Raw genomic sequence first — 222,835 nt, forward strand, 5'->3', positions numbered from 1 at the left:
GGGGCGAGGACGACGTGTTCCACTACACGCAGGTCGTCGCAGACCTCGCCAGTGCTGGCGCGCTCGACCTTTCCGGGACCGAACTCGACTACACCGTCACCTACCACGACCCCTGCCACCTCGGGCGGTACAACGGCGAGTTCGAAGCGCCGCGGGACCTCATCCGCGCAACCGGGGCCGATCTCCACGAGATGCCCCGCAACAGGGACGACTCCTTCTGCTGTGGCGGCGGTGGCGGCGGCCTCTGGATGGACCTCGAAGAAGAAAGCAAACCCAGCGAGGAACGCCTGCGCGAGGCCCTCGAAGACACCGAGGCGGGCGCGGCCGTCGAGAAGTTCGTCGTCGCCTGCCCGATGTGCATGACGATGTACGAGGACGGGCGCAAAACCGGCGGCTACGAGGACGACATCGAGATCGTCGGCGTGACAGAACTGCTGGCGGAGGCCGTCGACACTGGCACCCGAGCATAGCTATCCGGTCGGAGTACGCGGTTCACAGCCGCTCACAGACCTGTTTCCCGCTCACGACCTCGGGGATTATTACCTCGTCCGCTCCGACGCGGCGGGCCACGGTCTCGTCCTGCTGGTCGCCGGCCCGAACGATGAGCTGGACAGTGGGCGCGAGCTGGCTGGCCAGCACCGCAATCTGAATATTTGCGTTCGTGTCATCGATTGCACCGATGACGGTGTCGGCTCGCTTGACGCCCGCATCTGTCAGTGCGTCCTCGCGGCTCGCGTCAGCCTCCAGCGCGAGATGGCCGTCATCAAGCGCCTGTTCGTACTGTTCCGCCTGCTGTTCGATGACGACCACTCGGGTGTCCGTATCGCCGATCTGTGCCGCAACGGTCTGTCCGAACGTCCCGTATCCACAGACGACGACGTGGTCGTTCAGATCCTCGATTCGCTGTGCGATTTGCATACGTGTGAGTTCCGTCTGAACCTGGCCGCCGAAGGCCGCCGACAGCGCTGTCTCGCCAGTCCACAGCCCGGCGACGACGAGACCAGTCAGTACGACGATGGCGTAGCCTTTGACCAGCCTCGCAGGCCCGTCGTGGCTCTGAAAGTGGAGTTCGATGCTCGTGGGGTCGAGCAGCCAGAACAGTGCGTTGACGACGCCGACGCCGCCCAGCGTGACGAAACCGACCACGCCGGCGACGACCAGCCCGACGAACGCGAGAACCGGTTTCGAGAGTTGCCGAAGCAACGACCGGTCCGTGTCTGTACTGCTGTCGCTGCGTTCCATTGCTGTAGCTATCGAAGGTCGCGACACAGCGCCGCCGAAACCGGCGCTGCCGTGGTTCGCCGCCGAGTTCAGTCTGTCAGTGTCTCGGCGGGGGGTGTGCGTGGCTCCTCGACGGGTGCGGCGTCGCCGCGGTCCGTACTCGGCGCACGGCTCCGGTCCGGGTAGACCCGTTTGACACAATCAGCACAATTGGTGACAAGTACCATACACCGTGGTCAGGAGAGCTTGCATATGTATGTTGCCGGAATATGGCTAGACGAAAACTAATGACATAATATACCATTAATATGTGTTCAGATTCGGGACTGGCGGTCGGGTCAGCTACCCACTCTATCGCTACTTGCCAGCCAAACGCTTAACGCCGCCAGACACCCACAGCGAGATAATGGAGGTCGCACTGGTCACTGTCGGTGACGAACTGCTCGCTGGCGACACGGAGAACACGAACGCGTCGTGGCTGGGCCGCCAGCTCACGGCTGCCGGCGCGAGCGTCACCCGAGTCCTGACTGTGCCCGACAACGAGGCGGTCATCGCCGAGGCTGTGGCGCGATATCACGACGGCTTCGACGCGGTCATCGTCACCGGCGGCATCGGCGGGACACCCGACGACGTGACGAAGGCGGGCGTGGCACGGGCGTTCGGCCGCGTACTCGTCGTTCCCGACGACGTGCGGGCACACCTCGAAGCGAAGGCCGAGCGCTTCGCCGAGGACAACCCCGAGATGGTGGACCGCTACGACATGGACCTCGACCTCGACGCGTGGGCGGCAGTCCCCGAGGGCGGCCAGCCGCTGCTGACCGACGAGAGCTTCGCCGCTGGCTGTGTCATCGACGGCGTGTACGTGTTCCCGGGTATCCCCGAGGAACTGAAGGCGATGTACGAGACCGTTGCCGACGAGTTCGACGGCGACCGGACGACGGAGACGATTCACACGCCCGCGCCCGAGGGCGCGTTGGTCGGCCGTGTTACCGAAGCCCGCGAACAGTTCGACGTGGCCGTCGGGAGCTATCCGCGCAAAGACGACGCGCCGGGACGGGTGAAAGTCACGGGCGACGACCCGGCGGCCGTCGCCGACGCGGCGGCGTGGCTCCGCGAGCGAATCGAGACTGCCGACGGCGGGTGAGCGGGCCTACATCCCGCCGCCCGCACCGCCACAGCCTGCGGCCCCGCCGGCACCTGCAGCCCCGCCGGCCGCAGCGCCAGCGCACGCGGCAGCCGCGCCCGCGCTCGCCCCGGCACAGTGGGCCGCAATGGCCGCCTGCCCGCCGCTGTACGCGCCCGTCCCCATCGATTCGGCGTCGAAGGGCGTCCAGTCGACCGGCGGGATTTCGTCGTCGCCGTTATCCGCCTCGGTGACGGCCGCTCGGAGGGCATCGAGGTCGAATCCGGGGTCGGTCAGGTATCGCTCGACGAGCGGGGGGTGGACCGCGATGCGGCAGTAGATGACCGCGTCCTCCTCTTCGTGGGCGTACGCGAACTGGAGGTCGTAGTGGCGGACGTGGCAGTCGGCGAACGGCTCCCGCACCGCCTCCAGCGCCCGGCCGACAAACGACCAGACGGCGTCGCGGTCCGGTTCGCCGGCGTCCTCGAACAGGAAGGTAACCACGGGGACGAGGATGTCGTCGCCGTCGTCGTGGACGTTGACCTTGTTGACCTCGGCGAGGTCCGGGTCCTCAGCGAGTTCCTCGGGCAGCGGGTCGAAGGCGGCGTCGATGGCGTCGTTGGCGGCCTCGCGCTCCTCGCGGTAGTCTGGTGTCAGGTCCGCGAATCCGAGGCCGTCGAGGAAGTCGTGCATCTGTTCGGTCAGCGAGTCACTGTCCTCAGAGGGCATCGGTCAGGTGTGACGGCGGCGTCGGCATAAATCTCGTGTCCGGCCGGGAGCGTGTCACACGGCCCCCGCGTCCCGTCGCCGAGGGCGCAGTCGCCGCCGCAAGCGGTGGGTTCATGCCGCGGACGGCCGGAGAGCCCGGTATGAACCTGACACAGCGCCCGCGCCGCCTGCGGACCGACGGCGTGCGCCCGCTGGTGCGCGAGACGGACCTCTCGGCATCTGACCTCATCGCCCCAGTGTTCGTCGACGCGACGACTGACGAACGGGTCCCTATCGAGACGATGCCGGGCCACGAACGGGTCCCTATCGATGATGCGGTCGACCGCGTCGAGGAGGTCCGCGAGACCGGCGTCGAAGCCGTGATGCTGTTCGGCGTCCCGGAGTCGAAAGACGAACGCGGGAGCCGCGCCTGGGCCGAGGACGGCGTCGTGCAGGAGGCGACCCGCCAGATTACAAGCGAAACCGACGCCTACGTCATCACCGACGTATGCCTCTGTGAGTACACCGACCACGGCCATTGCGGCGTCCTCGAAGACGCCGCCGCCGAGGACCCCCGGCTGACGGTGCGCAACGACGAGACGCTTGACCTGCTTGGGAAAATCGCCGCGAGCCACGCCGCGGCCGGGGCCGACATGGTCGCGCCGTCGGGCATGATCGACGGCATGGTCGGCGCAATCCGGGAGGCGCTGGACGCCCAAGGCGACACCGACGTTCCCATCATGAGCTACGCCGCGAAGTACGAGTCGGCCTTCTACGGGCCGTTCCGTGACGCCGCCGACGGCGCGCCGGCCTTCGGCGACCGGCGGCACTACCAGATGGACCCCGCGAACGCACGCGAGGCCCGGCGCGAGGTCGCCCTCGACGTCGAGCAGGGCGCGGACGTGCTGATGGTCAAGCCCGCGCTGCCGTATCTGGACATCGTCAAGGAGGTCCGAGACTCCTACGACCACCCCGTCGCCGCCTACAACGTCTCCGGCGAGTACGCGATGTTACACGCCGCCGCCGAGAAGGGCTGGCTCGACCTCGAAGCGGTCGCCTACGAGTCGCTGCTATCCATCAAACGCGCCGGCGCGGACCTGATTCTCACCTACTTCGCTGAGGACCTCGCAGACGAACTCTAGCTCGGTTGCTTTCCGCCTGTCCGACCCCACCCGTGCGAGACCCACGACAAGCCACAGGTCCCCAACCTATTCATGCGACAGGAGCGGAGTGGCTGTATGCAGCGACAGTCCCTCCTCGTGGCGGTTGTCGCCGCGATTGCGCTGCTGTCGTTCAGCGTCGGGGCCGCGAGCCTCGACGCTGCCACCGGGTCCGATCAGGCGGAGATGACCCGGGACGACAGCGAGATCGACAACCCCGACGGACAGGGCCTCAGCGACCCACCGGGTAGCATCGACCCGCCCGAAAGCGATGGCGGTGCCCGCGCACTGTTGCCGAGTGTCCCCGCCCCAGCAGTCGGGGCGCTCGCCGTCGGCCTCGCGGTCGGACTCGCGGTGCTCTGGCGGCTCGCTAGCCAGAGCCGGACAATTGATGAGGCGGGCGGCGAGACGCCGGCTGTCGCAACGACGGAGTCCGCGAGAAGCCCCGCACATAGCGCGGCTGAAATCGAGGTCCCGCTCACCAACGACGTGTACCGCGCGTGGGCCGCACTCGAGAACGCCGTCGCCCCGGACCGCAGTTCTTCGACGCCACAGGACATTGAGACAGCAGCAACGGGAGCCGGTGCCGACCCCGACGCCGTCGCCTCGCTCCGGTCGGTGTTCGAGCGGGTTCGCTACGGCCGGGACCAGCCGGATGGGGATCTGGAATCGCAGGCCCGCGAGGCGCTGGAACGGGCGACCGACGACACGGACAATATCGCGGCGAATCCCGACGACATCGGCGACGAGTCCGGAGCGGGGGCCGAGCCGTGACGCTGCGCCGGGTCCCGCTCGCGCTCGGCCTCGTCGCGACGGCCATCGGCATCGGTCTCGCCGCTCTCGGCGCGCCGCTGTTGCCCGCCGGCGCTGTCTCGGACCTCCCGATCCTCGCTGCGGCCGTTTTCGCTGGCGGTGTCGCACTGCTGGCGCTCCTCGTTCGCTCCCTCGACAGCGAACGCGGGATGGCGCTGCCGGACACTGACAGCCAGTACGTCACAGTCCCCGGCGACGATATTGACGAGGCACTTGGTTCTGGGGCCGGACAAGAAGCCATCCGGCAGCGCGTCGAGGGAGTCGCAGTCACCGTCCTCCAGCGCGACGGGCTCTCGCCCGACGAGGCAACGGCTGCGCTCCGGTCTGGCGCGTGGACGGACAGGGAGCCGGCCCGGGAGTTGTTCGACGGCACGCCAATTTCACTCCGTGCGCGGCTGTCCGGGTGGCTCTCGGGTATCCGCCCGTTCCAGCGGCGTGTCGCCTACGCGACGGCCGAACTCCGGCGGCGGGACGAGGAGCAATGAGCGAGACGCAACGGACCGGACGCTGGTTCGGGCTGGCCGGGGCCGCACTGGTCGCTGTCGGTGTCGGGCTGGTGGGACAGGTCCCTGCGCTCGTGTTGCTGGGCGGGCTCGGCGTCACGCTGAGCGCGTACGACCGCGTCGCCGTCCCGCCTGCCGCGGACGTGTCGATACAGCGGTCCATCACACCGACTGAGCCGGCGCTGGGTGAGCGGGTGACCGTCGCGCTCACGGTCCGCAACGACGGGTCGCGGACGATTCCGGACCTCCGGCTCGCCGACGGCGTCCCGGATTCTGTCCGCGTTGTCGAAGGGTCGGCGTCGCTGGGGGCGGCGCTGCGCCCCGGCGCGTCGACGACGATCACCTACGAGATTACCGGCGGAACCGACCGCTGCGTGTTCGACCCGGCAACGGTCGTCGTCAGGGACGTTGTCGGCGTCGTCGCCCGGCGAACGTCCGTCACGGCCGAACCCGACACCGTCACGTGGGAACAGCCGACCAGTTCGGCGCTGTTGCCGCTGGTCCCCGCAGTGGCCCGCCGGCCCGGGACGGTGCCCGTCGACGAGGGCGGCGAAGGAGTCTCCTTCTACGCAGTCAGGGAGCACCGCTCGAACGACCCCCTTTCGCGCGTCGACTGGAACCAGTACGCCCGCACCGGCGACCTGCGGACCGTCGAGTTCCGCCGCGAACAGTCGGCGACGGTCGTGGTCGTCGTCGACGCCAGGTCGGCCGCCGCGCTGGCCCCGCGGCCGGACGCCGAGACGGCTATCGAGCGGTCGACGATGGCCGCCGTCGCCCTCGTCGAGGGGCTCCCGGAGGACGGCCACGAGGTCGGCGTCGCGGCGTACTCACCACATGGCGCGTGGCTCGCACCGGGCACGAGCGCTGCCCACCAGCAACAGGCCCGGACCCTGCTCAGGACCGACCGCGCGTTCGCCGCGACATCGGTCACCCGAACACCGGATACGACGAAGCTCATCGCGCAGTTGCCGACAGCGGCGAACGTCGTCTTCCTCGGCCCACTATGTGACGACGACAGCGAGGCGCTAGTCCGCCGACTCGCCGCCAGCGGTCACCCGGTGACGGTCCTGAGCCCCGACCCGACCGCGACGGATACCGCGGGCCACCGGCTAGCCCGACTCGAACGCCGCGAACGGCTCCGACGGTTGCGAGCGGCCGGAATTTCAGTCCACGACTGGCCCGCAGGCGAACCGCTGGCACAGGTCACTGAACGGGCCTGGCGAGGTGGCCGATGACGTACCGAACTGGCGTCGTCTGTGGGGGTGCAGCACTGGCGGCGGGAGTTGTGACGCTATTCGTCGCCGGCATCACTGCGGTCTCGACCGCTGCTGCCCTCGTTGGCGCGGTGCTGCTCGCCGGCGGACAGCTGATTCAGTCTGGGCGGCTGATCGACCTCGCCAGCGCGTCGCTGTTCCTTGCATTGTTGGCGGCCGCCCTGCAGGGAGCAACGACGACGACGGTGCTGGTCGCAGGCGGCGCGACGGTGCTGGCCTGGACGTTCGCACACGCGGCAATCGACCTCTATGCAGACCTCGGGACAGCCCCCGGGACGCCCGTCGAACTCACCCACGTCGCGGGAACGACAGGGGTTGTCGGGGGGAGCGTCGTGGTGACGACGCTGCTCTTTCAGCTCGACGTGCCGCCGCTGTCGCCGCTGGCGCTGGCAAGCGTCGTGCTGGGCGCAATCGCACTGACCGCGGCGCTCAGGCGATGACCGGTCGAGCAGTGTGTACGGATGACTGAGAGCGCGCGCAAGCAAAAACGGCCTATTTGGCCCCCTGTGGCCGGAACTGGGCTCGACAAACGTCCAAAATTCCAGTATACATATACGGACTTTCTTTACGGAGAACAACCTTATATCCATAATATCATACCATAATCTGGACGGTCGTCTACCACATCCCCTCTAATTTCCGCATTCATAAAGGCAAACCTTATGTAGTGTTGTTACCAGAGCCTTTCTCGTGAAAGAGTTGAAGAAGTTGAGCCAGAATGGGGGAAAGTTGGACATGCAGACGGCAGTCGATAACAAAACGAAACAGGTGAACTAGAAATGAGCTACACTGCACTACAGGTCGACCCGAACGTGCTCGCAGAAGGTGTCAACCTTCTGTGGGTCCTTACAGTATCGTTCCTGATCTTCTTCATGCACGCAGGCTTCGCCATGCTTGAGGCGGGCCAAGTGCGCTCGAAGAACGTCGCGAACCAGCTAACGAAGAATCTCCTGACCTGGTCGGTCGGCGTCGTCGTGTTCTTCCTCATCGGATCCGGCATCTCGTCACTCGTCGGGTCCGGGTCCTTCGCGCCGGCGTTCGGGGCTGAGGCCGCGAACGACTACGTCGGGTGGCTGTTCGGTGCTGTCTTCGCGATGACGGCGGCAACCATCGTCTCCGGGGCAGTGGCCGGCCGAGCCAAGCTCCGTGCGTACATCACGTACACGTTCCTGCTGGCCGCAGTCATCTATCCCGTCGTGACCGGGCTCACGTGGGCCGGATCCCACATCAGCCTCGGCGGCGTGGTGTTCAAGGACTTCGCCGGCGGGATGATCGTCCACGGCATGGGCGGCATCGCCGGCCTCACGGCCGCCTACGTACTCGGTCCGCGCATGGGCCGGTACAACGAGGACGGCTCCGCGAACGTCATTCCGGGCCACTCGATGACCTTCGCCGTGCTGGGGACGCTCATCCTCGCCTTCGGCTGGTACGGGTTCAACGTCGGGACTGCAGCGAGTGTCTTCGTCGTTGAAGACGGCGCACTCGCGCTCGGTGCCTTCGCAACGGTTGGCCGCGTCGCGATGACGACGACCGTCGCGATGGCGATGGGCGCAATCGGTGCCGCACTGGTCGCGTGGCTGAAGACCGGCAAGGTCGACACGCTGTACGTCGCAAACGGGCTGCTCGCCGGACTGGTCGGTATCACGGCAATCCCCGACACCACGACCTGGTGGGGTGCCCTCATCGTCGGCGTCCTCGCTGGCGGTCAGCTTCCGATTGTGTTCAGCTTCATGGAAAACCGCATGAAGATTGACGACGTGTGCGCTGTGTTCCCGGTCCACGGCAGTGCCGGTGTGCTGGGCACGATTATGTACCCACTTGTCGCAACCTCCGGCACCGTTGGCTCTATCGGTAGCGCCCTCGCCGTGCAGGTGGTTGGTGTCGCCGTCATCGCCGGCTGGACGATTGTGACCACCGGCCTCATCTGGTACGGCCTCAAGGCGGCCGGCCAGGCACGCGTTACGCCCGAACACGAGCAGGAAGGGCTGGACGTCAGCGAGCACGGCGTCGAGACCTACCCCGAGTTCGGTGGCGGCGAAAGTGTTGTCGCCGATGGTGGTAAAGTGAGTCCGAGCGTGCGTACTGACGGAGGTTCCAAAGATGACTGACGAAACTGACGACTCCGAAATCAAGATGGTAGTCGCAATGGTTCGACCAGACAAACTCGGCGACGTAAAGAAGGCACTCGCCGAGGTCGGCGCGCCCTCGCTGACAGTGACGAACGTCTCCGGCCGCGGCTCACAGCCCGCCAAGAAGGGCCAGTGGCGCGGCGAGGAGTACGTCGTCGACCTCCACCAGAAGGTCAAAGTCGAGACAGTGGTCGCAGACATCCCCGCAGAGGATGTCGTCGACGCTATCGCCGACGGTGCCCACACTGGCGAGAAAGGTGACGGCAAGATATTCGTCCTCCCCGTGGACAACGCCTATCAGGTCCGAACCGGCAAAGAAGGCCCAGAGGCAGTCTGAGCGGACGAAATGGTCGATGATACCGACAGACAGGTAGTGAACGCACTGCTTCAGGACGGCCGTGCGAGCGCCCGTGATGTCGCCGCCGCAACCGGTATCGCGGCGACCACGGTATCGCGCCGGATGGACGACCTGGAGTCGACCGGTGTGATCGACGAATACACCGTCGACATCGATTACGGGGCGCTGGGCTACGACGTGACCGCCGTGTTCCAGCTCTCCGTCGAGGGCGACGGGCTCGGACGGGTGGTGGACCAGTTACGTGATCGACGCGAGATGGTTGCGGTTTACGAAGTGACCGGCGACCACGACATCGTGGCCGTCGGGAAGTTCACCGATACGCAGTCGATGAACGAGCGGATAAAGACGCTGCTGACCGACGAGGACATCCGATCCGCCTCGACATCAGTCGTACTGAACACAGTGTGTGAACACGAGCAGTTCCCGGTCGACGGAGCTGACGTCTGAGGCGCCGGCGGTCCGGTTTTCGCTGCCAGTTCGGGACGGAGAGACACGCCATGAGGCGCAACGGGATGTGTCTGTCGTGACTACGTGGTGACTGAATTTCTTGGCTCGTACCCTGTGGAACCGGCAACAGATGGCGGTCAGATCCCATCCGCTGGTGAGTGTGGCTCCCAGCGGTGGCGTTAAGCCGCTCGCGCCGCTCCAGAAGATATGGGCTTGAAAGTCGACGTGCGGAAGCTGGACCTTTTCAATCAGATGGCAAAGGAGGGGTCCGGGACAGTCGCGGAGAACCTCGGCCAGTTGACTGGCCTCGACGCGACAGTTCGGACCTCACAGATCAATTTTCTCGACATCGAGGACGTCAAAACACACATCGGCGACGACAAGGGCGTCGGCATCTACGTCGAACTGAACGAACCGCCCTACGGCTACGTCCTGTTTCTGCTCGAACCGGCCGATAGCAAGCGGATGGCCGGCGCGATGATGGGTGGAATGGGTGAGCCAAGCGAGGGGGAGGGGTTCTCCGACATGGAACGGTCGGCGATGCAGGAGATCGGCAACATCATGACCTCCGCGTTCATCGACGGGTGGGCGAACGTGCTGGAGACGACCATAGACATGGGGACACCGAACTTTGTGTTCGGACCGGCCGACGGCATCATCGATAAGATGGGCGGCTGGCCGGACTCCGACCTGGTGTTTGTCGTCGACTCGCGTATCACCGTCGACGACGGTGACCTCGGGATGACCGTGTACACGTTCCCCGAACTGGAGGACCTCGTCGCGCTGATTCAGGATATCGATCTCGACACCGACGTCGCGGTAGACACCGAAGCCAGCGACATTCTTGACTGACAGCGACACGCTGTCTCTGCTTCCCCGTTGCATTTCGTCTCTATCGTTGCTGTAACCGCTGGTACGACGGTTATCAGTCCGGTACCACCTGAGACCAGTCGGGCCTATGCTAATTGGTCACTCTTTTCTACTGAAATAAGTATTATATATATTTATCATCAAAACAGCTGGTATGCGATTGGAAAGTGGGGGCGCAGCGGTTGATAGGCGGTCGCTACTACAGTTCGCCGGTGGGGTCGGTGCTGCGGGGCTCGCCGGGCTGGCGGGATGCCAGGGCGGGGGTTCGAGAGCCGAAAACACACCAGAGCACCCACCGCTTGGGAACTATCCGGTCGAAGGGGACACGGTCACGTTCGGCTTCAACGTCCCACAGTCCGGGACCTACGCCGCCGAAGGACGCGACGAACTGCGGGGGTACGAACTCGCTGTCGCCCATCTCAACGAGGGCGGCGGCTGGGTCGGGCAACGCTCCTTTGACGTACTCAGCGGCGACGGCGTGCTCGGAAAGACCGTCGAGTACGTCACGGCAGACACGGAGACGAAACCGGATGTCGCGACGACTAACCCCGAGGAGATGATCGAGCAAGACGACGTCATCATGTTCTCCGGCGGCTCGTCCAGTTCCGTCGCCATCGCTCAGCAGAAGGTCGCACAGGCCCGGAAAGTCCCGTATATGTGCTGTCTGACGCATTCGAACGACACGACGGGGAGCGACTGTGTCCGCTACAGCTTCCGAGAGATGTTCAACGCGTACATGACCGCACAGGCGCTGATTCCGGCGCTCAAAGAACGGTTCGGCCGAGACGCCGAGTACGTCCAGATCTACGCGGACTACAACTGGGGGCAAACGATGGAGTCGTCGATTCGTGACTTCTTCACGTCGAGTGGCTGGGTCGAACTCACGAGCATCCCAACGCGCCTCGGAACGACAGACTACGAGGAACCGCTCAAACAGGCCCGGGACGCCGGCGCGGAGGTCGTCTTCCTCGACCACTACGGACTCGACGCCGCGAACTCGCTGACAACGGCTCAGGAGATACTCCCTGACGAGGTGGGGATTGTGGTGCCGCTGTACAACCGTATCGTGGCACAGAACGCCTCGACGGCACTCGATGGTGTCGTCGGGACGGTCGCGTGGGACACCAGCGTCTCGTCTGCCCTCTCCAATGCGTTCAAGAACGCCTTCACCGCGGAGTACGGGAACGCACAGCGGCCCTCCGGCGTGGCCCATCTGGCCTACGCACAGACGCTCCAGTTCGCCGCAGCCGTCGAGCGGGCCGGCACGTTCTATCCGCCGGCGGTTATTCGAGAGCTGGAAGACCACGAATACTCGGTCGGGCTGGGCAGCCAGACGATGCGGAGCTGTGACCATCAGGCCCAGCGTGGCGTCCCGGTGGTCGAGGGACTGCCAGAGTCCGAGCAGTCCCTCGGTCGATTCTATGACCTGCTCAGCGTCACGAAAGCGGTCGGGTACGACTGTGACGGCGGCCCGGCCGCCGAGTGCGAACTCGGCGACTACGGGGACTAGAGCCGGAGCGTGACGTTACTGCGCACCGAAAAACACGGCAAGCGGAGAACCGAGAGGGGACTGGACACAAGCAGTCCCCGGCTGTCAGAGGCAGACGGACGCGCCCTGCAACGGGCAGGTCACGTCGGCACATCCGGCTGTTCGGAGCCGGGGCCGCGTTACTCCAGTAGCTCCGGTGCGGCGTCGTATGCCACCCCCTCGGCCGCGGATTCCGACGGCTCGTCACCAGCGTGGTCGGTCGGACAGTCTGTCTCAGCCATGGTCAGTCGTCCGCCGAGATGGGCTGGCCCTCGGCGTCGGTCGGGGCTGGGCTGTCGCCGTCGTCGAAGGGGTACCACGACTGCTTGCCGTCGGCCAGACAGGGGTCGGTGTACCCCTCGACCTCGTGGGGTTCGGCCAGTTCCACGATGGTCTCGTGGCCGGTGGCGTCGACCCACTCGCGGAAGGTCTGGCCCTCCGAGCGCAGCGCGGCGTAGGCCTCGACAATGTTGGCGATCATGCCCGGCACCTCGTCCGCGGGGACGCGCTGGCGGACCCACTCGATGAACGTCGGCTCCGCGCCGATGCCGCCGCCGACGCCCACGTCGACGGCTTCGACCATCTCGCCGTCCTTGCGGGCGCGCATTCCCTGTAAGCCGATATCGGCCGTCATCGCCTGCCCGCAGTCGGCCGTACAGCCCGAGAAGTGCATCTTGATGCGGTCCACGTCGTCGGGCACGTCGACGTTGTCGCCGAGCCAGCGGAGCAGGCGCGCCATCCGCGCCTTCGTCTCGGTCAGCGCCAGCGAGCAGAACTCCGTCCCGGTACAGGCCATCGCGCCCTGAACGAAAGGGTTGGGCTCGGGCGAGTGCTTGTCCAGCAGCGACTCGTTGAGCAGGTTCGAGAGCTTGTCGTCGGGCACGTCCATGATGAGCGGGTTCTGCCGGCGGGTCAGCCGCACCTCGCCGGAGCCGTAGGCGTCCGCGAGGTCCGCCAGTTCGATGGCGTCCTCGGCGGAGAGTCGGCCGACGGGCACGGAAAGTCCGACGTAGTTCTTGCCGTCGGTCTGGTCGTAGACGCCGACGTGGTCGTGGGCACCGTACTCGGTGGGCTTGCCGGCGTTGTACGTGTACTCCCCGCGGAAGTCCGTGCCGGCGGTCTCGAACGCGAAGTCCAGCCGTTCGTCGAGTGCCTCGCGGATGGCGTCGGTGCCGTGCTCGTCGACGAAAAAGCGTGCGCGGTTCTTCGACCGGTTCGTTCGATTGCCTTCCTCGTGGTAGTACTCGACGAAGGCCCGGACCGTCTCGACGGCGTGTTCGGGCCGGACGAACAGGTCGAGCGGGCGGGCCTCGCGGGGCTCGCGGCCGCCGAGGCCGCCGCCGACGCGGACGTTGAACCCCTCGACCTCTTCGCCGTCGACGAACTTGTGGGCCGGCTCAAGCCCGATGTCGTTGATGCTGTCCTGCGCACACCCCTGCTTGCACCCCGTCACCGAGATGTTGAACTTCCGGGGCATGTTGGACAGGTCGTTGTCGTCGCGGATGGTCTCCTGAATCTCGTCGAGAATCGGGCGGGACTCGACGAACTCCTCGGCCTTGCCGGCGACCGGACAGCCGGAGATGTTCCGCATCGTGTCCCCGCCCGCCGAGCGCGAGGAGACGCCGACGGCTTCGAGTTTCTCCCATATCTCGGGGATGTCCTCGAGCTTGAGCCAGTGCAGTTGGATGGACTGGCGGGTCGTGAAGTCTATCCAGCCGTTCCCGAACTCGGGGTTCTCGGCCGGCCCCTTCGCGTAGTCGCGGGCGACCTCGCCGATGGCCCGGAGCTGGTCCGGTTCCAGGATGCCGCCGCAGTTGGTCAGCCGCATCATGAAATACGACTCCTGGCCGCCGCGGTGGTGGAACACGCCCCAGAACTTGAACCGCGAGAACCACTTCTCGCGTTCGTCCTCGGGTATCGACTCCCAGCCCCGCTCGGCGAACTCCTCTAGCTTCTCCCGGACCTCGTCGCCGTACAGCTCCGCCTTGTACTCCTCTTTCTTGTGTGCCATCGTTATCGACTCCCCGTTTCGAAAGTTCGTACTATTTTATCACTCATATATGCTCGAATGTACGCTAATTTACGCCTCAATATTTTATTTGGAGTGTTAAAACCCTATTCGTTAACAAAATCGACATAGACGCAGCGTTAGCACACGCCCGTCAAGAAGCGACCCGAGACGGCGGTGATAAGGCGGGCCGTTTGACGAACGGACGGTCAGGTCCGCTCGGGCGGACGAGTGTCCAGAAGTGAACGGTGGCGGTGACACAGTCGCTAGAGAGGACGGGAAGGCGGGGAAACGGGCGGCGAGAGGGCCGCCTCGGTCGGTTACGCGGACTGGTCCCGGGAGGTGCAAAGCGCGGCCGTGGCGTCGAACTCGTCGGACGCGTGTTCGGGAACCGGGTCCGAAACGGTGACCGGCGAGAGCCGCGCGAGGAAGTCCGAGACGGCCGGCGAGCCGAGTCCGATGGTCGTCTCGCAGGCCTCGACGGCCGCCGTCGTGCCGTAGACGGCCGATAGCGGGCGGGCTCGCCCGCTGACAAGCGGCACCGCGCCGTCGCCTTCGGCCGCCTCGAACAGCCGCTCGGGGAGCACGGCGGGGACGAACGGTCGGTCACAGGGCGTGACGAACGTCCAGTCGCCCCGCGCGACCCGACAGCCGGTCCGGATGCCGGCGACCGGGCCGCCGTCGGGAACCGGGTCGAACGCGAACCGGACGTCGAGCCCCGAGAGCGCCGCCTCGACGTCGGCCCGCCGGTCGTCGCGGCAGTTGACGACCACTTCGTCGACGGCGTCACCGAGCCCGGTCACGACGCGGCGAATCACCGGTTCGCCGTCGAGGTCGGCTGTCGCCTCGTCCGCGTCGCCAAAGCGGGTGGCGCGCCCGCCGGCGAGGACCACGGCCGAGCGCATCAGTCGTCCCCGGACGGAACCGTCTCCGTCCCGCCCGACTCGCCGACGAAGCCGGCGGTGTTGGCGACGCGTGCGATTTCCGGCTGGAACACCCACGCGGCGAGCAACACGATGGGAATCATCGAGGCCGCGACGATGGAGTAGCCGAGGTGGAGGTTCGCCAGCCACGGGGCGGAGTAGACGAGCGGGTAGACGATGCCGCCGACGGTGCCGACGCCGCCGACGACGCCCGCGACCGCGCCGGAGCTGTTGGGGAACATCGAGGGGACCATCGCGAAGATGGAGCCCTCGGCGAAGGCACAGGCCGTGCCGACGAGGAAGCCGATGACGACGGCGTTCATCAGCACGCCCGAGAGCCCCGCGAGCGTCATCGCAAACATCGTCACGACGATGAAACACAGCGTGACGAACGTCCACTGCTCGCGGTAGTGGCCTTTGAAGAACGGCAGGATGTCCTTCTCCTTCCGCGCGAGCACGTCGCTGAGGTAGCCGCCGATGGGACGCAGGAGGCCGGCGGCGACGGAGAACGTCGCGGCGAACGTGCTCGCGACGACGAGGTTGTCCTGGTTGAACGCCTCGCGGTAGTAGGTGGCGAGCCAGCCGTTCATCGAGAGTTCGAGGCCGAAGGACATCACGTACGCCAGCGCGAGGACGACGGTCCCGTAGCGGGTCGCCGTGTGGACCCAGTCCTTGAAGCTCGCGTTGTCCTTCGTCGCCTGGCGCTTCTCCTCGCTCTTTGCCGCCTCGCCGAGCGTGTAGTACGCCACGGCGAGGCCGATAGAGACGACGCCGGTGTAGAAGAAGGCGGCCCGCCAGTTGGTGCTAAACAGCGGCCCGCTCCACCCGGTGTTGAACACGCGCGGGAGGACGAGCGCCCCGCCCGCCGCGCCGGCGTTCCCGACGCCGGCGTAGATGCCCTCGGCCAGGCCGAGGTTCTCCTCTTCGAACCACTCAGCGACGTGCTGGATGCCGATGACGAACGTGATGCCGGCCGTCGCGACGATGAGCCGCGTCACGAAAAACAGGGAGTAGTCCTGGACGAACGCACTCGCCATCGAGAACACGCCGACGTAGGCCAACACGATGGCGAAGATGGCCGGCGCGCCGAACTTGTCGGAGAGCCAGCCGGTCACCATCCGGCCGAATGGAGCCATCCAGATGGCCGAGCTGGCGAGGATGCCGATTTCGGCCGTCGTGAGGCCGAACTCGTCGGCGATTGGCCCCGTAAACGGCGCGAACGAGAACCAGATGAGAAACGAGAAGTTGAAGCCAATCGTCGCCAGCAGCAACGTCCGGTGTTTCGTCATCCGAATCAGACCCATAGCGACACCTCCGGGACCGCCGTCGAACGACCAACCGAAGCGAACTTTCGTTGAAGTTTGTTATCTTTACCCCAAATTTCTACCACGTTCGAACACATTGTATCAATATATGCTATCGAACAGAGGATTATAACGGTGTTCGTTTACAAAAACGGAATATATCGTCTCGATTCAGACATCCCGACAATGCCGCCGTTTCTGGTCCGGTCCGGCGAGCGATTCTTACGAACGTCAACGAAGTCGCGGAAGTAGGTGTGGAATCGTCAATCGAACGCCCCCGGACCCACACGGGCGTCCGGACGGACAGCGTCGACGCAGGATTCGGACAGCGGGGACCGCGTGTAGTAACTGTGTCGATATTTTCTTTCAACGAAAGCGTTATTCGGCTACTCGTACGAATATCCCAAATATATAGGGCCAAGTCGTGTACGAACATCGAGTACGGACCCGTATAACGTTACAATGAGAGACGAACGACGGACCGATTCGCACGCGCGCTGTCCCGTCCGACGCCGCTCGGCCGGCCGCGGCGGCGTCGACACGCGGGCACAGTGCGACGAACCGACGGCGAACCGTCCCACGAGATGAGCTACTGGAAGCCAACCACCTGCATGCGCTGTGCCGTCGGCTGTGGCCAGCAACAGCTCGGCGTCGACGAGGGGTACGGTATCGACACGGTTCGCGGGAACCGGAACCACCCCGTCTCGGAGGGGCTCGCCTGCGAGCGGGGCATCAGAGAGACGCAGAACCCGGACGGCGAGTGGCTCACGGAGCCGCTGGTCCGTCGCGGGGACACGCTCAAACCCGCCTCCTGGTCGACGGCGCTGGGCATCGTCGCCTCCGAGTTCATCCAGACGATTGCGGAGGACCCGAACAGAATCGCCGTCCTGGGAAGCGGCCAGCAGACGAACGAGGCCGCCTACGCGCTGGGGAAACTCGCCCGCGCCGGCATCGGGACCGAACACTTCGACGCCAACACGACGCTGTGTATGTCCTCGGCTGTGAAAGCGTACTACGACGCCTTCGGCAGCGACGCGCCGCCGTGTACCTACGACGACATCCCGATGGCCGAAACCCACGTCGTCTGGGGGGCGAACCCGGCCGCGGCACACCCCGTCCTCTATCGCTGGCTCATCGACAGCGCGAGCGAGCCGGACAGCCGCCTCGTCGTCGTCGACCCGGTGCGGAGCGAGACCGCCGCCGACGCCGACCAGTACGTCCGGCTCGAGGCCGGGACGGACGTGGAACTGGCGCGCGCGGTCCTCGCGCGGCTGGTCGAGACCGACCGGGTCGACCGCGAGTTCGTCGAGGACCACACCGACGGCTACGACGAACTCGTCGAGTCGCTCCCGGCGGTCGAGCGCGCCGCGGACACCGCCGGCGTCTCCGTCGAGGCCGTCGACGCGCTGGCCGACGCCTTCGAGGACCGGACGCTCGTCTACTGGGGGATGGGCGTCAACCAGAGCACGAACGGCACCGACGCCGCGCGGTCGCTCATCAACCTGTGCCTGGCCTCGGGGAACATGGGACCCGGCAGCGGCCCGTTCTCGCTGACCGGCCAGGCCAACTCGATGGGTGCGCGCGTCGTCTCCTCGAAGGAGACGTGGCCCGGTCACCGGCCGTTCGACGACGACGACCACCGGGCGGCGGTCGCCGACCACTGGGACGTACCGCTGGGCCGGCTCCCCGACTCGCCCGGGCCGGGGCCGGTCGGCATCGTCGACGAGATCAACCGCGGCCACATCGACGCCGTCTGGACGGTCGCGACGAACCCCGTCGTCGGGATGCCCGACGCCACGAACGTCAGGCGGTCGCTGGACGACGTCTTCCTCGTCGTCCAGGACGCGTTCCGGTCGGAGACCGTCGAGTACGCCGACGTGGTGTTGCCGGCGGCGACCTGGGGCGAGAGCGAGGGCACGACGATGAACATGGAGCGGCGCGTCTCGAAGGTCACGGCCGTGACCGACACGGTCGACACCGTGTGGCGGGACCTCGATATCATCGCCGCCATCGGCAACCGCATCGACGAGACGCTCTTCGACGGCCCGCCGGTCGACCCGGAGACCGTCTTCGAGGAGTTCGCGGCGCTGACCGAGGGCACCCCGGCCGACTGCTCGGGTATCACGTACGACCGCCTCGACAGGGAACTGGCCGTCCGGTGGCCCGCGCCAGACGCCGACAGCGAAGGTGGGTATCGGTACTACGAGCCCGACGCCGACGACAAGACGTGGTCGTTCCCGACCGACACCGGCCGGGCACAGTTCACGACCGCGACGTACCAGGGGCTCCCAGAGCCGACGGACGCGACCTATCCGCTGACGCTGACGACCGGGCGGCGGCCCGGGGCGTACAACACGGACGCCAGGACGGAGGGCGCGGACGACGGCGTCCCGACGGCCCGCATCCACCCCGAGACGGCCGGCCAGTACGTCCAGCTGTTCGACCGCGGCCGGACCGTCGTCGAGTCGCGGCGAGGCAGCGTCACCGTCGACCTCGCGCCGGACGACGCCGTCCCGCAGGGGACCATCTGGATGGACATCCACAACACCGCGGTCAACGAGCTGACGCTCCCGGCCGTCGACCCCGATTCGAACGAACCCAACTACAAGCAGTGCGCCGTCCGTCTGGCGACGCCCGACACCTCCTCGACGGTGACCCGAAACGGGCTCCCGCGGAGCGGGACGCTCGGGGGCGACTGAGACGCGTCGAGGTCGGCGAGCCGGCGGATACGTTCTCGGTGACGGCAAGCCCCGTCAGTCGGCCGTGGCGGGCGGCAGTTCGGCCTCGGCGGCGACGAGGCGGGCGGCACACTGTTTGAAGTTCGGCTCGTCGGACTGAGGGTCACGGTCAGAGAGCGTCAGCCGGTTCGTCGCCGGGTGGTGAATCGGGAGCCACACCATCCCGCAGGGGACGCCCTCGTCCCGGTCGATGACGACCGTCGCGGAGCCGCGGCGGGTCTCGACGGTCAGCGTCCCGTCGGTGACGAGCCCGCTGTGTTCCTCGACCGTCTTGGGGTGGATGCGGGCCACCAGCGGCCCGGCCTCGCCGCCGCGGGACCGGACGCCGGTGTTGTACCCGTCGGCCTCGCGGGCGGTGGTCAGGGTCAGCGGGTAGTCGTCGTCGGTCGGTTCCGGAAGCGACCCCTGGCGGCCCGTCGAGAACTGCGCCCGGCCGGAGGGGGTCGGGAACGACCACGATTCGTCGTCGTAGTAGCGGTAGCCGCCGGCGCTGTCGGCGTCGGGAGCGGGCCACCTGACGGCGTGGTTCTCGTCGAGGCGCTCGTAGGTGATGCCCGAGCAGTCGGCGACCGTCCCCTCCGTGAGGGCGGTGAACTCGTCGAAGACGTCGGACGGGTCCGGCGACGTGCTCTCGAACAGGCCGGGGAACAGCCGCGAGCCGATGGTAGCGATGATGTCGATGTCCTGCCTGACGCCGCTCGGCACGTCGGTCGCCGACCGGACCCGGGAGATGGTCCGCTCCATGTTCGTGGTCGTCCCGTCGCTCTCGCCCCAGGTCGCCGCCGGCAACACCACGTCGGCGATCTCCGTCGTTTCGGTGTGGAAGGCGTCCTGCACGACGACGAAGGCGTCTTCGAGCGTCTCGCGGACGCTCTCGGCCTCGGGCATCCCGGCGACGGGGTTCGTGGCGACAGCCCAGACAGCCTCGGGACCATCTTCGAGCATCCCGACCGGACCGGGGCCGGTGTCGTCGGGCAGACGGTCGACGGGCACGTCCCAGTGGTCGGCGACGAGGCGGCGGTGGTCCGGGTCCTCGAAGGCGCGCTGGCCGGGCCAGGACCCCTTCGAGGAGCAGATGCGGGTCCCCATCGAGTTGGCCTGACCGGTCAGCGAGAACGGGCCGCCGCCGGGCCGGAGGTTCCCCGTCGCCAGCGTCAGGTCGATGAGCGCCCGGGCGGTCTCAGTCCCCTGAACGTGCTGATTGATGCCCATGCCCCAGTAGACCAGCGCCCGCTGGTCGAGCACGTCGGCCAGCAGGTCCACCTCGGCCATCTCGACGCCGGCCTCGGCGGCCGCGTCCGTGGCGTCGGGCAGAGCCGCGAGCAGGTCCTCGAAGCCCTCCGTCGCCGCGTCGACGAACTCGCGGTCGACCCGCCCCGTCTCGACGATGCGGGCGAGGACGGCCCGGGCCAGCGCGAGGTCCTTCCCGGGGGCGGGCGCGACGTGGTGTTCGGCGTTCTCCGCGGTCTCCGAGCGGACGGGGTCGACGACGACGATCTCCACGTCCTCCTCGTCGGCGGCCTGCTGAATCCAGCGGAACATCACGGGGTGGGCGACCGCCGGGTTCGCCCCCCAGACGACGTGACGGTCGGCGTCGCTGATATCGGCGTAGGTACACGGCGGCGCGTCACTGCCGAAGGCCTGGTAGTAGGCGGTGACGGCGCTTGCCATGCACAGGGTCGTGTTGGCGTCGTAGTTGCGCGTGCCGAAGCCGCCACGGGCGACCTTCCCCAGCGCGTAGGCCGCCTCGTTTGTCTGCTGGCCGCTGCCCAGCACGGCAACGGAGTCGGGGTCCCGTTCGTGGACGGCCTGCAGTCCCTCGACGGCACGGGCCAGCGCCACGTCCCACTGGGTCTGGCGGAGTTCACCACCGCTGCGGACCATCGGCCGCGTGAGCCACTCCCCGTCGGGGGCCTTGCTCTCCCGGAGCCCGCGAGCGCATGCCAGTCCCTGACTGACCGGATGGGCGGCATCGCCGCGGGCGGCGTCGATGCCGTACCCCTCGTCAGCCCCCTGGTGCATGTGTCCACAGCCGACGGCACACCGCATACACGTCGTCGGGACCCAGTCGCTCACAGCCGTCCACGCGCCGTGACGACGCCCATTCGTCCAGTTTGGCATAAGATTACAGTACGTTCGGATGCCATTGTCGTACGTACATAGATGAATACACACCGTATAACAGTGACTCTTTACGAAATACTTATTTCACCCGAGAGTATGTGACATCCGTCCACTAGATCGGTAGCACCGCCGGGTAACAACAGTTTCTTTCTGACAGCGGTCAAACGGCCGCGTATGAACCACGAGCAGTCACGAGCGCTGTACGACCGCGCCCTGTCGGTGCTGTCGGGCGGCGTCAACTCCTCCGTGCGAGCGACGCGGCCCTACCCGTTCTTCGTCGAGAAGGGGGACGGCGGGCATGTCATCGACGCCGACGGCAACCGCTACATCGATTTCGTCATGGGCTACGGGCCGCTACTACTGGGCCACAGCCTGCCCGAACAGGTCCAGTCGGCCATCCAGCAACACGCCGCCGAGGGGCCGATGTACGGCGCCCCCACCGAGGTCGAGGTCGAACTGGCCGAGTTCGTCACCCGGCACGTCCCCAGCGTCGAGATGCTGCGGTTCGTCAACAGCGGGACCGAGGCGACCGTCTCGGCGGTCCGACTGGCTCGTGGCTACACCGGGCGGGACAAGATAGTGGTGATGCAGAGCGGCTACCACGGCGCACAGGAGTCGACGCTGGTCGAGGGCGAGGGCGACCACACCACACCCTCCAGCCCCGGCATCCCCGAGAGCTTCGCCGAACACACGCTGACGGTCCCGTTCAACGACGAGGACGCCGCCCGCGAGGTGTTCGAGGAACACGGCGACGACATCGCCGCGGTCCTCACGGAACCGATCCTCGGGAACTACGGCATCGTCCACCCGGTCGAGGGCTACCACGAGACGCTGCGGGAACTGTGTGACGACCACGGCTCACTGCTGGTCTTCGACGAAGTCATCACCGGCTTCCGCGTCGGCGGCCTCCAGTGTGCCCAGGGCGCGTTCGACATCGACCCCGACATCACCACCTTCGGGAAGATAGTCGGCGGGGGCTTCCCAGTGGGCGCAATCGGCGGCAAGAGCGAAATCATCGAGCAGTTCACGCCCGCCGGCGACGTGTTCCAGTCGGGCACGTTCTCGGGCCACCCGGTCACGATGGCCGCCGGGCTGGAGACGCTTCGGTATGCGGCTGAACACGACGTATACGACCACGTCAACGACCTCGGCGAGCGCCTCCGGGCGGGCCTACAGGACATCCTCGAAGACCAGGCCCCCGAGTACACCGTCGTCGGCCGCGACTCGATGTTCAAGGTCATCTTCACCCGGGACGGGCCGGACTCCTTCGAGGGGCACTGCGAGGCCGGCTGCCAACAGCAGGAGTCGTGTCCCCGCTTTGATTACTGTCCGAAGACCGGCCACGACGTGACACAGGCCGAGACCGAGCGGTGGGAGCGGCTGTTCTGGCCCGCGATGAAGGAACAGGGCGTGTTCCTCACGGCGAACCAGTTCGAGTCACAGTTCATCTGTGATGCCCACACAGGTGAAGACATAGAGAATGCGCTCGAAGCGTACAAAGAGGCGATATGAAGTGAGCGACGACGACATCGCACTCTCGGAAAAGCGGATGTACGGCGAGAAGCGCCCGGAGACCCACGCGTACGTCGCGTCGGGGCTGGGCGTCACCCGCGTCGAAACGGCCGGCGGCCAGATCGGCCGGTTCAGCCTGAGCGAGCGATGCAACGCCCGCGACGTGGCCGGCGGAAGCGGCGAAGTCGCGGTCGCTACCGACGAGGACGTGCTCGTGTTGACCGACGACGGCTTCGTCCCGACCGGGTTCGGCCCGGCCACCGCTGTCGGCTACGACGGCGCGGGCCTGCTGGCGGCCGGCGAGGGCCGCGTCGCCCGCTACGCTGACGGCGACTGGGCCGAACTCGGAACCGTCGACGACGTTCGCGCCATCGATGGCGACCGCATCGCCGCGGCCGATGGCGTGTACGCCCTGCCGTCGCTCGACCGACTCGGCCTGATAGACGTGGCCGACGTGGCCGGCGACTACGCCGCGACCGAGAGCGGGCTGTACCGCCGGAACGGCGACGACTGGACCGAGGTTCGCTCGGGGAGTCACCGGGCCGTCGCCGCCGACGGCGAGCGCGTCCACGCCGCCGCGGCGGATGGACTGTACGAACTGACAGCCGGCGGCTGGGAGCCATGTGCGTTGCCGGCGACCGAGCGCGTGGTCGACGTGGTTCACGGCGACGACACCTACGCCATCACCGAGAACGGCACCTTCCTCGTTGCGACCGCGGCCGAGGCGACCGCCGACGGACAGGGCGGCTGGCGACAGCGCTCGCTGGGCGTCCCCGATGTCGTCGGCGTCGCCGTGGCCTGACCCCGACAGCAGTAATCGGCCGCGTGCCTGTCTCACGCGCCACACCCGCTTACAGAACCGAAACAGGGTTTAGCCCGGGCAGCCACCCACCGCACATGATTATCCCCGGAGCTGATACGCAGGCGTTCGCGGCGACTCTCGCCGAGGCGACCGGCGAGCAGCTGGGACGGGTCGAGTACGAGCGGTTCCCCGACGGCGAGCACGTCGTCCGCGTGCCCGAGGCGGTCTCGGGCGAACGAGCCGTCGTCGTTGCCTCGACCGTCGACAGCGACGCCCACGTACAGGTACTCCAGTTGCAGGACGCGGCCCGCGAGAGCGGAGCCAGCGAGGTCGTCACTGTGATCCCGTACATGGGCTACGCCCGGCAGGACGAGGCGTTCAAGCCCGGCGAGCCGGTTTCCTCGCGGGCGATGGCCCACGCTATCTCGACCGGGACGGACCGCGTGGTGACGGTGAACCCCCACGAGCCGGCCGTCTGTGACTTCTTCGACGTGCCGGCCACCCACGTCGACGCCGCGAGCGTCCTCGCGGACCCGCTGCCGGACACCCTCGAAGACCCGCTCTTCCTCTCGCCCGACGAAGGCGCAATCGACCTTGCGAGGACAGTCCGGGACGCCTACGGCGAGGGTGAAACGGACTTCTTCGAGAAGGACCGCGACTACGACACCGGCGACATCGAAATCCGACCCAGCGACGCGCCGGTCGAGGGCCGGGACGTGGTGCTTGTCGACGACATCATCGCCACCGGGTCGACGATGAGTGAGTCGGTCAGCGTCCTCGGCGACCGCGACGCACAACGGGTGTTCGTCACCTGCGTCCACCCGATGCTCGCCAGCAATGCCCTGACAAAGCTCAACACCGCCGGCGTCGAGGCCGTCTACGGCACGGACACGCTCGAACGCGCCGTCAGCGAGGTCAGCGCCGCGCCGGTCGTCGCAGACCAGTTGTAGTCACGCCTTGTTTGAGCGGGGACGTCACTCCGACGCTTCCGCAGCCGCGACCGGAGCAATCGCGATCCCGCATCCACCTTTTTCAGCGTCGGGTTCGCTCGCGATACTCGCGAACCGCTCCTTGAAAAACGTGGGTGAAAAAGCAGCACGCTCCCTCCGGTCGCGTGCTGTTCTAATCAGATGCTTCCACGGCCGCAACGGGAGCAATCGCGATCTCCATCTCCACGCCCTCGACATCCCACGTTTTGCGGTGGCCATCTTCGACGCTGTCTAGCTCGTCCGCGCGGACCTCCTCTTTGATCAGGGATTCGTGTTCGCGGACCAGCGAGTCCACGCGCTCGTCGTCGATTGCGAGGTCAACGACAATCCGTTCCTCGATGTCCAGTTCGAGGTCCTTGCGCATCTCCTGAATTCGGCGGATGACCTCGCGGGCGTACCCCTCGCTCTCAATATCCTCAGTGAGCGCAGTGTCGACGTAGACGACGCCGCCGCCGTCGAGGGCAGTGAACTCCGTGCCGGTGACGCCGTCGGGCGTCTCGCGGCGGAATTCGACCATCTCCTCGGTGAGATCGATGTCCTCACCGAGCGCGTCCGAGACCGTGCCTTCGAGGGTATCGAGGGACTGCTCTGCGACGCGGGACTCGTTGAGCGCGTTCATCACGCGGCCGGCATCGTCGCCGAAGGCCGGGCCGAGTTCGCTCATGTCGGCCTCGGCGGAGTAGGCGAGTTCGCCCCACTCGTCGTCAGCGCCGACGACTTCGACCGCGCGGGCGTTCAGGCGGTCGGCGATGATGGCCTCCTGGGCGCGGACGGCGTCAGCCACGTCGTCGCTGTCCACGTCGACGACGACGCGGGTGACGGGCCAGCGGAGCTTGCGCTCGGCCTGCTGGCGGGCGTTCGACCCCGCTTCCTCGACCTCGCGGACGACCTCGATTTCGCGTTCGAGGGCGGGGTCGTGCAGGTCGTCGTCGGCCTCAGGCCAGTCGCACATGTGGACCGTCGGGTGGCCGGCGTCGCCGGTGAGCGCCTCGTAAATCTCCTCGGCGACGAAGGGCGTGAACGGCGCGAACAGGGCAGCGACCTCCTCAAGCACGCGATAGAGGGTGGCGTAGGCGGCCTGCTTGGAGGCGCTGTCCTCTTCTTCCCACATCCGTTCGCGGACGACCTGGATGTAGAACCGCGAGACGTCTTCGACGACGAACTCCAGGAGTTCGTCGACCGCCTTGTCGTTCTCGAAGTCGTCCATCGACTCGGTCATCGCCGCCTCGACGCTCTGGAGTCGGGAGAGGACCCACTCGTCGACGAGTTCGAGGTCGTCCCGCACGTCCTCGACGGTGGTCGCTTCGGCGGCTTCGCCGCCTTCGCCTCGATCCGACTGCGTCGGATCGCCGGGCTCGAAGTCGTCGGCCCGCATGTACGGCAGCGGGAAGCGCGCGACGTTCCAGAGGATGTTCAGCCGGCGCTGCATCTCGGCGGTCTCCTCCCAGGAGAAGTTCATGTCCTCGCCCTGGGCGGTCACCGACAGCAGGAACAGCCGCATCGGGTCGCGGCCGTGTTTCTCGATGACCTCGTGGGGGTCGACCAGGATACCCTTCGATTTGGACATCCCGCGGCCGTCGGGCATGTTGGCGTAGCCGTGCATCAGCACCTGTTTGTACGGAATCTCGCCCGTCGCGGCGGTGCTCATGCCCAGCTGGGACCAGAACCAGCCGCGGGTCTGGTCGTGGGCCTCCATGATGAGGTCGGCGGGCCACAGCTCCTCGAAGTCCTCGGTCTGTTCGGGGTAGTCGACGGTCCCCCACGTGGCCACGGAGGAGTCGAGCCACACGTCGAAGACGTCGCCGACGCGGGTGTAGGTCGTGCCGTCCTCGGTGATGGTGAGGTCGTCGACCGTACCCTTGTGGAGGTCGACCGACTCGGGGTCGATGTCCTGGTCGACGCGCTCGGCGAGTTCCTCACGGTCGCCGACGACGATGGCGTCGTCCATCGACCCCGACCAGTCTTCGGGCAGCCAGATGGGGATGGGGATGCCCCAGTAGCGCTGCCGGGAGACGTTCCAGTCCGGCGCGTCCTCGACGAAGTCGCGGAAGCGGTTGTCCCGCGCCCACTGGGGGTACCACTCGCTGTCCTCGATGTTTTCGAGCAGTTCGTCCTTGATGTCGGTGACCGTGATGAACCACTGGTCGGTGACGATGCGGACGATGTCGGTGTCACAGCGCCAGCACTGCCCCTCGCGGACGGTGTGGCCCTCCTCGCTGGAGAGGAGGTGTCCGTTGTCGTCGAGGTCGGCGATGACGTCGTCGTTGGCGTCGCGGACGAAGGTGCCCTCGTACTTGCCGGCGGCGTCGGTGTAGACGCCGTCGGAGCCGACCGGACAGAAGATTTCGAGGCCGAGTTCCTGCCCGCGCTCGAAGTCCTCCTCACCGTGGCCGGGCGCAGAGTGGACCAGCCCGGTGCGGTCGGCCTCAACGTAGTCGGCGGTGTACACCTGCCCCGAGCCCTCGCCCTGGGCGTGGTCCGGCACTTCCTCGGCCAGCGGGTGGTCGTACTCCCAGCCGACCATCCCCTCGCCGGTCAGTTCCTCGACGACCTCGTAGTCGTCGTAGCGGCCGGCCTTCAGCACGTCCTCGACGCAGGCCTCGGCGACGTAGAGGCGTTCTGTCTCGCCGTCTTTCGTGGCGTCGACGCCCACGTAGTCGAGGTCGCCGTCGACCGCGACGAAGGTGTTGGCGACGATGGTCCAGGGCGTCGTCGTCCAGATGACCAGACTGCCCTCGCGGTCGGCGAGTTCGAATTTCACGTAGATGGAGGGCTTGCCCACGTCGTGGTACTCGACCTCGTTGTTGGCGATGCCGGTCTCACAGCGGGGGCACTGGTTGATGGAGCGCTGGCCCTGCTCGACGAGGCCGCGCTCGTGGGCCTGCTGGAAGCCCCACCAGGCGGCCTCCATGTACTCTGGGTTGACCGTCTTGTACGGGTCGTCCCAGTCCATCCAGACGCCGAAGTCCTGGAAGTCGCTCTGGAGGCCTTCGAGTTGCTCCTCGGCGAAGTCCTTGCACTCCTCGATGAAGTTCTCCTCGCCGAAGCGCTCGATGTCCTTCTTGTTCTCGAAGTCCAGGCGCTCCTCGACTTTCGTCTCGATTGGGAGCCCGTGCATATCGTAGCCCGGCCGGTCGGTGACGTCGTAGCCCTGCATCCGCAGGTAGCGGATGTAGCAGTCCTTCAGGGTCTTGTTCCACGTCGTCCCCATGTGGGCCGCGCCGGAGGTGTATGGCGGCCCGTCGACGAAGAAGTAGTCCTCGCCGTCGGCCCGGTGGGCCTTCGTCTGCTCGTAGGCGTCGACGTCGTCCCAGTACTCGAAGACGCCGTCCTCGACGGCGTCGGGGTCGTACTGGTCGTCGACAGCGGCGAAACGTTCCATACCCGTTCCATCCGCCGCCGGCAATAAAGGACAATCGATTGTGTGCCTATCGTTCAGACACCACAGTTGGCGGCCTCCCGACGCCGGTTAGCGCTCGCGCTGGAGGAGCAGCCCGGCCGTCTGCCCGCTGTTTTCGGTTATCGGTGCGACGACTTCCCAGCCGTCAGCGCCGAGTTCGTTCAACTTCTCGGTAGGGACACTACTGCTTCCGAACATCCCGGTGTCGACGTCGAGGGTCTTGTACTCGTAGGAGGGCATACACGCACTGTGGCGGCGACCAGCGGCAAACCTCTTGTGGTAGCGACCGCCACGGCTTTGCCGCCGACGGCCGTGCCCTCGCGTGTGCCCGCGTTTCCCGACGACGAGCGGCGCAACGCTCTCGCCGACGAGTGCCGGCGCTGTCCCGGCCTCGCCGAGAGCCGGACCTGCATCTCGTGGGGCAACGGCCCGCTGGACGCCGACCTCGTGGTCGTCGGCGAGGCCCCGGCCGAGGGCGACCCCGAGGCCGAGCAGTGGCGGGGCGGCAACCTGACCGGGATGGCCTACACCTCGCGGCGCTCCGGCCGGACGGTCAGGGCGGTGCTCGCCGACGCCGGCTACGGCCACGACGCCTGCTACTTCACGAACGCCGTGAAGTGTCACCCGCCGGGGAACCGCGACCCGACCGACGCGGAGCTTTCGAACTGCCGGCCGTACCTCGTCGAGGAGGTCGAAGCGGTCGAGCCGGCGGCCGTCGTGACGACCGGCAAGCACGCGACGAAGACGGTGCTGGCGCTGGACGACGCCGCCCTCGATGGCTTCCTCGACAGCGTGCTCGACCCCCGCCGGAGCGAGGCGCTGGGCGTGCCCGTTGTCCCGCTGCTCCACCCCTCGTACCAGGAAGTGTGGCTCTCGCGGCTCGGCTACGACCGCGGGGCGTACGTCGACGCCATCGCCGAGACGGTGGCCGGCGTCGCCGACACCTAGAACCTTCTTGTGACCGCCGGACGCAGGGGCGACCATGAGCGAGGACTGCATCTTCTGTCAGATTGTCGCCGGCGACATCCCCAGCCGCACCGTCTACGAGGACGACACCGTGCTGGCGTTTCTGGACGCCAACCCCCTCTCGCCGGGCCACACGCTCGTCATCCCGAAGGCCCACCACGAGCGGCTGAACGACACGCCCGACGACGTAGCGGGGGCGGTCATGTCGACCCTGCACGACCTCGTCCCCGCGGTCGAGGCGGTCGTCGACGCCCCCGCCAGCACGGTCGCGTTCAACAACGGCGAGGCGGCCGGCCAAGAGGTCCCCCACGTCCACGGCCACATCGTCCCGCGGTTCGAGGACGATGGCGGCCGCCCGATTCACGCGCTGGTCACCGACCGGCCGGACCTCTCCGACGACGAACTGGACGCCATCGAATCGGACATCGTCGCCGAGCGGGACTAAAATTCCGTATCCTTTTATCGAAAGATACGCCAACAGCGACGCATGGGGGTTTCGACGCTCGCGTTCGTCGGGTGCACCGGTGGGGCTGGAACGACCAGGTTGACAGTCGAGACAGCGGCGACGCTGGCCCGGAGTGGACGGTCCGTCGCCGTCGTCGACGCGGCCTTCGGGACACAGGGGCTGGCTACCTACGTCGGCGGGCGAATCGACGCCGACGTGACCGCGGTGGCGGTCGGCGACGCGTCGGTCGATGACGCGCTGGTTGAGTGGGATATCGACGCTGACGGGCGAGTCGCGCTCTGTCCGGCCCACGCGCCGTTCGAGCGCCTCGCTCGGGCGAAGTCGGCCGAGAGCGCACAGACGCTCGAACGGGCAATCGAGGAGTTGGCCGGCCGGTTCGACCACGTGCTGCTGGACGTGCCGCCGATTGCATCGAATCAGGCCGTCGCTGCTGCCACGACCGCACAGCGGCGGGTGCTCGTGGTACCGGCAAGCCAGCGCGGGAGCGACCTGCTTCCGCGACAGCAGGGCCGGCTCCGGGACATCGGCGCGCCGGCCACAGCCGTCGTCGCGGCCCGGGTGGACGGCGACGACGCCGAACCGGTCGAGGACGCGGCACACACGGTCGGGCACATCGGGGCGGACGCGCCCAGGCCGCTCGCGACCGACCCCGACACCGAGGTCGCACCGGCCGTCGCCGCGATGACCGAGGACTTGCTCGACGTTGACCTCGGCCTGACCTTCGAGGACGACGGGCTGTTCTCCCGCTAAGGGAGCGGGACGACGACGACCGGACGGTCGACCTGGGTGAGCAGTTCCGCGGCTGTCGAGCCGACGCCGTCGCTGTCGTCGGTCCCGCGATGGGGTCCGATGATGAGTTCGTCCGGGTCGTACTCGTCGACGGCCGCCAGTATCTCCGTCACGGGCGCTCCCTCCCGCGTCTCCGTCGCGGGCGCGAACGCCGCGAGCCGCGAACGGGCGACGTTGACCGCGTCACCCGCATCGCGCGACGGCGCGTCGGGGTCGCGGACGGCGACCACGACGACTTCGGCGTCGGCTCCGGGGTCGAGCCGGTCCTGGAGGTAGTCGGCGGCGGCCGCGGTGACGTGGACGGACCCGGTGGCGAGCAGAAACGTCGTCATGAACGACTATCTGGGGCCGGTTGGCTTCGGGCTTTCGCTCGTCTCAGACGGCCGCCAGCAGTAGCTGGAGCGCCTTCGGCATCATGACGCCGACGACGAGCTGGGTCCACATCGTGAACGTCGCCGGGTACTCCTTGGTCCCGGTGACGAACTCGACCTGCTTGCGGTAGCGGCGGTACTCCGAGGGCGGATTGAGCGCGTCGAACGACCGGATGTCCCACGGCGCGTCGACGTGGTCCCTGGCCCGCCTGTCGAGGTCGTAGAGGAGTTCGCGCTTCTGTCGGGCCATGTGCTGGTGGAGGACGTAGATGCCGTAGGCCATGATGCCGACCGACAGAACCCAGACGGCGGTGAACGCGGCGTTGACCGCCAGCCCGGGCGCGTCCAGCGCGCTGTAGCCGAGCGCGCCGGTGAGGATGTGGGGGCCGTACGTCGCGACGGCGTAGGCGACGAGCCCGACCATCAGGTAGTAGTAGGCCAGCTTGACCAGTTCGCCGACCGGCCGCATCCCGCCGAGTTGCTCCGGGTCGAGGTAGTCGAGTGTCACGTCCGCCGCCGCAATCCGTCGGGGTAGCAGTACCTCGACGGCGACGTACGTCGCGAGAAACGCGGCAAGCACCGGGACGTAGCCAAACGGCGTCACGACGAGGAAGCGAAACACCCGCGTCGCGCCGCCGGCGTCGTAGAGCTGTGGGACGGTGAGGATGACGACGGCGTTGACGAGCGTGAATCCGGTGCCCAGGCCGATGAGCAGCCAGACGAGGCGGTCCGGCACCAGCCCGTCGAACTGCGACGGGTCGTCGACACGCGCTTCGATATTGCTCCGGGCGAGCGCCCGGTCGTAGCGACGGTACAGCGACTCCGTCGCGAGCGCGGCCCCGAGCAACACCAGCGGCCGGAGCAGCCACAGCGGGTTCTGGACGAACGTCAGCACCTGGCCAGTGAGAAGGCGGTACCCCTGCAACCCGACCAGTTCCACGGCGACGACAGCGACGGCGAACCACGTGAGCGGCCCCCACGTCGGCGTCTCGGTCGAACGGTCGCTTCGCATGCCCAGTCTGCCGGCGAGGCCGGCAAAGGGTGGACTGCCGGCGCGCGGACGCCGGCCTGAATGGTCACCGGTATCCATGTGTTAACTGTCCACATGAAAATCTAATCAAACTGGCGGCGAGACGGGTCCCCGGTGAACTGACGGCCGGGTCCCGACGAGAGCCCCGTCTTCGCCCGCCGCACCGTCTATACAGATAGCGACAGCACCACAGTCGCCGTATGTACGTAGCGGACAGGCATTCACCGGCGAGTCACTGCGTGTACCCATGTCCAGACCCGAGACCGCCGGCACGTCCCTGTTCGTCTGTCCGTTCTGTGAGCGGACGTTCGAACAGTCGCTGACGGCGTGTTCCAACTGCGACAGCACGGTCGTGCTACCGCTAGAGTGTCAGTCGGCCTACGACAGCATCCTCTCGATGTGTCGGAAGTAGGTCGCCCGGACGCGATACCGGCCACCGGCCGGGGCCGGCGTCACCGACGGGCTTACATATAGCCCACCCTGTACCCGAGAGCGTGCGCGTCGAGAACAGTTTCATCGGCACCGACGGCGTCGGGGAGAAGACCGAGCGGTCCATCTGGGAGCAGGGCGTCACCCACTGGGACGAGTTCGAACCGTCAGTCGTCGGCGGGCAGCGCGGCGACCGCATCCAGCAGTTCATCGACGAGGGGCGCAAGCGGGTCGCCGAAACCGATGTTACCTACTTCGATCAGACTTTCCCCAACAGCGAGCGCTGGCGGTTGTACGAGACCTTCCGCGACCGGGCCTGCTTTTTCGACATCGAGACGACCGGGTTAGACCAGGACCGCAATCAGGTGACGACGGTGAGCCTCCACCAGGACGGGGAGACACAGACGCTCGTCGCCGGCGACGACCTGACCGCGGCGAACCTCCGGGCCGCGTTCGACGGCGCGGACCTGCTGGTGACGTTCAACGGCAAGCGCTTCGACGTGCCCTTCCTCGAAGCGAACTTCGACGTCGACCTCGACCGCCCGCATCTGGACCTGATGTACACCTGCAAGAAAATCGGACTCTCCGGTGGGCTCAAACAGGTCGAGCAGGACATCGGTATCGAGCGAGACCGGCCGGATATCTCAGGTCGGGACGCAGTCCGACTCTGGCGGGAACACGAGCAGGGCCGCGACGGTGCACTCGAAACACTGGTGTCGTACAACCGCGAGGATACGGTGAATCTCAAGACGCTGGCCGAGACCGCGACCGAGCGGCTCGACGAGGAAGTTTTCGTCGGCTGAAGATGAGGGAGTGAATCGTCACCATACCCCCATCGTTTCAGGTGGAAAGCGGAGTGATTATCGTCTGTGGAGGAGTAGTGAGACGGTTGCCAGGCTACTGACTCCAGAATGGCGTGTGCCCGTGGCCGAGGACGAGAGAAGCCATATGCCAGACAACAAGGTCGAGGAACAGCGCCGTGTCCTGTTCAGTACCGACGCCGTAGAGCGAGGGGAGGTACAACAGCGGCAGCAACACCGCTCCCCAGAACGCAAAGGGTCGGATACCAGCAAGCGTCACGGTCCAGGCCCCGCGGGCGGCGAGCGCGAGCGTATCGAGATATCGACCGGTGTCCGTCGGTCGTAGTGTGTCGGTGTCGCTCTGGTGCGGGAGCGGAGGACTATCGCCGCTCGATGATCCCACCGTCTCTCCCCCTGTCTGACCTCGGTATCATTGGTTGAATCAACAGTATACCCCACCTAATCCGTGGTCACTACACAGATAGGCGACTGCACCAGCGCGTCTATCTGTATTCACGTTCGCAAGGTCTGTCATGTCTGTGCCGACAGGAGTCACACTGGATTCACGGCGTCTTCACAATCCGGACACGTGGCGAGCATCCGCGGCCAGTCTCCGGCCGTGTCGTACGCGATGACGAGGTTCGCCGCAGGAATCGTCACGTCACATGCCGGACACTGCCCCAGCGGTGGGTCGATCGTTTCTATATCACTGTCCCACATACACCAAACTACGCACTCAACACATATTGTTACCAGGCTCCTACGGCATGTGCGGCACACTTACGTGTCGTCGTCCTGCGGCGGCCGCTTCGATAACCGGTCGAACCGACGCTGGGCTTCGCTCGCCCGGTCGGCGGTTTCCTCGGGCTCAGGGGTGACATCCGCGAGCGCCGAGTCCGTGACAGTGATTTCCAGAACCACGTCGGCCGTCTGTGCCTCGGCTGGCAGTTCGGCCGTCTCGATGTCGAGGGCAGATAGTCCGTCCTCGGTGTCTACTTCCAGCGTGGCAATCCCGTCCTCGATTCGGTCGACGATAGCAGTGTAGGTTCCATCAGGTAGCATCAGTAACTCCGTTCCAGTACGGTCTCGTTGTCAGCGTCGGTCACGGTCACGGTGTCGCCGCCGTTGTTCCATATCGGACGCTCCGACCCCCAGTAAAGCTCGGTGTCCGTGTCGGCGCCGCTGCCGGTGTGGAGGGTCACGGTCTCGTCCGGGTCGAGCGTAAACCCGTCGGGGACGGTGTATCTGTGGTCGGCTTCATCACTGACAGTCCAGCCGCCCATTTCCAGCGGCTCCGCGCCCGCGTTCCGGAACACGACGTACTCGTCGTTGAGGTTGTCCCAGTCATCACCCGCCGCATCGGCGTTGACGCGGTCGATGATCAGGTCGCCACTCGTGTTCTCAGTGGGCGTTCCGCCGTCGGTCACGGTTTCGACCGGCGTAGCAGTCCGCGGGGACGAGCGGGGCAAGTAGGTCGCTCGCTGGGTAACCGGTTCGGTCGCACCCGGCGCAATTGCGTCGCCGGAACGGAGCGCCAGCGGGTCCGTCGGTGCTGGCCGTTGCGTGCTGACAGTCACAGCGGTCCCGTTGCTAGACAGGACGATGTCTCCGTGGGTTGCGGTCCAGTACGTCGGAACCGAGCGTGCCGCAAGCCGCTGGAGTGTCTCGTTGTTCGGGTGGCCATACTGCGAATCGTAGGCGCTCGATACCACGACCACCCGGGGGCCGGCGGCGTCCAGCAGCGGCCCGCTCGTGCTTGACGCGCTGCCGTGGTGCCCGGCTTTTAGTACGGTGGCCCGGAGCGTTGCTCCGTAGGTGTCGACGAGATACGCCTCCTGATCGTCCTCCGCATCGCCGGTAAAGAGGAAACTCGTCTCGCCGTGCTCGATCCGGAGGACGATGCTGTTCTCGTTTCGGGCCCCGTTTTCGAGGTATGGCTCCGGCGGGCCGAGCACGGTCGTCTCGACGCCGGAGAATCCGATCCGGTCTCCCTCGCGCGTCTCGTACAGCGTCACGTTGTGGGCTTCGACGGCATCGAGATATCGCTCGTAGGTCTGCGTACTCGCGGCGATACCGGGGTCGTACACCGCGCCGACGCCGTTTTGCTCGGTCTCGTAGTGCCTGATGACGGCCGCGTTGCCGCCGATGTGGTCGGCGTCGTTGTGTGAGACGACGAAGTGGTCGATTCGGTCAATGTCCTGTCGGTCGAGATACTGCAGGACGTACTCACCGTCGTCGGTGAAGTCTCCGGAGTCGATGAGCATCGTCTCGTTGTCGGGACTGACCAACAGGGTCGCCACCGACTGGCCGACGTTGATGAAATGGACCTCTAGCGTCCCGTTCGCTGCGGCCGGTGAGGGGGCGTCCGGCGTCGCTGTTTCGGTTGCAGTCGGCTGATTCGCGCTGCTGTCTATCCCGTTCGCCACGAACCCGCCACACCCGGCAAGTACCAGCAGTACTGCGGCGGCTATTGACGCAACCCCGCGACTCCGTACCATTCCGTTTGTCTACGCGCCCGAGTTATTTGGTATCACTTACCAACTACGTGCCACGAGACAGCGCGTGTCGCCGCGCCCCCGAGACAACGGCACGCCGTCAGTAGTTCACGGTCTCGGGCGTCTGCGGCGAGTCCGTCGGCCGCAGCAGGTGGACGCGCCCGGCAAGAAACCCCAGCAAAAGGCCGGTGAAATGTGCGACGAGCGCGACACCGGGGTTCGCGGTGGCAAGCGTGATCGCAGCAGCGACGACGCCAGCGAGAAGCAGCTGGACGCGCGGCGCAAGTTCGAATCCGCCAACGACGGTGTCAGTCAGGCGGTTGGCGGCAAGCAGGTATCCAAAGAGCGCAAACACTGCGCCGCTGGCCCCGAGCACGGAGACGTGACTGACCATCCCGGGAACGAACGGGCCGATGAGACTGGCTATCGAGACCTGTGAAACCCCGGCAAGTGCGCCGGTCGAGACGAAGAAGGCGTGGAATCGGAGTGGAGACGTCTGGCGTTCGAGGACAACGCCAGCAAGCGCCAGGCCGACGGCGTTTGCGAGGAGGTGGGGCAGGCCGGCGTGTGCATACACGTTGGTGACAAGCGTCCAGGGACGACTGAGCAGCGGAGGGGAGAGGGCAAACAGGCTCCGCGGGGCGGTCACCACGCCGACGGCCTGCTGTGCGAGGAACACAGCAACGATGACGGCCAGCGTGACCGCAGTTGGGCTCTGACGCAACGGTTTCATTACGACGATATTGTCGCCCTCACTACAAGAAACGCTCGGACACCCCGAACCGTTGCAGAACGCATACGTGGCATCGTGGCGTTGTCTCGTGTATGTCCGACCTAACTGACACCCTCACCGCGGCGTTCGCAGACGAGACCGACGACGAAATCGCACAGACAGCCGCCGAAAACATCGCCGACTTCGCCGAGGAGTACGACGAGGACCTGACGAGCGACCGCGTCGCCGATCTGCTCGCGGACGCGCCCTACGACGACTTCGGCCGCCGGTTCAACTGGGTCGTCGGCGAACTCGCCGCCGAGAACGAGGACTGCACGGACTCCCGAGAGTTCCGCATCGACGGGTTCGGTGAACTCGCTGCCGACCCCGACATCGGGACCTGAACGGGGATGGCGGGCGGAACCTACACGCTGGTGCTCGAACGGGACGCCAGCGGGCCGATTTCGGTCGGCGCGCTGGGCGAACTCAGGTTTCCGGCGGGCTGGTACGCCTACACCGGGAGCGCGCTGGGCAGTGGCGGGTTCGGCCGTATCGACCGCCACCGCGCGGTCGCCGCCGGCGACAACGACACCCGACACTGGCACGTCGACTACCTGCTGGGCGACGCCGCGACGGCCGTCGAACAAGTCGTCACGACCGAGGCCGACATCGAGTGTGCCGTTGCCCGGCGTGTCGACGGCCCGTCAGCCGAAGGGTTCGACCGCGTCGACGCCTTCGGCTGTTCCGACTGTGACTGTCGCTCGCACCTGGCGTACCACGAGCACCGGGACCGGCTCGTCGAGGCGGTGACCGACGCCCACGCGGCCGCGACCGGGTAGTCAGGAGATGTGAATCGCGGGCTTGTTCGGTCGCGCTTTGGCCGCGAGGTCGTGGTCGGGCGCGGCCCGACGGACCACGACGTCACAGCCGAACTCGTCTTCGAACAGCCACGCGGCCTGCTGGAGTGTGTCGAGTTCCCGCTCGCCGTCGATAATCGGTTCGAGGCCCGCCCCGCGGTCGGCCAGTCGGTCGGCGAAGTCGGCGGCCGCGTCCCCGTGCTGTTTGATTTCGTCGTCAGCCATGATTTCACCGACGATAGCGTCGTCGGGGTCTGACTCGCGGGCGATCTCGTAGGCACGGTACTTCCAGTCGGCGGCGACGACGAGTTCGATCTCGTTCGGTTCATCGATGTCGACGACCGCCGTGATCTCGCGCACGTCGTCAAGCGTCCGCCGGACGACCTGCCGCTCGATGCGGTAGTCGTCCACGTCCCGCAACGGTTCCGGCCACCGGCTCTCGGCGACGAGGCCGTCCTCGTCGAGCAGTTGCCACATCTCCTCGGCGAGGAACGGCGCAATCGGCGCGACGAGGCCGGCGAGCACCCGCAGACCCCGGCCGTAGGCGAACTGGTAGGGCCGGTCGTAGCCCGCATAGCGGCCGAGCAGGCGAGCGAAGCGCTGTATCTCGCCGATGACCCGATGGAAGCGAAAGCGGTCGTACTCCTCGGTGACAGCCGCGATGGTTCGGTCGATTTCCCGTTCCAGGTACGCGTCGTGGTCGGCGCTCTCGGTGCGCGTCTCCGTTCGGTCAGTGTACTCCGTGACAAGACGGTACAGCGTCTGCTGGAAGTCGTAGGCCGTCGAGACGTCCTTGACAGTCCACTCGAAGTCCTGGGACGGGTGGGCCGCCGAGAGGACGAACAGCCGCGTCGTCTCGGCCCCGTACTCGTGAGGCGCGATGTCGTTGCCCTTCGACTTGGACATCTTCTCGCCGCCGTGGAGTACCGTCCCCTGATTGATGAGCCGGTCGACCGGCTCCTCGCGGTCCAGCAGGCCGATATCCGACAGGGCACGAGTAAAGAAGCGGATATAGAGGAGATGCAACACCGCGTGTTCCTCGCCGCCGACGTACACGTCGACCGGGAGCCACTCGTCGGCGGTGTGCTGGTCGAACGGAGCCGATTTGAAGTGTGGCGACAGATACCGGAGGAAGTACCACGAGGAGTCGACGAAGGTGTCCATCGTGTCCGTCTCGCGGACGGCGTCGGCCCCGCAATCGGGACAGGTGGTCTGTTTCCACTCCTCAGCCGCATCAAGGGGATTACCCGTCGTCTGGACGTAGTCGGGTAGTTCCACCGGGAGGTCGTCCTCGGGGACCGGGACGTGGCCGCAGTCGTCGCAGTGGACGATTGGAATCGGCGTCCCCCAGTAGCGCTGCCGCGAGATGAGCCAGTCCCGCAGGCGGTAGGTCACCGCCGCCTCGGCGGCGTCGTGCTGACATAGGCGTTCGCGGGCGGCGGAACTGGCGAGGCCGTCGTACTCGCCGCTGTCCGTGAGCATCCCGTCGCCGGTGTAGGGCGCGTGCGGGAGGTCCGTCCCGCTGCCGTCGACGGGTTCGACAGCCTGCTCGACGGGCAGATCGTGTTCGTCAGCGAAGGCGTGGTCCTGTTCGTTGTGAGCGGGGACGCCCATAACCGCGCCCGTGCCCACGTCGTCCAGCACGTACGCCGCGACGTACACCGGCAGTTCTTCGCCGGTGTAGGGGTGGGTCGCGGTGAGGTCCGTCTCGACGCCGCTCATCCCGGCGTCGTCCGTATTCGCCACTGATTCTACGTACTCGGCGACGGCCTCGTCCGACTCGGCGAGCGCCCGCGCGAGGTCGTGGCCCGGCGACAGCGCCAGGTACGTCGCGCCGTAGACCGTATCGAGCCGCGTCGTGAACGCCTCGACGGTGTCGTGGTCGTCGTGGGCAACGGGAAACGAGACGCGGGCCCCTTCTTGTCGGCCGATCCAGTTCCGCTGGCTGTCCCGGACGCCGTCGGGCCACCCCTCGAGATCGTCCAGCCCGTGATACAGCTCCTCGGCGTAGTCGGTGATGGCGAAAAACCACTGGTCGAGGTCACGCTGCTCCACGCCGGTCCCGCAACGCCAGCAGACGCCACCGTGGGTGTGGCTATGGCCGGTGCCGGCGGTCGTCTCGCCGTCGTCGGCTTCCGGCGGCGTGTCGACCTGCGCGTCGGCAAGCACCGTCTCGCAGTCCGGACACCAGTTCACGGTCGCCGCGCCGTAGTCGACCAGGCCCTCGTCGTAGAACTGGGTGAACAGCCACTGATTCCACTGATAGTATTCAGGGTCACACGTTGTGGTTTCCCGGGACCAGTCGTAGCCAAAGCCCATCTCCCGGAGATCGGCTTTCATCTGGTCGATACACGTTCGGGTCCAGGACTCGGGGTCCGTGTTCCGTTCGTATGCCGCGTTCTCCGCCGGCAGGCCGAAAGCGTCCCACCCCATCGGGTGAAGTACGTCGTCGCCGGCCATCCGCCGGTACCGGGCGTACGCGTCGGTGATGGCGTAGTTCCGGATGTGTCCCATATGCAACGAGCCGGACGTGTACGGGAACATCCCCAGTACGTACGTCGGGTCGTCAGCGTCAGTGGGACACTCGAAAACGCCCTCGCGCTCCCAGGCCTGCTGCCAGTACTCCTGCACCCGAGCGTGGTCATATCGGCGCGACATTTGCTACCTCGTCCTGTGCCGGCGGCGCACATCAGTGTTCGGCTATGTGTGCCTGTTCAGACTGCTTTCGTGGACAGCCAGAAAGCCCCCGTCCCGCCCGTAGCTGGGTAGCCGAATGCAGATGATGCGGGACTTTCCGACGGGTCGCGATTTAAATAAAAGCGGTTCGAGAGCCGATAGCCCCCGGTCTCTAGCTCATTCCTCGCCGGACTCGTAATGCTCACCGGCGGCTTCGGGCAGGCGAGTCTTGCCCACCAGAGCGAGCACGACGATGACGGCGACGAACGGAATCGTCTGGACCAGTGAGTCGGGGACGGCGATGACATCAGCCGTCTGGAGGCGCAACTGGACGGCGTCGAGACCGGCAAACAGCGTGGTCGACAGCAGCGCACCGACCGGGTTGTAGTTGCCGAACAGATACGCGACGATGGCGATGAACCCCTTGCCGTTGACCATCGTCGGCCCGTTGCCGGTGAACTGGCCGATATTGATGGCCAGCGCGGCCCCACCCATCCCAGAGAGGACGCCGGACAGCAGGACGGCGGCGTAGCGGACGCGGGACACGTCAACGCCGGCAGTGTCCAGTGCCTTCGGGTTCTCGCCGGCGGCCCGGACCCAGCGGCCAAAGCTGGTGCGGTTTAGCACGTACCACGACGCCGCCACCGCAAGGAACATGATATACACTGCGGGCGAGGCATCGAACAGCGCGCCGAAGAACGGGATGTCAGCCAGCCCCGGGACCGTTATCGTATCGAAGGTCCCGACGTTGCTCGTGTTTGGCCCGCCGTAGAACACCTGCGAGGCGAACGGCGCGAGGCCGAGCGCGATGAGCCAGACGGCCAGGCCGGCGATGATCTGATCCGCGCGGAACTCGATACAGACGACGGCGAAGACGCCAGCGAGCAGCGTGGACGCGACAATACCGATGAGGAACCCGAGCCACAGCGACCCAGTGGCGTCGGCCCCGAAGATAGCTGCAAACGCCGAGATAATGAGCAGCCCTTCCAGCCCGATGTTGATGATGCCGCTTTTTTCGGCAAAGATGCCACCGAGCGCGGCCAGCACGATCGGGACCGAGAGCCGTAGCGTCGATGACAGCGTCGATTTCGAGGCCAGCACCCAGAATATCTGCCCGGGGGTCGAGGCCGGTGCCACGAGGCCGAACCCGGCGAGGACAGCCAGCGTGAGGAACGCCGCAGCGGCGATGAACAGTCGGCCTGACGCTGACGAAAGTCGGTCCATGGCGCTGTCGTTAGTCATCAGCACCACCTCCCGCGGTCGCGGCGGCCGGACTGTCTGGCTCGCGCGTTGCGAGCCGCCGGCCGATGATACGGAAGAACTCCGGCATCGCGACGAACAGGATAATAAGCCCCCGGAGAACGCCGACCAGCTGTGGTGGCACGTTGGTCGCGAACGCCACCACGTTCGAACCGGACTTGAGGACGCCGAACAGAAGCGCAGCGAAGACGGCTCCAATCGGATTGTTGCCGGCGAGGATGGAGACGGTGATCCCGTCGAAGCCATAGCTCGGGATACCAGTCTGGAACTTCCCGAGGGTCATCATCACGAACACGGCCCCGCCGATACCGCCGAGCGCACCGGAAAGCGTCAGCGACGTCAGGATAGTCCGGGCGGAGTCGACGCCGCCGTACTCCGCGGCTGCGGGCTGGATACCGGCGGTTCGCAGATCGTAGCCGAAGGCGGTGTGTTCGAGCAGGTAGTAGACGCCGCCGACGAACGCGAGGGCAAGCAGGAGCGCGAGCAGCGAGAAGTCCGTCCGCGGATCGAACAGGATCGAGGGGAACTGCCCTTCGACTGGCAGCGTCCGGGTCTGTGTCGCCTGGCTCGTCGGGTCGGCGAAGTGGTTCCGGACGAGATACAGGGTGACCCGGACAGCGACGAAGTTGAGCATAATCGTGGTAATAACCTCGTTAGCGTCGGCATACGCTTTCAGCGCGCCGGGTATCGCCCCGTAGAGACCGCCGCCGATTGCGCCAGCGAGCAGCCCGAGCGGAATAAACAGGACGAGTGCGAGCGTCCCGGAGACTAGCGAGCCGGCCCAGAGTACTGTCAGTGCGGCCGCCAGCGCGCCGATGATAAGCTGGCCTTGCGTCCCGATGTTGAAGATGCCGGCACGGAACGCTAAGGCAACCGAGAGCCCGGTGAACACCAGAATCGTCGTCTCCCGGAGCGTCGCCGCGAACTGCGCGTTCAGCGGCGACCAGCCGCCAGCGAAGGGGTCGCCTAGCGCGCCGAGGAACAGCCGGTTGAACACGTAGAACGGGTCATAACACAGCGTCGTGGAACCGAAGGTAAGTACCGGCGAGCGACACGTCGCCATCAGTCCCGCGACGGTGACGATGACAGTTCCGACGACGATAGAGAGCAACAGCGCCGAGACGGCGATGAGAATCCGCTCACCGACAGAGGTCTGCCCCAGTCTGATGAGTCGCTGTCGGTACTGTGCCCACCGGTCGTCGCCGTTCCGCGACGGGTCGCTATCGCTCATTGGTGTCCCTCCCCGTCCGCCGCAATGGTCGGGGCGGCGTCAGGTTGCTGTCCGGCCATCAGCAGTCCGAGCTGTTCCTCGGTCACGCGCTCGGGATCGACGATGTCGACGATCTCGCCCTCGTAGACGACGGCGAGGCGGTCCGAAAGCGACTGGACCTCATCGAGGTTCGAGGAGATCAGCAACACGGCCCGGCCCGCTTCGCGGAGCGCGTTGATCTGGTCGTGGATGAACTCCATCGACCCCACGTCCACGCCGCGCGTGGGGTGGGAGGCAACGACAAGACGCGGATCCCGGGCGAACTCCCGGCCGACGACGAACTTCTGCTGGTTCCCGCCGGAGAGGGATTTCGCGTGAGCGTTGGCATCCGGCGGCCGAACGTCGTACTCTTCGATTATCTCCTCCGCGTGGTCGCGCGTGAAGTCCCAGTCAATGCGACCATTCGAGGAGTAGTCAGCGGCGTGCTGGCTCCCCAGCAGGCCGTTCTCGACGAGGTCGAAGTCCATCACCAGCCCCCGCTCCTGTCGGTCTTCCGGGATGTAGGCCAGTCCGGCCTCGATGCGCTCCCGGCGGCTGTCGGTTGTCCGGTCGACGTCGTCATATGTGATCGTTCCCTCGTCAGGCATCTGGAGCCCGGTAATTGCCTCGACCAGTTCCGACTGGCCGTTCCCGTCAACGCCGGCGATACCGAGCACCTCGCCGGCTCGGACCTCAAGCGAAATCCCGTCGACCGCGCGGACACCCCGGTCGTCCTCCACGACGAGGTCCGAAACCTCGAGGATAGAGCGGCCCGGCTCGGCGGGGTCCCGGTCGAGGTCCAGCAGCACCTCCCGACCGACCATCATCTCGGCCAGTTCTTCGCGGGTGATGTCGTCGGCCGGCACCGTCCCGACGTTTTTCCCCTCACGCAACACAGTGATTTCGTCGGCAGCCTCCATCGCCTCGCCGAGCTTGTGCGTGATGAAGATAATCGTCTTGCCCTGGTCGGTCAGCTCTTCGAGCACGCGAAAGAGGTCTTCGACTTCCTGTGGCGTGAGTACTGCCGTCGGCTCGTCCAGAATCAAGACATCCGCGCCGCGATAGAGCGCTTTGAGTATCTCGACGCGCTGCTGGACGCCGACACCGACATCCTCGATTCGGGCGGTAGGGTCCACGTCAAACCCGTACCGCTCGGACAGTTCACGGACCTGTTTTCGGGATTGCTCGCTGTCGACCGTGAGACCGAGCCACTTGCGAGGCTCGTTCCCGAGCGTGATGTTTTCGGTGACGGTCATCGGATCGACCAGCATGAAGTGCTGGTGGATCATACCGACACCCTCGTCGATGGCGTCGCGCGGCGAGTCGAACTGCTGTGGCTCGCCGTGTACGTTGACCGTCCCCTCGGTGGGCTGGTAGAGCCCGTAGAGGACGTTCATCAGGGTGGTTTTTCCCGCACCGTTCTCGCCGAGCAGTGCGTGAACCGTCCCCTTCTCGACCGCCAGATCGACATCGTCATTCGCGACTACCCCCGGAAACCGCTTTGTAATACCATCGAGGTGGACGGCCTGTTCCATACTCTGAGCCGTTACCGTCCCGGTGTTTTAACTTCACGGTTCCACATGTCTGCCAAAAATATGCGGCAACTGCGTGTGTGGCCGCGACGACTCATCCGAACTGGTGTAGAGTATCTCGGTCTTAGAGTCGGCCCAAACCGGGACACTGCGCCACTGATCCGCCTCAGGCGTTTTCTGGGTCGGTCGGCACGCTGATGTCTCCGTCGATGATGCTCTGGCGGACCTCGGACACCTCGTCTTTGACGCTCTGTGGGATTTCCGAGCCGAGCTGCTGACCGTACACCGCTTCGACACCGTTCTGTTCGAGGCCGAGCGTGTTCACACTGCCGCCCTCGAAGTTATCATTGACGACCGATTCGACCGACGTGTACACCGCGTTGTCGACGCGCTTGACCATGCTCGCGAGGATAACGTCGCTGAAGTTCTCTTTCGTGACCGACTGGTCGCGGTCGACGCCGACTGCGAAGCGCCCGGCCTCCTGGGCCGCACGGAACACGCCAGTCCCGGTGTTACCGGCCGCATGGTAGACGATATCCGCACCGGAGTTGTACATCGAGAGGGCCGCCTCCTGGCCGCCCGATGGGTCGTTGAAGTCGCCAACGTAGGCTGTTTGGATGTCGACATCCTCCTCTGCGTGCTTGACGCCGGCTTTGTAGCCGGCTTCGAAGCGGCCGATGAGGTCACCCTCGACGCCGCCGACGAAGCCGACGCTCGCGGAGTCACTCTGCGTGGAGCCGGCGCCAGCCGAGAAGTCCTGGCTGGTCAGCTTCGCAGCCATCAGCCCAATGAGGAACGACCCCTGATGCTCACCGAATACGTACGAGCCGACGTTGTCCGATTCGACGACGGAGTCGACGATCATGAAGTTCTGCTCTGGGTACTGTTCGGCGTTCTCCGTGAGGGCGTCTGCCTGCAGGAAGCCGATACAGCAGACGAGGTCGTAGTCCGGGTTCGAGGACTGTGCGTACTGCTGCTGGAGGCTGCCGAAGTCCTGTACCGCTTCCGGCTGAGACTCGTCGTATTCGATGTTTAGCTCGTCCGCTGCTCGAATAGCGCCGGTCTGGGCCTGGTCGTTGAACGACCCGTCGCCGAGCCCGCCCGTCGCGTACACCATTCCGATACGAGCGGCCGGACCACTGTCGCCGCCGTCTCCGCCGTCGCCGCCGTCGCCACCATCCCCACCGTCTCCGCCGTCGCCGCCGCCGTCCCCGCCATCGCCGCCAAGACATCCGGCTAGCCCGATTGCAGTTGCGGTACCAACACTACTGATGAACGTGCGCCTTCGCTGTGACATGTCCCACCAGCGGTGTCGATAGGCGTTAAAGACTTCGGTGTCGCACATTAGCCACATCGGCGACAAACCATGGCAAGGCGGGCCGATAACTGTTCGCTGCCGACGCCGCGGACATTTTATCTACTGGGTGTGAACGGCTGGCAATGACAGTCTGGTCGCGTTCACACAGCAACAACTGGCAGGCTCCATCGGAGTCCGGCACGCGGTGACCACCGCCGTCTTCTGGGCGCTAGTCGCCCTCGCGACGATTACCGGCCTCGTGACGGCCTGGACACTCGGTGCGAACAGCAACTCACCGCCGTTCGCCCCAGCGATCGGTGCAAACGCCATCTCGACGATGCGCGCCGCCTTCCTCATCGGCATCCTCGCCGCGCTGGGCGCGCTGACACAGGGCGGGAGCATCTCGGAAACGGTCGGGGCCGGTCTCATTGACGGCGTCGCAATCACCTCGCTTGCGGCAGTCGCCGGCCTGCTGACCGCGACTGGGTTCATGGCGTTCGGTATCTACTCGGGCTACCCCGTTCCGGCGGCGTTCGCGACGACGGGCGCGATGGTCGGCGTCGGCCTCTCGCTCGGCGGCGACCCCGTCTTCGATACCTACCGCCGCATCGCCACCTTCTGGCTGCTCGTCCCGCCTGTCTCGGGAAGCCTAGCTTATCTCACCGCGACGGTGTTGCGTCGAGACGACATCCCCGAAACGGTCGGCGTCCCGTTGCTCGCCGGCGTTGTCGGCGGTATCGTCGCCAACGTCCAGTTGAGCATCATCCCGTCGCCTGCCGGCACCGACCAGGGCTCGCTGGCCGGCTTCGCCGCGATGGTCACCGGGACGGATATCGCCGCCGTCGCCGCGACGCTACTCGTCGCCGCCGGGAGCTTCTACTACATCCGCCTGCAGACGCAGGCCTCCGTCGACAAGGGTATCAAGACCTTTCTCGTCGTTCTCGGCAGTGTCGTCGCCTTCTCCAGTGGCGGCAGTCAGGTCGGCCTCGCAACCGGGCCACTCGAAAACCTCTACGGTACCGAACTCGGCCTCCCCGGAATCGTGTTGCTGGCGCTCGGTTCCGTGGGCATCCTCGGCGGCGCGTGGATGGGTGCCCCCCGCCTGCTACAGGCGACCTCCCGCGAGTACGCACAACTCGGCGTCCGCCGGTCCATCGCGGCGCTGGTCCCCGGTTTCATCATCGCGCAGGCCGCCATCGCGCTTGGCATCCCCATCTCGTTCAACAACATCATCATCTCCGGAGTCATCGGCGGGGGCCTCGCTGGCGGCTCCGCCGGGGTCTCCCGCCGGAAGATAGGCGTGACTGTCGGGTTCTGGCTCATCACCCTCGCCACCAGCGTCGTGATCGGCTTCGGCGTGTATCAGGGGCTGGAAGCGCTCCTCGGCAGCCAAGCGTGAGTCCCCGCAGGCTATCTCCGACCCCCCGGCGTCCGTGACTATCGGACGACCGTCACCGTCACCGGCGCTTCGCTGACGACCGCCGTCGCAACGGTCCCCAGCAACCGCCGGGCGATCTCGTTTCGCGTCCCGCCATGGCCGCCCATCACCACCTGATCCACGTCGACCGCCTCGACGTAGTCCAGAATCGTCTCGGCCGGATCACCGGTCTCGACGGCTGTCTCGACCTTTTGGCCGGCCTCGCTGGCCTGCTGTGACGCCCTGTCGACGAGATTCGTGGCCCGCTCGTCGGCCGCCGCTTGGCGGTCTTCGTCCGGTTCGAGCATCCCCCCTTCGCTCATTCCCGTATCGAGCGGCGCAACGACGTTCAGAACTGTAAGCCGGCAGTCAAACGTCTCCAGCGCGTACGTCAGCGCCTCGTCGGCCAGCGGTGACCCGTCCAGCGGGACGAGGACGTGCGTCGGTGCCATACGTTCCCTCTGGAAGGGAGCTATAAGTAGCCAGTGGCAAGCCGATGCTTGCCAGATATGTGTCAAACCTGTTCCGCATGGGTTCGAACCAGAGGAAGACTCGCTTCGCTCGTCTTTCAGGGCTCGAATCCACTAATCACGACGCTGTTGCTCACGGTTTATTCGCGACAAGAGTAGTCCATCCTGGATTCGAACCAGAGGAAGACTCGCTTCGCTCGTCTTTCAGGGCTCGAATCCACTAATCACGACGCTGTCGCTCACGGTTTATTCGCGACAAGAGTAGTCCATCCTGGATTCGAACCAGGGTCGAAGCCCCCAGAAGGCTTCAGGATTGGCCTCTACCCCAATGGACTGTGTGCACTCTACAGTATCGGGTGCCCCTTTGTAAGCGTTGCGCGATTCGGTCGGACATGAAGCGTGTCAGCAGCCCTCACAACCCCATCAGGACAACAGCATCACGACGACACCGGGCGACGAAACATCGACAGCGCTTTTTTGGGGTGCTGTGCACACTCGCGTATGTACGTTGGACGATTCGTCGTCGTCAGTCCCGAGGTCGGCGCGTACCGCGTCTCCTCGCGCTCGTTCCCCAACCGCCAGGCAGTCCAGCGAGACGGAACGGTGACCATCGAGCCGACGCCGGATGCACCGGAAACGGACAACCCCTACATCTCCTACAACGGCGTCCGCATCACCGAGCGCGGCGCAGTCGTCGGTAACGGTTCTCACGTCGACCCAATCGCCGAGAAGCTGGAACTGGGCTATCCGGCGCGGGACGCCCTTGCTGAGCCGCTCCTGTCGCTCGACTTCGAGAAGGACGACTACGACACGCCGCGGGTCGCTGGCATTGTCGGCGTCGACGCGGCGGACCCAACAACGAACGCCGACGGTCCGGGTGCGGTCATCGGGACCGTCCGCCGTGACGCGTTACTCGTCGAGGAGGTCACCGAACCGACGCTGGTGGCGACCTACGAGGAGAACAGTCCCACAGCGTTCGACCTGACCGCGACCGACGCGGACGCGGTGGCTCGCGAAGTGTACGACCACGAGTACGAACACGCGGTCTGTTCGGCCGGTGTCGCGGGGTCGGCGGGTGAGTTCGACGTGGCAGTGTACAACGGAGAGTGAAGATGGCAGCAAACGCGCTACGGACACAGATACTGAGCCAGGACCGACACTCAAGACCCCGCAGGGGGTAGACACGAACAATGAAACTCGGGATACTCTCTGATATTCATGGCAATCGGATAGCGCTCGCGGCAGTGCTTGCAGATATGCCGCCGGTTGACGGGCTAGTCTGTGCGGGCGATGTCGTCGGCTACAATCCCTGGCACGCCGACTGTGTCGACGCGATGCGGGGGCACACCGACGCGCTCCCTGCGGACGGTCCTTGGCCAGCCGAAGAAGTCCCGACAGTGATGGGCAACCACGACAGGGCAGTCGCCGCCGAGACGCCGTTCGCGTTCAACGGAATGGCTCAGGCCGGCGTCGAACACGCCACGGAACAGTTGTCCGACGAGCAGATAGCGTGGCTGGCGGCACTGCCCGACGAGCGACTGGTGTGTGACGAGCGGGTGAAGCTCGTCCACGGCCATCCGGACGACCCGGACCACTACACCTATCCCGAGGAGTTCGGGCCGGACCTGCTGGGTGACGAGGACGTACTCGTGATGGGACACACGCACCATCAGCACCACGATGTGTACGAGGACGGCGTCGTGCTGAACCCAGGCAGCGTGGGTCAGCCCCGCGACAAGGACCACCGGGCCGCCTACGCCGTACTCGACCTCGCGGACCTGACTGTCGAGGAACACCGCGTGGCCTACGACACGAGCGCGGTCATCGATGCGGTTGCCGACGCTGACCTGCCGCGGCAAATCGGTTTCCGGTTGACACAGGGCCGGTAGCCCGGGACCAGCGCGTCGGCCGTCGTCGGTAGCCTGCAGATACTGCAGCGGGGGGAGGGGATTTATGTCCGTGACCGCTACTGTGTGGCGTGGAGTCCCCATTCGAGGTCCTCGGAATCACACCGGACGCCGACGACGGGGAAATCGTCGACGCGTACCGCGAGCGGGTGAAAGAGGCACACCCGGATCAGGGCGGGTCCGCGGCCGAGTTCCAGGCAGTCAAGACAGCCTACGAGCGACTGCAGAACGGGTACGAGCCCGGAGACCCCCTTCCAGACGAGGCATCGGAGTCCGAATCCGAGGCCGAGGAGGCCCCGCCGGAACCGGACGACCCGATGGTAGAATTTCTCAACTTCGAGGTGCTTGAGGACCACGGCTGGGCACTGGAAGACGAGGATTTGTTCGCGAAAGCCGCCGACGCGAACCTGCAGTCGACTGATTTCGGGCGGTTCTACGTCGACCCGAACGACACGCTGCTTGAAGCGGCCGAAAAGAACGGCTTCGCGTGGCCGTTTGCCTGCCGTGGCGGCGCGTGTACGAACTGCGCGGTGGCGGTCGTCGAGGGCGAGATGCCGTCACCGGCGAGCCACATTCTCCCGCCGGACCTCACCGAGAAGGGGATTCGCCTGTCGTGTATCGCCGCACCGGTGTCTGAGGACGCGAAAATCGTCTACAACCTGAAACACCTCCCCGAAGTGAGAGAACTGTTGTTACCCGCGAGCCGGTTCGAGCAGGCCTCCTCAACCGATTAAAAATACGCGGCGCTCAGAAGACGTTCTGTACGAGCGAGAGGGCCTGTTCGCGGTCCTCCCACGGGACGAACACGGAGACCGATGTCGCGGACGTAATCACATCGTAGAGATGGATGTGCGCGTCGGCAAGCGGTGCGACGACCTGGTGAGCCAGCGCCGACTGGCTGGGGTCGCCGCCGGTAACGCGGATGACGGCGATGTCGTCCTCGACAGTGACTGACGAGAGCGTCTCGTCGTCAACGATACGGGCGTGCAGCAGTGCTTCGGCTTCCTCGGCGTCGTCTTCGTCGACATAGAACGTCAGCGAGTCCATTCCCGAGGAGTTGGCCTCGATGTTGATCTCCTCGTCAGCGATAGCGCCCGACAGGTCCGCGAGGATGCCCGGGCTGTTCCGGATAGCGCGACCGGCGACGGTCACGCAGGCGATTGGCTGTTCCTGCAGGTCGATCAGGTTCTGGAACTCGCCTTCTATTGAAGTGCCACCGGAGAGCAGGTCGCCGTGCTGGTAATGGACGACGCGGACACCGAGGTCGTCGCTCTTGTACGACAGCGCCGACGGCGCGACCACCTCGGCCCCGCGGAACGACAGCGAACGGAGTTCATCGACGGAGATTTTGCCGACGTTCCGAGCGCCCTCGACAACCCGTGGGTCCCCGGTCATGACGCCCTCGACGTCGGTGACGATGACGACTTCGTCGGCGTCCATGTAGTCGCCCATCATCACGGCGCTCGTATCGGAGCCGCCACGGCCGAGCGTCGTCACGTTGCCCTGGTAGTCCTGCGCGAGGAAGCCGGTGATAACCGGGACGACGTCCTTGAGCTGGCCGGCGAGCGCGTGGGCGCGCTTCTGTGTCTCCTCGACATCGACCTCGCCGTACTCGTCGGTGATGATCGGCCAGTCCTCGCTCCCGGGTTCGAGGAAGACCGCCTCGATACCGCGGGCGGCGAGCGCGCCCTTGAGCATCCGGACGGAGGTCCGTTCGCCCATCGAGACAATCTCCGCGCGGTCCGCGGAGTCGGCGTCGTAGTTGATCTCGTCGAGCAGTTCGTCGGTTGTGTTGCCCATCGCCGAGGCGACGACCGCGACCTCGTGGCCCTGCTGGACGGCAGCAGCAATAGAGTCCGCGGCCCGGTTGATACGATCGCCGCTTCCGAGGCTCGTCCCACCGAACTTGGCGACTACGCGCATGCTACCACCGTGTCCGTGTGCATGTGAACCATTGCCCTCGCGTTATCCGTCGCTCGGGATAACTGTGTTCATCTGTGACCGCGTCTCACTGTCGACAGCGACAGTAGATTCCGTCGTGCGAAGCCCTGTTGGCGCGAAGCGGGTGCAGTCCGGAGCGTCCGACACACCGTTTATTTGCGTGGGGTTCCCACGCACATGTATGGATATCCGCGACGCTATCGAGGACGACGCTGAACGACTGGCCGCCCTCGCTGACGGGCCGCCGGACGTGATGCGAAACCTCGTCCACGACCGCACCGTGCGCGTGGCCGAGGAAGACGACAACATTGTTGGGTTCGTGAGTTTTGACGCCGAGCGTGGGACCGTCCACGTGACGCAACTGGCCGGGTCAGGCGACGCCTGCGAGGAACTCCTGACAGACCCGATTGAGTTCGCACGTCGAGAACACATGACCGTCGAGCTACTGCTCCCGGAAGACGAATCGGAGGTCCGGGCCGCCGTCGAGGCGGTCGGGTTCGCCTCGACCGGAAACGGTCCCCGGTTCGATGGGCAGGCGACGACACGCTACCGACTGGAGCCAGAGCGGGCGGAGCACTGACGGAGACGAGACGCCTCGTCGCCGTCTTTCTACGAGCGGAATTTGCGGTAGAGATACGCGATGCCGAGACCGCCAGCGACCAGTGCCGGGACCAGTGGCGCGTCGGCGGCCTTCGACACCTGTCGTCGAACCGTCGCGGAGACCGACGACGGCTCTTCGATGAGGTCCAGCACGGCCTCGGTGCTGTTTGCGACTGGTTCCGGCTCGTTCCCGGCTTCGGCGGCTGCCTCGGGGTCTTTGAGCAGGTGGCCCGTGGTCAGGCAGACGACCGACTCGTCGCTGTCGACCTCGCCCTCGCGCCGGAGCTTCCGGAGGCCGGCGACAGAGGCGGCAGAGGCCGGTTCGACGCCGACGCCCTCGCCGGCGATGTCGCGCTGGGCCTCGGTAATCTCCTCGTCGGAGACGGCCACCGCGGTGCCGCCGGTCTCCCGGATGCCCGGCAGCGCCTTCGGCGCGTTGACCGGGTTGCCGATGCGGATGGCGGTCGCGCGGGTTTCGACGTCCTCCCAGCGGCGGGTGTCCTCGTAGCCGTTCTCGATGGCCTCGACCATCGGAGCGGCCCCCTCGGCCTGGACGCCAGTGAGCTTCGGGACCTGCTCTTCGGTTATCGCGCCGGCCTTGACGAGCTCGCGGAAGCACTTGTACAGCGCCGCGGTGTTGCCGGCGTTGCCGACCGGCAGGACGATGCGGTCCGGGTACTCGCCGTTGTCGGCGTAGAACTCCTCCATGATTTCCAGCCCGATGGTCTTCTGGCCCTCCAGACGGAAGGGGTTCAGCGAGTTCAGGAGGTAGGCCTCGCCGCGGGCGGCGAGGTCCTGCACGATGTCGAGACATTGGTCGAAGTTGCCGTCGACCTCCAGAATCCGGGCGCGGTGGAGACTCGCCTGTGCGATCTTCCCGGCCGCGACCTTCCCGGCGGGCAGGAGGACGAGCGTCTCCATGCCGCCGCGTGCGCCGTAGGCCGCAAGCGCCGCGGAGGTGTTCCCGGTCGAGGCACAGGCCAGTCGGTCGACACCGACCTCCTGAGCGACCCGGACACCGACGGTCATGCCGCGGTCCTTGAACGAGCCGGTGGGATTCATCCCCTCGTGTTTCACGCGGAGCGCGTCGACGCCGATGTCGTCTTTCAGGCGCGGCATCTCGTGGAGCGGCGTGTCACCCTCGGGGAGCGTGACACCTTCCTCGAAGGGCAGGGCGGCGTTGTACCGCCAGACTCCCGAGCCTTCGAACTCGTCGAAGGTCGGCAGGTCGTCGTAGCGGACCTCAAGCAGGCCATCACAGTCGTCGCAGGTGTAGCGAATCTCGTCGAAGGGCGCGAACGTCTCACCACACTCGATGCAGGCCAGCCAGACGCCGTCGTCGGCAACCGGCGGCACGTCGTCGGTGAGTTGCAGGTCAGCCATTGTCGGGACCATGCCCCCAGTGGGCAAAAGTCGGACGGTTGTCGGCGACCGACCGGCGCTCACGCCGCGCTCCGCTCACTCGCCGGGGCTGGCGTCGAACTCGTCGATACGGTGATGGACCGCGGCGGTCCACTCGTCGAGCGTCTCGTGCATCAGTTCGCGGGCCTCAGACGGCGGTGTCGCGGTGTACTGATACACGTGGCCGCCGCCGTCGAGGAGGCGTCGTTTCCGCGCCGCGAGCCCCTTCTCGCGAAGCGTCGACAGCGAACGATTGACGTTCGAGCGGTCGCGGCCGAGTTCGTCAGCGAGTTCCTCGACAGTGCTTGCAGGTGTCTCAAGCAATGTCTGGTACGTCCGTACCTCGTGTTCTTGCACACCGAACACGCAAGCCATCACGTCAGAGAGATTCGGTTCGTCGTCGACCATCAGCTCGTGGAACTGGTCCGGAGACCGGTTGACAGACATACCCACTTGTATTATATCAACCCCGATAAACTGGGTCGTTACCTCAACCTCACCGCCGTGGCACCGTCGTTGACTGCGTTCATCCGGTTCTCGATTATCGTCAGTAGCTCGGGGTACCCCTGCAAGCCGTTGCCAATCAGACTAAACAGAGGACTGTTTCAGCTGGAAGAGCCAACTAACAGGCTGCCAGCAGCATCTGTACTGTGAAAACTATTGACAATGTAATCAAAAAGGGTGCTGTTTCGAGTGGAGAATCACCCTACAACAGAGCTTTGGCTGCCACAGATTACCTTTAATTTCAATACAATGTCGCGTCAGATTACAGATCAAAAGCATTAACACTCACCGACGGATGTCACTCAAAAAGAAGTAAGCGCATTTCTCCTCGTGGTGTTCGAGCTGCGATGAGGGTGCTAATACTTCCCGATCCCAGACACCAATGAATTACAGGAGTTTCGAGCATCTCAGTGCTGATACGCAGGAGTGGATCGTCGATCTCCCAGACGACCTGGGTCTGATCGTCGGAATACCCAGAAGTGGGATGTTAGTGTCGAATTTACTCTCACTGCATCTCAATCTCCCGATGACGGACATCGACGGGTTGCGGGAGGGGAGACTCCTACAGACGGGGGAACGGTACGACGGTGAGGTCGACTTCACGAAGTTCTCAAAGATACTGGTGGTCGACGATACCGTCTACACCGGAAGCGAAATGACCGATGCGCAGTCCACAATCGACGGGTTCGATCTGTCGGCGGACGTGTACTACGGCGCTGTGTACGTTGACGAGGGTTCTGAGCGGTTCGTCGATACGTACGCACAGACCCTGGCGTTCCCGAGAGTGTTCGAGTGGAACATGATGCACCACGACTTCCTCGTGGACGCCTGTGTCGACTTGGACGGCATCCTCTGTCGTGACCCGACGCCGGAAGAGAACGACGACGGGCCGAGATACCGGGAGTTTCTTTCGACCGTCGATCCGATCTGTGTTCCCTCGGTGAAGATCGGGAAAATAGTCACCTGTCGACTGGAGAAATACCGCAACGAGACCGCTGCCTGGCTCGACGAACACGGGATCGAGTACGACGAGCTAGTGATGATGCAGTACCCTGATAAGGCCACACGAGTCGCTGCGGGCAACCACGGCGAGTACAAGGCCGAGGTGTACGAGTCTTCGGACGCCAAGCTGTTCATCGAGAGTTCCCATTCGCAGGCCCGAACCATCGCTATGCAGACGACCAAACCAGTCTACAGCAAAGAGCAAAACCGAATGCTCCAGCAGGGGTATCTCAACCGCGTCGCCAGAAACGGGCGGATGTCCATTGAAGCCGTCAAATCCGACCCGCTCAGATACGCCGAACAGTTCAGGTCGGACCCTGTCGACTTCGTCAAGCGGGCCTCGTCGGTGTTTCTCTGACTCGCAGCCGTCGCCCGCTGTCACGGTGGCGGTCGCTTGGCCCAAACGCTAACCACGAGACGCCCGTGGGTCCGACCATGGGTTCGGGACCACTCTCAGAGACAGCCGCACTCGTTACCGGAGCGAGTTCGGGTATCGGCGCGGCAACCGCTCGGAAGCTGGCACGTGACGGAGCCGACGTGGCACTGGTCGCCCGCCGGGAAGACCGCCTCACTGAACTGGCCGACGAAATCTCCGCCGAGCACACCGTCGACACCCACGTCGTGCCGGCCGACGTTAGCGACCGGGCACAGGTCACGGCCGCTGTCGAGTCCACCGTCGACACGCTCGGCTCGCTCGACGGCGTCGTTGTCAACGCCGGGGTTGGCCGCGGCTCGGACGTGGAGACCCTGTCAGATGAGCAGTACCGCACGATGATGGATGTCAACGTCGACGGCGCGTTCTACACCGCCCGCGAGTCGCTGCCGCATCTCCGTGCTGGGGCCGGGTCGCTCGTGTTCGTCGGGAGCTTCGCCGGACAGTATCCCCGGCCGTTCAATCCCGTCTACGCCGCAACGAAGTGGTGGCTCCGTGGCTTCGCCCACAGCCTCGCCGGGCAGGTCGGTGACGACGACATCGGCATCACCGTAGTCAATCCTTCAGAGGTCCGGTCTGAGTTCGGCTCCGAGGACGGAACCCCGTTCAACGAGCGGTTCGAGCCGGGTGATGTGACCGAGCCCGAGGAGGTAGCCGACGCTATCGCCTTCGCTATGCGACAGGAGCCACCGACTACCATCAACAGCATCGACGTGTTCCGTCGGGACAAGTTCGAGCACTTCTAACCCACCACCTTTTTCATCGTCGGGTTTCCTCGCGGCGCGAAGCGCCGCTGTGGGAACCCTCCTCGAAAAACGTGGGCCAAAAAGGCGCGAATCGCGACGCGATTCGCGTGAAACCGCGCGCCGACGGCGCGCGGTACAGACACCGCAAACCGTTATTCCTGCTCGGCCAGCCACGCCAGCAGTCCCTTCGTCAGCCACCTTTTCCGCATCGGGTCGTTCGCGTCGCTCACGACCGCTCGCGCAAAACGTGGGCGAAAAGGCGAGTGCTCGCGCCGCTCGCACTCGGTGCGCTACGCCTGCTCAGACAGCCACGCCAGCAGTCCCTTCTGGGCGTGCAAGCGGTTCTCCGCCTGGTCCCAGACGATGGCGTTGTCGGACTCGATGGCGTCGTCGGTGACCTCCTCGCTGCGGTGGGCGGGGAGACAGTGCATGAACGGGCGGTCGCCCAGCAGCTCCGTCGTAATCTGGAACCCCTCGAAGTCTTCGAGCTTCTGCTCGCGTTTGTCCTCCTGGCCCATGCTGACCCACACGTCGGAGTAGACCACGTCGGCGTCGGCGACGGCCGCTTCTGGGTCGTGGGTCGTTTCAGGCGCGTTGCCGAAGGCGGCGGCGCGGTCGGCCACGTCCTCGGAGATGCCGTAGCCCTCCGGCGTGGCGACGGTGAGGTCGAGCCCGACCATCGCCGCGCCGATGACGAACGACTGGCAGACGTTGTTGCCGTCGCCGACCCACGCCACCGAAACGTCCTCGAAGTCGCCGAACTGCTCGCGGATAGTCAGTAGGTCCGCAAGCGTCTGGCAGGGGTGGGCGTCGTCGGTGAGGCCGTTGATGACCGGGACCTCGGCGTATTCGGCCAGTTCCTCGGCGTCCGCGTGGTCAAACACGCGGGCCATGATGAAATCGACGTAGCGGCCGAGCGCGCGGGCGGTGTCCTTGACCGGTTCGCCGTGTCCCAGGTGGATGTCGTCGGGGCCGAGGAACACGGCGTGGCCGCCCAGTTGCGTCATCCCCGTCTCGAAGGACACCCGAGTTCGCGTCGAGGGCTTCTCGAATATCATGCCGAGCGTCTGCTGCTCAAGCAGGTCACTCATGCTCCCCTCGCCGTGGTCGGCCTTGATGGCCGCGGCGCGGTCGAGGACAGTCGCCAGTTCGCCGGTCGTGAGGTCGTCGACGTCGAGTATGTCCATGTCAGTCCTCCAGCAGGCGTTCGGTCGCGGTTTCGAGCACTGCAACGGCGCGGTCGTACTCGTCGAGCGGGAGGTGCTCGTCCGGTGCGTGGTCGAGGTCGGAGTCGCCGGGGCCGTAGGTCACCATCGGGCAGTCCCACGCTTTCGCGTAGACGTTCATGTCGCTGGTCCCGGTCTTGCGAAGCAGCGTGGGCTCGCCGCCCTGCTGACGGATGGCGGCCCGGAACGCCCGTGCGGCGTTGGTCCGGGGGCTCTGCATCACCGGTTCGACCCTGTCGTTCCAGTTGACGGTCCCGTTCGTCAGGTAGCCGTCGGCTATCTCCCGGATTTCGTCGGTGGTGTACTCCGGCGGGACCCGCAACTGGACGTCCATCGTCGCTTCGACGGAGAGTCCGTCGGCGGAGGGACCGCCCTCGAACTCGACGGGCTTGCAGGTGACCTGCTCGAACACCGGGTTCCACTCGTCGTCGTCGAACTCGTCGTCGACCGACGACCACCAGTCGATGGCGTCCTGGATGGCGTTGTTCTCCGGACGCGAGGAGTGCCCGGACTCACTCGTTGCGACGTAGGTCCCGGCCAGCAGACCGCGGTAGCCCAGCGTGATGCCCTCCCAGCCGGAGGGTTCGCCGTTGACGACGGCGTCGGGGGCCTCCTCGCGGTCCTCGACGAGGTAGCGCCCGCCGCGGGAGTCGACCTCCTCGCCGACGACGCCGACGAAGGACGCCCCGGTGCGGACGGCGGCCACGGCCATCGCACACAGCGGGCCCTTCGCGTCGACGCTGCCGCGCCCCCACAGCACGTCCCCCTCGTCGGTCTCCTCCACGCGGACCGGGATGTCCCCCGGGACCGTGTCGATGTGGGAGGTGAGCAGGACGCCGTCGTCGGCCGGGGCGCGGACGTTGCCCACCTCGTCGAGCCACGCCTCGCGGCCGTGGGCCTCGAAGAACTCGACCAGCCGTTCGGCTGCCTCCGTCTCGTTCCGTGAAACCGATGGGATGCGGACGATTGCTTCGAGCAGGTCGCGGGCCTCGGTGTCGGTCTCGTGGCTCGCGGCTTCGCTCATCCCACCACCTCCGCCATCGCGTCGACGACGGCGTCGGCGTGGGCCTCGTCGATGGTCAGGGGCGGGAGCAGGCGGACGACCGTGCGGCCGGCCGGCAAAGCGAGTACCTGGTGGTTCAGCGCGAGTTTCTTCAGCGCCGCGTTCGCGCCGCGGCCGACCTCGACGCCGATCATCAGGCCCTCGCCGCGGATGTCCCGCACGTCGTCGCCGATAGCCGCCTCCAGTTCGGTCAGGAGATAGTCGCCCATCACGGCGGCATTGCCGGGCACCGACTCCTCGATGATAGTCGAGACTGTTGCGCCGGCGGCCGCGGAGATGACCGGCCCGCCGGAGAACGTCGAGGCGTGGGAGCCGTAGTCCTCGGCAATCCAGTCCCGGCACAGCGTCGCGCCGATGGGGAGGCCGTTGCCCAGCCCCTTCGCCGCGGTTATCATGTCGGGCGCGACGGCAGCCCGCTGGGAGTTCCACAGCGCGCCGGTCCGGCCCATCCCGGTCTGGACCTCGTCGAAGATGAGCGCGGCTCCGGCCGCCTCGGTAATCTCCCGTGCGGCTTCGAGGTAGCCGTCGGACGTGGGGTTGATACCGCCCTCGCCCTGGACGGGTTCGACGATGAACGCGGCGGTGTCCTCGTCGACGGCCTCGTCGAGCGCCTCGCTGTCGTCGTATGGGACGAACTCCACGTCGCCGATGAGCGGCTCGTAGGGCTTCTTGTACTTGTCCTTCCAGGTCGTCGCGAGCGCGCCCATCGTCCGGCCGTGGAAGCCCTGCATCGTCGCGACGATTTTGGAGTTCCCGGTGGCCGAGCGGGCAAACTTCAGCGCCGCCTCGTTGGCCTCGGTCCCGGAGTTACAGAGCCAGGTCTTGCCGATGGGGTCCGGCGCGGTGTCGGCGAGCAGGTCGTACAGCGCCGTCCGCTCGGCGTTGGGGTACGACGCCTGGACGTACGTTATCTTCTCTAGCTGCTCGGTGACGGCGTCCTGTACTGCCGGGTGGCCGTGACCGAGCGGGACACAGGCGTATGACGCGCCCATGTCGAGGTACTCTGTGCCGCTGTCGTCGTAGACGTAGGCACCGTCGCCGCGTTCTATCTGGATGGGTTTCTCGTTGAAGACGAATCCGCTCATGTGTCTGTTTCCTCCGTCTGTTTGTCTGTGAGTGCGTCGGCGTAGACGTGCGTGCCGCCGCCGTCGAGCGCCGAGCGAATCGGCGCGTCGGCGTTGGCGTCGGCCACGACCGCCTCGGGCGCGCCGCCGTCGAGGGCCTCCTCGACGGCCATTATCTTCCGGCCCATGAAGCCCTCGGCCGCGTCTTCGAGCGCGTCCCAGTCGGCGGCCGTCTCGACTGATTCGATGAGCGTCGCCGGGTCGTCGGGGTCTTCGTAGACGCCCGCAACGTCGGTCAGGAGGACCAGCGTCGCGTCGAGTTCGGCGGCGATGGCCGCCGCCGAGCGGTCGGCGTCCGTGTTGACGGGAATGATTTCACCGTCATCGTCCCCTGCCATCGGCGGCGCGGCGACGGGTGTATAGCCATCGTCGAGCAGCGACTCCAGCAGGTCGCCGTTGACCCGCTTTATCGTCCCGGAGTGGTCGCCACGGCGGATTTTCTTCTTCCCGTCTTCGACGACCCGCACTGCGGACTTGCGCGGTCCGTAGAGCAGTTTGCCGTCGACGCCGTTGAGCCCGACCGCGTCGACGCCCTCGCTCTGGAGGCCGGCGACGAGCTGGGTGTTGAGGTGGCCAAAGGCCATCTCGAACACCTCCATCGTGGTCTCGTCCGTGAACCGGCCGACGACGCCCGACGGCGTCTCGACGTATTCGGGCTCGACGCCGAGCCGTTCGAGCGTCTCGTCGACTTTGGTCGAGCCGCCGTGGACCACGACGACCCGCTCCCCGTCGGCCACTAACGATGCCACGTCCGCAAGCGCCCCCGCGGGGTCGACCGCGCGAGCGCCACCGACTTTGATAACGACTGTCATAGAAAATCACTCCAGGGGTTACGGTGCGCCGACGGGGTGGAGTCCCTGGAACTCCAGCCCCGCCGTCTCTTCGATGCCGAGGGCGACGTTCGCGGCGTGGACGGCCTGGCCCGCCGACCCCTTCATCATGTTGTCGATTGCCGAGAACACGACCAGTCGCTTGTTGCCGGGGTCGAGTTCGAAGCCGACCTCGGCGCGGTTCGTGCCCGCGACCGACTTCGGCTCGGGGTAGCGGTAGACGCCACCGCCGCCGGCGACGAGTTCGACGAACGGTTCGTCCTCGTACTCGCCGCGGTACGCGCCCCAGAGGTCCCCCTTCGAGACGGGGCCCTCTGGGAAGACGTGGCAGGTCGCGCTCGCGCCGCGGGTCATGTCCACCGCGTGGACCGTGAAGGACACGTCGATGCCGAGGAACTGCTGTATCTCGGCCTCGTGGCGGTGGCCCGTGGGGGCGTACGGGCGGACGACGCCCGAGCGCTCCGGATGCGAGGAGGCCTCGCCGCCGCCGGCCCCGCCCTCGCTGGAGCCGACCTTCACGTCAACGACGACCTGCTCGTCGCCCGAGAGGACGTCGGCCTCGAACAGCGGGAGCAGGCCCAGGATCGTCGCCGTGGCGTTACAGCCGCCGGAGGCGATGAGGTCCGCACCTTCGAGGTTCTCGCGGTTGAGTTCCGGCAGCGCGTACTCGCTCTCGGCCAGCAGGTCCGGGCGCGTGTGGCCGTCGTACCACTCGTCGTACTGGGCCTCGCTGTCGAGGCGGAAGTCCGCTGAGAGGTCGACGACCGTGCCGGCCGCGTCCTGGAATCGGTCTATCTGCTCCATCGAGACGCCGTGGGGCGTCGCGGCGAACAGCACGTCCACCGACGCCAGGTCCTCCGGCGAGGAGAAGCGCAGGTCCGAGTGCCGGAGGTTCGGGTGGGAGTGGCCGATGGTCTTGTTCTCCTTCGAGCGGCTGGTCGCCTGTTCGAGTTCGAACTCGGGGTGGCCATCGAGGATGCGAAGCAGTTCGCCCCCGGTGAAACCGGAGCCGCCGACGACGCTCGCCGTGTACGTCATGCCGTCACCTCGGCGTCGGCTTCCGTCGCCGCCTTCTCTTCGAGCCAGTCGACGACCTTCGCGGGCACGTCCACGTCGGTGACCTCGTTCAGCGCCTTGAACTCGACAGTGTGGTTGACCTCGTGGACGGTGTAGTCCTCGAAGTCGTGGGCGTCGTCTTCTGACACCCCGACCTCCATCAGGTCGATACCAAGCAGTCCGCCGCCGACCGCGTCGGAGGCCTTCTCGACCAGTTCGAGCGCGCGGTCGTCCAGTTCGAACTCGGCGGTCTCCGCGCCTTTGGCAGCGTTGGTGAGCCAGTGGTCCGAGGAGCGGACCATCGCCGCGATGGGTTCGCCGTCGACAGCCAGTACGCGCATGTCGCGGCCGGGCTTTTCGACGAACTCCTGCACGTAGAAGATCTTGTGCTCGTAGTGGCCGAGCGTCTCCTTGTGTTCAAGGATGGCCTCGGCGGCAGAGCGGGAGTCGATCTTCGCCATCAGGCGGCCCCAGGAGCCGACGACTGGCTTGAGGACGCAGGGGTAGCCGAACTTCTCGATGGACTCCAGCGCGGCGTCCTTGGTGAACGCCACGTCGGTGTTGGGCGTCGGCACGCCCGCGGCCTCCAGCGCGAGGCTGTTGTTGACCTTGTCTGCACAGGTGTCGGCGACCTCGGGACCGTTGACGACTGGGACGCCGTAGGCCTGTGCGAACTTCGTCGCGTACACGCTGCGGCTGGTCGCCAGGCAGCGGTCGACAACGATGTCGAGGTCGTCGAAGGCCTCGGGGGCCTCGTGGATGTTGAACTGCTGTTTTCGAACGTCTATCTTCTCGATCTCGTGGTCGCGCTCGCGCAGTTCCGACAGGAGCAACTTCTCGTCCCGGCGGATACGCGAGTAGAGGAGTCCGACTTTCATGCTGAGTCCTCCGTGGGTTCGCGGCTCGCGGCGTCGAGCGCCACGGTCACGTACGGCGCCGAGCGCCGCGCCACCGCGAACACCTCACTCACCCCAGTCCTCTTCGAGCTCGGGTGCGCTGTCGAGCTCGACGGGGTCGGCGCCGACGACTTCCAGTTCGGCACCACAGGTGGCACAGTCAACGATCTCTCCGACTTCGAGGTTGTCGTGCAGGGACACGTCCGCCCCACACTCGATGCATTCTGCCATTGTAGTTCATCCTGTGACAGGGATCCACTTAAAGTCTTCGAACATATCAGAATAAAATCACTAGATATACTGCACCCTAATGGTATGAAAAGGCCGAATCCGCCACGTTACTGAATCGTGTATCAGAATTATGGTATAATTGTCCCGCGAGGGGACGGTGGTCGCTCAGACATATCGGTCCACCTCCGTCTGGCGGCGGTCAGCCGCCTGTGAAACCGCCTGCCGGCGGTCAGTCAGTGCCTCGCTGTCGGCGGCGAGTACGTCTTCGGCCACCGATACTTGCTTGGCGACGGCATCGGAGGCCGGGCCTCCGCGAGAGTCCCGCATCGCGACACTTTCAGCCGGGTCGAGTGCGGCTTCCAGCTGGTCGCGGTCGACGTAGGCTGACAGCGGCTCGCCCAGCACGTCCTCGGCGACGGCCGACAGCGCCGCGTAGTCGGGCGCGTCTTCCTCAGGCCCCAAGCCGGCGGCGGCCTCGGCGACAACCTCGTGGGCTGTCCGGAACGGCACGCCGGCCATCGCCAGCAGGTCCGCCACGCCGGTCGCCGTCGCGAAGCCGTCGGCCGCCGCGGCTTCGAGCGTCTCGGCGGGCCAGTCGGCGGTCGCGACCGCGCCAGCGGCCACTTCCACGCTCTCTGTGACGCTGTCGATAGCGTCCCAGGCGTGCCGTCCCGCGCGCTGGAGGTCGCGGTTGTAGGCGCGGGGCTGGCCCTTGAGGTTGGTCAGCAGGCCGTTCAGCCCGGCGACAGCATCGCCGGTGCGCCCGCGGACCAGTTCCAGCGTGTCGGGGTTCTTCTTCTGTGGCATAATCGAGGACGTGGACGCGTAGTCGTCGTCAAGATCGACGTGGCCCTTGCTCGCCATCACGACCACGTCCTCGGCCAGCCCCGACAGCGTCGTCGCCAGCGTGGCGACAGCGCTCGTCGTCTCGACGAGGAAGTCCCGCGTCGCCGAGGCGTCCATCGAGTTCTCCGCGACCGAGTCGAACCCGAGCAGTTCCGCGGTGCGCTCGCGGTCCACGTCGAACGGCGTCCCCGCGAACGCGGCCGACCCGAGGGGGTTCTGGTTGACTCGTTCGTAGGCATCAAGCAGGCGTGCTGTGTCGCGCTGGAGCGCCTGCTCGTAGGACAGCACCCAGTGGGCGACCGTCGTCGGCTGGGCGGGCTGGAGATGCGTGTAGCCGGGCATCACCGTTTCGCGCTCGGCGCGGGCCACGTCGAGCAACTGCTCGCGGGCCCCGACGACGGTCTCGACCAGGTCAAGCACGTCTTCGCGCAGGCGGTAGCGGATGCAGGCCGCCACTTCGTCGTTACGCGACCGGGCGGTGTGCATCTTGCCGCCGTCAGGTCCGACGCGCTCGATGACGGCACTCTCGATGGCTTCGTGTACGTCTTCGCCGTCGGGCAGCGCCCCGTGGCCTGCGTCCGCCACGTCCGCCAGCGCCGCTAGCACCTCGCCGGCCGTCTCGCGGTCGATGATCTCCTGTTCGGCCAGCATCACGACGTGGGCGCGGTCGACCGCGAGGTCGGCCGCGAAGATGCGCTCGTCGTCGGACAGCGAGGAGAGGAACGACCGGGCGGGCCCCCCCGCGAAGCGGTCACGGCGGACGACCGTCTCACTGTCGGCGTTCGCGTCTGCCGTCTCGTGGTCCCCGCCGTCGCTCATTCGTTTACTCCTCCGTGTCCTCGCCGCTGCCGTCGGTGACGGCGGCCCCTTTCTTCGCGTCTTCGAGGATCTTGTTCGCGAGGCGGGACTGGAAGCCGTGGTACTTCGCGACGCCGGTGGCGTCCTGCTGGGTGATCCCGCCGGAAACGTCCTCCTCGTTGAACGAGGCCGCGGACTCGCTGTAGACGGCGTAGTCGGACTCGCGCGAGACCGGGCGGCAGTGGCCGCCTTCGAGCTTCACAGTAACAGAGCCGGTGACGCGCTCGTTGGTGTCGTCGATGAACGCTTCGAGCGCGCCCGTCAGCGGCGCGTCGACGAGGCCCTGGTACGCCTTCTGGGACCACTCCTGGTCGACCTGAGCCTTGAACTGGCGCTCTTCCTGCGTGAGGACGAGTCCTTCCAACGCCTCGTGGGCCGTCAGCAGGACCGTGGCCGCCGGGTGTTCGTAGTTCTCGCGGACCTTCAGCCCGAGCATGCGGTCTTCCATCATGTCCGTGCGGCCGATGCCGTGGGCACCCGCCTGCGCGTTGAGTTGCTCGATGAGTTCGACCCCGCCGAGTTCCTCGCCGTCGACGGCGACGGGAACGCCTTCCTCGAAGGCGACTTCGACCAGTTCAGCGTCTTTGTCGGAGGGGTTGTCGGTCCACTTGTAGATGTCGTCGGCTGGGATGGTGCCCGGGTCTTCGAGTTCTGAGCCCTCGATAGAGCGGCTCCAGAGGTTCGTGTCGATGGAGTAGCGACCGCCGTCGCCGCCCTCGACGGGCAGGCCCTTCTCCGCGGCGTACTCGTTTTCCCACTCGCGGGTCAGCCCGAGTTCACGCACCGGCGCGATAACATCGAGGTCCGAGTCGCGCCAGACGGCCTCGAAGCGCAGTTGGTCGTTGCCCTTGCCGGTACAGCCGTGTGCGACGGCCGAACAGCCCTCGTCCTCGGCGACCGAGAGAATGGCTTTGGCGATGACCGGGCGCGCGAGAGCGGTCCCGAGCGGGTAGCCCTGGTAGTCGGCGTTGGCCTTGACGGCCTCCATACAGAGGTCAGCGAACTCCTCGGTGGCGTCGACGACGTGCTGTTCGACGCCCAGCGCCTCGGCGGTTTCCTCGGCCTCCTCGAACTCGTAGTCGGGCTGGCCGACATCGACAGTGACGCCGATGACCTCGTCGTAGCCGTACTCCTCTTTCAGCAGCGATACGCAGACTGTCGTGTCGAGCCCGCCCGAAAAGGCGAGTGCAACGGTTCCGTTTCCTTCTGGCATGGATGTGTTCTGCATTGGTTCCGTGGTGTGCCTGTCGGTTTCTCGATCAAACACCAGATCGAGTATCCCATCGAACCGACGACGACGGCGTCTAGCGACGAAACGAACCAGTCAAGTGAAGAGTAAGTAGTAGTGGGCCTAGAAACGGCCCGGTCGTCGTCGTGGGGAGAAACGGAGGGACCCCTCGCTATCCGCAGCGAGCGTCGTGGAGCGAGAGGTCTGCGTCATGTACTTGCTGCTGTGTGACTCGGGTACTAATAGTTTCCGTGTTCACAGTGGCGTGTGTATGGTCAACAAACACAGTCCCTCAGCAGCCATCACATCGCCCGTAGCGGCCAGCGCCGCCAGACAGACTGGCGTGTGACGAGCTTTGAACGGTGTATTCGGCGTCTCTCTGGCTATTGGCCGGCGTCGACGGTGTCGGGCGCGCCAGCCGGCGGCTCGGTTTCCCCGCCGCTGGTATCCGTCTCGTTGGCTGGCGTCGCGTCGGTATCGTCCGTCCGTTCACTCGCCGGCGTCCGCTCCGGCCCGCCCTCCTGACGGTCGCTTACTTCGGTTCTGTTCGCCGCTTCGGGGCCACGGTCATCGGCACCGTTAGGTCGAGCCTGCTGCCCGACGTTCGGCCCGGCGATGCCCTGTGCGACAGCGGCGACTTCCGGCCCGGTCAGCTCGCTCGCGCGCTGTGAGAGGGTCTTGATGGCCGCCGCATCGATGCCTTTCTGCTCCAGCGCTTCGGCGGGAAGCTGGCTGGCGGTTTCGTTCGTCTCGTTTGCCAGTCGCTGGACGTTCTTCGTTTCGGCGTGGAGCTGTGCGGCCTTCGCCCGGTACTCACCCTCGCTCATCGAGCCGTTCTCACGGGCCTGCTCTAGCGCCTGCTTTCGCTGTTGGAGTTCTGCCAGTCGGGCCTCGGAGTCGTTCACCTGCTCGGCGACGACGGACGCCCTCGCAGCGTCAGTGTCCGCCCTCGCGACGCGGATGCCGAACGTTCGGGACTGGACCTCGCCGTCCAGTTCGGCCCCCTGGATGCTGACGACACCTGCCAGCTGTGCGCCGGGGGGCGTCGCATTCGCATCTGCCTGGTCGGTCACTGTTTCAGTCTCCTGTGCCATCGTCACGGCGGGCACCGCGGCGAGCGTGCTCACCACGAGCAGCAGTGCCAGCAATACCGGGGTGGCTCGTCTCATTATATCTGTTACTTGCCCACCGAACATGGTATAAATAGGAGTCAGTGGTGCCGGGTTAGCGCCGATTAAGCCGGATTAAAACCGCAATACTGCGCTCGTCTCAATCGACAGAGGCGGTGAACAATCGGTGTCTTTATTACTGGGTTTCGCCGCCACTGTCGGCTCCGTCGCTCCCGCCGCCGTCTCCCCCGGTCACGTCGGTGTCCGGTAACGTCACCACGTTCTCCCGACCGATGCGGAACGTCTCGACCTTGTCCTCGTCGCGCAGGCCACCGATGACCTGGCTCGTCTTGGCGTCGGTCCAGTCGAGTTCGCCGGCCACCTGCTGCTGTTTGAGCCGGCCGCCGTTCGATTCGAGCAGTTGCAGGACCTGTTCTTCGTTGCTCAGCAGTTCGGCCGGCGGTGTGCCAGCGTCAGCGTCCGTGCCGGCAGCGGTCTCCGCTTCGGAATCGTCCGAGTCGACCATCGACGCCGGCGGCTCGGCTGGTGCATCGCCGCCAAGGATGCCGTACCGTCGAAGGGCGTACGCCCCGGCAGCGATGCCGACCAGCGCGAGAACGCCACCGACGAGGAGCCCGTTCGACCCGCCATCACCGCCAGCGCTGTCTCTCGGGCTGACTATCACTCGCGGCTCGGTTTCCCCGAACGTCTGTTGGCCACGCCAGGTGACCGAGGCGTTCTCCCGCTCGTCGGCCTGTGGTGCAACGGAGGCAGCCTGATAGCCCGCTGGCCAGCGGACAGTCAGTGAGGTTTCGCTGTCCAGAAACAGCCCCGAGAGCGCGTCGCCGATCTCGATGCGGTCGCCGGAGACGCTAGCGAAGTTCGTCCACTGGAACCGGTACGTGATGACGCCGTACGTCTGGCCGAACGTCTCTTCGCGCGCAGTCACGGTGACATTTTTGATAGCCATCTCGCGGCCGGTCGCGTTCTCCGCGGCCCCGGCAGTGCGTTGCATTCGACTCTCGAAGCGGTCCGTGTACGCCGACGGGTTGGCCTGAATATCCGCTCGCAGGTCCTCGAACGCTTGCGTGGCGTTGTCGTCGTCCAGTCGAAGCCGGTAGGCGACCGTCCAGTCGGCGGTTCCGTCAGGATTCACGTCAGCGGTCATGACGACCACGTCCGCGTCAACGGACTGCTGGCTGAGACTGTCGAAACCCGCCCCGGTCGCTGTCGGGACAAGCAGTGCTACCGCGACGAATACGACGACCAGCGTTCCAACGGTCCGGCCCATCCTACCGCGGCTATCCCCTCGGGAGGTATATCGTTTATTGCCGATTGTGTGAACTGATAGTCAGCGGCCTTACATACCAGGCCAGTCGCCGGAGAGCCATCAATCGCCAGACATCACGGCCACAAGGGGTTTGCCCCGCGAGGGAGTGCTTTCGAGCATGGATAGAGCCAAACTCGACGTGGATACCCTGTTAAAGGTCGTCCTCGTCCTCATTGTGATCTGGTTAGGGCTCGAAGTGCTCGAAACGGCAGTCGGGCTGTTGGGGTGGCTTCTGGGACCACTCCAGCCGATACTCGGCGTGGTACTGGTCGTCCTCATCGTCCTGTGGCTGCTCGACCGGCTGTAGGACCGCGCTCTTTTTGCCGACAGCGGGCGACCCGCCCACTGTGTACAGCATCAACGTCCCGCTCCCGTCGGCAGTCACGTCGCTGGCGGCTGACCTCGCGTCCGAACTGCCGCTCGCACAGCGGCGGGGCCGGGGCGAGCACACGCTGGTCGCCAAGCGACTGGGCGACGGCGACCACGCGGCCTACGCGCAACTGGAAGCAAAGGGGCGCGAGGTGCTTCGCGGCCAGCCGGCGTTCGAAGCGGAGGTTTCAGAGGTCGAACAGTTCGAGACGGCCGTGACCGGGCCGTCGCCGGTGGTGTATCTCGCCGTCGAGAGCCCCGGACTGGTCGCCCTGCACGAGCGGCTCTGCGAGCGGATCGACCCGGTCGACGAGATGGAAGGAGCGGAGTATATCCCGCACGTAACCGTCGCCCGCGGCGGGGACCGCGACGCGGCCGCACGGCTGGTCGAGCGAGACATCGAACCGATCCGATGGACCGTCGACGAACTCTCCTTCTACGACGCCGACCGGAACCAGCCGGTCAGCCGGGTGTCGCTGCCGGCATAGCGCTGGTCTGACAACGTTCCCAGCGGAGTGGCGAACAGGCGGCACGCGTCAGTCCCGGCGCGGTGTGCCGCACGACCGCTCAGCGCGCCGGGCCATAGCTACGTCACAGCGGCCGTGGTCTCGGCTTCGGATATAAACGGTTGGACCGAAAGCAATGCTTTTGGAGCGGCCTGCCATCCACTACAGATATGGATTACCGCGAAGTCGACAGTACGTCCGAGTTCGTCTGCCGACTGGAACACGGTGGGGACTGGCGCGCGCAGATCGAGTCCTTCGCGGACGAACAGGGCATCGACGCCGGCTTTTTTTACGGGCTTGGGGCGGTTCAGGACGCGGAACTCATGTTCTACGACCAAGACCGGACCGAGTACGACTCGCTGACCTTCGACGAACCGCTTGAAGTCGCCGCTTGCATGGGCAACATCTCGCATCTCGACGGGGAGCGGTTCGCCCACACCCACGCCGTCCTCTCCCGTCCCGACGGTGAAGCGGTCGCCGGCCACCTGAACGCCGGCACCGTCTGGGCGGGCGAACTGTACGTCCGGGGATTTGATACAGAACTCGAGCGGGAGCACGACGAACCGACCGACCTGGACCTCTGGGATATCTAAGATGCGGGAGGCCGACGAACAGTACTTCGAAACGCTCGAAACCCAGCTCGACGCCGCCTTCGATGTCGCCGAGCGGGCCAAAGAGCGCGGTGGCGACCCGAAGCCGGAGGTCGAAATCCCGACCGCCCGTGACATGGCCGACCGGGTGGAAAACATCCTCGGCATCGACGGCGTGGCCGAGCGAGTCCGCGAGCTGGAGGGACAGATGTCCCGCGAAGAGGCCGCGCTGGAACTGGTCGAGGACTTCGTCGAGGGGACCGTCGGCGACTACGACAGCCGCGAAGGGAAGGTCGAGGGCGCGGTCCGGACCGCTGTCGCCCTGCTGACCGAGGGCGTCGTCGCCGCACCAATCGAGGGCATCGACCGCGTCGAACTGCTGGAAAACGACGACGGCACGGAGTTCATCAACGTCTACTACGCCGGTCCGATTCGCTCTGCCGGCGGAACCGCACAGGCACTGTCGGTGCTGGTCGCCGACTACGCCCGTGCGCTGCTGGGCATCGACCAGTACAAGGCCCGCGAGGAGGAGATCGGCCGCTACGCAGAGGAAATCGACCTCTACGACAAGGACACCGGCCTCCAGTACTCCCCGAAGGAGAAGGAGACGAAGTTCATCGCCGAGCACATGCCCATCATGCTCGACGGCGAGGCGACCGGCGACGAGGAGGTATCCGGGTATCGGGACCTCGAACGCGTCGACTCAAACTCCCCGCGTGGGGGGATGTGTCTGGTACTGGCCGAAGGAATCGCGCTGAAAGCGCCGAAGATCCAGCGCTACACCCGGAACTTGGACGAGGTCGACTGGCCGTGGCTGCAGGACCTCATCGACGGAACCATCGGCAAAGACGAGGCAGACGAAGGCGAGGACTCGAAAGACGCAGACGGCGACGGCGCAGGCGACGGGGCGGACGACGACAGCAGGGACGAGGCTGACGAGCAGGCAGGACCGCCGCGCGTCGAACCCGCCGATAAATACCTCCGGGACCTCATCGCCGGCCGGCCGGTGTTCTCCCATCCATCGAAGGCAGGCGGGTTCCGCCTTCGCTACGGCCGGTCGCGCAACCACGGCTTCGCGACAGCCGGCGTCCACCCGGCGACGATGCATCTCGTCGACGATTTCCTCGCGACCGGGACCCAGATCAAGACCGAGCGGCCGGGGAAAGCCGCCGGCGTCGTGCCGGTCGACACCATCGAGGGACCGACCGTCCGCCTCGCTAACGGCGACGTGCGGCGCATCGACGACGCCGAGGAGGCGCTGGCAGTCCGCAACGGCGTCGAGAAGATACTGGACCTGGGCGAGTATCTGGTCAACTACGGCGAGTTCGTCGAGAACAACCATCCACTCGCACCGGCCTCCTACACCGTCGAGTGGTGGGAGCAGGACCTCGACGCCGCCGGCGCGGACGTGCAGGCGATGCAGGACTCGCCCCACATCGACCTCGCCGACCCGAGCGCCGAGGAAGCCATCGACTGGGCGACCGACTACGACGCCCCGCTGCACCCGAAATACACCTACCTCTGGCACGACGTGAGCGTCGATCAGGTGTGTGCGCTCGCCGACGCCGTCGCGGACGCACAGGTCGCACAGGCCGATGGTGCGTACGCCGACCCGGAGATGGACGGCACAGCGGGCGACGCGTACAGTGACGCCGGCGCGCTCGTCCTGCCACGGAGCGACACCGTCCAGCAGACGCTCGAACACCTGCTCGTCGAGCACACGCAAGACGAGGAGACGATTACGGTCACCGACTGGGTGCCGCTGGTTCGGACGCTTGGGTTCACTCGGACGCTGGAGCGGGACTGGACGCGGGACGACCTCTCCGAGCGCGCGCTGACCTACGGCGATAGCGAGTCGCTCGACGCAATCGGGGTTGCCGAAGACGCCGAGCGCGAAGACGGGCAGAACGCCATCGAGGCCATCAACGAAATCGCGCCGTTTCAGGTCCGTGAGCGAGCCCCGACCCGCATCGGCAACCGGATGGGTCGCCCCGAGAAATCCGAGCGGCGGGACCTCTCGCCGGCCGTCCACACGCTCAGCCCCATCGGCGAGGCCGGCGGGGCACAGCGGGACGTGGCCAAGGCGACGAAACACGCTGACGGGATGAGCGACACGCCCGGCCACGTCGAGGTGGAAATCGCCCGTCGGCGCTGTCCCGACTGCGGGACCGAAACCCACCAGGCGGGCTGTCCCGACTGCGGCGGCACCACCGAGCCGGTGTACGTCTGTCCCGATTGCGAAGCCGAGGTCGAGCGCGACGAGTCCGGCCGGGCGGAGTGTGCCCGGTGTGAGACGCTCGCCTCGCCGACCCAGTACAAAGTGCTCGACCTGCAGAAGGCGTATCGGGACGCCTTGCAGAACGTCGGCGAGCGCGAGACGGCCTTCGAGCAACTGAAAGCGGTCAAGGGACTCACCTCCGAGGAGAAGGTGCCGGAGCCGATCGAAAAGGGCATCCTCCGGGCGAAACACGACGTGTCGGCGTTCAAAGACGGCACGGTCCGCTACGACATGACGGACCTGCCGGTGACCGCAGTCCGGGCCTCGGAACTGGATGTCTCCGCCGAGCGACTCAGAGGACTGGGCTATACAGAGGACATCCACGGCGACCCGCTGACCCACGACGACCAGCTGGTCGAGCTAAAAGTGCAGGACATCGTTCTCTCGGACGGCGCAGCCGAGCATATGCTCCAGACCGCCCGGTTCGTCGACGACCTCCTAGAGCAGTACTACGGGCTGGAGCGGTTCTACGAGTTCGACGACCGCGAGGATCTCGTCGGCGAACTCGTCTTCGGGATGGCCCCTCACACCAGCGCGGCGACGGTCGGCCGCGTGGTCGGCTTCACCTCCGCCGCCGTCGGCTACGCACATCCGTACTTCCACGCCGCCAAGCGCCGGAACTGCTTCCACCCGGACACCCGGCTGTGGTACGAAGACGAGAATGACGACTGGAAATACGGGACCATCGCGGAACTGGTCGAGGAACGGCTGGACGACCCCGAAGAAGACGACTTCGGGACGCTTGTACAGGAGCTAGGCGGCGATCTTACCGTGTCATCGCTTGGCGAGAACGGCCCCTGTCGCCAGCCAGTCGACGCCGTCTCGAAACATCCCGCGCCGGACCACCTCGTCCGAATCGTCGTCGGTGACCGAACGCTCCGGGTCACGCCTGACCACACGATGCTCCGAGCCGGCTCTGACGGCCTCGAGGAGGTCCCGGCCAGCGACCTGACTGCCGGTGACGAACTCCCCGCCTACGACGGCGGCGAGACGACGACAATGACGGCACACGGGGAGGACTCGACAGCACCCACTGACGGCGCAGCCCCGACAGACACCGTCGAAACTGTCGAGTACGTCGAAAGCGATGTCGACCACGTCTACTGTCTCACGGTCGCCGACACACACCGGGTGGCCGTCGAAGGCACCTACGTCGGGCAGTGCGACGGCGACGAGGACTGCGTGATGCTCCTGATGGACGGCCTGCTGAACTTCTCGAAGTCGTACCTCCCGAACCAGCGCGGCGGCCAGATGGACGCCCCGCTGGTGATGTCCTCGCGTATCGACCCCAGCGAGATCGACGACGAGGCACACAACATGGACATCATGGACGCCTATCCCCGGGAGTTCTACGAAGCCACCCGCGAGATGAAAGACCCGACCGAGGTCGAGGACGTGATGAAAATCGCCGAGGAGACGCTGGGGACCGACCGCGAGTACACCGAGTTCCGCCACACCCACGACACGACCAACATCGCCGCCGGGCCGGACCTCTCGGCGTACAAGACGCTCGGCTCGATGGAGGACAAGATGGACGCCCAACTGGAGATTTCTCGGAAACTCAGAGCCGTTGTCGAGAGCGACGTGGCCGAGCGCATCATCGAGTACCACTTCCTGCCGGACCTCATCGGGAACCTCCGGGCCTTCTCCAGACAGGAGGTCCGGTGTCTCGACTGCGGGGAGTCGTTCCGCCGCGCACCCCTGACCGGCGACTGCCGGGAGTGTGGCGGCCGGGTCAACCTCACGGTCCACGAGGGGTCGGTCAACAAGTACATCGACACGGCCATCCGCGTCGCCGACGAGTTCGGGGCCCGCGACTACACGAAACAGCGGCTCAAGATTTTAGAGCGGAAAATCGAGTCGGTGTTCGAGAACGACCACAACAAACAGTCGGGCATCGCCGACTTCATGTGAGTCGTCCCGGGACCGCCCGCAGGACGCCTGACTGGCGGGGCGTGCCGGCGGGCCTTCCGTGTTCGGGACGGCATTTAAATTCGGACCGCGTTCTCACCTGCTTGCAATCAGGGCGAAATATATGCCGAATTCTGCTAGAGAGCGAGACAAGAGATGGACAGAGACGTGCTGGTCGTCGACGATGCAGTCGACCCCGGGGTGTACGAGGCGGGCCTCGACCCGGCGTACAGCTATTCGCTGGCCGAGACAGTGGACGGCATCGCGCCCTCGTTCGAGCGGGCGGACGTCGTCGTCTACGACCACGGACAGCCGGGGATGGGGGTCCGGGAGCTGAAAGAGACGGTCCGGGACGCCGGCGGGTCGTCCTACGTGGTCGTCGTGGCCGGGGCCGAGCCGACGCCGGAACTGCTCTCGCTCTCATGTGACGACTACCTCTACAAACCAGTCGACGGGGCAGCACTCAAGCAGGCAGTCGACCGGGCGATGGCGCTCGGGAACGGCGACCTCCGAGAGGCGGTGTCGCTGACACGGAAGGCACACGCCGTCGAGACGGCCCTGTCGAGGACGGAACTCGAAGGGAGTCCGGCGTTTCGCCACGCCTGCCGACGGCTCCGTGAGTTAGCGAGACCGGAGGTCCTGTGTGAACTCGAACGGGTCGACGCAGACGTTCTCTCCGCGCACCTCGGCCTGATACGGGGGGTCTGCGACGGACCGCAGGCGGCGCGGGCTGACGGCGGACAGGCGGACAGCAGGCGTCCGGAGGCCGGCGACATCAGCCCGTGGAAGTTCCGAGAGGCGGTCGAGAGCGCGGGCCACGCCGTCGTGTTCACGGACACCGACGGCGTCATCGAGTACGTCAATCCGGCGTTCGAAGAGTTGACCGGGTACGCCGAGTCGGAAGTCGTCGGCCACACACCGCGAATCCTCAAGTCGGGTGAACACGACGAGGCCGTCTACGACGATCTGTGGGACACCATCAGTGACGGCGATGTGTGGCGGGGGGAACTGGTCAACGAGCGCCCCGACGGCGAGCGCTACGTCATCGAACAGACGATTGCACCGCTCCCACGAAACGACGAGCCGCATGGATACGTCGCCATCAACACGGACATCACCGAAAAGCGGCGGCGTGAAGCGAAGATAGAGGCGCTGCACGAGGCCACACGGGACCTTCTCAGTGCGGACAGGCCGTCGGCGGTCGCCGCCGAGGTCGGGGCGGCCATCGAGTCGATTCTGGAGTTCCGAATCAACGTGATCCGCGTCCATCGGAACGGGGAGCTACAGCCGTGTCACGTCAACGACAAGGCCGAGCAGTTGCTGTCGGAACGGCCCGTCTACGAAGTCGGCGAGGGGTTCCCCGGCGAGGCCTTCGCGGACCAACAGGCACAGATGTATACGGATATCCGCGACCACGACGGCGGCACGGCGCTCGAACCGGTCGTCTCGTGGCTATATGTCCCAATCGGTGAGTACGGCATCATCAGCGTGGGACAGACGGAGCCGGACGCGTTCGACGAGACCGACCTGAACCTCGTCCAGATAATCGCGAACAACGCCGAGATTGCCCCCCAGCGGCTCCGCAAGGAGCGGGAGCTACAGCGGGAGAACGACCGGCTCGAACGGTTCGCGAGCACCGTCTCACACGACCTCCGAAACCCGCTGCAGGTCGCCAAAGGGACGCTGAGCCAGCTCGACGACTGCACTGCCGGGGTCGACCGGATGCGCCAGGCCCACGAACGGATGGAAGAAGTCATCGAAGGCGTGTTGACCCTGACCCGACAGGGGAATCGCGTCGAGGACCCGTCACCGGTTGATCTCAGTGCGATTGCGCGTGCCTGTTGGACCCACGTCAGCTCCTGTGACACGGAGCTGGTCGTCGAGGTTGACAGCCTCGTCGTTTCCGGGGACGACGCTCGCCTCAAACACCTTTTCGAGAACCTGTTCCGCAACGCCGTCACGCACGGGCAGGCGTCGACTATCCGGGTCGGGGCACTCGACAACGGGTTTTACGTCGCCGACGACGGGGTCGGGATCCCCGCCGAAGAGCGGGACAGTATCTTCGAGAACGGCTACACGACACGTGACGACGGCACGGGGCTCGGCCTGACAATCGTCAAAGAAATTGCGAGCGCGCACGACTGGGACGTGTCTGTAACCGAAAGCGGGACCGGTGGCGCCCGCTTCGAGTTCGTCACCGCCACGCAGTACAGGGATGAGTGAACCAGATGCCGCGTGCTTCAGGGCACTGTTCGAACACACAAACGACGCTGTCGCCGAGGTCGTCGATGACAAGCCGATACTCCGGGCTATGTTGTTCGGCGACGAGCCGATAGCCCACCTCAGGCACAGCACCGGACTGGGACTGGGGCTGACGAAGTGGATACTGGCCTGTAACGGCGGGGACCTCGCCTATGATAGGCATAACGGGCGAACGACGCTCACACTCCGGGTGCCGCTCACCGCGGAGTTCGGTGTCGGCGGCGACGACTGAGACCGGACCTCTCATGGCGACTGACGGGCGCGTGACAGCCGTCCGACGGGTGTTTTTGCCCGTGGCGGTCCTGTCACGGGTATGGCCTCGTCCCGCGATTCAGCACCGCCGTTCGACTCCGGGGACCGGTCGGGTTCCCCGTCACCATCGCCCCGGCAGACGCCCAGCACGATCTATCAGATACAGATCGCGCTGTTGCGCTCACAGGTAGCGACACTGGAAACCGCGCTCGAACAGGAACGCGAACACCGTCAGGCTGTCGTCGATCGGTACGAGCGCCTTCTCCACGGGGAATAGCCCGCGACTAGCTGTCGGAAAATCCGTTGTGTTACTCGTCGCCGAGTTCGACGTAGGTCGTCTCGATGATGCGGCTGTCACCGTTGAGCCGCTCGATGATGTCCTGTGGCGGCTGTTCGTCGAGATTGTAGACAGACAGGGCCTCCCCGCCGATGGTTTCGCGGCCGTTGAACATCCCGGCGATGTTGATGTCGGCCTCGCCCAGCACCGTGCCGATGAAGCCGATGGTGCCCGGCTCGTCACGGTTCCGGACGACCAGCATGTGGCCGTGGGGGACGGCCTCGATACGGTGGTCGTCGATACGGACGATTCGGGGTTCCTCGCCGCCGAACTGAGTCCCACAGACCGAGACGGATTCCTCGCCGTCGGAGACGGTGACGGTGATGAGGCTCTGGTAGTCCTCGGAGGTGCGGGTCTTGGACTCGGTCACGTCGATGCCCCGGTCTTCGGCAATCTGCGGGGCGTTGACGGCGTTGACCTGCAAATCAGAGGGGGCGAACACGCCCTTCAGGGCGCTCGCGGTGACGTACTCTACGTCCTGCTCGGCGATGTCGCCCGCGTAGGTGACCTGCACTTCGGACATGTGCCCGCCGAAAAGCTGGACGGCGATGCGGCCGGCGGTGTCGGCGAGGTCGAGATACGGACCGACCTGCTTGAACGTCGCCTCGTCGAGCGACGGCGCGTTCAGGGCGTTCGCGACGGGCTGGCCGTTGGCCGCGGCGATGATCTGATCGGCCGTGGAGGTGGCGACGTTCTCCTGTGCCGCCTCCGTCGACGCGCCCAGGTGCGGCGTGACGATGATGTCCTCGACGTCGAGCAGCGGGCTGTCCTCGGGGAGGGGTTCCTCGCCGAACACGTCGAGCGCTGCGCCCTTCAGGACGCCGTCCTCGACGGCCTCGGCGAGCGCCGGCTCGTCGATGATGCCGCCGCGGGCGCAGTTGACAACGTAACCGCCCTCGAGTTCGGCGAGTTCCTCCTCGCCGATCATGTTCTCGGTTTCGGGGGTCAGCGGCGTGTGGATAGTGATGAAATCGGACTTGGCGAGGCAGTCTTCGAGGTCGTCGACCAGCTCCGCGCCGAACTGGTCGGCGCGCTCCTGGCTGATGTAGGGGTCGAACGTGACGATGTCCATACCCAGGCTGCCGAGCCGCTTTGCGACCTGCTGGCCGACGCGGCCGAAGCCGACGACGCCCAGCGTCTTGTTGTTGACCTCCGTGCCGAGGAACTCGCCTTTGGCCCATTCGCCGCTTTTCAGGCGGTCGTGGGCCTGCGGGATGGAGCGAGCAGTGGCAAACGCCATTGCGACGGAGTGTTCGGCGGCGGCGCGGACGTTACCTTCGGGGGCATTGGCGACGATGACGCCGTGGTCTGTCGCGGCGTCGATGTCGATGTTGTCCACACCGATGCCGGCCCGACCGACGATGATGAGGTCGGGCGCGGCGGCGAACACCTCTTCGGTGACTTCGGTGCCCGAGCGGACGATCAGCGCGTTCGCGTCGGCCACTGCGTCGAGGAGCGCGTCGCCCTCGACCTCGTAGGCTGTTTCGACATCGTGGCCCGCCTCACGGAGTCGCGTGAGACCGGCGTCGGCGATAGGGTCCGTGACGAGTACCTTCATACCGAATCGAACTTACTGGGGCGGCATAACGCTTGTTTTCTCCGTCCGAGCAACTACGTGCGAGCACTCCGGCCGGAGCGGTCGCGCCGCTGCTAGGGTGGCCTGCTGAGCGGGATCTTCAGTGAAAAGGAATCGACTGAGCGGGACCTATCGCCAGGCCGGGAGCGAGGCAGCGTCTGAGAGCGGGGTTGTGAGATAGGCGTCGTCTCGGGTCACGTCAGCGAGGATAAACTGGTCCGTTGGACCCTTTTCGACGGATGCCATGATGTCTCCATCCGCGGCCATCTCGACCGGAGCGACAGGTTCCGACTCCATGCATGATAATATGTAACAACCCTATAAAAATTTAGCGAAACCCAGAGAAGGGAGTGGTATGACGCTGGGCCAACTGTCTGACAATAGTTCGTGTCCTGTCAGGACTGGCGTGAGCGGGGGAGTAGGTCGGCACAGTTAGAGCCTGATATCTCAACCAATAGCAGTTGAGAAGTGATTTCTGCTCACGCGCAGAGACGCGATATCGATATGGCAAAAGACATAGTCGTTGCCGAGACAGCACGGTCTCTCGGTTTCCGGGATAGCGCCTGCACGGTCGTCAGGGATAGCCGATGGCCCTACAGCGTTCTACCCGAATGTCGAAAACGGACGGATGTTAAGGACTTAGTAGATGCGGGAAGGAAGTTCTGGCAGTATGAACGTCGCAGACGCTATGACGCCACGCTCGGAGGTCGTCACGGTCACGATACCCGGGACCCGTGATGACGCACTGGAGTACCTCCAGGAGCAGGCCTTCTCGTCGGTCCCAGTTATCAAGGAAACCGACGAGGGCGAAGAGTTCAGAGGGATTATTTCGCGCGATGCACTCATCGAGAGCCCCGACGAGGACCAGCTCGCCCTGCTCGTCGAGGAAGTCCCGGCGATCAGCGAGGACACATCTATCGAGGCCGCTGCACGGATGATGGTCGAAGACGGCGAACGTCGCCTGCCTATCGTCGACGGCCAGCTCAAAGGCATCATCACAGTGACCGACGTGATTCGGTCTATCGCCAACGGCGACGTCGACGGCGACCAGATCGTCGGCGACCTCGCCAACCGAGACATCAACTGCGTGTACGAGGGGACGCCCCTGACCGTCGCCGAGCGGGAACTCTCCCACGCGAACGTCCCCTACGGCGTCGTTCTCGACGACGACGGCGATATGTCGGGGATGCTCACTGAGGTCGACATCATCGCGGTCGCCCGCGTCGTCGAGGGCGAAGACGACACCGGCGACTCCATCGCCAACCAGGACGACGACTGGGCCTGGGAAGGCATCAAAGCCGTCGGCGGCCGGTACATGCCCACTCGCAACGTCGAGCTCCCCGTCGAACCCGTCAGCGAATTCATGACCGCCGATGTCGTGACGGTGAACAAGCGCCGCACCGCCGAGGAGGCGGCACAGCTGATGATCGAACACGACATCGAACAGATCCCGCTGCTGTCCGGTGACGAACTCACCGGCATCGTCCGGGATATCGACCTGCTGCGAGGCCTATGAGCGAAGGCGAACGCCTTACCGAGCTGGCCAAGCGTCGCGGTTTCTACTTCCCCTCTTCGAGCGCCTACGGCGGGGCGGCGGGCTTCTGGACCTACGGGCCACAGGGCGCTGCGCTGAAATCGAACATCGAGGACACCTGGCGGGACCGCTATGTCGTCAAAGAGGGGCATCAAGAAATCTCCGCCCCCGACGTGATGCCCGAGCCTGTCTTCGAGGCGTCGGGGCACCTCGACGGGTTCGACGACATGATTGTCGAGTGCGGCGAGTGTGGCGCGACCCACCGGGCAGACCACCTCGTCGAGGATAACACGGACATCGAAGAGGCCGAGTCACTCCCCAACGAGGAGGTGATGGACCTCATCGCCGACCACGGTATCGAGTGTCCTTCCTGTCACACGTCGCTTGCCGACCAGCCGGTCGACAACTTCAACCTGATGTTCGAGACGAACATCGGGCCGGGGTCGTCGTCGCCGGGCTATCTCCGCCCGGAGACCGCACAGGGCATTTTCGTGGAGTTCCCGCAACTCTCGGAGTACGCCCGCAATCAGCTCCCCTTCGGCGTCGCACAAATCGGGAAGGCCTACCGGAACGAGATCTCCCCGCGGAAATCGCTCGTCCGCGTCAGGGAGTTCACCCAGGCCGAACTCGAACACTTCATCGACCCCGAGGAAGACGAACCGCCGCTTGACGAGGTCGCCGACGTGACGCTCCCGCTGTACTCCGCCGCCGAACAGCAGACCGAAGACGGCGGCCAGCGCGAACTCACCGTTCGTGAGGCCGTCGACGAGGACATCATCGAGAGCGTGTGGGTCGCCTACTACCTCGGCGTCTCCAAGGAGTGGTACGAGCGCATCGGCGTCGATATGGACCGCTTCCGCTACCGCCAACATCTGGCCGGCGAACGCGCCCACTACGCCTCCGACTGCTGGGACGCCGAGAGCGAGGTCGACGGCGACTGGATCGAGATCACAGGCTTCGCCTATCGGGGCGACTACGACCTCTCGAAACACGCCGACCACTCCGGCGAGGACTACACGGTGTTCAAGCAGTACGACGAGCCGATCACTGTCGAGCGCGCCACCGTCGACCCCGACATGAGCTACCTCGGGCCGGAGTTCGGCGGCGATGCCGGCGCGGTCGCCGACGCACTGGAAGCGCTGGCCGAGCGGAATCCGGACGCCTTCGACGACGACGAGGTGACCGTCGAGGTCGGCGGCGAGTCCCACACCGTCCCCGTCGCGGAGACGAACTTCAGCGTCGACGAGGTCACCGAGAACGGCGAACACGTCCGCCCGCACGTCGTGGAACCCTCCTTCGGCGTGGGCCGCATCATCTACACCGTCCTCGCACATTCCTACGAGACCGACGAGGTCGACGGCGAGGAGCGGACCTACCTCGAACTCCCGCCGGAGCAGGCTCCGACCACGGTCGGCGTCTTCCCGCTGATGGACAAGGACGGGATGGGCGAGCTGGCGACCGACATCGCCGACGACCTCCGGGCCGCTGGCCTCTCAGTCACCTACGACGACTCCGGGGCCATCGGTCGCCGCTACCGGCGGCAGGACGAGGTCGGAACGCCGTACTGCGTGACTGTGGATTACGAAAGTCTGGAGGACAGCGAGGCGCAACGCGCCTCGGACAGCGCGAGCGGCGATGAGCCGCGAGCGGGAACAGTCACAGTACGCGAGCGCGACACGACCGAGCAGAAGCGGCTTCCCATCGACGGGCTGGCGGAGACGCTCGAACAGCTCAGTACCGGCGACCGCACCTTCGACGACCTGTAGATGGCCGACGAGGTATCCCGGCGGCTCGTCCACGTCACTGGCGCGGCGGTCCCGCTGGCCCACCTTGGCTGGCCGGACTTGATTACGTGGCGCGTCGTGCAGGGGTTCCTGGCCGTGGCGCTGGTCGTCGTCATCGTTCTCGAAGCCGTGCGGCTGACGACCGGGCTGGACTGGGTGGTGTACGACCGGCTCACCCGCGAGTACGAGCAGGACAACCCCGCCGGCTACGCGCTGTACATCGTCGGGATAGCTATCGTCGCCTTCGCCGTGAGACTACCGAGCATGACCGAGACGATTGCAGTCCCGGCAATGTTGATGCTCGCTATCGGGGACCCAATCAGCGGCCTGCTGGGGTCCAGCGATGCCAGCAACATCAAACAGGCCTGGGTCCTGCTGGTGATGTTCGGCGTCTGCACGCTGCTCGCCGCTCCGTTCGTCCCGCCTGCCGCCGCCGTGCTGGGCGGTGTCGCGGCGACGTTCGCCGACGGCGTCAAGCCCCGGGTCGCTGGCTACGTCGTCGACGACAACTTCTCGATTCCGGTACTGGGCGCGCTGGCGATGTGGGTCGGCGTCCAGTACCTCCCGTTCTGACCGGCTACCGTTCACTTTCACCGCGGTATCTGAACCCTTAACCACCGGCGGGACGAACACGTGGGTAATGGCGACCACCGACGCCGGTGGCGAACACGTCGAACGCCCGCTGGTGACGCCGGAGTTCCTGGAGAACCGCCGCTACCAGACCGAACTGGCGGAGACGGCGAGTGGCGACCACACGCTCGTCTGTCTCCCGACCGGGCTGGGCAAGACGACGGTTTCGCTGCTGGTGACCGCCGAGCGACTCCACGCCGTCGGCGGGAAGTCGCTCATGCTGGCCCCGACGAAGCCGCTGGTCCAGCAACACGCCGAGTTCTACCGCGAGGCCCTCGAACTCGACGACGAGGAGGTCGTCGTGTTCACCGGCGAGGTCCGGCCCGACGACCGCGCCGCCCTCTGGGAGGACGCCCGAATCGTCATCGCGACGCCGCAGGTCGTCGAGAACGACCTCGTCGGCAACCGCATCTCCCTTACCGACGTGACTCACTGTACCTTCGACGAGTGCCACCGCGCGACCGGCGACTACGCCTACAACTACATCGCCGACCGCTACCACGCTGACGCCGAGGACCCGCTCGTGACGGGGATGAGCGCCTCGCCCGGCGACGACGAGGAGGCGATACTCGAAGTGTGTGAGAACCTCGGGCTGTCCGAGGTGGCGGTGATGACCGAGGACGACGCCGACGTGGCCGAGTACACCCACGACACGAGCGTCGACTGGAACCGCATCGAACTGCCCGAGGTCGTCGTCGAGATTCGGGACGCGATAAACGAGGTCATTCAGGACCGGCTGGCGCAGTTGAAAGAGTTGGGCGTGACGAACAAGTCCTCGGCGGACATCTCCGAACGGGAGATTCAGGGGATGCAGGCCGAACTCCGGAAGCTGATGGACAACGACCAGAGCGAGGGGTACCAGGGGATGAGCCTGCTCGCGGAGGTACGGAAGCTCCGAACCGCCGTCACCTACGTCGAGACCCAGAGCGTCGAGTCCCTGCGGCGGTACTTCGAGCGCCTGAAGGAGGCCGCCCGCTCGTCGGGCGCGTCGAAGGCCGACCAGCGCCTCGTCAGCGAGCCGAAGGTCCGCGAGGCGATGCGCAAAGCCGAGTCCTACGACGATCTCCACCCGAAGTTCCGCCAGACCCGGATGTTGCTCGCGGAGACGCTGGGCATCGAGAACGGCGAGCGCGTCATCGTGTTCACCGAGTCACGGGACACCGCCGAGACGCTCGTGGACTTCCTCTCGGACCACTTCACGACACAGAAGTTCGTCGGGCAAAGCGACACCGACGGCAGCGAGGGGATGACACAGACCCAGCAACAGGAGACGCTGGATCGGTTCCGGAGCGGCGAGTTCGAGGTACTCGTCTCCACCTCCGTCGCCGAGGAGGGGCTAGACGTACCCGAGGTCGACCTCGTCCTGTTCTACGAGCCGGTGCCGACCGCGATTCGGGCTATCCAGCGCAAGGGCCGGACCGGCCGACAGGCCGAGGGCCGGGTTGTCGTCCTGCTGGCCGAGGACACCCGCGACGAGGCGTACTTCTGGAAGGCCCGCAACGACCAGAAGCGGATGAAACGCGAGCTGAACGAACTCAAGAGCGTCGCTGGGGAACTGGAGGCCCGGCTCGACCAGACCGGCCTCGACGAGTACGAAGGCGAAGCGGGGGGCGCTTCGGGTGGAACGGAAAACGAAGAAACCGCCACACGGCAGTCTGATTCCACTGGAAACGGGAGGGGTAGCACAGCTAACAAGTCAGCCGAGGAGAGAGACGGGCAAGCCGGACTGGACGCGTTCGCGGACGACTCGTCGGAAGCCGACGACGACTCTCCCAGTAGCGAGGGGGATACCACGACGCCGGACGAGGGAACGGTCGCTACTGCCGGCCGCGATGACGAGGACGACCCCGTCGAGATCGTCGCCGACCAGCGGGAACTCGACTCGAACATCGCGCGGGACCTCTCGACCCGGGAGGGCGTGGAGACTCGACTCGAAACGCTGGCCGTCGGCGACTACGTTCTCTCGGACCGCGTCGTTGTCGAGCGCAAGACCGTCGCCGACTTCATGGACACGCTGACGGGCGGGGACCGGTCGATGTTCGAGCAGGTCGGGGACGCCGCGCGAAACTACGGCCGGCCCGTCGTCATCATCGAAGGCGAGGATCTCTTCGGCGCGCGCAACGTTCACCACAAGGCGATTCAGGGCGCACTCGCGTCGCTGGCGGTCGATTTCGGCGCGAGCGTGTTACGGACCAGCGGCGAGGACGAGACCGCTGACCTGCTGGAGGTCATCGCCGAACGGGAGCAGGAGGTGGCCGACCGTGAGGTGAGCGTCCACGGCGAGAAACAGTCGAAGACGCTCCCCGAGCAACAGGAGTACGTCGTCGCCGCCATCGCCGAAGTCGGCCCGGTGACCGCGCGCACGCTGCTGGACGCCTTCGGCAGCGTCGAGGCAGTGATGACCGCCGATAAAGAAGCCCTGCTAGAGGTGTCCGGTATCGGTGACGTAACCGCCGACCGGATTCGAGAAGTCATCGCCAGCGACTACGCGCCGTAGCGGTCCGTTCAGAACCGCGTCGCATCCAGCGCTTCTGCCGCTTCTCGGGCCGCCTGCAGATGTTCGCGAGCCTCGCGTGGGTTCTCGGTGGCCGCGGCGCGCTCGGCGAAGCGGTGAACCGTCTCTGCCAGTAGCGCAGACGCCGCATCGAGATTGGCTTCAATATCGCCGGTGTGACTATCGGTTGTCCGGGTCTGTCGAGCGGAAACAGGGGGGTTCTGTGTCGCTGTCCCACGCGGCTGGTCGTTGGCAGTTCGGCCGCTAGGCTCCGACGACGCATCTGTTCGAGCAGTCTGTGGCGCTGTCTTCGAGTGGTCGGACGGCTGGGTCGACTGGTCACCCCCCGCTTCGGGTGGAGCGGCCGAATTGGGTGTCGACGCCGTCGGTTCGGCGGGAGACTGTGAAGCGGTGTCGGGCTGGGTGTGTGCGGTCTCCTGCTGTGCGTGTTCCTCCGTCGCGTCCGCCGCATTCTCGGCTGTGTCCGCGTCAGCATCGCCGAACTGGACGCGGGCCTCGTCGCTGGGGTCGGCAACCTCGATCTGGTCGCCGTCGTCGGCCTGATCTTCCTGACCGTCGGCATCCGAGGCCTCCGCGCCGTTTTCCTGTGCGTCACGGGCGACCGGCTTCTGGCAGGTGGGGCAGAACTCCTGGCCGTCGTAGCGGAAGATAGGGTCGCCGCAGTCGCTGCAGTGGGCGTTGGTCATCGTTGCGCCCTTCAACAGGAGTTCGCTCATCTGCTCGGTCGCCGCACGGTTTTCTTCCTCCTTCTCGAACTTCTCGCGGAGTTTCTCTCGCTCGGCTTCCTTGTCGAAGTCAGTCATACGTGTCACAACGCCACGGGGCTGAAAACAGTTTACGGGTGCGAGACGCCGATACTGGCTGAACGATCCGCGGCGGAATCGGGGTTTCGACACGTTTAACGTTCGCGCCCGAGCCTTTTCGAATGGTATGACAAAGGTAAGCGTAGTCGGCGCAGCCGGTACGGTCGGCGCAGCCGCAGGGTACAACATCGCGCTCCGTGACATCGCTGATGAAGTCGTTTTCGTTGACATCCCCGATAAGGAAGACGACACGGTCGGGCAGGCCGCTGACACGAACCACGGCATCGCCTACGACTCGAACACGCGCGTTCGCCAGGGCGGCTACGAGGACACCGCCGGCTCCGACGTGGTCGTCATCACGGCCGGCATCCCGCGCCAGCCGGGCCAGACCCGCATCGACCTCGCGGGCGACAACGCGCCGATCATGGAAGACATCCAGTCCTCACTGGACGAACACAACGACGACTACATCTCGCTGACCACCTCGAACCCCGTCGACCTGCTCAACCGCCACCTCTACGAGGCCGGCGACCGCTCGCGCGAGCAGGTCATCGGCTTCGGCGGCCGCCTCGACTCCGCGCGGTTCCGCTACGTACTGAGCGAGGAGTTCGACGCGCCAGTGCAGAACGTCGAAGGGACAATTCTCGGGGAACACGGCGACGCACAGGTTCCCGTATTCTCGAAAGTCCGCGTCGACGGCACCGACCCCGAGTTCAGCGATGACGAGAAGGAGCAACTGCTGGGCGACCTCCAGGAGTCCGCGATGGACGTCATCGAGCGCAAGGGCGCGACCGAGTGGGGGCCGGCCCGCGGCGTCGCTCACATGGTCGAGGCCATCCTCCACGACACCGGCGAAGTGCTACCGGCCTCGGTCAAGCTGGATGGCGAGTTCGGACACGAAGACACTGCTTTCGGCGTCCCGGTCCGTCTCGGGAGCAACGGCGTCGAAGAAATCGTCGAGTGGGACCTCGACGACTACGAGCAGGACCTGATGGCAGACGCTGCAGAGAAACTCTCTGACCAGTACGACAAAATCTCGTAACCCGGTACCGCGAACTTTCGGGACTGACGCCGTCCCGGACTGCTTTTTTTTGCTGTCGTCGTAAGAGACGTAGCTGTAACTGCGAGTCGCCCGCTGACGGTCCGCGATGGTTACGCGGGGTCGTCCTGGTCGTCAAGCAGATCGCTGTCGCGCCCGTCGTCGTCGATATCAGCACCGAGGAGTGACGCCCACTCTTCGAGGTGTGACTCCGATGTCGAGAGTTCTCGGTGGCTCATGGCGTTATCGGTAGCATCCACGGCATATTATATAATGGTTGTGCCCGCATTGATACTCAATGGTGTATGGAGCGGTTCTACGGGGCAATTCGGGGTTAGCGAATCAGTAAAATCGACGAGAAGCCCGCACCGATCACTCGGAGCGGATGGTTTCCGGGACCTGAATCGAGTAGTGGCCGTCCTCCTGCAGCGCGATGATGTACTCCTCGCGGTCGTACAACTCCATCAGGTTCAGTTCGTACTGGCCGGGTTCCAGTACTTTGATCGACTCGAACTGGTCGTTGAGTTCCGCTCGGAGTTCCTCCAGATCGGGGCGGTCCTCGCTGTCAGGCTCGGCCGGTGGGTCGGGGTCGGCACCGACGGGACGGAACTGGTGTTCGGATTCGGACGCCGACGGGACGTTCGACGGAAGTTCGTCCGGCTCGACGACGTCCCCACGGGCGCTGGCCTGTGCCGAGTCTTCAGTCACAGACGGGCGGTCAGGTTCGGTCGACGGCGAGCCGGACGTGTGGGATGGGTCACTCGGCTGCGGGTCAGCCGACCGGTCGGCGTCGAAATGTGACTGCTCGGCGTCCCGGTCCCCGTCCGTAGCGGAACCGCTGACGAAGTCTCTCACCGAGGCAGCGGTTTTGCCAACGGTGCGGGCGACAGTACTGTCAGGTCCCGGTGGTTCCGGTGGCTCGGCGTCCGGGGTCTCGGAGATGTCGGCCCCTTCGGGCTGATACTGGAACTTGTTCCCGCCGCAGTTGGGACAGCCCGAGAGCATCTCCTTCGACCCGTCGTCGAAGCCACGGCCACACTCCGTACACTGGTGGGGCATTATTTCCGGGAGACGAGGGCGCTGATGAGCGTTTCGTCCTTGTGGAGCGTCTCTATCTGGTTCGCCGGCCCGATGACAGTGAGCTTCTGGGTCGACTGCTTGCCCATCAGCCGGTCGAGGATGCTGGCGTCGGCGGCCTCGGACTTGGGGTAGGTCTCGATCTCGATGCCGTTGAACTCGTCTGGGCTGATTTCGGTCATCGTCACTTCGATGAGCCGGGACTCCTCGTCAGGGGAGAGCCCCTCTTCGAGGATGACGATGTTGCCGTCACGAACCCCGTCGAGAATCATTCGGATCTTCTCCATCGAAGCCAGCCCGGCCATTCGTTCGCCGCTGATGAGGTCGATCTGGACGCCGTCGTCTGGGTCTTTGACTTCCGCCATTATATCACCCGAAGTACTCCGCTATTTTGTCGTAGACTTCGTCCATGTTGTCTCCCTCAAGCGCTGATAGCGGAATCGTCTCGTGCTGGGGGTATGCGTTTCGGATGCGCTGGACCGAAGACTCTTCGAGGTCGATCTTGTTCGCGAGGATCAACACCGGAAGGTCCTGGCTCTCGATGATGCCAATGAGCATGGTGTTGACCTGCGTGAACGGATCGGTCGCAGAGTCAAGTACGTAAATGACACCATCGACATCCTCGCGGAGCCAGTGCATCGCTTCAGCGACGCCTTCGGTCGCTTCACGGGAGCGACGGACGGCGTCGTCTTTCTCCATGTCGTGTTCAAGGAACTCGGTGTAATCGACTTTCGTCGTCACGCCGGGCGTGTCGACGATGTCGATTGTCACTTTCTTCCCGTCGCGTTCTATCTCGACGTTCTCCTTTCGGCGCGCACGACGAGTCTCGTGTGGAACGTGACTTTCCGGGCCGACAGCATCGCCGGTCCAATCGCGTGCAATACGGTTCGCCAGTGTCGTCTTGCCGGCGTTCGGCGGGCCGTAAATCCCGATACGCTTCGGGTCCTCTTCGGAGAACAGCGTCGATGCCGCGCGTGAAATACTATCTTTGAGGTTTGTTAACAATCCCATCCTATCCTCCCGCCGCCCGGAGTCGTCCGGTATGGCGGCTCTGCCCGTAAAAGAAGGGCGAATTCACTTAAGCCTACGTCAGACATTAGTCTATTTTCTGACATGTTAGGCCATAGCACTGATAAGCGTGCGGGCGTTGGCACGGAGACGAGCGAGAAGGGGAGGACTATTCGAGTCGAGTCAGCTCATTCTGAACCACGCGAGTTGGATTTAGGTGATCATCCTAGCCCCCCACCCCTTCGTTTCAGGTGGAACGGCCTGTACCCCTGGGGAGGGGTGGGAGACTTGCCGGTCGAATCGGGAACGCACCAGTTCTTCAGCTCGGTGCGACTTGTGACTTCACTAGCTAGAGCGGCCTAGACACTAGAAAACTGTACACTAGGCTCTACTAACTATTTGTTTTATCTAGTGCGGGTTTGGTTTATGAGATATCATATTAAATCTTTCCTCTTGGTACAGTACATTTTCGCCCTTCCTACCCCCTCCCCCGGGCCTGTTTCCCGTTCCACCGGAAACGAAGGGGTGGGGGGGGTTGGTCTGTGACAGTCGAGTTCCACCCCAAGTACCGACTCTTCATGTGCTGCCCTCATATTCACACCCGAACTGCACCACCGCCTTCTTTTCGTCCGATCACCAGCCTGCTGTATATTCTCTGTTCTACCCCAGTGAGACCGAAGCTATATTTCTCTTTACGGCAACAGGACTCATGCGACAGGAAATATAAATATACCAACATATATCTTTCACAGGTGGTGTACCGAAATATTTAATATCGAATCACGGTACGGTTCATGTGGTTCAACTGGACACACCGGAGAGCGCTGATGCTCACAAACAACGGCACTGACGCACTCCTCGCTCCCTCTGTTCCGGTGTCTCCAACTCTCTCCACACGAAACGAAGGGGACCCCTCGATCGATTATGACTGACGAAAGCAACAACTCGGCCCCGGAATCCGATTTGTCGACGCCAGAGACGTCGAATGATACCGACGGGTCCGACGGGCAACCCGACTCCGAAACAGACCCCAATATATCGACCGGGCCATCAGATCTCGACGATGTCATTCTCGATAATCTCGATACTGGGTCCGATGATCCCTCAGACGAAGCGTCCCGTGGCCTGTTTGACGACCTTCTCGAAGGGGAACCCATTTTCGAGAACAAGGAGGTCCTTCGCCCCTCGTACACGCCACACAAACTCCCTCACCGCGAGGAGCAGATCAACAACATGGCGACGATTCTCGTTACTGCTTTGCGCGGTGATACGCCGTCGAATATCCTCATCTACGGCAAGACGGGAACAGGGAAAACCGCGTCCGCGAAGTTCGTCAGTGAGGAACTCGAAACGACTTCACAGAAGTATGAGGTTCCCTGTGAGGTCGAGTACATCAACTGCGAGGTGACCGACACCCAGTACCGCGTACTGGCCCAACTCGCCAATAAGTTCATCGACAAGAACGCCCGGCTTATCGACGACCGCATCACCGAACTCGAAGACCTCCAGTCGCGCGCACGCGAGGACACGGCGGCTGCACTCGAAGAGACGGCGTTTGACTCCCTCGACGACATCGAAACCGAAATCAGTTCGCTGGAAGCAGACAAGGCGGAGTTCGAGGAAGTCCCGATGACCGGATGGCCAACGGATCGGGTCTACAGCTCCTTTTTCGATGCCGTCGACTACCACGAACGCGTGGTCGTCATCATGCTCGACGAAATCGACAAGCTCGTCGAGAAAAGCGGCGACGATACCCTGTATAACCTCTCCCGGATGAACTCCGAACTGGAGAACTCCCGCGTCTCAATTATGGGCATTTCTAACGACCTGAAGTTCACTGATTTCCTCGATCCCCGGGTCAAATCAAGCCTCGGAGAGGAGGAGATTGTCTTTCCGCCCTACGACGCGAATCAGCTCCGGGACATCCTGCAGGCACGCTCGGACGTGGCGTTCAAAAACGACGCGCTCACCGAGGATGTCATTCCGTTGTGTGCGGCTTTCGCTGCACAGGAACACGGGGACGCACGCCGTGCGCTTGACCTCCTCCGGACGGCCGGCGAACTCGCCGAACGCGACCAGACGGACAACGTCCTCGAAGACCACGTCCGCCAGGCCCAGGAGAAAATCGAACTCGACCGTGTCGTCGAAGTCGTCAGGACGCTCCCGACGCAGTCGAAAATCGTCCTCTTTGCCATCATCCTCCTGGAGAAAAACGGCGTCCACAACATCAACACCGGCGAGGTGTTCAACATCTACAAGAACCTCTGTGAGGAGATCGACGCCGATATCCTGACACAGCGCCGCGTCACCGACCTCATCTCGGAACTGGACATGCTCGGCATCGTCAACGCCGTCGTCGTCTCGAAGGGGCGGTACGGCCGGACCAAGGAGATCTCGCTGTCGGTTCCGACCGAAGAGACGGAGGCGGTACTCCTGTCGGATTCGAGACTCGGCGATATCGATGACGTCCAGCCGTTCGTCCAGGCCCGCTTTGACAACTGATCTGTGGATTGTATGAGCGCCCGACAGTCTCCGCCGCTGCAGGTGAAACAGTCCCCTTTCTAGAGATACGAGCTATCCGGACACAGTCGTGTTCACGGCTGTTGACCCTGTTTCGTTCGTCACTGCCGGTCCTGTCCCGCTTGGTACTACGTCGGTCGCTCCGGCCTGATTCCACTGGAGTCGGACCTGCCCCAGCAGTGGGACTCGCATTTCCGCGGTACCGACGACCCACCCGGGCTTGACCGGTTCGCTGATGGGGCTGGAGCCGACCTGGTCGTACCGGCCGTTGTTGTCGCCCTTGGTGATGAAGCCGGCGTGGTCGGCCGGACAGGAGCTGAGTTCGTCACAGCTGTCCGCACTCCCGATGTAGTCCTTGTTCGCCCGACCGTACCAGTTCTCGCCGGCATCAACCCACAGCATCGCTCGGTGGATGATCGGGGTCTGTCGACTGTTGCCGTCGGGCTCGTATACGATAACGTCGCCCGGTTGCTGGAACTTCTGATAGCTGTCGTCGTTCGCCGCGGTAACGACACCACTGTGATCTCCCGGGCCGGAGAACCGCTCCTCTTCCATCACGAACACGAGGTCGCCTTCCTTGATATGTGGGTCCATGCTCGGGCTTTCGATAGCGACCAGTGGGGGCCACACACCACTAACGGCAAACAGCAACACCCCGACAAGCAGGACCGAACCGGCGCTACTGACGATATCGGTCACGTACATCATCCCTCCCGGTCCCTCGGTTTCGTCTCCGTCCGACGACCGATTGTCTGACCCGGCCATTCGTACCACGAATTCTCGGAGGCGACCAATCAACTTTCTGTTGTTAGAGCGAACACTACCGTCCGAGTTGGTCAACTCGCCGTCGGCGCTGAAGCTTCTCGGACCGCTATCGACGCTGATGGGTGCCATAGCTGAGACGGCTGGACCCGGACGTACCCGAGACGCGGGATTCGGAAGATTCCGGTTCCAATGACCCACTCCGGGCGCACAACAGTACTCGCTCCGGTGACCTGATCGTATCTAGTGTTGGTCACTTTGTTGTCACCTTTCGTGATAAATCCAGCGTGGGGGGCTGGGCAGTTCCGAAGCTCGTCGCAACTGTCCGCGCTTCCGATGTACGTCTGGTTCGCTCGGTCGTACCAGTTCTCGCCGGCATCAACCCACAGCATCGACCGGTGGATAATCGGCGTTCGCTGTTCGTTACCGTTGGGTTCGAAGACGATGACATCTCCGGACCGCTGAAAGGTTCGATATCCGGTTTCGGCCCCGGCCGCTGCTGTTACAACGCCGTGACGCGCCTCCTGTCCAGGGAACCGCTCTGCGTCCATGACAAACACCATGTCACCGGTGTCGATGTGTGGCTCCATACTCCCGCTCTCGATGGCGACAAGCGGGGGCCACACCCCGCTGACGGCAAACAGGAGCGCACCGACGAGCATGACCGCTCCGACGCTCGTACCGATGTCGCGGACGTACAGGCCGAGACGAAACGTCGGGCTGGTGTCCACAGCCTCCTCTGTTCCGTCTGGCGACGTGCTGCTGGTCGATTCGTCCCGGCCCATTCTATCTCGGATTGCCGACAGCGGGGTATCAATCTTGTGACGGCCGTCGGTCCGCTATCCTTTTGCCCGCAGACACTGAGTGTGGAACGTGCCTCTGGAGACGCCGGCACGAATCGTCAGCGAACTCGCGAGCCGGGGCTACAACGCGGAGCGCGAGGCAGTGACCCGGATCGCCGATACCCCGGATCCATCGGCGACGCTGGAACGCGCACTCGAAACCCTCCCCGATGACGCCCTGAAGCTGACAACCGACCACGTCGAATCTGTGATTGAAACGACAGAAGATAGGGAAAACACGCCGAATACCGGATCAGAATCCGGAGATGAAATCACCGGCACTCCACCCAAGTCACACCCCTCCGTTTCAACTGGAACAGATCCAGTCCCGTCGACCGAACCGGGTGCGTCTCCTCCACCTGAAACGGAGGGGTCACGGGACGTGGACACATCCCTCCGGGCAATCGAGGTTGCGAACGATATGACCGGCCAGTCAACTGGGACTGGCGAGTATTCGGACTTCGTCTCGGTGTTCCGGGACCGCTACGAGAAACTGGCGAGCAAACTCCGGGGTAGAGTGAACCACCGGCCGACCGACGCAATCGAAAACATGGGCGGCGGCAGCGACGCGGCGCTGATCGGGATGGTCTCGGACATCCGCTCGACCGCCAGCGGGCACTGGCTCGTCGAACTGGAAGACACGAACGGAACCTTCCCCTGTCTGGTGATGAAAGACCGCCCTATCGCCGACCTCGTCCAGCAGTTGCTCATGGACGAGGTCATCGCCGTCGAGGGGACGCTGGCCGACGACGCCGGCATCCTGTTTGTGGACTCGCTTTACTTCCCGGACGTGCCCCGAACGCACAGCCCCTCGACCGCTGACCGTCACGTTCAGGCGGCGCTCATCTCCGACGTTCACGTCGGGAGCCAGGAGTTCATGGAGGACGCCTGGCACCGGTTCACGGACTGGCTCCACACTCCGGAGGCTGAGACCGTCGAGTACCTGCTCATCGCCGGCGACATGGTTGAGGGCGTCGGCATCTACCCCGAGCAGGACGAGGAACTGGACATTATCGACATCTACGACCAGTACGAGGCCTTCTCGGAGTACCTCAAGGAGGTCCCGGGTGACATGGAGATCCGGATGATTCCGGGCAACCACGACGCCGTCCGACTGGCAGAGCCACAACCCGGCTTCGACGAGGAGTTGCGGGACATCATGAGTGCCCACGACGCGCAGGTCCACTCGAACCCGTCGCTGGTCACCGTCGAGGGCGTCACAGTGCTGATGTACCACGGCGTCTCGCTGGACGAGGTCATCGCCGAACTTCCGGACGAGGAGGCCAGCTACGAGGAGCCACACAAGGCGATGTACCAGCTCCTGAAGAAGCGCCACGTCGCGCCCCAGTACGGCGGCCACACCCGGCTCGCCCCCGAGGACCGCGACTATCTGGTCATGGAGGAGGTCCCGGACGTGTTCCACACTGGCCACGTCCACAAGCTCGGCTGGGGCGAGTACCACAACGTCGTTGCGCTGAACTCCGGGTGCTGGCAGGCCCAGACCGCATTCCAGAAGAGCGTCAATATCGACCCCGATGCCGGCTTTGCACCAATTCTGGACCTGGATACGCTTTCGATGACAGTCCGGAAGTTCTCCTGAACCACCTTTTTCAGCGTCGCCTTTCCTCGCTCGCTTGGCTCGCTGCGGGAAGGCTCCTTGAAAAACGTGGGCGAAAAATGCCGGTCGCTCACTGGGTTCGCGACCGGTGAAACCGCTCGCCGCCGGCGAGCGGTATGCTACTACCCATTCACGCCGGCGGGCCTGCCCTTCCCCGGGTCGCTTCGGGTGCGACAGTCGTCGCACCACTTGCTCCCGGCCGTCCGCGTGTTCGCGCGTTGTCTCGACAGCATTCCATCGACCTGTACTCTGGCCAATCATGGACGAATGTATTCGGTAGTAGTGCGAAGAATCACCGCTATCTCGTAGCAGTGGCGGGGCTCACCGGTGTGGTCGCAATTAAGGCCTGTCAGGTGGAAGTGGGGTGTATGAGTGACGACCAAGACCACGGATTCGAAACCGACGCCTTGCACGTCGGGCAAGAGCCGGACGCCGAGACACGCTCGCGCGCCCCGCCGCTGTACCAGACCACCTCGTACGTCTTTGAGGACGCGGAGGACGCGGCAAAGCAGTTCGCACTGGAGAAGCCGGGCCACATCTACTCGCGGCTGATGAACCCCACCGTCGGGATGCTCCAGGAGCGCCTCGCCGCACTTGAAGGCGGCGTCGGCGCGGTCGCCACCGCGTCAGGTATGGCGTCGCTGAACCTGGCGACGTTCCTGCTCGCGGACGTCGGCGACAACGTCGTCACGGCGTCGTCGCTGTACGGCGGGACCTACACCTACTACACCCACACCGCGCCGCGCAACGGCGTCGAAACCCGCTTCGTCGACACGCTCGACTACGACGCCTACGCCGAGGCTATCGACGAAAACACGGCCTACGTCCACTGCGAGACCATCGGCAACCCGGCGCTCGTGACGCCCGATTTCGAGCGGCTGGCCGATATCGCCCACGACCACGGCGTCCCCCTCTTCGTCGACAACACCTTCGCGACGCCGTACCTCTGTAACCCCATCGAACACGGGGCTGACCTCGTCTGGAACTCCACGACGAAGTGGATTCACGGGCACGGCACCACCGTCGGCGGCGTTCTCGTCGACGGCGGCTCGTTCCCGTGGGAGGAACACGCCGACAAGTACCCCGAAATCGCCGGCGACAACCCCGCGTACCACGGTGTCAACTTCCGTGAGCGATTCGAGGACGCGGCCTTCACCTACGCCGCCATCGCTCGCGGTCTCCGTGACCTGGGCTGCCAGCAGTCCCCCTTCGACGCCTGGCAGACGATGCAGGGCCTCGAAACCCTCCCGTCCCGGATGGACCGCCACTGCCGGAACGCGATGGCCGTCGCCGAGTTCCTCGACGACCACCCCGAAGTCTCCTGGGTCACTTACCCCGGCCTCGATGACCACGAGACCCACGACACGGCCAGCGAGTACCTGGACGGCGGCTACGGCGGTATGATAACCTTCGGTCTCGACGCGGGCTACGACGCCGCCCGGACGACCGTCGAGTCGACGGAGATCGCCTCCCTGCTGGCCAACGTCGGCGACGCGAAGACGCTCATCATCCACCCGGCCTCGACCACCCACCAGCAACTCACGGACGAGGAGAAGGCCGCCGCCGGCGTCACCGACGACATGGTCCGCCTGTCGGTCGGCACCGAGTCCGTCGAGGACATCAAAGCCGACCTCGACCAGGCAATCGGCCAGGCAACTAACTAACGAAAAATACAGTATTCTTCGGAATTTTTCTGGACGAACGTACCAAACTGTCGCAATAATTCACCTATTCACTAGTTTTATTACGGGAGAAGACAATGTATTCAATGAACCGTCGCAGATAGCGAGCACGCGTCGGTTCACGCTCAACCATACTCTGTCATTGGTCCGACAACGACTGCTCGCGTCCGTGGGGAGCGTGCCTCTCCCCGTTTGTTCTCCGTCTATCGTGCAGCGTCCAGGTCGAGACCGTGAGCGACAAAAACAGAGGTTCGTTACAGGATTCCTTCGGCTTCCAGCAGCTCGTACAGTTCGTCCATTGTCTCGACCGTCGTGTCACACGACGGCGCGACGGCTGGTTTTGGGTCGAAGCCGATAGCCAGATTCGCCACTTCGAGCATCGGCAGGTCGTTGGCCCCGTCGCCGACGGCGACCGTCGCGTCCCGGTCTTCGCCGGTGACGGCGGTGACGACCTCCATCGCGTCGTCTTTCGTCCCGGAGATGAGCGGCCCGCGCACTTCGCCGGTCAGCTTTCCGTCTGCCACGGGCAGTCGGTTGGCGACGATGGCGTCGACCTCGACCCCCTCCGTTTCGAGTGCAGCCTCGACGCCGCGCTCGAACCCGCCAGTGAGGATGGCGACGTAGATGCCGGCGTTCCGCAGGGCCTCGATGACGTCGGCCGCACCGGGGCGCAGGGCCACTTCGTCGAAGGCCGTCTGGGCCTGCTCGTCCGAGAGGCCCTCCAGCAGCGCACACCGTTGGCGGAGGCTCTCGGCGTACTCGATCTCGTCGTTCATCGCGCGCTCGGTGATATCGGCCATGTCCTCGGCCGTCCCGTTCTGGCTCCCGAGCAGGACCGTCATCTCCGAGTCGGAGAGCGTCCCGTCGAAGTCGAAGGCGACTAGCATTACCCGTCCGTTTCGCGTGGAGGGTTTCAAACTATCCGGTTTCAGCTGGTCAGCTGACAACGCCGAGCGGGCGGTCGATGATCCGAGGTAGGCTCTCAGTCACGGTGAACCGGTCTCACACGCCCTGCGGGTCATGACTCGGGAGCTTGAGCGGGCACTGCTAATACGGAATTGGTGAAGCAGCCGTCCCGACCGGTAGTTCACGGATGACGTTCTGTGGTTACGCTGACCCGGAGAACGCTGCGGGCGAGACTTCGCGGATGAAAACGACGCCATCCATCAGTTCATCAGGGGGTTCCGGAAGTGCCATGGCACCTCGTTCAGGTACCTTCGGGGCTGTCAGTTGAAACTTCGCCGTATCCGCTGCCGAGCGGTCAATCGATGCTCGCTCCCGTACGTCTGCGAAATCAATGAAAAACTGTGGGTGTGACGCCTCAGCTAGCGTCGCTTCCAGCGTCTCGGCGACTGGACCACCGAGTTCAAACGTCTCGAACTCGGTTTTCTTGTGGTTTGCCGGCACTGCGAACGACCCCGACCCGAACAGCAGCCCGAGCGAGTAGTAGTCCGAGCCAAACCGTTCCGTCAGGTGCTGGCCCATTCGCGTTCCGCTCTCTGATGTGTCACCGACATTTCTCGTCGTATGGTTGGCGTTCCCCATCACGATGGCGCGCTCCGAGTCCGTCCATTCACGGAGCCACGCGACGTTGTCGGCCATCGCCGCGTCACGGATCGTTTTACCCTGTGTGTACTCCTCTGCAGCGAGCTTCTCAACGAACCGTAACCCTCGCCCGAGCGTCCAGACGTGGCGCTGTATAAGCCGGAACTCGGTCTCCGAACGCTGTTCCACGTAGCGGCTCTTGTGAGTTCGCAGTCGTTCCTTCAGATCCTCGAGCAGTGCCATCTGAGAATCAGTCGCGACCGCGGCGGGATCGGTCGTCTGGAACCGCGTCGTCAACGGTTCGAGCGAGTCCTCGATCTCCGCCAGATACTCCGGGTCCACGCTATCGAGGTACGTCCGGATGGCCCTCGCGTTGATGTGATAGAACTGGGCATCGTACCCACGCACGACAGCCTGGTCCGCACTGGGTCGCCCGTCGTTGAACTCCCGTAGCCACTGGAACAGCCGGCGGATCTCGTCGGTCTGCCAGAAGTAGAATTCGAGTGACGACAGCGCCGTGTCGAGGTCCCCCTTCCCGTCAGTAACGTACGCATTCACGGGAGCGAAGTCACCGAGCGTCCCCTCTATCGCCACCAAGCGGTAGCCGTGGTCGCCGACCAGCCGCTGGACGAGTTGTCGAGGAATCTCTTTGAATTCTTTCACCCCGTGTGAACTCTCTCCGATCCCGACGATCGGCGTCTCAGCGAGTCGGGCGGCGATATCGTCGAGCCCACTGGACGAGGCTGTCAGGTCGAACGGAATTGCCTGGTTATCGATAGCCCTGAGGAGGTCGCTTGTCTCTGTTGCTCCGTCACCGGTCGGACTCGAGCCTGTCGTGTTCCTATCAGTGGTCTCTATCGCTGATTCTGTGGTTTCAACAGTGTTCCCGGAACAACCCGCTAACGCACTGGCGGTAACTGCGCTGGCCACCGTGACAAACTCGCGACGTGAGATATCTGTTGTTGGCTTCATCGCGCTTTCTCAGGACGTGCGGTTCAAAACCGCGGAGAATAAAGCTACGAGCAGTTTTCCAGTCTTTGCAAACGATTCGACGTATCGACGACTTTATATTTAAACCGGCAGCAGAATCAAAATTAGCCTATGATGAACACAGCGACTATCGCAGGGCCATCTGAGTCTGAGTCCCTTCTACAGCGGACTTACGGAAATACTCCACAGATTAACTCTACGGCTTCGGCGGCGGCCCGTCGTAGGCCCCGGCATCCACCTTTTTCAGCGTCGCCGTTCCTCACTCGCGCCGCTCGTTGCGGGACGACGCCTCGAAAAACGTGGGCGAAAAACGGTGTGTTCTCACTCCGCTCGAACACATGTCACTGACTCAGGGCTTCGGCGGCGGCCCGTCGTAGGCGTCCATGTCCTGGTAGAAGTTCAGCATCGCGAACTTGAGTTTCTCGGGCCCGATGTCGACCATCTCGCGGCGCTCCTCCGGCGGGAAGGTCCCGCGGACGGCGTAGTCGTGCATCTCCATCTCGGCGGCCTCCGTGTAGCGCTTGTCCAGCAGGATGCGCGCGCCGAAGTCCTCGGGCGAGCGGACCACCCGCCCGAGGGCCTGTCTGGTCTTCCGGACCGTCGGAATCTCGACGGCGTAGCGCCAGCCGGCGTCGTCCTCGTCGTCGCCGAAGGCCACGTCGTAGGCGTCCTGGACGGCGTCCATCCGGTCGTCCAGATGGGGGTAGGGAACGCCGACGACCACGACGGTCCGGGCGTCGTCGCCGTCGTAGCTCACGCCCTCGCCCAGCGTCCCCCACAGCGAGGTGTAGAGGACGCCGTCGTCGCCGTCGGTGAAGGCCTCCCGGAGGTCACGGGCTTGGGTGCCCGGTTCGTCGAGGTATCGGGTCGCGCTCACGGCGGTCATGTCGTGGTAGCGCTCGGCCTCGCTGTAGGACGGGCAGAACACGAGCGTGTTGCCCGGCGTGAAGCGCACGATGTCTTCGAGCGTGCGGGCGATGCGCTGCTGGGTCTGTGGGTCGTCCCGCTCGCTGGAAAACAGCGCGGGGCCGTCGACGGCGTAGGTCCGGCGGCGCTCCTCGGGGAACTGCGCGCCGTAGGCCATCGTCACCGGGTCGTCGACGCCGACCACGTTCTCGGTCACGTCGAACGGCCGGAGCGTGGCGCTCATCAGCACCGCTGCGTGCAGGACGCCGAACAGGTCGCGGGTGACCTGCTCCGGGATGCAGGTGTACAGCTCCGCGCGGCCGTACACCTCGTCCGTCGACTCGTCCCGGCGGACGCTGACGACGGGGTACTGTCCGGTCTCGTCCGTCTCGTCGAGCCAGTCGGCGATGAAGCCGGCGGCCTGCAGGGTCTGACACTCCTTTCTGGTGTCGAGGTCGCCCTCCTTGAACGCCTCCTGGTAGCGGGCGTCGAGGTCTCGGCCGAGTTCCAGCGCGTGGTCCAGTTCCTCGTGGAACCCGGGGCCGGTGTACCCCTGGAGGAAGGCGAGCGTCAGGTCGTCCTTCCGGTCGTCGTTGGCGATGGTCACGTCGTCCCAGTGCTCGTCGACGGCCTCGCGCCCGCCGAACTCGAATGAGTCCTCGTAGGCCTCGACGAGGGCGTCCCGAAACGTTCCGATGACGTTGGCTGCGGCGTCGGCCCGGGCGTCATCCTCGCCGTCGAGTTCGTCCAGCGCCTGGTCGAGCGTGTTCTCGGTCAGCGTCCGCCGGGCGTGGTCGCGGGCCGCGGACTCGACGTTGTGGGCCTCGTCGAAGACGGCGATGATGTCTTCGGGGTCGCGCCCGATCCAGTGGAAGAACTGTTCGCGGATGGTCGGGTCCAGCAGGTGGTGGTAGTTACAGACGACGAGGTCGACGCCGTCCATCCCCTCTTTCAGCAGTTCGTAGCCACACAGTCCCTGCTCGTGGGCGTACTCGTACACGTCGTCGGGCGTGCGCACGTCGTCGAACAGCCAGGAGTAGAACTCGCTGGTGTCGACGGTGAGGTTCCGGTAGTAGTGGTCGCAGGTCGAGCGCTCGGTCTCGATCTCCTCGCGCTCGTCCTGCAGGTCCCGCAGTTCCTCGACGACGGCGTTGCGGGCCTCCATCGCCTCGCTGCTGCCGGCCTGCCCGTCCGAGAGGAGTTCCCCCTCGCGCTGTTCGAGTTCGGCGATGTCGCTTTCGACCTCGACGAGGTCGCGGGTCGTGTCACGCAGGGCCTGACACTCCTCGTAGTCCACGTCGATATGGCACATCGACCCTTTGCCGCGGAAGACCACGGCCCGCAGCCGTTCCTGGTCCGTTATCGCTCTGGCGTCCTCGACGAACTGGCGCATCTGCTGGTGAACGTTCGTCGTGATGACGACGGTCTTGCCCGTCTCGCGGGCGTGTTCCAGCGCGGGGACCAGCGACGCGAGCGTCTTCCCGGTCCCGCAGGCCCCTTCGAACAGCACGTCACGGCCCTCGTCGAGCGCGTCGTAGATAGTCCCCATCGCCTCCTGCTGATGGTCGTACGGCTCCTCGAAGGGGAAAAACCGCATGTAGCCGTCGTCCGTTGTCGCCACGTGCCCCGATTGGCCGTTCACCGGCAAAAGGGTTCGCCCCCACAGCTACTTGCCGCCAGCGCCCCTCACGGAACGCATGTGGCGCGCCACGCTCGCCGTCGGCATTGCCCTTCTCGCGGGGTGTTCCGGCTTCCTCCCGGCTGGCTCGACGGTGGACGACAGCAATCGGGTGACGCCAGCGCCCGTCCCCACCAGTTCGCCGGACGCCACGGTCCCGGTCCCGACCAGCGACGGGGTAGTCGACGTGGACCGACTGCTCGAACGCCACGAGCGGGCACTTTCGAACCGGAGCTTCCACCGACACGTCGAACAGGCCGGGCCACAGAACACGCTCGATGTCTGGATCGACCGTCAGCGAGGCATCCAGCGGGTCAGACAGCGGTTCGGTCCGATATCGGACGACGTGGTCCTCGCCGACGGGACGCTGTACACGAACGTCCGGGACGACCCCGATACGCCGTACGCCACCACGCCAGCGACGCCGAACACGTCGCTTGCCGCCTCGCCGCCCGGAGTTGACCTGCTTCGACGGCTCCTGTCGAACACTGCGTATCGGACGGTGGATTCCGTCCAGCGGAACGGACGGCCTGTCGCTGTTCTGGCCGCAACGAATACGGTCGAGACACCAACTGCCGAGAATGAATCCGCGGTCGGGCGGTCGCGGCTGTACGTCGACCGACAGGGGGTAATCAGACACGTCGAACACACTGAACAGCGACCGGAGCGGCCGGACATCGACACGACGATGACGGTCACAACCGATATCGCCCGCGTCCCGATCCCGTGGTGGCTCGAAGACAGCGACCCTTACAGTTCCGGCTCGACGTAGACTTTCCTGATGTCGTCGTTAGTGTCCTGCATCGCCGATTCCAGCGCCGTTATTTCTGCATCCATCGACTCCGTATCGAGGGCAGGGTCGAACCGCAGGTCGGCGAAGACGAGGACCTCGTTCGGGCCGAAATACACCGTCCGGAAGCCGATAATTTCGTCCACGTTCCCGTTCTGCATAACAACGTCACGAAGCCGCTGTTCCTCGTCCGTCGGGAGACTTTCTCCCAGCAACAGACGCTTGTTCTCCCAGGCCAGCGCCAGGGCAAAGCCCATCAGCATGATGCCGATGAGCAGCGCGGAGATCCGGTCGAAAAAGGGGTTGCCGGTCTGCTGTTCGAGGAACAGGCCGACCAGCGCGATGACGATACCCGCGAGCGCGATGGCGTCTTCTGTCAGTGCGGTCAGTGTGGTCACGTCGCTGGTCTTGCGGAACGCCTCGCGGTAGCCCGACCAGTCGTTGCGGTCGATCTGGCGTTTCATCTCGGCGCGGGCCTTCACGAGCGCGTACGTCTCAAACACGAACGCGCCGAGGAGGACGGTGTAGTTGACCCACAGCGGGTCCAGCCACGCCGGGGGCTGGAAAGAGAAAAACAGGAACTCGACGGCCTCGCCGGCGTGTCCACCCCCGCCGTGGCCGCCGGCCGTGAGCTCGTTCCAGCCGTGTTTCGCGCTCTCCCAGCCGGCGATGCCGAACAGGAACACGGAGACGAGGAAGCTATAGAAGAACTGCGCCTTGCCGTAGCCGAAGGGATGACGGCGGTCGCGCTCCCGCTCGCTGAACCGGATACCGATGAGCAGGAACACCTGATTCCCGGTGTCTGAGATGCTGTGGTACGTCTCCGACAGCATCGCGGCACTCCCCGTAAGAAGGAAGCCGAAGAACTTCAGAATCGCGATCGCGCCGTTGGCTATCAGTGCGGCGATGACGACCGATTTACTCCCTGCCATTATTTTTCCGTCACGACCGTAACGCAAAATGCTTCTGGATTTATACCTGGCTCCGCTACCGTCAGTATGCTCACTGCTATCTCAGACACGCACGGAACGGAGGACCATCGGCTGACAGGTCGGACGCTTGACGCTGTCCGCGAAGCCGACCATGTTCTCCATGCAGGCGATTTCATGACCGAGCAGGTCCTCGATTCTATCGAGGCCGAATGCGACGAACTGACCGGCGTTGTCGGGAACAACGACAGACCAGCGGTCCGTGATCGACTCCCAGACGTTGCGACTGTCTCCTGGGAGGGGCTGACTATCGTCGTTGTCCACGGGCACGAGCACACCGAAACCGCACTCGGCATGCTGGCCCGACAGGAGGAGGCCGACATCGTCGTCGTCGGTCACTCACACAAACCCGTACTGACCGATTTCGGCGGCTGGACGCTGGTCAATCCGGGTAGCTACGCCGACCCGCGGCGCTATCAACCGGCCCACGCGGAACTGGACGTGATGGCTGGCGACGTTCGCGTCCGCCTTCGCTCCCCGGACGGGACGCCGATTTCGACGACTATCGTCGAGCGGTGAGCGTATCGTAGCGACGCTACCTGTGGTCACTTTGGGATACCGGAGCAAAACAGCCGCAAGCGGTTACTGTCGCAGATACCACAGCGCCGCCATGCCCGCGATGACGAATGCGCCGCCAGCAAAGAACGCCAGGCCCGGCGGAATCACGGCAGCAGCGGCCTCGGCGCCGCCCTGTGCGGCGGTGTCGAGTGCGCCCGCAGTAGCCTCGAAGCCGCCGTCGGTCACAGTCGCGTTCTCGGCGTAAAAACTCGGGTCCCGGCTGCCAGTGTCCGCACTTCCGGACGACACTGTTGGGCCGCCAAACAGCGTTCCCAGCCCGCTCCCGAACACTTGCTGGATCAGCAGGCTGGCGAAGCCGATAATCGCGAGACCGCCGATAATGTTCGCCAGCGCTGCCCGCAGTCCCGATGTCTCCTGTTCGTCACCGGCACAGATAACGAGTGGCTGGTTGGCCGGCGCGAATACGTCCATCTCGCGCCCCTTCTCGGAGTACGCCGTGTCGACGACCTCGACTGCACCGGCGTTCTTCAGTTTCTTCAGGTGATACTGTGCGTTCTGCAGCGACGTATCCACCCGGTCGGCCAGCTCTGACGGCGGCGCCGGCTCCTTGTTTAGTTCTGACAGTAAATTGCGCGCTGTCTCTGCCGAGAGTGCCGACAGCACGTCGTCCGCATCATCACTGTCGACACCGATGACTCGGGGTTCGGCGTCCGGGGTCGCCGGGTCCCGAGAGGGCAGCAACGACATGACTATCTGTATGTTCTATGGGATTATGAGTCTTTGCCAAAGGACAGTGGTCGTTGTAGCTATCGGTCAAACCCCTGTTTTACCCTCCAAAATCGACCGGCAGACGCCCGAAGGCACCCCTCCCGAAAGCATTTTCATCTCGGCTCGACAACCGCTGGTATGGCTGACCTGCTCACGTACGCGCTCCTCGCTGCTGTGCTCCTGTTTTTCTTTTTCATGTATCTGATGCTCCGGCGGACCTTTCAGGGGTTCAAGGAAGGGTTCCAGCAGAGCAAGAAGAAGTAGCCGGGAGGGTAACGATTAGGAGGCGTCGGTGGTGCCTATCTGTATGGACCCACGTATCCGCGAACACGCGGAAGTCATTGTTGACCACTCTATCGATTTGAGCGAAGGCGACAACCTCGTTATCGACGCGCACCCTCAGGCTGCAGATCTCGTTACCGCCCTCCACGAGTTCGCCGCCGACCGTGGCGCAAATCCGCTCGTCGTGCAGGACCGCCTCGGCGAGCGGTTCCGTCGCGCCTACCTCCGCAACCGCGACGAGTTTGAGACACCGAGCCACGTCGAGGCGCTGTACGAGGAGATGGACGCGTATATCGCGATCAAGGGTAGCGACAATGTCACCGAGACCAGCGATGTCGACCCCGAAACAACGGCCGCCTATCAGCAGTCCCAGCAGCCGCTCCTGAACGAGCGGCTCTCGAAGACCTGGTGTCTCACGCAATATCCTGCGCCCGCCAACGCACAGCTCGCCCAGACGTCCACGGAAGGGTACGAGAACTTCGTCTGGGATGCTGTCCTCAAAGACTGGGACGCCGTTCGCGAGCACCAGTCACAGATGGTCGAGATACTCGACCCCGCCGACGAAGTCCGCATCGTCTCCGGGGAGACAACAGACGTGACGATGTCTATCGCCGGCAACGAGACGCTCAACGACTACGGCGAGAAGAACCTCCCCGGCGGAGAGGTATTCACCGCCCCCGTCCCCGACAGCGTCGAGGGCGAGGTGCTGTTCGACAAGCCGCTGTACCATCAGGGTCGGGAAGTGACTGATGTTTTCCTTCGCTTCGAGGGCGGCGAAGTCGTCGAGCACAGCGCCGCGAAGAACGAGGACCTCCTGACAGAGGTGCTATCGACTGATGATGGGGCGAGCCGACTCGGCGAACTGGGTATCGGAATGAACCGGGATATCGACCAGTTCTCCTACAATATGCTGTTCGATGAAAAGATGGGCGACACCGTTCATATGGCGGTAGGGCGAGCCTACGACGCCACTGTCGGCGAGGAGAACGACCAAAACGAGTCCGCAGTCCACGTGGACATGATTGTCGACATGAGCGAGGACTCGTTCATCGAAGTCGATGGCGAAGTCGTCCAGCGGGACGGGACGTTTGTCTTTGAAGACGGGTTCGAGGACTGAGTATCGACCGCGAACGGAGTGAGCGGTCGGCTTTTTCATCGACGTTTTTCGAGGAGTGGTCGCCGAAGGTGACCCGACGATGAAAAAGGTCGGTGCAGGTCGTCCAGCGGGACGGGACGTTCGTCTTTGAGGACGGGTTTGAAGGGTACCGCCAGACCCACACTGTGTGGCTGCCCCACATTCTGTCCTCACACACTGGACAGGAAGCTTATGATGCCGGCTGAGGTAGGGTCAGGTATGAGTGAACAGCGGTCCCTCTTTGTCAGGGCGGTGTGGTTCCTGCTCGTCGGCTGGTGGGTGACCGGCATCTGGCTCTCGGTCGCGTGGTTCCTGAACGTCACAATCATCGGCCTCCCGCTGGGCATCAAGATGATAAACAAGGTGCCACTGGTGCTGACGCTCAAGCGACGTGATCGGCTCGTCACGGAGAGTGCTGGCGGCTCGCAGCACTCATTGCTCGTCCGGGCGATCTGGTTCGTCCTCGTCGGCTGGTGGGCCAGTGGCGTCTGGACCGGTGTCGCGTACGCGCTGTCGTTGACAATCGTCGGCCTGCCGCTGGCAATCTGGATGTACAACAGGCTCCCGTTCGTCGTTTCGCTGTACCAGTACTGACGGTCACTCCAGATACGGCTTTTCGATGTCCGTTTCGCCCGTAATGAGTGCAGTTATCCGGCCAGTGATGCCATCGAACAGGGTGATAAGCGGGGAGAGTACGCGCTCGACGAGTCGGACAGGCGACGCGACAGTCAGTGCCCACGCCTGTGCGTTGCCGAGGCCGAACGCCTTCGGCACGATCTCACCGAAAATCAGGATCAGGACGCTTGTCACGACCGTGGTTGCAACGACCGCCGGTCCGGGTGAGAGATAGCTCGCGACGAGGACGGTGATGATGCTCGAAATCGCGATGTTGACGATGTTGTTGCCGACCAACAGCGTCACCAGTAGCCGGTGTGGATTATCGTACAGTTCTTGCAGCACCTGCGCTCGTCGTTCCCCCGTCGCTGCCTGTTGTGCTATCCAGTCTTTCTGCAGCGAGAACACTGCTATCTCCGAACTTGAAAAGAACGCGCTCAGTCCGAGAAGCAAGACTACAGCGAGGACGCTACCGATTGCCGCGATAAGACCACTCATACCCTGTCTTCAGCGAGACGAGGCAAGAAGGCGTTGACGCCGCCTGACGGCCCGAAAGCCGACGGCTGCGGCGAAGGATACTCGACTATCCAGTTCATTGTGAGCATATGGCACTCGGCCAGGTAGAGCTGGCGGTACGCGTCATCGCTGGCCTGTTCGTCATCGTCGCGCCGACGCTGCTGTTTCTGGGGCTCTGGCGCGGCCTCGAAGCGATGCGTGACGACGAACTCATCCAACAGGTCCACCAGCACGCCGAGATGCAGGACCAGTCGCCGGCTGGCCCTGACTGGCCGGTCGACGCAGTCCGTGACGCTGAGTCGTCGCCGCTGTCGGAGACCAGTCTGTCAGTCGTAACCTGTGACACCTGCGGCACGCCGAACATGGAAGATGCCACCTACTGCCAGGAGTGTCTCACAGAACTGGCGTAGTCAGTCTATCGTGTCGCTCTCGCCGACCTGAACCACCAGCGTTGGCTCAGAGCGCTCCGTACTGCAGTCAAGTCCCTGTTCGATGGCGTACGTTTTTGACTCCGTCCGGTTCGGGTCAATCGGTAACTCAGCCCTGACGGCGTAGGACTTCGTCGTCGAAGCACCGATGGTGTCCTCATCCCACTGGATATCGGTGTTTATAAAGACGGTTTCATCCGGGTGTTCTGTCGGGCCGACCAGACAGCCCGAAAGTGAGGGGAGATCTAGCGCCCGCAGAAACGGAGACGGGTTCGACACGGTCACGGCTCCGATCTCCCCCTCGACGTACGGGTACCTGTTCGGGGTGTGTTCCGTCTCCGGGATCGAGACGGTGACGGACTCGTTCGTCTGCACATCGTAGGTCACCCCGCCGCTGAGCGCGTCGGCTCCCACGAGTCCAGCACTCACGATGAGGAGGCCGCCGAGGGCGGCCGCCGCCGTTCGCCGCGACGGCGTCGGAATCCCTGCCCGGAGTGCGTAGCCGAGCCCGACGAACAGTCCTGCGGACATGGCGAGCAACAGGAACGTTCCCGTCTCGCCGGGCGAATACCGAACGACGACGTAGCCGACGAACACGACGTAGGTCACCCCACTGAGAGCGAAGGCGACGACGTCAAGCACGTCTCGTTCGAGGGCTACACCCGCAACAAACAGCGCAATAAAGGCCAGCAACAGCAGCGCCGCTTTCACCGTTATCGAGAGATCGAACACGACATCACGGACAAAATACAGGAGCGCTGCCGCGGCGAACAGGACACCGAGGGCGTACAGGAGTTTCCCGCTGTCGATGGCGAATCGCATGGAGGGTCACCGGCACTTCTCTCAGATGACAGATAAAACTCCGCCCGGACCCGGCGGTCCTCAGTCGTCGGCGGTGGCCCGGTCACCGGTCGCGGGACCCGACAGCGGCGTCCGCTCGACGACCGTCCCGTCGTAGGTCGGGTACTGCTCGACGATTTCGCCCTTCTCGAGGTCGCCTTCCTCGACCATCTCCTCTAACAGCCACCAGGCGAGCTCGACGTGCTCGGACTTGACGGTGTAGTACTCCTCGGGGACGCCGAGCGACTCCAGCCGGGCCTCCGAGGTCCAGGCCTTCCCGTAGACGAGCGTCCCGTCCTCGGTCACGTCGTCGAACGGACGCCGGATGTTTCGGGCCATCCGCTTGAGCCGCGAGCGGTGTTGCGCGGCGTCTTTGAACACACTCGTACAGAAGTACACCTTCTCGTGGTCGCCCATTGTCTCCAGAATGTCGTGGCTCCCTTCGACGGCGCTCATGTGGTCGTCTTTCAGCTCGAAGCCTTCCTCCTGCATCCGGCGGTAGTTCCCGTCGGACATCTCGAATTCGTTGATGTTACAGAAGTCGGCCGCGCCCTCGTCTAAGAATTCGAGGAACTCCTCCTCGGCCCGGATGCCGGGGATCTCGAAGGCCGGCGTCAGCCCCTCCTCGCGGGCGATGTAGAGGATGTCCTCCCACTCGGTCCCGTGGAGGTCGCCCCACTGCTCCAGCGGCGGGTGGAAGCGAATCTCGTCGAGGCCCGCTTCGGAGAGGCGGCGCATGTTCTCGCGGCCGCCGGGGATACCGGTGTAGAGGTGCGTGTGGTGGTCCTCGCCGAACTCGTCTTTCAGCAGTTCCAGATAGTGACAGGTCCGGTCGAGTACTTCCTGGGGTTCGCCACCTGTAATCGAGGTGCCCAGCGCGCTCATGCGCTTGGCTTCCTCGATAACGTCAGCGTCATCCTCGACGGGCCGCTCGTTGGCGTACATCTGGGTGACGTTCTTGCGGTTTTCCCCGAGGGGACAGTAGAAGCAGTCTCGCTGGTCGCAGTAGCCGTAGACGAACAGCACCATCTTGCCGCCTTTGGCGCACTGTTCGCAGCCCTCGGAAATCATTGTCTCTAGCCACCGCTCCCAGCGGGAAAAAGCGTGCGCATCGCGCTCGGCGTGCGAGACGAGCCCACGGACCGGCCATCGCCCCGGCGCGCTTATCCGCCGTCCCGACGCAGGGGCTGGTATGACAGACACCGGGACCACAAGTACCGGGTCCCGCCGCCGTGGCCTCGCAGTGGTCTTCTTTGTCGTCTTTCTGGACCTCCTGGGCTTCGGTATCATCATTCCTATTCTCCCGTACTACACCCGGACGTTCCCCGGCGGGACGGAGTTCGTTATCGGCCTGCTGGCGGCCTCCTACTCCGCGATGCAGTTCGTCTTCGCCCCGTTGCTTGGTTCGCTGTCGGACCGCGTCGGCCGCCGACCGGTGCTGGTGGTGTCGCTGTGTGGCTCGGTCATTGCGTGGACGGTGTTCGGGCTGGCCGACGCGCTCTGGCTCCTGTTCGTCTCCCGGATGCTCGCCGGCGCGATGGGCGGGAACCTCTCGACGGCCCAGGCCTACGTCGCCGACGTGACGCCGCCGGAGCGCCGGGCCGCCGCCCTTGGCTTTATCGGGGCCGCGTTCGGCCTCGGCTTCATCTTCGGCCCCGGCATCGGTGCGGTGTTGAGTTTCGACGCCACGGTCGCTGCCGTCGACGCCGTCCTGCCGGCGGCTGTCCCCGTCACCCGGTTCTCGCTCCCGAGCTTCGCCGCCGCGGCCGCGAGCCTCTGTGGCGTCGTCGTCGCCCTGCGCTTTCTCCCCGAGTCCAAATCTGTCTCTGAGTCCGCGGACGCGCCCACCACCGAACGCACCTCATCGATTTCCCAGCTCTGGACGGCGGTTTCGACCCCCGGCCTCCGCCCGTTGCTGGTGGCTTTCTTCCTCGTTTCCTTCGCCTTCTCGGGTGTCCAGGTGATGTTCGTCCCCTACGTCGCCGACATCTACGGCTACACAGCTGCACAGAGCGCGCTCCTGCTGACCTACATCGGCGTCCTCGCGGTCGTCACGCAAGGCGTGCTGGTCGGGCGGCTCTCCGCCCGCTACAGCCCGGTCCGGCTCTCGCTGTTCGGGACCGGGCTGCTCGTCGTCGGCGTCGGTACCATTCCGGCCTCGCGGCTCCTCGGTTCGGTCCTTCCAGACCTGACCGCGCTCGCCCCGTTTCTCACCGCCGACCTGCTCGGCCTGTTGCTCGTGTTGACGCTCTTGCCGCTTGGCAACGGCGTCCTCTCGGTGACGTTGACGGCGCTCGTCTCCCAGCGAGCCAGCGCCGCCCTCCAGGGGAGCGCCTTCGGCATCACGCAGGGCGCTGGCAGCCTCGCCCGGACCGTCGGCCCGCCGGTCATGGGTGGACTGTACTTCGCCGTCGGCTACTGGTCGCCGTTCGTCGTCGGCAGCGTCCTGTTGCTCCCAGTGCTGTGGCTCGTTGCCAGACTGGGCACGACGCCGGACACTTACCAGCCGCGACCGTCAGACCCGGGCCACGCCAGATAGGGACCGCTTTGAATGGGCTGGCGTTCGTTTCGTGTGTATGGATGACGAGGAGGCCGACCCCGTAGGCGGGCCGCTACCGGCCGCGGAGTCGCTCGATGATAAGCTACTCGGCTACAGCGAGACGGCCATCCGGTACGTCGAGGTGGTCGCGGCGCTGGTGCTCGTCCTGCTGTTTGCCATCGGCGTGTTCGACCTGGGGCTGCAGATATTCCAGAGTGCGCTCCGTGGCGACATCACCGATCCGCTGGTCGTTGTCGGCTTCATCGACACCGCCCTGCTCCTGTTTATCATCGTCGAGGTGTACCAGACCGTCGTCGCCTACACCCAGGAGAGCGAGACCCGGCGTATCGTCCGCCTTGTCATCTACACGGGCGTCATCGCGATGGTCCGGAAGGCCATCATCTTCCGCACCGGCGAGTACGCCTCCGAAGAGGCTGCCCTCCTCGCGGCCGGGGCCTACACCCTCATCATCCTCGGACTCGCGGCCCTGCTGCTCGTCGAACGCCGGACCCGAGGCACGCTCCCGGAATCAGGGTGACCCGGTCCCGAAAGAAGTTAAACACAGACGGCGTAGCGCCGACAGATGCTGCTGGTGCTGTGTATCGACCTCGACGACGACCTCGGCCGCAAGACCGGCATCGAGACGCCCGTCATCGGGCGCGATGCCGTCGTGGACGCAGCGGTGGCGCTGGCCTCGAACGACCCGGAGGACTCCGACGTGAACGTCCTGTTCGAGGGCGTTCACATCTACGACGACATCACCGACGAACCGGTCGAAGTCGCGGCCGTCACCGGCGTCGACGGGAGCGATGTCGCCGCCAACCGCGCGGTCGGCGAGGAGGTCGATACCGTTCTCGCCTCGCTGGCGGCCAGCGAGGACGTGCGGGCGCTCATCGTCACCGACGGCGCACAGGACGAGTCGGTGGTCCCCGTCATCCGCTCGCGGGTCCGCATCGACGGCGTCCGCCGCGTCGTCGTCCGTCAGGCCCAGAACCTCGAATCGATGTACTACACCATCAAGCAGGTACTTGATGACCCGGAAACCCGCGGCACGATTCTGGTGCCGCTGGGTATTCTCCTGCTAATCTACCCGCTGACAATCGCTATTGAAGCGCTTGGCTACCCCGGCTCTGCGCTGGGCGTCATCTCCGGCCTGCTCGGACTCTATATCCTCGCCCGAGGCCTCGGCGCCGAGAAGATACTGGACGAAGCGGTCGAGCGAACGACCGCCGGACTGTACGCCGGGCGCGTGACGATTATCACCTACGTCGTCGCGGCCGCACTGCTTGCTATCGGCGGCGTCAACGGTGTTCAGGAACTCGAACGCCAGACGGACCCCGATGCACTCGAAGTCATCGCGTCGCTGGTGTCGGGCGCGATCCAGTGGTTCGCCGCCGCCGGTATCACCTCCAGCCTCGGTCGGGTGACCGACGAGTATCTCGACGGGAGCTTCCGGTGGCGATATCTCAACGCTCCCTTCTACGTCCTCTCTATCGCCCTCGTGTTACACGCCGTTAGCGCCTTCTTCCTCGGCGCTCAGGACTTGGAGTACCTTGCCATAATGCTCACTGGCGGGACACTGCTCGGGCTGGTCAGTACGCTTGCCTTTGCCGTCGCGGAGGCCCGCTTCGACCGCCCCGAACAGCACAATCAAGGCCCCGGCGGCCCCTCGTCCGAATAATGTACGTCTCCCGTGCCGTCGAGAGTCTGCGCGCCGACCCGGTTGACGGCGAACCCGTCGATCTGGTTCTCGAAACGGCTGACGGTGCTGACCCCGAGCGCGTTGCCGCCGCTGCGGAGGCCGCCGGTGCGACCGTCGAGCGCCACCTCCAGTTCGACGACCTGCTGGTCTCGACGACACAGGACGAAATCGACGCTCTCTGTGGGCTGGATGGACTGGCAGCGATTCAGACCGGCAACGTGAACGCCATTACAACGCCCGACGATGTCGAAGAAGACCTCGACCCCCACGACTGACTGCCGACTGTGTTCCGCATTTCTTTTGTCACTACCGGAAGTACACGACAGCGAGGGCACGTAGCTCAGTCCGGATAGAGCGTCGGACTTCTATCCCCGCTGGCGCTGCCATCGGGGGAAGACATCCGACGGTCGTGGGTTCGAATCCCACCGTGCCCGTGACGCTGTTGAACGATACCGAAGCGTGCCGAAACACACAGGAGATTCCGAACACGAGAGCCACTGCCTTCGTCTCGTGGTCGAGAAGCCCACTCGCCTCTGGGATGAAAACCTGACACGACCAGCTACGCCTCAACGATGTCGTCTTCCATGGCAGCGACTTCGGTGAGGATCGCTTCGATGTCGTCGTCGGGGACCCCGTTCTCGCGGAGCGCAGCTTCGAGATGGGAGGCGACACTGGCGAAGGCGTCCGCTGTGATTCCCATGCCCTCGTGGGCGGTCTGCATATCGTCGCCGTCGTATTCGACCGGACCGCCGGCGACGGCACTGATGAACTGCGCCTGGTGGCTGCGGAGCTGGTCCATGTCGGTCTCCTCGAAGTACGGTTCGAGCAGCGGGTCGTCAAGCACGCGGTCGTAAAAATCCGAGACCACCGCCTCAACCGCGTCGCGACCGCCGATCCGCTCGAAGATGGACTGTGATGCCATTGCCGGAGGACACGGAAGCGGTCGGCATGACAGTTGTGGAAGAACATATTCGGCACAGACCAGCGTGCCGGTGCTCGGACGCGATGCCTGCGGCGTCGCTCTCAAAACAGGCGAGTCTGGAAAGGTTACAGTCGCTGGCGAGAGACCAGCACCACCGTCAGCATGCCCAGCGTCCCGAGGACGGTCCACTCTCCATGGCGGTCGGTGACCGGTCGCGCAGTACCGACGCCGGCTCCGGACCCGTCCCCGGCGCTGGTCGCTGTAGCGGCGCTCTCGACCGCCGGCGCGGCGTTCATCGGCCGCTCAGTCGTGTCTGCCGACCCGCTCCGTCGCGGACCGAGGTCGGTGAGCGCGTCCATCGGGACCGGCGGCGCGTCGCCAGTGACGGCGTCCCGAACGAACGCGTCGAGGTCCGTCCCGGCGACGGAAGACACCGTCTCGGCGAACAGCGCGAGAGTGACGCGGTCGTCCTGCTGCATCAGCCTGCCGAGGACGGCTTCGAACGTCTGGCGACCGTCGGTCGCCTGTCGGAGGCGGGCGTCGATGGCTGCGACGACGCGCGTTCCCTTGTGGTACTGCGGCCCGGGGCCGTCCCAGCTGTCGGGCTGTGTCAGATCGGCGGTTTCGTGGCGCTCGGTCGTGACCCTGTCCCGGAACCGGTCTTCGCCAATGTCGCCCGCGGCGTAGGTCAGCGCCGCCGTGTGGTAGTCGGCGCTGCCCTCTTCGAGCCACACCATCGCCGGTGTCGACTCGAACGTCTGTCGGGTGTGGCGGTACTCGTGGACCCAGACGTTGACCGGGGAGCGGACGGGTTCCCCGGCGTTGACGATGACGTCCGGCTCGCCGTTCGAGGGGGCGTACCCGCCGGACGCGAGTTCGTTCGGCGCGACAAACACGCGGACGTGGTTGTGGTCTCTCCCGGCGGTTGAGGCACGCTTCGCATGGCTGATAGCGTCTAGAATGGCGTCTCTCTCGGGTCGCAGCTCCGACGCTGCCGGGACGATGAGCGTGATTCGGTCGCCATCGACCGTCTTGGTTTCTGTCCCGTGGGGACCGATGTAGGCGGCTGTCCGGCCGGCGACACCGCTCTGACCGGGCGCGAGCGCGAGCGACTCGTTCCACGTCGGCCGCGGCCCGACGTGCCAGCGCCAGCGGGCACGCAGTGACACTTCCTGTCTGGCTAATAGCGTCCAGTTGCGGGTGTCGGCGGTCCGCTGGCCGAACGTCGTCGAGAGTCCGACTGGCACAGTGTAGGTCAACTGTGCTGTTCTGGCAGCACCGCTGAGACGCCAGCGGTCACCATCGGGGTGAAGTCCGTCAGCTCTGTGGACTGTCGTCTCCGCCGGCGTCCGTACTGACAGTCCAGTGACGTGCCGTGGTCGCTTAATCGTCGCGGTCACCCGGACGTGACCGGTCTGGTTCGGCTCTCTGTCGATTGTGTACTCGACGGCAATCGAACTGTCGCCGCCGGGACTGCCCGGCTCTGGCGGTCCCGACTCGACACCGAGGGCGACCGGGGACGCGCAAACCAGAAAGAGACAAACCAGTCCTGTCAACAGCTGCGTTCTCATAGCTCTGGGTGCTGCCGAATGCTACGCGACAACCAGCGAGTGGCGGTAAAATGTGTGCCGGTGAAAATCTCAAAGGTAATAACAGGCCGTGTACCTCGGACACGGGGTCGCAAGCGTTTTGCCAGCGGCCACGTTATCCCCTGATATGGCCGACTGTCCGCTCGCAGACGACTGTCCCAAATTCACCGAACGAATCCAGGGGATGGGCTGTACCCACTACGGCGACCGCGGCGGTGCCGAGTGGTGCAATCACTACAATCAGCCGATCTCGGAACTCAAGAGCCAGCCGGTCAAGATGGGCGAGGAGGTCACCGTCGACGTCGAAGACATCCACGAGAGCGGGGCCGGTGTCGGGCGGACCGAGGACGGCTTCATCATCATGGTCGATGGCGTGCTCCCGCCGGCTCGCTCGCTCGTCAAAGTGACGAACGTCCACTCGAACCACGCCCGGGCCGAGGAAATCGAGCGCCTAGAGATGGACGAAGCACCGTCCGAAGCCGAATCCGGTGAGAGCGACGCCGAGACCGACGAGACGGACGACGACCCCGACGATGACGGCCGCCGTCTCGGAAGCCGGGACAACTTCTGGGGCAGCTAGGACAGTCAGTCGAATCGTTTGCGAGCGGGACTTCTTTGAGCCAGTCAGTCCTTCCTGTCAGTATGGATCTTGAACTCGATGGCAACGCAGCGCTGTGTACCGCCGCGACCAGCGGACTCGGACTCGCGAGCGCCGAAGCCCTCGCCGCCGAGGGCGCGAACGTCGCCGTCTGTGGCCGGACATCGGACCACGTCGACGCGGCCCGGGACCAACTCGAATCGGTCGGCGACGGCGACGTACTGGCCGTCGAGGCGGACATCACCGACCCCGACCAGGTCGAGGCGCTCGTCGAGCAGACCGTCGACACCTTCGGCGGCCTTGACCACGTCGTCACCAGCGCGGGCGGTCCGGCCCCCGGCCCGTTCATGGAGACGACAGAGCGCGAGTGGTACAGCGCCTACGACCTGCTGGTGATGAGCGCCGTCTGGACCACCCGGACCGCCTACCCGTACCTCCGGGATTCCGAGGCCGGCACCATCGTCAACATCACGTCCCGCTCGGTCCGGGAGGTCATCGACGACCTGGTGCTGTCGAACGCCGTCCGCCGGGCCGTCATCGGCCTGATGAAGACGCAGGCCCGGGAGTTCGCGCCCGAGGTCCGCGTCAACGCCGTCCTCCCCGGCGCACACGAGACGCCCCGAATCGAGGAACTGGTCGAGGCCGCCGTCGAGCGCGGCGAGTACGACTCCTACGAAGAGGGTATCGAGTCGTGGTCCGACGCGCCCTTAGAGCGTGTCGGCCAGCCCGAGGAACTCGGCGACGTGGTCGCGTACCTCTCCTCGGCCCGCTCCTCCTACGTCACCGGAACGGCCATTCCGGTCGACGGCGGCTCGATGCGGAGCTAGCGGGCCTGGCCGTCGGTCCGGTCAGAAGCGCCCGTCGTCCCGCAGTTCTGCCACCACTTCCCGAACCCGCTGGGCCTCGTCTTTCGGGACGACGAGCGTGCGGTCGTCGAAGGACGCTATCACGAGGTCGTCGACGCCGACGGCGCTGACGTGGCCGTCGCTCGCCAGCACGTTCCCGTTGGCGTCGATGGTGACGGCCTCGCCCAGTACCGCGTTCCCGTCCCGGCTGTCGAGGACGCGCTCGAAAGCATCCCACGACCCTAGGTCGTCCCAGTCCAGCGCCGCCGGAACGACGAAGGCGTTCTCGGCGTCTTCGAGCACAGCGTAGTCGACACTCACCGGGTCGACAGCGCCGAACGCCGCATCGGCGTCCTCGTCGAGTCGCTCGACCATGGATGCAAGCGGCGAGGACGCCGCGGCCGACAGGAGGGCGGTCGGCGTCCACGCGAACAGGCCGGCGTTCCAGTAGAACCCCTCCCGGACGTACTCCGTCGCGGTCTCCCGGTCGGGCTTTTCGTGGAACGTCTCGACCGGCGCGAACCCGTTCTCGGACTCGCCGGGCTTGATGTAGCCGTAGCCGGTCGCTGGCCGGTCCGGCTCGATGCCGACGGTGACGAGTCCCTCGGTTTCCACTGCGACTCGCGCGGCCGTCCGTGTAACTGTCTCGAACGGCCCCGAAATCCGGTGGTCGCTGGGCAGACACAACAGGACGCAGTCCCCGACCTGTTCACGGATGCGGTGGGCCGCGTACGCAAGCGCCGGCCCGGTATCTTTGGGTTCCGGTTCGGTCAACACTGCTGCATTCGGGACGCGCTCTCGGACCCCGTCGGCGAACGACTCCCGGGTCAGCACGTAGGTCTCGTCCGCGAATCCGACCCGGCCGACAGTCTCGGCGAGCAGCGACTCCTCGCCCCCGAACGAGAGGAACTGTTTGGGCCGGTCGCTCCGGCTCGCCGGATACAGCCGTGTGCCGGTCCCGCCGGCCAGAATGAGCGCGACGATTGGTCGCTCCATACTCTGCGTTCAGCCGGCCGGTGCTAAAGTGTTGTACTGGCGACCGAGGTAAAGACCGGCCGAACCCACTGCCGGCAGCGACTTACCACGTCTCTATCGTGCCGTCCCTGATGTCCTCGACACAACCCTGGCAGTCCGGGTTCTCCGCGTCGTAACACACTGGCCGCCGCTTCTCGTCCATCGACACCGCGCGGTACTCGGCGTGGCGGCGGCAGACGATGCGGGCCCGCCCCTCCTCGTCTCTGGGCAGGCCGGCCTCCGCCGACCGCTTGCCGTTCTGATAGGCCTTCTTGGCGTCGGAGAGTTGCTGCTCGGCCGACCGCAGGGTCTTCCTGATGAACCGCGCGAGTCGCTCGTCGTCGGCCATGACGGCTGTTGTGTCCGCCGACAAATCAATCTTCTCGCGTTTCCCGGATTTCACTTTCACTCCGCTGGGCGAGTGTTTATAACCGAAGGCGACCAACCTTCGATTGTCTCCCAACGAAAACCAGGCGGAGACAGTGAAAGCCAATGACTGAGTCAGATTTGCGTACCCACGCGACAGAGATACACGAGCAGTTTTCCGACCAGCTAGAGATCGATGTCGACGACGTCGTCGAGCGCCTCGACACGCTGGTAAACGATTATCAGGTCCCCATCAGCGAGGCCCGCCGGAGCGTCGTCAACACGTACCTCGACGAGGCCGGCATGGACCGCGACCAGCTGGGCGGCGGCGATGGCGGCGGCAACGAGCAGGTGAACGTTGCTGACGTCGACGCCCCCGAGGAGTGGGTCGACGTCCGCGCGACGGTCGTCGAACTCTGGGAGCCACGCGCCGACGCCGTGGCCCAGGTCGGCTTGCTGGGCGACGAGACGGGCACGATCAAGTTCACGAAGTGGTCGAAGTCCGACCTCCCATCGCTCGAAGAAGGCAAGTCCTACGCCCTGCGCAACGTCGTCACCGACGAGTACCAGGGCCGCTTTTCCGTGAAGCTCAACCGGACGACCACTATCGAGGAACTCGACGAAGCAATCGAGGTCGGCGACGACAGCGTCGAGGCCGACGGCGCGCTGGTCGACATCCAGTCGGGCTCCGGGCTCATCAAGCGCTGTCCGGAGGACGATTGCACACGCGTCCTGCAGAACGGCCGCTGCAACGAACACGGCGAGGTCGAAGGCGAGTTCGACCTCCGCATCAAGGGCGTTCTCGATGACGGCGAGGAAGTCACCGAGGTTATCTTCGACGAGGACGCGACCGAGGAACTGACCGGTATCGCCCTCGAAGAAGCGAAGGAGATGGCGATGGACGCGCTCGATACGACCGTCGTCGCAGACGAGATGCGACAGAAGATCCTCGGCCGCTACTACCGCGTTCAGGGGCCGACCTTCGGCCGCTACTTGCTCGCCGACGAGCAGGAGCGACTGACCGGGGCCGTGGATGCAGATGAAATCCTCATCAAAGCGAGGTCGATCTAAATGGCGAGTACACCTACCCGCGAGGTCGCACGGCGCGTCTTCGCACGCGAGTTCAACGACGCGAGTTACACGTTCAAGGAATCCGACGACGACCGCGCGCCGGTGTACGTCCTCCTGCCGACCGGCCAGCGCGCTAACCGCGTGTTCTTAGTCGGCACCCTCACCGAGACCGAGGACGTCGGCGAGGACAGCGAGTACTGGCAGGGACGGGTTGTCGACCCCAACGGCGACACGTTCTTCATGTACGCCGGGCAGTACCAGCCCGACGCGGCGTCGATGCTGCGCGAACTGGAGCCGCCGGCCTACGTCGCCGTCGTCGGCAAGCCACGCACCTACGAGACCGACGAGGGCGAAGTGAACGTCTCGATTCGGCCCGAGTCTATCTCGGAAGTCGACGAGGCGACGCGGGATCGCTGGGTCGTCGAAACGGCCGAGCGAACCCTCGACCGGGTCAAGCGGTACAAGGAGGCCGACATGGAGGACCCGGCCGTCGACGAGTACATTGCGATGGCCGACGAGGAGTACGACCAGCTCTCAATCGAGAACTACCGGCAGTCGGTCGTCGGTGCGCTGGAGAGCCTACAGGACGAGCAGGCCGAAGCCAGCGCGGACTGAATCCGGCCGGCGGCTTTTTTCGGGACAGACGTTACGGCTCCAGTAGCTCGATTCGGTTCCCTTCAGGGTCGACAACGAACATGATTGTCGTCCCGCTCTCGGTCGTCTGCGGGCCGCTGAGTGTCTCGACATCGTCGGGCAAGCGGTCGGCAACAGCGTCGAGGTCGTCGACTTCCAGCCCGGGGTGGGTCGCCCCCGGTCGATTGAGGTCGGGATCGGGCATTTCCTCGCCCTCGGGCTCGTATGTCGCCAGTTCCAAGCGCGCGTCGCCAGCGTCAAGATGTACCAGTTCGGCACTGGCTCCCTCGATGTCGACGGCGGTTCCGAACGCCTCGCCACCGACGGCAAAGCGCGTCAGTACGTCAAGTCCAAGCACGTCGCGATAGAACTCGACGGCGCGGTCCAGGTTGCTGACGATGATGCCGAAGTGGTGAGCGGTTGCGTCGATGTCTGTCGCCATCTCTGTCCGGAACGGGGGTCGGCCGGCTGTTAAATCACAGCGGTTCGAGCGTTGCCAGTGGCACGCGCCGGTGGTAGCGTCTGACAAACGATTAAATACGTTGCTGCTAAAACAGTACATAACTATGGGCAACAAAAACAAGACGATCTCCTTTCGCGTCAGCGAGGACAAATTCGAAACCCTCCGCGAAATCGCTGAGGAGCGCGATATCTCGCTCTCTGCAGTTTTCCGGGACTACGTCGACACGCTCGTCTCCCACGACGGCCAGGTGAAGGTCGCGCCGGAACACGAGTTCGAGGACGACGCAACCGAGACCAGCACCGAGAGCTTCCCCCCGAAGGTCGAAGTTCCGAAGAGCTTCGTCCGCGAACACGAGCGGCTCGAACTCGAAGCCGAGCACCTCCGGGAACAACTGGAAGAACACAAGCGCTACGTCACGAAGCTCCGGCAGCAACTCGACGAGATGGACCAGGACGAGGTCATCCACCTCGAAGACCTCGACCAGGGCGAGGAGGACGACGCCTCCTACCGCATCGGCAGTTTCGACGACTTAGAGTAATCGCTGGCGTTTCTGTTGCACGTCTTCGGCCACGTCGTCGCGCCCATCGACGTCGGCCAGGGTTTCCACGGCTTCTAACGTTCTGACGGAGTTATCGAGGAAGGAGAGCACGTCACCCGGATAGGCATACAGCATGTAGTCGTCGCTCATCACGTCGACGATGGCGTCCGGTCCCATCCCCTGCTCGCGCAGTTCCAGCAGGTACGAGATGAACTTCCGCTCGGCACAGCCACAGTGGGGGTTGGCCTCACAGTCACAGTCCAGAAAGTCTTCAGCGAAATCGAGCACCCGCTCTCTGGAGGCCTCGTCGAGCTTTGCCAGCCCCTCGCCCTGAAAGAGGATGTCCAGCGTCGCACCCTTGAACGCGCCCTTCGGGAAGCTCGTCTCTAGCTGGGAGGCGAGCTGCTGGTGGTTCTTGACGTAGATTTTGTCTGTGATGGCCACGCGTAGGGACTTCTACGCCTCGGCCGTGTAAAAGCGTCTCGAAGCGGTCGAGGTCTCTGGCTGCCGCTTGCCGTCTCTCTGCTGTCACGCGCTCCCATGACTCACTGGTTCCCCGATTCGTAACGTATTTCTGTTCCAGCGGAATATCTACGGATGCTTCAGCAAGCGTGTCCGGGTTGGGGTAGTGGTATCCTTCAGCCTTGTGGTGGCTGAGACGTGGGTTCAATTCCCGCACCCGGACTGTATCAAGTTTTTAACATTTAACGTGGGGATATCAGCACGATTAGTCTCATTTTCACTATACTAGTATTTACTATCCACCTCATAGTTATCTATAGTGTGACAGAACACGAATGTCCTGCTTGCGGCCGGATGTTCGACAGTCGGCGTGGCCTTTGAGTGCATCACAGCCGCGTCCACGACGAGCGGTTACCGAATAGGGAGTGCAACCACTGCGGAGACTCCTTCTATTGTGAGTCTGCCCGTACCTACTGTTCTGAGGACTGCCACGATGCCGCCGTATCGTACGAAGGAGAAGCGAATCCGAATTTTTCGGATGCAACGGAGCAGACGAACTGCGAGGTCTGTGACGCTGAGTTCGAGTACTATCCATCAGAAAAAGGCGGCGTGTACTGCCCTGACTGTGTCGAGAATGTGGCGTGGCGCGACCCACCACAAATCTCTGGGACTGCACACCACTCGTGGTCCGGTGGCAAACTATCGGTCTCCTGTGACGTTTGTGACGCCCGTGTTGAACGATATCCGAGTCAGATCCAGAGTGAAGTCATCCTCTGCAGCCGCGAGTGCCACGCCGAGTGGCTCTCGGAGGCGTTCACCGGTGACGGACATCCGAACTGGCGCGGCGGTGGCGTCGGCGACTACGGGCCGGGCTGGCGGGCAGTGCGCGAACGAGCCTTAGAGCGGGACGACCACGCCTGCGTCCTGTGTGGTGCTGACGCCGACGAGCTGGGGCGGAACCCGGATGTGCACCACATTGTGCCGGTCCGGCTGTTCGCCGCGCTGCCGGTACTCGCGGTTCGGGACGCACACACGCTGGACAACGTTGTCTCGCTCTGTCCGGGCTGTCACCGGCGAGCAGAGTTCGGACGGGTCTCGCGGACGGAACTGCGGTGGCGGGCCGGAATCCCCCGGACGGACGCCCCTGCCTCTGGTGTGCCGGCGTAACCGGAACCTACACAATCGGTCCCGCCGCCCGTGTTGGTATGTCACCAACTGTCGACGAACTGCGGAACGAGATCCGCGAGGCTGTCGGGCGGTACGAACGGCCGGTCTCGACTGCGTTCACCAAGGAAGCGCTGGCGGCGATCTGTGAGGCTGTCGGATACGACATCGACACGGACCGACTCCCATCGAAGCCACAGATGCGGGCGGGAATTCTCTGGCAAATCGGAGAGCAGGGGGACGACGACCCTGCGGACGCAGAGCGACCCTTCCGGAAGGGGGAACTCGAAGCGGTCGCCGCGGCGCTGGACACCGAGTAACGATGTCCTCCGGTTAGCGTGCGGTTTCCAGTTGACCATCTGAATGCGGAAATATTTGCATCCCGACAGCGAACTAACCAGTATGGGACGCAACCGCTCTCCGACGTTCGAGAACAGGCAGGCGGCTGGAAAACGGCTAGGAGAGGCGTTGCGCGAGCGGGACATCGAAGTCGACATGGTCCTCGCGATACCGCGTGGTGGGCTGCCGGTGGGGCGTCCAGTCGCTGACGCGCTCGGTGTGCCGCTGGATATTGCGGTCGCGAAAAAGATCGGTGCACCGAACAACCCCGAGTACGCTATCGGCGCTGTCGCCGCCGACGGCTCGGTCTGGCTCAACAGCGATGTCATCAACCGACGAGAGATTCCCCGTGACTACGTTGCAAACACGCGAGCGGAGATGGCCGAAGCCGCCCGACAGAAAGCCCAGCGCTACCGTGATTCGGAGTCATCGCTGTCACTCACGGGCAAGCGGGTGTGCCTCGTCGACGACGGCGTGGCGACAGGCGCGACGGCCCGGGCCTGCATCGAGCAGATTCGACAGGCTGACCCCGAGCGGCTCGTCCTCGCGGTGCCGGTCGCTTCGCCGCGGGCGATATCGGACCTCGAAGCGCTGGTCGACGAGGTGATCTGTCTGGTGGTTCCGTCGGAGTTCCGCGCCGTCGGCCAGTACTACGAGCAGTTCGAGCAGGTCTCTGACGAGGCGGCGATGTCGTATCTCGCCGCGGAGTGACCGCTAGCGCTCTATTCTGGACTCGGGTCGGACGGTTTCGGTTTCCGGCTCACCGATGGCGGTGTAGTCGCTGCTCGATTTGATAATGGAGAGGGCCGTCATGATGTCGGACCGGGTGAGCAGCCCTTCGAAGGAGTCGTCTTCGCCAGTGACAAGCAGCCGACCGACGGAGTTCTGTTGGAGCGAGGTCAGCGCGTCCATCACGTCGGTGTCCGAGCTGATCGTGATGATTTCCGTCGTCATCACGTCGCCGACGGTGTAGGCATCGCGCTCGACCTCCTGAACGGCGCGGGCGTCTTCGAGCGTGACGAGGCCGATGACCTCGCCGCCGCGCTCGACCGGATAGCCGGTGTGGCGCTCCTTGAACATCGTCTGGATGAGCTCCCGGACGGACATGTCTTCGGGGACCGTTGTTACGTGGTCTGCCGGCGTCATCACGTCCGCGACGGTGACCCCCTCGAACGCGGCCCGCATCGAGGTCTGGCGGGACTCGCCCGCTGCGCCGATGTAGATGAAGAAGGCCAGCCCGGCGAGGAAGATATTTCCGAGGACGAAGATGCCAAAGAGGCCGAGAAAGACGGCGAACACCTTCCCAACCTCGGCGGCGAGTGTCGTCGCTCGGGCGTAGGACCGTCGGCGGGCCAGCAGCGCACGCAGGACGCGACCGCCGTCCATCGGGAACCCCGGGAGCATGTTGAACGCCGCCAGCGCGATGTTCATCAGCGCGAGATAGCCGAGGATGAACCGCGCTGATTCGATGGCCGTCGCCGCGCCGCTCGGGAGCAACTGGAACGCGACAAAACAGACAGCGCCGACGGCGATGCTGACGATGGGGCCGGCGATGGCGATGACCAGTTCCTGCTTCCAGTCCTCGGGCATCTCGCTGAGCTGGGCGATGCCGCCGAACAGCCAGAGCGTGATGGAGTCGATGGGAAAGCCATAGCGGATGGCCACGAGGGAGTGACCGAGTTCGTGGAGGACGACGCCGGCGAACAGGCCGACGGCCGCACCGATGCCGAGTACCCAGACGAGTGCGCCGTCAGTAAGGACGGCGGCGTCCAGCCCGGCGTTCAACGTCCCGTTCAACAGCTCTGTCGTCTGCTCGATCTGTGTCCCGATAATCCAGGCGAACAGCGGTAGCACGAGGAGAAACGTCAGGTCCAACTGGATCGGGATTCCGAACGCGCTTCCGATACGAAACCGGCGCATATCGAGGAGTTGACGCGGGACGGTCTTAAGCCCCATTGGCGGGACTGCTGCAGTCACCGCTGCCGGTACGGTTTTGCGCTGGACCCGCGATAGACCGCATATGAGCGAGCCACTGATTCACCGGGCCGAGGACATCGAGTACGAACCCGTCGACGCGGCCGACGGGCTGGAAAAGGGCGTCCTCGTCGGCGAAGAACAGGGCGGCGGGAATCTCGCTATCCGTCGCTTCACCCTCGCCCCCGGTGGGAGCGTGCCGAAACATACCAACGAAATCGAACACGAGCAGTACGTCCTCTCGGGAAGCTACACCGTCGGTATCGAGGGCGAAGAGTACGAGGTCGAAGCCGGCGACAGCCTCCACATCCCCGCCGGCGCAGTCCACTGGTACCGCAACGAGGGAAACGAACCGGGCGCGTTCCTCTGTGCGGTTCCCGCCGGCGACGACGAAATCAAGCTCCAGAAGTGACTACCAGCGGACGTTCTGGCTGGCAAACAAGCCGTCACAACACCAGCACCACTCACACCTAGTCCGAACCGCTCAAGTAGCGCAGTCGCCACTAGACAACTGTGTCACAGCAGGCCGCACAGGTAGAGACGCTGTTCCTCCACGAACACGGCGAGGAGTTCCGCGTCGCCGCCCACCGGGACGGCGAGCGGCTCTTCCACGGCATCCTCGAACTCAAGGAGACCGACGCCGGCCCCCGCCCGCGTCGCCTCCGCGTCAAGGACGGGACCAGCGAGGAGCTTCGCTCGCCCGACCAGTTCGTCGACCTCGCCCGCCGTGCGGCCCGCATTCGGGTTTCAGAACAGACCGCCCCGCTTGCACGCGACCGCATCCGCGAGATGCTCGACGCGTACCAGATCGAGGCCAAGGTCGTCCGGACCTGCCGGCTCTGTGCCTCTGACGGGCGCTACTCGCCGATCACGAGCGAGACCGCTATCGAGACCGACGACGAGACCATCTGCCCGGAGTGCGCTCGCCAGCAGCTCGACCGCGAACTCGCATTTAAAGGCAGTATCAGCGGCGACGCCCGCGACCGCCTCGAAGAACTGCTGCTCGAAGTACAGGACCTCGACCGCGTGACGAACCTCCTGTCGGGCCAACTGGACCCGGACCTGACGAAGTTCGACGAGATTTCGGCGACCGTCGACGAGGTCGACCCCGTCCGAGTGGACTCGCTGGACCTCCATCCGGGGATGCAAGAGCATCTCGAATCCCGGTTCGAGACGCTGTTGCCAGTCCAGAGCCTCGCCGTCGAACACGGGGCCACGGAGGGCCGCGACCAGTTGGTCGTGAGCGCGACGGCGACGGGGAAGACGCTCATCGGCGAGATGGCCGGCATCGACCGCGTGCTGAACGGCAAGGGGACGATGCTGTTTCTCGTTCCGCTGGTCGCGCTCGCGAACCAGAAATACGAGCAGTTCCAGGACCGCTACGGCGACATGGTCGACGTGTCGCTCCGGGTCGGTGCGAGCCGCATCGCCGACGAGGGCGGGCGCTTCGACCCCGAAGCCGATGTCATCGTCGGGACCTACGAGGGAATCGACCACGCGCTCCGGACCGGCAAGGACCTCGGGACCGTCGGCACCGTCGTCATCGACGAGGTCCACACGCTCGGCGAGGACGAGCGGGGCCACCGGCTCGACGGCCTGATTTCGCGGCTGAAGTACTACTGTGAGTCCGGGGGGTCGCCCGACAGCGGCGACACGCAGTGGATTTACCTCTCGGCGACGGTCGGTAACCCCGGCCAGCTGGCCGACCAGCTCCGGGCGACGCTCATCGAGTTCGAGGAGCGGCCGGTCCCCATCGAACGGCACGTCACATTCGCCGACGGGCGCGAGAAAATCGAGACGGAAAAGAAGCTCGTCAAGCGGGCGTTCGACAACAAATCCAGCAAGGGCTATCGCGGCCAGACAATCATCTTCACGAACTCCCGGCGGCGCTGCCACCAGATTTCACGCAAACTGGAGTACTCCTCGGCCCCGTACCACGCCGGACTGGACAACCGGAAGCGCCAGCGCGTCGAGCGCCAGTTCGCGGACCAGGACCTCGCGGCCGTCGTGACGACGGCGGCGCTGGCGGCGGGGGTCGACTTCCCGGCCTCGCAGGTCATCTTCGATTCGCTGGCGATGGGCATCGAGTGGCTCACCGTCCAGGAGTTCAGCCAGATGCTCGGCCGCGCCGGCCGCCCTGACTACCACGACAAGGGCACCGTCTACATGCTGGTCGAACCGGACTGCTCGTACCACAACAGCATGGAGATGACGGAGGACGAAGTGGCGTTCAAGCTCCTGAAAGGCGAGATGGAGCCGGTCATCACACGCTACGACGAGGGGGCGGCCGTCGAAGAGACGCTGGCTAACGTCACTGTCGCCGGAAAGCAGGCCAAGCGGCTCAACGACCGGATGGTCGGCGAGGTGCCGACGAAACACGCACTCGGGAAACTGCTCGAATACGAGTTCATCGACGGCCTCGAACCGACGCCGCTTGGCCGGGCTGTGACCCGGCACTTCCTCGCGCCAGATGAATCCTTCCAGTTGCTCGACGGCATCCGGAAGGGACAGCACCCCTACGAAATCGTCGCCGACATGGAACTGCGCGACGAGCACTGAACCTGTCTCTCGACCGTCATCTCGGGGCACACATTCTTGTAGCGGCACGTACTTCCGGTGTCCATGGGCCTGTTCGATACGATCCGTCGCGCCGTCGGTGGCGATGACTCGTCAACCGACGGGGACGAACGGACGGCCGGAGGTGACTCCTCGTCCGACGATGGGCCGGACCGTCTGGACACGGCGACGCTTGACCCGACGGCGTTCCGGAAGTACGCCGAGCGCGTCGTTGACGGCGCGGACCCGCTGACGTTCGACCCCGATGCGCTTGCCCGCCTCGATACAGCCATCGAGGAGAGCTACGGCGGCGAGACCGTCGGTGACGCCGCGGGGACGACGACCTACACCGAGAACACGGTCCGGTTCGGGAGCTATCTCGGCGAACTCCTCGTGCGAGCGTACGACGGCGAGTGGGTCCAGGCCGACGGTCGATGGGGTGTTACCGTTGCCGGCCCGGACGACGAGGTGGGTGTCGCGGTGTTCGACGTGGCCGCTCGCTCGTTCGGCGACGAGCCGGTGTTTGCGGCCGTTGTGACGCGTCTGGAATCCGAACTGGCACTAGATAGTATCCAGAACGACGGACCTGCAATCCCAGAGACGGACGAAACCGAGACCGACAGCGTCGTCTCCGAGCCGACGCGGATCGTTAGCTGCGTCGACGATGGGCAGGCGGGTGAGCGCGACGCACCGCCCGAACCGACGGCGACAGACGAGCGAGGCGAGACAACTGCCGGCGAGACCGCTGCTTCTGCGCCGTCGCAGGCTGTCGAAACGGAGCCGACCCGAGTCGTTCGCCGGGTCGACTCCGACGCGGAGACGGGTGACCGGTCGGACGACGCTGACCCCACGCCTGTCGCCGGTGACGTTGCTGACGAGCCAGCGAACGAGGCACCACCGGGTAACGAAACTGAGGATTCGGCTTCCGACATCGCTGGAGACGCGAACCCCGACCCGACCGATTCAGCGTCAGACGATGCCGGTAGCGAGCCGCCGACCGCTGAAACCACCGAAGCGAAATCGACTGCTGTTCCGAGTGATAGGGAGTCGGCCACCGACACGCCTGCTGCCGCCGAAACAGCTACCGATGAGCCCGCTGGTACGGCCGCGGCCGACGAGGCGGCCGCATATATCGACGAAGCAGAGTCCTCGTTCGATAGTGCTACAGCCGCCCCCTCGGACGACGCGCCGGCGACCGAGACACCGCCAGAAGGCACGCCTGTCGACTCCCGCGACGATGACGGCGCTGGTGACACCGCGCCCGCGGGGCCGGCAACTGACACACCCGCTGACGAAGCAGTGACAGACACACCCGCTGACGGACCGGTCGACGCATCGATGGACGACGAACCGACTTACCATAGCTCGTCGGATGCGTCGTCAGCCGACACTCCAGACGCAGAGGCGGCTTCCGAAACGACGGCTGACGAGTCACTTGCAGACATCGACAACACCGCGGCGGTCGATGACGAGCCGGCAGCCGTTACGGAATCCGACGCCGGGAAACTGTCCGATGACAGTCCCGATACATCGGCCCCTGTTGCGGACGCCGAGGCGTCTGGTGCCACTGCTACTACACCGTTACAGGACGGCCCTGCTGATGAGACGGCCACGACAGCGGCCACCGACGAGAGTGAGCCGTCCGCTCCGATTAAGGGTGACTCGACGGCCCGCTCGTGGGACCCCGGCACGGTCCGCGCGGACCACGCCGACACCGCTGTCGAGTTCGCCGAGTTCTGGGGTGAACACGACCTCGATTTCTCGCCGGCCTCGCTGTCACGCCTTGATGACCTGGTCGACACAGAGTGGGACGACGAGCGCTTCGCCGAGACGACGTTCGGGAGCGATGCGGAGTTCGACGACCGTGCATTTACCAGCGTCGTGCGGGAACTCGGCGGCTACTTCGGCGAGGTACTCGTCCGACACCTCGATGGCGACTGGACCGACGAGACGGACCACGAAGCGGCCGTCGTCGTCGGCGGCCCGGACGGTCAGTTCGCCGTCCCCGTCTTCGAGGTCGCGATCACCTCGCTCAGAAAACGGGCCGTGTTCGGCCGGAGCTACGACGCTCTCCTCGACGACCTTGGCCGCGACGGGCCGACCCGGTGAGCCAGTTCCCGGCGTGTCCACCTCGTCGTAGCTATTCGCTCAGGGCCACGACCGACGTGCTCCCACACTCGGGGCACTCGTCGTGGTCCGCGTAAAGCAGCGTCTCACACTCGCTGCACCGGTGGGTGGCCTCGTCGTCAGACGCCTTTTCGACCTCCTGTTTCAACGTCTCGACTTTTCGACCGATATCGTTGAAAAGACTCATTGGGGTAGTGTTCGACCCGGACAGGGATAAACGGCGGCCGCCGGGTCAAGGCGTCAGCGGACGCCCGAATCGCAAACGACCCATCCTTTTGTCACTGGCGGCGCAGGGGTCAGACGTGTCGCTGCCACCTGTCACGCCGGGGATGTTGTTCGTGTTCGCGGTCATCGTCGCCGCGCTGGTGCTGTTTGCGACGGAGGCGCTGCCAGTCGACGTGACCGCTATCGCCGTCATGGTCGCGTTGATGCTGGCCGAACCGGTGACGGTACTCGCGGCCGATGTCGGGCTGCTCGCCGAGCCGGTGTACGTGTTACATCAGCCCGGTGACGGGCTGTCGCCGCTGGATCGCGGGCTTTCGGGATTTGCCTCGACGGCGACGATAACCGTGCTGGCGATGTTCATTCTCTCCGACGGCGTCCAGCGGACCGGCATCGTCCAGATCCTCGGCGCGAAAATTGCCTCCCTGACCGGGGATAACGAAACGAAACAGCTCGGTGCGACCGTCGGGCTGGTCGCACCTATCTCCGGGTTCATCAACAACACTGCCGCCGTCGCAATCCTCCTGCCGATGGTGACCGATATCGCGCACAAGGGCAAGCTCTCGCCGTCGAAACTACTGCTGCCCCTGTCCTACGCCTCGATGTTCGGCGGAATGTTGACGCTTATCGGCACCTCGACGAACATCCTCGCCTCGCAGCTCTCGGCGGAACTGATCGGTCGCCCGTTCAGTATGTTCGAGTTCACCCAGCTCGGCATTATCGTGACCATCGTCGGGACCATCTATCTGCTCACTGTCGGGCGCTATCTGGTCCCGTCGCGTATCCCGGCCGAAGAGGACCTCACCCGGGAGTTCGAGATGGGTGAGTACCTGACCGAAGTCGTCGTCCGCGAAGACTCCCCGCTTATCGGCCAGACTGTAGAGGAGGCGCTCAGAGTCTCGGAGTTCGACGTGGACATCGTCCAGCTGGTCCGCGAGAAACGCACGTTCCTCGAACCGTTCGGACAGAAAGCGATCCGGGCTGGCGATGTCTTTGCCGTTCGGACGGACCGGGACACGCTCGTCGACCTCCTCGATGTCGAGGGGCTGGACGTGATTCCCGAAGTCGAGGTCGACGACGCGGAACTGGAGACCGCAACCGAGCGAAAGAATCTTGTCGAGGTCGTCGTCGCCCCCGGCTCCTCGCTCATCGGCGAGACGCTCGTCTCCACGAGCTTCCGTCAGCGCTACGACGCGACCGTGTTGGCGCTTCGCCACGGGCAGGAGCTGTACCGCCAGCGAATGGACCACGTCACACTCCGAATCGGCGATACGCTGCTGGTGCAGGCCACCCCAGACAGCATCGACCGCCTCAACCGCAATAACGACTTCATCGTCGCCCAGGAAGTCGAACGACCGGACTTCCGTCAGTCGAAGATTCCCGTCGCGGTCGGCATCGTCGCTGCCGTTGTCGGTGTCGCTGCGCTGACGCCGATTCACATCGTCATCTCGGCGCTCGGCGGCGCGCTCGCGATGGTCCTTACCGGCTGTCTCCGCCCGCCCGAGCTGTACGACGCCGTCCAGTGGGACGTCATCTTCTTGCTTGCCGGTGTCATCCCACTGGGTATCGCCCTGCAGGAGACCGGCGGCGCTGACCTGCTCGCGGAGCTGTTCGTCATGGGCGCCGGCAGTGTCCTCACTGCCGGTGGCGGCCTCGCCGTCGTCCTCGGACTGATGTACATCGTCACAGCGCTGCTGACGAACATCATCTCGAACAACGCGTCCGTCGTCCTGATGATCCCGGTCGCCATCGAAACCGCTCGGCAACTGAACGCCAACGCCTTTGCCTTCGTCCTCGCCGTCACCTTCGCTGCCTCGACGGCGTTCATGACGCCGGTCGGCTACCAGACGAACCTCCTCGTCTACGGTCCCGGTGGGTACCGATTCACCGACTATCTGAAGGTCGGTGCGCCGCTACAGGCTGTCTTCGCCGTCGCGACGACGCTCGGCATCGCATACTTCTGGGGCCTCGCTCCCGCGTGACACAGTCGCCTCGCAACGAAACCCTTTACTCACTGTCCGGTCGAAATGTTGGTACGGGATCGTGGGGTAGCTTGGTAACCTTCGGGCCTTGGGTGCCCGCGCCCCTAGTTCAAATCTGGGCGATCCCATACTTAGATAACGAACGCGACCGTTCTATCGCTTCTACCGCTAATTCTCTATCGGCTGTCCTGTCAGTCCCATGCTGTCGTCGCTGCTCTCACTCGTACCCGTGGCCAGTCAGTACAATCATCTCGGCAGCGAATTACCGAGCAACACTGTGAAAAGAGCCCGCCGCGATGGCACGTCGCGTCAGTCGTCAGTCCCGTTGGGGGCCGAACGCGTGGTGCGCTCCCCGCCGACACCGGCGGCATCGCCGCGCTCGCCCGCTCCGCCGCTGGTGTCGAACTGATCGACGGTCTCGGCCAGCGAGTCGGCACGGTCGCGGAGTTCGTCCGCGCTCTGGGCGATTTCGGCGACGGATGCGGACTGCTCTTCCGCGGCTGCCGATACCTGCTCGGCGTCCTCCGTCACGTTCTGACTGATCTCGGACACCCCGTCGACGCGATGGACGACGCTCTGGGTCGCGTCGGCCTGGTCCTCGGTGGCATCCGCAATCTCCTGAATCCCGTCGTTGGCGTTCTCGATCGCGTCGACGGTGTCCTCAATCGCATCGGCAGCCTCACGGACAGTCTCGACACCGGTGTCGATGTGGTCGCTGGTCGCGCGGATGTCCGTGACGGTCTCGTCGGTCTCCGTCTGTACAGCCGCGATTTCGGCTTCTATCTCCGCTGCCGCCTGTTTTGTCTCCTCTGCGAGGCTCTTGACCTCGTCAGCAACAACAGCGAATCCCTCGCCGTCCTTGTCGGCGCGGGCGGCCTCGATGTTGGCGTTCAGGGCGAGCATATTCGTCTGCTCGGCGATATCAGAGATGAAGTCGACAATCTCACCGATGTCGTCCATGCGCTCCTGTAGTGCGAGAATCTGGTCGACCGCGTCTGCCGACCGGGACTCGATTTCCGCCATGTCATCGATGGCTGACTCAGCGGCTTCCCGGCCCGTTTCGCCACGGTCGACGGCTTCCCTGGCCGTCTCTGCAACCGTCGTCGACGACGCTGCGACCTCCTCGATGCTCGCCGATAGCTCGTCCATCTCGGCGGCGGCCTCCGCAAGGTCGTCGTGCTGTCTGATGGCACCGTCGGCGATCTCCTGTATGCGGTCACTGACGGTCTGGCTTGTCGTCTCGATTTCCTCGGCCCCAGTCGCGACCTCGATCGTGGCATCCGCGACTTCGTCGGCGAACGCTGCGACCTCGCTGACGGTGGCTTCGAGGCCATCGAGCATTGCGTTGAACTCCACCGCGACCTCTCGCATCGCCGTCTCCTCCGCGTCCTCGTCGAGTCGCTTCGTGAGGTCTCCGTCGGCGATGTCCTGCATCACCGCGCTGTACTCGGCAGCGCGCTCTTGGAGGCGCTGACTGGCTTCCTCTGCCTCTGCCCGTGCGTCCTCCGCTTCCGTCCGCAGTTCTTCGGCTTCCGCCCGCGCCGTCTTCGCTTCCTCGACTGCGTCCTCCGCTTCTTGAATACGGTTCTGCAGTGAGATCCGCATATCGTCGAAGGTGCCGTAGAGGCGACCGATTTCGTCGGCGCGGTTCGTTTCGAGGTCGACATCGAAGTCGCCGGCCTCGATGCGCTCGGCACGGTCCCGCAACTGCTTCAGGGGGTCGACCGTCCGTTTCCCGAGTACGAGGCCGACAGCCGACAGCGAAACGAGCGCCAGCAGGACAAGCAGTCCGACCGTCTGCCCGACCGTATCACGGACACTGAACGCCTGCGCCGTGTCTAGACTCGTCACCGTGACCCAGTTCGTCGTCGGGACGGGCGCGAACGCGTACACGCGACCATCCGAAACCGCTGTCACCGGTGCCGCAGTACCGTTTGCGTCGCGGATCGCCGCGAGGCTCTCACTGTGGGAGTCGGCATCGAACTCGCGGTCGATATTCAGTACTGTCTCGTCGTTGGTGTTCAGAATCGTGGTTTCTTTCGTGGAATTCGTATTGCTGAGGCGGTCGACCTGGCTCTGGATGCGCGTGACGACGACGAGATGCGAGCCGTCACGCTTCGGGACCGAGCTAGCGAACGCCATCACGGGCTCGTCGTTGAGGACCGGTGAGCGGTACGACCGGCTACTCGACCACACCTGACTGTTGTTCCCAGGCCCCTCCGGCACTTCGGCGTTCGTCCACGGCGCGTCAAGGTCTGACAGCGACCGCCCCTCCAGCGGGAGTTCCGTGCTGGCGACCACCTCGCCACGTGTGTCGTTTACGAGGTGCATACTGACAACATCATCAGGCAGTAGCTGGTCCTGCAGAAGGATGTACGCCGCGGCGCGCCGGTCGCTCCGGAGCGGCTCGCCCTGCGAAACGGAGCGCGTGTGCGTGCGCTGTTGCTCGACCCACGAGCCGATAGCGTCTCCTTCCAGTTGGCTGGTCTCGGCGAGCTGTTCGGTCGTCTGGCGCTCGACTGCTGTGGATGTCGCCTGGAAGGTGAACGCGCCAGCGCCCGCGATGACGAGCAACACGGCGAGGAACGCGACAGCGAACTTCGCAGCGAACCGCTGCCGGACGAACTCGGGGGCGACCCGATCAAGCGCGCTCGCCAACTCATCGAGTGGACCGCCCGCCATCAGGCACCACCCGTGCTGGAGCGCTCAGTGGGGACGACGATGTCGCCGCTGGCGATCTGCTCCCGCGATGTCGACAGCGCGGCCCTGACGTCATCGGGAATTGCCGGCTCGAGGGAGGTGCCATAGACAATGCCGACGCCGTCACTATCTAGCCCGAGGGAAACGACCTCACCAGCGGGGAGGCTGTCAGCGACTGTCGCCGTCGCCGCGTCGTAGACTGCGACGTTCACCCGCTTGACCATGCTCGCGAGCACGACATCCGCGTACCGGGGATTGCTGCGGGACTGGTCTGAGTCCACGCCGATTGCGTACCGGCCGTGGGCCTGTGCGGCCTGGAAGATGCCAACACCTGCGCCACCTGCTGCGTGATAGACGATGTCCGCTCCGTCGTCGTACATCCCGGCTGCGATGTCGCGGGCACCCTGCACGTCGTCGAAGTTCCCGAGGTACTCAGTGAGGACATCGACGTCCGCGTTCGCGTGCGCAACCCCGGCTTTGAAACCGGCTTCGAACTTGTGGATGAGCGGCTGGTCGAGGCCGCCGATAAACCCGACGGTCGTCTTCTCCGGGTTCGTCGCACCCGCACCGAGGTCGACATCTCTAGTCGTGAGCAGTCCAGCGAGGTTCCCGGCCTGAAACGACCCCTCGTGTTCGCGGAATACGTAACTCGCCACGTTGTCGGCATCCACGACAGAATCGACGATCATGAACTGCTGGTCGGTGTGTTCCGGTGCGACCTCAGACAGCCCCTCAGCCTGCAGGAATCCGATACAACAGATCAGGTCGTATGACGGGCTTGTCGAACCCGCTAGCTCGGCCTGTACTTCGGCGAATCCGTCGACACTGCTTGGCTCGTGGTTCGTGTACTCGACTCCGTCATCGAGACGTGCGCGCTGAATGCCGCGGTTCGCCGCATCGTTGAACGAGCGGTCATCGAGCCCGCCCAGCGCGTACACCATTCCGACAGTCGCCGCCGCATCGCTCTCGTCGATACCACTGGCGGTCGCTTGCTGGCTGTCGCTGGGTCCTGCGTCTGCCTCTCCGCTCCCCCCGAAATTCTCGAAGCGGCTCCCACAGCCAGCGAACGCTGCGGTTGCAGCCGCGCTACCGCTGGCGAGAAGCCGCCGTCTTGTGATTTTTTGTTTACGCACGGTGATTCTATTCTGAGTGAATCAGGTATACCTGCAAAAAATACTGGTCCCAATTCTCGACACTGATACTAATGGCACGCCTGCACAGCCTCGGTTCAGTTCCACCCCGGTTTGCGAACCTTCTTAGGCCAGTGGGCATAACCACTGTCCACTCAGATGGCGACCGCCGAGAACACCGAACTCATCGACCGCTTCGAGGAGTTCTACCGCAACTACTACCGCAACGAAATCGGTGAGCTCGCCCAGAAATACCCCAACGACCAGAAGTCGCTGTACATCGACTGGGACGACCTCTATCGCTTCGACCCGGACCTGGCCGACGACTACCGCACAAAGCCCGAGCAGATTCAGGAGTACGCTGAGGAGGCCCTGCGGCTGTACGACCTCCCGGTCGACGTCTCGCTCGGGCAGGCTCACGTCCGCGTCCGGAACCTCCCCGAATCCGAGGACATCCGGGACCTGCGCCACGAACACCACGGCAACCTCGTCGCCGTCCAGGGCATCATTCGGAAGGCGACCGACGTGCGGCCGAAGGTTATCGAGGCCGCATTCGAGTGCCAGCGCTGTGGCACACTCACGCGCATCCCACAGGCTGCCGGTGACTTCCAGGAGCCCCACGAGTGTCAGGGCTGTGAGCGACAGGGGCCGTTCCGGCTCAACACCGACCAGTCCCAGTTCATCGACGCCCAGAAGCTCCGCGTCCAGGAATCTCCCGAGGGACTGCGCGGCGGGGAGACGCCCCAGTCTATCGACGTCAACATCGAGGACGACATCACGGGCCACGTCACCGCGGGCGACCACGTCCGCGTGACCGGGGTCCTCAAACTCGACCAGCGGGGGTCGGACAACGAGAAGTCCCCCATGTTCGACATCTACATGGAGGGCGTCAGCGTCGAAATCGAGGATGAGCAGTTCGAGGACATGGAGATTACCGACGCCGACAAGAAGGAAATCGTCGAGCTCTCCAACGAATCCGACATCTACGACAAGATGGTCGGCGCTATCGCTCCCTCCATCTACGGCTACGAGAAGGAGAAGCTCGCGATGATGCTCCAGCTCTTCTCCGGCGTGACCAAAGAGCTTCCTGACGGATCTCGCATACGTGGCGACCTCCATATGTTGCTGATAGGGGACCCTGGTACGGGGAAGTGTGTCCACGGCGATACCCGCGTAACGCTTGCGGACGGCCGTGACGTTCCGATTCGTGACCTCGTTGAGTCCAACCTTGATGACCCGAAACCGATAGACGACGGGGTCTGGGACAGCGTCGATTTCGAGGTCCCATCGCTATTGGACGACGGGACGATAGCGCCCCGACGAGCGACAAAGGTCTGGAAGCGCGAGGCACCCGACGTACTGTACCGGATTCGGACCGCGACCGGTCGCGAACTCGAAGTCACACCGTCCCATCCGCTGTTCGTCCAGACCGACGGCCGATTCCGGGCGAAACAGGCCGAAAATCTCGACGAGGGGACGTTCATCGGAGTGCCGCGGTCCGTCCCGACTGCGGGTGACAACGAAATAGATGTAGCGTTCCGAACGTCTGACGCACACAACCGAATCGACCTCCAGCTCCCGTCGACGTGGACGACGGACCTCGCCCGTCTCCTCGGATACATCGTCGCAGAGGGATACGTCGAACAGCGAGCGGACAACACCGGATTCGTCTCTATCACGAACAACGACGACGAAGTTCTTGACGACGCAACGACGATTCTGGAGTCGCTCAATCTCAACGCGACGATACGTAATCCACACGAGGGGAAAGACGCCCGCGAGCTGATGTGTTCCGCTGGCGAATTTGTAAGTTTCCTGGGTTCTCTCGAGGAGTCACTGTTGTCTTCCTCGGAGAGCCAACGCGTTCCGCGGGAGTTGATGGGTACAAACGACGACGTTACGGCCGCTTTCCTCAAGGGGTACATCGAGGGCGAGGGTCACGTCTCCTCGTCTCAGCGCGAGATTACGGTGGCTTCGATGAGCGAGCAGTTACTCGCGGACGTTCGAACGATGCTGCTCTCGCTCGGTATTTCGTCACAGATTCAGTCACGACAAAACGGAAGCTACCGATTGCGGATTTCGGGGCAGGCGTTCAGCACATACGTCGACCGTGTCGGTTTCGTCACGGAGCGAAAGACGGCGGCCTCCGCCAAGTTCGACGGGACAGACGGGAATCCGAATCTCGATGTCGTCCCGGATGTCGGCCACGAGCTTCGCCGCATTCGCGAATCACTCGAACTCACGCAGTCGGACTGCGGGCTTCCCCGTTCGACGTACCAGCATTACGAACGCGGATCTCGAAACCCAAGCCGTGACAGCCTCGAAACCGTCCTTGACGCATTCGAGGCTCGCCTTTCGGAACTGAGCGAGTCGGCATCTGACACCGCAGGTGCCATCACAGACGGCGGGGGCCTCGACAGTGTTGCAAACGACGTCGATGCGCTTCGCTCCCTCGTCGACGGCGATATCGCCTGGGACAGGGTCGAACGTATCGAGACCGTCGAGTCGGACGAGGAGTGGGTCTACGACCTGGAAATCGAGGGGACGCACAATTACCTCACCAACGGCGTCGTTTCGCACAACTCCCAGATGCTATCATATATCGAGAACATCGCGCCCCGCTCCGTCTACACCTCCGGCAAGGGGTCGTCGAGCGCGGGGCTGACCGCCGCGGCCGTGCGCGACGACTTCGGTGACGGCCAGCAGTGGACGCTCGAAGCCGGCGCGCTCGTGCTCGCAGACCAGGGCATCGCCGCCATCGACGAACTCGACAAGATGACGCCGGAAGACCGGTCGGCGATGCACGAGGCGCTGGAACAGCAGCGCATCAGCGTCTCCAAGGCCGGAATTAACGCGACGCTCAAATCGCGCTGTTCCCTGCTGGGCGCGGCCAACCCGAAGTACGGGCGGTTCGACCAGTACGAGCCCATCGGCGAGCAGATAGACCTCGAACCGGCGCTCATCTCCCGCTTCGACCTCATCTTCACGGTCACCGACAAGCCCGACGAGGAAGCCGACCGGAACCTCGCCGAGCACATCATCCAGACCAACTACGCCGGCGAACTCAACACGCATCGGACGCAGAACCCGACCTCGAACTTCAGCGAGGAGGAGGTCGACACGGTCACCGAGGAGGTCGCGCCGACCATCGAACCGGACCTGCTCCGGAAGTACGTCGCCTACGCGAAGCGCAACTGCTTCCCGACGATGACCGAGGATGCGAAATCGCGCATCGAGGACTTCTACGTCGACTTGCGGCTCAAGGGACAGGACGAAGACGCGCCGGTCCCGGTCACTGCCCGGAAACTGGAGGCGCTGGTCCGACTGGCCGAGGCGTCCGCCCGGATTCGGCTGTCGGACACCGTCGACGAGGCCGACGCCGACCGGGCGGTCGACATCGCTCACTACTGCCTGAAAGAAATCGGGGTCGACCCCGAAACCGGCGAGTTCGACGCCGATGTGGTCGAGACGGGCCAGTCCAAGACCCAGCGCGACCGCATCCAGAACATCAAGGGCATCATCTCCGACATCGAGGACGAGTACGACGAAGGCGCACCCGCTGACGTGGTCATCGAGCGTGCGGAGGAGGTCGGCATCGACGAGTCCAAAGCCGAACACGAGATTGACAAACTGAAACAGAAGGGCGAGGTGTACGAGCCCCGGACGGATCACCTCCGGACGACCTGACTATGGACCGCATCTCCGCACTCCGCAACATCGAGGAAGCGCTGGCCGAGTTCGAGGCCGGGTCCCGGTCGCTGGCCGACCTCGAACGGGACGTTCGCGGGACGCTCCGGACCTACGCGACCGAGTTCGAGGGCGACCTGCAGGCCTACCGGGCGAGCGGCGGGGCCGCCGTTGACGGACTGGTTGTCCTTGCACCGTCCGAGACAGCAGCCCGCGAACGCGTTCAGGACCTCGTCTCGGACGCCGGCGAGTTCACCGTCACGGCCGTCGAATAAGGCGTTTTCTGGGGCCGTAGTTGCTGTCGGTGTCTCCCACAGACCGTGCGCAGTGCTGACTCTCGACTCCAACTGCTCCGCTATCTTTCTCGCCGAGTTTAATATATATTCACTCTAAAGCACGTTCAATTCAGTAAAATTTTATAGCAATAATAGCAATGTCTACCCAGTGCTACTCGTCGTCACGTACTCCCGGCCGGCACGCAGAGACTTACGGAACGTCTGTCGTGCCCACGAAGCGTGTGTCGTTCGGCAGTTCGGGAGAGCAGCGTTGTTCTCCGGGACCGAGTTCGGGGCGTTTCAGGCGCTTCGTCTGCACGAGAAACACGGGCTTGACGTTCAGATCGAGCACGTCGAGCCGTTCGAACCGACGGACGTCCCGAAACACGTTCGGAAGGCGGCCAAGCGGTACGAGGCACGCGAGGAACCGGCGACGCCCTACGAGCGGTTCGCATCGGGACGTGATCTCCCGGACCCGGACCAACTCCGAGGCGTCGACCTGTGAGGCTCCGCGTCGCTGGAACTACTTACACGGGCGCTGTCGTCGACCTCCGAGCCCGAAACGTCGACGGTCAGACCGTCGCCGCAAGCATCCGCGGCCGGCGGTGCCTTCCCGCTGTGTCCTGTCCGGAACCGCCGGCCGTGTACGCGTACACCGGACACGTCCACCCGTCGATGGGACTCCGAACGCGAACTGCACTTGCGGCTGCCGCCCGGTCACGGGGATACGAGACGCCACAGGACGACGCTATCGCGGACCGCCGCGCAAAGCTGGCCGAGCTTGAGTGCTCGCCGCCGGAGCTGCCGGACCCTGTCGATCCGGTCTCGGAGTCGACAATCGACGGCCTGCAGGAAGCGGTCGCTACCCACCGCGGGCGTCTCACCGCTCGGCAGGCGGTCGGTGCGGACGACGAAGCGGCACAGGCCGCTCTCCGCGACGCGGCAACGGAACTGAGCGAACTGGAGACGCAGCGGGCTGCCGTCAGCGAAACTCGCGAACTCCGCCGGAGCCGGGCACGCGCCTACCGGGACACACTGGAGGAACAGCGTCGGCTTGCCGACGAACTGGCCAACCTCCGGCGGAGCGCTCGGGCAACGCTCGTCGACCGATGTGCCGAGACGTTCGCTCGGGCCATCGACGCCGTTCCGGGGCCAGTTCCGGACAGCCCGTTCGACGCCGACCCAGTAACGGCCGCTCTGGGCGTACTCCGGTTCGCGAAGACGCCCGCACCGGTCGTCCTCGAAACGGATCGGTTCAGATCGCCGACAGCTGCATCGGACTGTCTCGACGCCCCTGTCGTTCGTTGCTGACTTTTAAATCAGAAGGCCAGACCACCGCCCCTATGGTTACCTTCGACTGTCGCGCTGAGCGAGTCGACGGCGTGACGCTCGTCACGGCCACTGTCGGCGACATCCCCGAACCGACTCGAATTACTGTTCGGAACCGTCTCGATGGTCCGCTCTGGCCGCCGAGGACGCAAGGCGTTCCTGAGGCCGGCTGGTCGGAAGATGGGTTCGAGGGAGTCGTGAGGCCGGGAACACACGCGCTCGGGTACGCGACGCCGGCCCTGCCGGCTGACCAGCCGGCGGAACTGGTGCGTGCTGAGCCGGCACCTGATACTGCGACCGCCGACGAGCGACTCGACTCCGCAGCTGCCGTACTCAGAGAACTGGGCGACCCGTCGCCGCCTGCTGACGCTGTGCCAACAGCCGAGCCGGTACACGTACCCCAAACTGCGAGTGCTGGGCCGCCCGACCTCACACCCGAGCAGGACATCGAACCACAGCCAGAGGGAAGTCATCAGCCAGCCGAATCAGGGACTGCGTCCGGGCACCGTCCGGATCAGCAACTCCCTGACGCGGTCTCGCAGTGGCTCGAAACCGTTGCTCGACGGGTAGACTGTGCCGAGCGGCTGGCTGAGGCGGAGTCGCTGTCGGCGGCGACAGCTGCGGTTCGTGCGGTAGACGACCTCTCCGGCGTCCGGACGGTCGCGGCACGCGGCGATACTGACGAGCAAATGCTCCGGGCGCTGGCCCGGCGGGCCGAACGGCTCGCCGACCGACGAGCGGCCGCCACGGTACCGACCGAAACGCTGGCCCGGCTGGCATGATCCTGGCAGTCACCGGCGGCAAGGGCGGCGTCGGCAAGTCGACTGTCGCGTACAATCTCGCGGCGGAACTCGACGAACTTGAACGGGCCGACAGCAGGGACTCGCTCTCGAACGCGGGGAGCGTCGTCGTTGACGGCGATCTCGGGATGGCGGACCTCCCGTCCAGCCACGGGCCCGACCTGCACGACGTTCTCGCCGACCGCGCCGACCCACACGAGGCTGTCCGCGAGGACGGTCCCGTGACTCTCGTCCCGTGCGGACGAACGCTGGCCGGCGCTCGAAGCGCCGACTTGCAGCCCCTCACAGACGTATTCGCCGCACTGGAGCGGGCCTATCGCTGGGTTATCGTGGATTCGCCAGCCGGCCTGCACGCCGACGTGGGGCTGCCCCTTGCAGCCGCCGACGCCGCGGTACTCGTTACGACGCCGGAAGGTGCGGCCCTCGCCGACGCGCTCCGGGTTCGGGCGCTGGCCCGCGAACTCGACGCCGGACTCTGTCGGGTCGTCCTCAACCGTGCAGGCACAAATCCTGCGACCGAGGCCGTCGCGGACCGGTTCGGTGCGCCGGCCGTCGGTATCCCGGAAAGTGAACCACTGGCGACGGCACAGGCGCACGGACAGCCGCTTCGAGACACAGCCCCGGACACACCGGCCAAACACTCGCTCGAAGCGCTCGCTGACGCCGTTTACTCTTGTAGCTCGGTGTAGGTCCCTCGTAACGTGACCGGCGTTACGTCTGCTGTCTCTGCCGCTTCGGCCTGCGTGAGCGCCACGTCCTGCTCCTGGGCCGCGGTGTAGAGACACGCCGCCGCGACGCCGGCTGGATTGCGCCCACTGACCAGGCCACGGTCCTGTGCCACGTCGACGAGCTGTTCCGCACGCTGCCGGACTGCCGTCGGCAACTCAAGCGTCGTTGCAAACCGGGGGACGTACTCGCGTGGGTCAATCGGACCGGTCGGTAACCCGAGTTCTCTGTTTAGGGCGTCGTAGGCCGCGCGAAGCTCCGCCTGGGTCGCTTTGGCGACAGTACAGAGTTCGTCGACGGTCCGGGCAACGCCCTCGGTCCGGCAGGTGGCGTAGATGGCCGCGGCTGCGAACCCTTCCAGCGTTCGCCCCTGTAGCAGGGCCTCCTTCTGTGCCGACTCGAACAGCACGCACGCCCGGTCTCTGATTGCGTCTGAGAGCGCCATCGAACTGATGATACGCCGGATCTCGGTGAAGGCGTATACCTTGTTTCGCTCGCGCTTCGAGCTGATCTGGGCGCGGTTGTGTTCGCGGCGGAGGCGAGCGAACTGACGGCGTTTGCGCCCTTTCAGCCGAGTCGACCGGCCGATTTTCGTCGAAAGGCCGCGGTCGTGACGGGACCGCGTCAACGGTGCGCCCGTGCGTGCCCGGTCCGTGTCGTCATCGTCGAACGACCGCCACTCCGGGCCGGGGTCGATGGCGTCCTCGCTGACGACCAGCCCGCAGCTGCCACACACCGATTCGACGCCCTGCTGTTTGACTGACCCGTTACACTCCGGACATTGTGTTACCGTCGTACTCATGTTTCCACCTACGGTTGGATGGTGGGTTAAAAAACCGATGCAAAGCCGGGTTTCCGGGCGGTTTTCGTCGGATCTGCCAACCGGTAACCGGTAGGTAAACGCCGAGAGTGGTGCCAGTGCCTATCTGGATACCGACAGTATTAAATTCCAAAGATAGAAACAAAATTTTTAATGACGTTGTCGGATATCGCTGCTGGTGTCGAGGTCACGACCCACCAGCGTGACCACGGTGTCGCGGCTGTCGACGAGACGGGCGCGCCGCTCCCGGAGCGGCTGGCTCCCGTAGCCGACGACCTCCCGTGTTCGGCGACGACAGCGGCGACCGTCGTCGAGACCTACGCAGCCGGGCGGAGCGTTGGCGATGCGGGCCGCGCCGCCGGTGTTGCGCCCGTGGTGGCCGCCAAGACGCTTCACCTCGTCGGCGAGCAAGTGTCGCCGGTCGGCCCACAGGGCCGCGAGATAATCGCCGATTGGCTTGCCGGGGACATCTCCCGCAGCGATGCTATTGCACTCGCTGGCGTGACTGAACAGGAGTTTGCCCTAGCTGTGTACATCGAGACCCACGAACCGTTGCCCGCGGCCCGCGATGCGGTTGAGGGCGCACTGACGACTGCGGAACGGGACCCGTTAGGAGAGACGATGAGCGACATCGGCGAGCTGTTGTGAGGATGTGTGAAGTATTCTCTCGGCGAGGTCGGGAGTGAGTGACATCGGCGAGCTGTTGTGAGGGTGTGTGAAGTGCTTTCTCGGCGAGGTCGGGAGTGAGCGACATCGGCGAGCTGTTGTGCGGGTGTCGAAACCGCTGTCTCGCTCCTCGCGACCTGTCTGGGGCATGCTTAACACCTATGGCTGCAAACCCGGAGTTATGTCGGCTTCGGAACTGGCAGACCGGGTGGCCGAGGTGCTTGCGGCGGATAGCGAGTCGTTCAACGAACAGGCGCGCGAGGAGGCCGAAGCGCTCAAATCCGCCGTTCGTGACGGGACGTTCGACAACACGGAAGCGATCGTCGGTATGGAACTGGAGCTGTACGCCGTTGACGAGCAGACCGACGCGCTCCAGCGGGTCCCCCGCCAGTTGCTCGAACTCATCGGGTTCGAGAAGGAACTCGGCCTGCACAACGCGGAGATGCAGACGAGTCCGCAGCCGCTGAACACCCACGGGTTGGCGGCACAGCGAAACGAACTGAAGGCGTCGCTGATGCCGGCCCAGCAACGGGTACGCAACGAGGGTATCCGGCTCGTCTCCGACGGTATGTGGACCGTTCCACCCGCCGGTGAGACGGCCCGGGAGTACCTCTGTGACTGTGTCGAACAGAACGGCGTCCGCATCGGGACGAACATGTCCGACTCTGTCCGCTATCACACGATGGCCAACACGGACTACCCCTCGGCGTTCGAAATCGACGCGCCACACGTCTCGCTACAGGCCGAGACGGTGATGCCGGAGTCGCTCATCACCTCGATTCAACCCCACTACCAGATTCCACACGCCCCGGACCTGCCGGAGTATTTCAGCTACGCGCTCCGCATCGCCGCGCCGCTGCTGGCGCTTGGCGTCAACTCGCCGTTTTTCCCGCCGGACCTCTACGACGACGCGCCCGATCTGGAGATTGTCGCCGGGGCGAACATGGAGAACCGTATCGGCGTCTTCGAGTCAGTGCTCAATCCGCCTGACGGCGACTCGACGCCACCGAAAGTGTGTTTTCCGCCGGATTTCAACTCAGTCGAGGACGCCATCGACGATATCGTCGAGGACGACACCATCGTCCCGGTCGAACTGCAGTCGGGGACCCGCTTCGACGACGATTTCGTTCACTTCCGACACAAGCACGGCACGTACTGGCGGTGGGTCAGGCCGGTGTTCGAGGGGCCGACCCGGTCGGCGGCCAACGCTCGCATCGAGTTCCGCCCGCTGGCCGCACAGCCGACCGTCGACGATGCAATCGGATTCGCCGCTGTCTTTGCCGGCCTGATGGAGAGCCTGCCACAGCTCGAACACCCTATCCGGTCGCTGGACTGGGAAACGGCAAAGCGGAACTTCTACACCGCCGCTCGGAACGGTCTCCGGGCGAAAATCGAGTGGATCACCGCTGACGGAGCGACGACGACCAGCACCGAGGAGATATACGGTGAACTGTTCGAGCACGCACGCGAGGGCCTCGAACAGCGCGGTCTCTCGGCTGAGGAGGCCCACAGTTACATCCGGCCGCTACGCGAGCGTGTCGACCGCCGGCTCACGCCCGCACGGTGGAAACACGACTACGTTCGCCGCCGCGTCGAGGAGAACGTCCCGCTTGCTGAGGCAATCTGGGGGATGCAGGCCACCTACATCCGTCATCAGGAGGAGAATCTGCTCGAGGGGAGTTTCGTCGACTGGTTCGAGTAACCTCAGTCACCGGTCGCCAGTTCCGACTGCTCCGTCTCCCCGTGTCGGTCCGCAATCCCTGCGTACGCGACGACGTCTGCCCCGAGTTTCTCGACGCGCTCGGCGATGTCTCCGTCGGCGATGTAACCGTCCTCGAAGGCAGCCCACGAGTCGGGGATGGCAACGGCTTGCGGGAGCGGCCAGCCGTTCAGTTCGAGGACAGAGGCGCGGAGATGCTGGAGCGTCGGCGTGGGGAACCCGCCGCCAGCCACTGCCAGCATGCCGACAGTCGTTCCTTCGACATCATCGATACCGCAGTAGTCAAGCGCCGTCTTCAGCGGTGAGGCGATTGTGCCGTGGTACACAGGCGTTCCAAGGACCATCGCGTCGGCCTCGCGGATACGGGCAGCGAGTTCCGGGCCGTCACCAGATTCAGCCGCACCCGTGTCGGGGTCGAACAGCGGGAGGTCCCACTCCCGCAGGTCGATGTGCTCAATCGTTGCGCCAGCCTCCGCCGCCGCGTCGAGGGTGCGCTGAACAGCGATTCTGGTTCCGCTGTCGTCTCGAAGGCTGCCGCTGATCGCGATAACGTCTGGCGTGTCGTGCATCGTATGCCTGTTCATAGCCGGTGCCTACTAGTAAGTATTCTGAGAACTCAGTTTCAGTACTCATTCTGACAGGTAGCCGCACGGCTAGACGGTCTGTAGTGACTTTACGCATCAGTCGCCACGGCCGCCGATACTGACCAGTGACTGGCCCATCTCAATCACAGCGCTGGAGAGCCACCGGCCGCGGCCGGTACACACTCATGATTGTGAAAACTGTTTCACCTACGTGAACGACGGCCCCCCATCGCCGCTGTTGCTATCTGTGACTACTCTTGATCTTCGTCGCCGTCCGTTGTCTCGTCCATCTCGTCGTCGCCTTCTGCCTCCGCCGTCTCTCCCACTTCCTCGTCCTCGTCGCTCTCGGCGAACTCGACTTCGGCTTCCAGTTCGATTTCGATGCCTTTGCCTTCCAGTTCCGCCTCGAACTCGGCCATATCTTCGACTTCCGTCTCCAGTTCCGCTGTGTCTACCTCGACCTCAACTTCCACTTCCACGGAAACGTCGTCTCGGTCCATACTCACGTTCCGGGGGGCTGACATAATTCCGTTTTGCAACCGGCATGCTGCGGACAACTTCGACATCGCTATGTGCGTCAACCGCTGACAACTCGCTATGAGTGATCCCGTGGACGTGACCGTCGACACCGACGACGAGTCGGAATCGGTCCGCATCCACGACGACGGGGGCGAGGTCGAAGCCGGTGACGCGACCGTCCGGTTCAGCTTTTCGGGGACTGGCGACACTGACCAGTCTGGCAGTGACGACGAGCAGTCACCCAACGGCGACGACGACGGTGCGGACCCGCGCCGCATCGCCGCGCTCGATTCGGTGCCCACCGACAGCACGCTCGTGTTCGAAGCGCGCGACGGCCGGCGCGGCGTCAACTGCATCCTCCACCGCTCCGGCGACGCCGTCGTTGCCTGGCGGAACTCCTGTCCGCACCAGCCCGAGGTCCCGCTGGACCCGGGTCGGGGCGCGATTGTCCGCGGTGACCAACTCGTGTGTCACAAGCATGGCGCGCAGTTCGAACCCAAGGACGGCGTCTGTACACACGGTCCATGTGCCGGTGACGCTCTGGACGGTATCGAGGTCGCAGTACAGGACGGCGACGTGTACCTCACGGACGAGCGCTTCGAGCGGGCTGCCCGGCGCTGACACACGCTGTCAGAATGTTTTGTGGCAATCATTCAGCGGCCAGCGCCGTCAGTCGTCAGCGACGGCTGGTTCGCTGCCGGCCCGTGCGTCGGCGTCGCGCCACGTCCCCCGAAGGAACCAGGCCGCTGCGAGGCCGGCCGCGAGGACGTTCGAGACAGCGAAGGCCAGCCAGATACCCTGTTCAGCCAGTGAGTACGCGAAGAGGTCGACGACCTGCGGGCCGAGCCACCCCGGGACCGTGACCGGGCGAGAGGCGACCCAGGCGACTGGGAGTCGAATGATACCCAGCATGGTAATCGCCAGCGCCGCCGCGGTGAGGGTCTTGCCGGCCCCGCGGAACCCGCCGGAGTAGGCCCGGACGATGCCGATGAAGCCGAAGGTCGGTGCGACCCACTGGAGGAACTCGGCTCCGATACGGACGACCTCGGGGTCGTCGCTGAACACGCTGACGACGGCCGGTGCGGCGAAGATAGTGACCACGCCCAGGACGGTGAGGATGGCGAACGACACCTTCGCGGCGAAATGGTTGGCCGTCGCCGCGCGGTCGGGCCGCTCGGCACCGAGGTTCTGGCCGGTCATCGTCTCGACGCCGCGGTCCATCGCGATGGCCGGCATGAACACCAGCGAGAACACGCGGATGCCGACGCCGAAGGCCGCGACCACGGTCACGGAGAACGTCCCGACGATGAACAGCATGGCGTTGACCGACACGGCGCGCCCGGTGCCTTCAACCGAGGCCGGGATGCCCAGCCTGAGCAGTTTTCGGAGGTACTCCAGATCGGGTGCCATGTCACCGAGATGGATCCGCACGCCGCGCCGGCCCGACAGCAGGATACCGATGCCGACGACCAGCGCGACGCCACGCGAGAAGATGGTCGCGACGGCCGCGCCGACGACGCCCATCTCGGGGAACACCCACCAGCCGAAGATGAGGAACGGGTCGATGACGATGTTCAGGACGACTGTGCCAAACATCACCAGCATCGGCGTGATGGTGTCGCCGGCTCCGCGCATCAGCGAGATGAATACGAAGAAGCCAAACATCGCCGTCAGCCCGAGTGAGACGACCTGTAGATAGCCTGTCGCGCCCGGGAGTACCTCGCTGGAGGCACCCAACAGTGACAGGAAGTCCTCGACGAAAAAGTACCCTGTCGCGCCGAGCAACACGGAGGCCAGCAGCGCGAACGTCACCGTCTGGGAGGCGGCGTACTCGGCCTCTCGGTGCTCCTCGGCCCCGGTGTGCTGGGCGACCAGTACACTGCCCGCCACCGACAGTCCCATGCCGAGCGAGATGAGCAGGAAGATCATCGGGAAGGCAAAGGAGATGGCCGCAAGCGCCGTCGTGGAGTACTGGCCCAGCCAGAACGTGTCCGCGAGGTTATACGCCACCTGTAGCAGGTTCGTGATGACGATGGGGAAGGAGAGAAACAGTAGCGGCTTGCCGATGTCGCCACTGGTCAGGTCCAACTCATCCTGTCCCCTGAACAGGTTCCCGAGTCGCGCACCCAGCCGAGCCAGTTTCTGCCGGACGCTCACGCTGTGACCCCCTGCTGGCCGTCCAGAAGATGCGTCTCGACATACTCGGTGAGCATCCGTCTGGTACACTCGACCGGGCGACCGGTCGTGATGCGCTCGGTCGCTGCTCCGGTCAGCACGGTGACGATGAATCGGGCAGTTTCCTCGGCGTCGAGGTCTGATTTGAACGTCCCGTCATCGATGCCGTCTTCGAGAATCGCTTCGAGTTCATCGATAAGGTACTCGTCGAATTTTGTCAGCCGCTCACGAAAGCCGGGTTCGTATGGTGCGTGGGCACGGATTTCGAGAATCGCCGTCCCGAACTCCTCGCTCCCGTCGTCCGGCTTATCAAGCACAGAGTCAATGAGCGAAAGCAGGCGTGCGTGTGGGGTTTCGCCCTCCGGGTCTTCGATCCGGTCGACAAACCCCTCATAGAGGTATTCGAGAAACGCACAGAGGAGGTCGTGCTTGCTGTCGTAGTGGTAGTGGAGGGCGGCCTTGCTCTTGTCCGACTCGTCGGCGATATCCTGCATCGTCAGATCCGCATAGCCGTGCGTACACAGCGCACGGTAGGTCGCATCCATAATATCGTCGGCCGTGTCGCCGTCGTTCATTACGTGAAACTAACTGACTGGTCAGTCAAGTATTCGTCGGTACCATTCGGGAGTGGGTTCGCGTGCCACGCTACCCAGAGATCAGACTCGCGGGAGCCGTCGCTCCGGGAGCGCTCAGAACGACTGCAGAACGGCGCTCGTTACTCTTTCAGATCGAGGTCGAACTGCTCGTGTTCACTGGCGGCGTTGAGCACGACGGAGGTGTTCGACTCCCTGATGTCCGGGTCGGTGAGCAGCTCCTTTATCTGGGCGTTCATGCCGTCGGTATCGGTGAACTTCCCGACCGCAATGATGTCGTAGTCGCCGGTGACCTCGTACACCGAGATCATCTGCTTGTGCTCCTTGAGGTCCTCGGTGACTGCCGGGAGTGACGACCCCTCAACCTTGAGTTGGATGATGGCCGTCACGTCGTAGCCGAGCTTGTCGTAATCAACCTTGGGCGTGTATCCGTTGATGATCCCCTCGTCCTCAAGATCGGAGAGGTGGTTTGAGACGGTCGTTACCGACACGTCGAGGTCTTCTCCGAGGCTTCGGAGGCTGGCACGGCCGTCACCCAGAAGTGCATTCACTAACTCACGGTCGAGATTTTCGTACGTCATTACATTGGGGGACGCCCCCCAGGGATTAGAATTTTACGAATGTCCAAATGTAAGCGAAAGCGTCGAAACCTTTGCGCAAATCAGCAGGGTTTTAGTAGTAGCACCGCTCCTATCGGGTGTCCAAAGATGACAAGCGAACTTTCAGAGGCGGCGGAGGAGGTACTCGACGAGATCGAAGAGAAGAACGTCGACTTCCTTCGACTCCAGTTTACCGACATCCTCGGCACGATCAAGAACGTCTCGATCACAGCCGACCAGGCAGAGAAAGCGTTCACAGAGGGAATCTACTTCGACGGGTCCTCGATCAACGGCTTCGTCCGGATTCAGGAGTCCGACATGCGCCTGGACCCGGACCCGTCGACGTTCTCCGTGCTCCCGTGGAGAGAGAACGTCGAAGGCGGTTCCAGTGCCCGCCTCATTTGTGATGTCATCGACACCTCGACCGGCAAGCCGTTCTCCGGCGACCCGCGTGGCGTCCTGAAGCGTGCCATCGAGCGCGCTAACGACATGGGCTATACGGTCAACGCCGCACCCGAGCCCGAGTTCTTCCTGTTCGAGGAAGACGAAGAGGGTCGCGCGACCACCAAGACCAACGACGCCGGTGGCTACTTCGACCTCGCGCCGAAGGACCTCGCGTCCGACGTGCGCCGTGACATCATCTACGGCCTCGAAGACATGGGCTTCGACATCGAAGCCTCCCACCACGAGGTCGCACAGGGTCAGCACGAGATCAACTTCACCTACGACGACGCCCTGACAACGGCCGACAACGTCGCTACCTTCCGTTCTGTCGTCCGCGCCATCGCGGCCGAACACGACCTGCACGCGACGTTCATGCCAAAGCCCATCCCGAAGATCAACGGCTCCGGCATGCACACGCACATCTCGCTGTTCACCGAGGACGGCGAGAACGCGTTCCACGACGAGGACGACGAGTTCAACCTCTCCGAGACGGCAAAGAGCTTCACCGCCGGTATCCTCGAACACGCGCCGGCCATCACCGCGGTCACTAACCCGACGGTGAACTCCTACAAGCGTCTGGTCCCGGGCTACGAAGCCCCGGTCTACGTCGCCTGGTCGGACCGCAACCGCTCGGCGCTCATCCGCAAGCCGGCCGCCCGCACGCCGGCCGCCAGCCGTATCGAGGCTCGCTTCCCCGACCCGTCGTGTAACCCGTACCTCGCCTTCGCGGCGCTCATTCACGCCGGGCTCGACGGCATCGAGCGAGATCTCGAGTGTGAGGACCCGGTTCGCGAGAACATCTACGACTTCGACGAAGAGAAACGCGAGGAGTACGGCATCACCACGCTGCCGGAGAACCTCGGCGAAGCCGTCGACGAACTCGAAAAGGACGAGGTCATCAGCGACGCGCTCGGCGAGCACGTCTTCGAGAACTTCGTCGAGGCCAAGCGTCAGGAACACAAGGAGTACCTGGTCGACGTCTCCGACTGGGAACTCGACCGCTACCTCGAGAAGTTCTAAACGGCCGCCGCTTCAGTATTTTTTCGCGAGTCGCTCACCGGCCAGCGGTAGCGTCAGCAGGGCCCCGGTCCCGAGCGCCGCAAGCAGCGTGACGGCGACCGGTGACGGGTCTAATCCGAACGTCACGCCGAGGAACGTTCCGACTGAGACAACGCCCAGCAACGCCGTGATACCGACACCGTGCCGGGTCGGCTCCGGAATCGTATCACCAAGTCGCGACCAGACCACAGCGCCCGCGACAGCAACGCCCAGCGCACCGGCCGAATTACGAGAGACGCCGCTGACGAGCAGCCCTATGACGGCGATGACAGCTGCGAGTCCGAACACCCGCTCGGGCGTTTTGAGCGTCCCGAGGGCGAGTGCGAGCGCTGTCCCGGCGATGATAAAGCCCGCGAGGATGTCGGCGAGGTAGTGGACGCCCAGTACTAGCCGGGAGAGCCCGATGAGGGCAACGATTGTCCCGGCGACAGCGGTGCGCTGTCGGCGCGTCCCGACCCGGAGTGCCCACGCGATACCGCCCCAGACGAGCAGGGAGAGGGTGGCGTGGCCGCTGGGGAAGCCGAATCCCTCTCCGGTCGCCATCGACTCGTAGACGCCCCGCAGCGCCGCTGGAAGTAGTTCGGCGTGAGTGGCCGTGCCAGCGCCGGGCGGTCGCGGTAGCGCGAACACGCCCTTCAGTGACACGACGAGCGCGACGCCGACTGCGAGCAGCGCCACCAGCATCGCCGTCCGGTCGCGAGTGAGGTCCCGACCGAGTTTCGGCGTCCACGGGCCGAGCCAGTACAGCAGGCCACAGGCCAGAAAGGTGAACCAGAAGTCCCCAAGCTGGGTGAGCAGCGCGAACAGCACGACGACTGCACCGGGCAGCGCCGACAGCACCTCGGTGACGCCGACAGCCCGTATCACTGTCGCCAGTCGCGCACGCGGTCGACGAGTCGCCCGGGGAGGCCGGTGGCAGTCAGTGTCACGCCGACCGCAATCATGATAATGTAAAGGCCAAGCACCGACAGCCAGATGACCAGCATCGCCAGCACGGCCCACATGCCCTGCAGGTAGTAGAACGCACCGAGGGTCATGATCGTGCCGTACAGCAAGACGATGTAGGGGCCCCACTGCCGGGCGTGGCCGCGGCGCATCCGGCGGCGGACGTACTGCTTGAGGTCCGACCGCACCTCGTCACGGTGGAGCGTTCGGTCCTCGACGTCTTCGCGGAACGATTCGAACTCCTCGCGGAGTTCCTGTAGTTCCTCGTCTGTCAGCGCGTCGGCGTCTCGTCCGGTTCCGACCGGCGGGGGCGTGTCGGTCTCGTCAGCGTCCTCACTCATCGCTTTGCCGGACCGTCGGCGCGATACCTGTTGTAGTTGCCGGTCCGCGAGCGCCGCGTTGACCGCTGCGCCCACGAGCAGCACCTGCCCGGCGAAGTAAAACCACGTCACGAGCAGCAGGACCCCGCCGATGACGCCATACACCTGATATGAATCGGCCTGTGCCGCGTAGACGTTGAATCCCGTCCCGAGCAGCGTCCACCCGACACCGGCAAACACCGCGCCGGGGACGGCCTCTCGGATGGTCGTCTCCTGATCGGGGAACAGGTAGTACAGCGGAAGGAAGGCGACCGCCAGCACGGGCACGAGCGCGAGCCCGCCGAGCGCGACCTGCACACCGAGTACCGTCCCGAACGCGCCGATGATACCGAGCCCGACCAGTGCGATACCGATGCCGCCCAGCGCGGCCAGCCCGTCGACGAGTTCGCCGACGATGGAGTCGGGGCCGTCCGTCCCGTAGACGCGACTGAAAGCCGTATCCAGCCCGCGGAACACCTTGAGTGCGCTCCAGAGTGTAATGCCAACACCGAGCACAGTTGCGCCCCCGCGGCCGGCCCCGCTTGTCAGCGCGTCTTCGAGCAGCGTCGACGCCGCCGGCGTAAGCACGTCACCGGCGGCGCTGACGACTCGCTCGGCGAAGGCCTCCCCGCCTGCCAGCGTACCGACGACCAGCGTCAGCAACAACAGCGGCAGCAGGGAGACGAACATGTAGTAGGCGATGCCGGCCGCGAGAAAGGAGACCTCTTCCTCCCGTACCGTGCGGACGACCTCACGACCGACGGAGACAGCGCGTGTGCGGTCCACGCGAGCATGTCGGGGTGGACCCACAAATATACTGTCGACTGATTGATGTCAGTCGTCGAGCGCCGCGTCGGGCCGGTAGGACCGGCTCACGGCCCGCCACGTCCCCGAGTGGAACCGATAGTAGGTCACCGCCGCGGGAACCGCGGTTTCGACCACCAGCGAGGCGTACAGCGCAAGCGTGCCCAGCGGCGTGACGTAGCCGAGATACGCCAGGGGGAGGGCAAACAGGTACATCCCGGCCAGCTGTGAGTAAAACGGCCAGCGCGTGTCGCCGCTGGCACGGAGCGGCCCCACGGAACCGCCGTCGACGCCCCGGAATACGACACTGCCACACGCCACGGCGACGAACACCGTCACCAGCGGGAGCACCGTGGGGTCGGAGACGAACAGGCGGGCGATACCTCGTGAGAACGGGAGCAGCGTCGCTGCGACGACGATGTACACCCCGATACTCAGCCGGAGCACCGTCTGTGCCCAGACGGTCGCCTCGGCCTCGTTGCCGTCGCCCAGCGCCTGCCCGACCAGGCTGCTGGACGCGAGGCTCAGCCCCCAGTTCGGTGTGTCAAGCAGCGCCCGGACGCGGAGTGCAACGACGTAGGCCGACACCACGCCCGGCCCGAACAGGCCGACGATGAACAGCCGCGGGAACTGCGCCCCGGTCCGCGCGAGGTTGGCCCCGACCAGCGGCGCGCCGGTCTCCGCGAGGTCACGCCCCAGTTTCCGGTCGAGGAACGGCCGCGACACCGGAATCCGGACCGGAAACGCGCCGATGATCGGCAGGCCACCGCGGGCCAGCCCGACGGCGAACCCGGCCGTGACCAGCACGTTCGCAATGACTGTGCCCAGCGCCGCACCGACGACGCCGAGGCCGAACCCGAAGATGAAGACGGCGTTCAACGCGATGTTGACGACCCCGCCGCCGGCCCGCAACAGCATCGGGGTCCAGGCGTCGTCGGCCCCGACCAGCGTCCGGCTGCCGATAAGATTCAGTGCGGCGAAGGGGACGCCGAGCGCGACGACCCGCAGGTATCGGCTCCCGTACCCGACGGCCGTGGACCCCGTTCCCACGAGGTCGACGAGCAGTCCGGGCAGGACCCAGTACGCCGCCGCGAGCGGCACTGTCAGCCCCAGCACGACGGCCGCGCTGGTCGTGACGGTGACCGCAAGTTCCCCCTCGGCGTCGGCCCCGTAGCGCTGTGACACCATGCCGATTGTCCCGCCGGCGACGCCGCCGCCCAGCGCGAACACCAGTTCCCAGAACGGGGCGGCGAAGCCGACGCCGGCGATGGCGGTCGGTCCGAGCGCTAGCCCCACCATCGCCACGTCGACTGTCGACTTCGACATCCGTGCGAGCCCGGTGACGATTCGGGGCCAGGACAGGTCCGTCGCCCGGCGGACCCGCTCGCGCTCGACGAGGTCGAACCGCGCGAGCAGACTGCCGACGAGCAGCAGGACGCCACGGACCGGATTGTACGTGGAGGGCACGTTTCGCCACTGCTTTGCGGTCGAACCCGAAAGGTGTTAAGAAACGGACGCCGCCCTCACAGGGTTTATACAGCGCCGCTGCAACGACCGGATATGGATACGGAAGCGGCCATCCGGCACGGGACGATGCAGGTAACCGTCCTGTTGCTCGTCGCGGCCGCGCTGGCTATCGGCTTCGGCGTCGCCGGTATCGGCGCGTCCCTGCCGATTGTTGTGGGGTTGCTGGTACTGACGGCTGTTCTGTTTGTTGCCCGTCCGGACGAGGACCGACTCGGTCCCGTCGCCGGTGTCGATCTGGACGGCGTCGTCCGGTCGCTGTGGCTGGCGCCACTTGTTACCGCGCTGGCGCTGCTCGTCCGTCTGTCGGCCACGCCCGGCGAGGTACAGGCTATCGGCGGGCTGCTCGGTCTCGCCGGGATGGCGAACTACTTCTTGCGCCCAGTGTACCTGCTTGCCTACGACCTCGTCGCCGCGGTTCGAGAGAGCGTCGGCCGGGCGAACGGCCGGCGCTGACAAACGAACTCCGGCGCGGGATTTACAGGCTCGCGATATGTGATATCACTCGTCACACTATGCTGTGGCCACACCCCCTACGCCGTTGGAGGCGGTCGGTGTGATCGCTGCCCGGCTCCGGATTCGCCTTCCAGACGATGTCTGGATCGCCGATGTCTCACAGGCGAACCCGAAGGCCACGTTCAGGCTGCTCTCCGGGATTCGGGCAGGCGCGACGGCGGTCGAACTCGGCGAGGTAACGACGGACGACCCCGCGACCGTCGGGGACGCTATCGCGACGCATCCGTCAGTCACCGCATACGAGGAGTTGGAACGCACTACCGACCGCGTGCTCGCGAAATACGAGACGACAGATACGGCCCTGTACGAGTTCGTCGCCGAGTCGGGGCTCCCGATCGAGTACCCGGTCACCGCCGAGAACGGCTGGTACGAGTTCGACCTCACCGGGTCACGCGCGGAGTTCGACCGCTTCCAGGCGGCCATTGAGGACGCGGGCAGACAGTACGAACTGCTGTCGCTCGTCCACAGTACCGACCCGGCCGGGCTCCTGACAGACCGTCAGCGGGACGTCCTCACGGCCGCGCTCCGAGCGGGCTACTTCGAGTTACCGCGCGACTGCACGCTCGCCGACGTGGCGGCCGCGCTCGACATCGACAAATCGACCGCGAGCCGCGTTCTCAGACGCGGTCAGACACGAATCGTCAAGTGGTTTCTCACGACGGCGACCGCACAGCCACCGCGGTCGACGGACCGCCAGTAATCCCGAGCCGCGATCACTCGCCACCTGTGGGAGACGGCACCTCACCGCGCATTTTTTCGGCCCGGTGGCCCGTTTCATGCCTTGACTCCACCGACACAGCCGTCGTTTCCAGAAGCCGTTCGAGCCGCCGCTCGAACTCGACGTCAGAGAGCTCTCCCCGGGCGTACCGCTGGCGGAGCGTGGCCAGTGCGGCTTCGGTCTCGCCGTCCCGGTCGGTGGTCGCCGGGCGACTGTCGCTTCGCCGGTCGTACTCTACCAGACCCACCGCCGCCGGGAGCACCACGCCGAAGCCGACGACGAACGCCAGCCAGAACCAGTCCACGTCAAGCGCCAGCAGCCCGAACGCGACGCCCAGCGTGACCGCCGTTACGACTGCTGAGACGACTGCACTCAGGGGGTCAGGACGGACCGGGTTTGACAGGGTCCGGCTCATTGTCCACCTCGAACGGTGAGGAATGCGGTGTACGCCGCTCCAATGAAGACAGCGCCGATGAACGCGAGTAGCAGTCCGAAGGCCCCGTAGCCGACCAGTGGCTCGCTGTACGGTGTGATGATGTCCGACGGCGGTTCGATAGCCCAGGGGCCGAGGTGGACGGCCGTAAGCAGCACGCTGTTTGCCGTCAGAAACCCGAGCCAGTACCGCAGGCCCACCCGTCCGGTTACCGTGAGGACGAGACCGAACGCCAGCAGTGGGTAGACGGCGAGACTGAACGTGAACGCGTTCACCTCTGGCGTCAGCGGCCAGCCCACGTGGTTGCCCCGGACAATGTGGTCGACGTGATGTGCCATTCCGAACAGCGCCGGCACGAGCACGACGAGATACACCTGTCTCGGAACGCTACTCATACGTGCTACGCTACTGTTCGAACGGTGGTCGGTCCGTTCCATGTGTAGACAGAACGGATGCAGTACACTGACGCTTACAGCAATATGTTGCATTCACAGCGGTACGGGCACGCTGCTGTTCGCGAGCAATCGGCTCCCTCAGTCCGCCGTCGCCTCGCGAATTTCCACCACGTCGGCGTCCGTCTTGAACGTCGTGCCACCGTAGTGCGTGCGCGAGGCCTCGTAGCCGGCGTCACGGAGCTTCCCGATGAACTCGTCCATGGCTTCCGCGCCGCGCCCCCAGCGCTTGCAGAGGCGGTGCTGGTCGTAGTGGGTCGGCGTGTCGATCTCCGCGCCGAGCGTCGCCAGCAGCGCTTTCGCCTCCTCGGCGGTGCCCATCTCTTCGGTGATCTGGTCGGCGACGGCGTCGGCGAACTCGGTGTCGCAGGTCTGACCCAGCCAGATGGGGCCGGCAGTCTGGAGGTGCTTCTCACAGACTGGACAGGCGTCGGGCGCGTCGGCGATGAGGCCGTAGTCGTGGTCGCGCCAGAGGCAGTGCTGGCAGTGGTGGACGTAGCCAAGTTCGTCGATGCAGTCGTTGGCAACCTTCGCCCCGTGGTCGAACTCCAGATAGGTCCGGGCGTAGTGTTTCGTCGCGTGGCTGAGAATCGGCCGGGCGGCGATGTCGTAGCGGGCGGCGGTGCGGACCATCGCCGAGAGGAGGACGCGCATCCCCATCTCGGCGTGGAACTCCGTGTTGCGCGGGACCGCGCCGTAGGAGCGGACGCCGCTCTCGAAGTGGGCCCCACACAGCGGGGCCGTGTCGGTAGCCGTCACACAGAGGAGGTGTTTGGTCCCCTGAACGGCCGCGTCGGCGAAGGGAATCGGCGTGCCGAACGGGTCCACGTCCACCACGTCGAACGCCTCGGAGTGCATCAACACGTTCGCGTCCGCCCGCCGGACGGAGGCGGCGAGGTCGTTGCGTTCGAGGTTCTGCTCACACAGCGCCGTCGCGTCGTCGTCGATGTCACACAGCGTCGTCTCCCAGTCGTTGGCCGCGGCGCGGACCCCCCGGATGCCGCTGGCGGCGGTGGCGTCCAGGTACGTCGACACGCGTGGGGTTCGCTCTCGGTAGGCCCGCAGCGCCGCCACGGTGATGTCGCGGTTCAGCTCCTGGACGGGGTTGAAGAACACGTCCGCGCCCTTCCCCGCGTCGGGCTGTTCCGGCACCGTGACGCTCACTCGGCCCTCACTGACGCGCATACTCCCCGATCTGTGCGTGCGCCGTTAAGTCGTTCGAACCTGCCTGTTGGGTCTGCTGTCTTTCAGGCTGTTGTGAACAGCCAGAAAGCCCCGAGGCGCTGGCATCGGGGGGCTCGCTGTGCGCTTCCTCGCTCCTTGCAGTCGCTCGTCCAGTGCTTGCGTCGCCCGCCGTCCGCCAGCGCCTCGCCCCTTTCAGTCCCACCCGTGTCGGCAGTGTAATCGCATTGCGTTTGGTCGGCTGTACAATCGCAGGCGTCTCGGTCAGATGTCTCGGCTGTCTACGCCGACGCCAAGTTCACGCCGCTTCGGCGGCCGTCCGCTCCCTGGGCAGTCGAACGGTCGCCGTCGTCCCGTCGCTCGTGTCGAAGTCGAGGTCCCCCTCCAGCGTCGTTGCGGTCCAGCGGACGAGCCAGAGGCCGATGCCGCTGCCGTGATTCAGGTCCGTCTCGCGGCCCCGTTCCAGCACACCGAGTTCGTGTTCGGGGACCCCGGGACCGTTGTCGCTGACGGTCAGCACGACATCGTCGCCATCGACCGCGGCGCTGACGGTGACGGCGGCGTCCGGGACGTGCTGGAGGGCGTTCTCGACGAGGTTGGCGAGCAGAATCTCCAGCAGGGCCGACTGGGTCGTCAGCCGGAGGTCGTCGGGTATCTCCACCGCGACCTCGCCGCCGTGCTCCTCGCGGGCGGCCGCCACGACCTCGGCGGCGAGGTCGGCCAGCACGACGGGTTCAGGGGCCGCGTCGCCGGTCCCCGCTTCGGCGAGGGTGCGGGCCTTCTCGCCGGACTCGACCAGCCGGGTGACCGACCGCTCGATGGTCGCCGCGTGGTCGGCCTGCTCGCCGTCGAGTTCCGACGCCAGCAGCTCCGCCCGGGCCTGGATGACGACGCTCTCGTTGCGGACGTTGTGCCTGAGAAAGCGGTTGAGCACCTCCAGCCGGCGCTCGCGGCGGATCTCGTCGGTGATGTCCTGAAAGACGATCGTGTATCCCAACTGGGTGCCCGACTCGTCCCGCAGCGCCGTCTGCCGGACCTTGTACTCGCGGCGTCGGCCGCCGGTCTCGGTGGAGACCCGCGACCCCCCGCCGTCGGTTTCGATGGTATCGCCCGCAAGAAAGCCGTTCATCGGCTCCGTCAGCGCCTCGTGCTTGTCGACGGCGAACATCTCCTCGGCGGCGGGATTGAGGTTCACCACGCGGCCCTGTTTGTCGACGATGGCGACCGGCGTGGCGATGTCGTGGATGGCCGCCCGTTCGCCGGCCCGTCGGGTCGCCGGGTGGAACTCGAACATGTCGCTGCGGACGAACGCGTACAGGTCCAGTGCGACGTGGGGGAGAAACAGCAGCGTCGTCAGGTTCACCGCCGGAACCGGTCCCACGCCGCCGGCCCACAGCAACACCGCAGCGCCGGGCGGTATCGGGCTCAGGCCGACCGCAAGCGCCTCGCGCCGGTACAGCGGGCCGTAGCTGACGACCGTATCGAACACCAGCAGCGTCCCGAAACTGACGAACAGCATCGCGACGATAATCGTGAGCAGGCCGGCCGGCAGGACGGCGTACTCCGCCCCGGCGCTGCCGGCGGCCGGCACGACCCGGAACCCCTGCCAGACTGCGGTGTGGAGCGGGTTCGTGACGACCAGGGCCGTCCCGGCAAGCGGCACCACCGCCACGGCCCGGTACCACCAGCTCTCCAGAACGTTCGTCCGGCCGGTGTATCCCAGCGCGAAGGAGAGGAAACAGAAGCCGATCCAGATGATGCCCAGCCAGGTGACCATCTCCAGCGCGAGCCGAACGGTCGGGTCGAACACGAGCAGCGCCGCCCCGTAAGCGAAACACCAGACTGTCTGCGTAACGATGGTCGCGACGAACCACCGCGCGCCGGGCTTGTCCCAGTGCGCCCGGAGCTGTGCCAGCAGATACAGCGACCCGAGTCCCGAGGCAAACGAGCCCAGCGCCAGCCACGGGAGGTCGAGGTTCATGTCGGAACAAATCTGTACTCCGTGTTTATCCTTCTGGGCACAGTACAAGCATTGATAACTCCCCAGTGGCCTGCCAGACAGCCGGGCCGTGGCTATCTTAAACAGCGAGAGAATCCCGCCGTTCACGGCGGGCGTGAATCGCGTCACTTGACTACGCAATCCACAGTCTACAGCAGTCCGAATACCGAACGAAAGCCATTAGTACCAAAATAACGTACAAAGAATTGTGCGAACTGAAATCGATATAGAGCGAGGTAGCGACCTCCATGAACGGGTGAAAGAGTACGCCCGCGATAATGGCATCCGCCATCCTCGCGCCTACGCTGAACTAATCGAGGAAGGATTAGACGCTAGTGACAACGATAGCTAAGACTCTTCAAGCGACGTTCGCCGCACCGACAGCCCACAAGCAGTCGAAACTCAACGACCTGCTCGACACGTACCGTGACGGGCTGCAAGAGGCGTTCGACTCCAGAGCGAGTACCATGTCGGCGGTGAGCGACATCGTGACGCCCTACGACCTGCCGTATCAGGCCAAAGCAGCACTCTGCAACTACGTCCCAAAACTCCGTGAGACGTACAACGCGCGGGATTTGGGCGACGAACACCCAATACGGCTCACGAATCAGGCTGCGACGTTCGACCACTCCGAAGACCGCGACTACGAGTTTACGTGGTGGGTTCCGCGCCCCGGTCGGGGGACAAACTTCTGGATACCGCTTCGTATTAATCCCGAACAGGAAGACCTCTGGCACGACCTCGTATCGGAGGACGCAAAGGCAGGTGAGATACGGCTTCAGAAGCACCGAAAGAACTGGGTACTGCACGTCACCGTCGAGTACCCGGTCAAAGAACCAGAGACAGACGATGACGCCACACACATCGGCTTAGACATCGGAGAAACCGCCCTCATCACGGGCTGTGCCCTCAAGGATGGTTCTCCGACTGACCCGTTCGTGTGTAGCGGAAGCAGAGCGAAGCATCTCCGCAAAGAGATGCACACGACCCTGAAACGACTCCAAGACCGTGAGGCATCCGAATGGCGCATCGAAGACCGCTTCTCGCACTACCAAAACGCGCTTACCGACATCGTGGAGAAAGCGTCTCGACAGGTCGTCGAGTACGCTAAACAGTTCGAGAATCCGGTGTTGGTGATGGAGGACTTGACGGACATCCGTGAGCGTCTCGACTACGGGAAGTACATGAACCGTCGCCTTCACTCGTGGGCGTTCGCCCGACTTCAAGGGCGCATCGAGGACAAGGCGACGGAAGCAGGAATCCCGGTCGAGTACGTGAATCCAGCATACACGTCTCAAACGTGCCACTCGTGCCACCGTATCGGTCGGCGGGACTCGCAGGCCGAGTTCCGGTGTCCGAACGACGACTGCCACGTTTCGACGTTTCAGGCTGACATCAACGCTTCCGCGAATATCGCACGACGGGTTGACCCGTGGGGAGAGAGCGTCCCGCTTGACAAGGCGGAACGCGATGACTCGCCTCAGGATGGGAGCGGTTGTGACACCGCCACGACTCACCGCGAGGAGAGCGTACCAACGCAGATGACGCTCACGGACTACGAAGAGTCAGAACCCTCTGCCAGCGACGACTGACTGGTATTCCCCATGCGTGGGAAGCCTCGCCGTTTACGGCGAGGAGGATGTCACTGAAGCCGACGCCGTTTTGTCACCCCTTTCCGTAGCATAGCTGTGACCGGAGTCGAGGAGTGGGTGGCCGACCTCGAAGCCGCCGGGGAGCTGACCCCCGATGCAGTGTCGGCTATCGTCAGCGTTCACGGCGACCGCGGCCACCAGGCCATCGAGGCCGTCGGCGAGAGCCGGGTCAAGCAGTACCGCGATTTTACCGTCGTTGTGGGCCATGATGACGAGTATATCGTTGAAGACGGCGGCTGTACCTGCGCCGACAGCGAGTACAATCTCGACGCTGACGACCCCGACCAGCTCTGCTGGCACGCTATCGCCGTCCGCGTCGCCGAGGCCATCGACGCCGTCGACGACCACGATATGTGGTACTCGGAGGTCCGCGAGTTTCTGTAGACCCACCTTTTTCCCGCTCGGGTGAGCGCGGAGCGCTCACCGCTCGCGGCAAAAACGTGGGCGAAAAAGGCCGGACTCGCCGCCGAGCGGCGAGTCCGGGGAAACCGCGCCTCCGGCGCGGTATGCTGGGACTGCCACCGCTCCGCTACTGTGACTGCACTTTACCGCCCCGCTACCGCTCCACCGGCCGGCCAGCGCCGTAGGCAATCCGCCCGTCCAGTGAGAACCGGAGCACCGAGCGGGAGCCGAGGTCGAGCGCGCGGAGCGTGTCGGCCCGCTCGTGGTCGTCGGGGTCCACGGTGACGCGACCGCTCAGCGGTGCGACCCCCAGTTTCCCCTGGAACTCGACCGGCGTCCGTTCGAGCCGTCCCTCTCGAACCGCATAGCTCCCTATCCGCTCCCGGCGCTCCCAGGCTCGGGGCCAGTCGATGCTGACCGTCGCCACGCGGTCGCCGTCCTCGACGACCGTCGTCTCGCGCCGGGTCGCGTCGTCGCGGTGGGTGATGTCCGCGACCGTCTTCGGGTAGCCCCAGATTTCGTCGCCGAGGGCGCGCGCGGGCTCGGTCGTTACCGGGAGCGACCAGACGTAGGCCCCGGCCGCGCGGGTCAGCAAGGGAAGCAGCGGCGGCCGCCGCCGCCCGTCCGGCGTCACCACAATCGCCACCGCGAACTCGTCGTAGGGGGCCATCGCGTCGTCGCCGATGCGGTGGTACTCGACACAGAGGAGCACGACTGCCGCCCGCCGCGCCGTCGTACGGACCGGCGTCAGCCCCTCGGGCAACAGCGACTCGGCGACGCTGTACTGGGCCGGGAGTACCGCGCCGGCGACTGTTGCTTCGGTGACTAGCGGGAGCCTCACCTCGTGGCCCGTCGACAGGCGAACCCGGTCGCCGTCGGTCAGTCGGGTCACAGCCACCGCCCCAGAAACGCGCTCGCTCGACCGAACCCGCGGTGAATCGGGTCTTGTAGTCGCGCTGGAAGCCAGTGGGTCCAGCGGACGAACGTGGCGAAGGCTCCGACGGGGTAGCGGGCCTTCGGCTGGTCGGCGGTCGCTGCGGCCAGCACCGTTTCGGCGACGGTCTCCGGCGTCGTCGCCAGCGGCCCGCCGGTGAGTACCCAGCCGTCCTCCAGCGCGTCGTAGGTCCGGTCGTAGGTCGGCGTCCGGTCCGCCTCGCTCAGACTCCCCAGCGCGCCCGCGGCGAAGCCGGTCTCGACCCACGCCGGTTCGACGAGCGAGACGTGGATATCGTCCGCTCCGGCGACCTCTATCCGTAGCGCGTCGGTCAGCGACTCGACGGCGGCCTTCCCGGCCGAATACGCGCCGAGTCCCGGTGATGCGGTGTGGCCCAGCACGCTAGAGACGGTGACGATGCGCCCGCCGTGTTTGCGCATCTCGGGTAGCACTGCCTGTGCGAGCCGGTGTGGGCCGTGGACCAGCACGTCGAACTGCTCGCGAACGTCGTCGCTGGCAATGTCCTCGACCGGGCCGGCGACCCCGTACCCGGCGTTGTTCACCAGACAGTCGAGTCGGCCGGTCTCCGTGATGATTTGGCCAACAACAGTCGATATTTGTCCGCTATCTGTCACGTCGAGTTCGAGACAGCGACAGCGCTCACGGATATCTGCCGGAAACTCGCTTTCGATGTCTGTCGCGTAGACCGTCCAGCCGTCGTCGGCGAAGGCCCGCGCCGTCGCCGCCCCGATACCCGACGCTGCGCCGGTGAGCAGCACGACAGCCTTTCCTGTAGACATGCGAAGAAATCGACTTCCCGGACTCAGTGGTCGAGACAGTAGTCGACGTAGTTTCGGAGGATGCGCAGCCCCGTCTCGCCAGACTTCTCCGGGTGGAACTGCGTCCCGAAGACGTTGCCGGCGTCGTTGGCGACAATCGAGGCGAAGTCCGTCCCGTAGTCCGTCGTCGCCACCGTCGCGCCCTCGTCGTCGGGGACGGCGTAGTAGGAGTGGACGAAGTAGGCGTGTTCGCCGTCGACCCCCTCGACGAGCGGGTGGTCCCGCGTCACGTCGAGTTCGTTCCAGCCCATGTGTGGCACGGTCTGGTCGCGGCTAAACCGGACGTTTTTCCCCGGAATGAGGTCGAGTCCCTCGGCGTCGCCCTGCCCTTCGTGGTCTGCCTCCTCGCTCGTCGTCAGGAGCATCTGCATCCCGAGACAGATTCCGAACAGGGGCTTGCCGGCCTCGGCCTGTTCGACCAGCGCCTCGCGGAACGGGCCGGCGTTGTCCATCCCTTCGGAGAAGGCCCCGACGCCGGGCAGGACGATGCCGTCGGCCGCGTCGAACTCCGCTGGGTCCTCCGAGAGGGTCACGTCCGCGCCGGCGCGTTCGAGGCCGCGCGTGACGCTCCGGAGGTTCCCCAGCCCGTAATCGACGACGACCACGTCCGCGGTCGTCTGTCTGACACTCATACGTTGCCGTAGGCGAACAGGGGCTAAGTGACTTCCTGTTCGAACAAGCTTTCGGCACACCCACTGTCCGGTGGATGGTGCTGCTGCCAGTCAGACACTCGGGCCCGACGAGACTATCAACTATGAAAATAAGGTCGCCCAGTTTTATTCACCTACTGCATACGGCCGTTGATGGTTGATCTTACAGATGTGCTGTACGTCGACGGAAACGTTCTCATCGCTGAATTCCCCGAAGGGATGGAGATGACGGACGAGACGTTCGCGAAAGTCAATGAACGGTTCGAAGAACTCGCCTCGCAACCGGCAGTCGATACGCATATCTCGAACCTTCAGATGGAAGCCTCGCTGAACGACGACGTGTTCACACGGGCACAAGAGGCGGCCGAAGCAGGCAAGCAGTTTGGCATCACAGACTGGATCATTGTCTCCGGGGGGATCAAGAAGATGGCACTCAAGAGCAAGGTCGGCGAGATTTCGGGTGTCGACATTTCGCTGGTCGACACGAAAGCAGAGGCGATGGAACTGGTGACGGCGTAGTCCGTCTGCCGGACACGTCTGGGAACAGTTAAAATTCGCCGAGCCGTGACTGTCCGCTTTGCGCGTCAGTGAACTCCGCGGCGGTCGAAAGCGCCGCCTCGAACGTCTCCGTCTGGCTCGGGTCGTACAGCGTCGCCGCCGGGTGGACGGAGACGAGGACGCGTCGTGGCTGACCGGCAATAGCCACGTCGAACACGTCGCCCGCTTCGCCGGTGACGGCCACGTCGCGCTCCAGCAGGTGTTCGGCCGGGACTTTCCCGAGCGTGACCACGACCTCCGGGTCGACGCGGTCGATTTCCGTCTTCAGGTACTCCCGGCAGTTCGCCAGTTCGCCCGTCCGGGGGTCGCGGTTGTCCGGCGGGCGACACCGCACGCAGTTCGTGATGCGAACGTCGTCACGGTCGAGGCCGGCATCGCGTAGCCCATCGTCGAGCACGTCGCCGCTGCGACCGACGAACGGCTCGCCCTGTTCGTCCTCGTTCGCGCCGGGAGCCTCCCCGACGAACAACAGATCCGCATCCGCGGGGCCGACGCCGTTGACGATGCGCGAGCGCGAGTGACAGAGGTCATCACAGCGCTCACAGCCGACGACGTCGAGGCCGTCCATCTGCTCCATGCCCCGTCGTTTGCGCTGGGGGCTCTCAAACGCAGCGGTCTGCCGGGCGGTCGACGACCGAGACCGCCGGCAGAAAGCGCTGACAGCAACTACCGTTTCACACCCGTTGCTTCGATCTGTACCGCCGCGTCGTTCGGCAGGCGTGAAACGCCGACGACGGTCCGTGACGGTCGCTGCCCGTCGAAGAACGCCGCATATGCTTGCTTGACCGCAGTCAGCTGGTCCATCTCCGTGAGATACACCGTCGTCTGCATCAGGTCACGCGGTTCGAGACCGGATTCGGCAGCCATCGCACGAATCTGGTCGAGCGCGGCGAGCGTCTGTGCCTGCACATCGCCGCTGCGAATTGTCTCCGTATCGGGGAACTGTCCGTCAAAGAACACGAGCTGGCTGTCCTGCTGGCGCGTGCCGTACACGCTGTGTTCTGTCGGCTGGTCGCCCTCGTAGCGGGTCACGCTACTGTTGATGTTCGTCTGTTCATTCGTTTCTGCGGGCTCTACAGCCGTCCTCGCCTGTGTTTTGCTTTCTGCCATCGTGTTTCTACATACACGGTGTCGGACAATCAGCCTATCTTTAGCTATTACTAAAACCTCCACAGAATAAAATACAGACACCTGCAGACCTCCCCTTGTCCGCTGTGTTATACTTAGCAATAGATAAGACTCTGTCGTGGTAACTGATATGAAGCCGCCCTATGCCATCGTCTCGGCGGCCGGTGTCACATCGTCTCCGGTCGGGCGGTACTGCTATTCCGGTCACTCCACCTCGACTAGACCCCGCGCCGCCAGTCGGGCGACACGGAGCGGTTCCGGACGCCCGCCTTCAGGCGTGAACGCACGGACGACGTCCGCGGCGGTGCCGTCGTCGAGGCCGACGCTCCGGACGTACACCGTCTCGCCGTTCACCGGTACTGGCCGGCGCTCCGGCTGGGCGCGGTAGGTCGTCAGCCGGTCCTGTACGACATCGGGGTCGTCGAACGCCTCGCGGATGGCCTCTTCGAGCCCCGGCGAGGACTCGAAGGTGACGGAGACGACTGGCAGGTCGGTGTGGTCGTGAATCCGCCGGAGGTCGAGGATGTTGAACCACGCCGGCGCGATACCCGCCACCAGCAGGTACCGGATGTCCTCTCGGGCCAGTCGGTCGACCATCTCACACACCGTCTCGGTCGCGTCGCGCCCACCGACCGTGGCAGTGCCGAAAACAAAACCGTCAGTCACTCGACTGGCGCGGACGACAGTGCCAGCGAACTGACTGGTTTCCGCTCGGTACGACTCCGCAACGCCGAGGGCCCGTGCCCCTGATTTCACGTGTTCTGGTTGTCTTTGATGTCTTCCAGTCTGTCGAGTAGTTCGTCGTTCGACGCGGTGAACTCGTATTCGATGTCGCCCTCGTGGGCGTTTTCTTCAGCATCGAGGCCGTCCTCGTCCTCGAAGTCTGTGTCGTACTCCTGATTGTCTTGTTCCGATTCGTCGTAGCTCCCGAACCCCATGGTACGTGTACAACTATGACGTTCACAGTAAAAAATCACTCGCCGACTCAAGCGTGTTAGCGTATTAATACGACGGCCGTCGCTCTCGCTCTCGGAAGCGCTGTGGCGACCGGGACAGTACACTCAAGCGGGCCGCGCCACAGGGTTCGTGTATGAACGTTCACAACGTCACCGCCGAGGCCGAGACGTTCACCTGCAACGCCTATCTCGTGACCGGCGAACAGACGACGCTGGTCGACGCCGGTGCGATGCGTGGCGTCGTCGACGTCATCCGCGAGCACGCCGACGCGCTCGATGCCGTCGTGTTGACCCACCAGCACGGCGACCACGTCCAGCAACTCGACGCCGTCCTCGACGCCTTCGACGCGCCGCTGTACGCCTACGGCTCCCATCCGCGCCGGGACCACGCACTCGACGACGGCGACACCCTGCCGGTCGGCGACACAGAGTGCGAGGTCGTGTACACGCCGGGCCACGCCGACGACCACGTCTCGCTCGTCTCCGAGTCATCCCTGTTCTCCGGCGACGTGGTCGTTCACGACGACGGGGCGTTCGACGACGGCTCCTTCGGCCGCACGGACCGCCCCGGCCAGTCCCGCGAGCGCCTCATCGAGAGCATCGAGACCCTCCTCGACCGCATGCCCGCCGGCATCGAACACATGTACTCGGGTCACGGCGGCGTCTTCCACGGCGATGTCCGCGAGGTCGTCCAGCGCGCCCTCGAACGGGCCGAGCGCCGCGAGCCAAAGTATCCCGACGAGTAACCACCCGAAACCGGCACAACGCTCTAGTGGGCGGGCCGATATTCGACGGCATGAACCAGCGACTTCTGACGGGGGCGGCTCTGGCGCTTTCCGGCGTCGTCCTGGCCGCCATACAGGTACTCCACGGAATCCAGCAGACCCGGATTCCAGTGGCAGTCGCGGTCGATGCGCTCCCCTTTGCGGCGATGGGGCTGGCGATAGCGTACGCCGGCGTCTGGCTCGCTCGCGACACAACGTTCGAGGGGGCAACGCCCCGGGTGGCCGCGTGGGCCGCCGGCGGAACCGTGACGTTCGCCGCTGTGGCGGCGCTACTGTTGTTCAGCCAGCGCGTGACCTCCGGCTCACTCGCCCGGGCGTCGTACGTAACGGTCGATCTCGTTACCGTTGGTGCGCTGGCGGGTGTTCTTGTCGGGCTGTACGACGCCCGGAGCCGCAGTCGGCTCCGCGAACTGGTGGCCGAGCGCGACCGAATCGAGGCGTTCGCCGGGAAGGCGGCCGACGTGAACAACTACGGACGCGCCATCGCCAGCGCCCCCAGCGTCGACGGCGTCGCTGCCTTCGTCGTCGAGGCCTTCGGCACGATGACCGGCATGGAGGAGACCGCCGTCATCCGGCTCAGGGACGGCGACGCGGTGGCGCTTGCGAACACGATTCGAACCGTGCCGGTCGATGTCGTCGGCTCGCTCGCACGGGAACTCCGGGCACAGAAACAGGGCGAGGTCATCGTTCACGACCGGCCGTTCGCCGTCGACCTCCCCGAGTCAGTCACCGATTGTGTGTCTGCGGTGGTTCTGGACGACGCGGACACGACGACAGTCGTTCTCTCAGTGACGACGGACGAGACGACTGTCGGCGAAGAAGATCAAAAACTGCTGGAACTCATTGTCTCACACGCGTCGGTTCGCATGGCGACGCTCGACCGGCAGGCAACGGACAAAGAACCCACTGACCGGTAGCGGGCTGGCGACGAACTGCCACCGGATGCCGGCGGCAACTGACCCGAGAATTAGGCGCTACGGGTTTCTTTCGCCTTCGGACGCAGGTTCCCGTAGCCACACTTCCGGCACTGTTGGGCGCGCTCTGGGTTCCGAGCGTTACACCGCATGCAGATCTGCTTGTTGAGGAGTCGATCGGACGCTGTCTCGAAGCTAGCCATGCGCGGTTGTTTCCGGTGCGCGCGTTTAAGCTTTGAGTTTCGGCCTGGCCCCGTACGTCCATGCTCCGCCCGCCGCGTCCGCGGACGCTCCCCGTCGCTGGCTTTAGACACCCGAAGCGCGAAGCCGGGGGTATGTACGAGAAGGTCGCAGACCTACCGGTCACCGTCGAGAGCTGTGCGTTCGAGCGCCGAGAACGGGCGACTTCCAGCGGATTCGACCGGGTGACGACCGTCGTCAGCCTCTCGGGCGCGGGCGAGACCGGCCGCGGGGAGGACGTGACGTACACGACAGAAGCCCACGACGCACTGCAGGCTGCCGACGCGTTGCAGGGCGCGGACTCTCCGCTGGTCGGCGAGTACACCGTCGACTCGTTCTCGGCGGCGCTGGCCGAGGCCGACCTCTGGCCCGAACCCCCAGACGAGGAGCGGTTCCGTCACTACCGGCGCTGGGGGTTCGAGAGCGCGGCGCTTGACCTGGCGCTGAAGCAGGCCGATACGGACCTCGGGACGACACTCGGCCGGCGGTACGACCCGGTGGAGTTCGTCGTCTCGACCCGGCTCTCGAACGCGGACGACGACACGCCGCCGACGGCTGACAGACTGGCGATGCTGTGTGAGCGGCACGGCGACTGTTCGTTCAAGCTCGACCCCACGCCGTCCTGGGGCAACGCCCTCATCGACGAGCTGATGGACTACGACGTTCGGGTGCTGGACCTGAAAGGGCTGTACGAGGGGACGGATGTCGACGTCGAGGCAGATCCCGAGTTCTACCGCCGCGTCGTCGACGGTCTCCCGGACGCGCTGATTGAGGACCCTGACCTGACTGACGCGACTCGGCCGGTTTTCGACGGGCAAGAAGCGCGCGTCACCTGGGACGTGCCTATCACCGGGGTCGAGAGCGTCGAGGCGCTGCCGTTCGAACCGGAGTGGCTCAATATGAAACCGTCCCGTTGCGGGACCGTCGAGTCGGTGCTTGCGACCATCGACTACTGCGAGGAACACGGCATCGACCTGTACGGTGGCGGGCAGTTCGAGCTCGGTGTCGGTCGCGACCACATCCAGGCGCTGGCGTCGCTGTGCTACCCTGACGGACCGAACGATGTCGCGCCCGGGGGGTACAATGACCCTGAGCCGGATGCGGACCTGCCGACGAGTCCGCTTACGCCACCTGACGAGCCGGCCGGAATCGGGACCGGGTTCTCGTAAGCACCCTGAGACGTGAAGCCGAAGCTACATTATTGTACGGATACTAACTATTGTTATGCGGTGTCAAGTCTGTGGAGAACGCATCGACGACGTGCTGGAGGCACACGCACGGCAGGCCTGTCCACACTGTGATGCGCCGCTCCTCGAAAAGCCAGCAACGCCACAGTAACTACTCCTCGGCGAGGTAGTCGTCCTGTACGTCGATGACGTCGCTCGAATCCTCGCAGTTCGCGTACCGCTCCAGCGGCTCCTCGTTCAGTTCCAGAAACGTGTGGCCCCAGGAGAACGTCGACAGAATTCGCTCGGCGTGGTCGCGCTCCCCGAGAATGACGAGCGCGCCGGCGAAGGCCTCGACGGTGTTAAGCTGGAATGCCGTCCCGTAGTTGACCGGGTTGCCAGCGACGAGAAAGGGGAGCGAGCGGTGAATCCCTTCGAGGTCGAACGCTTCCCGTTCGGCGGTCTCCCAGGAGCAGTCGAGCGCGACCAGTCGGCTGTGGCGAGCGCCGTCGCCGACGGCTGGCCGGTCCGCCGGAGACAGCGCCTGCTCGGCGAAGGGATTGAGCACGATGCCGGGCGGCGTCGACCGCGTCGCGCGGTGGAGTTCGGCCTCGTCCATCCGGGCCAACTTCCGCGCGCTACATTTGTCGGGGTCGTCGTCACCCTCGTACCGGACGTGCAGTTCCACACGAGCCCTACCACCGTGGCCGATAAAAGCGCCTCGCTCCGTGATAGTGTGCAAACACTGTTATAGCCGGCCTTGGTTGTACAACGTGTGCTTTCAGAGGGGACGACGGCACCACTGTTCGAACTACCGGCGCTCGTTGATGGCGACTGCCAGCGAGTCGGACTGGGAGACTATCTCGGCGAGGATGTCGTCATCCTCGCGTTCTATCCGGCGGATTTCAATCCGGCCTGTGACGAGACGTCCTGTGATCTGGACGAACTCGACCTCTTTACGATGCAGAAAGACGTGACTATTCTGGGGGTCAGCCCGGACTCGGTGTACAGCCACCGGGCTTTTGCCGACCGCTACGGCCTGAAAATCCCGCTGCTGTCCGACACTGACCACGATGTCGCCCGCGAGTACGGACTCGACTTTATCGACGATATCGGCCAGCAGCTCATCGAGCGCGCCGTCGTCGTCATCGACCACGACGGCGACGTGCAGTACGCGTGGAGTACTGACGACCTCCAGCAGCTCCCTCGCGTCGGAGAAATCAAGGATGCTATCGCCGAGACCGGCGGCGACGACACCGCGTTCGCCCGCTACCGCGTCGGCCACGCCCATTACACAGAGGGGCGGCGCGCGTTCACGTCGGCGATGAATGCCTTTCGCGAGTCGGAGTGGATGGTCGCACAGGGTGACTTCCAGCAGGCACGCGACGAATTCGCCGACGCCGAAGACCACTTCGACACCGCCGTCCGGTTCGTTGATGACGAGTCTCTGAGACCGATTTACGAGGACACGAAGACGAAGGCGAACTCGCTGTGGCAGGCCAGCGACTGGCTCATGCAGGCAGCCCGCGAGTACTCCAGCGGGGACGGAGCCGAGGGCCAGCAGCTCCGGGACGACGCCGAGCGGCCGCTAGAAACGGCCCGCGGCTACGAGGAGCCACCGGACCCCGACGGTCCATGGCCGCCGGACCTCGTGACCTTGGAACAGGACGATGACGACGACCGACCGGCGTTCCTCATGCAGGACGAGACGGCTGTGGATACCTCGCTCGACGTGGACATCGACGAGGAAGTCGAACAGACAGACAGTGACCTATCGGAGGCAGCGTCGTCGGCTCCCGAGTCAGCGCCGTCGCCTGACGACGCCGATGCGGCCGACGAAACGCGAGATGGGGCCGATGGACCGACGATAGAAGCGGCCGAGGAGACGACGGCGGGGACAGCTGACCAGCCAACACCTTCGGCGGAGACTTCGAACGAAGCGACCGGCCTCGCGGACCAGTCGACAGCGGGGGAACCTGATGCGTCGTCGGCCGACGACGCTCCGCCGGAGTCGGTGTCGCCCCCGGACGGGGACGGTGAGCTGTCGGACGTTGACGACACTGATATCGAGGAGATACAGGCCGAACTGGCCGCCAGCGAAGCCGAGAACGAGCCGACGGAGCCGCTGGACGAAGCCCCGACTGCGATGGTCGAAGCGCCCCCCGACACAGTCGGCGGAACGGACGACGCTTCCACACAGGACGCGCCGGACGGCGAGCGGTCGACTGCCGGCTCGTCGGCGGACGCCGCCACCACCTCAGCGACGGAGACCGACGACGCAGTTGAGCTGGACCTGGCCGACCCGACGGGCGACGACGGCGACACGGGAGAAGCAGCCGAACCGGGGGATGCTGACGGTGCTGTCCCGGACGCAGCTGACGAGCCGTCCGATGCGGAGAGCGATAGAGACACGTCTGACGACCCCGAATCAGACCTGTGATGCGACCCGCGCTTCTTCGGCGGACACGGGCCTACTACGACGCTATCGACGGCGACGACTACGACCAGTTGGCGTCGCTGCTCACCCCGTCGTTCGTCCACGACCGCCCTGACCGGACCATCGACGGCCGGGACCAGTTCGTACGGTTCATGCGTGAGGAACGGCCCCAGACGGACACCACCCATCCGCTCGACGGCCTCTACTGTCGGCAGAACGACAGCGCGGCCGAGTCGACAGACGGCGACGACACGGCGACGGCGGACGTCATCGCTCGCGGCCGCCTACTCGATGCCGACGGCGAGCGTATCGTCGGGTTCGTCGACGTGTTCACGTTCGCCGGGGACGACATCGAGCGCATCGAGACGTACACACGTTGAGGCCTGCCCGCTCGCGGCGTTGTTCGTTCACTGTTCCGGTAGCGACAGCCGAACGCCGTACATCGACCCGTCGGTTTCGGTCCCGACGAGCGCGTCCACGGTCCACGGGGTCTCACTGACCGCGTCGCGGAAGCCCGACGGCGTGACCAGCAACAGGTCGGTCCACGGGCCGGCCAGCCCGTCGTACTCGACGCGGAAGGTCCGGTAGGCGACACCGGGCTGGGTCCGGTGGGCCGCGTCAGTCTCCGGGTCTGCTCGGTCGAGCGTATCCATGTCGGCGACGAGACGACCACCGGGCTGTGTCACCGCTGCCAGTTCTGTAAGCGTCGTCCGGAGGGCGGCCAGCGAACTGCCGAGGCCGAGCTGCTTGCCCAGTGCAACGACCGTCTCGAACCCGTCCCCCGGCGGCTGTCGGAGGTCGCCGATCACGGGATGGGTGACGCCGCGCTCGCGGGCGACCGCGACGGCCCCCGGACTCCGGTCGACGGACAGCACGCTGTGGCCGCGCTCCTGCAGCGGGAGTGTGTGTCGGCCGACGCCACAGCCGGCATCGAGGACACGCCCTGTCACCGCCGGGAACAGGCGTTCCTCGATGGGATGCCACGCCGACCGTGGCTCGAAATAGCCCGCCAGATGCGCCTCGGTCACGTCGCCGTCATCGCGCCGATACCGCGGCCGCTCGGTGAGGTCGTCGCGATGAAAGTCCAGTGCCATCCGGCCGAAGGCGTCGTCCGGCATAGCTCGACGGTGCCGCCGGAGAAACGTAATAGTGTATTGAAATGTGGTGTCGTGTAACGCGCCACAAAGGGGGCGAGGGACCGGCCGCGTCCGACAGACGCGACTTACTCCTTCTCGCCCGCGCCGACGGCGCTCTCGCCGATCTTTTCGGAGCCTTCGATGAGTTCCTGGCCGCCCATGTACGGGCGGAGGGGTTCGGGCACGGTGATGGTCCCGTCGTCGTTCTGGTAGTACTCCATGATGGCGACGAGAACCCGCGGGACGGCAAGTCCGGAGCCGTTCAGCGTGTGGAGATAATCGGCGGACTCGTGTCGCTCGGGGCGGTAGCGCAGGCCGGCGCGCCGGGCCTGGAAGTCCTCGAAGTTCGACACCGAGGAGACTTCGAGCCAGCGGCCGCCGCGGTCGGGACCCTCGTCCATGTCGTCGCCGGGAGCCCACACCTCGACATCGTACTTCTTGGCCTGCGTAAAGCCCATGTCGCCGGTACACATGTCGAGCACGCGGTAGGGCAGTTCGAGGCGGTCAAGCACTTCGGCAGCCTCGTCAAGCAGGCTCTCAAGCCGGTCGTAGCTGTTCTCGGGGCGGACAAAGTTGACGAGTTCGACCTTGTGGAACTGGTGGACGCGGACGTAGCCCCGCGTCTCGGTCCCGTGCTCGCCGGCCTCGCGCCGGAAGTTCGGCGAGAACGCCTGATGTTTGACCGGGAGGTCGTCGTCCAGCAGAATCTCGCCGCGGTACATGTTGGTGACCGGCACCTCCGCCGTCGGGAGCAGCCACAGGTCGTCGCTGTCGTAGTCGTCGTCTTGTCTGGCTCCGACGCGGTAGGCGTCCTCGGCAAATTTGGGGAGTTGGCCGGTCCCTTCCATCGAATCGGAGTTGACGGGAATCGGCGGGAGCACGTCGACGTACTCCTGCTCGCGGTGGACGTCAAGCATGAACTGGACGAGTGCATGCTCCAGTCGCGCGCCCTCGCCCTTGACGAACTGGTAGCCGCCGCCGGACACCTTGGCACCGCGTTCGAAGTCGAGCAGGTCCAGATCCTCGCCGAGGTCGTAATGCGGGACGACCTCGTCGGGCAGGTCACGCAGGTCGTCGAATCCCTCGCGGTAGCGCTCGACGTTGTCTGCCTCGTCCTCGCCGGTCGGGACCGACTCGTGAGGGATGTTCGGCAGTTCAAGCAGGGCGTCTTCCAACTGGGCCTCCAGTTCGTCGGCCCGCTCCTCGATATCCTGCAGTTCGTCTTTGAGTTCCTGCGAGCGGTCGATGGCCTCCTGTGCCTCCTCCTCTTTGCCCTCCTGTTTGAGCTGGCCGATCTTGCTCGACACTTCGTTGCGTTCCTGCCGCAGGCCGTCGCCTTCGGCTTTCAGTTCCCGCCACTCCTCGTCGATTTCGAGGATTTCGTCGAGGTCGACGCCCGTGACGCCCTTCCGCTCGATGGCGTCACGGACCGTCTCGGGGTTCTCCCGGACGAACTGTCTCGATAACATGGCCGACGGTTCTCGACGGCAGAAATTAGTCGTGTCGGTCCCGCGGCAGCGCCACCTCGGCTGTCGCCCCGTCCCGCTACGACTCGCCGCCGACCTTGACTGCGAGCACCGGCACCGGCGAGGCCCGAACGACCGACTCGGTAACGCTGCCGATGAGTTCCCGGGACGGTCCGGTCCGGCCTTCCGTCGCCATTACGATGATGTCGATATCGTGGCGCTCGACGTACGCCACGACTTCCTCGTGGGGGACGCCCTGTTCAACTGCTGTCGTCACTGCGTCGATACCGGCGTCGTCGGCCTGTGCACGCAGGTCATCGACGGCCTGCTGCCCAGCGTCGGCGAGGCGGTCGTAGATGCTGCTGTCCTCGAAATCGGGTATCTGGTCGACTACCTGTTCGGTTTCGAGCACGTGTAGCGCGTGCAGACTCGCGTCGTGGCGCTGTGCGAGGTCGATGGCGTGTTCGGCCGCGGTGGCAGACCCGTCGGAGCCGTCGGTCGGAACGAGTACGGTATCGTACATACAGTGGTGTTTCTGAGTGCGGGTAAATGGCTTTGCCCTTCCTGCTGTTCGGCTGTCACGACACCCACAGCACAACGGTTTTGCCCCCACCGGTCACGAGGAAGTGTATGGGAATCGGTGACGTTTACGAGGTGACGGTCGGGGACTGCACAGATGTCCACTACGTCGACACCGGGATGTACGACGTAGCCGAGTACGGCTCCGTCTACATCATCGACGCCGAGCGACCGGCACTGGTCGACACTGGCATCGGCGCGCGACACGAGAACATCCTCTCGGCGATGGAGTCGGTCGGCATCGCGCCCGAGGACCTGGAAGTCATTGCGGCGACCCACGTCCACCTGGACCACGCCGGCGGGGCCGGCTACCTCGCCGAGGACTGCCCGAACGCGACGGTGTACGTCCACGAGTCCGGGAAGCGCCACCTCGTCGACCCCCAGCGGCTCTGGGAAGGGACCAAACACGCCGTCGGCGACCAGATTGAGTTCTACGGGAAGCCGGTCCCGGTCGCCGAAGACCGTATCGAGACGCTAGCCGACGGCGACGTGATCGACCTGGGTGACCACTCCCTCGATGTCCTGCACGCACCGGGCCATGCCCCACACCAGGTCGTCTTCTACGACCCCGTCGTCGACGGTGTGTTCACCGCCGACGCCGCCGGCATCTACACGCCGTCGACCGACGAGATGCACGTCACGACCCCACCGGTCAACTTCACACTTGAGGGTGCCCTCGACGACGTGGCGATGTTACAGGACCTCGACCCTGAGATTCTCATGTTCGGCCACTACGGCCCAGCCGAAACCGGTGACAAACTGAAGACCTACGCCGAGATTCTGCCCGAGTGGGTCGCCGAAGTCGAGCGAAAGCGCGCGGAACTCGACGACGACGAGGCGGTCATCGAGTACTTCGTCGAGCGAGCCGACACCGACACCTGGGGCGAGCGCAAGGGCCGCGCCGAGATGCGCCTGAACGTCCGCGGCGTCCTCGTGGCGCTCGATAACCGCGAGGAATAGCCAGCGTCACAGCGGGCCTGAGACTGGGTGATGGAGCCCTCGTCTGCCGGTGAGTGAGTGCGCTTATACGGTGGCGACGCGATAGCCCGGATAGATGGAGGCCAACTGTGGCTGGTAGTTCGGGGCTACTGATTCCGCTCGTCGCCGGCATCATCGGACTTGGCGTCCTTGCACAGGTCCTCGCCGCACGCCTGCGCGTCCCCAGTATCATCTTCTACCTGCTGGTGGGTGTCATCATCGGCCAGCCCGGACTGGACATCATCGGTGACGGCACCTTCGGCGGGGCGCTGTCGGCAATCGTCGGCTTAGCAGTCGCAATCATCGTTTTCGAGGGGGCCTACCACCTCCGATTCGACCGTCTGCGCGAGGCCCCGGCTGCGACGTTCAGACTCGTTACCGTCGGTGCGGCTATCGCACTCGTCGGCACCGCTATCGCTGTCAAGTTCGCGTTCAGTTCCGCGGCCGTCTCCTGGAACCTCGCGTTCCTTATCGGTGCGTTGCTGGTCGCGACCGGGCCGACGGTTATTACGCCAATTCTCGATGTCGTCCCGGTTCGAGACCGTGTCGCCGCCGCGCTGGAGACGGAAGGGATCGTCAACGACGTGACCGCGGCCATCATCGCCGTCGTCATCTTCGAGACGGTCAATCCGGCTGTCGCCAGTGAGAACCTCCTCCGGGGATTTGCCCTCCGACTGGGGACGGGGCTACTCGTTGGCCTCATCGTCGCTGGCGTGGTGTACTACCTCCTCCAGTACGTCGACCTCTCGCCCGGTGACGCACCGCGGAATTCCCGACTGCTCGTCCTCGCCGGGGCGCTCATCGCTTACGCGGGCGCGAACACAATCGCGACCGAGGCCGGCGTCGCCGCCGCCGCCACGGCGGGGATGGCGCTTGGGAACGTCGACCACCCGTACGAGGAAGATATCGAGGAGTTCAAGGGCGATATCACGCTGTTGGTGCTGTCGTTCGTGTTCATCGCCCTGGCGGCGCAACTGGAACTGGCCTCGCTCATCGATGTCGGGCTAGCGGGCATCATCGTCGTCCTCGCGGTCGCTCTGCTCATCCGCCCGCTGCTGGTGTTTGTCTCGACCGTTGGTGACCGGTTTACGACCAACGAGAAACTGTTCGTCAGCTTCGTGGGGCCACGCGGTATTATTCCGGCGTCCGTCGCGACGCTGTTTGCCGTTGAACTGAACGCCGCGGCCGAAGAGGTCACCGGGGCACAGGCCGAACTGCTGGGGACGCAGGCGGATATCCTGCTGGGTACCGTCTTTCTCGTTATTTTTGCGACCGCCCTGTTTGAGGGCGGACTGGCGCGATACATTGCGGAAAAACTGGATGTGATACCAATGCGAGTCATCATCGTCGGCGGCGGACAGGTGGGCCGAGCGCTCGCCGCACGCCTCGAAGACCGGGGCGAGAACGTCGTCATCATCGAGCAGGACGAAGAGACTGTCGAACGAGCCCGCAACGAGGGATACGCCGTCGAGATCGGCGACGGCACCGACACCGACGTGTTGCGGTCGGCCGGGGCCGAGAACGCCAAGACCGTCGTCGCGGCGACCGGTGACGACGACGCGAATCTGCTGGTGTCACAGCTGGCGAGTTCGAAGTTCAGCGTCGACCGAGTGATCGCCCGCGCGAACAATCCGGACAACGTCGAAGCCTTCGAGGACCTCGGCGTCCGGACCATCTCCTCTGCAATGGCGACAGCCTGGGCCATCGACAACCAGATCGAGCGCCCGGCTATCGCTCACTGGATGACCGATGTCGGTCGGAGCGGCGACGTTCAGGAGGTCGAGGTCAAGAACCGGGAACTCATCGGCAAGCCGATCCGCGAGATCGGGCCGATGCTGCCCGACGCCTGTCTGGTCGCGCTCGTCAGCGGGGAACTCCACGAGAACGCCGAGGTACCCACGGCCGATTACGTCCTCGAAGAAGGCGACATGGTGACGCTGCTGGGCCGTCGAGAATCCGTTCGCGACGGAATGAAGATGGTCAGTGGCGATTAGTCGTCGGTCGGATGGGTGATCTCTGATTCGTCGACGCCTGCTGTCCACGGCGACTCGCCGCGGTCGCCGTCCGTCTTGTACGTCCCACGAGCGCTTGCGATGTGATGCCCGTCGGTATCGTACACTTCTGCATCGACGACGGAGACGCTCCCGCCGCTTCGGATGACCTCCGCCTCAGTCCGTAAATCGGCGGTCGCTGGCGCGAGGTAATCGATCCGCATGTCGACCGTTGGCGAGACGGTGCCGGATTGCGAGACGACGGCCGCCCCACCGACGGTGTCGACGAGCGAGTACGTGACGCCGCCGTGTGCGATTATCGATTTGGGATTCGAGGAATGGCCATCCTCCAGCGGGAGTTCGCCTGCCGCATACCCGTCATCGACAGCCGTGATCTCCATCCCTAACTGCTTGACAAACGGAATGTCGTTGAACATCGATTTGAGACTCATGGCTATTTCCACGGAACCGACTCTGATAAGCCTCCCAGAACGGACAACAACGGGTCAGGTGTGGGCGTTTTCCGGGATACGCTCTGTGGCAGTCGCTTGCTCCCAAGCACTGTCCCTCTTTGGCCCCTGATGACCTAATATGATTTTAGGCAGATATGTGGGTACTACTATATGTTCCCCGTCAGTACCGGTTGGCATGCAACCACAGCGGGCGACGTACGTAAAGAAAGCCTGTGCCTACATCACCAGAAACGGGTCGGAGCTCCTGGTGTTCGACGGCCCGGGCCACGACGGGCTACAGATACCAAAGGGAACTGTTGAACCGGGCGAGGAGCCGCGAGTCGCCGTACAGCGAGAGGCTGTCGAGGAGAGCGGTCTCGCTTCATTCGAGCGACTGCGACACATCGCCACCGACGTCTGGACGCGCCGCCGGTCGCCGCCAAAGCGGTACGTGCGGTCGTTCTACCACCTCCCCGTCCACGAGTCCCGGGACCACTGGGTCCACACCGTCACCGGGACGGGTGAGGAGCGCGGCGCGGAGTTCGAGTTCTCGTGGGTCGACCTCCCGACCGACGCCACCTTCGCACTCGACCTCGACGACTACATCCACTCGCTGACGAGTCCCGCCGAGGCGGCGACAGCCGGCGATGTGGCTGCCGATTAGCGACGTCTTCTCTCGACTCTCGTTCGCGCCCCTCGAGGTTCGCAGATAACGCACTCGCAAACGACGGACCGCGGTAGAATACTGAAACCGCGCCGAAAGCGGCTGGTCAGGGCAGTCGGAACTCGATGGCCGCACCCTGGCCGAAGCCGACACACTCCGTCGCCAGGCCGAGCTCCGCGTCGCGGCGGTTCATCTCGTGGACGAGCGTCACCGGGAGGCGCGCGCCGGAGGCCCCGAGCGGATGGCCGATGGCGATTGCGCCGCCGTTGACGTTGTAGATATCGTCGTCGAAGCCGAGTTCGCGCTGGCAGTACAGACACTGGGAGGCGAAGGCCTCGTTCAGTTCCACGAGGTCGTAGTCGTCCGTCTCGCGGTCGGTGCGCTCGGTGAGTTTGCGGACAGCGGGGACCGGACCGATACCCATCACGGTCGGGTCGACACCGGCGACTTCGTGGGAGCCGATTTCGGCCAGGATGTCGAGTCCGCGGTCTTCCGCGAACTCACGAGAGGTGACCATCAGCCCCGCCGCGCCGTCGGAGACCTGCGAGGCGTTGCCGGGTGTGACTGTCCCGTCCGACTTGAACACTGTCGGTAGCTGGGACAGCTTTTCGAGCGTGGTGTCGGGGCGGATACCCTCGTCTGCTTCGAGCTGGCCGTCATCGGTGTCGATGGGGACGATTTCGTCGTCGAAGCGACCGGACTCCGTCGCGTCGGCGGCGCGCTGGTGGCTTCGGAGCGCGTACTCGTCTTGCTCCTGACGGGAGACCTCCATCTCGCTGGCGACCTTTTCGGCGGTCATTCCCATCTGGAGTTCGCCGATGTTGTACTGTTCGGCCAGTCGGGGGTGGACGTTGTGAGTGTTCTCGTCCATCTGCACGCGGGACATCGATTCGACGCCGCCGGCGATGAGCACGTCGCGCTGGCCGGCCGCGATGGCGTCGGCGGCCCGCATCAGCGCCTCGGCCGAGGACGCACACCAGCGGTTGATCGTCGATGCGGGGACGCTCTCGCCGAGGTCTGACAACAGCGCGATGACCCGGGCCATGTTGTTGCCCTGTTCCCCGCGCTGCTGGGCACACCCCCACAGCAGGTCGTCGACGTCCTCGGCCTCGACGCCGGTCGACGCGAGCAACTGGTTGATGAGCGGCACCGAGAGGTCTTCGCTCCGGACGCCGGCGAGTGCGCCGTCCTCCTTTCCCTGTGGCGTTCTGACTGCATCCACGATGACAGGTGTGGGCATGGACAACGGAACGTTTCGGCCTGTGTTAAAACCTGACAAACTCTACACAGTGGGGGAACCGTTGTCGGCCGACCGGCCCGATCGCTCCCCGTCGCAGTCGGGCGGCGGGGTTACTCTGGCTCGAACCCCGGCGGGAGGCCAGCGTGTCTGAGCCCTTCGCGCTCATCGATATGGAACCGGTAGATTGCGACATCCTCTTTCTCAATCGCGTCCGCGAACACCTCCGGTCGCCACGCTCCGTCGAGCACGTCTGCGAGGTCGTCCCACTCGGACTCGGGGACGGCCTCGATACTGCCCTGTAGGAGGACGCTCTCCCAGTGGAACATCGATTCGACTTTGTACACGAGTACAGTCGCGTCCGCCGCCGCCTCGGTCAACTGTTGCTTGCGACTCGCCGACCCACCGACGAAGGTGAAATACAGCGACCGGTCGCCGTCGTAGCCAAAGGACAGGGGAATCATGTACGGGCCGGCCTCCGTCGGCAGTCCCAGCACGCCGACCCGCTGGTTCGACAGAAACGCCGCGATGTCGCTGTCGTCCATGCGTCTGAGTCCGGCCGCTTCGAGATTATCTATTGTCATATGAGTGTAACTTCGACCGAGACTTGTATAATTAATTCGGCTATTCTCCGTTCTGGGGAACTGCGTGCCGGAGCGTCTCCGGGCGGCGTTACTCCTCCTGTAGTGCACCAGGCGCGTGGCGCTTGACCCGCTCGATGGCGGCGACGGCCTTGTTGCGTTCGGCGTACCCCTCGCCGGAGTCGGCGATGATCTCGCCGTTGCGGTGGCGGAGTCGCCAGCGCCACTCCGCACCTCGGTCCTCGTACACCTCGAAGGCCGCACTCCCGATCTCAAGCAGGTCGGCGTCGGCGGCATAGGACTGGACTCGCTCGACGGCATCCATGGTTTTCGACCGGTTCGCGTAGCCCTCGCCGCTGTCGGCGACGAGTTCGCCGTTGTCGGCCCGCAGCCGCCAGCGCCACTCCTCGCCAGCGTCCTCGTACACCTCGAAGCCGTCGTCGACCGCGGACTCCGGCGCGAGTTCGCCGACGCGACGGGCTGCCCGCCGGGCGTTCGACCGGGAACTGTACCCCTCGCCGGAGTCGGCGAGGATGTTGCCGTTGCGGTGGAGCAAGCGCCAGCGGAACTCCCCCGCGGCGTCGGCGTACACCTCGTACGCCACCGGGTCGATCTTGAGGTAGGCCGCGCCGGGGACGTACGCGCGGACGCTTTCGAGCGCCCGGCGGACGTTCGACTTCGAGGCGTACCCCTCACCGCTGTCGGCGATGATGTTGCCGTTGTCGTGGCGCAAGCGCCACCGGAACTCCCCGGCCGAATCCTCGAACAGTTCGAACGTAGCGTCGCTTTCGGGGGCCGGCACGACCGGCACGTCCTCGGCGGTGTCGTCCTCGGTCGCGTCCTCGAAGAAGACCACAGCTCCGCCGGCGGCGTTGGACTGGACGCTGCGAAGGCCCTGCATCGCCTTCTGGCGCGAGGAGTACCCCTGTGCGCTGTCGGCGATGACGTTTGAGTTCCGGTGGCGCAAGCGCCAGCGGTACTTCCCGGCGGCGTCTTCGTACAGTTCGAACGTCGCCTTGCTGTCCATCGCGGCCGCGATGGTGGCCTGTGCCGCGGCCAGTTCCGCCTCGGTCGCGTCGGCGACGGTCGCCAGCTCCTCGCGGGCAGCTTCGCTGGTCGCCAACTGCTCGGCCAGCGTGTCCCGCTCGCGGCTCGCTTGCTCGGCCACCTCGGACTGCTCGCTGGCCGTCCGGGAGGCCTCTTCTGCCTCTCGGGACGATTGCTCGGCCAACTCCGTCGCTTCCTGTGCCGTCCGTATCGCCTCGTCGTACGCCTCTTTCCGGCCGGTCAGCAGCGGAGAAACGACCGCGCCGACCGCCATCAGGCCGAGGCCGACGATGTACAGCGTCACCGCCGGATTCCCCTCGGGACCGGTCCAGTTCGACGGGTAGAACGTGGTGAACCACACGATAGCGACCAGTCCGACCACGCCACCGAGGTAGGTGAGTATCAGGCCCCGACGTGTCAGCGGCAGTCGGATGGTCGGTCCCGCAAACAGCGAGATGAGGCCAATCGCACCGAGGAGATAGCCGAACTGCCGCGGTGTACTCCGCGACGCTGTCAAATAAAACAGGAGAAGGCCGACGATACCGAGTACGATGCCGAAAACGAACAGCCAGTACCCGTAGACCTCGTCGTCGGTCGTCGGGTCACCGATGCGGTTCCGATACACCGAGATTAATGTGTTATTAGTTTCCATGATGGATGTTCACAGGGATGATATATTACCTTGGTGTCGGACACCGGGGCTTCGAGTGACTTATACCGGTCGCGTGGTAACATCAGTGGGAATGAGCAATCCGGAACTGGATGTCGTTGAGTTTCTGCTGACGGCCACTATCTACAGCGAGCGGCGAGACCTCGAGCCGGACGACTTGCCGGCCTCGTACCGGTCCGTTTTCTGGACCGACGGCGAGATCGAACGACCGCTGTCGGTCACTAACACAACCGCGAGTGAGGCCACCGGTGTCGACCGGCCCTGGGCAGCCATCTCTGGCCTGATGTTCACCGACCGCGACGATTTCTCGGGGAGCATTTCCATGACGGACCGCGACCTCGCCGAGGAGTGGTTCCTCGAACGGGTCGACGCCTCGGCTCTCGAAGACAACCCGGTTCTGGCGAAAGCCTTCGAGGACCAGGTCGAGGGCGCTGACTACGAGCGGGCCCGCGAGCAGAACCGACCGTCGCGCGCCGACCGCGCGTTCATCGACGCGAAACTGGAGGAGGCGTTCGACACTGACGACGAGGACGACGAGGAGATGCTGGACCTCGTGGACGTGCGCGCCCCCGAAGAGGTCGAGATGACGCTGGCCGATCTGGTGTTGACCACCGACCAGGAAGACGAGATACAGAAGATTGTCAAGGCCATCGAACACCGCGACTACCTCGCCCGGATCGGCCTGCGAGAGATCGGGAAACTGCTGTTCGTCGGCCCGCCGGGGACCGGTAAGACGAGCGTCGCTCGCGCGCTGGCCCACGACCTCGACCTCCCCTTTGTCGAGGTGAAGCTCTCGATGATCACCAGCCAGTACCTCGGCGAGACGGCCAAGAACGTCGAGAAGGTCTTCGAGGTCGCAAAGCGGCTCTCGCCGTGTATCCTCTTTATGGACGAGTTCGACTTCGTCGCCAAGACCCGCTCCTCGGACGAACACGCCGCCATCAAGCGCGCCGTCAACACTCTCCTCAAGAGCATCGACGAGATTTCGCTCATCCAAGACGAGGTGTTGCTCATCGGCGCGACGAACCACCCCGATCAGCTCGACGCCGCCGCCTGGCGGCGCTTCGACGAAATCGTCAATTTCCCCAAGCCGGACCACGGGATGCGCGCGGACATCCTCCGCATCGTCACCCAGCAGATGGAGATCGACGACTTCGACCCCGAGACGCTGGCGGAGCTGACCGAGGGGCTGACCGGGAGCGACCTCCGGCTCGTACTCCGCGAAGCCGTCCTCAACGCCCTGACTGAGGAGCGGACCACACTGACCCAGCAGGACCTCGAAGACGCAATTATCGACTTCGAGGAGCGTGACAACCTCAAAAACATGGACATGATGGACGGCGACGCCGACGCGCTGGTCGCCGGGAGCGGCGGCTTCTCTGGCGACGGCGGCAGCGACCACGATCACGACCACTGAGCGGCGACTCACCCGCTCAGCTACCCGTTCTGGTTGTCGGTATGAGCGATTTACTTATCAGTACGGGAATCATTTGGTAGCCATGGCAGCCAACGACGTGTTCACCGAGACAGACGACTCCGCCGAGTCGTGGGTCGACGTTCGCATGACCGACCCCGACGAAGGCGAGTGGGACGTGGACGTGGTCATCGCCGAGAAGCAAGTCGAGTACGTCGACCTGCGCATCCGGCCGGAGTTACTCGAAGGATTCTTCGAGTGCCTGTTCGACGACCTCTCCGACGAGCGTGCCCGGTCCCTGCTCTCGACGACGATGGAGCGACAGGGCATCGACCCGGCGGACTTGGCCGAGAGCCAGTAACGAAAGCGAGGGGCTTAGGCGGGTCCCCCTCTGAATGGACGGTAATGGAGGTCACGCTGCTTGGGACCGGCGACACGACGGGGACGCCGACTGTCCAGTGCGACTGTGACACGTGCGAACGGGCGCGCGACCCCGACGAGGAACTCCGGGCCCGCGTCCGCGAGCGCGGCATCGACCCGACGGGGGGCGTTGAGCGGTCGCGCTTCTCTGTTGCCGTGGCGAACGACGAAACCGGCGAGTCGCTGCTGATCGACCTCAGTCCGGACTTCCGTCACCAGTTCCTCCGCGAGTCGGTCCCGCTGCCGGACGCGGCTATCGTCACGCACGTCCACTTCGACCACCTCGACGGTCTCGGCAACGCCTACCGCCTGTTCGACGACCTGCCGGTCCACGCCGCCGACGAGACGGACCCGGTGACCGACGAGAGCGTCGCCGAGGGCGTCCGGAGCCGCTACGAGTACCTCGATACGGTGTCGGTCCACGCACAGACCCCCTACGAACCGTTCGCCGTCGCCGGCTTCGAGGTGATGCTGGTCCCCGTCACGCACCCGCCGCTTCTGTGCTACGGCCTGCGCATCGAGGAGCCACAGACCGGCGCGGTGCTGTCGATATCCGGGGACACCTGCTACGACGTGCCCGACCGCTCGAAAGCCGTGCTGACTGGCGCCGACCTCGCGCTCGTCGAGGGCATCGTCCACCCGGAGGCCTGCGAATACCACCCGAAAGGCGGCGCTCACCACGACGAGGACGGCGTGCCGCGGACCTTCGGCACGAAACACATGACCCTGCCCGGCGCGCGGGACTTCGCCGACGACATCGACGCCGACGACTACCGCATCGTCCACACCGCCCACTACGTCCCGGCGGACCGGGCCTTCGCCGACGACATCGGACTCGACGGCGAGCAGTTCACGCTCTAATGTCCCGCTCGGCTGGGTGAAACAGGCCGTAGCTTATAGGTACTGGCGCATGATCCGGCTGTATGGACAGGCGTGGCATCGCGGAGATCGGTGGGCTGTCGCTGGCCGGCGGTATCCTCGCGGTCGCCGGTCAGCAGATCATCGCGAACAGCATCGACTGGGTGTTTGTCGTGGGGCTGGTAGCCTGTGTCGGGATCGCGGCCGCGGCGAACTATCAGGCCAGAACGAAACACGCGGCGCAGGTCGCCACCGAAGCACCGGCGGTGACCGAAGACAACTACGAACAGCACGGCCGCCCGACCGCTGGCGACGGCGGCGTCCCGCCCGATGACGCGCCCTCGACGAACAACGACCGGTAGGTTGCCGACTTCTCGCGGCTAGCCGAACCGATCCAGTCCAGACTGGCGACGCCTGCGCCCGTCTGGGTCCGCCCGCCACGGCGTCCGCTCGGCCCGGAGCGACTCGCCGTCGACGGCCGGTGGGTCGGCTGCCTCGTACCCGCCGCAGTCCGGTCCGCAATCGTCGCTCTCGCGGACCGCGCGCTCTTTCCACTGACAGTACGGAATCCCGTCGCTGTCTGGTGAACATCGTTCGCACGACGGGTAGTCGAAGCTCCGCCACCCTTTGCCGTACGCTCGCTCGGCCAACCGCCGGCGCGTGCGAGCCTTCTCGGCGGCGCTGACTACGCGCACGTCCGTCCGGACCGGACGCTCTTCGAGGAGTTCGACACCGGCCTCGTCTGTCGGTAGCTGTGTCGCCTCCCGACGGACAGTTATCGTTCCGCTGTCGGCGTCGAACCGCCAGACGCCGACCTCCTCGGGAATCCGGTTGAGGTGTGCTCCGGTAACGTAGGAGGCCGTCGCCAGTACGACGCGGTCGGCGAGCGCGAGCGAGACATCGGTCCGCAACTGCGATTCCAGATCGCCGGGCCGGCCCAGGTCCGGCTTGTTCTCGATGGCGACGATTTCGCCGACCCAGTCGGGGTACCGCGTCGTCTGGCGGACGTACGTTCGGCCGCCGCGGCGCTCGCGTTCGAAGAATCCGCGCTCGACCGCCAGTTCGACGGCCCGCTCGGCGCGGTCGGGATGGCAGTCGAAGGCGTCCTTCCAGTACCGCGCCCGACCCGGGCCAACGGTGCTTTCGATGGCCGCCGTCGGCAGCCGTTCGGGAGTGATGGCCGCTCGCTCGTCGAACTCGGGTCCCGGCTCGACAACGACGGTGTCGAGGACGCGCCGGCCGTGGACAGCGCCGCCGAGCTGGCGGCTCACCAGTCGGCCCTCGCGTTCGAGGTGGGCACACAGCGCCAGTTCGAAGTCGAACTCCCGCACGACCGGAGGCAGGGCCGGGACGGGCAAAAGCCCCGCGCCCGGTTACCGAGTAGCGACGAAGAAACAGGAAAGCGCCGCCAGCCCGAGGATCAGACTCTGTGAGAGTATCGTCAGTAAGCCGAGATATGCGGCCAGCACTCCAAGCAGGGAACGAACGGTCAGCGATGGATACGTCGGCCGATACAGTTCGGCATCGGCGTAGGGCGCGGGTTGGTACATTACAGTGAAACGATGGTCCCGAGTCCCGATAAGTATAATCTGAATGATATTTATGCAGGAGGCACGTATCGGGGCTTTCCTGAAGACGATTTCAGTCAGCGGGAACCCACCGTCGCCACAGTACCGACACTACATCAGCGGGACGGCTCAGTGTTCGCAGGCCTGTCGCTCGAACTCGACCGGCTGTAGATCGCCGTCCAGATAGGCGGTCAGTTCCGCCTCGGCCATCGGAATCCGGACCGCAAGCCGCCACGGATCGGTGTCTTCGACGGTCGTGTACTGGTCGTCGACACACCAGGGGAGCGTCCAGTAGGGTCGACTCGACAGGTCGACGCCGTGGTCGTCGTAGAACGCTGCGACGCGGGAGTCGTCCAGTAGTGTCAGCCCGACAGGCGAACAGAGTTCGTGACGACACCGTTCGCAGACGAACTCGGCGCGGACCGACACGTCGAGACAGCAGTCGCCGTCGCGAGAGATTTCCGTCGCCATCCGTCCGGCGCAGTCGGGGCAGACGCCGTCGGCGGCCAGGCAGTGGAGGTGGCGCACCCGCTCGGCGTAGGCCGTCGCGACTTCCGCTGGCGTCCGGTCGACCAGACCGCCCGGCGGGAACGGGTACTTGCCGTGGGCTTTCCCGCAGTCTCTGCAGTCGATGGCGAACTGCTCGTCGGCGTACTCGGCCAGTAGGCCGCCGCCACACCGTGTGCAGGCTCCGGTCACCGGGAACGGGTCGATGTCGGGGGTCCGGGTGAACGTTCCTGCCCGCACCGCACGGATGACCTGCGCCCCGGCGTGCCGGAGGTCGTACCCGTCCCCTCCCTGGCTGACGAACTGGCCGGTGAGTTCCTGAAGGTGATAGTTGAACTGCCCGCTGTCTGCCAGTTCGACATCGTCGAACAACTCTGAGAAGCGAACCGGCCGGTCGTCTGCGCGCCACAGCGCCTCCAAGATGTCCAGGCGCGTCTCGCTCGCGATGACCGAGAACGCTGTCGCTGGATCGATGTCGGCATCTGTTTCGGGGGACTCATCGACTCGCATCGTACACTAATCTGTTCCCCTGGGAACAAAAGCGTTCACAGAAACACAGTTACGTAACACTTCTGAGAGGAGCGGGCTGTCGCTCGCGCTCGGCGACAGGGGTCGCGTCGCTATACCACGGGCGAGACCGAGCAATACGGTGCCGTCGCCGCTGTCAGCAAGGGCCGGATCGGCGATTGAACGGGAGTCGTCGGGGCGCAAACAGTAGGTTTATCAGTTGCACGCGGCGAAACTCCACCAAGATTACTCTCGAAATGACATCGAACAAACAACCGGAGGTGAACATCGGACTCGTCGGGCACGTCGACCACGGAAAGACGACACTCGTACAGGCGCTGTCCGGCGAATGGACCGACCAGCACTCCGAGGAGATGAAACGCGGTATCTCTATCCGACTCGGCTACGCCGACGCGACGTTCCGTCGCTGCCCGGAGGCCGAGGAGCCGGAGGCCTTTACCGTCGACGAGCACTGCGACGACCACGACGTCGACACCGACCACCTCCGGACGGTGTCGTTCGTGGACGCGCCCGGCCACGAGACGCTCATGGCCACCATGCTGTCCGGTGCGGCCATCATGGACGGGGCCGTACTCGTCATCTCGGCGACGGAGCCTGTCCCACAGGCCCAGACCGAGGAGCACCTCTCTGCGCTCGACATCATCGGCATCGACAACATCGTCATCGCCCAGAACAAGGTCGACCTCGTCGACGAGGAGCGGGCGATGCAGAACTACGAGCAGATTCAGGACTTTGTCGAAGGCACCGTCGCCGAAGGCGCACCGATTGTCCCCATCAGCGCGGGTCAGGAAGCCAACATCGACCTGCTCATTGAGGCCATCCAGTCCGAGATCCCGACGCCGGAACGGGACCCCGACGAGGACGCCCGCATGATGGTCGCACGCTCGTTCGACATCAACCGACCCGGAACGACCTGGGACGACCTGATGGGCGGCGTGCTGGGCGGCTCGCTCGTCAGCGGCCAGCTGGACGTCGATGACGAGATCGAACTCCGCCCCGGCCGCGAGGTCGAGGAAGGCGGCCAGACGGAGTGGCAGCCCGTGACGACGACGGTCCGGTCGCTCCAGTCCGGCGGCGACTTCGTGGACACGGTCACGCCGGGCGGTCTGCTCGGCGTCGGGACCGGTCTCGACCCCGCAATCACGAAAGGGGACGCGCTCGCCGGCCAGGTCGCCGGCCCGCCCGGCAGCCTCCCGCCGGTCCACGAGACGTTCACGATGGACGTGGACCTGCTGGAACGAATCGTCGGTGACGACGGCGGCGAGGTCGACGAGATATCGACCGGCGAACCGCTCATGCTGACTATCGGCACCGCCACGACTGTCGGTTCAGTCACGAGCGCCCGAGACGACGAATGTGAAGTCGCGCTCAAGCGCCCGGTCTGTGCGGCGTCGGGCTCGAAGATCGCCATCAACCGCCGTGTCGGCGCTCGGTGGCGGCTCATCGGTGTCGGCACGTTGCGGTGATGATCGTGCTGGACACGAACGCGCTGATGATGCCGGTCGAATGCAACGTGCGGCTGTTCGAGGAACTCGACAGGGTGTTGCCGGACGCGACGGACTACGTCGCGCCCGCCGCCGTCCGCGACGAGCTAGCGAAACTGGCCGACGGGGCTGGCGCGGAAGCGACTGCGGCCTCAGTCGGGCAGGACCTGCTGGACCGGTGTACGGTCCGGGAGACGACGGCCGACTACGCCGACGACGCCGTCCTCGAACTGGCACAGGCAGACGAAGCGACACACGCGGTCACGAACGACAACCCCCTCAAACGACGCCTGCTGGACGCGGGCGTTCCAGTAATTAGTTTAAGGGGCCGGAACAAACTGGGTATCACTCAACCATAACACATGTATAAACGGGTACGCCTACGCGATACGGTCGAAGTCCCGCCACGCTTTCTGGCGGAGGTCAGTCCGGGGCTGGTCAAACGGCTCCTGCAAGAAAAGCTCGAAGGTCGAATGGACGAGGACGTCGGCAGCGTCGTCTCGGTCATCGAGGTCCACGACATCGGCACCGGTGCCGTGTTGCCGAACAAGCCCGGCGTCTACTACGAGGCCGAGTTCGACGCGCTCACGTTCGACCCGCAGATGCAGGAAGTGGTCGACGGGGAGGTCGTCGAGGTCGTCAACTTCGGGGCCTTCATCGGTATCGGGCCGGTCGACGGCCTGCTCCACGTCTCCCAGATCTCCGACGAGTATCTGGCCTACGACGAGGAGAACCAACAGCTCGCCTCCCGCGAGTCCAACCGGACGCTCACCGTCGGCGACGCCGTCCGGGCGCGCATTGTCACCAAGAGCATCGACGAGCGCAACCCCCGCGACTCCAAGATCGGTCTGACCGCGAAACAGGTCGGCCTTGGCAAGCACGGCTGGCTTCAGGAGGAGCGCGAGCGTCGCGAGGGCACGGCGGAAGCCGGTGATAGCTGATGGCGGACCGCCTCGTCTGTCGCGACTGTCACCGCGTCCAGAGTGCGGAGATCGAAAGCCAGTGTGAGGCCTGTGGCGGCACCGCACTGACCGAAGACTGGGCCGGCTATGTGGTCATCGCGCACCCGGAGCGCTCCGACATCGCCGCCGAGATGGAAGTGACCGAGCCGGGCAAGTACGCGCTGAAAGTCCGCTAACGTGTCCGACGTCGTTCTCGAACTCCCGAGTGGCCTGCGGACGGAACTGAAAGAGCCGCTCGGACGCATCTACACCGATACAGCGGCGCTGCTGGACGACGCCGGCAACCCCATCATCGCGGTCGGTGATATGGTCACGTACCACCTCATCGAGGCTGGGCGGATACCCAACCTCGCGCTGGTCGACGAACGGACCAAGCGCTCGGCCGTCGACGCGGACGTGGCCGCGGCAATCGATGGCTTCGACCGGACGCGCTCGGTCGACAATCCGGCCGCGACGCTCACCGCTGAACTGCTTACTGCACTCAGGGACGGTATCGACAGCGATGGAACGACACTTCTGGATGTTGATGGCGAGGAGGACCTCGCTACGCTCCCTGCAGTGCTCGCCGCGCCTGCAGGTGCCAGCGTCGTGTACGGCCAGCCGGATGAGGGGATGGTGCTGGCCGACTGCAACGACACAGCCCGTGAGCGGGTCCGGTCGCTGCTGGAGCGGATGGACGGTGACGCTGAGCGAGCGATTGCACTCGTGTCGAGCTAGCCGTAAAAAACGCGGACGGGTTTCACTCCGGCCGTGGAACGCTGAGATTCTGCATTTCTGTCTCACAGCGGCCACAGGAGACCGTTGAGCGCTCGCTACAGAGCCGCTTCCCGCAGTCCGGGCACTCGAACAACTGTTCATCGTCGTCGCATGGGGCGGGGTCTGACCACGTTGGCATACTTGTGACTCATTAGCATTTGACATGGCATAAACTTTACTCATACCGAAATAAAAAACAACAGCTGTCCAGAGAAAGTGGACGTATGTTCACTCAAGCACGTGGACGTGCCTGACAAGCGAGCGATGGACGCGACGGCGGAAGTAGTCGGTGATGGTCCAGCCTGCATTGGTCCCCGCATCGCGCCAGTCGCGGTCGGCGACCAGTACGCACCGTCCTGCGACGCGATTGGCTTCGCCGAGCGCACCGGAAACGAGGGGAGCCAGCTCCCCTTCGATACGGGACTGGCGGCCGTAAGGCGCATCGAAGACGACGGCGTCGACGGTGGTGTCGGCCACCGGCAGTGCGGACGCGTCGGACCGGAACACCTCCCACTCGCCCGGCTCGGGATAGGCGTCTCTGTCGGGGTGACCGCCCCCGTCGAGCGCGTACCGGAGGTTCTCGGATGCCCCAGAGACCATCTTTTCTTGTGCGTCGCCGCCGACCACGTCGGCCCCGACCAGCCCCGCCTCCAGCAGAAGGCCGCCGGTGCCACACATCGGGTCCAGTATCGTTGCGTCCGGGCCGGCTCCAGCGATGTTCACCAGTGCCCGGGCTTCGAGCGGGTCCATGCTGCCGGGCTGGAAGAACGGGCGGTCTGTCGGCTGGCGCTCTCCGAAGTCGCGGACGCTCTCGGCTTCGAGCCAGCCCAGCGCACAGCAGGCCTCGCCCGTCCCGCCCTCCTCGTCGCCGTCGGGGTCCGAAAAGTAGGCATAGAGAACGTGGTCCGGGTTGTCGAGGTCGACGGCGAAGCCGCGGTCGGTGAGGACGCCACCCAGCGTCCGTTCGGCTTGCTGTGTATCGATGCCAGTGCTCGCCCGCACGTCGACCGCACGCACGGCGACGCTCCCCTCACGGTCGATGGTCGCGGCCGACAGCAACGCGGCGGCGCTTTCGATGTCGGGGTCGGTCGTTCCGACTAGGTCGCAGACTCGGTGGGTAAACGCGAGGTGGCGAACGCGGTCGCTGATACCGCGTGCCGTCGCCAGTCCGGGGGCGAGCACGTCGACGGCGCTCGCAGCGCTTGCGGCTTCCCGCCGTGCGAACGCATCGTCCTGCCCGCCGAGTTCGAGGACGTACACGCCCGAGCGGTGTGGGCGAGCGGCTATGAGCGTGCCGGTCGCGTCCGGGAACAAAACGCACAAGCGAACGGCCGCCGAACCCGGAGTATGCTCCAGTCCGGGTTCTCCAGCCTCACCGGCGGTGGTATCCTCGCGGTTCTCGTGACCGTCCTCGTCACCTGGCTGTTTTATGCTGTCACGCTCCACCTGGCTGCGACGTTTTTCATCGGTGACGTGCCGAGCCAGCTCGCCGCGAAAGCGGCTCTCGCGCCGGCGCTCGTCTCCCTGGTCCTCCAGCGCTGGGGCGTCGAGTCTGGCATCGTCTCGGCCGACCTCGGCGTTGCCGTCGTCCTGTTTCTCACTCTCGTCGCCGACGGTATCGCCATCAGCGTCTCCTACCGACTATCGACCCGCTCGACGGCTCCGCTTGTGGCGCTGCATCTGGCGTTCGCGGCGGTACTCGGATTTGCGCTGAACAACATCTTCATGTTCTTCTGACTCTCGGAACAGGAGCGGAGTGAGAGAGTGAGTGGTGAAAGCCCTCGGCCGGTTCCGGTCCCGCGGCTCGCTGCGCGCTTCGGCCCCGTTGCGGCCTGCAGTGCTTTCTTCGCCGGAGTTCCCGGAACCGACATCGCCCTTTCAATCCACCAGGTAGCGGGCGGGTCACTCGGTAGAACCAGTGAGTAACTCCAAATCCCGACTCAAGCTGTGATTCACGGCGGCTGCAGAGCGGAGTGCGGTTAGCATCCCGTCCGGCGTGGTTTCACTTCGAGCGCGGCCGCAGGTCGCGCTCGGAGCCTTTTTAGCGTGGACTTTTGCGGCGGGGTGCCCGCAGCGCCGGCGGCGCGAGGACACTCTCGCCGTAAAAAGGTACTATTCAACCAGCCGCTCTATTTCGGTTACGAGGATGTCGCTCGCGCCCACGTCCTTGAGCGAGCTAATCGTCTCGAAGACGGCGCGCTCCTCGACGACGGCGTGAACGGCGAGCTGGTCGGAGCCGGCGATGTCCATTACGGTGGGGCCGCCCATGCCCGGAAGCACGTCTTTCACGTCATCGAGGGCGTCCTCGGGGGCGTTCATCATCAGATAGCGTTTGTTTTCGGCGGCGAGGACCGAGCCGAGCGCAGTGTCGACCTGCCGCACCTTCTCGTCGTCGGCGGTGTCCTCGCGGGCGAACAGGCGGACGGAGCTTTCGAGCACCTCGTCGACGACGGCCAGCCGGTTCATCCGGAGCGTCGTCCCGGTCGAGGTGATGTCGACGATGCCGTCGGCAATGTCGACGTGTGGAGTCAGTTCCGTCGCGCCGGACACCTCGGTCACGTCCACGTCGACGTCGACGCGGTCGAAGTACCGGCGGGTGATGGTCGGGAACTCCGTGGCGATGCGGCCTCCCTCGAAGTCGTAGACTGTCTCGACGTGGCTGTCCTCCGGTGCGGCGAGGACGAGGCGACAGCGGCCGAAATCGAGGTCGCGGAGTTCGACGAGGTCGTCGGCGTCGGACTCCCGGACCTGGTCGAGACCGGTGATGCCCACGTCGGCAGCGCCGTCCGCGACGTACTCGGGGATGTCGGCGGCGCGGGCGTACAGGACGGTCACGTCCGGGTCGACGGTGTCGGCGTGCAGTTGGCGGTCGGCCCCGTCGACCAGATGGAGGCCGGCCCGTTCGAGCAGTTCCTCGCTTGGTTCGTGCAGGCGGCCCTTGTTGGGGACGGCGATTCGCATACGCCTACTGGCAGGCCGTGGGGCAACTGTCTTTCCCCTCAGGCTGGCCGGGCCTGTGGGCGGAGCCGCTACAGGCGGTCCCGGCGTGGGAGGGCAACGAAGGTCCCCGCAGCCAGCAGCGTCAGGGCAGCGAGACCGTAGAATGCGACGGCAAACAGGTTCTGGTCGGCGAGCAGGCCGACAGCCGTCGAGCCCAGTGAACTGATCGCGAAGAAACCGGTCCGGAGCAGCCCCCAGCCGGTCCCTTCGGCGGCGTCAGGCAGCGTGTCGACGATGTAGGCATTGGCCAGCGGGCCGACGCTCATCCGAACCCCGATGAGGCCGGAGACGACGGCCAGCGGCACGACGCCGCGGACGGACGGAATGAGCACGAGCGGAACGGTACTGACGAGTGCGACAGCGGTCAGGACGCTGGGCGTTCCGTATCGGTCGGCGAGCCGGCCAGTGGCTGTCTGTGAGAGTGCGCCACCGACGAACAGCACCGAGAGGAGCGCCCCGGCGGTCCCCTGTGAGATACCCCGGACCGTGACTAGATACGTTGTGAGAAACGCTGTCACAGCCTGAAAGGCGAACAGCATCAGTGTCTTTCCCGAAACCGACAGCACGAGCCGGCGGTTGTGAAAGCCGGTGAGGACTGTTCGGAGGTCCTGTCGGAGACTCCGCTCGGACTCGTCAGACGGACGGTCCGAGACCGAGAGCCAGAGCGCGCCGGCGACGAGCATGAACAGCGGAGCGGCGCTGGCAAGCGCGAGCCGCCAGCCGTACCGGGTCGTGACGAACGCGGCGACGGCGGGCAGTACGGCCGCCCCGAGAGAGCCGGCGGCCATCACGACACCGAAGGCGGTCCCCTCGCGGGCGTCGAACGTCCGTGAGAGCGCGGTCCCGCGCGTCGGGCCGTACAGTCCCGTCCCGAACCCGAACGCGCCCGTTGCGATGAGAAACAGCGAGAACACCGGCGCGAAAAAGTAGCCCAGTAGTCCGACGCCCGAAAGCAGCGCTGCCGCCACCAGCAGCGTCCGTTCCCCGATTCGGTCGATGAGCACCCCAGCGGGAAACTGAACTGCCGCGTACGTGAGCCAGAGTACCGTCACCGCGAGCCCCGCCTCCGCGTTCGAGATGACGAACTCCTCGCGTATCGTCGGGAGAACCGCTGGGACGACAAACCGCATCCCGAGGACGAGGAACCAGCCGGCGGCGACGGCAAGCAGCATTCGGACTGGGCTTCCGTGTCGAATCGCGCTGACCCGCTGCCGGAGTTGCTCTGCCGCCGCCATTCTCTTGCCCGCTCGAACGCGCCGGAGCCGAAAGACCTCTGCGGAACAGGCACTGCTGTCACCGCTACATTCAACAGGGTCGTGACAACACGCCACACAGCAGCGCTGTCGACCCGGCGAACTAAGACCCGCGGTTGCGAAGCCATCGGCATGAGTGAACTCCTCGTCACCGGCGGGCAGGTCCTCCGCCCGGACCTGACCGTCGAGCGAGCGGACGTACTGGTATCGCAGGACAGCGGCGACATCGTAGCGGTCGACGAACCGGGCACACTGGACGGTGACGACGAACTCGACGCCAGCGAGGGACTGGTCATTCCCGGGCTGGTCAACGCTCATACGCACGTCGCCATGACGCTGCTGCGCGGTCTCGCTGACGACAAGCCCCTCGACGCCTGGCTACAGGAGGATGTCTGGCCCGTCGAGGCGGAACTGACGCCCGAGGACATCCGCGTCGGCGCGGAACTCGGGCTGGTCGAGATGATTCGCTCGGGGACGACCGCGCTGTCTGACATGTACTTCGCGGTCGAGGAAATCGCCGAGGCCGTCGACCAGGCCGGGATGCGGGCGGTGCTCGGGTTCACAGCGGTCACGGTCGGCAAGGACGACGAGGGCGCGCGGGCTGACCTCGAAGAGAGCCTCGACGTGGCCCGGAACCTGAACGGTGCGGCTGATGGCCGGGTTCGGACGACGTTCCAGCCCCACTCGCTCACGACCGTCGGCGAGGACTACCTGCGCGAATTCGTTCCGAAGGCCCTCGACGATGACCTCTCGATCCACCTGCACGCCAACGAGACGCGCGACGAGGTGACGCCCATCGTCGACGAGCACGAAATGCGTCCGCTCGCCTACGCCGACGACATCGGCCTGCTCGACGGCGACACGTACGTGGCCCACGGCGTCCACGTCGATGAGAGCGAGATCGACCTGCTGGCCGAGACGGGCACCGGCGTCGCCCACTGTCCGGCCTCGAACATGAAACTCGCCAGCGGAATGGCCCCTGTTCAGGACCTGCTCGATGCGGGCGTCACCGTCGGTATCGGGACCGACGGCGCGGCCTCGAACAACGACCTCGACATGTTCGACGAGATGCGCGACGCAGCGATGATTGGCAAGCTCGCGGCCGACGACGCGAGCGCGGTCGACGCCGGCACTGTCGTCGAGATGGCGACCGAAAACGGCGCGGCCCTGCTTGGCTTCGACAGCGGCCGCATCGAGGCCGGCGCGAACGCCGACCTGGCCGTCATCGACCTCGACGCGCCACACCTGACGCCGGCCCACGACCTCGTCTCGCACCTGGCCTACGCCGTCAACGGGAGCGACGTGCGCCACACGGTCTGTGACGGCGAGGTACTGATGCGGGACCGCACGGTCGAGGTGTTCGACGAGGCGGCGGTGCGCGACCGGGCGAGCGAACACGCCGCCGCGCTGGTCGAACGGGCCGACTCTTAACCAATCGAATTGAAGTGGTAACTAAACGACGAGAACAGCGCATAAACAATATCGACGATTTTTGGACGGTTTCACCCCTCACGCAAACGGGGTGAACGAGTTGAACGGGAGGGGGTGTTTATCGCCCTCTCGGCGAAGGTATCGGGTACGATGCGCACCAAACTCTTCGCACTGTACGCCGCTGTCGGACTGGTCATGCTGGCCGCTGGACCGGGACTGGCCGCCGGGGCGGACTCGGCTGGCAACACCGCCGTGGGCAACACGCTCGCGGTCGGCGTCACACAGGCTGACGACGGCACGGCGACGGTATCGGTCACGGCAAACGAGACGGGCGTCGAGAACGCCTCGGTCGCCGTCGAGACGGTCGACAACGCCTCCTACGCCGGAACGGGCAACTACACGACCGACGGAGACGGCACGGTCGGGCTGCCTGCGCCCGAGCAGAACGTCACGGTCGACGTGACGGCGACCGCCGACAACCACACCGCGACGACGACGGCGGACCTGACCGTCGCAGCGAACGTCACTGAGTTCGACACCTTCGGACTCGAAGTGTCGGCGTACGTCAACGACCTGCTGAGCGACGAGAACCGGACCGGCGGCATCGGTCCGGCTGTCGCCAGTTTCGTGACCGCGAACAACCCCGGCAACGCGCCGGACCACGCCGGCCCGCCCGCGCACGTCACCGATGCGAACGAGTCCGACAACGAGACCCACCCCAGCGACCGGCAGGGTCCGCCGGCCGACATCTTCGGTGACGACGAGAACGAGACCGAGAACGAGACCGAGGACGACCGACGCGGTCCACCCGAGAACGCCGGGCCGCCAGAGGACCGCGGTCCGAACAGCGATGACGACGAGAACGAAACGGACGACGATCGTCGTGGCCCTCCGGAAGACGCCGGGCCGCCTGCGGACCGCGGTGACGACGAGGAATCGGAGGACGAAGAGGGCGATACCGAAGCGGAAAAATCGGATGACGAGTCCGACGATGAAGAGAGCGCTGAAGACGAAGAGGAAAGCGATTCTGAGGAGTCAGACAGCGACGATGATGACGGCGAGGACAGCGACGATGATGACGGCGAGGACAGCGACGATGACGACGGCGGCGACCGCGGCCGACCGGACGACGCCGGTCCGCCCGCCGACCGCGGCAACTGAGCGGCTTCGGTAGCGTTTTAGGAGTTCTCTTCCTCTATCGTGCCATGACGACGCCTATTTCCGAGCGACTCGACGATCTCGACGAGGCACGCGATTCCGGCCGCCGAAAGATGGACTGGGCCATCCAGCATATGCCCATCTGCGGCGCGCTCCGCGAGCAGTTCGAGGCTGACCAGCCCTTCGACGGCGAACGCATCGGCATGGCGATGCACGTCGAAGCCAAGACCGCTGTCCTTGCGGAAATCCTCGCGGTCGGCGGCGCGGAAGTCGCTATCACCGGCTGTAACCCGCTTTCGACACACGACGACGTGAGCGCCGCGCTTGACGCCGTCGACGGTATCACCTCTTACGCCGAGCGCGGCGTCGACGACGAGGAGTACTACGCGGCTATCGAGGCTGTCATCGGCCACGAGCCGACCATCACTGTCGACGACGGGATGGACCTCGTCGCGGCCATTCACGAGGACTATCCGGAACTCATCGAAACCATCATCGGTGGGGCAGAGGAGACGACGACCGGCGTCCACCGACTGCGCGCGATGGACGACGACGGCGAACTCGACTACCCCGTGTTCGCGGTCAACGACACGCCGATGAAACGCCTGTTCGACAACGTCCACGGCACCGGCGAGTCCTCACTGGCCTCGATTGCGATGACGACGAACCTCTCGTGGGCCGGTAAGACCGTCGTTGTCTCCGGCTACGGTGACTGCGGCAAAGGTGTCGCAAAGAAAGCCAGCGGCCAGAACGCCGACGTGATTGTCACTGAAGTCGAACCCCGCCGCGCGCTCGAAGCGCACATGGAAGGCTACGAGGTCAAACCGATGGCCGAAGCTGCCGCCGAGGGCGACGTGTTCATCACGACGACCGGCAACCGTGATGTCATCGTCGAGGAGCACTTCGAGGCGATGCAGGACGGCGTCCTGCTCGCGAACGCTGGTCACTTCGATGTGGAGGTCGACCTCGACGCGCTGTCGGACCTCGCTGTCGACACCTACGAGGCCCGCGACGGCGTCCAGACCTATGAGATGGCCGACGGCCGACGCCTGAACGTACTGGCCGAGGGCCGCCTAGTCAACCTTGCGACGCCCATCGCACTGGGCCACCCCGTCGAGGTCATGGACCAGAGCTTCGGCGTGCAGGCCGTCTGTGTCCGCGAACTGGTCGAGAACGGCGACGACTACGAGGCCGGTGTCCACGCTGTCCCGGACCGACTCGACAGGGAGGTCGCGGAGATCAAACTCGACGCTGAGGGCGTCGAGTTCGATGCGCTGACCGACGCACAGGCCGAGTATATGGATTCCTGGCAGCACGGGACGTAGGGCGGTCCGAGCGTAGCGAGGACCGCCGTATAGTCGAGCGGCGAAGCCGTGAGACGTAGGGAGGTTCTGAGCCGCGCGAAGGACCTCCGACCGGAACGGCGAGCGGAGCGAGCCGTGGCGGAGGTAGGTTTTCGCGGCACGCGCGGGGACCGAACAGCCGAACAGGGAGATCGAGGGCCGTGGCGTTTTCTGGTTGACGGGAGTGACCCGCGATATCCGGGCAGGCGGCTTTCGTGAGTCAGGGTACAAAACCAATCTTCGACATCACGATGATTAGTGTCCGCGCTGATGTCTCGGTATGGCTGTCCACGATACCGCGCAGATCGAGAACGCGACGCTGGGAACCGTCGAAATTCGAGAATACGTGACGATCCACGACGCCGACATAGACGACGGCGTCCAGATTTATGAGAGAGCCTCGATCAAGAAGGCGACCATCCACGGACCGACCGATGTCAACGCAAACACCTACATCGAGAACGCAACAGTCGGCGAGTCCGTCCAGATCGGACCCAACGCCTCCATCGTCGGCGTAACCCACGACCTCACCGACACAGGCATGGAGTTCCAGAACGACACGTTCGACGAGATCGTCATCGAGAACGGGGCTTTTGTCGGTGCTGGCGCGGTGGTCCTCCCCGGCGTCACGGTCGGCGAAAACGCCGTCGTCGGAGCCGGGACCACTGTAGCCGAAGACGTTCCGCCCGAGACTGTGGTCCGGAGCGCCACGGAAACGGTACGCCGCTCCCTCTGAACCGCCAAGCCAGCCGCATACAGGAGGCAGACGCCCTGTGGCGTAAATACTGCCGATAAGATGGTAGAAACCACACGGTACTGCGGATATTCCCTCGATACAGACGCAAAACCGCTTGCCACGTTGGTGTCGCCGACCGACCGCGAACTGGCGCTACTCGGTCACGTCAACGAAGACCGTCGACTGAATCCACGCAGACGGGTTCTCGGGGTCGCCGATGTGGGCGACCGTATCCGCGCCGACGTCGTACTCTTCGAACGTCGCTCTGATGCCCTCTTGTGAATCGGTGTCGTGTTCGTGCGTCATCGGTGTGTTCGTGTGTCGTTTGGCAGCTACCGCGTCGCAAGTGACTACACTGGTCCAGTTCCCCGACCGGACCGAGTGTCGTCGCCGACCCGCGTCCTTACCACACTCTGTCAATAGGGCATTGCAGGTATCTGCTTGTCTACTAGCTGTATTCACTCGCCGCCGGTCCGGGTCTATGTGTATAGCCCCACGGTCTAGCCGCCTTCGCTGCTGAATCAGATATCGAAACTCTGACACTAACTGTCCCGGTGACGGCAATTTTATTCGCTCCCATCCGAAAAGTGGTGGTAATGGAACCGCTCCACGCACGCTACCCCTTTCTGGCGCGGTCGCGGGAGGCTGTCGAAGCCGCGGCGGTGGACTTAGGCGAGATTGTCGCCACGGACGAGACGGTTACGGCGCGCGCGCTGGAGCGGGTCGAGTCGGCAATCACTGACGGGACCGTCGGAGAGCCACACCGGCGGACCCGCGTCGAACTGCTTTCGTATCCGGTCGCTCGCGTGCTCGTCTCGCTTGTCGACGTCCACATCTGTACCCGGAAGTACGCGCAGGCGGAAGCCGAGGCAGCGTACGACCGGTTCACCGAGGAGTTCGAAACGACGACGGAACTGAAATCGACCCAGCGCGAGACGCTGGATCGCACGGAACTGCTTGCGGAGTTCGACCTCGCGAGCGCTGTCAGCGACGCCGGCGACGGGTACCGCGTCGAGGTCGGCGCGTATCTCGATCTGGCGGCCGACCAGCGGGGCGACTCCTGGCGGCTGGTCAATCGGCCACTGGCCGACGGCGAGGTCAGGGTCACCGCCGAGGAACTGAACGTCCTGTTGAAGCAGGCCATCCGTCACCGGGTCACCGACGGTTTGCCGTTCAACGTCCCCGACGCCATCGCCGACGAACTGACGGCGGAAGTCGACCGCTTAGACGAAGTACTTTCGGAACTGGAACTCACCCGCGAGATCGACACCGTCGTTCCGGAACTGTTCCCGCCCTGCATGAAGTCCCTCCTCGACCGGGTCCAGAAGGGCGAGCATCTCGAACACCACTCCCGGTTTGCCATCGCGACTTTCCTTGTCGGCATCGGGATGACGACGGACGAAATCGTCGATCTGTTCCAGGTCAACCCCGGTTTCGGCGAGGAAGCCACCCGGTATCAGGTCGACCACATTCGCGGAGAGACCAGCCCCACGGAGTACTCGACGCCAGCGTGTTCGACCATGCAGTCCTACGGCGACTGTGTCAACATGGACGACCTCTGTGAGGCGATTTCTCACCCCATGGGCTACTACGAGCAGAAGTTAGACGACACCGACGAGGAGGAACTGGTCGACTGGCGTGAGGACGAGGGCGACGAAGAGGCTGACGCCTAGAACTGCTGGCGTTCGAGCCAGAGGCCGGCAGCGGTCATAAACACGACGAACAGCCCGATTGCGCCGATGAGCGCGTAGCCGCCCGTTGCCTCTACGGTTGACCCATCTAGATACATCTGTGAGACGGTAACAGTTGCGCCGACGAACAGCACGACGGCGACCGCCGAGATGACGATTTGCAGGAGCGTCTCCCGCTCGATATCCATGCTCTGCGATTTCACAGGGCTGGCAAAAAGGGTATCGAAGCGCCGGAGCCCGCTGGCCGAGCGATTTAGGAGCGTGTAGCACCTACGTTTCAACTGGACGCATTGGAACATACAGCCGCGTCCGCACCTATGACGCTCATCGAGCCAGCAGCTGACCGGCAAAGTACCGCACTTGCACCGGACCTCCGATCCCTCCCGGACCGGGCCGCCCGCGCGTGGACCGAGCGCATGGCCGTCCGGCCGCGGGCGGGCAGCACGTACGCCGTGACGACCGAAAGCGACAGCACGTACCTCGTCGACATCGCACGTCGGTCCTGCTCCTGTCCCGACAACCGCATCCGCGGCGAGCGCTGCAAACACCTCCGGCGCGTCGCCATCGAAATTACCGCACGACGGGTCGCACCGCCCGGCAAGCAACGGGCGGTCTGTGACGCCTGTGGGACCGTCACGTTCGCCGCCGCGGACGCGGAGACGCCCCATCTCTGCGGACACTGCCGGCTGGCGGCTGGCGACATCGTGCGGGACCGCGAGACGGGCGACAGACTCGTCGTTACGGCTGTCACCGACACGCCGGCCGCCGACTGGACCGTCGAGTCGACGGACGAGACAGTCGCCGATTACGACACCAACGACGGCTACCCGCCCAATGACCTCGTGGTGCTGGCCGCCTATCTCTCCGAGGCCGTCAGCGCGACCGAACCGCGAGAATACGCCTTTCCCCTGTCACGGCTCCGCCGCGTCGAAGACGCCGAACTCGTCGGCGGCGGGAGCCAGTAACCGAACGCCTGCGAACCGCTACTCCAGCATCGCTGCGGCTTCCTCCTTGTCGAGGTCGCCGCGCTCGAAGGCCGACAGCACGTCCAGCACGCTCTGGTCAGGGCCGTCGTCGCCCACCTCGTCTAGCGTGACCTTCTGAGAGTTACCCACGAACTCATCGAAGTCCGTTCCGTCGGAGAGAGCTTTCTCCTTTTTCACGCGGTAGTTGCCGCCGTCGGTCGTGTGGAGGTCCGCCGGGTGAAAGAAGTACCAGTCTTCGCGGTCGAAGCGGACGCCGATGCGGGGTTTCGCGCCGAAGTTCCGGGCGAAAAACAGCAGCGCCTCGACCTCCTCACCGGTGAGATAGATGGGGTCGCCGGCACTGGATTTCGCCTCGATAGCGTAGAACGTCTCGCCGTCGCCCGAAAGCACGTCCGGCAGTTCCCGCTCGGTCGCACTGCCGCTCGCCGGCGCGCGCATCACCGCGAATCCCGCCTCGTCGAGTGCGTTGACCAGTTCGCGCTCCCGGCGGTCGCCCTTCGCGTTCGAGTTTGCCATTATCAGGACGTGGAGCGACGGGGGTAAAACCGTTCAGATACGTCCAGACCGTTCATTCCGTTCAGCGGCGCGTACATCGTTTGACCTATCGCGGGGCATATACACCCCAGTACCCTCCCACGCGATGGAATGATTTCGCTCACAACAGCGACCGTACCGACGACGCGAACCGAGGAGTACCACCGATGAGACGCCGACGCTTCATCGCGACGGGCGCGGGCGTCGGTGTCGGCCTCCTTGCCGGCTGTTCGGGGTCCAGCGACTCCGGCAGCGACGGGACCAGTGACGATGGGACCAGCGACGACGCGACGATGGCCGACGGCGGCGCTGTCGGAGCGTTCCGGCTCCTCATCAGCGACCAGCCGGCGGCCATCGGTGACTTCGACTCCCTGAACGTCTCCTTCTCGCGGGCCCGCATCTTCCGCGCGAGCGAGGAGACGGAGGACACCGCGACCGAAACTGCCACGGCCGACCCGACTGGGACGGCCACGGCCGACTCGACCGAGGCGGAGACGACTGACCCGACCGAGACGGAGACGCCGGACGACGACGCGGACGAGGACGCCGACGGCGGCTTCGTCGTCCGCGACCTCGACGGCGCGACCGTCGATCTCACCGAAGTGGTCGGCGACAGGGCCATCGGCGTTCTCGACGGCGAACTCGAAGCGGGCCGCTACAGCAAGATCGAACTGTACGCGGAGTCCGTCGAGGGGGTCGTCGACGGCGAGTCCGTCGACGTGAAGATTCCCAGCGAGAAGCTCCAGCTCACCAAGCCCTTCGAGGTCGTTGCCGGCGAATCGGTCGAGTTCGTCTTCGATATCAATGTCGTCAAGAAGGGCAACGGCGGCTACAACCTCCTGCCGGTCATCTCGGAAAGTGGGGTTGCCGGCACGGACGTCGACGTCGAGGAGGTCGGCAACGGTGCGGATGCAGATGATACCGAGAGCAGTACCGATGACGATGAGGAGACCGAAGCCGAGACGACGGAGATTGACGAGACCGACCGCGACTCGGTGACGGAGTCGGACCGGCCCGGCAACGAAACCGCCGCCGAGTAGCGACCCCGCCTCACTCCTCGATGCGTGACTCCAGTTCCTGGATGACCTCGTCGGTCGTGCCGCCGTCGCCGCGAACCGCCTGCGTGTAGCGCCTGTATTCTTCAGGGGACACCTCAACAGTCTTGGTTTCGCCTTTGTGCGAAATCTCAAGTTTCACCGTGCCCTGTGGGTTGTTCCGTCGTCGGAAGCTCGCCATCGCGGTGAAGACGAACCAGAACGCCACGCACGCACCGATGAAGTACGCCATCGTCGTTTCGAACGCTAGCGTCTGCCCACCGACGGTCCAGTTGTAGGGATATGCCGTTTGAAACAGCCCCACACCGACCAGACAGAGGACCGCGCCGACGGCGACGCCGCTCTGTTCCCGGCGGCTTGAGGGAAGTACAGCGACGACGCTCAGGAACATTGCGGGAATGCCAAGGCCGCCCAGTGTCCCGCCGAGTTTCTCGGCAGCGTGGGGCTCAGTTGCGCCGACAACTGCCGACAGCGGCGTCGTCACCAGAAGTATTGCGACGACCACCGTCAGCGCGCCAACACACCCCAGGGTCGCACCGGCAACGACACGGCGAGGGTCACGCCCCTCCCAACGCCGGTTGCTGTACGCGTCCCCGAGGTTCTCCATACCGGCCCGTTAGCACCCGACCCACAAAACGGTACGTCAGACGCGCGTGCGACGCTGTACGGCGGTCAGTGCGTCGTCGCCAGCAGCTGTTACTGTCCCGAGATGGTCGCTGTCGACGGATTCAAACGAAGCGTCCGGAAGTCGCTGTGCGAGCGCCTTCCCCGTCGACGGGGCAACGTTGGCGTCGTTTTGTCCCTGGAACACGCTAACCGGGACCGAAATGTCTTCGAGGGCAAACGGCCATGGCTGTGAGAGCAGTCGCTGCTCGCGGATGATCCCGCTCGGACCGCGTGCCATCGACGTGAGCATATCCGCACGGACGATCCGTGCCACCTCGTCGGCTGCCAGGGCGTCCGTCTCCGGTGTCTCCTCGGCAACGAACCCGACGGCGTAAGCAGGGTCCCGGCGGACGGCAACCCATCGCTGCAGCCGGAACAGTCGCCCGAGCGCCCATGGAGCGTGCCTGGACAGTGCCCCTACGAACTGCTGGACGCGCCCTGTTGTGCCGACTGACGGCGGGCCGCTGCTGCCCAGCAACGCGAGCCGCTCTATCTCCGGCAATCGATGGCAGGCCAGCGCGAACGGGCCACCGCCGGAGAAGCCGACGGCACCAGCCGCGTCGACATCGAGGTGTGACAGGAGGTGTGCGGCGTCGTCCGGCCAGTCTTCGAGTGTGACAGAAGCGTCTTCGGAGTTCCCGATACCCGGCCGGTCCGGGGCGATGAGGCGGACGCCGCGTTCCCAGGCCGGTGCGGCAAGCAGCCGTGCGGCGACGTGTGACCCGGGGGTACCGTGACAGAAGAGGACCGGATAGCCGTCGGCGTCACCGTAGGTGGCGTAGGCTAACCGCCGCCCGTCTGGGAGGGAGAGTGTCTCCGTCTCGGCGTCGTCGGGCAGCCAGTCAGTGGCTGGGATTGGCGGCGCGGACCCCATCCGTCGTTATTCGCTCTGGATGCGCGGCGCGAGCATGTACGTGACCCGGCCCTGCCCCTCGGCGAAGCTGAAGTGCATCTTGACCGGGAACTCCTCGCCGAGTTCCATCTCGACCTCGGCGTCTTTCGGGATGGCCTTGTTCATGTTCTTCAGGTAGTCCAGCGAGAACAGCGAGTGGGCGTCACCGGGGGTGAGGTCGATGAGGTCGTCGCGGGTGAGTTCAAGGTGGACATCGTCGGTGTCGCCCTCGGCGTCGACGTAGAACAGTTCCTCGGTCGCGTCGACGCCCAGCGCGATGTGATCGCTGACCATGTCCGCTGCGGTGACCGACCGGTCGATGTCTTTCCCCTCGATGACGATGTTCGCCGAGAGGTCCAGATCCGGCAGGTCCGGTTCCTGACGGATGGAGTCGGGATCGATCAGCGCGAGGGTGTATTCGAGACCGTCGATAGAGATGTGGAGTTTCCGCGTCTCCTCGTCCAGATCGAGGTGAACGAGCTGGCCGGCGTCGGCCATGCCGGCGATGTCTTCGAGCCGGGAGAGATTGACGCCGATGAGTCCACCGTCAGTCTCGTAGGACTCGAACGCCGCCGCGTCGAGCCGCAGGTCGACCATTCCAACGTTTGCCGGGTCGACTGCCCGGATTTCCAGCCCGTCTTCTTCGAGGTGGATCTTGCACTCGTCCACCAGCACGCTCACAGAGTCGAGAGTCGCCTGGAGCGTGTCTGCGCTCACGATGGCGTTGAACATCTTGAACCGAAGTATGCCCCCATCCATTAAAAAGTCCCTCATTGAAACCGCGTGCGCGCGAGCGACCGCGGGCGGAACGGCGTTCGCGAGTGATACTGTCTGTCGGCTGATTAGAACGCGATGCGGCAGTTCGAAGCGTTACTCCGGCGACGCGCTCAGGCTTCCGGTTTGAACACGTCGGGGTTTGCCGAGCCTTCGCGGTTGATGACGGCCATCATGCCCTTGCGTGCGACCCGGGAGAGCGCGTGGTCGACCAGTTTGATGGGGCCGGGCACCTCCGCGTGCAGCGTCGCAATAGCACAGGACCCGGGCTTGACCGGCGTCGTCTGGACGAACTTGTTGGGCGGCCCGGCGATGGAGCCTTGCTGCCAGACCTCGTCCCAGACGGACCCGATGGGGTGGAAACTGGAGTCGAGGTTCGGCCCGCCGGCCACAAAGTACACGCGGGCGGTGTCGCCGACCGAGATGCTCGGCGCGCCGTATCGGTCCGGCGTGATGGCGTATTTCTCGCCGTTCATCAGAACGTAGGTCGGGTCCTCGGCCGCCATCGCCTCCATGTCGAAGTCGTGGTGCCCCTTCTCGCCGGCCTCGCCGGTGGTGTACAGCTCGTGCTGGCCGAAGTAGAACTCGTGGTCCACTTCGGGGAGCCCGTCTTTCGGCTCGACGAGGACCATCCCGAACATCCCCGAAGAGATGTGCATATCGAGGTTCGGGACGGCGCAGTGGTAGATGAACGCGCCGGGGTAGGTGGCCTTGAACCGGAACGTCTTGGTCTGGCCCGGCGTGACCATCGACGCCTCAGCACCGCCTCCGGGGCCGCGGACGGCGTGGAGGTCGATGTTGTGGGGCATCGAGTTTCCTTCCTCGTTCGTGATGGTGAGTTCGACGGTGTCGCCCCGGCGGACCCGGATCATCGGGCCGGGGATCTGATCGCCGAAGGTCATGTAGGTGTACGTGACACCCGGTTCGATTTCCGCGACTTGCTCTTTGGTGGTCATCTCCACCGACACAGTCTTTGGCTCCGACCGGTCGATGGGGTCCGGGATCGCGGTCGGGTCCGCGGCGATTCGGTCGACGTCGGTCTGCTGTGCGGCGTTCATAGCTGGCTCCTGTGGGGTCGTCTCCGCTTCGGTCGATTGTTCTTTTGCGCCCGGTGCGCTGGCACAGCCCGCAAGCGCGGCCGTGCCGACGCCCAGGGCCTCTAACACCCGCCTCCGCGTCGCCGTCGGAATAGTTGACATCGGGGGGTCACTTCCTACAGATGGGACTCTGTGCGTAAGCGGTATATACTGAGATGCGCAATCTCAGCCGCTGAGACGTGTTCTTGCTCGGTAAGAACGGCACTGAACGTGTTCGGGTAGGTGGTAATGTAGTCCCGGAAACTGTCGGCATTCCGGTTCTCTTCGGGGCAACTGAGAGCGGCCGGCGTGCAGTGGTGACCGGAAACGCCGAGTCGGCATCCATTTGAGCGCTGACCGCGTCCGTGGTACTATGACTGTGATTTCGCCATCTTTCGGCGGTCGGGACGCACGCGGTGTGTGGTAACCATGTCGGGCAAAGACGACTACTACAACAGAGCGAAGCAGGAGGGGTATCGCGCGCGGTCAGCCTACAAGCTCCAGCAGCTAGACGACACAGCCGGCCTCCTCGGCGAGGGACGGACCGTCGTTGACCTCGGCGCTGCGCCCGGCGGCTGGATGCAGGTCGCGGCCGAGCGCATCGGCGAGCGCGGGACGCTGGTCGGTGTCGACCGCCAGACCATCGACGATCTGGAGGGCCCCGAACCGACCGTCGAGTACGTCCGCGGCGATATGACCGAGGACGGCACGAAAGACGAAATCCGCGAAATAGTCGGCGAGAGCGACGGCAGCGGCGGTCCGGTCGACGTGGTCATCTCTGATATGGCCCCGAACATGACCGGGCAGTACGACCTCGACCACGCCCGGTCGGTCCATCTGGTCCGGCAGGCTTTCGAGGTGGCGACGGACCTGCTCGACGCTGGCGGGGACTTCTGTGCGAAGGTGTTCGACGGTCAGGACCTCGACGCCCTCATCGCCGACATCGAACCGGAGTTCGAGTACGTCCGCGAGGTCCGCCCCGACGCCTCGCGGGATTCCTCTTCGGAGCTGTATCTGGTGGCGAAACACCGCCTGACTGGGCCGGTCCGCGAGGGGGATATCGTCGAAGTCACTATCGACGACATCGGGGAAGAGGGCGACGGTATCGCAAAGGTCGAGAACTTCACCGTGTTCGTCAGCGGCGTCGAAGAGGGCGAAACAGTCGAGGTCCGAATCGACGACGTGAAGCCCCGGTACGCGTTCGCCGAACCGGTCGAATAAGCCGCTTGCAGTCGTTTTTCAGTCGGCGCTCGCTGGGGTCGTAACAACGTCGTTTCGGCGAGCGAAGCCGACGACAGCGTAGACGAACGGCGTATCGAGGACGGCGATAGCGAGCTTCAGCAGGTACTGGCCGACGATGAGTGCCAGCGCCTCGGCCGGCGGGACGCCCTGAAACAGGATGAAGCCGACACCGATGAAGATGACCGTATCGATAAGCTGGCTAGTGGCTGTCGAACCGATGTTGCGGAGCCAGAGCTTCTCGCCGTCCGTTCGGTCCCTGAGCCAGTGGAAGACGAACACGTCCCAGTTCTGGCTCACGACGTAGGCCGACAGGCTGGCGACGACGATGGCCGTGCTGGCCCCGAGGACGTTACGGAACGCCGCGAGGTCGACCGGCTGTGCCGCCTGCGGGAGGCCGGGCGCGAAGATGGTACTCCAGACCAGCGCCAGCAGGACGAAGTTCATCGCGAACCCGACGTTGACGACGACCGTCGCAGCCCGCCGGCCGTACAGTTCTGCGTAGCAGTCGGAAGCGAAGAACGTCAGCGCGTATGCCAGTGCCGCTCCGGGCAGGACAAGCGTCGACCCGGCAAGCGGGAGCGAGAACGGCAGCGAGAACGCGAGCAGCTTCGAGGCGGTCACTTGCGAGGTGACCAGCGCTGTCACGAACAGCGCGACGAGGCCGACGCGAACCGCCTCTGACCGCTCACTGCTCATCGTCGAGTCGTCCCTGCCGTTCATCGATGTCGTCGAGCATGTCAAGCGTCTTTCGCACCGAAGCGCGGATAGCCTCGCTCCGATTGACGAACTTCCCGTCTTCGCCGACGTGCTTGTCGATGTCGTTCAGTAGTTCGGCCGGGACTTCGACGCTTATCTTGGGCATATCTGGAGAATATATTGAGCATATGCTTAGCCACTGCGGTTTGCCGACCGGGCGTATCGCCCTCGATGGACGGTATATGCCGAGACAACTATCCGATATGTTCTATTCCGTTATTTAATCTCTGAAACGTTTCCAGATTGAAACGACGTACAGTACTCGGCAGTGTCCTGCTGGCACTCGGGAGTGCGGGCTGTCGCAGTGAGAACAGTGCCGAACAAGACGATACGCGACCGAACGTCGCAGTGGGACAGACGCGCAGTTGACGACCGCGGAACGGACAGCGACCCCCACATCTGCCGGTGAGAACACGATCCGCTTGGGCGTTGACGAGCAAAACCACGTCGCGCCAGACAGTAGCGCTATTCAGTCCGGAGAGGGCGTCCACTTGCAGGCAGTTTCCGGAAACCACGAAATCTACTGCACGCACGACAGGCCGGACGGGGGCAAAGCCTGGGGCTTCAGGCTAGAAGATGAGGAGTCTCGGGGGCTTGTCATCGAGGGTACGGGCCGTTACGAGTATCACTACGCGTTCCGCGACCGGGACGGCGGCACAATAATCGTCGAACAACGGTCTACGTGTCGCCGCTACGAACAGCTATCAGTCGGCGGGTTCGCTGCGGCGGTTCGCCGACCGCCGGCCGCCGAGTGTGTACACCCAGAGGATGCCGAGGCCGAGCATGTACGCAAGCGCCGTCGGGATGCCGACGAGGAACATCGTGAAGATGCCGCTGGGCGAGAGAATCGCCGAGAGGGCGACGATGCCGATGACGACCTCGCGCCAGCGCTCGTACATCAGGTGGAATGGGATGATACCGCCCTTGTGGAACAGGAACATCGTCACCGGAATCTCGGCGAGCAGGCCGATACCGATGGTGAGGAAGAACACGAGCCAGCCGAACTTGCTCACGCGGTAAGCGATGACCATGTTCGAGTTCAGCTGGTCGTAGGCGATCCAGGAGATGGTCATCGGGGCCACGTAGAGGAACCCGAGCAGGCTCCCGCCGATGAGCGCGGCGAACAGCGTCCCGCCCCAGATGCCCAGGATGTTGCGGTTGCCGATGACCAGGCCCCGTTCGCGCATCGCCGGCCACGCGAAGTACAGCACCACGGGAATGACCGAGACGGCCCCGAGTATCGTCGAGAACTTGACGATGAACACGAGGTGCTCGACGGGGTGGAGCGTGACGATGCTCACGTCGGCGGCCATCTCTGGCGGGAGTCGGCTGACGAACGTCCGCTGAATCGTTCCGATGCCGCCCTGATAGAGGAACAGGAACGCGGCGGCGAGTACCGCGCCGAAGATGCCCAGAATCACGAACGCCCGGGAAGCCAAGGCGCTGAGGATGAACTGGATGTCGTAGTAGTACCCGCCGATCTCGTCTTCGGTGGTCTCGTCCTCGGTGAAGGCGTCGACCATGCCGGCGGTCGTCGAGGTGAACACGCCCGCTTCCTCCTCCGCCTCCGCTTCAGCGGTCCCGTCCGCGGCATCACCGCTCTCGCCCTCGGCGTCGTCTTCGTGGGCCATGTCCCAGCGGTCGAGGACGGCCTGCGCTTTCTCCTTGTTGTCGTCTGCAAGAGCGCGGTCGGCGTGCGCAAGCGCCTCGTCCTCGCTCATTTCCTCGAACACTTCGGGCGGTGCGACCTCGACGGCTGAGGCGTTGAGTTCGCCGATGTCGATGGCCGTCGGGTCGCCGACCTGCCCGGGACCGGCCTTCTCCGAGAGCGCGGTCAGGACGTGGTAGTACAGGACGACGACAGCACCGATGACGCCGAACCCGACGGCGAGAAGTACTGCTGTACTCTCGACCGGGAGTCCGAACAGCGCCGGCGGCTGAATGTCACCGGTGAGCCGGTCGGATGGGAACAGTTCAGCGAACTGCTGGATGTACTGGAACGCCGGCGTCGCCAGGCCGTAGTACACCACACCGCCGCCAAGCACTGCACCGCCGAGAATCGTGTTCCAGTGCTCTCGGGCGACGGCACTGGTACTGACGAGGTCACCGGAGCGTCTGACCAACATTGCAAGCTTCGCCAGCGCGAGGCTGATACCGTAGAGACCACACAGCGGCGCGGCCCACATAATCTGGGTGAAGGGGTCCGGCGGCGAGAACAGCGCCCCGAAGGCGAAAATCCCCATCACCGCGTAGCGCCACTTGTCCCGGAACGTCTCGTAGGGAACGATTTCGGTGTAGGAAAGCACCGTCATCACGAGGGGCAACTGGGCGGCGAGTCCGAAGGAGACGGCCAGCAGGAAGACGAACTGGAACCACTTGACGATGGAGTACTGCGGGGTGAAGCCGGCCTTGAACGCGTCCCCGGCGAGGAAGTTGAACATCAGCGGGAAGAACAGCTCGTAGGCGTAGGCGACACCGCCGAAAAACAGCCCCAGGCTGATCGTGACGAACAGCGCGCCTTTCCAGGTCGGGATGTGCTCGGCCGGCCACCAGCCCCGCTGGCGGAGCCCGTCGCGGCCGAAGTAGATCAAAAGCGGCAGCGACAGCAAAATCCCGATGACGGCCCCGATTTTCACCTGCAGGAGGATGACGTCGAACGGCGTGACCGCGACGATGCTCGTGGCCTCCTGCGTGGTGAGGTCCATCTGCGAGTACAGGAGATCGGCGCGCAGCGTGTCCCAGACGCCGTACTGCAGTCCCATGATCGTGCCGATCATCCCGATGACGAAGACGATGAACACCTTCTGGAGGTGCACCTGCGCCGAGCGAAGCATCGCGCCGAGCGTCGCCCGTCCGCTCTGAACCGTCTGGACGGTGTCCTCGTCGATAGCACTCGCCATCTTCTCTGTGCCTAGCCCAGTGGGCGTTATCAATTTATTCATCCCGGTGACAGCCACTGCTCGAAAAGAAAGTTTACAACACCCACCGTCTAAGCCCGGGACAGATGGAGGACGGTGACGCAGACGACGAGCGGCGCAGGCCCGATGAGCCGCCACTACCGTCCGATACCGAGTCCGACGATTCGTCGCCCCCGACTGACCCCGTGGCCGAAGCCGATGCTAATCGGGAGACGGACGACGTGACGGGTCCTGGCCCCGCGCCGGCCGGCGGCGACGAGGACACTGTCGGCTCGCACGCCGCGCCGACCGAAGCCGAATCCAGCGATGGGCTGTTCGACCGAGATGCGTCGGATATCGCCGCCGCTGTCCCGGCGGACGTGCCGACCGACTGGGGCAAGTCCACGCCCTCGCCGGCCGGTGCTGGCGGCAGCGCCACGCCGACGCACGGGGCTGGCTCGACCCCGTCCAGCTACGATCCAGACGCCGATATCGTCGACGAGGGCGCACCCGACGACGAGGAGATGCCGCTGGCCGACCACGTCGAGGAGATGGCGATGCGGCTGTTCGTCGTCGTTGGCGTGATGGCCGTCGTCGCCGTCATCGCCCTGCCGTACTCCGATGAACTCATCAACTTCCTGTGGTACTCATTCCTTGACGGCCCAGCCGAGGCCTGCGGGCAGGTTGCGACGAATGCCGACGGCAGTGTCGTCGATGGCGCTGACTGTCCGAACGTGTACAACCCGCTCGCGCTCATTCTGGCGCGTCTCAAGGTCTCCTCGTTAGTCGGCTTTATTGTCGCCTTGCCGGTATTCGTCTACCAGACGTACCTGTTCATGCGGCCGGGGCTGTACCCCCGCGAGCGGCGCTACTATCTGGCCGCGGTCCCGACCAGTCTGGTCCTCGCCGCGGTCGGCGTCGGCTTCGCGTACTTCGCCGTCCTGCGGGCGATGTTCGACTACTTCATCACCTACTCCGACCGCGCGGCCGACCTCGCCTTCGGCCTGAGCGAGACGTTCAACCTCATCATCCTGATGCTCGGGCTGTTCGCGCTCATTTTCCAGATTCCGCTGTTCGTGATGCTCGCGGTGATGATGGGCGTGACGACCCGCCAGTGGCTCCAGGACCGGCGGCTGTACTTCTGGGGCGGGTTCGCCGCCGTGGCGTTCCTGTTCAGCCCCGACCCGACCGGGATGGCTCCGCTCATGGTCGCTGTGACGATGATCGGCCTGTTCGAGGGCACCCTGCTGCTCCTTCGCTGGACCGGCAGCACGTCGCCGGTGCCGACCGCCGACGACCTCGCCGCTCGCCGTCCGGTCGCGTGGCTGACCGCCGGTATCGCCGGCTACGTCCTCAGCCCCGCGCCGGTCCCGACGGGCTACTACGAGCAATTGCCAGCCACCGTGACTGAGACGCTCGCAGCTGTTGGCCTCGGGAACGCCACGCCGATGCTCGTCGGCGGCGGGATGATTGTCCTGTTTGAGGCGCTGGCGTACGTGAACAAGAACTACTACGGCTCCGTGCGGCTCTGGCGGGGCTTCCGGGCCGCCCGCCTGCCAGTGTGGGCTGTCGCCATCGTCGCCGGCTATCTCGGCAGTCCCGACCCGACGCTGTTCCGCCTCGTGAACCAGTTCAGCCTCCCACGAAACGCCGCAATCGCCGTCGCCGGCGGCCTTGTCCTCCTCTACGAGGGGACCATCGCCGTCGCGCGCTGGCGAAACCGGGGTGAATAAGATGGGAACCCTACTTGTCGCCCGGCACGGCGAGACAACGTGGAACCGCGACGGGCGCATCCAGGGGTGGGCCCCGAGCCGGCTGACCGACAGGGGACAGAAGCAGGCTACGGCGCTCGGTACATGGCTCGACGACCGCTACGACGTGGACCGCGTCCTCGCCTCGGACCTCCGGCGCACCCGCGAGACGGCCGCGGCGGCCGACGACGGCTACGGCGGCCTGCCCGACCGCGCGTTCGACACCGACTGGCGCGAGCGCGGCTTCGGAATCATGCAGGGCCTGTACGCCGACGAACTGCTCGATGAGTTTCCCGACCACGACCCGGACGCAAGCGTCATCTCGCTCGATGCGGCCCCAGAGGGGGGCGAGGGCATCCCGACCTTCCGCGGACGGGTCGAATCGGGGTGGGACCGAGCGATTGCGACCACCGACACGGGCGAGACGACGCTCGTGGTCACCCACGGCGGCGTCATCAAAGTCCTGCTGGCGAAGCTCACGGACAGCGACCCGGACGCGGCGCTGGCAAAGAGTTCACAGCCGAACTGCGCCGTCAACGAGATTCGGCTCGATGGGGACAGCCCCGAACTGGTCAACGAGGAGATGACCGGCTGGCGGACGTTCCTGGACTGAGCGGGCGTCTTTCAGTCGACGGACGGATAATCGGCGTCAAAGACGTTGCTGACCACGTCCTCAGTCTCTTCTTCGGCTGGCTCCTCCGTTTCCGGGCTCACACTACCGGTTTCGTATCCGTGGAGATCAAGCGTCACGTGGTCGAAGCCGCAGTCCTCGATGTGGTCACGGGCGGTGCGAACGAAGTCGGGGTCAAGTGCGGTTTCGAGTTCCGCTTCGCCGACCTCGATGCGGGCGAGGCCGTCGTGGTCGCGCACGCGGAACTGCTCGAAGCCCCACGTCCGGAGGAGTCGCTCGGCCTTCTCGACGCGGGAGAGCCGTTCCTCGGTGACTTCGAGGCCCGTCGGAATCCGCGAGGAGAGACAGGCCATCGAGGGCTTGTCGGCCACGGAGAGATCGTATTCGCGGGCGATCTCCCGGACCTCGGACTTCTCGATATTGTGTTCCAGCAGCGGCGAGTAGGCGTCCAGTTCCTCGACGGCGCGCAGGCCGGGGCGGTGCCCCTCGCCAACGTCGGAGGCGTTCGTGCCGTCACACACCACGTCGATGCCGAGTTCGCGAGCGCGGTCGTACATCGCACCCAGCCGCATCGACCGGCAGTGGTAACACCGCATGTCGTCGTTCTGGATGAACTCCTCGCTGTCGAGTTCGGAGAACTCCACGATCTCGTGGCGGATGCCGATCTCCTCGGCGACGCGGGTGGCGTCCGTCAACTCGGCAGCGGGCAGCGTCTCGGACTTGGCGGTACAGGCGATGGCGTCGTCGCCGAGGGCATCGTGGGCCAGCGCGGCGACGACACTCGAATCGACACCACCGGAGAAGGCGATGAGCACGCCGTCTCGCGACTTGAGGTCTTCGCGGGCGGCCGCTAGCTTCTCCGAAACAGCAGACATGGAACGTCTTTCTCGGTGGAGCGCAAAAACGCCTTCGCGTTCGGTGTTCGACTGACTGAGCCGGGGCGGTTGACCGCTCCGCTGCTTCCGGAGCCGCTGGCAACGGGTTTTTTCTCGCTGGCGTCGAATGGGCGGGCAGATGGAGCTCGAATCGGTTCCGGGCGTCGGGGCGAAAACAGCCGCGGCGCTCCGGGAATTAGACGACCCGGAGGCGGCACTCCGGGACGGCGACGTGGCGTCGCTCGCACGCGCACCGGGCATCAGCGAGGGCCGGGCCGCCCGCATCGCTCGCGGCGCGATTCGGGCCGAACACGACGACCCCGGTGGGTTCGCCGCGACGAAACGCGCCCGGGAAATCCACGAGGACGCGCTGGCGCTGCTGACCGACCGGACGGTGACTGACTACGCCGCGAAGCGACTGGCGACGATCTATCCCAGCGGCGTCCGGAGCCGTATCGAGGAGGTCCGTGCCTTCGCCGAGGCGGCGATGGAGCGAGAACCCGACGCAGCGGTTCTGGACGCCCTGTCGGCCGTCGAACCGCTGGCCGAACCCGGCGACGTGCAGGTGCGGGACCGGTGTCTGGCGACCCGCGACGCCGAGCGCTACGCCGACGCGCAGGCCGCGATTCCGGAGGTCAGCGTCGAGGTCGTCGACGACGCCCGTCAGCTGGCCGAGCTTGCCCGGTCGTACTCGACCGTCGTCGCGCTCGACGAAGCCTTCGCCGGCGTCGACATCGAGGGCGACGTGCGGGTGGAACCGGACGCGCTCGAAGAGCCCGCGTCCGTCGTCCCCGAACGCGTGCTCACTTTCTTCGCCCGCAATCGCGACCGGATACGGGCCGCCGCAGAGGTCCACCGCGTTGCCGACCTCGATGCGCCGTGTGACCTGGACACGCTCCTGTCGGCGCTGGACCAACTCGACGAGGACGGGAGCGTCAGCGGTGACGAGGAGCTTGACCGGCTCGCCACCGCCGTCGACGACCTCGACGCAGCGGTGTCAACCGCCGAGAGCGTCGCCAACGACCACCTTAGGGAAGCTATCGAAGAGCAGGACGTGACCATCGAGGGGACGGACCTGCTGTCGCTGGTCGAGCGGGGCGCGGGCGTGGACTCGCTCCTGCAGCGCGAACTGGCCGACGAGTACGCCGCGGCTGTCGAGAAGGCCCGCGACCACCTCGTCGACGCGCTGGCGCTCCGGGACATGGAGGCGACGGCGCGCCGGGCGTTCCCCGACGAACCGGCCTACCCCGTCGAACACAGCGAGGACGTCGTCGCCCGCCTCCGCGAGGAACTGACCGCCGCGCGCGACCAGCGCGCCACCCGCCGGAAGCGGGCGCTCGCAGACGACCTCGCAGAGATGCGCGAGGATGCCGCGGCGCTGGTCGACGCGGCGCTGGAACTCGACGTGGAACTGGCAATCGCCCGCTTCGCCGCGGACTTCGACTGCACGATGCCCGACCTCACGGAATCCGAGGGGGTCGCCATCGAGGGCGGGCGCTCGCCGCTGCTCGACGTGCCCTTCGACGAAGTCGAACCGGTCGACTACGCCGTCGAGGGTGTGACGGTCCTCTCGGGGGTCAACAGCGGCGGGAAGACCTCGACGCTGGACCTCGTCGCGCTGGTGACGACGCTGGCCCACATGGGCCTGCCCGTCCCCGCGGAGTCGGCCCGCGTCGGCCGCGTCTCGGAACTCCACTACCATGCCAAGACGCAGGGCACGCTCGACGCCGGCGCGTTCGAGGCGACGCTCCGGGAGTTCGGCGGGCTCGTGACGGACGTGAGCGCCGACCGGCCGGTGATGGTGCTCGTCGACGAACTCGAATCCATCACCGAACCCGGCGCGGCGGCGACCATCATCGCCGGTATCCTCGAATCCCTGAGCGAGCGCGAGGCGACGGCCGTCTTCGTCTCCCACCTCGCCGAGGACATCCGCGACGCGGCCGAGTCCGACCTCGCCGTCGACGGCATCGAGGCGGAGGGGCTGGTCGACGGCGAACTCCGGGTGAACCGCTCGCCGGTCAAGGGCAAACTCGCCCGGTCGACCCCGGAACTCATCGTCGAGAAACTCGCCGACGACGGCGACGACGACGGCTTCTACGGTGACCTCCTCTCGAAGTTCGAGTAGCGACCGCGTCCTGTCACTGCTCGTGAACCTGTGGCAAATGGTTAAGTGCGCCGCGAAGCTCGGTGAAAGTGATGAGCGACGACCCCGAGGACCGGATGCTCGGCTGGGACGAGTCCGTCTTTCGGGACGAACACGTCTTCGAAATCGACTGGCTCCCGGAGACGTTCAAACACCGGGACACCCAGATGGAGACGCTGAAGTACGCGCTCCGGCCGGCCGTCCGGGGGTCGCGCCCGCTCAACGTCATCGCCCGCGGGCCGCCGGGGACGGGGAAGACGACGGCGGTCCAGATTCTGTTCGACGAACTCACCGCCCAGACGGAGGTAAAGACCGTCCGGGTGAACTGCCAGATGGACTCGACGCGCTACGCCGTCTTCTCGCGGCTGTTCGCCGAGATATTCGACTACGAGCCGCCGTCCTCGGGTATCTCCTTCAAGAAACTGTTCTCCCAGATTACCGACAAGCTCGTCGAGGAAGACGAGGTGCTCGTCGTCGCCCTGGACGACGTGAACTACCTGTTCTACGAGAGCGAGGCCAGCGACACGCTGTACTCGCTGCTGCGCGCCCACGAGGCCCACTCGGGCGCGAAAATCGGCGTCATCTGCGTCTCCTCGGACCTCGAACTCGACGTCATCGACGCGCTCGATACCCGCGTCCAGTCCGTGTTCCGCCCCGAGGAAGTGTACTTCAACACCTACGGCCAGGCCGAAATCGCGGACATCCTCGGCGAGCGCGTCGAGCGGGGGTTCAACGAGGGCGTCGTCGGCCCCACAGTGCTTGACCGTGTCGCCGAACTGACCGAGGAACAGGGCGGTGACCTCCGGGTCGGTATCGACCTCCTCCGCCGGGCCGGAATGAACGCCGAACGGCGCGCTTCCCGCTCCGTCGAAACCGAGGACGTCGAGGCGGCGTACGACAAGTCCAAGTACGTCCACCTCTCCCGCCGGCTGCGGGAACTGTCCGATTCCGAGACCGCGCTCGTGGAGGTCATCGCCGCCCACGACGGCCAGCAGGCCGGCGACATCTACGACGCCTTCTCCGAGCAGACGGATCTGGGCTACACTCGCTATTCCGAGATTATCAACAAGCTCGACCAGCTCGACATCATCGATGCCGACTACACAAACGTCGAGGGACGGGGCCGCTCGCGGGAGCTGACGCTCAACTACGACGCCGACGCGGTGCTGGAGCGGTTGTAATACGATATATCACATTGTACACTCTTGTAAACAGCCGTTGCCGTACCGTCACGACGATTGCGTCTCTGGCTCTCCATGAACAGATTCAGTAACGGGGTTGACTTGTGGTCAGCGACACCGAACCGAAAGATAATTTGCACCCAAACTAAATAGGTTCAATTCATGAATAGGCGAAATTATATTGCGATTGCCGGGAGCAGCCTCACACTGCTGGCTGGCTGTACCACGGGTGAGGAAAGTACTGACGGCGAGACGAGCACAACAGCGACGGATTCTCCCGGGACGGAGAGCGTCACAGAAACGCCGACGGATACACCGACACCGGAGCCCGACCCGAAAGCGACTATCACCGATGCCGGACTGCTTCGAGAACGGGAGCGATACACGGACCTGGCCCGGGATATCGGGAGCGTCGGCCTCGGGGGAGAAGTCATCGTCGGGCTGGAATACGAACTCCCGGTCAAGGACGGAGCTGTGTCGGCTATTATCCAGGCGACAGTATACGACGACGACGATACTGAACTCGACCGGTCCTCGATGGATTCCGACGCTGTCGTTCAGGACGGCTCGGCGTTTGTTTCACACGAAGGCTGGTTCGCATTCGATACCAGTGACTGGCACACTGGACGATATACGATAGAACTGGTGATTAACGCCACGGAATACGGAACAACGGCCGACCCGGTGACAGTCGAGTTTGATATCGTCGAACCGCTTGGTGAGAGCGACGTTGCACTCGAACTGGTCGAAAAGCCCAACACCATCCGGGTGAACGAGCCGTTCGACCTGACGTACAATATCCGGAACGTGAGCGACCGGGATTCAAGCCTCACCGTCGATGCGGTGGTTGTCGACCACGAGGAAGTGGATGCGGTCGAACTCGAACGGGACCTCAGTGGCAATATCCCGGCAGGCGGCCGGGAACAGTTCAGTGAAGTGGACTTTTCGACCAACGTGACCGGTGAGTTCACCTATCGGATTCCCGAACTCGGCGTCGGCTTCCCGTTCACTGTCGAACCGCCCCGGGACTGAGTCACTCCATCTTCTCGAAGGTCGTCTCGGCCCACTGGACGGCGTAGTCAGCGCCGTACTCCAGATACGCGTCGGTGTCGAGTGCGGCAAACGGCGCGGGCAGGTCCAGACCGTGTTTGACGCCACTGCAGGCGAGTTCGGTGGCCGCGGCGAACTCAGTCTGGCCCTGTGCAATCTCGCTGGGGAGGTCTTCGAGGCGGGGTTGCAGGCGCTCGCCGGCGTCGTCCCACGCCGCGTACAGGTCCGGGTAGTCGTCGGCCCAGTCGGTGAACTCCCCGCGGGTCTGGAGCCCGAGGTACGCCGTGTAAAGGGCTGCTGCGAGCTGGTACCGGGCATTGGCGTCGAGGTGGTCGTCAGTGGCAGCGACGAACGCCGGATACTGCTCGGCAAAAAAGCCCAGAAAATGCTCGGGCTCGTCGAGACTGACCTCGACCAGCGCTTCGGCGACGAGAAACGAGACGAACTCGTCCGGCGAGGTCTCCAGCCGCGGCTTGACAAACACGCAGGGCGGGACCGTCTGGCGCGTCCAGGCGACGCCGCCGTCGCCGGGCATCCCGATAGTGAGGCTGTTTCCGATGTACTCCTGTAGCACCTCTGGCGCTGTGGTCGGGAGCGACGCACCGTCGTAGGAGATCTGATCGAGGCTGTCGGTCACCAGCAGGAGTTCCTCGGCGACTGCGGGGTCCAGTGTCTCGAAGTCACGGTCGCAGTTCAGTACGAGCGTCTCCGGGGCGTAGGCCGCACGTACTGCCGGCAATTCGCCGGTCAGTGAACGCTCGGTGAACATCTACGCCGAGAACAGAGCGAGGTTGATGACGATACCGATCGACAGCAGTGCTGACACGCCGATTGTTCCGAGGACGATTTTCGTGGCTTTGCTCATGTCAATGAGTATCCCGGGCCAGACATTAAAACTTGAGAAACGATTTTCGGGGTCCGCAGTGTTCGTCGAGTATGCGCCGCGAACGCACTTCGACAGGCACCGACTGGGAGCAACAGGTCGGGTACTCGCGGGCGATACGTGCGGGTGACACTGTTCGCGTCGCCGGCACCATCGCCACTGACGACGACGGCGAGGTCGTCGCGCCGGGTGACCCGTACGAACAGACGAAACACGCTTTCGATATCGTTACCGACGCGCTGTCAGATCTCGATGCGTCCATCGAGGACGTGGTCCAGACACGGATGTACGTCACCGACATCGACGACCAGGAACGGGTTGGCGAGGCCCACAGCGAGTTCTTCGACGACGTTCGTCCCGTGGCGACGATGGTGGAGGTGAGCGGGCTGGCGACACCCGAGGCCGTCGTCGAGGTCGAGGCCGTCGCGCAGGTCGGGTGAGCGGTCGACGGCGGCCCGCAGACGGGCTCAGTCGTCGGCCGTACCCACGCCCGCCTGCCTGGCCACGTCACGCCACCCGCCGGACCAGAACCGGCCCGCGTTGACCGCGGCCTTCAGGTAGAAGTCGCCGACGAGCGCGGCGAACACCGCCGGGAGCCCGAGGCCGAGTCCCGGTGAGACGGCGACACCGAGGACCGGAACCGTCACGACGAACGACGACGGCAGGGCGAGCGCGGCCACCGGGAGCCGGTAGCAGTAGCCGCCCAGCACAGTCCCGTACAGCGGCCAGCGGGTGTCGCCAGCGCCCCGCAGGCTCCCCCGCATCGTCCGCGAAATCGAGAAGCCGGCGACGAGCAGGCCGAACACGCGGACGAACGCCGCCGCCAGGTCGGGGTAGGCGGTCCCGAACAGGCCGACGATGGGGCGGGCCAGAACCACCAGCAAGAGCGCCACGACGAGCTGGACGGCCAGTGCCACCCGGAGCGACTGCCAGCCATAGGCGGTCGCCTCGCCCTCGTCGCCGGCTCCCAGGGACTGCCCGACGAGCGTCGACGCGGCGGTCGCGTACCCCCACGCCGGCATCAGCGCGAGCAGCATCACGCGGCGGCCGATGGCGTAGGCCGCGAGCGTCGGCGTCCCCAGCACGCCCAGGATGAACAGGAACGGGAAGCGGGCGAACGTCTGGAGCAGGCGCATCCCGGTCAGCGGGAGGGCGACGCGGACGATTTCCCGCACGAGGTCGGCGCTGAACTGCGGGCCGCCCGGCCGGAGCGTGACGACGTACCGGCCCGACAGCAGGAGCCCGAGAAATATCACCGCCGCGAGCGTGTTCGCGATGGTCGTCCCCCACGCCGCGCCGGCGATGCCGAGTTCGGGGAACGGGCCGACCCCGAAGATGAGGACGGCGTTGAGCGCGACGTTCGTCGGCAGCGTGAGCAGGCGGACGTACATCAGCGTCCGGGTGTCGGCGCTGCCGGCCAGCGCGCGGGCGGCGACCATGCTCCAGAATCGCGGGGCCAGCGACAGCATCACGATGGCGAGATACGTCGCGCCGAAGCGGATGGTCGCCGGGTCGTCGGTGAGCACGCCCACGAGTAGCTCCGGATAGCGCCAGCAGATCGCCGACAGCGGAACGGAAATGAGCAGCGCGATCCACAGCGACTGCTTGACGGCGAGGTTCGCCCGCTCGGGCTGGTCGGCTCCCTGGAGCCGCGAGACGACGCTAATCGTCCCCGAGGAGACCGCTAGCGAGAGTCCGAACCCGACGAAGTAGTACTGAAAGCCCAGTTCGAGGCCGGCGATGGCCGCGTCGCCGAGCGCCAGGCCGACCATCAGGAAGTCGGCGAGGCGAAGCAGGATGCGGAGGCCGCCGGTGACCATCACCGGCGCGGCGAGGTCGGTCGCGGCGGTCGCCTTCTCGCGGTCGACGAGCCCCGCGCTGGCCAGCATCGCGGGGAACGCGGTCAGCAGACGGCGGAGAGGGCCACCGCTCGGCATCGCCCTGATCTCGGTGGTCCAGCCCCCTGTGGGTTTCGGGACGAGGCCGTGGCTTTTTCGGGCACAGCGCCGACAGCCCGCACATGCCTCCCGT

General features: G+C 65.0%; 230 protein-coding genes and 3 tRNA genes (2 of these 233 running past the window's edge). 119 read left to right on the plus strand and 114 right to left on the minus strand.

Annotated features, from left to right (window positions below):
* Positions 1-470: the 3' portion of a (Fe-S)-binding protein gene (locus AMS69_RS03710; protein WP_053966738.1), read on the plus strand. It extends 1,621 nt beyond the left edge of the window; 470 of the gene's 2,091 nt are visible here — the last part of the coding sequence; its start codon lies off the left edge, out of view; it ends in the stop codon at positions 468-470.
* 22 nt (positions 471-492) lie between these two features.
* Here AMS69_RS03710 and AMS69_RS03715 read toward each other — a convergent pair whose 3' ends face one another.
* Positions 493-1,242, minus strand: coding sequence for a potassium channel family protein (locus AMS69_RS03715; protein WP_053966739.1), 750 nt, complete (start codon positions 1,240-1,242; stop codon positions 493-495).
* A 68-nt stretch (positions 1,243-1,310) separates the two neighbouring features.
* Positions 1,311-1,448 carry a hypothetical protein gene (locus AMS69_RS20490; protein ID WP_170082678.1) on the minus strand — a complete coding sequence of 46 codons (138 nt, stop codon included), beginning with the start codon at positions 1,446-1,448 and terminating at the stop codon, positions 1,311-1,313.
* Positions 1,449-1,627: 179 nt separating this feature from the next.
* Here AMS69_RS20490 and AMS69_RS03720 point away from each other — a divergent pair, with 179 nt between their 5' ends.
* Entirely contained in the window at positions 1,628-2,365 is a 738-nt protein-coding gene (locus tag AMS69_RS03720; protein ID WP_053966740.1) for a competence/damage-inducible protein A, read from the plus strand.
* A gap of 6 nt (positions 2,366-2,371) precedes the next feature.
* On the opposite strand, the gene AMS69_RS03725 is transcribed toward AMS69_RS03720, so the two are convergent.
* Complete coding sequence (locus tag AMS69_RS03725; RefSeq protein ID WP_053966741.1) at positions 2,372-3,073, minus strand: hypothetical protein; 702 nt, start codon at positions 3,071-3,073, stop codon at positions 2,372-2,374.
* On the minus strand, positions 3,063-3,188 hold the full coding sequence (locus AMS69_RS21020) for a hypothetical protein (RefSeq protein ID WP_255518348.1): 126 nt from the start codon (positions 3,186-3,188) through the stop codon (positions 3,063-3,065). The genes AMS69_RS03725 and AMS69_RS21020 overlap by 11 nt, the downstream gene beginning before the upstream one ends.
* 25 nt (positions 3,189-3,213) lie before the next feature.
* Between AMS69_RS21020 and hemB the strand changes: the two genes are divergently transcribed.
* The 10 genes from hemB (at position 3,214) to AMS69_RS03775 (ending at position 12,116) form a co-directional block, all read left to right on the plus strand.
* Positions 3,214-4,194: a porphobilinogen synthase gene (hemB, locus tag AMS69_RS03730; protein WP_053966742.1), complete on the plus strand. Its 981-nt coding sequence runs from the start codon at positions 3,214-3,216 to the stop codon at positions 4,192-4,194.
* Between the two features lie 96 nt (positions 4,195-4,290).
* Positions 4,291-4,986, plus strand: coding sequence for a DUF4129 domain-containing protein (locus AMS69_RS03735; RefSeq protein ID WP_053966743.1), 696 nt, complete (start codon positions 4,291-4,293; stop codon positions 4,984-4,986).
* Positions 4,983-5,510: a DUF7269 family protein gene (locus AMS69_RS03740; RefSeq protein WP_053966744.1), complete on the plus strand. Its 528-nt coding sequence runs from the start codon at positions 4,983-4,985 to the stop codon at positions 5,508-5,510. Before AMS69_RS03735 ends, AMS69_RS03740 begins: the two co-directional genes overlap by 4 nt.
* A complete protein-coding gene (locus AMS69_RS03745) occupies positions 5,507-6,763 on the plus strand; it encodes a DUF58 domain-containing protein (protein WP_053966745.1) in 1,257 nt (418 codons plus the stop codon). Before AMS69_RS03740 ends, AMS69_RS03745 begins: the two co-directional genes overlap by 4 nt.
* Complete coding sequence (locus AMS69_RS03750; protein WP_053966746.1) at positions 6,760-7,242, plus strand: DUF7519 family protein; 483 nt, start codon at positions 6,760-6,762, stop codon at positions 7,240-7,242. The genes AMS69_RS03745 and AMS69_RS03750 overlap by 4 nt, the downstream gene beginning before the upstream one ends.
* Before the next feature lie 339 nt (positions 7,243-7,581).
* Positions 7,582-8,910, plus strand: coding sequence for an ammonium transporter (locus AMS69_RS03755; RefSeq protein ID WP_053966747.1), 1,329 nt, complete (start codon positions 7,582-7,584; stop codon positions 8,908-8,910).
* Positions 8,903-9,268, plus strand: coding sequence for a P-II family nitrogen regulator (locus AMS69_RS03760; protein WP_004517663.1), 366 nt, complete (start codon positions 8,903-8,905; stop codon positions 9,266-9,268). Before AMS69_RS03755 ends, AMS69_RS03760 begins: the two co-directional genes overlap by 8 nt.
* Before the next feature lie 9 nt (positions 9,269-9,277).
* Entirely contained in the window at positions 9,278-9,736 is a 459-nt protein-coding gene (lrp, locus tag AMS69_RS03765) for an HTH-type transcriptional regulator Lrp (protein ID WP_053966748.1), read from the plus strand.
* A 207-nt stretch (positions 9,737-9,943) separates the two neighbouring features.
* The gene (locus tag AMS69_RS03770; protein ID WP_053966749.1) at positions 9,944-10,588 is read left to right on the plus strand and encodes a chemotaxis protein CheC; all 645 of its coding nucleotides are present in this window, start codon (positions 9,944-9,946) and stop codon (positions 10,586-10,588) included.
* A 172-nt stretch (positions 10,589-10,760) separates the two neighbouring features.
* On the plus strand, positions 10,761-12,116 hold the full coding sequence (locus AMS69_RS03775; RefSeq protein ID WP_053966750.1) for a substrate-binding protein: 1,356 nt from the start codon (positions 10,761-10,763) through the stop codon (positions 12,114-12,116).
* 262 nt (positions 12,117-12,378) lie between these two features.
* Here AMS69_RS03775 and AMS69_RS03780 read toward each other — a convergent pair whose 3' ends face one another.
* The 3 genes from AMS69_RS03780 to AMS69_RS03790 all read right to left on the minus strand — a co-directional run bounded on the left by AMS69_RS03780 (position 12,379) and on the right by AMS69_RS03790 (position 16,369).
* A complete protein-coding gene (locus tag AMS69_RS03780) occupies positions 12,379-14,145 on the minus strand; it encodes a nitrite/sulfite reductase (protein WP_053966751.1) in 1,767 nt (588 codons plus the stop codon).
* A 317-nt stretch (positions 14,146-14,462) separates the two neighbouring features.
* Positions 14,463-15,047, minus strand: a complete 585-nt coding sequence (locus AMS69_RS03785; protein WP_053966752.1) for a molybdenum cofactor guanylyltransferase — start codon at positions 15,045-15,047, stop codon at positions 14,463-14,465.
* Positions 15,047-16,369 (minus strand): MFS transporter, encoded by a 1,323-nt coding sequence (locus tag AMS69_RS03790; RefSeq protein WP_053966753.1) that lies wholly within the window; start codon positions 16,367-16,369, stop codon positions 15,047-15,049. The genes AMS69_RS03785 and AMS69_RS03790 overlap by 1 nt, the downstream gene beginning before the upstream one ends.
* 584 nt (positions 16,370-16,953) lie before the next feature.
* Between AMS69_RS03790 and nasA (AMS69_RS03795) the strand changes: the two genes are divergently transcribed.
* Complete coding sequence (gene nasA / locus AMS69_RS03795; RefSeq protein WP_077067748.1) at positions 16,954-19,068, plus strand: assimilatory nitrate reductase NasA; 2,115 nt, start codon at positions 16,954-16,956, stop codon at positions 19,066-19,068.
* A 54-nt stretch (positions 19,069-19,122) separates the two neighbouring features.
* On the opposite strand, the gene nasA (AMS69_RS03800) is transcribed toward nasA (AMS69_RS03795), so the two are convergent.
* Positions 19,123-21,228, minus strand: coding sequence for an assimilatory nitrate reductase NasA (gene nasA / locus AMS69_RS03800; protein ID WP_077067749.1), 2,106 nt, complete (start codon positions 21,226-21,228; stop codon positions 19,123-19,125).
* A 177-nt stretch (positions 21,229-21,405) separates the two neighbouring features.
* Here nasA (AMS69_RS03800) and hemL point away from each other — a divergent pair, with 177 nt between their 5' ends.
* The 3 genes from hemL to AMS69_RS03815 all read left to right on the plus strand — a co-directional run bounded on the left by hemL (position 21,406) and on the right by AMS69_RS03815 (position 24,495).
* Positions 21,406-22,743, plus strand: a complete 1,338-nt coding sequence (gene hemL / locus AMS69_RS03805; RefSeq protein WP_053966755.1) for a glutamate-1-semialdehyde 2,1-aminomutase — start codon at positions 21,406-21,408, stop codon at positions 22,741-22,743.
* Position 22,744: 1 nt separating this feature from the next.
* On the plus strand, positions 22,745-23,545 hold the full coding sequence (locus tag AMS69_RS03810) for an HVO_0234 family beta-propeller protein (protein WP_053966756.1): 801 nt from the start codon (positions 22,745-22,747) through the stop codon (positions 23,543-23,545).
* A gap of 95 nt (positions 23,546-23,640) precedes the next feature.
* Entirely contained in the window at positions 23,641-24,495 is an 855-nt protein-coding gene (locus AMS69_RS03815; protein ID WP_053966757.1) for a ribose-phosphate diphosphokinase, read from the plus strand.
* A gap of 172 nt (positions 24,496-24,667) precedes the next feature.
* Here AMS69_RS03815 and ileS read toward each other — a convergent pair whose 3' ends face one another.
* A complete protein-coding gene (ileS, locus tag AMS69_RS03820) occupies positions 24,668-27,916 on the minus strand; it encodes an isoleucine--tRNA ligase (protein WP_053966758.1) in 3,249 nt (1,082 codons plus the stop codon).
* An 87-nt stretch (positions 27,917-28,003) separates the two neighbouring features.
* Positions 28,004-28,174, minus strand: coding sequence for a DUF4177 domain-containing protein (locus AMS69_RS19550; RefSeq protein ID WP_004517651.1), 171 nt, complete (start codon positions 28,172-28,174; stop codon positions 28,004-28,006).
* Between the two features lie 84 nt (positions 28,175-28,258).
* Between AMS69_RS19550 and AMS69_RS03825 the strand changes: the two genes are divergently transcribed.
* From AMS69_RS03825 to AMS69_RS03835, 3 genes are read left to right on the plus strand one after another with little or no spacing between them, the layout of a single operon-like run.
* Positions 28,259-28,882: a uracil-DNA glycosylase gene (locus tag AMS69_RS03825; protein WP_053966759.1), complete on the plus strand. Its 624-nt coding sequence runs from the start codon at positions 28,259-28,261 to the stop codon at positions 28,880-28,882.
* Positions 28,883-28,916: 34 nt separating this feature from the next.
* Positions 28,917-29,345: an HIT family protein gene (locus tag AMS69_RS03830; RefSeq protein WP_053966760.1), complete on the plus strand. Its 429-nt coding sequence runs from the start codon at positions 28,917-28,919 to the stop codon at positions 29,343-29,345.
* Positions 29,346-29,387: 42 nt separating this feature from the next.
* Positions 29,388-30,116: a ParA family protein gene (locus AMS69_RS03835; protein ID WP_053966761.1), complete on the plus strand. Its 729-nt coding sequence runs from the start codon at positions 29,388-29,390 to the stop codon at positions 30,114-30,116.
* Here the strand turns inward: AMS69_RS03835 and AMS69_RS03840 are convergent.
* Together AMS69_RS03840 and AMS69_RS03845 are read right to left on the minus strand one after the other, a co-directional pair.
* The gene (locus tag AMS69_RS03840) at positions 30,113-30,487 is read right to left on the minus strand and encodes a universal stress protein (protein ID WP_053966762.1); all 375 of its coding nucleotides are present in this window, start codon (positions 30,485-30,487) and stop codon (positions 30,113-30,115) included. The genes AMS69_RS03835 and AMS69_RS03840 overlap by 4 nt on opposite strands.
* 43 nt (positions 30,488-30,530) lie before the next feature.
* Positions 30,531-31,616: a hypothetical protein gene (locus AMS69_RS03845; protein WP_238378341.1), complete on the minus strand. Its 1,086-nt coding sequence runs from the start codon at positions 31,614-31,616 to the stop codon at positions 30,531-30,533.
* Positions 31,617-31,803: 187 nt separating this feature from the next.
* Between AMS69_RS03845 and AMS69_RS20090 the strand changes: the two genes are divergently transcribed.
* Together AMS69_RS20090 and AMS69_RS03850 are read left to right on the plus strand one after the other, a co-directional pair.
* Complete coding sequence (locus tag AMS69_RS20090) at positions 31,804-31,968, plus strand: hypothetical protein (protein ID WP_155119935.1); 165 nt, start codon at positions 31,804-31,806, stop codon at positions 31,966-31,968.
* An 82-nt stretch (positions 31,969-32,050) separates the two neighbouring features.
* Positions 32,051-32,788, plus strand: coding sequence for a ribonuclease H-like domain-containing protein (locus AMS69_RS03850; protein ID WP_053966764.1), 738 nt, complete (start codon positions 32,051-32,053; stop codon positions 32,786-32,788).
* Between the two features lie 94 nt (positions 32,789-32,882).
* On the opposite strand, the gene AMS69_RS03855 is transcribed toward AMS69_RS03850, so the two are convergent.
* The 5 genes from AMS69_RS03855 to AMS69_RS03870 all read right to left on the minus strand — a co-directional run bounded on the left by AMS69_RS03855 (position 32,883) and on the right by AMS69_RS03870 (position 36,013).
* Complete coding sequence (locus tag AMS69_RS03855) at positions 32,883-33,188, minus strand: hypothetical protein (protein ID WP_053966765.1); 306 nt, start codon at positions 33,186-33,188, stop codon at positions 32,883-32,885.
* A 149-nt stretch (positions 33,189-33,337) separates the two neighbouring features.
* Positions 33,338-33,505, minus strand: a complete 168-nt coding sequence (locus AMS69_RS20495; RefSeq protein ID WP_170082663.1) for a DUF7837 family putative zinc-binding protein — start codon at positions 33,503-33,505, stop codon at positions 33,338-33,340.
* Between the two features lie 60 nt (positions 33,506-33,565).
* Positions 33,566-33,847 carry a DUF3006 domain-containing protein gene (locus AMS69_RS03860; protein WP_053966766.1) on the minus strand — a complete coding sequence of 94 codons (282 nt, stop codon included), beginning with the start codon at positions 33,845-33,847 and terminating at the stop codon, positions 33,566-33,568.
* Complete coding sequence (locus tag AMS69_RS03865; RefSeq protein WP_053966767.1) at positions 33,847-35,283, minus strand: lamin tail domain-containing protein; 1,437 nt, start codon at positions 35,281-35,283, stop codon at positions 33,847-33,849. Before AMS69_RS03865 ends, AMS69_RS03860 begins: the two co-directional genes overlap by 1 nt.
* 97 nt (positions 35,284-35,380) lie before the next feature.
* Positions 35,381-36,013, minus strand: coding sequence for a rhomboid family intramembrane serine protease (locus tag AMS69_RS03870; protein WP_053966768.1), 633 nt, complete (start codon positions 36,011-36,013; stop codon positions 35,381-35,383).
* Positions 36,014-36,105: 92 nt separating this feature from the next.
* Between AMS69_RS03870 and AMS69_RS03875 the strand changes: the two genes are divergently transcribed.
* Together AMS69_RS03875 and AMS69_RS03880 are read left to right on the plus strand one after the other, a co-directional pair.
* Positions 36,106-36,396 carry a hypothetical protein gene (locus tag AMS69_RS03875; RefSeq protein ID WP_053966769.1) on the plus strand — a complete coding sequence of 97 codons (291 nt, stop codon included), beginning with the start codon at positions 36,106-36,108 and terminating at the stop codon, positions 36,394-36,396.
* Between the two features lie 6 nt (positions 36,397-36,402).
* A complete protein-coding gene (locus AMS69_RS03880) occupies positions 36,403-36,831 on the plus strand; it encodes a GIY-YIG nuclease family protein (protein WP_053966770.1) in 429 nt (142 codons plus the stop codon).
* Here the strand turns inward: AMS69_RS03880 and leuS are convergent, their stop codons facing one another.
* From leuS to AMS69_RS03905, 5 genes are all read right to left on the minus strand, one after another.
* Positions 36,832-39,507, minus strand: coding sequence for a leucine--tRNA ligase (gene leuS / locus AMS69_RS03885; protein WP_053966771.1), 2,676 nt, complete (start codon positions 39,505-39,507; stop codon positions 36,832-36,834).
* 195 nt (positions 39,508-39,702) lie between these two features.
* Positions 39,703-40,749 carry an ABC transporter permease gene (locus AMS69_RS03890; protein WP_053967023.1) on the minus strand — a complete coding sequence of 349 codons (1,047 nt, stop codon included), beginning with the start codon at positions 40,747-40,749 and terminating at the stop codon, positions 39,703-39,705.
* Positions 40,750-40,759: 10 nt separating this feature from the next.
* Positions 40,760-42,016, minus strand: coding sequence for an ABC transporter permease (locus AMS69_RS03895; RefSeq protein WP_053966772.1), 1,257 nt, complete (start codon positions 42,014-42,016; stop codon positions 40,760-40,762).
* Positions 42,013-43,569: an ABC transporter ATP-binding protein gene (locus AMS69_RS03900; RefSeq protein WP_053966773.1), complete on the minus strand. Its 1,557-nt coding sequence runs from the start codon at positions 43,567-43,569 to the stop codon at positions 42,013-42,015. Before AMS69_RS03900 ends, AMS69_RS03895 begins: the two co-directional genes overlap by 4 nt.
* 163 nt (positions 43,570-43,732) lie before the next feature.
* Positions 43,733-44,911: a BMP family lipoprotein gene (locus AMS69_RS03905; RefSeq protein WP_080508799.1), complete on the minus strand. Its 1,179-nt coding sequence runs from the start codon at positions 44,909-44,911 to the stop codon at positions 43,733-43,735.
* A gap of 157 nt (positions 44,912-45,068) precedes the next feature.
* Here AMS69_RS03905 and AMS69_RS03910 point away from each other — a divergent pair, with 157 nt between their 5' ends.
* The gene (locus AMS69_RS03910) at positions 45,069-46,262 is read left to right on the plus strand and encodes an inorganic phosphate transporter (RefSeq protein ID WP_053966774.1); all 1,194 of its coding nucleotides are present in this window, start codon (positions 45,069-45,071) and stop codon (positions 46,260-46,262) included.
* A 38-nt stretch (positions 46,263-46,300) separates the two neighbouring features.
* Here the strand turns inward: AMS69_RS03910 and AMS69_RS03915 are convergent, their stop codons facing one another.
* Positions 46,301-46,732 carry a universal stress protein gene (locus AMS69_RS03915; protein ID WP_053966775.1) on the minus strand — a complete coding sequence of 144 codons (432 nt, stop codon included), beginning with the start codon at positions 46,730-46,732 and terminating at the stop codon, positions 46,301-46,303.
* Positions 46,733-47,251: 519 nt separating this feature from the next.
* Here AMS69_RS03915 and AMS69_RS03925 point away from each other — a divergent pair.
* From AMS69_RS03925 to fer, 3 genes are all read left to right on the plus strand, one after another.
* The gene (locus AMS69_RS03925) at positions 47,252-47,860 is read left to right on the plus strand and encodes an IMP cyclohydrolase (protein ID WP_053966776.1); all 609 of its coding nucleotides are present in this window, start codon (positions 47,252-47,254) and stop codon (positions 47,858-47,860) included.
* 80 nt (positions 47,861-47,940) lie between these two features.
* Positions 47,941-48,639 carry a metallophosphoesterase family protein gene (locus AMS69_RS03930; protein ID WP_053966777.1) on the plus strand — a complete coding sequence of 233 codons (699 nt, stop codon included), beginning with the start codon at positions 47,941-47,943 and terminating at the stop codon, positions 48,637-48,639.
* Between the two features lie 89 nt (positions 48,640-48,728).
* Positions 48,729-49,391 (plus strand): ferredoxin Fer, encoded by a 663-nt coding sequence (gene fer / locus AMS69_RS03935; protein ID WP_053966778.1) that lies wholly within the window; start codon positions 48,729-48,731, stop codon positions 49,389-49,391.
* A 13-nt stretch (positions 49,392-49,404) separates the two neighbouring features.
* Here fer and AMS69_RS03940 read toward each other — a convergent pair whose 3' ends face one another.
* Positions 49,405-50,580, minus strand: a complete 1,176-nt coding sequence (locus AMS69_RS03940; protein WP_053966779.1) for an aspartate kinase — start codon at positions 50,578-50,580, stop codon at positions 49,405-49,407.
* 199 nt (positions 50,581-50,779) lie between these two features.
* On the opposite strand from AMS69_RS03940, the gene AMS69_RS03945 reads away from it, so the two are divergent.
* Positions 50,780-51,178 carry a hypothetical protein gene (locus AMS69_RS03945; RefSeq protein ID WP_053966780.1) on the plus strand — a complete coding sequence of 133 codons (399 nt, stop codon included), beginning with the start codon at positions 50,780-50,782 and terminating at the stop codon, positions 51,176-51,178.
* 29 nt (positions 51,179-51,207) lie between these two features.
* Here the strand turns inward: AMS69_RS03945 and thrC are convergent, their stop codons facing one another.
* Positions 51,208-52,593, minus strand: a complete 1,386-nt coding sequence (gene thrC / locus AMS69_RS03950; RefSeq protein ID WP_053966781.1) for a threonine synthase — start codon at positions 52,591-52,593, stop codon at positions 51,208-51,210.
* Positions 52,594-52,656: 63 nt separating this feature from the next.
* The gene (locus AMS69_RS03955) at positions 52,657-53,046 is read right to left on the minus strand and encodes a helix-turn-helix domain-containing protein (RefSeq protein ID WP_053966782.1); all 390 of its coding nucleotides are present in this window, start codon (positions 53,044-53,046) and stop codon (positions 52,657-52,659) included.
* 439 nt (positions 53,047-53,485) lie between these two features.
* On the opposite strand from AMS69_RS03955, the gene AMS69_RS03960 reads away from it, so the two are divergent.
* Both AMS69_RS03960 and AMS69_RS03965 read left to right on the plus strand, forming a co-directional pair.
* A complete protein-coding gene (locus tag AMS69_RS03960) occupies positions 53,486-54,463 on the plus strand; it encodes an orotate phosphoribosyltransferase (protein WP_053966783.1) in 978 nt (325 codons plus the stop codon).
* Positions 54,464-54,540: 77 nt separating this feature from the next.
* Positions 54,541-55,284 carry an SDR family oxidoreductase gene (locus AMS69_RS03965; protein WP_053966784.1) on the plus strand — a complete coding sequence of 248 codons (744 nt, stop codon included), beginning with the start codon at positions 54,541-54,543 and terminating at the stop codon, positions 55,282-55,284.
* A 290-nt stretch (positions 55,285-55,574) separates the two neighbouring features.
* Here AMS69_RS03965 and argF read toward each other — a convergent pair whose 3' ends face one another.
* The 11 genes from argF to AMS69_RS04020 form a co-directional block, all read right to left on the minus strand.
* Positions 55,575-56,471 (minus strand): ornithine carbamoyltransferase, encoded by an 897-nt coding sequence (gene argF / locus AMS69_RS03970; protein WP_053966785.1) that lies wholly within the window; start codon positions 56,469-56,471, stop codon positions 55,575-55,577.
* A 1-nt stretch (position 56,472) separates the two neighbouring features.
* Complete coding sequence (locus tag AMS69_RS03975; RefSeq protein WP_053966786.1) at positions 56,473-57,534, minus strand: [LysW]-lysine hydrolase; 1,062 nt, start codon at positions 57,532-57,534, stop codon at positions 56,473-56,475.
* Complete coding sequence (locus AMS69_RS03980) at positions 57,531-58,658, minus strand: aspartate aminotransferase family protein (protein ID WP_053966787.1); 1,128 nt, start codon at positions 58,656-58,658, stop codon at positions 57,531-57,533. Before AMS69_RS03980 ends, AMS69_RS03975 begins: the two co-directional genes overlap by 4 nt.
* Positions 58,655-59,509 (minus strand): acetylglutamate/acetylaminoadipate kinase, encoded by an 855-nt coding sequence (locus tag AMS69_RS03985; protein ID WP_053966788.1) that lies wholly within the window; start codon positions 59,507-59,509, stop codon positions 58,655-58,657. Before AMS69_RS03985 ends, AMS69_RS03980 begins: the two co-directional genes overlap by 4 nt.
* An 18-nt stretch (positions 59,510-59,527) precedes the next feature.
* Complete coding sequence (argC, locus tag AMS69_RS03990) at positions 59,528-60,565, minus strand: N-acetyl-gamma-glutamyl-phosphate reductase (RefSeq protein ID WP_053966789.1); 1,038 nt, start codon at positions 60,563-60,565, stop codon at positions 59,528-59,530.
* Positions 60,562-61,461, minus strand: a complete 900-nt coding sequence (gene lysX, locus AMS69_RS03995) for a lysine biosynthesis protein LysX (protein ID WP_053966790.1) — start codon at positions 61,459-61,461, stop codon at positions 60,562-60,564. The genes argC and lysX overlap by 4 nt, the downstream gene beginning before the upstream one ends.
* A gap of 84 nt (positions 61,462-61,545) precedes the next feature.
* Positions 61,546-61,710 carry a lysine biosynthesis protein LysW gene (gene lysW / locus AMS69_RS04000; protein ID WP_004959888.1) on the minus strand — a complete coding sequence of 55 codons (165 nt, stop codon included), beginning with the start codon at positions 61,708-61,710 and terminating at the stop codon, positions 61,546-61,548.
* A gap of 165 nt (positions 61,711-61,875) precedes the next feature.
* Positions 61,876-63,375, minus strand: a complete 1,500-nt coding sequence (gene argH, locus AMS69_RS04005; protein WP_053966791.1) for an argininosuccinate lyase — start codon at positions 63,373-63,375, stop codon at positions 61,876-61,878.
* A gap of 4 nt (positions 63,376-63,379) precedes the next feature.
* A complete protein-coding gene (locus AMS69_RS04010; RefSeq protein ID WP_053967025.1) occupies positions 63,380-64,627 on the minus strand; it encodes an argininosuccinate synthase in 1,248 nt (415 codons plus the stop codon).
* 398 nt (positions 64,628-65,025) lie between these two features.
* On the minus strand, positions 65,026-65,811 hold the full coding sequence (locus tag AMS69_RS04015) for a hypothetical protein (protein WP_202904511.1): 786 nt from the start codon (positions 65,809-65,811) through the stop codon (positions 65,026-65,028).
* A 136-nt stretch (positions 65,812-65,947) separates the two neighbouring features.
* Positions 65,948-67,042, minus strand: coding sequence for a helix-turn-helix transcriptional regulator (locus tag AMS69_RS04020; RefSeq protein WP_053966793.1), 1,095 nt, complete (start codon positions 67,040-67,042; stop codon positions 65,948-65,950).
* Between the two features lie 157 nt (positions 67,043-67,199).
* Here AMS69_RS04020 and AMS69_RS04025 point away from each other — a divergent pair, with 157 nt between their 5' ends.
* The 7 genes from AMS69_RS04025 (at position 67,200) to AMS69_RS04055 (ending at position 75,526) form a co-directional block, all read left to right on the plus strand.
* Entirely contained in the window at positions 67,200-67,388 is a 189-nt protein-coding gene (locus AMS69_RS04025; RefSeq protein ID WP_053966794.1) for a DUF7554 family protein, read from the plus strand.
* 40 nt (positions 67,389-67,428) lie between these two features.
* Complete coding sequence (locus AMS69_RS04030; protein WP_053966795.1) at positions 67,429-67,938, plus strand: 2'-5' RNA ligase family protein; 510 nt, start codon at positions 67,429-67,431, stop codon at positions 67,936-67,938.
* 188 nt (positions 67,939-68,126) lie between these two features.
* Positions 68,127-68,549 (plus strand): PPC domain-containing DNA-binding protein, encoded by a 423-nt coding sequence (locus tag AMS69_RS04035; protein ID WP_053966796.1) that lies wholly within the window; start codon positions 68,127-68,129, stop codon positions 68,547-68,549.
* Between the two features lies 1 nt (position 68,550).
* On the plus strand, positions 68,551-72,738 hold the full coding sequence (locus AMS69_RS04040) for a DNA-directed DNA polymerase II large subunit (protein WP_053966797.1): 4,188 nt from the start codon (positions 68,551-68,553) through the stop codon (positions 72,736-72,738).
* Positions 72,739-72,891: 153 nt separating this feature from the next.
* Positions 72,892-74,958, plus strand: coding sequence for a hybrid sensor histidine kinase/response regulator (locus tag AMS69_RS04045; protein ID WP_053966798.1), 2,067 nt, complete (start codon positions 72,892-72,894; stop codon positions 74,956-74,958).
* Entirely contained in the window at positions 74,951-75,229 is a 279-nt protein-coding gene (locus AMS69_RS04050; protein ID WP_053966799.1) for a hypothetical protein, read from the plus strand. The genes AMS69_RS04045 and AMS69_RS04050 overlap by 8 nt, the downstream gene beginning before the upstream one ends.
* A gap of 81 nt (positions 75,230-75,310) precedes the next feature.
* Positions 75,311-75,526 carry a hypothetical protein gene (locus tag AMS69_RS04055; protein WP_053966800.1) on the plus strand — a complete coding sequence of 72 codons (216 nt, stop codon included), beginning with the start codon at positions 75,311-75,313 and terminating at the stop codon, positions 75,524-75,526.
* A 31-nt stretch (positions 75,527-75,557) separates the two neighbouring features.
* On the opposite strand, the gene serA is transcribed toward AMS69_RS04055, so the two are convergent.
* Complete coding sequence (serA, locus tag AMS69_RS04060) at positions 75,558-77,144, minus strand: phosphoglycerate dehydrogenase (RefSeq protein WP_053966801.1); 1,587 nt, start codon at positions 77,142-77,144, stop codon at positions 75,558-75,560.
* A 147-nt stretch (positions 77,145-77,291) separates the two neighbouring features.
* Positions 77,292-77,459, minus strand: coding sequence for a DUF7556 family protein (locus tag AMS69_RS20500; RefSeq protein WP_170082642.1), 168 nt, complete (start codon positions 77,457-77,459; stop codon positions 77,292-77,294).
* Between the two features lie 373 nt (positions 77,460-77,832).
* Here AMS69_RS20500 and AMS69_RS04065 point away from each other — a divergent pair, with 373 nt between their 5' ends.
* The 4 genes from AMS69_RS04065 to AMS69_RS04080 all read left to right on the plus strand — a co-directional run bounded on the left by AMS69_RS04065 (position 77,833) and on the right by AMS69_RS04080 (position 83,607).
* Positions 77,833-78,678 carry a CBS domain-containing protein gene (locus AMS69_RS04065; RefSeq protein ID WP_053966802.1) on the plus strand — a complete coding sequence of 282 codons (846 nt, stop codon included), beginning with the start codon at positions 77,833-77,835 and terminating at the stop codon, positions 78,676-78,678.
* A complete protein-coding gene (gene glyS / locus AMS69_RS04070) occupies positions 78,675-80,462 on the plus strand; it encodes a glycine--tRNA ligase (RefSeq protein ID WP_053966803.1) in 1,788 nt (595 codons plus the stop codon). Before AMS69_RS04065 ends, glyS begins: the two co-directional genes overlap by 4 nt.
* Complete coding sequence (locus AMS69_RS04075; RefSeq protein WP_053966804.1) at positions 80,463-81,053, plus strand: hypothetical protein; 591 nt, start codon at positions 80,463-80,465, stop codon at positions 81,051-81,053.
* Between the two features lie 67 nt (positions 81,054-81,120).
* Entirely contained in the window at positions 81,121-83,607 is a 2,487-nt protein-coding gene (locus tag AMS69_RS04080) for a DEAD/DEAH box helicase (protein WP_053966805.1), read from the plus strand.
* An 8-nt stretch (positions 83,608-83,615) separates the two neighbouring features.
* Here the strand turns inward: AMS69_RS04080 and AMS69_RS04085 are convergent, their stop codons facing one another.
* The gene (locus AMS69_RS04085; RefSeq protein WP_053966806.1) at positions 83,616-84,428 is read right to left on the minus strand and encodes an Sjogren's syndrome/scleroderma autoantigen 1 family protein; all 813 of its coding nucleotides are present in this window, start codon (positions 84,426-84,428) and stop codon (positions 83,616-83,618) included.
* A gap of 127 nt (positions 84,429-84,555) precedes the next feature.
* Between AMS69_RS04085 and mdh the strand changes: the two genes are divergently transcribed.
* Entirely contained in the window at positions 84,556-85,470 is a 915-nt protein-coding gene (gene mdh, locus AMS69_RS04090) for a malate dehydrogenase (protein WP_053966807.1), read from the plus strand.
* Positions 85,471-85,580: 110 nt separating this feature from the next.
* Here the strand turns inward: mdh and AMS69_RS21025 are convergent, their stop codons facing one another.
* The 4 genes from AMS69_RS21025 to AMS69_RS04105 all read right to left on the minus strand — a co-directional run bounded on the left by AMS69_RS21025 (position 85,581) and on the right by AMS69_RS04105 (position 87,555).
* Complete coding sequence (locus tag AMS69_RS21025) at positions 85,581-85,706, minus strand: hypothetical protein (RefSeq protein ID WP_274377998.1); 126 nt, start codon at positions 85,704-85,706, stop codon at positions 85,581-85,583.
* A gap of 133 nt (positions 85,707-85,839) precedes the next feature.
* A complete protein-coding gene (locus tag AMS69_RS04095; protein ID WP_053966808.1) occupies positions 85,840-86,526 on the minus strand; it encodes an OapC/ArvC family zinc-ribbon domain-containing protein in 687 nt (228 codons plus the stop codon).
* The gene (locus AMS69_RS04100; protein WP_004517591.1) at positions 86,526-86,909 is read right to left on the minus strand and encodes a DUF2073 domain-containing protein; all 384 of its coding nucleotides are present in this window, start codon (positions 86,907-86,909) and stop codon (positions 86,526-86,528) included. The genes AMS69_RS04095 and AMS69_RS04100 overlap by 1 nt, the downstream gene beginning before the upstream one ends.
* A 4-nt stretch (positions 86,910-86,913) precedes the next feature.
* Positions 86,914-87,555, minus strand: a complete 642-nt coding sequence (locus tag AMS69_RS04105; RefSeq protein WP_004590329.1) for an Era-like GTP-binding protein — start codon at positions 87,553-87,555, stop codon at positions 86,914-86,916.
* 921 nt (positions 87,556-88,476) lie between these two features.
* Between AMS69_RS04105 and AMS69_RS04110 the strand changes: the two genes are divergently transcribed.
* Positions 88,477-90,054 carry a Cdc6/Cdc18 family protein gene (locus AMS69_RS04110; protein WP_053966809.1) on the plus strand — a complete coding sequence of 526 codons (1,578 nt, stop codon included), beginning with the start codon at positions 88,477-88,479 and terminating at the stop codon, positions 90,052-90,054.
* 72 nt (positions 90,055-90,126) lie between these two features.
* Here the strand turns inward: AMS69_RS04110 and AMS69_RS04115 are convergent, their stop codons facing one another.
* Together AMS69_RS04115 and AMS69_RS04120 are read right to left on the minus strand one after the other, a co-directional pair.
* Positions 90,127-90,780 carry a S26 family signal peptidase gene (locus AMS69_RS04115; RefSeq protein WP_053967026.1) on the minus strand — a complete coding sequence of 218 codons (654 nt, stop codon included), beginning with the start codon at positions 90,778-90,780 and terminating at the stop codon, positions 90,127-90,129.
* A gap of 128 nt (positions 90,781-90,908) precedes the next feature.
* The gene (locus tag AMS69_RS04120) at positions 90,909-91,619 is read right to left on the minus strand and encodes a S26 family signal peptidase (RefSeq protein WP_053966810.1); all 711 of its coding nucleotides are present in this window, start codon (positions 91,617-91,619) and stop codon (positions 90,909-90,911) included.
* 88 nt (positions 91,620-91,707) lie between these two features.
* Here AMS69_RS04120 and AMS69_RS04125 point away from each other — a divergent pair, with 88 nt between their 5' ends.
* Complete coding sequence (locus AMS69_RS04125; protein ID WP_053966811.1) at positions 91,708-93,276, plus strand: DNA-directed DNA polymerase II small subunit; 1,569 nt, start codon at positions 91,708-91,710, stop codon at positions 93,274-93,276.
* 386 nt (positions 93,277-93,662) lie between these two features.
* Positions 93,663-94,958: an O-acetylhomoserine aminocarboxypropyltransferase/cysteine synthase family protein gene (locus AMS69_RS04130; protein ID WP_053966812.1), complete on the plus strand. Its 1,296-nt coding sequence runs from the start codon at positions 93,663-93,665 to the stop codon at positions 94,956-94,958.
* Positions 94,959-95,230: 272 nt separating this feature from the next.
* On the opposite strand, the gene serB is transcribed toward AMS69_RS04130, so the two are convergent.
* From serB to AMS69_RS04145, 3 genes are all read right to left on the minus strand, one after another.
* Entirely contained in the window at positions 95,231-95,863 is a 633-nt protein-coding gene (gene serB, locus AMS69_RS04135) for a phosphoserine phosphatase SerB (protein WP_053966813.1), read from the minus strand.
* A gap of 220 nt (positions 95,864-96,083) precedes the next feature.
* On the minus strand, positions 96,084-97,493 hold the full coding sequence (locus AMS69_RS04140) for an erythromycin esterase family protein (RefSeq protein WP_053966814.1): 1,410 nt from the start codon (positions 97,491-97,493) through the stop codon (positions 96,084-96,086).
* 367 nt (positions 97,494-97,860) lie between these two features.
* Complete coding sequence (locus AMS69_RS04145) at positions 97,861-100,038, minus strand: ATP-dependent DNA helicase (RefSeq protein ID WP_053966815.1); 2,178 nt, start codon at positions 100,036-100,038, stop codon at positions 97,861-97,863.
* A gap of 76 nt (positions 100,039-100,114) precedes the next feature.
* Between AMS69_RS04145 and AMS69_RS04150 the strand changes: the two genes are divergently transcribed.
* Complete coding sequence (locus tag AMS69_RS04150; protein ID WP_053966816.1) at positions 100,115-100,867, plus strand: hypothetical protein; 753 nt, start codon at positions 100,115-100,117, stop codon at positions 100,865-100,867.
* Here the strand turns inward: AMS69_RS04150 and AMS69_RS04155 are convergent.
* Positions 100,846-101,817: a cation diffusion facilitator family transporter gene (locus tag AMS69_RS04155; protein ID WP_053966817.1), complete on the minus strand. Its 972-nt coding sequence runs from the start codon at positions 101,815-101,817 to the stop codon at positions 100,846-100,848. The genes AMS69_RS04150 and AMS69_RS04155 overlap by 22 nt on opposite strands.
* Positions 101,818-101,883: 66 nt before the next feature.
* On the opposite strand from AMS69_RS04155, the gene AMS69_RS04160 reads away from it, so the two are divergent.
* Positions 101,884-102,393 (plus strand): metallophosphoesterase, encoded by a 510-nt coding sequence (locus AMS69_RS04160; protein ID WP_053966818.1) that lies wholly within the window; start codon positions 101,884-101,886, stop codon positions 102,391-102,393.
* Positions 102,394-102,456: 63 nt separating this feature from the next.
* Here AMS69_RS04160 and AMS69_RS04165 read toward each other — a convergent pair whose 3' ends face one another.
* Entirely contained in the window at positions 102,457-103,140 is a 684-nt protein-coding gene (locus AMS69_RS04165; RefSeq protein WP_053966819.1) for an ArsR/SmtB family transcription factor, read from the minus strand.
* 159 nt (positions 103,141-103,299) lie between these two features.
* Between AMS69_RS04165 and AMS69_RS21030 the strand changes: the two genes are divergently transcribed.
* The 3 genes from AMS69_RS21030 to AMS69_RS04175 all read left to right on the plus strand — a co-directional run bounded on the left by AMS69_RS21030 (position 103,300) and on the right by AMS69_RS04175 (position 105,172).
* A complete protein-coding gene (locus AMS69_RS21030; protein WP_004959992.1) occupies positions 103,300-103,425 on the plus strand; it encodes a DUF7859 family protein in 126 nt (41 codons plus the stop codon).
* A gap of 43 nt (positions 103,426-103,468) precedes the next feature.
* Entirely contained in the window at positions 103,469-104,560 is a 1,092-nt protein-coding gene (locus AMS69_RS04170) for an aminopeptidase (RefSeq protein ID WP_053966820.1), read from the plus strand.
* Positions 104,561-104,797: 237 nt separating this feature from the next.
* Positions 104,798-105,172, plus strand: coding sequence for a YccF domain-containing protein (locus AMS69_RS04175; protein WP_053966821.1), 375 nt, complete (start codon positions 104,798-104,800; stop codon positions 105,170-105,172).
* Between the two features lie 3 nt (positions 105,173-105,175).
* Here AMS69_RS04175 and AMS69_RS04180 read toward each other — a convergent pair whose 3' ends face one another.
* Positions 105,176-105,691 (minus strand): CNNM domain-containing protein, encoded by a 516-nt coding sequence (locus tag AMS69_RS04180; protein ID WP_053966822.1) that lies wholly within the window; start codon positions 105,689-105,691, stop codon positions 105,176-105,178.
* A 107-nt stretch (positions 105,692-105,798) separates the two neighbouring features.
* Between AMS69_RS04180 and AMS69_RS04185 the strand changes: the two genes are divergently transcribed.
* On the plus strand, positions 105,799-106,119 hold the full coding sequence (locus AMS69_RS04185; RefSeq protein ID WP_053966823.1) for a zinc ribbon domain-containing protein: 321 nt from the start codon (positions 105,799-105,801) through the stop codon (positions 106,117-106,119).
* Here the strand turns inward: AMS69_RS04185 and AMS69_RS04190 are convergent, their stop codons facing one another.
* Together AMS69_RS04190 and AMS69_RS04195 are read right to left on the minus strand one after the other, a co-directional pair.
* Complete coding sequence (locus AMS69_RS04190; protein WP_053966824.1) at positions 106,120-106,959, minus strand: hypothetical protein; 840 nt, start codon at positions 106,957-106,959, stop codon at positions 106,120-106,122.
* Between the two features lie 60 nt (positions 106,960-107,019).
* On the minus strand, positions 107,020-108,048 hold the full coding sequence (locus tag AMS69_RS04195; RefSeq protein ID WP_053966825.1) for a radical SAM protein: 1,029 nt from the start codon (positions 108,046-108,048) through the stop codon (positions 107,020-107,022).
* Between the two features lie 121 nt (positions 108,049-108,169).
* Between AMS69_RS04195 and AMS69_RS04200 the strand changes: the two genes are divergently transcribed.
* The 5 genes from AMS69_RS04200 to AMS69_RS04220 all read left to right on the plus strand — a co-directional run bounded on the left by AMS69_RS04200 (position 108,170) and on the right by AMS69_RS04220 (position 111,652).
* Positions 108,170-109,516, plus strand: a complete 1,347-nt coding sequence (locus tag AMS69_RS04200; RefSeq protein WP_053966826.1) for an MFS transporter — start codon at positions 108,170-108,172, stop codon at positions 109,514-109,516.
* A gap of 37 nt (positions 109,517-109,553) precedes the next feature.
* Positions 109,554-110,054: a phosphate-starvation-inducible PsiE family protein gene (locus AMS69_RS04205; RefSeq protein WP_053966827.1), complete on the plus strand. Its 501-nt coding sequence runs from the start codon at positions 109,554-109,556 to the stop codon at positions 110,052-110,054.
* Positions 110,055-110,099: 45 nt separating this feature from the next.
* Positions 110,100-111,197 (plus strand): DUF373 family protein, encoded by a 1,098-nt coding sequence (locus tag AMS69_RS04210; protein ID WP_053966828.1) that lies wholly within the window; start codon positions 110,100-110,102, stop codon positions 111,195-111,197.
* Entirely contained in the window at positions 111,197-111,493 is a 297-nt protein-coding gene (locus AMS69_RS04215) for a hypothetical protein (protein ID WP_053966829.1), read from the plus strand. The genes AMS69_RS04210 and AMS69_RS04215 overlap by 1 nt, the downstream gene beginning before the upstream one ends.
* Before the next feature lie 54 nt (positions 111,494-111,547).
* Positions 111,548-111,652 (plus strand) — tRNA-Arg (locus AMS69_RS04220).
* A 125-nt stretch (positions 111,653-111,777) separates the two neighbouring features.
* Here the strand turns inward: AMS69_RS04220 and AMS69_RS04225 are convergent.
* Both AMS69_RS04225 and AMS69_RS04230 read right to left on the minus strand, forming a co-directional pair.
* Entirely contained in the window at positions 111,778-112,140 is a 363-nt protein-coding gene (locus tag AMS69_RS04225; protein ID WP_053966830.1) for a group I truncated hemoglobin, read from the minus strand.
* A 125-nt stretch (positions 112,141-112,265) separates the two neighbouring features.
* A complete protein-coding gene (locus AMS69_RS04230) occupies positions 112,266-113,711 on the minus strand; it encodes a hypothetical protein (protein ID WP_053966831.1) in 1,446 nt (481 codons plus the stop codon).
* Between the two features lie 145 nt (positions 113,712-113,856).
* Here AMS69_RS04230 and AMS69_RS04235 point away from each other — a divergent pair, with 145 nt between their 5' ends.
* Together AMS69_RS04235 and AMS69_RS04240 are read left to right on the plus strand one after the other, a co-directional pair.
* Positions 113,857-114,309 carry a TRAM domain-containing protein gene (locus AMS69_RS04235; RefSeq protein WP_053966832.1) on the plus strand — a complete coding sequence of 151 codons (453 nt, stop codon included), beginning with the start codon at positions 113,857-113,859 and terminating at the stop codon, positions 114,307-114,309.
* 62 nt (positions 114,310-114,371) lie between these two features.
* Positions 114,372-115,154, plus strand: coding sequence for an SDR family oxidoreductase (locus tag AMS69_RS04240; protein WP_053966833.1), 783 nt, complete (start codon positions 114,372-114,374; stop codon positions 115,152-115,154).
* A gap of 21 nt (positions 115,155-115,175) precedes the next feature.
* Here the strand turns inward: AMS69_RS04240 and AMS69_RS04245 are convergent, their stop codons facing one another.
* Positions 115,176-116,168, minus strand: coding sequence for a mannose-1-phosphate guanylyltransferase (locus AMS69_RS04245; protein ID WP_053966834.1), 993 nt, complete (start codon positions 116,166-116,168; stop codon positions 115,176-115,178).
* An 82-nt stretch (positions 116,169-116,250) separates the two neighbouring features.
* Positions 116,251-116,535 (minus strand): DUF7091 family protein, encoded by a 285-nt coding sequence (locus tag AMS69_RS04250; protein WP_053967027.1) that lies wholly within the window; start codon positions 116,533-116,535, stop codon positions 116,251-116,253.
* A gap of 143 nt (positions 116,536-116,678) precedes the next feature.
* Here AMS69_RS04250 and AMS69_RS04255 point away from each other — a divergent pair, with 143 nt between their 5' ends.
* Together AMS69_RS04255 and AMS69_RS04260 are read left to right on the plus strand one after the other, a co-directional pair.
* Complete coding sequence (locus AMS69_RS04255; protein ID WP_053966835.1) at positions 116,679-117,623, plus strand: replication factor A; 945 nt, start codon at positions 116,679-116,681, stop codon at positions 117,621-117,623.
* Entirely contained in the window at positions 117,624-118,238 is a 615-nt protein-coding gene (locus AMS69_RS04260; RefSeq protein WP_053966836.1) for an RPA family protein, read from the plus strand.
* Between the two features lie 31 nt (positions 118,239-118,269).
* On the opposite strand, the gene AMS69_RS04265 is transcribed toward AMS69_RS04260, so the two are convergent.
* Positions 118,270-118,698 carry a VOC family protein gene (locus tag AMS69_RS04265; RefSeq protein ID WP_053966837.1) on the minus strand — a complete coding sequence of 143 codons (429 nt, stop codon included), beginning with the start codon at positions 118,696-118,698 and terminating at the stop codon, positions 118,270-118,272.
* A gap of 124 nt (positions 118,699-118,822) precedes the next feature.
* On the opposite strand from AMS69_RS04265, the gene AMS69_RS04270 reads away from it, so the two are divergent.
* Positions 118,823-119,257: a CopG family transcriptional regulator gene (locus tag AMS69_RS04270; protein ID WP_004590291.1), complete on the plus strand. Its 435-nt coding sequence runs from the start codon at positions 118,823-118,825 to the stop codon at positions 119,255-119,257.
* Here the strand turns inward: AMS69_RS04270 and AMS69_RS04275 are convergent.
* The gene (locus tag AMS69_RS04275) at positions 119,249-119,701 is read right to left on the minus strand and encodes a DUF5814 domain-containing protein (protein ID WP_004590290.1); all 453 of its coding nucleotides are present in this window, start codon (positions 119,699-119,701) and stop codon (positions 119,249-119,251) included. The genes AMS69_RS04270 and AMS69_RS04275 overlap by 9 nt on opposite strands.
* 170 nt (positions 119,702-119,871) lie before the next feature.
* On the opposite strand from AMS69_RS04275, the gene AMS69_RS04280 reads away from it, so the two are divergent.
* The 4 genes from AMS69_RS04280 to AMS69_RS04295 all read left to right on the plus strand — a co-directional run bounded on the left by AMS69_RS04280 (position 119,872) and on the right by AMS69_RS04295 (position 121,933).
* Positions 119,872-119,942, plus strand: a tRNA-His gene (locus AMS69_RS04280).
* Between the two features lie 158 nt (positions 119,943-120,100).
* Positions 120,101-120,886, plus strand: a complete 786-nt coding sequence (locus AMS69_RS04285) for an HNH endonuclease (protein ID WP_238378342.1) — start codon at positions 120,101-120,103, stop codon at positions 120,884-120,886.
* A 38-nt stretch (positions 120,887-120,924) separates the two neighbouring features.
* Positions 120,925-121,203, plus strand: a complete 279-nt coding sequence (locus AMS69_RS04290; protein WP_053966838.1) for a hypothetical protein — start codon at positions 120,925-120,927, stop codon at positions 121,201-121,203.
* Between the two features lie 82 nt (positions 121,204-121,285).
* The gene (locus AMS69_RS04295; protein WP_053966839.1) at positions 121,286-121,933 is read left to right on the plus strand and encodes a phosphoribosyltransferase; all 648 of its coding nucleotides are present in this window, start codon (positions 121,286-121,288) and stop codon (positions 121,931-121,933) included.
* 3 nt (positions 121,934-121,936) lie between these two features.
* On the opposite strand, the gene AMS69_RS04300 is transcribed toward AMS69_RS04295, so the two are convergent.
* On the minus strand, positions 121,937-123,142 hold the full coding sequence (locus tag AMS69_RS04300; RefSeq protein ID WP_053966840.1) for a CBS domain-containing protein: 1,206 nt from the start codon (positions 123,140-123,142) through the stop codon (positions 121,937-121,939).
* 100 nt (positions 123,143-123,242) lie between these two features.
* On the opposite strand from AMS69_RS04300, the gene AMS69_RS04305 reads away from it, so the two are divergent.
* From AMS69_RS04305 to AMS69_RS04315, 3 genes are all read left to right on the plus strand, one after another.
* Positions 123,243-123,608 carry a cupin domain-containing protein gene (locus AMS69_RS04305; RefSeq protein ID WP_053966841.1) on the plus strand — a complete coding sequence of 122 codons (366 nt, stop codon included), beginning with the start codon at positions 123,243-123,245 and terminating at the stop codon, positions 123,606-123,608.
* 101 nt (positions 123,609-123,709) lie between these two features.
* Positions 123,710-125,755, plus strand: a complete 2,046-nt coding sequence (locus tag AMS69_RS04310) for a DEAD/DEAH box helicase (RefSeq protein ID WP_053966842.1) — start codon at positions 123,710-123,712, stop codon at positions 125,753-125,755.
* Between the two features lie 63 nt (positions 125,756-125,818).
* Positions 125,819-127,861, plus strand: coding sequence for a hypothetical protein (locus AMS69_RS04315; protein WP_053966843.1), 2,043 nt, complete (start codon positions 125,819-125,821; stop codon positions 127,859-127,861).
* Between the two features lie 31 nt (positions 127,862-127,892).
* Here the strand turns inward: AMS69_RS04315 and AMS69_RS20505 are convergent, their stop codons facing one another.
* A complete protein-coding gene (locus tag AMS69_RS20505; RefSeq protein WP_170082620.1) occupies positions 127,893-128,066 on the minus strand; it encodes a hypothetical protein in 174 nt (57 codons plus the stop codon).
* Positions 128,067-128,208: 142 nt separating this feature from the next.
* Here AMS69_RS20505 and AMS69_RS04320 point away from each other — a divergent pair, with 142 nt between their 5' ends.
* Positions 128,209-130,083, plus strand: coding sequence for an SLC13 family permease (locus AMS69_RS04320; RefSeq protein ID WP_053967028.1), 1,875 nt, complete (start codon positions 128,209-128,211; stop codon positions 130,081-130,083).
* A gap of 55 nt (positions 130,084-130,138) precedes the next feature.
* Positions 130,139-130,211, plus strand: a tRNA-Pro gene (locus tag AMS69_RS04325).
* A gap of 181 nt (positions 130,212-130,392) precedes the next feature.
* Here AMS69_RS04325 and AMS69_RS04330 read toward each other — a convergent pair.
* Together AMS69_RS04330 and AMS69_RS04335 are read right to left on the minus strand one after the other, a co-directional pair.
* On the minus strand, positions 130,393-132,765 hold the full coding sequence (locus AMS69_RS04330; RefSeq protein ID WP_053966844.1) for a methyl-accepting chemotaxis protein: 2,373 nt from the start codon (positions 132,763-132,765) through the stop codon (positions 130,393-130,395).
* Positions 132,765-133,916 (minus strand): BMP family lipoprotein, encoded by a 1,152-nt coding sequence (locus tag AMS69_RS04335; RefSeq protein WP_053966845.1) that lies wholly within the window; start codon positions 133,914-133,916, stop codon positions 132,765-132,767. Before AMS69_RS04335 ends, AMS69_RS04330 begins: the two co-directional genes overlap by 1 nt.
* 156 nt (positions 133,917-134,072) lie before the next feature.
* Between AMS69_RS04335 and AMS69_RS04340 the strand changes: the two genes are divergently transcribed.
* The 6 genes from AMS69_RS04340 (at position 134,073) to AMS69_RS04365 (ending at position 140,693) form a co-directional block, all read left to right on the plus strand.
* On the plus strand, positions 134,073-137,600 hold the full coding sequence (locus tag AMS69_RS04340) for an LAGLIDADG family homing endonuclease (protein ID WP_053966846.1): 3,528 nt from the start codon (positions 134,073-134,075) through the stop codon (positions 137,598-137,600).
* Between the two features lie 2 nt (positions 137,601-137,602).
* Complete coding sequence (locus AMS69_RS04345) at positions 137,603-137,875, plus strand: DUF7854 family protein (RefSeq protein ID WP_053966847.1); 273 nt, start codon at positions 137,603-137,605, stop codon at positions 137,873-137,875.
* A 169-nt stretch (positions 137,876-138,044) separates the two neighbouring features.
* Positions 138,045-138,380 (plus strand): DUF7855 family protein, encoded by a 336-nt coding sequence (locus AMS69_RS04350; protein ID WP_053966848.1) that lies wholly within the window; start codon positions 138,045-138,047, stop codon positions 138,378-138,380.
* A complete protein-coding gene (locus AMS69_RS04355; RefSeq protein WP_053966849.1) occupies positions 138,377-139,186 on the plus strand; it encodes a DUF7856 family protein in 810 nt (269 codons plus the stop codon). Before AMS69_RS04350 ends, AMS69_RS04355 begins: the two co-directional genes overlap by 4 nt.
* Before the next feature lie 32 nt (positions 139,187-139,218).
* The gene (locus AMS69_RS04360) at positions 139,219-139,986 is read left to right on the plus strand and encodes a DUF7857 domain-containing protein (protein ID WP_053966850.1); all 768 of its coding nucleotides are present in this window, start codon (positions 139,219-139,221) and stop codon (positions 139,984-139,986) included.
* Positions 139,983-140,693, plus strand: coding sequence for a MinD/ParA family ATP-binding protein (locus tag AMS69_RS04365; RefSeq protein WP_053966851.1), 711 nt, complete (start codon positions 139,983-139,985; stop codon positions 140,691-140,693). Before AMS69_RS04360 ends, AMS69_RS04365 begins: the two co-directional genes overlap by 4 nt.
* Here AMS69_RS04365 and AMS69_RS04370 read toward each other — a convergent pair.
* Complete coding sequence (locus tag AMS69_RS04370; RefSeq protein WP_053966852.1) at positions 140,672-141,532, minus strand: transcription initiation factor IIB; 861 nt, start codon at positions 141,530-141,532, stop codon at positions 140,672-140,674. The two genes, AMS69_RS04365 and AMS69_RS04370, sit on opposite strands and share 22 nt — an antisense overlap.
* A 171-nt stretch (positions 141,533-141,703) precedes the next feature.
* On the opposite strand from AMS69_RS04370, the gene AMS69_RS04375 reads away from it, so the two are divergent.
* Both AMS69_RS04375 and AMS69_RS04380 read left to right on the plus strand, forming a co-directional pair.
* Positions 141,704-142,198 (plus strand): DUF7858 family protein, encoded by a 495-nt coding sequence (locus AMS69_RS04375; protein WP_053966853.1) that lies wholly within the window; start codon positions 141,704-141,706, stop codon positions 142,196-142,198.
* Positions 142,199-142,397: 199 nt separating this feature from the next.
* Positions 142,398-143,918, plus strand: coding sequence for a hypothetical protein (locus AMS69_RS04380; protein WP_053966854.1), 1,521 nt, complete (start codon positions 142,398-142,400; stop codon positions 143,916-143,918).
* Positions 143,919-143,920: 2 nt separating this feature from the next.
* On the opposite strand, the gene AMS69_RS04385 is transcribed toward AMS69_RS04380, so the two are convergent.
* The gene (locus AMS69_RS04385; protein ID WP_053966855.1) at positions 143,921-144,505 is read right to left on the minus strand and encodes an NADPH-dependent FMN reductase; all 585 of its coding nucleotides are present in this window, start codon (positions 144,503-144,505) and stop codon (positions 143,921-143,923) included.
* 266 nt (positions 144,506-144,771) lie between these two features.
* Positions 144,772-145,020, minus strand: a complete 249-nt coding sequence (locus AMS69_RS04390; protein ID WP_053966856.1) for a hypothetical protein — start codon at positions 145,018-145,020, stop codon at positions 144,772-144,774.
* 97 nt (positions 145,021-145,117) lie between these two features.
* Between AMS69_RS04390 and AMS69_RS04395 the strand changes: the two genes are divergently transcribed.
* Entirely contained in the window at positions 145,118-145,660 is a 543-nt protein-coding gene (locus AMS69_RS04395) for a Rieske (2Fe-2S) protein (protein ID WP_053966857.1), read from the plus strand.
* A gap of 48 nt (positions 145,661-145,708) precedes the next feature.
* On the opposite strand, the gene AMS69_RS04400 is transcribed toward AMS69_RS04395, so the two are convergent.
* The 3 genes from AMS69_RS04400 to lrp (AMS69_RS04410) all read right to left on the minus strand — a co-directional run bounded on the left by AMS69_RS04400 (position 145,709) and on the right by lrp (AMS69_RS04410) (position 148,388).
* A complete protein-coding gene (locus tag AMS69_RS04400; RefSeq protein WP_053966858.1) occupies positions 145,709-147,196 on the minus strand; it encodes an MATE family efflux transporter in 1,488 nt (495 codons plus the stop codon).
* The gene (locus tag AMS69_RS04405; protein WP_053966859.1) at positions 147,193-147,789 is read right to left on the minus strand and encodes a TetR/AcrR family transcriptional regulator; all 597 of its coding nucleotides are present in this window, start codon (positions 147,787-147,789) and stop codon (positions 147,193-147,195) included. The genes AMS69_RS04400 and AMS69_RS04405 overlap by 4 nt, the downstream gene beginning before the upstream one ends.
* Positions 147,790-147,929: 140 nt before the next feature.
* Positions 147,930-148,388: an HTH-type transcriptional regulator Lrp gene (lrp, locus tag AMS69_RS04410; protein ID WP_004960124.1), complete on the minus strand. Its 459-nt coding sequence runs from the start codon at positions 148,386-148,388 to the stop codon at positions 147,930-147,932.
* A gap of 126 nt (positions 148,389-148,514) precedes the next feature.
* Here lrp (AMS69_RS04410) and glnA point away from each other — a divergent pair, with 126 nt between their 5' ends.
* Positions 148,515-149,870, plus strand: coding sequence for a type I glutamate--ammonia ligase (glnA, locus tag AMS69_RS04415; protein ID WP_053966860.1), 1,356 nt, complete (start codon positions 148,515-148,517; stop codon positions 149,868-149,870).
* A 12-nt stretch (positions 149,871-149,882) separates the two neighbouring features.
* Here the strand turns inward: glnA and AMS69_RS04420 are convergent, their stop codons facing one another.
* The 3 genes from AMS69_RS04420 to AMS69_RS04430 are packed head-to-tail and all read right to left on the minus strand — an operon-like array spanning position 149,883 to position 153,484.
* Positions 149,883-150,776 (minus strand): phosphatase PAP2 family protein, encoded by an 894-nt coding sequence (locus AMS69_RS04420; RefSeq protein ID WP_053966861.1) that lies wholly within the window; start codon positions 150,774-150,776, stop codon positions 149,883-149,885.
* Positions 150,773-151,999 carry a YhjD/YihY/BrkB family envelope integrity protein gene (locus AMS69_RS04425; RefSeq protein ID WP_053966862.1) on the minus strand — a complete coding sequence of 409 codons (1,227 nt, stop codon included), beginning with the start codon at positions 151,997-151,999 and terminating at the stop codon, positions 150,773-150,775. Before AMS69_RS04425 ends, AMS69_RS04420 begins: the two co-directional genes overlap by 4 nt.
* 48 nt (positions 152,000-152,047) lie before the next feature.
* Entirely contained in the window at positions 152,048-153,484 is a 1,437-nt protein-coding gene (locus AMS69_RS04430; RefSeq protein ID WP_053966863.1) for an MATE family efflux transporter, read from the minus strand.
* Between the two features lie 93 nt (positions 153,485-153,577).
* Here AMS69_RS04430 and AMS69_RS04435 point away from each other — a divergent pair, with 93 nt between their 5' ends.
* Entirely contained in the window at positions 153,578-153,997 is a 420-nt protein-coding gene (locus tag AMS69_RS04435; RefSeq protein ID WP_053966864.1) for a hypothetical protein, read from the plus strand.
* 100 nt (positions 153,998-154,097) lie between these two features.
* Positions 154,098-154,757: a helix-turn-helix domain-containing protein gene (locus tag AMS69_RS04440; protein ID WP_053967029.1), complete on the plus strand. Its 660-nt coding sequence runs from the start codon at positions 154,098-154,100 to the stop codon at positions 154,755-154,757.
* Between the two features lie 13 nt (positions 154,758-154,770).
* Here the strand turns inward: AMS69_RS04440 and AMS69_RS04445 are convergent, their stop codons facing one another.
* From AMS69_RS04445 to AMS69_RS04460, 4 genes are all read right to left on the minus strand, one after another.
* Entirely contained in the window at positions 154,771-155,190 is a 420-nt protein-coding gene (locus tag AMS69_RS04445; protein ID WP_053966865.1) for an SHOCT domain-containing protein, read from the minus strand.
* Entirely contained in the window at positions 155,187-155,603 is a 417-nt protein-coding gene (locus AMS69_RS04450; protein ID WP_238378343.1) for a hypothetical protein, read from the minus strand. The genes AMS69_RS04445 and AMS69_RS04450 overlap by 4 nt, the downstream gene beginning before the upstream one ends.
* 138 nt (positions 155,604-155,741) lie before the next feature.
* A complete protein-coding gene (locus AMS69_RS04455; RefSeq protein ID WP_053966867.1) occupies positions 155,742-156,845 on the minus strand; it encodes a tRNA (guanine(26)-N(2))-dimethyltransferase in 1,104 nt (367 codons plus the stop codon).
* Positions 156,846-157,140: 295 nt separating this feature from the next.
* Positions 157,141-158,823 carry a histidine kinase N-terminal 7TM domain-containing protein gene (locus AMS69_RS04460; RefSeq protein WP_053966868.1) on the minus strand — a complete coding sequence of 561 codons (1,683 nt, stop codon included), beginning with the start codon at positions 158,821-158,823 and terminating at the stop codon, positions 157,141-157,143.
* Positions 158,824-159,049: 226 nt separating this feature from the next.
* Here AMS69_RS04460 and AMS69_RS20510 point away from each other — a divergent pair, with 226 nt between their 5' ends.
* The 3 genes from AMS69_RS20510 to AMS69_RS04470 all read left to right on the plus strand — a co-directional run bounded on the left by AMS69_RS20510 (position 159,050) and on the right by AMS69_RS04470 (position 160,877).
* Positions 159,050-159,193: a hypothetical protein gene (locus tag AMS69_RS20510; RefSeq protein WP_170082606.1), complete on the plus strand. Its 144-nt coding sequence runs from the start codon at positions 159,050-159,052 to the stop codon at positions 159,191-159,193.
* Positions 159,177-160,433, plus strand: a complete 1,257-nt coding sequence (locus AMS69_RS04465; RefSeq protein ID WP_053966869.1) for an RNA-guided endonuclease TnpB family protein — start codon at positions 159,177-159,179, stop codon at positions 160,431-160,433. Before AMS69_RS20510 ends, AMS69_RS04465 begins: the two co-directional genes overlap by 17 nt.
* A 96-nt stretch (positions 160,434-160,529) precedes the next feature.
* Entirely contained in the window at positions 160,530-160,877 is a 348-nt protein-coding gene (locus AMS69_RS04470) for a hypothetical protein (protein WP_155119936.1), read from the plus strand.
* Between the two features lie 172 nt (positions 160,878-161,049).
* Here AMS69_RS04470 and AMS69_RS04475 read toward each other — a convergent pair whose 3' ends face one another.
* From AMS69_RS04475 to hisH, 3 genes are read right to left on the minus strand one after another with little or no spacing between them, the layout of a single operon-like run.
* Positions 161,050-161,787: an acetoacetate decarboxylase family protein gene (locus AMS69_RS04475; protein ID WP_080508801.1), complete on the minus strand. Its 738-nt coding sequence runs from the start codon at positions 161,785-161,787 to the stop codon at positions 161,050-161,052.
* Positions 161,784-162,629 (minus strand): SDR family oxidoreductase, encoded by an 846-nt coding sequence (locus AMS69_RS04480; RefSeq protein ID WP_053966872.1) that lies wholly within the window; start codon positions 162,627-162,629, stop codon positions 161,784-161,786. The genes AMS69_RS04475 and AMS69_RS04480 overlap by 4 nt, the downstream gene beginning before the upstream one ends.
* A 23-nt stretch (positions 162,630-162,652) precedes the next feature.
* A complete protein-coding gene (gene hisH, locus AMS69_RS04485; RefSeq protein WP_053966873.1) occupies positions 162,653-163,300 on the minus strand; it encodes an imidazole glycerol phosphate synthase subunit HisH in 648 nt (215 codons plus the stop codon).
* Between the two features lie 171 nt (positions 163,301-163,471).
* Here hisH and AMS69_RS04490 point away from each other — a divergent pair, with 171 nt between their 5' ends.
* A complete protein-coding gene (locus AMS69_RS04490) occupies positions 163,472-163,837 on the plus strand; it encodes a hypothetical protein (protein ID WP_053966874.1) in 366 nt (121 codons plus the stop codon).
* Between the two features lie 28 nt (positions 163,838-163,865).
* On the opposite strand, the gene AMS69_RS04495 is transcribed toward AMS69_RS04490, so the two are convergent.
* From AMS69_RS04495 to AMS69_RS04510, 4 genes are all read right to left on the minus strand, one after another.
* Positions 163,866-164,453, minus strand: a complete 588-nt coding sequence (locus tag AMS69_RS04495) for a uracil-DNA glycosylase (protein ID WP_053966875.1) — start codon at positions 164,451-164,453, stop codon at positions 163,866-163,868.
* A gap of 89 nt (positions 164,454-164,542) precedes the next feature.
* Entirely contained in the window at positions 164,543-164,986 is a 444-nt protein-coding gene (locus AMS69_RS04500; RefSeq protein WP_053966876.1) for a RidA family protein, read from the minus strand.
* Between the two features lie 222 nt (positions 164,987-165,208).
* Complete coding sequence (locus AMS69_RS04505; protein ID WP_053966877.1) at positions 165,209-165,760, minus strand: endonuclease dU; 552 nt, start codon at positions 165,758-165,760, stop codon at positions 165,209-165,211.
* A complete protein-coding gene (locus tag AMS69_RS04510; RefSeq protein ID WP_004515979.1) occupies positions 165,757-165,942 on the minus strand; it encodes a DUF5786 family protein in 186 nt (61 codons plus the stop codon). Before AMS69_RS04510 ends, AMS69_RS04505 begins: the two co-directional genes overlap by 4 nt.
* Before the next feature lie 152 nt (positions 165,943-166,094).
* Between AMS69_RS04510 and AMS69_RS04515 the strand changes: the two genes are divergently transcribed.
* On the plus strand, positions 166,095-166,706 hold the full coding sequence (locus AMS69_RS04515; protein WP_053966878.1) for an MBL fold metallo-hydrolase: 612 nt from the start codon (positions 166,095-166,097) through the stop codon (positions 166,704-166,706).
* Between the two features lie 50 nt (positions 166,707-166,756).
* Positions 166,757-167,662 (plus strand): hypothetical protein, encoded by a 906-nt coding sequence (locus AMS69_RS04520; protein WP_053967030.1) that lies wholly within the window; start codon positions 166,757-166,759, stop codon positions 167,660-167,662.
* A 50-nt stretch (positions 167,663-167,712) separates the two neighbouring features.
* Here AMS69_RS04520 and AMS69_RS19555 read toward each other — a convergent pair whose 3' ends face one another.
* A complete protein-coding gene (locus tag AMS69_RS19555; protein ID WP_004515982.1) occupies positions 167,713-167,862 on the minus strand; it encodes a 50S ribosomal protein L40e in 150 nt (49 codons plus the stop codon).
* A gap of 132 nt (positions 167,863-167,994) precedes the next feature.
* On the opposite strand from AMS69_RS19555, the gene AMS69_RS04525 reads away from it, so the two are divergent.
* Positions 167,995-169,068 (plus strand): enolase, encoded by a 1,074-nt coding sequence (locus AMS69_RS04525; protein ID WP_053967031.1) that lies wholly within the window; start codon positions 167,995-167,997, stop codon positions 169,066-169,068.
* A 169-nt stretch (positions 169,069-169,237) separates the two neighbouring features.
* Here the strand turns inward: AMS69_RS04525 and AMS69_RS04530 are convergent, their stop codons facing one another.
* Entirely contained in the window at positions 169,238-169,753 is a 516-nt protein-coding gene (locus AMS69_RS04530; protein ID WP_053966879.1) for a DUF367 family protein, read from the minus strand.
* 87 nt (positions 169,754-169,840) lie between these two features.
* Here AMS69_RS04530 and AMS69_RS04535 point away from each other — a divergent pair, with 87 nt between their 5' ends.
* Together AMS69_RS04535 and AMS69_RS04540 are read left to right on the plus strand one after the other, a co-directional pair.
* On the plus strand, positions 169,841-171,505 hold the full coding sequence (locus AMS69_RS04535) for a redoxin domain-containing protein (protein ID WP_053966880.1): 1,665 nt from the start codon (positions 169,841-169,843) through the stop codon (positions 171,503-171,505).
* Positions 171,502-171,882: a nuclear transport factor 2 family protein gene (locus tag AMS69_RS04540; RefSeq protein WP_053966881.1), complete on the plus strand. Its 381-nt coding sequence runs from the start codon at positions 171,502-171,504 to the stop codon at positions 171,880-171,882. Before AMS69_RS04535 ends, AMS69_RS04540 begins: the two co-directional genes overlap by 4 nt.
* Positions 171,883-171,909: 27 nt before the next feature.
* On the opposite strand, the gene AMS69_RS04545 is transcribed toward AMS69_RS04540, so the two are convergent.
* From AMS69_RS04545 to AMS69_RS04555, 3 genes are all read right to left on the minus strand, one after another.
* A complete protein-coding gene (locus AMS69_RS04545) occupies positions 171,910-172,620 on the minus strand; it encodes a class I SAM-dependent DNA methyltransferase (RefSeq protein WP_053966882.1) in 711 nt (236 codons plus the stop codon).
* Between the two features lie 104 nt (positions 172,621-172,724).
* Complete coding sequence (gene serS, locus AMS69_RS04550) at positions 172,725-174,107, minus strand: serine--tRNA ligase (protein WP_053966883.1); 1,383 nt, start codon at positions 174,105-174,107, stop codon at positions 172,725-172,727.
* Between the two features lie 76 nt (positions 174,108-174,183).
* Positions 174,184-174,627: a universal stress protein gene (locus tag AMS69_RS04555; protein WP_053966884.1), complete on the minus strand. Its 444-nt coding sequence runs from the start codon at positions 174,625-174,627 to the stop codon at positions 174,184-174,186.
* Positions 174,628-174,734: 107 nt separating this feature from the next.
* On the opposite strand from AMS69_RS04555, the gene AMS69_RS04560 reads away from it, so the two are divergent.
* Both AMS69_RS04560 and AMS69_RS04565 read left to right on the plus strand, forming a co-directional pair.
* Positions 174,735-175,643, plus strand: a complete 909-nt coding sequence (locus AMS69_RS04560) for an MBL fold metallo-hydrolase (protein ID WP_053966885.1) — start codon at positions 174,735-174,737, stop codon at positions 175,641-175,643.
* Positions 175,644-175,750: 107 nt separating this feature from the next.
* Entirely contained in the window at positions 175,751-177,655 is a 1,905-nt protein-coding gene (locus tag AMS69_RS04565; RefSeq protein WP_053966886.1) for a cation:proton antiporter domain-containing protein, read from the plus strand.
* Here AMS69_RS04565 and AMS69_RS04570 read toward each other — a convergent pair.
* Positions 177,652-178,104: a PaaI family thioesterase gene (locus AMS69_RS04570; RefSeq protein ID WP_053966887.1), complete on the minus strand. Its 453-nt coding sequence runs from the start codon at positions 178,102-178,104 to the stop codon at positions 177,652-177,654. The two genes, AMS69_RS04565 and AMS69_RS04570, sit on opposite strands and share 4 nt — an antisense overlap.
* A 196-nt stretch (positions 178,105-178,300) precedes the next feature.
* Between AMS69_RS04570 and AMS69_RS04575 the strand changes: the two genes are divergently transcribed.
* The gene (locus tag AMS69_RS04575) at positions 178,301-178,768 is read left to right on the plus strand and encodes an NUDIX hydrolase (protein ID WP_053966888.1); all 468 of its coding nucleotides are present in this window, start codon (positions 178,301-178,303) and stop codon (positions 178,766-178,768) included.
* 106 nt (positions 178,769-178,874) lie between these two features.
* Here AMS69_RS04575 and AMS69_RS04580 read toward each other — a convergent pair whose 3' ends face one another.
* The 3 genes from AMS69_RS04580 to AMS69_RS04590 form a co-directional block, all read right to left on the minus strand.
* The gene (locus AMS69_RS04580) at positions 178,875-180,008 is read right to left on the minus strand and encodes a thiolase family protein (protein ID WP_053966889.1); all 1,134 of its coding nucleotides are present in this window, start codon (positions 180,006-180,008) and stop codon (positions 178,875-178,877) included.
* A gap of 110 nt (positions 180,009-180,118) precedes the next feature.
* Positions 180,119-180,589, minus strand: coding sequence for a pyridoxamine 5'-phosphate oxidase family protein (locus tag AMS69_RS04585; protein WP_053966890.1), 471 nt, complete (start codon positions 180,587-180,589; stop codon positions 180,119-180,121).
* An 88-nt stretch (positions 180,590-180,677) separates the two neighbouring features.
* Complete coding sequence (locus tag AMS69_RS04590) at positions 180,678-182,285, minus strand: DUF1508 domain-containing protein (RefSeq protein WP_053966891.1); 1,608 nt, start codon at positions 182,283-182,285, stop codon at positions 180,678-180,680.
* A 91-nt stretch (positions 182,286-182,376) separates the two neighbouring features.
* On the opposite strand from AMS69_RS04590, the gene AMS69_RS04595 reads away from it, so the two are divergent.
* The 4 genes from AMS69_RS04595 (at position 182,377) to AMS69_RS04610 (ending at position 185,357) form a co-directional block, all read left to right on the plus strand.
* The gene (locus AMS69_RS04595) at positions 182,377-183,720 is read left to right on the plus strand and encodes an ATP-binding protein (protein ID WP_053966892.1); all 1,344 of its coding nucleotides are present in this window, start codon (positions 182,377-182,379) and stop codon (positions 183,718-183,720) included.
* An 82-nt stretch (positions 183,721-183,802) separates the two neighbouring features.
* The gene (locus AMS69_RS04600) at positions 183,803-184,078 is read left to right on the plus strand and encodes a hypothetical protein (protein ID WP_053966893.1); all 276 of its coding nucleotides are present in this window, start codon (positions 183,803-183,805) and stop codon (positions 184,076-184,078) included.
* A gap of 44 nt (positions 184,079-184,122) precedes the next feature.
* Positions 184,123-184,998 carry an MBL fold metallo-hydrolase gene (locus AMS69_RS04605; RefSeq protein WP_053966894.1) on the plus strand — a complete coding sequence of 292 codons (876 nt, stop codon included), beginning with the start codon at positions 184,123-184,125 and terminating at the stop codon, positions 184,996-184,998.
* A gap of 62 nt (positions 184,999-185,060) precedes the next feature.
* Positions 185,061-185,357, plus strand: coding sequence for a hypothetical protein (locus AMS69_RS04610; protein WP_053966895.1), 297 nt, complete (start codon positions 185,061-185,063; stop codon positions 185,355-185,357).
* Between the two features lie 18 nt (positions 185,358-185,375).
* Here the strand turns inward: AMS69_RS04610 and AMS69_RS04615 are convergent, their stop codons facing one another.
* From AMS69_RS04615 to AMS69_RS04620, 3 genes are all read right to left on the minus strand, one after another.
* Positions 185,376-186,326 carry a DUF5787 family protein gene (locus AMS69_RS04615; RefSeq protein ID WP_053966896.1) on the minus strand — a complete coding sequence of 317 codons (951 nt, stop codon included), beginning with the start codon at positions 186,324-186,326 and terminating at the stop codon, positions 185,376-185,378.
* Positions 186,327-186,368: 42 nt separating this feature from the next.
* Positions 186,369-186,545 carry a hypothetical protein gene (locus AMS69_RS20515; RefSeq protein ID WP_170082590.1) on the minus strand — a complete coding sequence of 59 codons (177 nt, stop codon included), beginning with the start codon at positions 186,543-186,545 and terminating at the stop codon, positions 186,369-186,371.
* A gap of 147 nt (positions 186,546-186,692) precedes the next feature.
* Positions 186,693-187,580 carry a DUF7351 domain-containing protein gene (locus tag AMS69_RS04620; protein WP_053966897.1) on the minus strand — a complete coding sequence of 296 codons (888 nt, stop codon included), beginning with the start codon at positions 187,578-187,580 and terminating at the stop codon, positions 186,693-186,695.
* Positions 187,581-187,834: 254 nt separating this feature from the next.
* Here AMS69_RS04620 and AMS69_RS04625 point away from each other — a divergent pair, with 254 nt between their 5' ends.
* The 5 genes from AMS69_RS04625 to AMS69_RS04645 are packed head-to-tail and all read left to right on the plus strand — an operon-like array spanning position 187,835 to position 190,761.
* Positions 187,835-189,064, plus strand: a complete 1,230-nt coding sequence (locus AMS69_RS04625) for a translation initiation factor IF-2 subunit gamma (RefSeq protein ID WP_053966898.1) — start codon at positions 187,835-187,837, stop codon at positions 189,062-189,064.
* Positions 189,064-189,441, plus strand: coding sequence for a twitching motility protein PilT (locus AMS69_RS04630; protein ID WP_053966899.1), 378 nt, complete (start codon positions 189,064-189,066; stop codon positions 189,439-189,441). Before AMS69_RS04625 ends, AMS69_RS04630 begins: the two co-directional genes overlap by 1 nt.
* A 3-nt stretch (positions 189,442-189,444) precedes the next feature.
* Positions 189,445-190,023, plus strand: a complete 579-nt coding sequence (locus tag AMS69_RS04635) for a DNA-directed RNA polymerase (RefSeq protein ID WP_004516007.1) — start codon at positions 189,445-189,447, stop codon at positions 190,021-190,023.
* Positions 190,023-190,220: a transcription elongation factor subunit Spt4 gene (gene spt4, locus AMS69_RS04640; protein WP_080508795.1), complete on the plus strand. Its 198-nt coding sequence runs from the start codon at positions 190,023-190,025 to the stop codon at positions 190,218-190,220. Before AMS69_RS04635 ends, spt4 begins: the two co-directional genes overlap by 1 nt.
* A 1-nt stretch (position 190,221) precedes the next feature.
* Positions 190,222-190,761, plus strand: a complete 540-nt coding sequence (locus AMS69_RS04645) for a GTP-dependent dephospho-CoA kinase family protein (protein WP_053966901.1) — start codon at positions 190,222-190,224, stop codon at positions 190,759-190,761.
* A 22-nt stretch (positions 190,762-190,783) separates the two neighbouring features.
* On the opposite strand, the gene AMS69_RS20095 is transcribed toward AMS69_RS04645, so the two are convergent.
* Positions 190,784-190,939 (minus strand): rubrerythrin-like domain-containing protein, encoded by a 156-nt coding sequence (locus tag AMS69_RS20095; protein ID WP_004960444.1) that lies wholly within the window; start codon positions 190,937-190,939, stop codon positions 190,784-190,786.
* 89 nt (positions 190,940-191,028) lie between these two features.
* Entirely contained in the window at positions 191,029-192,060 is a 1,032-nt protein-coding gene (locus tag AMS69_RS04650) for an RNA methyltransferase (RefSeq protein WP_053966902.1), read from the minus strand.
* Positions 192,061-192,147: 87 nt separating this feature from the next.
* On the opposite strand from AMS69_RS04650, the gene AMS69_RS04655 reads away from it, so the two are divergent.
* Complete coding sequence (locus AMS69_RS04655) at positions 192,148-192,537, plus strand: DUF7473 family protein (protein ID WP_053967032.1); 390 nt, start codon at positions 192,148-192,150, stop codon at positions 192,535-192,537.
* Positions 192,538-192,912: 375 nt separating this feature from the next.
* Here AMS69_RS04655 and hisG read toward each other — a convergent pair whose 3' ends face one another.
* Both hisG and AMS69_RS04665 read right to left on the minus strand, forming a co-directional pair.
* The gene (hisG, locus tag AMS69_RS04660) at positions 192,913-193,761 is read right to left on the minus strand and encodes an ATP phosphoribosyltransferase (protein ID WP_053966903.1); all 849 of its coding nucleotides are present in this window, start codon (positions 193,759-193,761) and stop codon (positions 192,913-192,915) included.
* A gap of 68 nt (positions 193,762-193,829) precedes the next feature.
* Positions 193,830-194,972, minus strand: a complete 1,143-nt coding sequence (locus AMS69_RS04665) for an MFS transporter (RefSeq protein WP_053967033.1) — start codon at positions 194,970-194,972, stop codon at positions 193,830-193,832.
* Between the two features lie 213 nt (positions 194,973-195,185).
* Here AMS69_RS04665 and AMS69_RS04670 point away from each other — a divergent pair, with 213 nt between their 5' ends.
* The 4 genes from AMS69_RS04670 to AMS69_RS04685 all read left to right on the plus strand — a co-directional run bounded on the left by AMS69_RS04670 (position 195,186) and on the right by AMS69_RS04685 (position 199,721).
* Positions 195,186-196,484 (plus strand): amidohydrolase, encoded by a 1,299-nt coding sequence (locus AMS69_RS04670; protein WP_053966904.1) that lies wholly within the window; start codon positions 195,186-195,188, stop codon positions 196,482-196,484.
* A 150-nt stretch (positions 196,485-196,634) separates the two neighbouring features.
* Positions 196,635-197,645: a hypothetical protein gene (locus AMS69_RS04675; protein WP_053966905.1), complete on the plus strand. Its 1,011-nt coding sequence runs from the start codon at positions 196,635-196,637 to the stop codon at positions 197,643-197,645.
* 44 nt (positions 197,646-197,689) lie between these two features.
* The gene (locus AMS69_RS04680; RefSeq protein ID WP_053966906.1) at positions 197,690-198,967 is read left to right on the plus strand and encodes an adenosylhomocysteinase; all 1,278 of its coding nucleotides are present in this window, start codon (positions 197,690-197,692) and stop codon (positions 198,965-198,967) included.
* A gap of 298 nt (positions 198,968-199,265) precedes the next feature.
* Positions 199,266-199,721: an acyltransferase gene (locus AMS69_RS04685; protein WP_053966907.1), complete on the plus strand. Its 456-nt coding sequence runs from the start codon at positions 199,266-199,268 to the stop codon at positions 199,719-199,721.
* A gap of 153 nt (positions 199,722-199,874) precedes the next feature.
* Here the strand turns inward: AMS69_RS04685 and AMS69_RS20520 are convergent, their stop codons facing one another.
* Complete coding sequence (locus tag AMS69_RS20520) at positions 199,875-200,027, minus strand: DUF7331 family protein (protein ID WP_170082586.1); 153 nt, start codon at positions 200,025-200,027, stop codon at positions 199,875-199,877.
* Between the two features lie 290 nt (positions 200,028-200,317).
* Here AMS69_RS20520 and priL point away from each other — a divergent pair, with 290 nt between their 5' ends.
* Positions 200,318-201,394: a DNA primase regulatory subunit PriL gene (gene priL / locus AMS69_RS04690; protein WP_053966908.1), complete on the plus strand. Its 1,077-nt coding sequence runs from the start codon at positions 200,318-200,320 to the stop codon at positions 201,392-201,394.
* Here the strand turns inward: priL and AMS69_RS04695 are convergent.
* Entirely contained in the window at positions 201,391-201,600 is a 210-nt protein-coding gene (locus AMS69_RS04695; protein WP_053966909.1) for a DUF7472 family protein, read from the minus strand. The two genes, priL and AMS69_RS04695, sit on opposite strands and share 4 nt — an antisense overlap.
* A gap of 129 nt (positions 201,601-201,729) precedes the next feature.
* On the opposite strand from AMS69_RS04695, the gene AMS69_RS04700 reads away from it, so the two are divergent.
* Positions 201,730-202,377 (plus strand): SWIM zinc finger family protein, encoded by a 648-nt coding sequence (locus AMS69_RS04700; protein WP_053966910.1) that lies wholly within the window; start codon positions 201,730-201,732, stop codon positions 202,375-202,377.
* An 18-nt stretch (positions 202,378-202,395) separates the two neighbouring features.
* On the opposite strand, the gene hjc is transcribed toward AMS69_RS04700, so the two are convergent.
* Positions 202,396-202,914, minus strand: coding sequence for a Holliday junction resolvase Hjc (gene hjc / locus AMS69_RS04705; RefSeq protein WP_053966911.1), 519 nt, complete (start codon positions 202,912-202,914; stop codon positions 202,396-202,398).
* A 185-nt stretch (positions 202,915-203,099) separates the two neighbouring features.
* On the opposite strand from hjc, the gene AMS69_RS04710 reads away from it, so the two are divergent.
* Positions 203,100-203,972 carry a DUF4382 domain-containing protein gene (locus AMS69_RS04710; RefSeq protein WP_202904513.1) on the plus strand — a complete coding sequence of 291 codons (873 nt, stop codon included), beginning with the start codon at positions 203,100-203,102 and terminating at the stop codon, positions 203,970-203,972.
* A 10-nt stretch (positions 203,973-203,982) separates the two neighbouring features.
* Here AMS69_RS04710 and AMS69_RS04715 read toward each other — a convergent pair whose 3' ends face one another.
* The 4 genes from AMS69_RS04715 to nirK form a co-directional block, all read right to left on the minus strand.
* On the minus strand, positions 203,983-204,594 hold the full coding sequence (locus AMS69_RS04715; protein ID WP_053966912.1) for a DUF7139 domain-containing protein: 612 nt from the start codon (positions 204,592-204,594) through the stop codon (positions 203,983-203,985).
* A 36-nt stretch (positions 204,595-204,630) separates the two neighbouring features.
* The gene (locus tag AMS69_RS04720) at positions 204,631-205,527 is read right to left on the minus strand and encodes an alpha/beta fold hydrolase (RefSeq protein WP_053966913.1); all 897 of its coding nucleotides are present in this window, start codon (positions 205,525-205,527) and stop codon (positions 204,631-204,633) included.
* A gap of 6 nt (positions 205,528-205,533) precedes the next feature.
* Entirely contained in the window at positions 205,534-206,277 is a 744-nt protein-coding gene (locus AMS69_RS04725) for a DNA polymerase sliding clamp (RefSeq protein WP_004516027.1), read from the minus strand.
* A gap of 155 nt (positions 206,278-206,432) precedes the next feature.
* Positions 206,433-207,518 (minus strand): copper-containing nitrite reductase, encoded by a 1,086-nt coding sequence (gene nirK / locus AMS69_RS04730; protein WP_053966914.1) that lies wholly within the window; start codon positions 207,516-207,518, stop codon positions 206,433-206,435.
* A 306-nt stretch (positions 207,519-207,824) separates the two neighbouring features.
* Between nirK and AMS69_RS04735 the strand changes: the two genes are divergently transcribed.
* Positions 207,825-208,616: a 23S rRNA (uridine(2552)-2'-O)-methyltransferase gene (locus tag AMS69_RS04735; protein ID WP_053966915.1), complete on the plus strand. Its 792-nt coding sequence runs from the start codon at positions 207,825-207,827 to the stop codon at positions 208,614-208,616.
* An 18-nt stretch (positions 208,617-208,634) separates the two neighbouring features.
* Here AMS69_RS04735 and AMS69_RS04740 read toward each other — a convergent pair whose 3' ends face one another.
* The 3 genes from AMS69_RS04740 to tatC form a co-directional block, all read right to left on the minus strand.
* Complete coding sequence (locus AMS69_RS04740; RefSeq protein WP_053966916.1) at positions 208,635-209,333, minus strand: queuosine precursor transporter; 699 nt, start codon at positions 209,331-209,333, stop codon at positions 208,635-208,637.
* Positions 209,323-209,499: a ribbon-helix-helix domain-containing protein gene (locus AMS69_RS04745; RefSeq protein WP_004516031.1), complete on the minus strand. Its 177-nt coding sequence runs from the start codon at positions 209,497-209,499 to the stop codon at positions 209,323-209,325. Before AMS69_RS04745 ends, AMS69_RS04740 begins: the two co-directional genes overlap by 11 nt.
* A 598-nt stretch (positions 209,500-210,097) precedes the next feature.
* Positions 210,098-212,293, minus strand: a complete 2,196-nt coding sequence (gene tatC / locus AMS69_RS04750; RefSeq protein ID WP_053966917.1) for a twin-arginine translocase subunit TatC — start codon at positions 212,291-212,293, stop codon at positions 210,098-210,100.
* A gap of 104 nt (positions 212,294-212,397) precedes the next feature.
* On the opposite strand from tatC, the gene AMS69_RS04755 reads away from it, so the two are divergent.
* Together AMS69_RS04755 and AMS69_RS04760 are read left to right on the plus strand one after the other, a co-directional pair.
* Positions 212,398-214,023 (plus strand): twin-arginine translocase subunit TatC, encoded by a 1,626-nt coding sequence (locus AMS69_RS04755; protein ID WP_053966918.1) that lies wholly within the window; start codon positions 212,398-212,400, stop codon positions 214,021-214,023.
* Between the two features lies 1 nt (position 214,024).
* Positions 214,025-214,654 carry a histidine phosphatase family protein gene (locus AMS69_RS04760; RefSeq protein ID WP_053966919.1) on the plus strand — a complete coding sequence of 210 codons (630 nt, stop codon included), beginning with the start codon at positions 214,025-214,027 and terminating at the stop codon, positions 214,652-214,654.
* 11 nt (positions 214,655-214,665) lie between these two features.
* On the opposite strand, the gene larE is transcribed toward AMS69_RS04760, so the two are convergent.
* Positions 214,666-215,547 carry an ATP-dependent sacrificial sulfur transferase LarE gene (larE, locus tag AMS69_RS04765; RefSeq protein WP_053966920.1) on the minus strand — a complete coding sequence of 294 codons (882 nt, stop codon included), beginning with the start codon at positions 215,545-215,547 and terminating at the stop codon, positions 214,666-214,668.
* A 139-nt stretch (positions 215,548-215,686) separates the two neighbouring features.
* Between larE and AMS69_RS04770 the strand changes: the two genes are divergently transcribed.
* The 3 genes from AMS69_RS04770 (at position 215,687) to AMS69_RS04780 (ending at position 219,903) form a co-directional block, all read left to right on the plus strand.
* Entirely contained in the window at positions 215,687-217,672 is a 1,986-nt protein-coding gene (locus AMS69_RS04770; protein ID WP_053966921.1) for a helix-hairpin-helix domain-containing protein, read from the plus strand.
* A gap of 71 nt (positions 217,673-217,743) precedes the next feature.
* Positions 217,744-218,871 (plus strand): ORC1-type DNA replication protein, encoded by a 1,128-nt coding sequence (locus AMS69_RS04775; RefSeq protein ID WP_053966922.1) that lies wholly within the window; start codon positions 217,744-217,746, stop codon positions 218,869-218,871.
* Positions 218,872-219,033: 162 nt separating this feature from the next.
* Positions 219,034-219,903 (plus strand): hypothetical protein, encoded by an 870-nt coding sequence (locus AMS69_RS04780; RefSeq protein ID WP_053966923.1) that lies wholly within the window; start codon positions 219,034-219,036, stop codon positions 219,901-219,903.
* 1 nt (position 219,904) lies between these two features.
* Here the strand turns inward: AMS69_RS04780 and AMS69_RS04785 are convergent, their stop codons facing one another.
* Positions 219,905-220,690, minus strand: coding sequence for a DUF7089 family protein (locus AMS69_RS04785; protein ID WP_053966924.1), 786 nt, complete (start codon positions 220,688-220,690; stop codon positions 219,905-219,907).
* Positions 220,691-220,786, minus strand: coding sequence for a hypothetical protein (locus tag AMS69_RS21250; RefSeq protein ID WP_420870597.1), 96 nt, complete (start codon positions 220,784-220,786; stop codon positions 220,691-220,693). It lies immediately after the preceding gene.
* 71 nt (positions 220,787-220,857) lie between these two features.
* Here AMS69_RS21250 and AMS69_RS04790 point away from each other — a divergent pair, with 71 nt between their 5' ends.
* Positions 220,858-221,244 carry a RidA family protein gene (locus AMS69_RS04790; RefSeq protein ID WP_053966925.1) on the plus strand — a complete coding sequence of 129 codons (387 nt, stop codon included), beginning with the start codon at positions 220,858-220,860 and terminating at the stop codon, positions 221,242-221,244.
* A 27-nt stretch (positions 221,245-221,271) separates the two neighbouring features.
* Here AMS69_RS04790 and AMS69_RS04795 read toward each other — a convergent pair whose 3' ends face one another.
* A complete protein-coding gene (locus AMS69_RS04795; RefSeq protein WP_053966926.1) occupies positions 221,272-222,741 on the minus strand; it encodes an MATE family efflux transporter in 1,470 nt (489 codons plus the stop codon).
* Positions 222,742-222,824: 83 nt separating this feature from the next.
* On the opposite strand from AMS69_RS04795, the gene AMS69_RS04800 reads away from it, so the two are divergent.
* Positions 222,825-222,835, plus strand: partial view of a MaoC/PaaZ C-terminal domain-containing protein gene (locus AMS69_RS04800; protein WP_053966927.1) — the 5' portion only. It continues 430 nt past the right edge of the window; 11 of the gene's 441 nt are visible here — the first part of the coding sequence; its start codon is at positions 222,825-222,827; its stop codon lies beyond the right edge, outside the window.

Origin of the sequence: Haloarcula rubripromontorii, assembly GCF_001280425.1 — an archaeon.
Classification (GTDB): Archaea; Halobacteriota; Halobacteria; order Halobacteriales; family Haloarculaceae; genus Haloarcula; species Haloarcula rubripromontorii.

Excerpts from the sequence above, each read along its gene's own strand:
- AMS69_RS03715 (WP_053966739.1), bottom strand. The coding sequence starts at position 1,242 with ATGGAACGCAGCGACAGCAGTACAGACACGGACCGGTCGTTGCTTCGG.
- AMS69_RS20490 (WP_170082678.1), bottom strand. The coding sequence starts at position 1,448 with ATGGTACTTGTCACCAATTGTGCTGATTGTGTCAAACGGGTCTACCCG.
- AMS69_RS03720 (WP_053966740.1), top strand. The coding sequence starts at position 1,628 with ATGGAGGTCGCACTGGTCACTGTCGGTGACGAACTGCTCGCTGGCGAC.
- AMS69_RS03725 (WP_053966741.1), bottom strand. The coding sequence starts at position 3,073 with ATGCCCTCTGAGGACAGTGACTCGCTGACCGAACAGATGCACGACTTC.
- AMS69_RS21020 (WP_255518348.1), bottom strand. The coding sequence starts at position 3,188 with ATGAACCCACCGCTTGCGGCGGCGACTGCGCCCTCGGCGACGGGACGC.
- hemB (WP_053966742.1), top strand. The coding sequence starts at position 3,214 with ATGAACCTGACACAGCGCCCGCGCCGCCTGCGGACCGACGGCGTGCGC.
- AMS69_RS03735 (WP_053966743.1), top strand. The coding sequence starts at position 4,291 with ATGCAGCGACAGTCCCTCCTCGTGGCGGTTGTCGCCGCGATTGCGCTG.
- AMS69_RS03745 (WP_053966745.1), top strand. The coding sequence starts at position 5,507 with ATGAGCGAGACGCAACGGACCGGACGCTGGTTCGGGCTGGCCGGGGCC.
- AMS69_RS03750 (WP_053966746.1), top strand. The coding sequence starts at position 6,760 with ATGACGTACCGAACTGGCGTCGTCTGTGGGGGTGCAGCACTGGCGGCG.
- AMS69_RS03755 (WP_053966747.1), top strand. The coding sequence starts at position 7,582 with ATGAGCTACACTGCACTACAGGTCGACCCGAACGTGCTCGCAGAAGGT.
- AMS69_RS03760 (WP_004517663.1), top strand. The coding sequence starts at position 8,903 with ATGACTGACGAAACTGACGACTCCGAAATCAAGATGGTAGTCGCAATG.
- lrp (WP_053966748.1), top strand. The coding sequence starts at position 9,278 with ATGGTCGATGATACCGACAGACAGGTAGTGAACGCACTGCTTCAGGAC.
- AMS69_RS03770 (WP_053966749.1), top strand. The coding sequence starts at position 9,944 with ATGGGCTTGAAAGTCGACGTGCGGAAGCTGGACCTTTTCAATCAGATG.
- AMS69_RS03775 (WP_053966750.1), top strand. The coding sequence starts at position 10,761 with ATGCGATTGGAAAGTGGGGGCGCAGCGGTTGATAGGCGGTCGCTACTA.
- AMS69_RS03780 (WP_053966751.1), bottom strand. The coding sequence starts at position 14,145 with ATGGCACACAAGAAAGAGGAGTACAAGGCGGAGCTGTACGGCGACGAG.
- AMS69_RS03785 (WP_053966752.1), bottom strand. The coding sequence starts at position 15,047 with ATGCGCTCGGCCGTGGTCCTCGCCGGCGGGCGCGCCACCCGCTTTGGC.
- AMS69_RS03790 (WP_053966753.1), bottom strand. The coding sequence starts at position 16,369 with ATGGGTCTGATTCGGATGACGAAACACCGGACGTTGCTGCTGGCGACG.
- nasA (WP_077067748.1), top strand. The coding sequence starts at position 16,954 with ATGAGCTACTGGAAGCCAACCACCTGCATGCGCTGTGCCGTCGGCTGT.
- nasA (WP_077067749.1), bottom strand. The coding sequence starts at position 21,228 with ATGCCAAACTGGACGAATGGGCGTCGTCACGGCGCGTGGACGGCTGTG.
- hemL (WP_053966755.1), top strand. The coding sequence starts at position 21,406 with ATGAACCACGAGCAGTCACGAGCGCTGTACGACCGCGCCCTGTCGGTG.
- AMS69_RS03815 (WP_053966757.1), top strand. The coding sequence starts at position 23,641 with ATGATTATCCCCGGAGCTGATACGCAGGCGTTCGCGGCGACTCTCGCC.
- ileS (WP_053966758.1), bottom strand. The coding sequence starts at position 27,916 with ATGGAACGTTTCGCCGCTGTCGACGACCAGTACGACCCCGACGCCGTC.
- AMS69_RS19550 (WP_004517651.1), bottom strand. The coding sequence starts at position 28,174 with ATGCCCTCCTACGAGTACAAGACCCTCGACGTCGACACCGGGATGTTC.
- AMS69_RS03830 (WP_053966760.1), top strand. The coding sequence starts at position 28,917 with ATGAGCGAGGACTGCATCTTCTGTCAGATTGTCGCCGGCGACATCCCC.
- AMS69_RS03835 (WP_053966761.1), top strand. The coding sequence starts at position 29,388 with ATGGGGGTTTCGACGCTCGCGTTCGTCGGGTGCACCGGTGGGGCTGGA.
- AMS69_RS03840 (WP_053966762.1), bottom strand. The coding sequence starts at position 30,487 with ATGACGACGTTTCTGCTCGCCACCGGGTCCGTCCACGTCACCGCGGCC.
- AMS69_RS03845 (WP_238378341.1), bottom strand. The coding sequence starts at position 31,616 with ATGGATACCGGTGACCATTCAGGCCGGCGTCCGCGCGCCGGCAGTCCA.
- AMS69_RS20090 (WP_155119935.1), top strand. The coding sequence starts at position 31,804 with ATGTCCAGACCCGAGACCGCCGGCACGTCCCTGTTCGTCTGTCCGTTC.
- AMS69_RS20495 (WP_170082663.1), bottom strand. The coding sequence starts at position 33,505 with ATGTGGGACAGTGATATAGAAACGATCGACCCACCGCTGGGGCAGTGT.
- AMS69_RS03860 (WP_053966766.1), bottom strand. The coding sequence starts at position 33,847 with ATGCTACCTGATGGAACCTACACTGCTATCGTCGACCGAATCGAGGAC.
- AMS69_RS03865 (WP_053966767.1), bottom strand. The coding sequence starts at position 35,283 with ATGGTACGGAGTCGCGGGGTTGCGTCAATAGCCGCCGCAGTACTGCTG.
- AMS69_RS03870 (WP_053966768.1), bottom strand. The coding sequence starts at position 36,013 with ATGAAACCGTTGCGTCAGAGCCCAACTGCGGTCACGCTGGCCGTCATC.
- AMS69_RS03875 (WP_053966769.1), top strand. The coding sequence starts at position 36,106 with ATGTCCGACCTAACTGACACCCTCACCGCGGCGTTCGCAGACGAGACC.
- AMS69_RS03880 (WP_053966770.1), top strand. The coding sequence starts at position 36,403 with ATGGCGGGCGGAACCTACACGCTGGTGCTCGAACGGGACGCCAGCGGG.
- leuS (WP_053966771.1), bottom strand. The coding sequence starts at position 39,507 with ATGTCGCGCCGATATGACCACGCTCGGGTGCAGGAGTACTGGCAGCAG.
- AMS69_RS03890 (WP_053967023.1), bottom strand. The coding sequence starts at position 40,749 with ATGGACCGACTTTCGTCAGCGTCAGGCCGACTGTTCATCGCCGCTGCG.
- AMS69_RS03895 (WP_053966772.1), bottom strand. The coding sequence starts at position 42,016 with ATGAGCGATAGCGACCCGTCGCGGAACGGCGACGACCGGTGGGCACAG.
- AMS69_RS03900 (WP_053966773.1), bottom strand. The coding sequence starts at position 43,569 with ATGGAACAGGCCGTCCACCTCGATGGTATTACAAAGCGGTTTCCGGGG.
- AMS69_RS03905 (WP_080508799.1), bottom strand. The coding sequence starts at position 44,911 with ATGTGCGACACCGAAGTCTTTAACGCCTATCGACACCGCTGGTGGGAC.
- AMS69_RS03915 (WP_053966775.1), bottom strand. The coding sequence starts at position 46,732 with ATGGCACCGACGCACGTCCTCGTCCCGCTGGACGGGTCACCGCTGGCC.
- AMS69_RS03925 (WP_053966776.1), top strand. The coding sequence starts at position 47,252 with ATGTACGTTGGACGATTCGTCGTCGTCAGTCCCGAGGTCGGCGCGTAC.
- AMS69_RS03930 (WP_053966777.1), top strand. The coding sequence starts at position 47,941 with ATGAAACTCGGGATACTCTCTGATATTCATGGCAATCGGATAGCGCTC.
- AMS69_RS03940 (WP_053966779.1), bottom strand. The coding sequence starts at position 50,580 with ATGCGCGTAGTCGCCAAGTTCGGTGGGACGAGCCTCGGAAGCGGCGAT.
- AMS69_RS03945 (WP_053966780.1), top strand. The coding sequence starts at position 50,780 with ATGGATATCCGCGACGCTATCGAGGACGACGCTGAACGACTGGCCGCC.
- thrC (WP_053966781.1), bottom strand. The coding sequence starts at position 52,593 with ATGGTCCCGACAATGGCTGACCTGCAACTCACCGACGACGTGCCGCCG.
- AMS69_RS03955 (WP_053966782.1), bottom strand. The coding sequence starts at position 53,046 with ATGTCTGTCAACCGGTCTCCGGACCAGTTCCACGAGCTGATGGTCGAC.
- AMS69_RS03960 (WP_053966783.1), top strand. The coding sequence starts at position 53,486 with ATGAATTACAGGAGTTTCGAGCATCTCAGTGCTGATACGCAGGAGTGG.
- AMS69_RS03965 (WP_053966784.1), top strand. The coding sequence starts at position 54,541 with ATGGGTTCGGGACCACTCTCAGAGACAGCCGCACTCGTTACCGGAGCG.
- argF (WP_053966785.1), bottom strand. The coding sequence starts at position 56,471 with ATGGACATACTCGACGTCGACGACCTCACGACCGGCGAACTGGCGACT.
- AMS69_RS03975 (WP_053966786.1), bottom strand. The coding sequence starts at position 57,534 with ATGAGCGAAGCCGCGAGCCACGAGACCGACACCGAGGCCCGCGACCTG.
- AMS69_RS03980 (WP_053966787.1), bottom strand. The coding sequence starts at position 58,658 with ATGAGCGGATTCGTCTTCAACGAGAAACCCATCCAGATAGAACGCGGC.
- AMS69_RS03985 (WP_053966788.1), bottom strand. The coding sequence starts at position 59,509 with ATGACAGTCGTTATCAAAGTCGGTGGCGCTCGCGCGGTCGACCCCGCG.
- argC (WP_053966789.1), bottom strand. The coding sequence starts at position 60,565 with ATGACGTACACGGCGAGCGTCGTCGGCGGCTCCGGTTTCACCGGGGGC.
- lysX (WP_053966790.1), bottom strand. The coding sequence starts at position 61,461 with ATGAAAGTCGGACTCCTCTACTCGCGTATCCGCCGGGACGAGAAGTTG.
- lysW (WP_004959888.1), bottom strand. The coding sequence starts at position 61,710 with ATGGCAGAATGCATCGAGTGTGGGGCGGACGTGTCCCTGCACGACAAC.
- argH (WP_053966791.1), bottom strand. The coding sequence starts at position 63,375 with ATGAGCGACGGCGGGGACCACGAGACGGCAGACGCGAACGCCGACAGT.
- AMS69_RS04010 (WP_053967025.1), bottom strand. The coding sequence starts at position 64,627 with ATGCCAGAAGGAAACGGAACCGTTGCACTCGCCTTTTCGGGCGGGCTC.
- AMS69_RS04015 (WP_202904511.1), bottom strand. The coding sequence starts at position 65,811 with ATGAGACGAGCCACCCCGGTATTGCTGGCACTGCTGCTCGTGGTGAGC.
- AMS69_RS04020 (WP_053966793.1), bottom strand. The coding sequence starts at position 67,042 with ATGGGCCGGACCGTTGGAACGCTGGTCGTCGTATTCGTCGCGGTAGCA.
- AMS69_RS04025 (WP_053966794.1), top strand. The coding sequence starts at position 67,200 with ATGGATAGAGCCAAACTCGACGTGGATACCCTGTTAAAGGTCGTCCTC.
- AMS69_RS04035 (WP_053966796.1), top strand. The coding sequence starts at position 68,127 with ATGGATTACCGCGAAGTCGACAGTACGTCCGAGTTCGTCTGCCGACTG.
- AMS69_RS04040 (WP_053966797.1), top strand. The coding sequence starts at position 68,551 with ATGCGGGAGGCCGACGAACAGTACTTCGAAACGCTCGAAACCCAGCTC.
- AMS69_RS04045 (WP_053966798.1), top strand. The coding sequence starts at position 72,892 with ATGGACAGAGACGTGCTGGTCGTCGACGATGCAGTCGACCCCGGGGTG.
- AMS69_RS04050 (WP_053966799.1), top strand. The coding sequence starts at position 74,951 with ATGAGTGAACCAGATGCCGCGTGCTTCAGGGCACTGTTCGAACACACA.
- AMS69_RS04055 (WP_053966800.1), top strand. The coding sequence starts at position 75,311 with ATGGCCTCGTCCCGCGATTCAGCACCGCCGTTCGACTCCGGGGACCGG.
- serA (WP_053966801.1), bottom strand. The coding sequence starts at position 77,144 with ATGAAGGTACTCGTCACGGACCCTATCGCCGACGCCGGTCTCACGCGA.
- AMS69_RS20500 (WP_170082642.1), bottom strand. The coding sequence starts at position 77,459 with ATGGAGTCGGAACCTGTCGCTCCGGTCGAGATGGCCGCGGATGGAGAC.
- AMS69_RS04065 (WP_053966802.1), top strand. The coding sequence starts at position 77,833 with ATGAACGTCGCAGACGCTATGACGCCACGCTCGGAGGTCGTCACGGTC.
- glyS (WP_053966803.1), top strand. The coding sequence starts at position 78,675 with ATGAGCGAAGGCGAACGCCTTACCGAGCTGGCCAAGCGTCGCGGTTTC.
- AMS69_RS04075 (WP_053966804.1), top strand. The coding sequence starts at position 80,463 with ATGGCCGACGAGGTATCCCGGCGGCTCGTCCACGTCACTGGCGCGGCG.
- AMS69_RS04080 (WP_053966805.1), top strand. The coding sequence starts at position 81,121 with ATGGCGACCACCGACGCCGGTGGCGAACACGTCGAACGCCCGCTGGTG.
- AMS69_RS04085 (WP_053966806.1), bottom strand. The coding sequence starts at position 84,428 with ATGACTGACTTCGACAAGGAAGCCGAGCGAGAGAAACTCCGCGAGAAG.
- mdh (WP_053966807.1), top strand. The coding sequence starts at position 84,556 with ATGACAAAGGTAAGCGTAGTCGGCGCAGCCGGTACGGTCGGCGCAGCC.
- AMS69_RS21025 (WP_274377998.1), bottom strand. The coding sequence starts at position 85,706 with ATGAGCCACCGAGAACTCTCGACATCGGAGTCACACCTCGAAGAGTGG.
- AMS69_RS04095 (WP_053966808.1), bottom strand. The coding sequence starts at position 86,526 with ATGCCCCACCAGTGTACGGAGTGTGGCCGTGGCTTCGACGACGGGTCG.
- AMS69_RS04100 (WP_004517591.1), bottom strand. The coding sequence starts at position 86,909 with ATGGCGGAAGTCAAAGACCCAGACGACGGCGTCCAGATCGACCTCATC.
- AMS69_RS04105 (WP_004590329.1), bottom strand. The coding sequence starts at position 87,555 with ATGGGATTGTTAACAAACCTCAAAGATAGTATTTCACGCGCGGCATCG.
- AMS69_RS04110 (WP_053966809.1), top strand. The coding sequence starts at position 88,477 with ATGACTGACGAAAGCAACAACTCGGCCCCGGAATCCGATTTGTCGACG.
- AMS69_RS04115 (WP_053967026.1), bottom strand. The coding sequence starts at position 90,780 with ATGATGTACGTGACCGATATCGTCAGTAGCGCCGGTTCGGTCCTGCTT.
- AMS69_RS04120 (WP_053966810.1), bottom strand. The coding sequence starts at position 91,619 with ATGGGCCGGGACGAATCGACCAGCAGCACGTCGCCAGACGGAACAGAG.
- AMS69_RS04130 (WP_053966812.1), top strand. The coding sequence starts at position 93,663 with ATGAGTGACGACCAAGACCACGGATTCGAAACCGACGCCTTGCACGTC.
- serB (WP_053966813.1), bottom strand. The coding sequence starts at position 95,863 with ATGCTAGTCGCCTTCGACTTCGACGGGACGCTCTCCGACTCGGAGATG.
- AMS69_RS04140 (WP_053966814.1), bottom strand. The coding sequence starts at position 97,493 with ATGAAGCCAACAACAGATATCTCACGTCGCGAGTTTGTCACGGTGGCC.
- AMS69_RS04150 (WP_053966816.1), top strand. The coding sequence starts at position 100,115 with ATGTGGCGCGCCACGCTCGCCGTCGGCATTGCCCTTCTCGCGGGGTGT.
- AMS69_RS04155 (WP_053966817.1), bottom strand. The coding sequence starts at position 101,817 with ATGGCAGGGAGTAAATCGGTCGTCATCGCCGCACTGATAGCCAACGGC.
- AMS69_RS04160 (WP_053966818.1), top strand. The coding sequence starts at position 101,884 with ATGCTCACTGCTATCTCAGACACGCACGGAACGGAGGACCATCGGCTG.
- AMS69_RS04165 (WP_053966819.1), bottom strand. The coding sequence starts at position 103,140 with ATGTCGTTGCTGCCCTCTCGGGACCCGGCGACCCCGGACGCCGAACCC.
- AMS69_RS21030 (WP_004959992.1), top strand. The coding sequence starts at position 103,300 with ATGGCTGACCTGCTCACGTACGCGCTCCTCGCTGCTGTGCTCCTGTTT.
- AMS69_RS04170 (WP_053966820.1), top strand. The coding sequence starts at position 103,469 with ATGGACCCACGTATCCGCGAACACGCGGAAGTCATTGTTGACCACTCT.
- AMS69_RS04175 (WP_053966821.1), top strand. The coding sequence starts at position 104,798 with ATGAGTGAACAGCGGTCCCTCTTTGTCAGGGCGGTGTGGTTCCTGCTC.
- AMS69_RS04180 (WP_053966822.1), bottom strand. The coding sequence starts at position 105,691 with ATGAGTGGTCTTATCGCGGCAATCGGTAGCGTCCTCGCTGTAGTCTTG.
- AMS69_RS04185 (WP_053966823.1), top strand. The coding sequence starts at position 105,799 with ATGGCACTCGGCCAGGTAGAGCTGGCGGTACGCGTCATCGCTGGCCTG.
- AMS69_RS04190 (WP_053966824.1), bottom strand. The coding sequence starts at position 106,959 with ATGCGATTCGCCATCGACAGCGGGAAACTCCTGTACGCCCTCGGTGTC.
- AMS69_RS04195 (WP_053966825.1), bottom strand. The coding sequence starts at position 108,048 with ATGATTTCCGAGGGCTGCGAACAGTGCGCCAAAGGCGGCAAGATGGTG.
- AMS69_RS04200 (WP_053966826.1), top strand. The coding sequence starts at position 108,170 with ATGACAGACACCGGGACCACAAGTACCGGGTCCCGCCGCCGTGGCCTC.
- AMS69_RS04205 (WP_053966827.1), top strand. The coding sequence starts at position 109,554 with ATGGATGACGAGGAGGCCGACCCCGTAGGCGGGCCGCTACCGGCCGCG.
- AMS69_RS04210 (WP_053966828.1), top strand. The coding sequence starts at position 110,100 with ATGCTGCTGGTGCTGTGTATCGACCTCGACGACGACCTCGGCCGCAAG.
- AMS69_RS04215 (WP_053966829.1), top strand. The coding sequence starts at position 111,197 with ATGTACGTCTCCCGTGCCGTCGAGAGTCTGCGCGCCGACCCGGTTGAC.
- AMS69_RS04225 (WP_053966830.1), bottom strand. The coding sequence starts at position 112,140 with ATGGCATCACAGTCCATCTTCGAGCGGATCGGCGGTCGCGACGCGGTT.
- AMS69_RS04230 (WP_053966831.1), bottom strand. The coding sequence starts at position 113,711 with ATGAGAACGCAGCTGTTGACAGGACTGGTTTGTCTCTTTCTGGTTTGC.
- AMS69_RS04235 (WP_053966832.1), top strand. The coding sequence starts at position 113,857 with ATGGCCGACTGTCCGCTCGCAGACGACTGTCCCAAATTCACCGAACGA.
- AMS69_RS04240 (WP_053966833.1), top strand. The coding sequence starts at position 114,372 with ATGGATCTTGAACTCGATGGCAACGCAGCGCTGTGTACCGCCGCGACC.
- AMS69_RS04245 (WP_053966834.1), bottom strand. The coding sequence starts at position 116,168 with ATGGAGCGACCAATCGTCGCGCTCATTCTGGCCGGCGGGACCGGCACA.
- AMS69_RS04250 (WP_053967027.1), bottom strand. The coding sequence starts at position 116,535 with ATGGCCGACGACGAGCGACTCGCGCGGTTCATCAGGAAGACCCTGCGG.
- AMS69_RS04255 (WP_053966835.1), top strand. The coding sequence starts at position 116,679 with ATGACTGAGTCAGATTTGCGTACCCACGCGACAGAGATACACGAGCAG.
- AMS69_RS04260 (WP_053966836.1), top strand. The coding sequence starts at position 117,624 with ATGGCGAGTACACCTACCCGCGAGGTCGCACGGCGCGTCTTCGCACGC.
- AMS69_RS04265 (WP_053966837.1), bottom strand. The coding sequence starts at position 118,698 with ATGGCGACAGACATCGACGCAACCGCTCACCACTTCGGCATCATCGTC.
- AMS69_RS04270 (WP_004590291.1), top strand. The coding sequence starts at position 118,823 with ATGGGCAACAAAAACAAGACGATCTCCTTTCGCGTCAGCGAGGACAAA.
- AMS69_RS04290 (WP_053966838.1), top strand. The coding sequence starts at position 120,925 with ATGTCACCAACTGTCGACGAACTGCGGAACGAGATCCGCGAGGCTGTC.
- AMS69_RS04295 (WP_053966839.1), top strand. The coding sequence starts at position 121,286 with ATGGGACGCAACCGCTCTCCGACGTTCGAGAACAGGCAGGCGGCTGGA.
- AMS69_RS04300 (WP_053966840.1), bottom strand. The coding sequence starts at position 123,142 with ATGCGCCGGTTTCGTATCGGAAGCGCGTTCGGAATCCCGATCCAGTTG.
- AMS69_RS04305 (WP_053966841.1), top strand. The coding sequence starts at position 123,243 with ATGAGCGAGCCACTGATTCACCGGGCCGAGGACATCGAGTACGAACCC.
- AMS69_RS04315 (WP_053966843.1), top strand. The coding sequence starts at position 125,819 with ATGGGCCTGTTCGATACGATCCGTCGCGCCGTCGGTGGCGATGACTCG.
- AMS69_RS20505 (WP_170082620.1), bottom strand. The coding sequence starts at position 128,066 with ATGAGTCTTTTCAACGATATCGGTCGAAAAGTCGAGACGTTGAAACAG.
- AMS69_RS04320 (WP_053967028.1), top strand. The coding sequence starts at position 128,209 with ATGTTGTTCGTGTTCGCGGTCATCGTCGCCGCGCTGGTGCTGTTTGCG.
- AMS69_RS04330 (WP_053966844.1), bottom strand. The coding sequence starts at position 132,765 with ATGGCGGGCGGTCCACTCGATGAGTTGGCGAGCGCGCTTGATCGGGTC.
- AMS69_RS04340 (WP_053966846.1), top strand. The coding sequence starts at position 134,073 with ATGGCGACCGCCGAGAACACCGAACTCATCGACCGCTTCGAGGAGTTC.
- AMS69_RS04345 (WP_053966847.1), top strand. The coding sequence starts at position 137,603 with ATGGACCGCATCTCCGCACTCCGCAACATCGAGGAAGCGCTGGCCGAG.
- AMS69_RS04360 (WP_053966850.1), top strand. The coding sequence starts at position 139,219 with ATGGTTACCTTCGACTGTCGCGCTGAGCGAGTCGACGGCGTGACGCTC.
- AMS69_RS04365 (WP_053966851.1), top strand. The coding sequence starts at position 139,983 with ATGATCCTGGCAGTCACCGGCGGCAAGGGCGGCGTCGGCAAGTCGACT.
- AMS69_RS04370 (WP_053966852.1), bottom strand. The coding sequence starts at position 141,532 with ATGAGTACGACGGTAACACAATGTCCGGAGTGTAACGGGTCAGTCAAA.
- AMS69_RS04375 (WP_053966853.1), top strand. The coding sequence starts at position 141,704 with ATGACGTTGTCGGATATCGCTGCTGGTGTCGAGGTCACGACCCACCAG.
- AMS69_RS04380 (WP_053966854.1), top strand. The coding sequence starts at position 142,398 with ATGTCGGCTTCGGAACTGGCAGACCGGGTGGCCGAGGTGCTTGCGGCG.
- AMS69_RS04385 (WP_053966855.1), bottom strand. The coding sequence starts at position 144,505 with ATGCACGACACGCCAGACGTTATCGCGATCAGCGGCAGCCTTCGAGAC.
- AMS69_RS04390 (WP_053966856.1), bottom strand. The coding sequence starts at position 145,020 with ATGGACCGAGACGACGTTTCCGTGGAAGTGGAAGTTGAGGTCGAGGTA.
- AMS69_RS04395 (WP_053966857.1), top strand. The coding sequence starts at position 145,118 with ATGAGTGATCCCGTGGACGTGACCGTCGACACCGACGACGAGTCGGAA.
- AMS69_RS04405 (WP_053966859.1), bottom strand. The coding sequence starts at position 147,789 with ATGAACGACGGCGACACGGCCGACGATATTATGGATGCGACCTACCGT.
- lrp (WP_004960124.1), bottom strand. The coding sequence starts at position 148,388 with ATGACGTACGAAAATCTCGACCGTGAGTTAGTGAATGCACTTCTGGGT.
- glnA (WP_053966860.1), top strand. The coding sequence starts at position 148,515 with ATGACAAGCGAACTTTCAGAGGCGGCGGAGGAGGTACTCGACGAGATC.
- AMS69_RS04435 (WP_053966864.1), top strand. The coding sequence starts at position 153,578 with ATGGATACGGAAGCGGCCATCCGGCACGGGACGATGCAGGTAACCGTC.
- AMS69_RS04445 (WP_053966865.1), bottom strand. The coding sequence starts at position 155,190 with ATGAGCCGGACCCTGTCAAACCCGGTCCGTCCTGACCCCCTGAGTGCA.
- AMS69_RS04450 (WP_238378343.1), bottom strand. The coding sequence starts at position 155,603 with ATGAGTAGCGTTCCGAGACAGGTGTATCTCGTCGTGCTCGTGCCGGCG.
- AMS69_RS04455 (WP_053966867.1), bottom strand. The coding sequence starts at position 156,845 with ATGCGCGTCAGTGAGGGCCGAGTGAGCGTCACGGTGCCGGAACAGCCC.
- AMS69_RS04460 (WP_053966868.1), bottom strand. The coding sequence starts at position 158,823 with ATGAACCTCGACCTCCCGTGGCTGGCGCTGGGCTCGTTTGCCTCGGGA.
- AMS69_RS04480 (WP_053966872.1), bottom strand. The coding sequence starts at position 162,629 with ATGTCTACAGGAAAGGCTGTCGTGCTGCTCACCGGCGCAGCGTCGGGT.
- hisH (WP_053966873.1), bottom strand. The coding sequence starts at position 163,300 with ATGAGTGTCAGACAGACGACCGCGGACGTGGTCGTCGTCGATTACGGG.
- AMS69_RS04490 (WP_053966874.1), top strand. The coding sequence starts at position 163,472 with ATGGTTGATCTTACAGATGTGCTGTACGTCGACGGAAACGTTCTCATC.
- AMS69_RS04495 (WP_053966875.1), bottom strand. The coding sequence starts at position 164,453 with ATGGAGCAGATGGACGGCCTCGACGTCGTCGGCTGTGAGCGCTGTGAT.
- AMS69_RS04500 (WP_053966876.1), bottom strand. The coding sequence starts at position 164,986 with ATGGCAGAAAGCAAAACACAGGCGAGGACGGCTGTAGAGCCCGCAGAA.
- AMS69_RS04510 (WP_004515979.1), bottom strand. The coding sequence starts at position 165,942 with ATGGGGTTCGGGAGCTACGACGAATCGGAACAAGACAATCAGGAGTAC.
- AMS69_RS04515 (WP_053966878.1), top strand. The coding sequence starts at position 166,095 with ATGAACGTTCACAACGTCACCGCCGAGGCCGAGACGTTCACCTGCAAC.
- AMS69_RS04520 (WP_053967030.1), top strand. The coding sequence starts at position 166,757 with ATGAACCAGCGACTTCTGACGGGGGCGGCTCTGGCGCTTTCCGGCGTC.
- AMS69_RS19555 (WP_004515982.1), bottom strand. The coding sequence starts at position 167,862 with ATGGCTAGCTTCGAGACAGCGTCCGATCGACTCCTCAACAAGCAGATC.
- AMS69_RS04525 (WP_053967031.1), top strand. The coding sequence starts at position 167,995 with ATGTACGAGAAGGTCGCAGACCTACCGGTCACCGTCGAGAGCTGTGCG.
- AMS69_RS04545 (WP_053966882.1), bottom strand. The coding sequence starts at position 172,620 with ATGCCGGACGACGCCTTCGGCCGGATGGCACTGGACTTTCATCGCGAC.
- serS (WP_053966883.1), bottom strand. The coding sequence starts at position 174,107 with ATGTTATCGAGACAGTTCGTCCGGGAGAACCCCGAGACGGTCCGTGAC.
- AMS69_RS04555 (WP_053966884.1), bottom strand. The coding sequence starts at position 174,627 with ATGTACGATACCGTACTCGTTCCGACCGACGGCTCCGACGGGTCTGCC.
- AMS69_RS04560 (WP_053966885.1), top strand. The coding sequence starts at position 174,735 with ATGGGAATCGGTGACGTTTACGAGGTGACGGTCGGGGACTGCACAGAT.
- AMS69_RS04570 (WP_053966887.1), bottom strand. The coding sequence starts at position 178,104 with ATGAGTCTCAAATCGATGTTCAACGACATTCCGTTTGTCAAGCAGTTA.
- AMS69_RS04575 (WP_053966888.1), top strand. The coding sequence starts at position 178,301 with ATGCAACCACAGCGGGCGACGTACGTAAAGAAAGCCTGTGCCTACATC.
- AMS69_RS04580 (WP_053966889.1), bottom strand. The coding sequence starts at position 180,008 with ATGCCCACACCTGTCATCGTGGATGCAGTCAGAACGCCACAGGGAAAG.
- AMS69_RS04585 (WP_053966890.1), bottom strand. The coding sequence starts at position 180,589 with ATGACAATAGATAATCTCGAAGCGGCCGGACTCAGACGCATGGACGAC.
- AMS69_RS04590 (WP_053966891.1), bottom strand. The coding sequence starts at position 182,285 with ATGGAAACTAATAACACATTAATCTCGGTGTATCGGAACCGCATCGGT.
- AMS69_RS04595 (WP_053966892.1), top strand. The coding sequence starts at position 182,377 with ATGAGCAATCCGGAACTGGATGTCGTTGAGTTTCTGCTGACGGCCACT.
- AMS69_RS04600 (WP_053966893.1), top strand. The coding sequence starts at position 183,803 with ATGGCAGCCAACGACGTGTTCACCGAGACAGACGACTCCGCCGAGTCG.
- AMS69_RS04605 (WP_053966894.1), top strand. The coding sequence starts at position 184,123 with ATGGAGGTCACGCTGCTTGGGACCGGCGACACGACGGGGACGCCGACT.
- AMS69_RS04610 (WP_053966895.1), top strand. The coding sequence starts at position 185,061 with ATGGACAGGCGTGGCATCGCGGAGATCGGTGGGCTGTCGCTGGCCGGC.
- AMS69_RS20515 (WP_170082590.1), bottom strand. The coding sequence starts at position 186,545 with ATGTACCAACCCGCGCCCTACGCCGATGCCGAACTGTATCGGCCGACG.
- AMS69_RS04620 (WP_053966897.1), bottom strand. The coding sequence starts at position 187,580 with ATGCGAGTCGATGAGTCCCCCGAAACAGATGCCGACATCGATCCAGCG.
- AMS69_RS04625 (WP_053966898.1), top strand. The coding sequence starts at position 187,835 with ATGACATCGAACAAACAACCGGAGGTGAACATCGGACTCGTCGGGCAC.
- AMS69_RS04630 (WP_053966899.1), top strand. The coding sequence starts at position 189,064 with ATGATCGTGCTGGACACGAACGCGCTGATGATGCCGGTCGAATGCAAC.
- AMS69_RS04635 (WP_004516007.1), top strand. The coding sequence starts at position 189,445 with ATGTATAAACGGGTACGCCTACGCGATACGGTCGAAGTCCCGCCACGC.
- spt4 (WP_080508795.1), top strand. The coding sequence starts at position 190,023 with ATGGCGGACCGCCTCGTCTGTCGCGACTGTCACCGCGTCCAGAGTGCG.
- AMS69_RS20095 (WP_004960444.1), bottom strand. The coding sequence starts at position 190,939 with ATGCCAACGTGGTCAGACCCCGCCCCATGCGACGACGATGAACAGTTG.
- AMS69_RS04655 (WP_053967032.1), top strand. The coding sequence starts at position 192,148 with ATGCTCCAGTCCGGGTTCTCCAGCCTCACCGGCGGTGGTATCCTCGCG.
- hisG (WP_053966903.1), bottom strand. The coding sequence starts at position 193,761 with ATGCGAATCGCCGTCCCCAACAAGGGCCGCCTGCACGAACCAAGCGAG.
- AMS69_RS04665 (WP_053967033.1), bottom strand. The coding sequence starts at position 194,972 with ATGCTGCTTGCCGTCGCCGCCGGCTGGTTCCTCGTCCTCGGGATGCGG.
- AMS69_RS04670 (WP_053966904.1), top strand. The coding sequence starts at position 195,186 with ATGAGTGAACTCCTCGTCACCGGCGGGCAGGTCCTCCGCCCGGACCTG.
- AMS69_RS04675 (WP_053966905.1), top strand. The coding sequence starts at position 196,635 with ATGCGCACCAAACTCTTCGCACTGTACGCCGCTGTCGGACTGGTCATG.
- AMS69_RS04680 (WP_053966906.1), top strand. The coding sequence starts at position 197,690 with ATGACGACGCCTATTTCCGAGCGACTCGACGATCTCGACGAGGCACGC.
- AMS69_RS04685 (WP_053966907.1), top strand. The coding sequence starts at position 199,266 with ATGGCTGTCCACGATACCGCGCAGATCGAGAACGCGACGCTGGGAACC.
- AMS69_RS20520 (WP_170082586.1), bottom strand. The coding sequence starts at position 200,027 with ATGACGCACGAACACGACACCGATTCACAAGAGGGCATCAGAGCGACG.
- priL (WP_053966908.1), top strand. The coding sequence starts at position 200,318 with ATGGAACCGCTCCACGCACGCTACCCCTTTCTGGCGCGGTCGCGGGAG.
- AMS69_RS04695 (WP_053966909.1), bottom strand. The coding sequence starts at position 201,600 with ATGGATATCGAGCGGGAGACGCTCCTGCAAATCGTCATCTCGGCGGTC.
- AMS69_RS04700 (WP_053966910.1), top strand. The coding sequence starts at position 201,730 with ATGACGCTCATCGAGCCAGCAGCTGACCGGCAAAGTACCGCACTTGCA.
- hjc (WP_053966911.1), bottom strand. The coding sequence starts at position 202,914 with ATGGCAAACTCGAACGCGAAGGGCGACCGCCGGGAGCGCGAACTGGTC.
- AMS69_RS04710 (WP_202904513.1), top strand. The coding sequence starts at position 203,100 with ATGAGACGCCGACGCTTCATCGCGACGGGCGCGGGCGTCGGTGTCGGC.
- AMS69_RS04715 (WP_053966912.1), bottom strand. The coding sequence starts at position 204,594 with ATGGAGAACCTCGGGGACGCGTACAGCAACCGGCGTTGGGAGGGGCGT.
- AMS69_RS04720 (WP_053966913.1), bottom strand. The coding sequence starts at position 205,527 with ATGGGGTCCGCGCCGCCAATCCCAGCCACTGACTGGCTGCCCGACGAC.
- AMS69_RS04725 (WP_004516027.1), bottom strand. The coding sequence starts at position 206,277 with ATGTTCAACGCCATCGTGAGCGCAGACACGCTCCAGGCGACTCTCGAC.
- nirK (WP_053966914.1), bottom strand. The coding sequence starts at position 207,518 with ATGTCAACTATTCCGACGGCGACGCGGAGGCGGGTGTTAGAGGCCCTG.
- AMS69_RS04735 (WP_053966915.1), top strand. The coding sequence starts at position 207,825 with ATGTCGGGCAAAGACGACTACTACAACAGAGCGAAGCAGGAGGGGTAT.
- AMS69_RS04740 (WP_053966916.1), bottom strand. The coding sequence starts at position 209,333 with ATGAGCAGTGAGCGGTCAGAGGCGGTTCGCGTCGGCCTCGTCGCGCTG.
- AMS69_RS04745 (WP_004516031.1), bottom strand. The coding sequence starts at position 209,499 with ATGCCCAAGATAAGCGTCGAAGTCCCGGCCGAACTACTGAACGACATC.
- tatC (WP_053966917.1), bottom strand. The coding sequence starts at position 212,293 with ATGGCGAGTGCTATCGACGAGGACACCGTCCAGACGGTTCAGAGCGGA.
- AMS69_RS04755 (WP_053966918.1), top strand. The coding sequence starts at position 212,398 with ATGGAGGACGGTGACGCAGACGACGAGCGGCGCAGGCCCGATGAGCCG.
- AMS69_RS04760 (WP_053966919.1), top strand. The coding sequence starts at position 214,025 with ATGGGAACCCTACTTGTCGCCCGGCACGGCGAGACAACGTGGAACCGC.
- larE (WP_053966920.1), bottom strand. The coding sequence starts at position 215,547 with ATGTCTGCTGTTTCGGAGAAGCTAGCGGCCGCCCGCGAAGACCTCAAG.
- AMS69_RS04770 (WP_053966921.1), top strand. The coding sequence starts at position 215,687 with ATGGAGCTCGAATCGGTTCCGGGCGTCGGGGCGAAAACAGCCGCGGCG.
- AMS69_RS04775 (WP_053966922.1), top strand. The coding sequence starts at position 217,744 with ATGAGCGACGACCCCGAGGACCGGATGCTCGGCTGGGACGAGTCCGTC.
- AMS69_RS04780 (WP_053966923.1), top strand. The coding sequence starts at position 219,034 with ATGAATAGGCGAAATTATATTGCGATTGCCGGGAGCAGCCTCACACTG.
- AMS69_RS04785 (WP_053966924.1), bottom strand. The coding sequence starts at position 220,690 with ATGTTCACCGAGCGTTCACTGACCGGCGAATTGCCGGCAGTACGTGCG.
- AMS69_RS21250 (WP_420870597.1), bottom strand. The coding sequence starts at position 220,786 with ATGAGCAAAGCCACGAAAATCGTCCTCGGAACAATCGGCGTGTCAGCA.
- AMS69_RS04790 (WP_053966925.1), top strand. The coding sequence starts at position 220,858 with ATGCGCCGCGAACGCACTTCGACAGGCACCGACTGGGAGCAACAGGTC.
- AMS69_RS04795 (WP_053966926.1), bottom strand. The coding sequence starts at position 222,741 with ATGCCGAGCGGTGGCCCTCTCCGCCGTCTGCTGACCGCGTTCCCCGCG.